Here is a 230,686-nt window from a genome sequence, read left to right as displayed (position 1 = left end):
AAAGAAAAAGGCGCCAGTCCGGCGCCTTTTCTATATTCGAACAAAACCGCTTAGTTCACACCCAGCTTCTTTTGCAGATTGCTGGATGATGTCGTGTATTGGAATAGCAGTTTCTTGTCTGGATACACATAACGATGCACCTTCTGAGCAGCCAGCGCACCTTCATGGAAACCTGAAAGAATAAGCTTCAGTTTGCCGGGATAGCTATTGATGTCACCAATTGCAAAAATACCGGGCACACTGGTTTCAAATTTTTCCGTATCAACCGGTATCAGGTTCTCGTTGACATTAAGCCCCCAATTGGCGATCGGGCCAAGCTTCATCGTCAGACCAAAGAATGGCAGCAGAATATCACATTCAACATCAAACGTTGTGCCGTCATCGCGACGAATGGTGACGCCTTCAAGAACCGGAGCATTGCCCTTCAGGGCAACAACCTGCCCAAGGTACATATCCATCTGTCCCTCTGCTACCAGCGAACGCATCTTATTGACGGTATCCGGAGCAGCACGGAAAGCATCACGGCGATGTAGCAAAGTCATACGTTTTGCCAATGGCTGCAGGTTAACAGTCCAGTCGAGAGCAGAGTCCCCACCACCAACAATCAGGACGCGCTTATCACGGAAAGCTTCCATCTTGCGGACAGCATAGAATACGCCTGTATTCTCATACTTTTCAATATTTTCAATCGGAGGCTTCTTCGGCTGGAAGGAACCGCCACCGGCAGCAATCAGAACAGACTTACAGATAAATTCTGTGCCAGCATCCGTCTTCACACGAAACTTTGGAGCTTCTTCAGTTCCGAGGCTTTCCAGTTCTTCAACCATTTCACCCAAATGAAACTCTGGATGGAACGGCTCAATCTGCTTCACCAGATTATCAATCAGTTCCTGACCATTCACAACCGGATAACCGGGAATATCGTAGATAGGTTTTTCCGGATAAAGTTCAGCGCACTGGCCGCCAATTTTGGGCAGAATATCGATAAGATGGGCTTTTATATCCAGCAGTCCAAGTTCAAAGACGGCAAATAGACCAACCGGCCCTGCGCCGACAATCACCACATCTGTTTCGATTACATCACTCATTGTTTTCCGTTTCCCCATAACAACTCAAACGGTTTCAAGCATGTTCACTCAAAGATGGCAAGCAGTCTGATGCGGATTGTCCCCGAAGTGAAAGCATAGCTGCCTTGCCGTCAACGCGCATTAATGAACATCACTCTCACACATATCATGATCAGCCAGCACCTGAATGACCCGGCATTCTCCAATACTGCCATGCCTGCTGCCACAAACCATACGCTCAAGTTCTTTCTGCAGGGCGCTCAGTTTCTCAATCTTCTGTTTTACATCATCAAGATGACGATAAACGATGCCATCAACTTCGGCACAGGGACGATCCGGATCAGCACTGAGAACCAGCAACTCACGAACATCCTCAACCTCAAACCCGAGTTGGCGTGCATGGCGAATAAAACTGAGCCGTGCAACATCATCGGCACTATAGCGTCTCTGCCCGCCTTCTGTGCGCATCGGTTCAGCCAGCAGACCAATATTCTCATAAAACCGGATTGTCGGAACTTTAACTCCAGTTTTGTGCGCTAAATCACCAATAGAAAAAAACATCATATCACCCTCTTGCATCTCTAGTTACTAGAGGTTGTACGGTTCTTGCAAGATAGTGAGGTAATTTCATGACACGTGAGAATCAAAAGACCGACATGAATACTGAAAAGACATCTTTTTTTAAGGTTGCCGGCCTTGATTGCGGCTCATGCGCCATGAAGATTGAAGCATCCCTGTCAAAGCTCTCAGGCGTTTCGACGGTCGATACTTCTATTACAACGGAGCTCGTTACCGTTCATCATCGGCCAGATGTATCAATGACATCTCTTGCAACCAAGCTGGATACGCTTGGTTATAAAGTTTTGTCTATGTCCAATAAACGGGACGACCTATCTGCAACAGCTGTTCCGAGCATGCAAACAAAAGAGCAAGCCACTCCTGCTGATGATCACAGTAATTGCTCTGGTCATGATCATGGCGCAGGCCACAAGCATAGTCATGATGGCGAGAAGTCCGATCACGTGCATGATGAAGATGATGATCACATCGACCACACCCATGACCATTCTGATGATCGTCCATGGTGGAAAAAGACAGATGGCATTCTTGTACTGGTCTGCAGTGCCTTTATCGTTGCGTCCTATCTGATCGGTACCATCTCCCCAACGGGCCAGACTGTCGCTTTATTAGCAGGTGCATTCATCGGGCTTGTACCTGTTGCGTTCAAAGCATGGCGCGGCATTCGCCAGGGTTTCCCATTCTCAATTGAAACACTGATGGTTGTGGCAGCTGTTGGTGCCATTTTTATCGGCGCAATTGATGAGGCTGCTGTTGTTGTTGTGCTTTTCATGATTGGAGAGCTGCTTGAAAGTATAGCCTCCGGTCAGGCCCGCCGTGGCATCAAGGGACTGACAGATCTTATCCCAAAAATATCTTTCCTTGAGAAGAATGGCAGCCTTGTTGAAACACCCATTTCCAATCTCAAGATTGGTGACGTCATTGTTGCACGCCCCGGTGATAGAATTTCTGCTGATGGTGAAATTCTCAGTGGCTCAAGTAGCATTGATGAATCACCAGTGACGGGTGAAAGTGCTCCTAAGACCAAGAACCCGGGTGATCAGGTTTTTGCCGGCTCCATCAATCATGATGCAGCCTTGCGTATCCGTGTCAGCAATGATCCGGGCAACAATACCATTGCCCGCATCGCTAAACTGGTTGAAGAAGCACAGGATCGTAAATCACCAACCCAACGCTTTATTAATCGGTTCTCGCAGGTTTATACGCCTTTCATTTTCCTGATTGGTCTGAGCGTTGCTGTCATTCCGCCCATGTTTGGCGCTGACTTGCAGACATGGATTTATCGTGGCCTCGCTGTGCTTTTAATTGGCTGCCCATGCGCACTCGTCATCTCAACACCAGCGGCGATTGCATCCGGTATTGCAGCCGGTGCCAAACGCGGCCTTCTCCTCAAAGGTGGTGAGGTTCTTGAGAAGCTTGCGACTGTTACAACCGTTGCTTTTGACAAGACAGGCACTTTGACAACGGGTGTTCCCAGTGTCACGGACATCAAAGGATTTGGGCGCAGTGAGGCTGATGCCGTTGTACTTGCAGCATCTGTTGAAGCAAGCTCCAGTCACCCACTCGCCAAAGCCATTATCAATCAGGCCAAAACCAGAGAACTGTCTCTCAAGGTTTGTGAAGATGCAGGTGTCATTGCCGGGAAAGGCGTTACTGGCAGAATAGACGGACAGGATATCTTTGTCGGCTCACCAAAATCCGCAGCAGAATTTGCAACAATATCTTCTGAACAGAATAGCTTTATTGAAAGCCTCTTCAGTGAGGGAAAGACGGTAGCCGTTCTGGTTGTAAATGGCTCACTGGCAGGCGTCATTGGCCTGCGAGATGAACCCAAAACCGATGCAGCGGAAGGTATTTCTGCTCTTAAAGATAATAATATCCGGGCCCTTATGCTCACGGGTGACCATAAGGCAACAGCAACAGCCATTGCCGGTCAGCTGGGGATTGAAGTCCGCAGTGAACTTTTGCCTCAGGACAAAATGAAGATTGTCGCCAGTCTTCAGGCCGAGGGGCAGTCAGTTGCCAAGGTGGGCGATGGTATCAATGATGCCCCGGCTCTGGCCGCAGCTGATGTTGGTATCGCAATGGCTGGAGGCCTAGGAGGCGGAACGGACATTGCACTGGAAACAGGTGATGCAGCTATTTTACAGGGGCAGGTAATGGGCGTTGCCAGACTGATTGATCTGGCCAAACGGACAATGCGGAACATCCGCCAGAACCTTACAATCGCTCTTGGATTGAAAGCCGTTTTCCTTGTTACAACTGTTATGGGCATTACAGGGCTGTGGCCTGCCATTCTGGCAGACACGGGAGCCACTCTCCTCGTGACAGCGAATGCCCTACGGCTCTTACGTATGAAGTAAGAAAAACCCCGGATAATTATCCGGGGTTTTTCATATCCTTAAGCAGAAAGGCGCTGACTGACCAAAGTCTTCAAGCTGCGCAGGTCTTTAACAAACCCGCGAATACCTTCCGCCAGCTTTTCTGTCGCCATGGCATCTTCATTCAACGCGAAACGGAACGCCTTTTCATCAAGCTTCATCAGAGCAGGTGCTTCACTCGCAACAGCAGAGCTCAAACGACGTGGCAATTCACCCGTAGCATTTGCCAGTTCATCAATCAGAGCAGGCGAAATTGTCAGACGATCACAACCCGCTAAAGCTTCTATCTCTCCGCTGTTGCGGAAAGACGCGCCCATGACAACCGTCTTGATATCATAGGCCTTATAATAAGCGTAGATATTACGAACAGAGAGAACACCCGGGTCGTTCTCTGCCTGATATGGACCGCCGCCATTTTTAACATGCCAGTCAAGAATACGACCAACAAATGGTGAAATGAGATACGCGCCTGCATCAGCACAGGCCGCAGCCTGAGCCAGTGAAAACAGCAGTGTCAGATTACAGTCGATGCCTTCTTTCTGAAGAACTTCAGCGGCGCGAATACCTTCCCATGTGGAGGCGATTTTGATCAGGATACGTTCACGGCCAATGCCCTTGGCCTGATACGCCTCGATAATCTGACGGGCTTTAGCAACTGTGGCCTGCGTATCAAATGACAGATCAGCATCCACTTCTGTCGAAACACGACCAGGAACAACCTTGGCAAGTTCCGCACCAAAAGCAACGGCCAGACGATCACAGACCGCATCAACATTGTTACCGCCCTGCATACGTCCCCAAGCCAGAGCCTCTTCAAGGATAGGCTGGCCAGCAGCACTTTCAACAGCCTTGAGGATCAATGTTGGATTGGTCGTGCAATCCTGAGGTTTCAGTCGCGCAACAGCTTCAATATCACCAGTATCGGCAACAACCACTGTCATATCGCGCAATTGTTCAAGCTTTGAAGCCATCTCTCCAGAAACTCCTGTTTTCTTTTTAGCCGTATTCAGCATTTCTACTTAACCAAAAGCATTACCGTACCATTGAGCCACGGCAAACCTTTTTCATGCTCTGGTCTGTATAATTCTATTGATAGCCGATAATGGAACTGACCCAATTGCTAATGGTTAAAGTCAGCATTTGCTCCATACTACCCAAATAATAATAGGTCATAGCCATCGCGCTCTGGCCACCATCAGGAAACGCTCAATCGGGAATGGAAAATGCTGGCACCTTCGCAAGACCAGTTTGCCATTCAGTCAATGGCCCGGCAATTTGCAGATGAGCGGATTGCCCCCTTTGCGCTTGAATGGGACGAAAAGAAATACTTTCCGACAGATACGCTGAAAGAAGCAGCCACACTTGGCATGGCTGCTATTTACGTACGGGAAGACGTTGGTGGTTCAGGAATGGGGCGGCTGGATGCCGCCTTAATTTTTGAAGCATTGGCAACAGGCTGCCCGACAATCGCAGCCTTTCTGTCTATTCATAATATGGTTGCATGGATGATTGATGCCTATGGCTCGGAAGAGCAAAGGCAAACATACCTGCCCGGGCTGGCAAGTATGGAACAGATTGCCTCCTACTGCCTGACAGAACCTTCAGCGGGTTCAGATGCAGCAGCACTCAAAACCAAGGCAACCCACTCAGGCAGCCAATATATTCTGAATGGTACCAAACAGTTCATCTCGGGTGCCGGTGCATCAGATCTTTATCTTGTGATGGCAAGAACAGGCGATGAAGGCCCGGACGGCATATCAGCCTTTCTGATCCCCAAAGATGCCAAAGGCCTCAGCTTCGGCATCAATGAACGCAAGATGGGATGGAATGCCCAGCCAACCAGACAGGTTATTCTGGAAGACGTCACTATTCCGGAAGATAATCGTCTTGGAGCGGAGGGGCTGGGTTTCAAAATGGCTATGGCTGGCCTGAATGGAGGACGCCTGAATATTGGCGCATGTTCCATTGGAGGCGGGCAAAGTGCGTTGGAAAAAACGCTAGCTTATATGGCCGAGCGTCAGGCCTTTGGCCAAAAGCTCGACAGCTTTCAGGCACTTCAGTTTCAGCTGGCAGCTATGGCAAGCAAACTGGAAGCAGCACGCACATTTTTATGGCGTGCGGCTGATGCGCTTGATCATAAGACAGAGGATGCAATCAAGCTCTGCGCGATCGCCAAATATCTTGCAACCGACACAGGTTTCGAGGTTGCCAATAATGCCCTGCAACTCCATGGCGGCTACGGTTATCTTGCTGATTACGGCATTGAAAAAATCGTCCGGGATTTGCGGGTTCATCAAATTCTCGAAGGTACCAATGAAATCATGCAGTTGATGATTTCCCGTTTCCTCATCAAGGAGCATCAGAAATGACGAATATCGCATTCATCGGTCTTGGTAATATGGGCGGCCCAATGGCGGCTAATCTGGTCAAAGCAGGCTTGCAGGTTAAAGGATTTGATCTCGTCCCTGCCCTTCAGGAAGAGGCTGCAAAAAACGGAATCACCATTGCATCCAGTGCAGTCGAAGCGGTTAAAGACGCGGATGTCGTTATTACAATGCTGCCTGCGGGAAAGCATGTTTTATCAGTCTGGGAAAGTATCATTGAGGCAACCAGGCCAAGCGTTCTTTTGATTGACTGCTCAACAATTGATATTACCAGTGCACGGCAGGCCCATGCATTGGCACAGAAACTCGGGCGCCTTTCACTTGATGCTCCTGTATCAGGTGGAACAGTAGGAGCGCAGGCTGCCACGCTTACATTCATGGTCGGCGGCAATAAGGAGGCTTTTGCCACCGGCGAACCTGTTCTCCAGAAGATGGGTAAGCGTATCGTACATTGTGGCGATGCTGGTGCCGGACAGGCTGCAAAGATTTGTAACAATATGATCCTCGGCATCTCCATGATTGGTGTTGCAGAAGCCTTTGTACTGGCAGAAAAACTTGGATTATCCCATCAGGCCCTCTTTGATGTTGCCTCTACATCATCCGGTTCCTGCTGGGCTTTGAATGTTAACTGCCCGGTCGAAGGCCCTGTACCCACATCACCTGCAAACAGAGCGTTTGCACCCGGCTTTATGACTGACCTGATGCTCAAGGATATGCGCCTTTCACAAGAAGCAGCGGCTGCCAGCGGCAGCACCACTCCTTTGGGAGCAGAAGCGACACAACTCTACAGCCTCCATTCAACATCCGGTCATGGCAGTGCTGATTTCTCAAGCATCATTAACATGCTCCGAGGCAAATAACTGTGTGAAATGCGGTATCCGTCACAGGCAGATACCGCACTAAACTGTGTTTTTATTTCATAATTATTTCAGGTGTTGCATTAAACAGACAGCACAACTGTCAAACCTTGGCTAGTGTCTGCTCATGATAAGTTACGAGGGGATGCTGTGAAATCAGGAACAAGGCCATTCAACCCGATTATCGGTGATCAGGTTACGCTGTCAGCGCTCCTGCTGCGACGCATCGCCTTCATCCTGCTATTCCTGATTCTGCCGATTGCCAATATTATTGGTCGTCGCGCCTTGGTGATCATTCTGCCCGTTACCGTTATTCTGCTACTCATTGCTTCTGTTCTCGATGGACAAAGCCGACCTCTGTGGCAAAATATTAAACGGCTTATGGGGTCTTACGGGTCAATATGTGCCGTACTGCTTATTATCTGGTGTGCCGTATCGCTTCTCTGGTCACCCTTTCCGGATGATGGCTCTAATCGTCTGCTGACGTCTCTCATGACAATTGGCATTGCCTTTCTAGCCTATTTGGCCCTGCCCAGTCGTATGCGATCTTCAAACCTCTATCTGTTGCCCATTGGCGTTGCCATTGCAGCACTCGTTGCTATCGGCACAAAGTATTCCTTCCCTAATCTGGCCAGCAAAAACTCAAGTGAAGTGCTTGAGCGCGGGATGACAATTCTCGTTCTGTTTTTCTGGCCTTCTGTCATGTGGCTGCGATCGCGCCATAGAGACATCTACAGCCTGCTGCTCACTGTCATTATGTTGGTCAGTCTTTATCTGGTTAACTTTCCGATCATTTCTCTTGCCTTTGCCGTTGGAGCCTTGGGGTATGCGCTGATGAGTATTTCTGCGCAGAAATCAACCCGCTTCATCGCTTATACGGTTGCAGGCCTCTGTGCCTTGGCACCGCTTCTGCCCTTTATTCTCCAGCCACTGGCTCACCTTCTGGGTGCCCATGATCTTCAGGTTTCAATGCAGGCAACCAAAGCCCTGATATTATCTGATCCTAGTCAGCTTATTACAGGTCAAGGCCTGGAAGCCGTACGGGGAAGATTTACCGGTGCCGTCAGCCCTTATACGCCCGGCACAGCTATTTTCCAGCTTTGGTACGAACTTGGAATTCTTGGTGGCCTTGGTACGGCTGTTATTGTTTATGTTGCAACCATGAAGATCGGCAAGGCACCGGCCCCACTGGCGCAGGGCGTTATTGCCAGTCTGCTTTCTGCCTTTACATTTGCAATGGTCGGCGACAGCCTGATTCAGAGCTGGTGGATTACAGCTCTTTGCAGCCTTGCTCTTATCTTCGTTGCCATTACGCGCGGCCAGTTCAGAACAACACGCCCCCGCATATTCATTGTCCGCTAGATAAAAAGGCGCTTGAGCGCCTTTTTACTAATCTTTACGCGGAGCACATGTGGCAAAGCTGTCATAATCAAGCAGATGACCTGCCTTATCCCGCTTGGTAGCCAGATAACTTTTATTTTCATCCGTTAAACGGCCGAGTACCCGCTCATCAGACACAACATCAAGGCCGCTTTTTTGCAAAGCTTCAATCTTGACCGGATTATTCGTCAGAATACGAACCTTTGAAACGCCCAGCTGTTTGAGCATTTCAGCAGCAAATTCAAAATGGCGCTGATCAAGGTCAAACCCCAGTACCTCATCTGCTGCGTAGGTATCATAGCCTTCAGCCTGTAAACGATAGGCCCTGATTTTATTGGCAATACCGTTTCCGCGACCTTCCTGATCAAGATAGAGCAGAATACCGCCCTCGTTTTCAGCCATCCACTGAACGGTTGCCCGCAGCTGATCACCACAGTCACATTTCAGGCTACCAAACAGATCGCCTGTCAGACAGGCGGAATGAAGACGTACATAAACAGGCTGAGAAAGATCAGGTTCACCAACGATAATCGCTACCTGATCGCGCATTCCCTCACCACCACGGAAAACAACAAATTCACTTTTGCCTGCCTTATCGAGCGGCACAGGGGCCCGGCTGATTAACCGTGCTTTTGTCATCGCCGTTTTGCGATATTTATGCAGCAGATCGCTTTCAATGGTCACAACATCATCTGCAATGACGGTTTGCTCATTAAGAGGAAGCACTAAAACAGCAGGCAAAACCAGCGATAGACGAGCAAGTTCAAGTGCATTTTCATCAGCTTCGCCCGCTGCTTCAACAGGTGTATCAGCTTTGGCTTCGGGATTGACAGCCAGCAAAGCAATACGTGCGATATCTATACTGATCAGAGGGAAGTAACCGGCTTTCCGGCTATCAAGCCCCAGCGTCCGCAGGCGCGCAGCCGGCAGTACGAGACGGGCGGCCCCTTGAGCGAGAGCATCAAGATAAGCGGCCTGACGCAAACCAATATCCTCAATCCCGATAACAAGAACCGAGCCATAAGCTCCCTTGATCATAACAGGACGCGCATTACGGAATTCCGCAATAGCGCGCTCAACCATCACCTGATCAGGGGCATCCCCGAGATTTGTAAGTAGCTCAGTCATCTTCTTTCCCTACGAAGTAAACCGCTACCTTATGTACGGAAGGCAGAATGCGTTTACCTGTTTTGTAAAGGATTGATTCACGTCGTTTTCAATCCGTCTACTGCTGTTAACTTTCATTTACCAGCTTCCGGTCTTTTATCAGAGCATGAAACAACCAGTTAGAGTTATATCATGTTCTCATCCCGATCTGGCCTGAGATATCCTTCCACACCCAACGCTCATACGCTGCCGAGTGTCTTTTGTGATAAGGTGGACAGGCGTCACCCTCTTGGAAATATTCTGGCTATCCTCTCCACCCTCAGTGGTCTTATTCTGGTTCTGGCTGTCAGCATTTAAATGTGTCAGCATTTAAATGTGACAGCCTTACTTATCTGGGACAGCAGATCTCTTTCGCAAGAGCTCTGAAGCACAGCCTGCATTTTATACCTTTACCACTGCATGCCGTTATTAGGGTCGGACTGGTTAGCAGAGAGAACCAGCGCCCAATAGGTGCGGTATCCAGAGCCTGTCGTAACCTTGGCAATTCCAATCTGACGCGCTTCCGGCATGAGCAGATTAGAATTGTGCCCCGGAGACTTCTTCCAGCGCTCAATAGCATCCTGAACGGTATTGGCATTAGCGGAGAGGTTTTCAGCCGCAGCACCACGAATACTAAACTGGTGCATGCGAGCAGAGAAATTTCCATGGAACAGCTTACCTACACTGGCATTCGCCTTTGCGTGCGCGATGGCTGCTTCATTTAACTTCGAATTCACCGTCACAGGGGATAATCCACGGGAAACCCGATATGCAGAAATGATACGTGCTGCTGTCGCTGCATCAGATGTTGTCACACCGATAATACGTGCACCCCGGCCAGATGGCTGGTCAGAACAGGCTGTCAGTCCCAGAAAGAGAGCTATTGAAATTACTATCGCACGCATTTATCTGCCTCCATTGATCGATGCCGTTATAATGCAAGCTTTGCTCTAGCGTAAAATACCTCCAACTGCCAACCTCACAGATAAATTTCAGTATTTTAGCTATTTAAGCCCCGAATCTGATATTTGCTTCCCTTCATCAGCCTTGGATATCGAATAGCCTCTCATGTCTTCAGCACCTCTCATCGCAATAATCGGTGCCGGCCCAGCCGGGCTAGCGGCAGCTGAAATTCTGGCAACCTCTGGATATCGTGTCACTATTTATGAACGCATGCCCTCTCCTGCCCGCAAGTTTCTCATGGCAGGACGTGGTGGCCTCAACCTGACCCATAGCGAACCACTTGATACTTTCCTGACACGTTATGGCGAGAATGCAGGGCTTATCTGTGAGGCCGTAAAGAACTATCCCCCTACTGCACTCAGGGCATGGGCAGATGAATTGGGACAACAAACATTTATCGGTTCAAGCGGACGGGTTTTCCCCGCCTCCATTAAAGCTTCCCCATTATTACGGGCATGGCTGAGCCGTCTGGAAGCCACAGGGGTAAAACTTGTTTCACGCCATACATGGACAGGCTGGAACGATAGTCAGGAACTTACTTTTAAAACTGAAGAGGGCGATGTTTTCTTTAAGGCAGATGCTACTCTGCTAGCCCTTGGGGGTGCCAGCTGGCCGCGGCTCGGCTCAGACGGAAACTGGGTGGAGATATTGCAACACAAGGGTATCAATATTTGCCCACTGCAACCTGCAAATGTTGGTTTGCATACTAACTGGTCAGAGATTTTCCGTACCCGCTTCGCAGGAGAGCCGCTAAAACGTATCGCCATCCATTTTAAAGACTCCACCGTACAGGGCGAAGCCATGGTAACAAGCTCCGGCATTGAAGGCGGAGCAATCTATGCCATCGGCAAGAACATCCGTGATACAATTCTGGAGGATGGTCAGGCAACAATACATATCGACCTGAAACCGGACATTCCTCTGGAAGTGCTCACCACACGTCTTGGTAAAAAGCCGAAGGGACAATCCACCTCCAATTTCTTGCGCAAAGCAGCAGGCTTATCCCCTATTGCAATCAATTTGTTGCGGGAAGTGCATCAGACATCACTGCCAGAGAGCCCCGGTGAACTTGCGCAATGCATCAAGAATCTTCCTATCATACTCACTGGGGTTGCACCCATCCACCGGGCTATTTCAACGGCGGGCGGCGTTGACCTTGCAGAGGTATCACAACAGTTCATGCTGAATAAACAGCCAGGGATATTCGTCGCTGGAGAGATGCTGGATTGGGAGGCCCCAACCGGCGGTTATCTCTTGCAGGCCTGCTTTGCATCAGGCATCGCCGCTGCCAATGGTATTAAAAGCTGGCTCGAGGGACAGAGCTGACATGCCTCATTCAGCCACAAAAATGCTCCAGCCGAATGATCCGCTCAGATTACTGAATGATATTTTCGGCTTTGAAAATTTCCGCAGCGGGCAGAAAGAAATTATCGATACGATTATCTCTGGTGCCGATGTTCTGGCTATTATGCCGACAGGCGCAGGGAAATCACTCTGTTACCAGTTACCTGCACTTATGCGGAGCGGGTTAACGATTGTTGTATCACCACTGATTGCCCTGATGCGTGATCAGGTTGCCCAATTGCGCAATAACGGTATCGAGGCTGGCAGCCTCAACTCAACCAACAATGATGAAGAGAACAGACGCGTTCGTGATGCGTTACGGGACGGCAGTCTGCGCCTGCTTTATGCATCCCCTGAGCGTCTGGCAAGCCCGGAAGCCACTGAATGGCTATCGCGTTTTACCGTCAACCTGCTCGCGATTGACGAGGCCCATTGTGTCTCGCAATGGGGACATGACTTCAGACCTGAATATGCCCTGCTTGGTGACGTAAGACGCCGTCTTGGAAACGTACAAACTGTTGCCTTTACCGCAACAGCGGATGAAGCAACCCGTGCTGACATTGTAAATCGTTTATTCGAGAATCCGCCAAACATGTTTGTTCACGGGTTTGACCGGCCAAATATCAGACTGGCCATGAGAGCCAAGGAAAATGTCCGGCGCCAGATCAGAGATTTTCTGGAAAGCCATCGGGGAGAAAGCGGCATCGTTTATTGCGCAACACGCGATGCAACGGACCGAATGGCTGCTAATCTGACGGATGATGGCTTCCATACCCTCCCCTATCACGCAGGTATGTCCAGTGAAGAAAGGGCAAGAAATCAGGATATTTTCCTAAAGGAAGACGGTGTCATCATTGCTGCAACAGTCGCCTTTGGCATGGGGATTGATAAACCCGATGTCCGGTTTGTTGCCCATGCTGCGATGCCCAAATCTATTGAAGCTTATTATCAGGAGATTGGGCGTGCAGGCCGCGATGGCGAACCGGCCGATACACTGACGCTCTATGGTCTGGATGACATGCGTCTTCGTCGTCAGCAGATTGACCAGAGCGAAGCCCCTGACGAACAGAAACTGGTTGACCGCCAGAGAATGAACGCTCTGGTTGCATTATGTGAAGCGCCTGGATGCCGACGTCAGACTTTACTGGCCTATTTTAATGAAAGAATTCAACCTTGCGGCAATTGCGATCTCTGTCAGGAAGGCGTCTCTCTTTTTGATGGTACCGAAGATGCTCAGAAACTGATGTCTGCAATCCTCAGAACAGGTGAGCGGTTTGGAACCGAGCACATCATCAATATTCTGATAGGCGAAGAAACAGAAGCTGTGCTCAAATACGGGCACCAAAATCTCAAGACATTCGGTGTTGGATCAAACCGCAGCAAAAATGACTGGCGCTCTCTGGTCCGGCAAATTTACGCGGCTGGCCTGATCAACCTTGAGATTGCAGATTATGGCCGCTGGAGTGTTACAGAGCGCGGCTGGCTCGTCCTTAAGGGTGAAGAAAGGATCAATCTCCGTGTTGATGTCCTTCAACCTAAAGCCCCTAGAAAGCGGCAGAAATTTAGAGCGGAAGCAGTATCTGGCGTAGCAGAAGGCGATCTGCTTCTGAATGCACTGAAAGATCTGCGCAGAGAACTGGCACGTAAACAGGATGTTCCTGCATATGTCATTTTTCCTGACAGAACATTGTATGACATTGCAGCAAAGAAACCGAAAAGCCTTTGGGAGTTCGCAGATATTCATGGCGTCGGGCAAGCTAAACTTGACCGGTTTGGAGAGCAATTTATTGCCGTCGTGAAAGATCATATCGGTACTTAAAACCAATATAAAAACTCTTCAAACACAACACCCTAGCCAAATTGAAACAATAAGAATATCAAAAATCACAAATTTAACACAATTAATACATAAACATTTTGCGTGAAATTATACACCACAACCAAGCTCATTAACAAAGCAACGCATTAAAATATAAAAACTTATTTTAATAAATTTATAACTTAAAAATATTCATTACTTATTATAAATAGTAACAATATTGACACAGGCGAAAATAATTTAAAACGGCCAATTGAGATCAGAATAAAACAACATTATTTAGCATGATTAATTAATAATTATATTAAGATTCAGATTAATTAATTTTGAATTTAAAAAGAAAACAGGACTGTTTTGGGGGCTAAGATGAATAACTCAAAAAGCATATCTGAACGCAATAGCTTTGGCAGAACCGCCAAAATGTTAGCTATTGCTGGAAGCCTTGCCCTTTTGACAAGCGCTTCGCCGTTCGCAATTTCTGTTGCCTCCGGACAGACTATTAATGAATGGATCGGGTCCACATCTGATCGATGGATAGATGACGCAAACTGGTCTTCCGGCAGCAGCCCAGATGATATCAATTATATTACAGTCATTAACAAACCCGGTTCAACCGTTTGGTTTCCTGGAAATGATGATCAGTATTACATCACGATAGGCCCGCTTTACGTTGGCTCTTCAACGATCGGTGCTTCCGGCCCTGCTTCTGGCAGCCTCATTATTTCAACCCCCTCAGGAGAGTCTGGCTACGACAGGTCTACGATTCTCGCATATGGTGATACTGTGGTGGGCCAAGGAGCTGGTGCATCCGGCTCATTGGAAGTTAGGGATATCAGCCATCTCGGAATTCAGGGCGGCGGTCTGTTTATCGGTGTTGATGGTGGCACAGGTACTGTCAATGCACTGGCAAATGGGAAAATCGTTCACTCTCCCTATTCTTCATATTCCAGCATAGAAGTTTTTTCGCATTCTTCTGATACTCCAGCAATCACTATTGGAGCGAATATGGGGACGGGAACCCTTAATATCAGCGCTAACGCTGGCGTTAACATTAATGGTGGAATTCAGGCAGGCATAGGGACTGGAAGCACGGGAACAATCAACGCCACAGCAGGCGGGCGCTTGCTGGTTGATCGTTTCGGCTCGACCGGCGGCCAATCAATTCTAGGAACAGATGGGGGAACAGCCACTCTGAACATCTCCGGAAGCGGGAATTTTTTCAATCGCAGCGGCGCCACTTTTAATTATGGATTATTGATTGGTCAGGGTGCAGGTTCAACCGGAAATGTGAATGTTCTGGGCGAAGGCAAGTTCACAACTATTTCATCCGCAAACACCATAACAGATCCGGAGTTCCAGACAGTTATCGGTATTGATGGCGGAACGGGAAATGTAACGGTTTCCGGAGACAAAGCCGGCTGGTATGTCGCAGCTGATACTTATGGCGGCGAGCCTGCCGATCTCTATGTTGGTGTTAATGCAGGACAAGGCAACATTCGAATTGCCAACGGTGGCGTTCTGTCTGTTGGACGCGCAACAGAGAGCGTCATTGAAAGCTGCATGGATGACTATGAGGCCTGTGCCAACGATATTACCTCCTATGAAGGCACTGGAACCATTTACATGGCAGCAGACGCAAACTCCAAAGCGTCTCTCACCATCGGTGGCGTGGTCGTAAATGGTATTGCTCAGACACCAGAAGATACAGGAGAAATTGCAGCAGCAGGCATCGTATTTGGTGCTGGAAATGGTGTGCTCAATTTCAATCACACTGACAATACAGGCACTTATGAATTTGCTATCCCGGTCAGCGGAACAGGAACCATTGCAAATTACGCCGGAACCACATGGCTGACAGCTGATAATTCAGCGTTCAGTGGATCAACTGATCTCCATGGTGGTACGCTTGGTCTTGCCAGTAACAACTCTATTGGCACAAGTAGCGTTCACGTTATTGGCAATGCAACACTGGCCTATGCGGGCGGCCTTGATATCACCAATACCATTACAATTGATAATGGTGTCACCCTTTCAGCGCTGACGGCAGATACGGATTCTGCTCAGTCAGGCGCAATATCTGGTGCAGGTAATCTGCTGAAAACGGGCACGGCTAATCTAACTTTAACAGCAGATAACAGCTTCACCGGTCAGACCACGATCTCTGAAGGCACCCTCTTCCTTGAGGGAACTGGCTCCATCTCTCAATCAAGTGTTGTACAGGTTGATAGTATTTTTGATATTTCTCAAGTTGCATCTGAAGCTTCTGCCATCAAATCCTTGAGCGGCAGTGGCGAAGTCCTTCTTGGAAATAAAGACCTGCAATTGACAGCAGCCAATCATACATTCTCCGGGGTCATCTCTGGTAATGGTGGCCTGGAAGTCCTTGGGGGAACAGAAACGTTAAGCGGAGCAAATAGCTATCTCGGTGATACACTGGTTTCCGATGCAACCTTACGGGCAGGCGCAACGGATACCTTCAGTGCAGCTTCAAACTATACAATTGAAACAGGCGGACATCTTGATCTGAACGGTTTCAACCAAACGCTGGCTACTCTGGATAATGCGGGTACTGTCTCAACGAATGGTATGGCAAATACTATCCTGACTATTTCGGGTGATTATATCGGGACTGGTGGATCGCTTGTTTTAATGACTGCACTGAATAGTGACGGTTCTCCATCTGACATGATGGTTGTTAACGGCTCCACAAGTGGCAATACAATGCTGTTCGTTCGCAATTTCAATGGTGCTGGCGCCCTGACAACTGGTAGTGGCATTAAACTCATTGAAGTCCATGGCGATAGTGAAGGTATATTTGAACAGGGTAGTCGTATTGCAGCAGGTGCATATGATTATACCTTATACCAAAACGGTATTGGCACCGACAGCAATGACGGAAACTGGTATCTTCGTAGCGTTTATACGGGCTCTGATGAAACGGCTGGTGGAGACAATGGAGCGAGCCTGAGCATTCCGGATATTCGTCCGGAAGTCCCGTTAGCAGCTGCAATTGCTCCTATTGCTTTAGAGTATGGTTACAGCATGCTGGGAACTCTCCATCAGCGCTCTGCTGTAAACTACGCAAAACCACCGGTCTCCCTTTATGAAGACCGGCTTGTCTACGACCAAAATGGCAGAAAAGTTGTCGCCCGAACTCAGGCGACAAGTGATGGTATTACGGATCGCCAGCAGTGGTTCAACGGCGGCTGGAGTCGCGTAATGGGTAACCGCGGTTCTCAGGGTAAGGACAAACAGCTCTTCAGCTCTGGACCGAAGTATGACTACACTTTTACAGGTGTGCAGGCTGGCCTGAATCTCTTTGGTCGTGAAACACCATCGGGCACAGATGAGGCTGGTGTTTACTTTGGCTATGGAACCGTCAGCGGCAATGTCAAAGCTGCCTATGGCGGCAAGGCCGGCACCATTGACATGGATGCCTATACGCTTGGCGCCTATTGGACACACCGGGCAAATACCGGCTGGTATACAGACGCGGTTGTTCAGGGAACATGGTATTCAACCGATGCAACCTCTGTCTATGGGCAGAAACTGAAGCCAGATGGCTTTGGATTTATAGCATCACTGGAAGGTGGCTATTCGTTTGATCTTGGCGATGGTTTTATCATTGAGCCACAAGCCCAGATTATTTATCAAAGCCTGTCCTTCGATAAATTCTCGGATGCTTATGGCCGCTTTAAAATTGACGACACAGACAGCTTCAGAGGTCGTATTGGTGTCCGCATTGCCAAGTCCTGGAATATGGGGACAGAAGCTGATCCACGTCTTGTCAGCCTTTGGGGACGAGCCAACATCTGGCATGAGTTTAAAAACAGTACCAAGACGACTGTGACAGGTATGGATTACCTGAATGGTGTCACGGTTCCATCAAACCTGAGGGGTACATGGGCAGAAGTTGGCATTGGCGGCTCTGTTCAGGTGAGCAAACAGGCTTTCATTTTTGCGACCACATCCTATAGCCATTCACTGGATAACAGAAAACGTGAAGCATGGGATGCTCGTTTAGGTGTTAACGTGAAGTGGTAATCCTTCTTAATTTTATAGAAACAATGAACTCCCGGAACGTTTTCCGGGAGTTTTATTTTAATTTTCAAAGATTTTTTACAATAACTAATTATAATGTAATTACTTTTTTTAAAAAACTGACATACAATAATTTTATACTTTCAACCTCTGTATTCCTGACCTGAAAAGAAGGTTTAAAGAACGAGATGGCAAGTACAGTTCTCTCTCACAACAAGGCTCCTGAAGGAGCCCCCATCGCGGTTGAAAGCGAACACTACTGGCTGAGAAGTTTGGCAATCCACGACGTTGGTCAGAAACTTCTCGGATGGCTGAATGACGATGAAATGCTTACCGGTCTTAATATTCAGAACCTGAACTTTACACTGGACAGTTTACGCAAGTTTGTGTCGAGCTTCGATAATAAAAACAACTACATTCTCGGTATCTTCGATAAAGCAGAAGAGACGATGATCGGTTTTGTGACACTTGATGTCGATAAAGCAAACCGCATTGGACGCCTGACCGCAGGGCTTGGGAACAAGTCTTTCTGGGGCAGAGATGTCTTTTATGAGATTGGCCTGCTTATTCGTGATTACTTCTTCAGTGAACGCAACATTGAGAAACTTTCTGCGCATGTCGTTGAACATAACAGACGCATGATCTTCAATTTTATCGGATCCCCGGATTACCAGTTTGAATTGTGCCTGCAGAAAGAATGTCTGACACCGGATGGCTCTAGAGCCGATGTTCTGGTGTTCTCGGCAATCAAGGAATAAGCTTTACAGTGAAAGGTCGTAAGATGAAAAACTACATTGATGAAGCTAAGGAAATTATCTCTGTCTCTTTATTCATCCCAAAAGAGGACATTGATGAAAATGCGACAATCCACGCTATTAAAGGCTTGGACAGCCTGAGCTTTGAAACTCTTGTTCTCGAACTTGAGAAACGCCTTGGCCGACACGTACGCGCTGTAGAACTTGTTAAACTGCAATCAGTCAAAGATCTTGCTGCCCTGCTTGAAAGCAAGTGAATGTTCGAGGCCGGAGACCTCTGTACTGCACTTTATGACCTCGCCAGAAAACATAATGGCGAGAACAGGGAAGTTGTTGTCAATGGCATTCCGATACTCATCATCCAGCGCTTTGAAGATGCCGATTATATCCTACGGCTCAATGCAGACAATTATATCAAGAACATGGCCTGGTTCCGTCAGGTTATGGGTCCTTCACGGATGTCAGAAAATGGCGAGGCCTGGCAGCTGCGAATGGAAATAAGCCAACCGTATTTTTCCAAATTTGACAGAAATGCGTGTTTCGCTTTTGCGCAAGAGGCAGCACAAGACACAATTCAGGAAATGGCACAGGCCAGCACGGCTGGCGCCACAGTTCTTAATGACATTCATCTCCGCAAATTATCTGCAACAGTTGCATTGCGTCTCTTTTTTGGCATGTCGATAGACGAGGCTGGGCTTGATCTCGAAGACCTTGCTGAAATGATGGAATATGGTTCGCAATACGCATTTGTACCGCGTGGTGAAACCAATGAGCGTTATCAGCAAACGATTTCCAAACTCCCTGCCCTTCGTCATCGTGTTCTGAAAAGTCTGGAAAAATTCAGGACCATTCAAGCTGACCCCAATACTATGCTCGCCGATTTACAGGCAGCTCAGAGAGATAAGACGAATGGGTTTACTCAAGAACATGAGCTTGTAACCCTGTTTGCCGCATCCACAGAAACGACAGGAGCCAGTCTTGGCTGGGCCTGTTACCTCTTGGCAAAGTATCCTGATATTCAGCAACTCATCAGAAATGAAGTCCGTGCCCTTCGAGGTGCTGGCCAATTTGACTGGGAGCACATTAAAAATCTCAGGCCACTTCAGAATTTCATTTCTGAAACACTGCGTCTTTATCCGCCAACTCCCGTCATCGCCAAACTGGCTGTCGCGGATGATATGATAAACGGCATTCCGATAAAGGCTCACCAGAACATTCTGGTTTCCTTTGTTGGTATTCAAATGGATCAGCGTATGCGACGGGATCCCTGGCAGATGGATATCTCTGATACCTATGCTGCCTGCCCGGTCTCTGGCAGAACAACATCCTTCAGTATGGGCCCACGTATATGTGGCGGAAAACACTTTGCCCTTGTCGAGCTTGCTGCCTTTATCTGCACTTTTGTTGAAAGAGCTGAGCTAGAACTGACCTCAGATGCCCCACCGCACTTTCTCTGGAAGTCACAAATGCTGCATAAAGGCGGGCAACCAGTGCGGATTAGCACACTATAAAATCCTTATAAAATAAGAATTTCAAACTTATAGTATTATCCTTTTCCCTGAGAAAGGGCATATCAGCCCTTTTATATCTTGACTCATACAAAATGTATTTTATGTTTAATTCATAAATGAATGTGAAATATTTTATTACACATTTTAAAATAGTTATTTAGGTAGGAAAGACGATGCTGATAAATATACCCTCAGCGCAGGATCATAGAACTGATCTGCCGTACCTATACAGCCTGAAAAATGCCAAGAGCGTTATTTCTGCTGACTGCCTTTTTGACTGTTACATGTGTTGTATGCGCTAAGCGCGTAACAGGCAGACATGCCTACAGCCATGTAAGTGGCTTTAGATTTCCAAATTTACAAACTGTTTGAACTTACAAGGTCAGGAGCCAAAATGTCTCTTAGGCAATCATTATCGGTGGCTGCTCTCAGCGCACTCACCACTTTTTCGTTCATTGGGACAAGTACCAACCCTCTTTATGCGCAGGAGACACCTGTTACAGGCGGCACGCTTGTTTATTTGGAACAGCAGTCTCATACTAATCTTTACCCACCAGCAGGAGGCTTCTACCCCAACGGTGGCATTCTGAATCAGATCACTGATAAGCTGACTTATCAAAACCCGCGAACACTGGAAATTGAGCCATGGGTTGCAGAGTCCTGGAGCATCAACAGTGATGCAACCGAGTATACTTTCAAAATTCGCCCGGGCATTACCTTCTCAGATGGCACACCTGTTGACGCTAAAGCAGTCGCCAGAAACTTTGATACCTTTGGCCTTGGAAATCCGGCTCTGAAGCAGCCTGTTTCGGAAGTCATCAATAACTATGTCCGTAGCGAGGTTATTGATCCGCTGACCGTCAAATTCTACTTCAACGCACCATCTCCTGGCTTTCTGCAGGGAACATCAGTTATTGGCTCCGGGCTGGTCGCTCTTTCAACATTAGATCTTCCCTTTGATCAGCTTGGTGATGCGACCAAAATTATTGGTTCTGGCCCATTCATTGTTACACAGGAAGTACCCGGCAAAGAACTGACCCTTGTTGCACGGAAAGAATATAACTGGGCGCCAGTTAAATCCGCACATCAAGGCCGTGCTTATCTTGATGAAATCAAATATGTCATTACCCCTGAAGACAGTGTCCGCATTGGGGCATTGGTTGCTGGTCAGGCAGGCTTTATCCGTCAGCTTCAGGCCTATGATGAAAAACGCGTTTCTGATCAGAAATTTGAGATTTACGCTGCTCCAACCCGTGGCGTAAACAACAGCATAGCTTTCCGGCCAGACAACCCGTTGGTTTCAGATGTTCGCGTTCGTAAAGCTCTGGCTTACGCGACCGATGTTCAGGATATCGTTGATACGCTCTTCTCTGAAAATTATCCGGTTGCAACATCTGTTATTGCCTCAACAGCGCAGGGCTATGTGAACCTCTCGGCCAAGCTGCAATTTGACCCGCAAAAAGCAGCCGCACTTCTGGATGAAGCAGGCTGGAAAGTCGGAGCTGATAACATCCGCCAGAAAGACGGACAGAAGCTTGTTCTGACCACGTATGAGTCTTTGCCTCAACCACAGAACAAAGAGACACTGCAGCTTATCGCCCAGCAATGGTCTCAGGTCGGCGTGAAACTCAATGTGCTCGCAGGTGATGCGGGCAGCCGGGTGGTTGATAGCCTTGACCCTGAAAAAACAGCGATCATTCCCGCAATGGTCGGACGGGCTGACCCTGACGTCATCAAAAGCAATTATTACCCAACCAATCGCAACTCACTCCTGCAAAAGGGTGGTGTCAGTACCAAGGTCAAATCTTTTGAAGATACAGAGCTCAACAATCTGCTGACGGCAATTGCCAGAGAAACCGACAAGACCAAACGTCTTGAGCTGGTCGGACAGGTTCAGAATTACCTGCTCGATCAGGCCTATGTCATCCCCATTTTTGAAGAACCTCAGGTTTTTGCCGGTGCCCCTTGGGTCAAAGGCATCTCCTTTGAAGCTGTTGGCCGACCAAGTTTCTACGATACCTGGCTGGAAAAACGCTGATCACGAGATAAGAGCGGAGGAGCCTATTATGTCAAAACATCTGATAAGCCATTTGTTTCAGTCTGTTCTGACACTATGGGCAGCCTTCACGATTGCTTTTGTGCTGTTACAGGCTCTTCCCGGTGATGCCGTCCTTATCAAGTTTCTGGCTTCAGACTTCGGCCTGACACCGGAGCAGATTACTGAACTTCAGCAGACATATGGGGTCAACCTGCCCCTATGGCAGAAGTATTTTCATGAGCTTGGTGCAATCTTTACAGGTAACCTGGGTTTCTCTGTTCAGGCAGGCTTACCGGTTTCTCAGGTTATCGCGACTAATCTGCCACCAACCTTACTGCTGGCAAGTCTTGGGTTTACGGCAGCAATCGTTCTTGCTCTTTCCGTTGCATTTCTCTCTGCCTTCACTTGCTTTAGCTGGCTGCGGCAGGCTCTTCACGCCCTACCCTCATTATTTGTTTCGGTACCTGTTTTCTGGTTAGGGATTGTTCTGATCCAGATTGTTTCATTCCAGCTTGGTCTCATCCCCGTCATTAATCCGGGACATTGGGAAGGTCTGATTTTACCAACCATTGCTCTTGCAATCCCGATATCTGCACCTATCGCACAAATCCTGATCCGCAATATTGAGGCGACCTTATTGTTACCTCATGTTGCCGTCGCAAGAGCGAAAGGTGCCAGTCATGTCTGGGTCTTATGGCATCATGTAGCCCGTAATGCCGTCCTACCAACCCTGACCATGGCAGGACTGCTGTTTGGCGAGCTTCTTGCAGGTGCCGTCGTTACTGAAACCGTTTTTGGCCTAAGCGGATTAGGCAGTCTGACGCAGCAGGCCGTCAATAATCAGGATACGGCTGTCCTGAAAGCCATCGTCATTATTTCAGCGGCAATCTTCATCACCATCAATCTCATTGTTGATCTGCTTTACCCGATCCTTGATCCACGCCTGCGCGTTGCACAGGAGGCCAGACCATGAGCCCCACCAGACACACTCACTCCCACCCGACACAGGCTGCAACCATCTCCGTTTCAGCCAATGAACATCTGCCTCATAAGGCCATTCATACTGTTCATTTCTGGCTGGGAAAACGATTATCGACATTACGTCAATGGCCGATAAGCCTGTTACTGTCATGGCTTGTTATTGCAGTGGTTATCAGCTGGGCCTTTATACCAGGGTTATTTACTGCATATGACCCGCTGACAGGCATCGGAAAATTCAAACTTCAACCGCCCAGCTGGGTTCATCTTCTTGGAACTGACGCACTTGGCCGGGATGTTTATGCACGCATTGTCTATGGTGCATCTCATTCCTTAAGCGGTGCATTTGTTGCTGTTGGTCTCGGATTGACAGTGGGTACCCTACTTGGGCTATTTGCTGGCAGCGCCGGTCGCAAAACTGATACGTTCATCATGCGGCTGGTGGATGTTATTCTCTCAATACCATCCCTGCTCCTGTCTCTCAGCATCATTGTTATTCTGGGATTTGGAACAGTCACAGCTGCAATTGCGGTTGGTGCAGCTTCGATCGCAAGCTTTGCGCGTCTTTCCCGGTCAGAGGTTCTACGTGTTCGAAATACGGATTACGTTGAAGCTGCCTTTGGCAGCGGCGGCACATTCCTGAATGTTCTTTGGCGACATGTACTGCCTAATGCCCTGACATCAGTTATTGCGCTTGCCGCCCTTCAGTTCGGCACTGCTATTCTGGCCCTTTCAACTCTTGGCTTTCTTGGTTATGGCGCCCCACCCCCAACGCCAGAATGGGGGCTGCTGATTGCGGAAGGTAGAAACTATCTTGCCCGCGCATGGTGGCTGACAACTGCCCCGGGAATTGTAGTCATCATGGTTGTCATTTCAGCCAATCGCATCAGCCATGCCTTATCGGAGCGCCGCTCATGACTGATGCAGCTAAATTACCTGTCCTTGATATCAAAGGACTAACCATCGGCTATCGGGAGAAGGATAACCTTACCCGTGTTGTCCATGATGTATCCTTTCACATTAACGCGGGTGAAGTTGTTGCGCTTGTCGGGGAATCCGGTTCAGGAAAAACAACAACCGCACAGACAATCATTGGTCTTCTGGCGGACAACGGTCAGCTTGAGCATGGTAGCGTCATACTCAACCGAACGGATATCAGTCTCTGGTCACAAAAACAGCTCGCCTCCATTCGCGGAGCTGTGGTGAGCCTTGTACCGCAAGATCCCGGGAGCTCTCTTAATCCTGTTCAGACAATCGGCACGCAGGTTAGTGAGATATTCCGCATCCATAACCGTGGTTCACGACAGATAATCAAGGCAGAAGTCCTGGCGTTGCTGGAACGGGTTGGGCTTTCGCAACCGGAGCTTCGTTACAACCAGTATCCGCATGAACTATCTGGAGGCATGCGACAACGTGTTCTCATTGCCATGGCCATCGCCTTGAAGCCATTGCTCATTATCGCAGATGAACCAACAAGCGCATTAGACGTCACGGTTCAACGGCATATTCTTGATCTGATAGATGATCTTCGCAAAGAAGTTGGCACTTCCATCCTCCTTGTTACGCATGACCTCGGTGTTGCCGCAGATCGGGCAGACCGAATTGTCGTCATGCGGAATGGCCAGATTGTTGAGCAGGGTCTGACAGAGAATATTCTCAAATCACCCGCCTCAGAATATACCCACCAGCTTCTGACGGATGCCCCCTCTCTGACATCAGACAAGAAACGTATTTCACTGTCAAAACAGCAGCCCACTCATCCAGCAATTGATATCGTAACTGTCAAAAACCTGAGCCATACATTTCCCTCTCACGGAGCTGCCCAGCCTTTCCGTGCTGTTGATGATATCTCATTCTCAGTTCGCAAAGGAACAACGCACGCAATCGTTGGTGAGTCAGGCTCTGGCAAAACAACAACCTTGCGTGCCATTCTTGGTTTTCTGAAGCCAAGTCAGGGTGATATTCTGATCCGGGGGACAAACCTCTCGACACTTAAAGGTGAAGAGCTTCGCCAGCAAAGACGCCATATCCAGCTGGTTTATCAAAATCCTTACAGCTCCCTCGACCCCAAGCAGATAATCTTCAGAGCAATTGAAGAACCACTCCTGAATTTCACACTGTTCAATACTCAGGAGCGGGCAGATCGTGTCTACAATATGCTGCAACGTGTCGGCCTCTCACCAAGCACTGCCGAGCGGTTACCGCGAGCACTTTCTGGCGGTCAGCGCCAGCGGGTTGCCATTGCACGCGCATTGATACTGGAGCCTGATATTCTGGTACTGGACGAAGCCGTCTCAGCGCTTGATGTCACGGTACAGGCACAAATTCTGGAGTTACTGGGCAAGCTACAGCAAGCCTATGGCCTCACTTACATCTTCGTCTCTCATGATCTCGCAGTTGTTCGACAGATCGCTGATACGGTCTCAGTCATGCACCACGGCAGACAGGTTGAGATAGGCCGGGTCGAAGACATCTTTACCAACCCCCAAACCGATTACACGCGCGAACTGATCAATGCCATTCCAGGTAAGAGGAGATTTAACAGTGTCCAAGACAACTTTATCGCAGCTTGAGAAAGCACCCAAGAAGCTTGGCTTCTTCAGCCGCGTTCTGGATGAAGCCTCTGCTGCCGAACGTTATCGCCTCCTTGGCGAGCAAATCATTCATGCTGAGAAACATGGTTTTGATACCGCATGGCTTGCCCAGCATCATTTCCATGAATTCGAAGGCGGCCTTCCATCCCCTCTGACATTCCTTGCCTATATAGCTGCCCAAACCAGCCGTATTCGTCTGGGAACAGGTGTTATATGCCTGCCAATGGAAAGCCCGATACGGGTTGCTGAAGACGCTGTCGTTGCAGACCTGATTTCTGAGGGCCGTCTGGAAGTTGGTGTTGGCACGGGTGGCACGCTCGAATCCTATCAGGCCTTCGGAGTTGATAGCAGCCAGCGTGGCCCTGTCATGGCCCGTAACATGCAGTTACTTCGGGATGCATGGGCAGGTAATGCCCTGCCCGGTGGCGTAAAGCTTTATCCTCACAATGCCACACTTAATCAGCGCATCTGGCAGGCAACCTTTGCAGTTGAAGGTGGCGAACGTGCAGGTCAGGAAGGGGATGGCCTTTTACTCTCTCGTACGCAGCCACGACCTGAAGGCCAACCAAACGCCACCTTAAGCGAGATACAGCAACCCATCGTTGATGCTTACCTTGCTGCCCTGCCGGAAGGAGCAGCACCGCGCATCATGGCGTCACGCACCCTTTTTGTTGCTGATAGCAGAGAGGAAGCCCTTAAGCTTGCGGATACAGGTATCCGGCGTTCGATTTCACGCAACAATGGGTTAGCGAAGAAACAGGGCGTCACTGAAACCACCCCGCTACCAGAACTGCTACGGGCCTATGATGCCCATGTCGGCACACCTGAAGATGTGCTGGAAACCCTGTCTCAGGATCATATCCTCAAATATGCAACTGATATCGTCTTTCAGGTTCATTCCATCGACCCACCTCATCCCTACATTCTGCGCTCTATTGAACTGATCGCAGATGAGGTTGCTCCAAAACTCGGATGGCAGAGCCAGACATCACCTTCGCATAAACCTGTTCGCATACCTGAAAGGCTCGCATCATGAGTGAGACGATTACAGATGTCATTGATCATTTAAGTGGTATTTCTCCGGGAAGTCAGCTTGATCAATTACGGGATATCCGCAAAGAAGCGCGTAAAAATTCTCAACAAAGCTATCTGGATATTTTTCACCCCGTTGAGCCGTATTCGCAAAGCTTCACATTGTCGGAGCGACACCTTCTTGCCGTCTTTGTCGCGCTGCTCCACCGGAAGACTGAGATTGCGACTTTCTACTCGGCATCATTACTCAACGATGACCATGCCCTGCCCTTACTCGAAACAGTCTCAGCAGAAGCCCAACAGGCTGTTGCCCAAGGGCCATTTGGCCTTTATCCGGAAGGGCCATTAACGAAAGAAGATATACCTGGGCCGAGTTATCAGCCGGCTCCAAGTGTCAAAGATCGCATTGGCAAAAAGCTCAGCGCTGCCCTCGCGCATGCTTATCTTCTTGTCTTTCATCCACGTGATGCCAAGCAACATGAGCTCCAGAAACTGACTGAGGCAGGCTGGAGCACAGATGACATTGTTACGCTCTCGCAACTAATTTCTTTCCTCGCTTATCAGATACGCATTGTGACAGGCCTCAAGGTATTACAGCAGGCTTCTCCCATTGGTCAGGAGTAAGAAGATGACAGACACATCACCTATTAATCCGCCAGTGCGTTTTACAACCGAACAGCTTGACTGGATTGCATGGCTGCCACCCCTCCCCGAGGATCAGCTAACAGAGCGCCACCACAAGGGTCTGGTTGACCCGGCCCGTGCGAAGTCCAGCTATTTCATGCTACTGGCCCGTGACCCGGATATTCTGGGAGCGCGAACGCGGACAGATAAAGATATCTTCTATAATCCGGAAGGTGGTCTGCCACGTGCCGAGCGAGAGCTCGCAGCAACAGCAACCTCCCGATACAATGGCTGTATCTACTGCGCCTCTGTTCATTCCCGTTTTGCCGGACACTTTTCAAAACGTGAACAGGATGTACAGAAATTGCTTGATGATGGCGTAAAGACAGAGCTTGATCCACGTTGGGATGCCATTGTGGACGCTTCAGTTGCATTAACGGCAACGCCTCCTGAATTTGACGAAAGCCATATTCTTAAACTCAGAGATGCCGGTCTTGATGAGGCGGCCATTGTGGATGTTATCCAGAGCGCTTCTTTCTTCAACTGGGCAAACCGCCTGATGCTCTCTCTGGGAGAACCATCCCTACCTGAAAGCAGATAAGATATCGGGCCCGCAAGGGCCCGATCATTTCTAGATATGGATTGTCCGGCCCAGCGCTTTCAAGGCCGCTTCCTGCACACCTTCGCTTAAAGTCGGGTGGGCGTGAATAGTTCCTGCGATATCTTCCAGTCGCGCACCCATTTCAATAGCCTGCGCGAAACCTGCCGAAAGCTCGGATACGCCTTCTCCAACAGCCTGAATACCCAGAAGCAGATGGTTGTCCGCACGGGCAACAACGCGGACAAATCCACGTTCTGCCAGCATAGTCATCGCACGACCATTGGCAGCAAAGGGGAAGACGCCTGTCTTGATTTCAACTGAATGAGCAGCTCTTGCTGCATCAGGAGACAATCCAACCGTTACAATTTCAGGATCCGTAAAGCAGACAGCTGGTATCACCTGTTTATCCCAGATTCTCCGATGCCCAGCAACAATCTCTGCAACCATTTCGCCCTGTGCCATCGCACGATGCGCCAGCATTGGCTCACCTGTTACATCGCCTATCGCATAGATATTGCGCATGGCAGTCTCACAGTGATTGTTGATACGAATGAATGGCCCATCCATATCCAGCACAAGCTCTTCAAGGCCAAGATTGGCTGTCACAGGCTTACGCCCGACCGTCACAAGAATTTTGTCTGCCTGCAATTCTTCAGCGCCCTTTGGCCCTTCGATATGCAGAGCGTCATTCGACCCCTTCAACCCCTGTGCTTTGGTGCTTGTCAGAATGCGAACACCAAGCTCTTTCAGGCGTGCTGCTACAGGTGCTGTGAGCTCACTGTCATATTGCGGTAAAATACGCTCGGCAGCTTCAACCACGGTTACTTTTGACCCCAGTTTGGCAAAAGCTGTCCCAAGCTCAAGTCCAATATAACCGCCACCGACAACAACCAGTTTTTCAGGTACTTGCCGCAGAGCCAAAGCACCGGTTGATGAAATCACCTTACCGCCAAATGGTAAGAACGGCAGTTCCATCGGGCTGGAGCCAGTTGCAATAACGATTGTTTCAGCACTGATAACCTGCTGCCCGGTATCCGTTTCAACCGACACCGTTTTACCATCAAGAAAACGCGCCTGCCCGCGGACCATCTTTACATTAGCTTTTTTAAGCAACCCGATCACACCATTATGAAGGCGTGTAACGATACTGTCCTTCCAGTCAATTGTCTTACCAAGATCAATCGAAGGTGCGGCCTGTGTAATTCCAAACGGATTTGCGGAGGCCAGCTCATGGGAGCGATGGAACTCTTCAGCGGCATGGATCAGTGATTTTGATGGAATACACCCAACATGCAGGCACGTACCACCAGCCTTGCCCGCATCGACGAGAACTGTATCAAGACCCAACTGTCCGGCGCGGATACCACAGACATAACCACCAGGGCCTGCTCCGATAATGAGTAGTTTGCAGGAGATATCTTTTTTCATCTGCTTACTCCTCCACGAAGATCAGGGCTGGGGTTTCCAGCAATACTTTGATGCGCTGGATGAAGACGGCTGCATCCCAGCCATCAATGACACGGTGATCAAAGCTGGATGAGAGGTTCATGATCTTGCGCGGAACAAAGTCTGTTCCGTCCCATATAGGGCGGACAGCGATTTTATTGATGCCAATAATCGCCACTTCCGGATAGTTGATCACCGGCGTACTGACGATGCCACCAAGAGCTCCCAGAGAGCTGATTGTGATGGTTGAACCGCTCAGTTCTTCACGCCTTGCAGTACCCGTACGGGCCGCTTCACTGACACGGTTCAGCTCAGAGGCACATCCCCAGATATCAAGCGCTTCGGAATGACGTACGACTGGCACCATCAGGCCTGTATCTGTCTGTGTCGCAATGCCGATATGTACGCCACCATACTGATGCACAATATTTGCGTCATCATCATAACGCGCACTGAATTGCGGATAGTCAGCAATTGCCTTGATCATTGCCCGCATCAGGAAAGGCAGAATAGTCAGCTTTGGATGATCAGCCTTACGGTTGCGGTTCAGCTGCTCACGCAGTTCCTCAAGCGCTGTCATGTCCACTTCTTCAACATAGGTAATATGCGGAATACGTGATTTTGACAGGCTCATGCGCTCCGCAATCACGCGACGCAGACCGACAACCTTAACTTCGTTCTCAGACGTATTCGGGCGCAAACCACTTTGTTTTGCAGGCCGATTGACACCAGAGATGAAGGCTTCCAGATCATCATGAGTAATGCGTCCGGCCGGGCCAGACCCCGGCACCTGTCGCAGATCAATACCCGCTTCCATAGCCCTGCTTCTGACCGAGGGCGATGCAATTGGTTTTTCACCTTCACTACGGAGAGAAGCGACGCCTCTTGCGACTGTAGTCGATGGAGCGTTGACAGAAGCAGGTTGTGGTTTCGCAACCTCTGCTTTGGGTGGCTCTACTGTTTTTTCTGGGACAGGAGGCGGCGCAGTTTCAACCGGCTTCTCTTCGTGGGTTTCACCTGCAACTTCCAGCTTTATCAGCGGCGCACCGACCGCCACCTTTGAGTTTAGCTCGGCACCAAGCCATAAAACCTTACCATCTGCGGGAGACGGAATTTCGACCGTGGCTTTGTCAGTCATAACAGCCGCCAGCACAGCATCTTCCCGGACAACATCACCGGGCGTTACATGCCATTCAACAAGTTCGGCCTCAGCAATACCTTCACCGACATCAGGCATTTTGATGGTTAGTTCGCCCATATTATGCCTCCACTGTCTGGACAAGTGCCCGGCCAACACGCGTTGGGCCGGGGAAGTAATCCCACTCCTGCGCATGCGGATACGGCGTATCCCAACCTGTTACACGCATGATGGGGGCTTCAAGATGATAGAAACAGTGTTCCTGAACGAGCGCTGCCAGTTCACCACCAAAACCGGATGTGAGCGTGGCCTCATGGACAACAACACAGCGACCTGTCTTCTTAACGGAAGCAATGATCGTTTCCAGATCAAGCGGCACCAGTGAGCGCAAATCAATCACCTCGGCATCAATACCTGTCTCGGCAGCAGCTGCGAGTGAAACATGCACCATTGTGCCGTAGGCCAGAACGGTAACGGCGGAACCTTCACGGGCAACAGCCGCCTTGCCAAGCGGGATGTTGTAATAATCTTCAGGAACATCACCTAACGGATGCGCAGACCAGGGAGTCGCCGGCCGTTCAGGATGACCATCAAACGGGCCATTATAGAGACGTTTTGGCTCAAAGAAGATTACGGGATCCGGGTCTTCAATTGCGGAGGTTAGTAGGCCTTTGGCATCATAGGGATTTGATGGCATGACAACCTTGAGACCAGAGACATGCGTAAACAGTGCCTCCGGGCTTTGACTATGTGTCTGTCCGCCAAAGATACCCCCACCGGCTGGCATACGAATAACAATCGGGCAGGTAAACTGCCCGGCAGAGCGGTAACGGATACGGGCTGCTTCCTGTGATATCTGGTCAAAGGCAGGGAAGACATAATCCGCAAACTGGATTTCAACACAGGGCTTTAATCCATAAGCGGCCATACCGATAGCTGCGCCCACAATACCGGATTCACTGATCGGACTATCAAAACAGCGATCCTTCCCGTATTTCTGCTGCAGGCTTTGGGTGCAACGGAAAACGCCACCAAAGTAGCCAACGTCTTCACCAAAAATCACCACCTTCTCATCACGCTCCATGCTGATGTCCATGGCATTGCGAAGCGCTTCAATCATTGTCATGCGGGCCATGTATCAGACTCCTGCCTGCTGGCGCTGACGGCGCAGATGGGGTGGAATTTCAGCGTAAACATCTTCAAAGATATCCCGCATGGAAGGTTTGCCACCGGCATGCAATGTGCCATAGCTCTCGGCCTCTTTCTGGGCTGCAATCACGCCATCCAGAATTTCAGCTTCCATCTGCTTATGACGCTCCTCACTCCAGACACCGAGCGTAATCAGATGATTGCGCAGTCTGACGATTGGGTCACCCAATGGCCATGCATCGGATTCATCCTTCGGGCGATAGGCTGAGGGATCATCTGACGTTGAATGTGCCCCAACGCGGTAGGTGACATATTCAATCAGTGTCGGCCCCAGATTGCGCCGTGCCCGCTCTGCCGCCCATTTGGCAACCGCATGCACAGCAAGATAATCATTCCCGTCCACGCGTAACGACGGCAGACCAAACCCAAGACCGCGTGCTGCAAAAGTGCCTGCACCACCGCGCGCAATTCCCTGAAAGGTTGAAATCGCCCACTGGTTATTGACCACATTCAGGATAACGGGCGCTTTATAAGTTGAGGCAAAAACCAGCCCGGCATGGAAATCAGATTCCGCCGTTGAGCCATCGCCAATCCAGGCGGCTGCAATCTTGTCATCATGGCTGATCGCAGATGCCATCGCCCAGCCTACGGCCTGCGGATATTGCGTTGCCAGATTACCGGAGATTGTAAAAAAGCCCTTATCCTTGACCGCATACATGATCGGCATCTGCCGACCTTTCAGTGGATCGCGGGAGTTCGAGAATATCTGGCACATCATTTCAACCAGCGGATAATCATCCGCCACCAGCAGGCCTGCCTGCCGATAGGTCGGGAAGTTCATATCTCCCGGCTTCAAGGCTTTACGAAAAGCGCATGAGATTGCCTCTTCACCAAGATGCTGCATGTAGAAGGATGTCTTGCCCTGACGTTGTGCCAGCACCATACGGGCATCAAGCGTGCGCAACGTCATCATGTGGCGCATGCCTTCAAGTAGTTCCTCACTACTCAAAGTACCAGCCCAGGGCCCCACAGCCTCACCCTTGCGGTTTAATACCCGGATAATTGAAAATGCCATATCCCGGATATCCTGTGGGTTCACATCTACCTCAGGTCGTGGCACGGCACCGGCACGGGGAATAGTTACATTAGAGAAATCAGGTGTCCCGCCCGGACGCACACCCGGCTCAGGAACATGTAGGCTAAGTGGTCCAGTGGCAGGCATAGGCATCAACCTCTTGGCTCGAACTCTGATGCCTATATTGTAGAGCAGTGAAGACCTAATTGGCTATGTCACGGGAGGGCAGGCCTATTGTCATAATGACTAATAAGCGTGCCCAACCAACGGAATACGAAACATTCAGCCGCGAAATAGCCAACCTGTGAGATATCTATTCAAAAGATCAGACTGTTTTAGCTTTTCATTACACGCCAACCTTACAACATTAGACTTTATGACAAACTCACATCTGCAGGCCACATGGTATCAGGCAGATGCCACATCTGTTTACGGACAAAAACTGAAACCCGATGGCTTTGGCTTTATAGCCTCTCTTGAAGGCGGCTACAGCCTTGATCTGGGCAATAGCCTGATACTGGAACCACAGGCCCAGCTTGCCTATCAGAATACATCCTTCGACAGTTTCTCTGATGCCTATGGTCATTTTCGTATCAGCAGCAGCGACAGCCTGCGGGGCAGAATTGGCGCCCGGCTGGCCAAAACCTTCAATACGAATGACGCTGCTAATCCCCGTCTGGTGACTGCGTGGGCAAGAGCCAATATCTGGCATGAGTTCATGGGCGACAATAAAACCACCTTCACAACCCTCAGCAGCCTGAACGGTTTCACAGTCCCTTCCAATCTCGGCGGCACATGGGCAGAGATCGGCGTTGGCGTGACAGCCCAAATTTCAGACAACATCTCCCTCTTCACCACAGGCTCATACAGCCACTCCCTCGATAACAAGGGACGTCAGACATGGGACGGAAGACTGGGAGCATCAGTTAGGTGGTAATCACATCCGAGAATAACGGAACCTTTACCCCTCCGCATAGTTACTCTCTGACGAGCCTTTTCCATGAAAGGAAGCGTCATGCCACGCGGAAATAAATCCAAATACACCGATAAGCAGAAACGCAAAGCTGAACACATCGCCGAAGGTTACGAGGAAAAAGGGGTGCCAGAGAAAGAAGCCGCGGCCCGCGCCTGGGCGACAGTCAACAAACAAGACGGTGGCGGCAAAAAGCCGGGCGGTTCGGGACGAAAATAAATACAAAACAAATGATTCAAGATTCTAAAGAATAATGAAATTCATATTAATTTTAAAATCTTATTCATCAGAACATATTTGCTTAGAAGATTCGCAAATATTCCGGAATTGGTTTTCGTCTTTCAAAAAATTATCATATCTTTCATATAGATCTAAAATAGAGTTAATTATTTTATTCAGAGATGGATATAAAATTAAATCATATTCTTCACATTTATAATTAGGACGCAAAGAAATTACATTAAAATCAGAAAAATCACCTTCTTCTTCAAAAAAAATGCAAAGATGATTATTATTTTTATGCAAAAAATTAAATTTATGCTTTACAACATTATTTACAAAACTAGCATAATCTTCCATATTAACCTTGAATGATTTACTAGAATCTTTCATATCATTAATTAATTCGCTTAATATAAATAATATTAAATTATAATACCTAGCTATTCGATTGCTATGGTTTTCAAAATTACAGTCATCAATACTCTCATCCAATAAAATATCGGTGATATGTGTCATCCAGTTTGCAATGCCACAAAATAGACCTACATGAAAATCTTCACAACGATTTTGCCAAGAGCATTCATATGAGTTTGAATAGTCATCATCATGGCTTTCTTCACGAATACGTTTTGTATTCTCCAACCATATTTTTAAAGCAGCCAACCGAAAACTACGAAAGCTTTCTTCCATAACAATTCTCAAAAAATACTCTTTTTATAGAAATATTTTTTAAAAAATTAATTGTCAATAGCATCAAAAAACTTGCACAATAGCATTGTTAGTCAATGAAGTTTTGACAACGCCAAGAATAAACATATTGAATTGAAAATTTCGTGGTAGCGGAGGAGAGAGTTGAACTCCCGACACAAGGATTATGATTCCTCTGCTCTAACCACCTGAGCTACTCCGCCTCACCACAAATCGGTATGAAATACCGGCAAGCAGACGCATATAGAAATGGTCTGGGGCTTCTGTCAAGCGGGAGTTTTAAAATCAGCTGTGTTTCTTTAACCGAAGCACTTTGAAAAATCCGGCCGGGAAAACAGGCTGAGGCTGCTCAACATCATATTTTCCATTGCTTTCAGCCCAATTTTCAACCTTGCTGACTTTGAAATCAGAACTCCAGCCAATTCTTTTGACAATTGGGGCCACGGCGCGCTCGTAAGCCGCAACAAGGCCTTTGTCTGCACCAAAGTGATTGACGAGGACAATTGAGCCGCCGGGACGCAAGACACGGTCGAACTCTGTCATCGCAGCATCAAAGTCTGGTACCAAGGTAATGATGAACTGTGCGGAGATGGCATCGAAGCAGGCATCCGGAAAATCCATCTTGCAGACGTCCATAACCTGCAGGCTTTTGACGTGGTTGAGGCCCTTGCGTTCAACCTTTTCAGAAGCCCGTTTCAGCATATCAGCGGACAGATCAACGCCGTACAGTTCGATATTGGCAGGATAATACTCAAGGGCCAGCCCCGTGCCGACACCGGCTTCGAGAATGCGGGTTGCATTCTCTGTTACGGCTTTAACAGCAGCCTGTGCGGCTGGAGCTGTCAGCTTGTCATAAAGCACATCATAAATAGGTGCCCAGCGGGCATAGGCTTTCTGCATAATGCTTGTGGTCGAAGCATCCATCTATCCGGTTACCCCTTTAGACTGCAATTTTAGTAATCACGGGCTCATTTCGCAAAATGGTACCGCCACCGAGAAGGCGTGCCCGCGGATCTTCGCTATCATAGATAACGCAGGCCTGCCCCGGGGAAACCCCGTCTTCCGACTGAAGCAGCTCGGCTTCTGCCCCATTCTCAGTAAAACGTAAGATGGCCGGGCGAGGTTCACGTGTTGAACGCACCCGCACGGCAACTTCCATTCCTTCCGGCCCGGGGAGTTCATCACCCAGCCAGTTGATATCATTGATGCGGATGGTCTTGGTTGCCAGGGCCTCTCTCGGGCCAACGATAACCTGCCCTTTTTCGGCATCCAGCTTGATCACGTAAAGCGGCTCACCTGTCGCCAGTTTAAGCCCACGACGCTGCCCGACCGTGTAATGAATGATGCCTTCATGCTGGCCCAGAACACGGCCATCAATATGCACAACATCACCCGGCGCAACAGCACCCGGCTTCAGACGCTCGATAATATCGGAGTACTTACCCTCAGGCACAAAGCAGATATCCTGACTGTCAGCCTTCTCTGCAACCGACAGGCCCAGCTCACGGGCCATAGCGCGGGTTTCTTCCTTGGTTTTCAGCTCACCAAGGGGAAAGCGCAGGATTTCCAGCTGCTCAGGTGTGGTTGCATAAAGGAAGTAGCTCTGGTCACGGTGCGGGTCAGCGGCCCGGAACAACCCACGTTTGCCATTCGGCAGGGCACGGTCAACAATGTAGTGCCCGGTTGCAAGAATATCAGCACCAAGCTCTTTGGCTGTTTTCAGAAGATCGCGGAATTTAATGGAGCGGTTACACTCAACACAGGGGATGGGCGTTTCACCGGACAGGTAGCTTTCAGCAAAGCGGTCAATCACTTCCTGGCGAAAGCGGTCTTCATAGTCCAGAACGTAGTGCGGAATATTGATCGCCTCTGCAACACGGCGGGCATCATGAATATCCTGCCCGGCACAGCAGGCACCTTTTCTATGGATCGCATCGCCATGATCATATAGCTGAAGGGTGATGCCGATGACATCATAGCCTTCTTTTTTGAGCATCGCCGCAACAACAGATGAATCTACACCGCCCGACATTGCAACAACAACGCGGGTATCACCCGGGGCCCGTGGCAGGCCCAGTGAATTCAAGGGCATCTCACCTTTATCGGAAACAGGGCTCATTTAAGACCATTCGTGACGCCCAAGCTGCGCCACTCCTTCTGTGTATTAATATCTGTCATAATTGTAGCATGTATCGCTAAATTCTTAATGCGATTTCCCTCTTCTATAAGCCCTGTTGAGCCTCAGCACCAGACAATAATAAGTAATTATGGGCATTCGTGCTCAATAGTTCAGAATCTGTTTACCTTGTTTCTCATATAGCCCGCCAAATTCACAATTCGAACAAAAAATTGTTTTCTCCTTTAAAAACAAAGCATTAGAAAAATAAATAACAGGCTTAAAGCCTTGTTTTCAGACAAAAAATTGCAGCAAAATTGCGGCAGCTAAAAAAAATATGCCGAGCTTAGGATTCTCTTAAGTCCCTTGTCGTAATCTGCATTCAGTTATTCATCAGTCCTTGTGTGAGCGTATCTATGACTGAAGCATTCCGAATGAGGGCCAAGTTTGTCACAGGCCCGGATGGTAGCCCGCTAACAATTGCGGACTTGCCGCCTCCTGACACCCGCCGGTGGGTTATCCGGCGCAAAGCAGAGGTTGTTGCCGCTGTTCGCGGCGGTCTTCTCAGCCTCGAAGAAGCGTGCAACCGCTATACGTTGACAACCGAAGAGTTTCTGAGCTGGCAGCTATCTATTGACCAGCACGGGCTAGCCGGATTGCGGACAACCCGTATTCAGCAATACCGCCAGTAATATCATTGGCATGGATTAAAAAAAGGCGCTTTTAAAAGCGCCTTTTTTATTGGGAATTTATATCACTGCTGATTGTTGGGCTTCAGATGGAAACGCCGTTTCCAGATGCTGGTCAAACTCGCTTTTTCATGAAGCACAACCACAATGATCGAAAGCGCAAATGGCAAGAGCAGATAAAGCAGACGGAAAACAAGAACCGCCGCAATAACATCCTGCTGGGGAATGTTTGACAGACAGGCCGTGAAGATCAGTTCAAAGACCCCAAGCCCACCCGGCGCATGACTGAGAAGTCCGGCAGAGAAAGATGCAAGAAAAACAGCCAGAACAACAATAAATCCGGGGTTGGATTCACCCGGCAGGGCAAAATAGATAATACCCGCAGCTCCGAGCAATTCGAGCGGTCCGGCAATTAACTGGCGCAGCATGACGGCAGGTCGTGGATATTCCAGCCTGAAAGATCTGATCTGGAGCGGACGCATACCCGTCAGCGAACCAAGTGCATAAAGAGCAACCAGCAATAACAGGAAAACGCCGACAAAAAACAATGTCCGATCTGTTACCTGAAAGCTCTCAAGACTTGGGAACCAGCTGTAAAGCTTGGTGAAGAATGAGCCTCCACCCATTTTTTCAGATAGCTTACCAACAATCTCAATCAGGACATGCGGGTAAATAATCAGCACAACGCCTGCCAGAATAATGACGCCAAGCGCAAAGGTGAATGAGCAGAGACCAACCAGAATTGCAATCTGTGTCGCGCTTAATCCCTTAACAGAATAGGCGCGATAACGAACAATCGCGCCAGAAAAGACAGAGGCGCCAATGTTGTGGGAAAGGGCGTATGTTGTGAAAGATGTAACAGAGACATACCACAACGAAATGTTCTTCACGCCAAGATGCAGCAGCGCAATCCGGTCATACCAGGCCAGAGCTGCATAAGCAGCCAGCGTTGAAATAATCGCCATGAGGTAATTGTGATGCGGAATGGCCTTCAGGCTATCAACAACGGAATGAAGAGAAAGCGTATGCAGCTCGCGATAAAGTAGCCAGCAGGACAGAATAACGGCCGCAATCCCAATCAATGGCCAAATGAAATTTCGAATATTTTTCATTAAGCGGCACAATCTTTCTTATTTAGACAACCCCAAATTTGGATATGGCCGAAGCACATCCTGTCTCTGTGTGCACCACACGCGCGACAACCGCAAGAGGCTCCCACAAACATAATGAAGTTGCAGCAAGGCATAATAATGTTCGACGACAAGATATCGTTTTCATTAAGGCAAAGTTCCAAAAATTTATTCTTGCGACACTTTGCCGTGCCGATACTTTATCTGACCCAAGCCAATAAATCTTGCCAATAAAAAACCGGCCGCACGAACGTACGACCGGCAAAAACAGATCAATACCCTGTTGAGATCAGAGATTGATACGAGCCATTCTGGCTGTTCTTTCAGATATGGCAACTGTTTCCTTGATAGCATCTGACAGCTTGTCAGCGCCGCGTTCGCGGTCTTCAAGGATTTCAGCTTTCTTCAGCTCTTCAAAGGCTTCACCCAGAGAAGCTTTTGCTTCATCCAGCTGGATAACAAGGTTTTCTGCCGATGTCCGCAGGTTGTCCCGCCGCTGGCGAGCAGACCGAGCATATGTTGAATAGGCAAAGTGGTTTGGATCAGAAATACCACTCTTCTGTTCTTCAGAAGCAATTTCACGATCCAGATCGACTGCCATTCTGTCGAAATCAGCAATCATCATTTCGATCTGAGCTACCCGCTTACGCTTTTCCTCAACCTGGAAACGCTTCAAACGGATGAGCGAGTTACGCGACTTCATACTCAATACTCCACAAAGATCGCCGGTACTTACAAAGGGCGAATACGCGTCAAGGAGTGCTCAGTTCCCCAAAACGACGGTGATCACTATGAAGCAATAAAGTTGATTGTTTCTTACCCGGAACAATCTTTTTTCAAAAAAATCGCTTAAAATTCCTATTGTTAGCAAATTTACACAGGATAAGTTCCTTACAATTTCTAACCAAAAATTTTCGCGTCAACGATTTGTTTACCAATTTCGTTAACAAATAGCACATGCACAGGTGATTCCTGATTCGTGAAGACCTTGGAAACAAGGGAGAATGTTTCAGGAAACAGTGCAACGCGGATGAGCTGAAAAGTTAACCCGTCACACCAACACGCTTTTGACAACTTGGAAAAGTCGAAAAAAGCATCTTGCCTCGGTGAATCGACGTTTGTTAACCATCAGTATCTAGCGTTGCGAATCAGTTAACGAGCAGCCGTCGTAGAGCCAGCGACGGATTTGGTAGCCATATTGGTTAGCTCTGGGGCTCAAGGTTGGGGATAGAGACAATGCGCGTACTTCTGATTGAAGATGATAGCGCCACAGCTCAAAGCGTTGAGTTGATGTTGAAATCGGAGAACTTCAATGTCTATACCACCGACCTCGGTGAAGAAGGCATCGATCTCGGGAAGCTCTACGATTACGATATCATTCTTCTCGATTTGAATCTGCCGGATATGTCTGGTTACGAGGTCATGCGCACCCTGCGCGTCGGTAAGGTAAAGACACCTATTCTTATTCTCTCCGGTCTTGCCGGTATTGAAGATAAGGTCAAAGGTCTCGGCTTCGGTGCTGACGACTATCTGACAAAGCCTTTCCACAAGGATGAGCTAGTTGCCCGTATTCACGCAATCGTTCGTCGCTCCAAGGGTCATGCTCAGTCTGTCATCAATACGGGTGATCTGGTCGTCAATCTTGACACCAAGACAGTCGAAGTTGCCGGTTCGCGCGTTCACCTGACAGGTAAAGAATATCAGATGCTTGAGCTTCTTGCGCTTCGCAAGGGCACAACCCTGACCAAAGAAATGTTCCTGAACCACCTCTATGGCGGCATGGATGAGCCAGAACTGAAGATCATCGACGTCTTCATCTGCAAGCTCCGCAAGAAACTGGCAAATGCCAGCAATGGTCAGAACTTTATTGAAACCGTCTGGGGCCGTGGATATGTCCTTCGTGAACCAGATGAGATTGATCAGCAAATTGCAGTCTGATAAGTTACATTTCTAATTTATGAAAAGCCCCGCTGTTAAGCGGGGTTTTTTATGTTCAAAAATAACACTACTGAGAAATATAATGTCTTCTGATACTGGTTTACCAACGGGCAAAATTCGTAGAGCCGTCGTTTCCGCCATCATTGGCAACGGCCTCGAATGGTATGACTTCCTGATCTTTGGTTTCTTCCTGACTTTCATTACACAAGCCTATTTTCCAACAGATGATGCTTTCATCTCTTCGATTATGGGCGGCACAACATTTGCGATTGCCTTTTTTGTACGCCCTCTCAGCGGCGTACTGATCGGTCTTTATTCTGATAAGTTCGGCCGCAAGCCTGCTCTTACGCTGATGATTGTCCTTATGGGTCTTTCAACCCTGTTAATTGGCCTGACACCAACCTACGCACAGATTGGTATCGCCGCTCCAATTATCGTCATCATTGCACGCATTCTTCAGGGTATTTCCGTTGGTGGTGAATTTGCCAGTGCAACAGCCATGCTGTCTGAATATGCACCGAAGAACCAGAAGATGTATTATGGCAGCTTCCAGATGTGCTCGCAGGCTATTGCTCTCGCGCTGTCATCAGGGGCAGGTTACGTGACTGCAGCCCTTCTGTCTGAAGATAGTTTACAGAGCTGGGGCTGGCGTATTCCGTTCCTGCTCGGTGCGCTTGTTACACCAATTGGCTTCTATATCCGTAAGCATGTTGATGAAACCCCAGAGTTCGCCGCCATGCTCAACAACCAGAAGAAGACTGAGCAAGCTCCACTTATGGAAGTTCTCGTCCAGAACACCGGCAGTCTGTTCAAAGGACTGGGTTCTGTAATCATTGCAACAGTTTCTGTTTATGTCTGGTTCGTTACCTTACCGATGTTCATCATCAAGACGCTGCATCTGCCGTCTTCCGGTATCATGCTGTCAAACGTCTTCTGCGGGGTTATTCTGTTTTTCATCACCCCAATCGCAGGCCGCTTAGCAGATCGCTATGGCGCGGTAAATATCTGGACAATCGGTGTCGTGCTCTTTGGTGCCCTATCCTACCCACTTCTGTCTTACATTATTGCAGAACCAAGCATTCAGGTTCTCCTGATCGGGCAGTTGATCGGGGCTATTGCCATGTCGATGATCTGGGGACCATATCCGGGACAGATGTCACAATTCTTCCCGACACGCATCCGTTCAACAGGTATGGCGATCAGCTATAATCTTGGTGTTCTGCTGTTCGGTGGTCTGGCGCCTGTTATCACAGACACACTGTTCAAACTGACGGGTAGTAGTGTGGTATCCGCCTACTACATCATCTTCGGTGCAGTCGTCAGTCTGATCTTTGTCTGGGTCCCGCTCATCATCGAGCGTTCCCGCAAAAACTAAGAAGAAAACAAAAAGAGCGGGTATTACCCGCTCTTTTCATTTGCAATCAGTTTAAAGCTTTTAAGGGAATTGTCCTCTTTCCCAGTTTCTTTTGTACGGGCCCCTGATGAGGCCTGAAGCGGCTATCAAGTCCCTTGCTGTGCAAGAAGGTTTCCAGATGCTCAGCAATCTGAACATTATTCAGATCAGCGAATGGAGCATGGGTATTTCCCTTAATTCCAATTTCAGGAAGAATAACCAGCTGCGCATCGCCGCCATGACGGTTCACGGCTTCAACAAACTGTTTGGCCCGCGCACTGGCAACACGCCAGATCTCACTATTGAAAATATCGCTTTCTTCTTTAGCAATATTGTCGCCATAGATGATGATAATCGGCATTTTGGTCAGCTTCTTAAATTCGTCTACCGGAACCATCTGCGGCTGGATAAGCTCATTCACCAGAGAAACCCGTGAAACAACATCTGCCGGACACTCACCTTCAGGGAAAGCAAATGCGCCAGGTTCATAGGCAACAATAGCCTTTGTATTTTCAGGTGCAGCCATACCGGTCGCCCAACCATATTGCCCACTATTGGAATGGGTAATCAAAATAGCAGGCCCCGTCTGTTTAAAGAGTTCACCAACGGTCTCACCCAACACTTTCCGATATTCAGCTGATAAAGGTTCTGAACCGGTATCCGGTGTCTGCTGTCTGAAGAATTGATCAATTGATGCCGCATCACTGGGGAACTGCACATTCGGAAATAATATTGCTGGCTGGTTTGGTACCCAGATCCCATTGCGAAAAGCATCCCATACCGATGTTTCCATATTAACAGTTGGAACATTAGATTCTTTAAGCTTATCAATTGTCCGCCCGGCACGGCCCCGACGAGGCTGGTCTATAATATAAACTGGCCAGTCTTTACGCGCGAGAATACCCATGAAACCTTCACGCCCATCAGGTGTCGTTTCCCAATTGCGACCTGACTGACCGATGCCATGCCACATCACTAATGGGTAGTCACGCGCCTGCTGCGGAATGTAGTACTGGGCATAACCATGATCACCATGGAATGTCTCACCATTTGGCTGCATTTTGACAGTACCACCGAATAAAAGGCTGCCCATTGTTTTCAGGGTAATCGGTTTCTCATCTGCATAAGCCAGTGTTGGCAAGCTGGATATAAAAGCTGTGCCAAGAAGCAATGACACCCCCGCAATGGATGATACGATCCGGTTTTTTAAACTATCTGTTTTCATACGTGCATCTCTCAATTTATTTATTTTTGCACTTTATGATTATTTAAAATCTGAACGTAGCTATAATTCTGCCGATTATTTACACAATTCTATCAATTTAATAAATTTTAGCAATTTTGATTTGACATATCTCCACCTCTCATATGATAGCTGGTAAAAGGATGAGCTGATGCGTATTGATTGTGAACAGGCGCGAATAAACCTACGGGATGCTGTACAAAAGTGGATGCCATCAGCTGGTGACTATTCTTCTCCCATTGAAGGACTTTCATTCTATCGCAGAGATCATACCACCCAGGCGGCTCACAGCTATACGACACCGCGCATCGTCAAACTCGTTCAGGGTAGCAAACATACCTTCATAGGTGAGCGTCTATATATCTACGGTGAGAATGAAATTATTGCTGCCGGTGTTGATATGCTTGGCCGGAGCACAATTACGGATGCATCACCAGAAAAGCCCTGTATGTCACTGGTGCTTGATATTGATGCTGACATTCTGACCCAGCTGATACGGGATATACCACCAATAGGTTTGCCAGATAGCGCACCAACGCAAGGCATGTTTGTCCAGAAGGATGACCCAATGATGCTGGATGCTCTTGTGCGTCTGGTTGAATTACAGGATCAGCCTGAGCATATCCCTGTTCTTGCACCTATGTTGATTAAGGAAATTCACTATCGCATTCTTATCGGGCCGAAGGGGCAATTACTTCGCTCATTCTACACAATGGGTTATCAGAACAACCAGATTTCCAGAGCTATCACCTTGCTGAAACAGAAGTTTAACGAGCCTATCAAAGTTGAGAAACTGGCTGAGCAGGCAAATATGGCTCCTTCAACGTTTCATCGACACTTCAAGGAAGTCACAGCACTCAGCCCTCTTCAGTATCAGAAGCGTCTACGCCTTCACGAAGCGCAGCGTCTGATGCTTCTTGAGGGAATAGATGCCAGCAGTGCCTGCCATTCAGTAGGCTATGAAAACCTGAGCCAGTTCAACCGGGAATATAAAAGACATTTTGGGGAACCACCCCGCCGTGACATCAGGAAACGGCAAAGCAATCCTGTACTCATGTTCTCTTCTGAGTAGTTTTTCAGCCTGCTTTTATCTTCCGCAACTGGTAGAAAATAGCAGGTTCAAATGGTGCCCAGAACGGCATCCGGATACCAGACTTGGCCAGCCCTTTCCGCAACCATTCATTACATGTCAGGAAGGCCGAGTAACTTCCCGTAGCACGATAGAAAGCATCGTGATCAGTATAGATTGCTTTCGCAATAAATTCCGCCTTGCCATCATTATTCCAGATAAAACCTGACTTGATATGTTCAGTCAGTATTGCAAGCTGATCTTTGGTGATACGGATACGAATGATGTGATCTGGAAGAATATCTGGCTGATGCTCTATAAACCGTGGCTCTACGTGCATTGCGGAACCATTTGCTCCGGTTAGCGCACCAAGTGCAAGCCGAACTGTCAGATCGTTCCATGTTGGCATATCAATGAAGATCGCCTTATCGCCCCAGCCAAATGACAGATAATTGGCACGCCTGTCATAAGAACCAAAATCTTCATCCGGGAATATCTGTCGCCAGTCAATGACGGGGGAATTGAGTGGCACCAGAATATCGGCATGAACACCGTTGGAAACCACATAAATGTCAAACCCATCATCCGCCTGACGGAAATCAGTATTGACCGGAATAAGGGCAGAAACAAAAACGCTGCCTGCATATAAAACAAGGCAGAAGATGATGGCTGCAATAGCAGCCATCATAAAACGCAGGATTTTTCTGGTCGTGCTCATGCCTGTGTGGCGCGAACCGTAACCTCGTTCTCGCCACTGATAACAGAGATAGCCATCTTGGAGGCTTGCGCAACCATACCGGCATAGAAGGCCTGAATGCCATGAGCATCAACAGAACCACTCTCGGATTCACCTGACAGGAGTGCTTCCATATCTTTGTTAATCCGGGCATTCGGCCCCTTGGCCGTCAGTGTAAATTCGCAGCTTTCAGGAGTGCCTTCAACGGTCACTTCAAGATGACCACCACGCGGAATGGCAGAGCCTGTAATCATCACAAGGTTCAGAAGAAGCTTGACCTTGTTCTTGGGGAAATAAGCAGCAGGACCATTCCAGCCAACAGTGACCTTGTCTTCAGGAAAGAGACCGCGTGAAACCTGTTCAGCATCACCCAGATCAATCATGGAGCCGGCAGAGCCTGCTGCACCAAATGCGAGACGGGAAAATTGCAGACGGGCAGATGCCTGCTGGGCGCTCTTGCGGATCAGTTCAAAAGCAAAATCACGCATGGAGGTGTCTTTTTCATCCTCAAGAACCTCAAGTCCATTGACGATAGCCCCAACTGGTGAAATCACATCGTGACAGACGCGAGAGCACAATAGAGCTGAAAGATCGAGGGAGTCGAGCGAAATCTTGGGCATGTTATCTCCAGCATAAAGGCAACCCATTCCATAACAGGTAGCCTGAATTCCTTTATTACAAGCAGACATTCCACACCGTGTGAAATGTTGTCTTCATTCTCATTACGCGACAACCATGAAGAAGACCCTAATAAAGGATGTAATATTTGTAAAAACTATCAACCTACTTGCATCCTAATGCAAAACCCCTTTACCATCTGCAAAAGATTGCTTTGTTCTGGAACAGGATTTTCCGTGACCATTTCTTCCTCCTTTGACCAGATATCAAAAGAGCTTGCCCCTATTGCCCAACAGGCAGGGCAACTGCTGATGCAGATTCAGCAACAGCCTCAGAATACCCATAAAAAAGATGATGGCACGCCAACCTGTCAGGCAGACACTGCGGCAGAAGCCGTAATTATTGATGCTTTGCGTCAACGCTTTCCTGATATCCCGATTATTTCAGAAGAACGCGTCAGGGATACCAATATCAGGAGTCTGTTTTTTCTCGTTGATCCACTGGACGGTACGGCAGATTTTATTGATGGCGGCACAGAGTTCTGCGTCAATATTGCACTGATTGAAAATGGGCGACCCGTTGCCTCTGTTATCCATGCGCCGTGTCTTGAAAAAACCTGGCTTGCAGGCGAAACCGTCTGTGAAGTCTGGGGCAAAACAACAGAGCCACATCATATTGCAACGCGCATTGCTCTTCCCGAGCGATTCACTGCTCTGACCAGCAACCGCTATGGCGATGAAACAACCGAGCGTTTCCTCAACAAATTCCCGCTTGCAGAACGGCAGCGCATATCATCTGCAATCAAGTTCTGTCTCATTGCAGAAGGCGCTGCAGATATCTATGTCCGCTACGGCAGAACCATGGAATGGGACACAGCGGCAGGAGATCTCATTCTGACAAAAGCTGGCGGACAGGTCATGAAAGCAGACGGTACGCCACTTCTATATGGCAAGGCAGAAAGCAATTATGCCAACCCGGGTTTCATTGCCATTGGAGATCGCGCCTTGGCTCAAGATATCCTGCCGGAGCTGACCACACGCATATAGAGTTATTTGTTAAGGTTTAAAAAACTATACTTCTCATCATGAGAATCAAAAGGTTGGTTTCATAGCCTTTTATTGGCTTGCTATCACCGAATGAGGATAGATTATGCGTATTACAAAATTCCTTATTGCACTGGGTTTTTCCCTTGTCTTTGGATTATCCTCCCTGACTGCATCAGCTCAGCAGAAATCCCGAAATCAGGATACGTTCGAGCCACATGAAATTGTCGGAGCAGGACACCGTTTCTTCGGACAGGTATCCCGTGGCCTTGCGATGGCTGTTCAGGATGTCACGAAAAAGTGGGGAAAACCAAACGCTTATATCCTTGGACAGGAGGCCTCTGGTGCTTTCTTTGCAGGCCTGCGTTTTGGTGAAGGTACTATCTATACCAAATCTGGAACACAGCGTTATGTATTCTGGCAGGGACCTTCCCTTGGCTTTGATGCAGGTGGCGAAGGCGCCCGGACAATGATGCTGGTCTATAATCTGTCAAACGTTGATACACTTTACCAGCGTTTCGCAGGGATTGACGGCTCGGCCTATTTCATCGGTGGCTTCGGCGTCACTGCAGTTCGTGCCGGTGATACGGTTATTGTCCCAATTCGCTCTGGCGTTGGTGCTCGACTTGGCGTCAATCTGGGGTATTTGAAATTTACCCGCTCCTCAACCTGGAACCCCTTCTAGGCTGAGCACTGAAATAATAGGAGAAAGCCGTGATTTTGCAGATTATGTTATTTGCTCTCGGCTTTCTTACTGCCAGCCTGATTGCGGTGCTTGTTCTGCCTGCCTTGAATGCAAGAGCCAGACGCCTTGCAAAAAAGCGGGTGGAAGCCCTTCTTCCCCTCTCTCTTGAGGAAGTGCATGCGGAGCAGGATTTAATCAGAGCAGAACATGCCGTGGCAGAAAACCTGAAAGATCAGGAAATCGCCCGCAAAAATCAGGCTATACACCAGAAGATGCTTCAAATATCTGACATGCAAAGCACTATAGAAGATCTACAGGCACAGGTTGCCGAGCTCACCAAACGGCTTGATGCTGCACACTCCAAAGATACCTCTGAGGACAATGCAAAGCTCCGTGCACAAATCGAAGAACTTGCAGATCGAATTATGGCAGACAGCAAGGCAAAACAGACAGCCTGATTTTTACCGTTTCTCTGCAAAAAATTCTTTCAGCATTTCAGCAGCTTCCTGTTCTCTTATACCGCCGTAGACCTCAGGCGCATGATGGCAGCTGCTTTGTGAGAAAAACCGCCCGCCATTCTCGACAGCCCCGCCCTTTGCATCAGATGCAGCAAAATAAAGACGCCGTATCCGTGCGAATGAAATAGCGGCAGCACACATCGCGCAAGGCTCAAGCGTTACATAGAGATCACAACCACTCAGGCGCTCATCATCAAGCTTCTCACAAGCGGCCCGAATGGCCAGAACTTCAGCATGAGCTGTCGGATCATGGCGTTCACGAGGCGCATTTCCTGCGCGGGCGATAATTTCACCATCCTTAACAATGACTGCCCCAACCGGGACTTCATCCCGCAGAGCAGCCTGCCTTGCTTCTTCAAAAGCGGCATCAAATGCTTCTGCTTGGGCGATATATTTCATTTCTTGGCCTGTAATACTCGTGTTTGTTCTCGCTTCTGGCACGACTATCTGCTAGAGCATAATTATTGGAAGGGAAAATGCTTCGGGTTTCTCCCATATTCCGCATTTTCCACGCATATACGCTTTGAGATCGTAATAATTTAATCCATGACCGACAATAGAGATAAAAACAAGCGGCCTTCAGACCGAGGTTTCGCATCATCCCGCGACCGTAAGCCTTCTTTCGGTGATAAGCCAGGTTTTAAGGGCAGATCAGACTTTAAAGGTAAGTCAGATTTCAAAGGCAAATCTGATTTTAAAGGAAAATCCGGCTTTGGCGGAAAATCAGACAGGTTCGGTAAAGACCGTGATGATTTTCGCTCAAACAGACCTGCACGCGAAGGCGTTATTCGCCCGGCTGAAACTGAAGAGCGTATTGCCAAGGTTATTGCACGTGCCGGTATTGCTTCACGCCGTGATGCAGAGGCCCTCATTGAAGAAGGTCGCGTCACACTGAATGGTGAAGTTCTGACCTCTCCAGCTATCAACGTCGGCCCGGAAGCACGTATTACGGTTGACGGTATCCCACTGCCAGAACGTGATCGCACAAGGCTGTGGCTCTATCATAAGCCACGCGGTCTGGTAACAACAGCCCGTGATCCTGAAGGCAGACCAACCGTCTTCGAACATCTTACAGAAGATATGCCACGTGTTATTTCCATTGGCCGTCTGGACATCAACACCGAAGGCTTACTGCTGCTCACGAACGACGGCGGTCTTGCCCGCGTGATTGCTCACCCGGATACAGGCTGGCTACGCCGCTATAAGGTGCGCGCCCATGGTGATGTGACACAGGCTGATCTCGATAAACTTTCTGCTGGCATCACCATTGACGGTATTGAATATGGCCCGGTTGAGGCACGCCTTGACCGTGTACAGGGTGACAATGCATGGCTGACACTCGGCTTGCGCGAAGGTAAGAATCGCGAAGTCAAGCGCATTCTCGAACACATTGGTCTCAGTGTGAATCGTTTGATCCGTCTGTCATTTGGCCCCTTCCAGCTTGGAGATCTCGAAGCTGGTCTGACAGAAGAAATCAAGACAAAGGTTCTTCAGGATCAACTTGGAGAAACACTGGCTGCTCAAGCTAATGTCGATTTCGTACGTCCAGTCAGAGAACCTGTTGCAACCCATGCACCACGTAAATATGACGAAGACCTTGAAGAACAGGATGAATTTGATCCTGATCTCATCCGTCATGAACGTGAAATGGCCAATGCAACAGATCGCCGTGAACGTAACCGTGCCGTCTGGCGCGCGAACGACGACAATGACGGTTATGGCGCAAAAAAGAGCCGTAGCCCACGCCGTGGCGAAGATCCAAGACAGGCTCGCGCAGCAATGCTTGAGCGCCCACGTCAACGCCTTGGCAAGATCGAAACAGGCCGTGGCACGAGCGTAAAGATTGAGCGCTTTGTTCCAGAGCAGCGTCGCCCAGTTCGTGAAAAGCAAGGTGATGACAACCATTTCAGCTCCGAAGATCGTCCATTCAGGGGCGATCGTCGGGAGGGCGGACGTTCCTTCTCTGATCGACCAAGATTTGGCGATAGTGGGCCACGCAAGCCATTCGGTGACAGACCTCCGCGTCGTGAGGGTGGTGAAGGCGGACGTGGTGCTCCAAGAGGCGAACGTTCCTTCTCTGATCGGCCAAGATTTGGCGACAGTGGACCACGTAAGCCATTTGGGGACAGGCCTCCGCGTCGCGAAGGTGCGGAAGGCGGACGTGGTGCCCCAAGAGGCGAACGCTCATTCTCTGACCGGCCAAGATTTGGTGACAGCGGGCCACGCAAACCATTTGGGGACAGACCTCCGCGTCGTGAAGGTGCGGAAGGCGGACGTGGTGCCCCAAGAGGCGAACGTTCCTTCTCTGACCGGCCAAGATTTGGTGATAGCGGGCCACGTAAACCATTTGGTGACAGACCACCGCGTCGTGAGGGTGGTGAAGGCGGGCGTGGCGCTCCAAGAGGTAATCGTCCATTTTCACCACGCCCACCAAGATCAGCTGACGGCGGTCCACGTAGAGATGGCCCCGGCGGCGGCCGTCCAATGGGTAGAAAACCTGATGGCGGCGGACGCTCATTTGGTGGAGGCGCAAGCCGTCCAGCTGGCGGTAGGCCCGGTGGTGGTCGACCAAGCGGGGGCCGTCCCGGTGGCGGTCGTCCAGGCGGCAGACCAAGTGGTGGCGGCAGACCTGGTGGCAAAAGGTACTGATCCATGCGGGTTGTTGCTGGCAGCTTGAAAGGCCGTGCATTGGTCGCACCTTCAACCGAAGGCATTCGGCCGACGTCTGATCGTTTGCGCGAAAGCATTTTCAATATTCTTGAACATGCTTATGACAGTCCGCTGAAAGATGCACGGGTACTTGATCTCTTTGCAGGTACGGGTGCCATGGCGATTGAGGCGCTCTCAAGGGGTGCTTCGTTTGCTGTTTTCGTCGACGAAGGTGCACCTGCCAGAAGCGTCATTCGTGAAAACGTCACCGAACTTGGCCTTGCTGGCAAATCCCGTCTGTTCAGACGGGATGCAACCCGAATGGGAGATGCCGGTTCCAACCCACCATTTTCCGTTGTTTTCTGTGACCCGCCTTATAACAAAGGGCTTGCACCACTTGCACTCACCTCCTGCGCAGAAGGTGGCTGGCTGGAAGACGGGGCTATTATCGTTGTTGAAGAAAGCCTGAAAAGCAATACTCAGTTACCAAGTGGCTTTGAGCAGATTGAACGCCGCAGTTATGGAGAAACTGAAATTATCTTCGCCATCTGGCATAAGCACGCCCATTCCTGACCTTGCGGATAAATTCCCGGACAAAATAACTATCATCTATCCTGAACTTATGGGATACCAAGGCACTATCTATCTCATTTAACGAGCATTTCAGGTGGTCTGAATACCACCACGGGTATGGTATGAATAAGCCGCTTAGCATTATCCTTGCAACAATCTGCCTTGATGGCATTGGAATAGGGCTGATTTTTCCCATTCTTCCAAAACTGCTTGAGGATGTTGTACATACGCAAAGCATTGCTCCTTATATCGGGATTATGGCCTCGCTTTACGCCGCAATGCAGTTTGTTTTTGCACCTGTTCTGGGTGCTTTAAGTGATAATCTTGGCAGACGACCCGTCTTGCTTGTTTCTTTGGCCGGTGCTGTCATCAACTATGTTATCATGGCTTTTGCACCGCATCTCTGGATGCTTCTACTTGGGCGCGCAATTGCAGGCTTAACCAGCGCCAATATCTCTGTAGCAACAGCCTATATTACAGATATCTCCCCAGAAGACACCCGGGCCCGTCGTTTTGGGCTTTTCAATGCCATGTTTGGCGCAGGCTTTATTATCGGCCCGGTTCTCGGTGGTTTCTTAGGCGATTACTGGGTACGCCTCCCCTTTATTGCAGCAGCAATCCTCACTGCCTGTAATTTTCTGATGGCTCTGTTCTTTCTGCCTGAAACACGCCCGGCTACGCGCCTCAACATCAATTTGCCAGACCTCAATCCTCTCAAATCCTTACGTTGGGCTTTTTCACGAAAAGAACTACTGCCAATCATCCTCGTGTACTTCATTCTCACAGCAACAGGAGAATCCTACGGAACCTGCTGGGCACTTTGGGGCTTTGATACTTTTCAATGGAGTGGTTTCTGGATCGGGCTTTCACTTGGGGCATTTGGTGTCTGCCAGACATTGGTTCAGATATTTCTGCCCGGACCCGCTACAAGGATTTTTGGTGAACGCAATGCCATCCTTGGCGGCATTAGCTTTAACTGTATTGCACTCGTTATTCTGGCGTTTGTTACACAAAGCTGGATTGTTTTTGCGATTATGCCCTTCTTTGCTCTTGGAGGTGTCGGCGCACCGGCGCTTCAATCACTTGCAACCCGTCAGGTCAATCAGGATCAGCAGGGCCAGTTTCAAGGTGTTCTGGCATCAGCGGTCAGTCTTGCCTCAATTTTCGGCCCCCTGACATTCTCAAGTTTTTATTTCATCTTCCAGAGAGACTGGCCCGGTGCCATCTGGCTAACGGTTACCGCGGTTTATCTCATTGCAATTCCGCTGGTTATCCTCACGACACGTACTGATCGCTCACGACATTCTGAGAGCATCTGACAGGTCTCAAAGTTATTCACAGACCTTGATTTCAAGAAACAAGGTTAATCTCGGTTTTGCCTTAAATTAAGCGCATCTGGTATTTTCCAGAGCAAAAATCCATGTCTTTGCTCTGGAAAGCCCAACTATCATTTCATATGGCTTGCCATGATCGTAAAGCCTAGTTACCAAGTAACCTACAACTCTAACCACCGCCATCCGGCGGGAGATTGAATTTGCAGCTTACCAAGTTTGTCACACGTCTGCTGCTCCTTCTGGGGGCATTTATAGTCTTCACAGCCAATGCGCAGGCAGTTGAAGCTGTACGTGTTGATGCAAACGCACGAGCCATCGATCTCACCCCAATGGTTGAGCATTACAGCTCTGATGGCGATATCATCCAGATTTCCACGGCACCGGACAAAGAAGGTATTGTCCGTCGTATTGCTGTTAAGGCAAGGGATGCCGGATCCCGACCAGACTGGATTGTCTTTGCTCTCACGAATGATTCAGACGAGCAGATAGACCGTTTACTTGTCGCCCCACATTTTCGCCTTTCAGGCTCAGGTGTGATCTGGCCGGATCTTGGTTCTCTTCGCGTTGCCGCGATCACTGCCAGTCAGGGTATCCGTCCTGAGAGGGAAGATAATACGGAGGCGGATGCCTTCGTTATTACGCTAGACCCGGGCACAACAGTCACTTTTGTCGCTGAACTTGGCTCTCCCAACCTGCCACAGATGTATTTATGGGATCCAGCAGCCTATAAAGACTGGCAGAACGGCCATACACTCTATAAAGGCATCATCATCGGCATTGCCGGCCTTCTTGCTCTTTTCCTGACAGTTGTTGTTGTTGTTAAGGGGTCTCTGGTCTTTCCAGCCGTGGCAGCACTTGCATGGGCCGTTTTAGGTTATGCCTGTATTGATTTCGGCTTTCTGCAACGCATCTTTACGATCAGCCAGTCGGCTGAACAGGTCTATCGAGCGAGTGCGGAGGCCATTCTTGCGGCAACCCTGCTGGTTGTCCTGTTTGCCTATCTTAATCTGGGGCGTTGGCATGTCCGCTATAAGCATATGGCATGGGCATGGCTGCTCTTCCTGATTGCGCTGGTTGCCATTGCTTCATTTGACCCGGCCATCGCCGCTGGTGTTGCCCGTATTTCGATTGCGGTTATTGTTGCCGTTGGCTTTATTCTGGTCGTCAATCTTGCAACACACGGTTACGACCGTGCCATCATGCTGATACCGACATGGCTGCTTCTGGTCGCCTGGACAGCCGCCGCCAGCTTTGCTGTCATAGGAGAGCTCAGCACGGATGTTGTTCCATCTGCATTGATTGGTGGCCTTGTCCTCATTGTTATGCTGCTTGGTTTTACCGTCATGCAACAGGCGTTCAGTGGTGGCGGGTTCTCACTTCAGCCAGCCAGTGATGCAGAACGCCGTGCACTCGCTCTTGCCGGTTCTGGTGATATTGTTTTTGACTGGAATGTCATATCTGACAAGATTTCTATCAGCCCAGAACTTGAGCAGATGCTTGGCCTTAAAAAAGGCACCTTAGCTGGCAATCCAGCTTCGGCATGGCTTGAGTGCATTCACCCGTTTGATCGTGACCGTTATCGTATCTCGCTTGATGCAATCACCGAGCAAAGACGCGGACAGCTTCATCAAGACTTCCGTCTGCGTTCATCTGCTGACAGCTATTACTGGTTCCGCCTCAAGGCACGCCCTGTGGTCGGCGGCAACGGTGAAGTGTTGCGCGTTATCGGCACCTTGATTGATGTCACAGAGACAAAGATGGCTGAAGAACGTCTCTTGCATGACGCCATTCATGATAATCTGACACGGCTGCCAAACAAACAACTCTTCTCAGACCGGCTTGGAACTTTCCTGCGGATTGCAACGGCTGATGAAAGCTGGCGTCCAACTGTTCTGACTATTGATCTTGATCACTTCAAAAAGATCAATGAGCTGATTGGCATTTCAGCCGGAGATTCCGTCCTGCTGACCATTTCACGTCGCCTGAGCCGCCTGATGCGGCCACAGGACACCATTGCACGTCTTGGGAGTGATGAGTTCGCCATCATTCTGCTGTCTGAGCGAGAACCTGATCGTGTTGTGGCTTTTGCCGATATGGTTCGCAGAGCCATCACCACACCAATTACATATGCAGATAAGGAAATCTCACTTTCTGCTTCTCTCGGCCTTGTTCTTTATGATCCAAGCACATCCGTGCAGGCAAACGAAGTCATTAAGAGTGCCGAGATTGCCGTTGCCCATGCCAAATCACAAGGCGGTAACCGCATTGAGGTCTTCCGTCCTTCCATGCGGAATGATCTCTCTGACGTCATTGCCATGGAGCATGATCTGAAGCGCGCTCTGGCACAGAATGAGATCAAGTTACTATTCCAGCCAATTGTAAAACTGGAAGACAGAACCGTTGCCGGGTTCGAGACCATTCTGTATTGGGAACATCCGCATCTTGGTAAGCTGGAGCCGAAAGACTTCATTCCTCTGGCTGAAGAATCCGGACATATTATTGAGATCGGTCAGTTACTGCTTGAACAGACAGCTCATGAACTGGCAGCATGGCAACAAGCTCTTGATGTTGATCCGCCAATTTTCGCAACGGTGAAAATGCCAAGCCGTTATCTGCTGCGGCATGAACTTCTGCAGGATGTAAAATCAGTTATCACACGCGCGGGTATCCTGCCGGGTTCTCTCAAGCTTGAGTTTGCCGAAAGTGTTGTGATGGAAAATCCTGAATTCGCAACCCAGCTTTTCCAGCGTCTGCGAGATCTTGGTGCAGGACTGTCACTCGATGACTTTGGTACGGGCTATTCTGCAATGTCCTATCTGCAGAGACTGCCATTTGATACCATCAAGATTGACGAATCTTTTGTTCGCCAGCTCTCAAATGGCCCAAGCCCTGTCATTCTCTCTTCGATCATCAATCTTGCCGCAGCCCTTGGTATGGAGGCAGTTGCAGAAGGGACCGAGACAGAATCCAACGCTATCGTTCTGTATCAGCTGGGATGTGCCTATGCGACTGGTTCCGCCTTCGGCGACCCAATGACGGCGCAGCAGGCACGGCGCCTCATGGGGGCATAAAAGCCCCCTTTTTCACTACAGTTTAAATTATTTACCGACGCCCAAAAAGCTTTTCAATATCACTCAGCTTGAGCTCAATATAAGTCGGACGACCATGGTTACACTGACCGGAGCGTGGCGTTACTTCCATCTCACGCAGCAATGCACTCATCTCTTCCGGGCGTAAACGACGCCCGGCACGGATTGAACCATGACATGACATTCGGGACAGCACGGCATCAAGACGTTCTTCAACCGGAGATGATGCCGAGACCTCAGCCAAACCATCAGCAACGTCTTGCAACAGATTACGGATTGAGCCCTTCACAAGCAAAGCCGGCACTTCCCGAACGAGGATTGCACCGGGGCCAAAACTTTCCAGAACAAGGCCTAGACTTGCAAGGCTTTCCGCTTCTGCCATCACGCGTTCGGCATCAATACTGTCCATCTCCACCACTTCTGGAATAAGCAGCAGCTGACGCTCGATACCGTTTTCAGTCCGTTGCTGCTTCAGACGCTCATAGACAAGGCGCTCATGGGCAGCATGCTGATCGACAATGATAATACCATCATTTGTCTGAGTGATGATGTAAGTCTCGTGAATCTGAGCTCTGGCAGCACCCAGTGGAGCGGAGAGCTCTTCTGCAGCAGGCTCAACATAATTGGCCCGAGCATCTGCTGAGGGCGCTGCAAATGGCTCATACGCAGCCTGTTGCGGTTCCTGAAGTGAAGCTGTCCCACCATCAAGTGGGCTCTGCCAGCCACTGATATTGGCCGATGGCCGTGGTGGCGCAGAATATCCCTGCGTTGAAAAAGACTGCTGCCGGAAAAGAACAGGTGGCGGCCGCAGACTTTCAAGGGTTCTGTCCGCACCCGTTGTTGCTGACTTGAAGCCCGAGCGATGGATGGCATCGCGGATAGCAGAAACCACAAGGTTGCGAACAAGTATGCTATCGCGGAAACGTACTTCCGTCTTGGCCGGATGAACGTTCACATCTACCTGACCGGGTGGCAAGGTAATCTGTAAAGCCAGGACAGGATGTCGATCAGATGCCATTACATCCGAATAGGCACCTCTCACAGCTCCAAGCAGAAGTTTATCACGAACGGGCCGACCATTAATCACGAAATGGATATGGCTTGAGGTCCCACGGTGATAAGTTGGCAGTCCGGCAAAACCAAAAATACGTGTCCCCTCGCGTTCGAGGTCCACTTCCATTGCATTATCGATAAAGTCCTTACCCAAGATCTTGGTCGCGCGACGAATAAAGCCTTCAGCAGTATCTGGTTCACTTGGATAAACAGCCGGATTTCCACCTTCTGTTGCAAAACTGAAGCGGACATCAGGATTGGAGATGGCAATTCGCCGGATGGTCTCTGTAATAGCCTGTGTCTCTGATCTGTCCGACTTCATAAACTTAAGACGGGCCGGCGTTGCATAGAACAGATCACGTACTTCGATACGGGTACCACGTGGCGCTGGAGCTGGCTTTACCGGCCCTTTGGCACCACCTTCAACCAGAATTGAAGAGCCACTTTCAGCATCTATTGTCCGGGTCAGGATATTGAGACGGGCGACAGCAGCAATAGAAGGCAGAGCTTCTCCCCGGAAACCAAGCGTCTCAATGGCAAAAAGATTACCATCCTGGAGCTTTGAAGTGGCGTGACGTTCAACGGCAAGCTCCAGATCTCCCGGCGTCATACCACGCCCGTCATCAACAACCCGGATCAGTTTCTGTCCGCCACCCTCAATCGTAATATCAACCGATTTGGCGCCCGCATCTATCGCATTCTCAACCAGCTCTTTCACAACCGCTGATGGTCGTTCAATAACCTCACCGGCAGCAATCTGGTTGACGAGAATAGGATCAAGATAGCGAACGTTCATTCTTACCCCTCGGCCAGATATTTCTTGGCCAGTATTTTACCTTCTTCAACAGCAGGCTGGTCAAACGGGTCAACACCCAGACCATAACCTGTCAGAATCGTTTCTAGCATGAAATGCATCAGCAGCTCACCTAATGAGCGCTCATCAAGGCTCTCAATATGCATCCGCCGCGTTGGACGACCATTACGCGCAAGAGTATCAGCTGTTGCACGTCCCTGAGCCGCGACCATGTCACCGATGTGCTTGTTCGCAAATTCCGGTTCACTGGCACGGTTGGACAGGGCGGTATCCATGACAGGGCCCTTACCGGAGACACCTGTTGTGATGACCGTAAACAGCTTATCGGATGGACCGGCAAGATAAAGCTGAAGCTGGCTATGCTGATCAACCGGGCCAATGGCAGCGACAGGTGTTGTGCCTTTACCGTCTTTTCCAAGGCTTTCAGCCCATAACTGTACCCACCAACGGGTCATACGTTCGAATTTATCGGCATAAGCCTTGATAACGGCAATATTCTTGCCTTCCATTATGGCGGCAAGATTTAAGGATGCACCAATCGCAGCCGGAAAACTATTGGCAGGAGCGCCACTCACCAAAGCCGCAATTGCATCACCGGCACCTTTCCGGATTGCCTTGATATCAAGGCCAAGGATAGCAGCAGGCAGCAATCCGACATTCGTCAGAACGGAATAGCGCCCACCAACATTCGGATCATGCTCAAGGAAGCCAACACCTTCTGGCTCAAGCAGATCACGCAGGGCATTCTTTCCACCTTGTTTGCGTGGTTCCGACAAACCAAACACCAGCTCACTGATTTTTGCCTTCAGGCCTGACTTTTCAAGCAGAGCAAGAACAGCGATGGACTGCATCAAGGTTTCGCCTGTACCACCTGATTTTGAGACAGCAACAAAACGTGTTGTTGCGAGGGGCAGAACCTGAAGCAGGCGCCCAAATGTCTGCGGATCAAGATTATCCATGAAATGGATGCGCGGATTTTCCTGAAAATGTTCCAGTCCCGGAACCTTGTAGTCACGTAATTGTGCCAATGTCTGCGCACCAAGGCTGGAGCCACCAGTTCCCAGGATCACAACATCTGTTGCATCTTTACGAATTTTAGCCGCCATCTCTTCAATCGCAGCAAGGTCTTCTGTGACTTCAGGCAAAGAGAGCAAAGGCAGCCGATGAGCCTTATAATCATTGCGCAGGCGCTCAACAGCCTTTGCAACCAGTGTTTCTGCTGCAGAAATAGCTGTTCCCGGCAAACCACCATCACCAATCTTTGATGAAAGAGCCAGATCGATTGATTGCTGAAGCGCCATGCGCCTTCTCCTCAAATGAAATTCGTTTCACAGAAACCTGTTATTTCTGTCATGACACAACTCTGCCACGCCAGAGATAGACAGAAAATGAACGGCACTTGTCAGCCGTTCATCTTTCATAAGCCTTCAGGCTTCCCTGCAATGGCAACCAATAGTTTACAGTCACCAAAAATACGCTCTGAAACGCGATTAATATCTTCAAGACTCACAGTATTAACCAGCGCATTGCGACGATCAAGATAATCTATTCCCAGACCCTCAAAAGCAATCTGAACAAGCTGATAGGCAATCTTGGTTGAAGTATCAAAGCCAAGTGCATAGGAGCCTGTAAGATAGTCTTTCGCCTGTTGCAGTTCATTAGCCGATGGACCTTCTGCCTTCAGACGCTTCATTTCTTCAACGATAACATCAAGACACTCTGAAACACGTTCATTCTTCGTTGCCGTGTAACCCCATGAAACAGCAGTCTGACGGTAATTACTCAGTGATGTGCCAACACTATAGGCCAGTCCACGTTTTTCACGAACTTCCTGAAACAGACGTGATGTGAAAGAACCACCGCCATAAATATGGTTCAGAATAAATGAGGCAGTAAAGTCAGGGTCGGTCCATGCAAGGCCTTCATAACCGAAGCGGACAACAGACTGCGGGACATCCAGCTCACGAATAATACGCTTTCCCCGATTCATAATTGTAATCGGGGAAACGGAGATAAGGCGGTTTGCAGCTGGCAGTTCAGCAAAAGCATGATCCAGAAGACGACCAAGCTGAGCTTCATCAAAGGCCCCGACAACAGCAACTTTAAGCTGGGCCTTGGAGACAACCCGCGCATGAGCCTCAATAATGTCAGCACGTGTGATTGCGGTATTGCTTTCAACCGTTCCGCTGACTGGGCGTCCATAAGCATGCCCGGGGAAAGCCTCTGAGGTTAAAGCACGGGAGGACATGAACCCCGGGTCATTCTGCTGATAGCGGAGACCTGCAATAGTCTGTGCTTTAACACGCTCAATGGATGTCTCTTCAAAATGCGGTTCAAGAAGCGCCAGACGCAGAAGTTCAAAAGCTTTATCGGCATTAGATGCCAAGGTCTTTAATGAACCAGAAAAACTATCGTAGCCAACACTGAAGGACATCTCGATAGCACGTGAGGCCAGCTCTTCCTGAAACTGGTCAGAACTATAAGGCCCTGCCCCTTCATCAAGCAGGCGGGCCATCATCTGTGTCACACCTTCCTTGCCTTCAGGGTCTTGCGTTGAGCCACCTTCCATCATGAATGAAAGAGCAATCAACGGAGCGACATCAGAACGAACACTCCAGACTTCAATCCCACCGGGAGAAACATACACGGATGCCCGAGCAGGGGACTTCTTTCCAGAATTCTTATCTGTGGCGTTATTCATTTCTTTGACCTGTCATGGTGTCGAACACAGCTTGCCATTTACATGACAGCGATGGGTGACAATTTCCTCAAGCATTCTTCTTGATCAGATAACCAGTAACCGAGCGCTCAAGCGTCAGAAACTGTTCCAGAGCAGCCTGTAAATCCTCTCGGGTGACGGAGCTGATAGCTTCAGGCCATTTGAGGACATCTTCAATGGTTTCACCAATTGCAAGCGCAGCTCCATAAATCCGCGCCATTGAGCTTTGACTATCTGCTGAATAGACGGTCTCTGCAATCAGCCGGGTTTTGGCCTGTTCAATCATCGCCTCAGTGAATGCTTCGTCACGTGCAGTCAGCAGAACATTATCCAAGGCAGCTTCCAATACTGACGGTTCTATATTTTCAGCTGGTACGCCATAGATTGCAAAACGCGTATCATCAATTGCAGACCCCATATACCAGGCACCGGCATTCACTGCGAGCTGCTGTTCAAGGACAAGTTTGCGATAAAAATAGGATGTTGTGCCGCCACCCAGAATTTCTGCGAGCAGCTCAAGCGCATGACTCTCTTTGCCCTTAGCGGTACAGGATGAAGGTGTCAGGTAAAGTCTCTGAACAGTCGCCTGTTCCACCTTTGGGTCTGCAACGGTGATGTGGCGCGCAGCACGTGGCTCCGGCTCTGCTGGACGGAAGCGGACAGGTGCAACAGGTGGTAACCCACGTGCATTGATCTTGCCATACGTGCGTTCTGCCATTTGCAGAACATTCTCGGGTTCAACATCACCCGCGACAACAAGAATGGCATTTTCCGGGGTATAAAATTTCTGGTAATAGGCCAGCGCTTCATCCCGGCCCAATGTTTCAATCTCATGCATCCAGCCAATGATTGGCGTGCCATAAGGGTGATGGACAAATAAACTGGCCGACATGGCTTCTGACAATTGAGCACCCGGGTCTGTTTCAACCCGCATACGGCGTTCTTCCAGAACAACATCCCGCTCTGGGCCAATTACGGATTCTTCAAGCAGAAGATTGGCCATCCGATCTGACTCGAACTCCATCATTGTTTCAAGATGTTCGCAGGCAATACGCTGGAAATAAGCAGTATAGTCATAGGATGTGAAAGCATTTTCCTGCCCACCCAACCCAGAGACAACCTTTGAAAACTCACCTTCTGGGTGGTTTTTCGTGCCTTTAAACATCAGATGCTCAAGAAAGTGTGCAATTCCTGAGTGTCCGATCGGATCATCAGCAGACCCGTTACGGTACCAGATCATATGTGTTGCAACCGGCACCCGGTGATCAGGAATAACAACGACCTGAAGCCCGTTCTTAAGGACAAAGGAAGAAACTTTCGGTCCAAAACCCATGGCAGCAGTCACCTCGTTCTTTGAATGCGGGTTGATTGATTTATCTGGCATTACACTCTTTTGCCTCTTCTAAGATGAGCACTTATTTCCTGAACCAAAATTTTCTCAGCATCCATGAAAGCAAAGCTTCATCTTATTCAAAATAATGGAATAATCTTTAACACGGAATTGGCAAGTGCGGCATATCTCCTTACTCACATATAGGGGAATAAATGCCTGACCAGTCTTTAAAATGCGAAAAGGCACGATAGTCTAACTATCGTGCCTTTTAAAATTCATACCATAAAATTACTGGTTCTGCTTACGACGCATATGTTCCATGTAATATGGGCTGGATGGATCCATTGTATCCGGCGGATCGTATGTCGGTACAATCTTACCGCCACCGGCAGCTTTACGATAACCCGTTGGCGGATCAGTCAGCGTATTACGCGTTGGCTCTTCGCCAGGTGCCGTTTCATTATTACGGTAATTGGAACCTGCTTCTTTCAGCTGGTCAGGTGACATCCAGCCTGCAGAGTTCATATCTTTAGCTGGTGCGTTGACGGGAGAGCGATCATTCGGGTCGCGTCCAGCAGAACGCTTGGCCTTCAGCTTTTCAGCCGGAAGACGGGCATCACCCTGATTGGCGCGCCATTCGTCTGTCTGTGTCCGAGGGCGAACAGCAGCTTCAGCGCGCTCGCGCTCTGCGCGGACATCCGGATCATCCGGCCAGTTTGACATACGGCGTTCGCCATAACCGCCCTCAACAGGTGGTGGCAGGGCAGCGCCCTTTGGAATAACGAGGGGAGCGCGCTCACGATAATCGATCGGCGGCTTATCTTCTGGAATGAACCCCATCTTGCCGAGAGCATTTTTGAAAAATTCGCCCTCTTCTTGCGCACGTACCTCAGATGTCAGGCCACAGGCAGCAATCGCCAGCAAACTTGCAAATGTGAGGTGCGAAAAGCGCAAACCCTTAAAACCATTCATTGTCATCATCGTCCCGGTTGATCCACCCACACACCCTGCCCTCTTAACGTGGCTATCATAAGGCGGTGACCAGAAGGAAACAAAGTCACTCTATGCTGTACGTCACAAAAGTTGCAACAGACTTCACTTTTCTGCCCGTCTCTTTTCAAGAACGAAGGCATCATACAAAAGCCCGACAACGCCTGCCACGATTGCAGCGTCCGCTATATTAAACACATACCACGAAAACGTGCCAACATGAAAATAAACAAAATCAAATACAGCACCATATGCAATCCGGTCGATCGCATTACCGATAGCACCACCTACAATCAGCCCAAGAGAAACAGCCAATAAATGGGTTTTAACGCGTCCCATCCAAATACTCAGACCAATTGCCGCAATAACGGAAATAACGATCAGCCCCCAGCGACCGACCTCTCCCTCCTGCTGGAACATTCCATAAGAAACGCCGCGGTTCCACTCAACTGTCAGATCAAGCATACGGCTGATCATCAGCGGATACCGCAAAGGCAGTTCATAAATGAACAACAGGTAGAGCTTTGAAGCCTGATCAGCCAACAGGGTCAGAAAAGCCCAAAGAAAACCAGCCCTTGCGGCAGCAGAGAAACCCATCAGGCGCTCTTCCTTTCAGCATCCCACTCTCTTAAGGCAGCAGCATCGCGCAATGTGACATCCGGATAATCCGGGTCAGAGCCAACCTCTTCCAGAATTTTCCAGGAACGCGCACATTTTGTACCAACAGCCGGAGCGAAGACGACAGCCACACCACGAACATCTTCAGCCCGGAAGGCATCTGCAGGGCCTTCACCCTCAAGAACTTCGATACCGGACGTGATGCAGATCTCTGCAAAGTCCAGCCCCTGTACGGACTGAAGCAACTCAGCATCAGAAATGTAAACCTTCGGTGCAGCTTCAAGACTTGCACCAATACGTTTACTGGCACGTTCAATTTCGAGAGCACCGGTCACAACACGACGAACCTTACGGATTTTAGCCCAACGGGCTGCAATCACCTTGTTTTCCCAGTTATCTGGTGTTGGTTCAAATGTTTCAAGATGAACAGAACCGCTCTCTGATGGATAACGATCAAGCCAGGCTTCTTCAGCTGTGAAGCTGAGGATTGGCGATATCCAGCGGACAACGCGACGGAATGTTTCATCAATGACGCTGAGTGTTGCTTTACGGACAAGGCTCGACTTCGGATCGCAATAGAGTGTGTCCTTGCGGATATCAAAGTAGAAGGCAGACAGATCACCTGTCATGAAGTTGGTCAGCAGAGCCACAACACGCTTGTAGTCAAAAGCGGCATAAGCTTCACGGATTTCAACATCCAGCTCGCTCAGACGATGAAGGATAAAGCGCTCAAGCTCTGGCAGCTGATCATAGGCAACACGGTCAGCTTCATTAAAGTGATGCAATGAACCCAGCATCCAGCGAACCGTATTACGCAACTTACGGTAAACTTCGACAAAGTTCTTCAAGATGCCGGGGCCGACTTTCACATCGTCCGAATAATCAGATGCGGCAACCCACAGACGCAGGATATCTGCACCAGAGTCAGCAATCACCTTTTGAGGAGATACGGTATTACCGATTGACTTGGACATCTTCTGGCCCTTCTCGTCGAGAAGGAAGCCGTGGGTCAGCACAACATCATACGGTGCGCGGCCACGTGTGCCGCATGACTCAAGCAGTGATGAGTGGAACCAGCCGCGATGCTGGTCAGAGCCTTCAAGATACATCACGGTATCGGAGCCACCCTCAACCTTACGTTTGGTTTTCAGGTCATCACGTTTTTCGACGACAAATGTATGGGTTGATCCGGAATCGAACCAGACATCGAGAATATCAGTGACCTTCTCAAAGTCTTCAGGGTTATAGCCAAAGGCAGCGAGGAAATCCTTGCCATCCGTATCAAGGTACCAGGCATCTGCACCCTGCTTTTCAAAGGCGGCTGCAATAGCTTCATTAACACGCTCGTCTTTCAGAATTTCACCATCAGACTTGCGGACAAAGACTGTTATTGGCACACCCCATGCGCGCTGGCGCGAGACAACCCAGTCAGGACGGTTTTCAATCATACCCGTGATACGATTTTCACCACTTGCCGGAATCCACTCAACAGTCTTGATCGCTGTCAGAGCGCGCTCACGCAGTGTCTTCTGATCACCTTCAATCGGCTTATCCATCGCAATGAACCACTGTGGTGTATTGCGGAAGATAATCGGAGCCTTTGAACGCCAGGAGTGCGGATAGTCATGCTTGACGCGGCCACGAGCAACAAGCGCTCCAACCTCAACCAGCTTGGCCATCACGGCTTCATTAGTTCCGCCATCTTTACCCTTTTCATCCAGAATACGCAGCCCCTGGAATAACGGGATATGCGGGAAGTAGGATGAATCTTCTGCAACCGTATGCGGAACGGTTTCCAAACCACAGGCGGCGAAAGCTGCCCGGTTCTTCACGAAGAGCATATAGTCATCTGCACCATGGCCTGGTGCCGTATGAACAAAGCCCGTACCTGCATCATCTGTCACATAATCGGCTGGAAGCATCGGAACATTGTAGTCCCAATAACCCTCAGCACCAGCAACACTGCGGAACGGGTGAGCAACCAGTTCAATCACGGCCGGATCAACATCACGCAGACGTTCAAACTTCTCGACACGCGCACTGGCAAAAACGCTTTCAGCCAGAGTATCAGCTAGCACGAAAGTATCGCCAACACGGGCCCAATTATCATCAGCAGCTTCTGTAACTTTATACAGGCCGTATTTGATTTCCGGACCATATGCAATGGCGCGGTTAGCAGGGATGGTCCATGGCGTCGTGGTCCAGATGACAACACGGGCATCTTTCAATTCGGCATCGGTTGTCTTAACCACCGGAAAGGCAACCCAGATTGTTGGTGAAACCTTCTCGGCATAATCAACTTCGGCCTCTGCCAGAGCAGTCTTCTCAACCGGGGACCACATAACAGGCTTGGAACCGCGATAAAGCTGATCGCTCATCGCAAACTTCATCAGCTCACGGGCAATCTGCGCTTCGGCCTTATAGTCCATGGTTTCATATGGGTGATCCCAATCACCAATGATACCAAGACGCTTGAATTCCTCACGCTGGATATCAATCCATTTACGGGCAAAGGCACGGCATTCACGGCGAAACTCAACAACCGGAACTTCATCCTTGTTCTTGCCTTTGGCACGGTATTCTTCTTCGATCTTCCACTCAATTGGCAGACCGTGACAATCCCACCCCGGAACATAGTTAGAGTCAAAGCCCAGCATCTGCTGTGATTTGACGACCATATCCTTCAGAACCTTATTGAGTGCATGCCCGGTGTGGATGTTACCGTTGGCATAGGGAGGGCCATCATGAAGCACAAAGCGGTGACGCCCTTTACCGGTTTCACGAAGCTTCTGATAAAGGCCAATATTATTCCAACGTTCGAGCAGCAAAGGCTCGCGCTGTGGCAGGCCAGCCCGCATCGGGAATTCTGTCTGCGGCAGAAACAGGGTTTCAGAATAATCTCGTGTAGCAGCGTTTTTATCGGTCATTGGTTAAGCCCAAAATGTGCCTCAGTTTTCTTGGTCCTCGAGCAGATCATTATTGCGAGAACAATATTGAGGCGAAGTGTCAGTATACAAGCGAAATACAATATCCCGGACCCTCATCAGATGATGAAGGCCGGGCCAATAATTCGGGGCACATAGGTGTGCGGTTTTTTGCCTGTATATCTCTGTAACACGAACATGCCTTGCTCTTAGCAGTGCCAACTGCAGGAATAAAGAGGATTCCGCGAATTATCCGGCAATCATAGACAATTCATTTGCTTGCGCAATCTGTTCCTGCGCTATTCTGGCATCAGCGTTAATAGCCGCAATCAAAGTCTCCAGACTGTCAAATTTTTCTTCCGGGCGAACCCATCCGATAAATTCAACATCCATAACCTGCCCATATAAATCATTATTGAAATTAAACAGATTGACCTCAAGCAGTGGCTTACCGTTATCAAACATCGGCCGCTTGCCAAAGCTTGCAACGCCATCAATGATCTGACCACCCGAAACTCTGGCCCTGACACTGTAAACGCCGTGACGTAATGTACAGCCCTGTTCCAGCTCAAGATTAGCGGTTGGAAAGCCAAGCTCTCTACCGCGTTTTGCACCATGAACAACCGTACTGCGGATAAACCAGCGATAACCCAGCAGGTTATTCGCAAGCTGCACATTGCCTTCCGTCAGCGCAGTTCGAATGGCACTGGAGGAAACAACCTCAGATTTTTCGAGCAGAGGCTCAACAACCAGACAGTCCATCCCGCGCTCTGCGCAAAGCTGCTTAAGCTTTTCAGGTGTACCTTCCCGCCCTTTGCCAAAATGGAAATCATGGCCGACAACAACACCGCCAATTTTCATATCCTGATGAACCATATCCATAAATTGCGGAGCAGTTTTGGATGCAAGCTGCTGGTTGAAGGCCTTAATGAACAGACCATCAATATTCAGCCTTTTTAAAATCACCTCTTTAACCTCTGGCGCAGTTAGCCGGAAGAAAGTTTCTTCAGGCCGAAAAAATGCCCTTGGATGCGGCTCAAACGTCAGAACGGTCGCAGCTTTTCCAGCATTCCGTGCCCGCTCTTCCATTGTTTTAATCAGATACTGATGCCCACGATGAAGACCATCGAAATTGCCAATTGCAACATAGGCGCCCATGAGATTTTCAGGGGGCAATTCATTATCGCATACAACTGTTAGCCGTTGTTCTGACACGACCGTCTCTTTCAATCTCGTGTAACCGTGAGGCGCGTATGCTTAATACGGCGCGAGCCGTATACATAAAATCATTTTACGAGATTCCCAACCCCTAAAGATACAATTCGTATTCGACTATCCGGCATAGTTACCGGCCGCAGCCACAGAAGTCTTATCTTAAGTTAAATGACCATCTGGCCGAGACATCATGGCAATCCATGCTTCACCCTCAAGAACCGGCGAGTAATCGCGCAGACATTCACAAAACAGTCTTACCCTCTTACGGGCTTCTATTAATTCAATGATCTCGACACGGGCGGTCACCAAATCCCCAACGGAAACTGGCGCAAGATATTGGAATGTCTGAGAAAGATATATACCGCCAACACCCGGTAACTGAGTTGAAATGAGAGCGGTAACCAGATTGGATGTAAAGGCACCATGAGCAACATGCTGCCCGAACCTCAAACGATCCGTATAGAACTCTGACTGACAGAAAGCTGTATTCTCATCGGGAAACTCTGATTTCTCGATATTCTCCAGACTGATAATATCGAGCTCTGACACAGTACTGACAACGCTGGCGAATTGTCCAATTGCCAGATCTTCAAAATATAATGTCGGTAGATTGGCTATTCCAGCCGATCGTTCGACAGTCACAAGATAATCCTCCCATACACCTCTCTTAGAAAGCTAGGTTTATTGGAGGCTTCTGCAATGCGACTTTAGATTCTCAAACTAATAGCTGAAACCGTTTATAGACAAGCTATTCCAAGCCCATCAGATATATCAAAAAGCTGGGCCAACCCTACCATGAAAGGTAATCAATAATCGCCGTTGGCTGTATCGCCTGTTTAGACAGCCATTCTATTGCGCGCTCAGGGATTAAGGCATCTCCGGCATCTACACCAAGCTCGTGCCCATGAATGCCACGTGCAACCATCAGCGCATCTATGCCAAAATTTACAGCACCGGCAATATCAGTACGAATGGCATCACCAATCGCCATAACACGTTTTTTCTCAACAGGATGTTCAAGTATATCAGCGGCTCTGTTGATCGCTTTCTCATAAATTGGACGATGCGGCTTGCCTGCCCAGTAAACATCAGCCCCCATACTTTCATAAGCGGCGGCGATCGAACCAGCACAGACAATGAGCTTGTTGCCCCGATCTACAACCAGATCAGGATTGGCACACAGCATCCAAAGATTACGACGGCGGGCAACATCAAGCGTTTCCCGGTAATTCTCAACGGTTTCCGTCTCATCATTAAAAAGGCCCGTACAAACAATGTAATCGGCCTCTTCCAAAGGAGCCTGTATGGTATCGGTGTCATTGTAGAGAGACAGGTCACGTTCTGGGCCAATATGGTATACCGTCTGGCCAGAGCGTTCCTCAACAGCTTCCCGGCTGATATCGCCAGATGTCATAATCGCATCAAAGGCGTCTTTGGTAACACCCAGCTGCTCGAGCTGTGGCAGTACATAACGGCCCGGACGTGGTGCATTGGAAACCAGAACAACAGTCCCACCTTTTTTGCGAAACCGCACGAGTGCATCAACCGCAGGTGCAAACGAGTGTACGCCATTATGGAGTACGCCCCATACGTCACAAAGAAACACATCATAATTATCTGCCAGCGCCTCAATACCTGAGATAACCGGTGCGGTGTTTTGCGTTGCCATGTCAGATGCCATTCTGTTTCAGTGCGGTGAATAATTATCTGTACGCTTATTAGCCCGAATGCATTGCAAACGGAACCTCACATCACATGATATTACTGGAAAGAGGAAGCTAAACTCAGATTTTCCCAGAATAATGCCCTGCTCCCAACCCAAACAGCCAAGTTTGTAAGACTTAAAGCTTGCTAGGCGGTTCCTGTTTTTTTGGTCAGGCTACGCTCTCTAAGGGAGAGAAACATGTCGACCAATCTGCCCAATAACCTTGATGCTTTCTGGATGCCATTTACGGCAAACCGCTCTTTCAAGAAAAATCCACGGATCATATCTGCGGCCAAGGATATGCATTACACTTCCCATGACGGGAGGCAGATTATTGATGGTACCTCTGGCCTCTGGTGCTGCAATGCCGGACATGCACGCGAGCCCATCGTCTCCGCCATACAAAATGCAGCCCTCACCCTTGATTATGCGCCACCCTTCCAGTTCGGACATCCGGATGCCTTTAAACTAGCCACCAGAATTGTCGAACTGGCGCCCGGCGACCTTAATCAGGTTTTCTTCACCAACTCAGGATCTGAAGCCGTCGATACTGCTCTTAAAATTGCTCTGGCATATTGGCGTGCCAAAGGTGAAGGTCAACGGACACGGTTCATAGGACGGGAGCGTGGTTATCATGGTGTTGGCTTTGGCGGTATTTCTGTTGGCGGTATTGTCAGCAACCGCAAAACCTTCGGCCCAATGCTCAATGGAGTTGACCACCTTCCCCACACTTACAACAGAAGTGAGCAGGCTTTCACCAAAGGCGAGCCGGAGTGGGGTGCTCATCTGGCAGATAATCTTGAGCAGATTATTGCCCTGCATGATGCCTCAACAATTGCAGCCGTCATTATTGAACCAATGGCTGGCTCTACGGGCGTACTTCCGCCACCGAAAGGATATCTTGAGCGCTTGCGCAGCATCTGTGACAAGCACAACATCCTTCTTATTTTCGATGAAGTCATCACAGGTTTCGGGCGTCTGGGAAGTGCCTTTGCAGCCAATCGCTATAACGTGCAGCCCGATATGATCACTTTCGCCAAGGCCGTCAATTCCGGCACGGTTCCCATGGGTGGTGTTATCACGCGAGCCAAACTCTACGATGCACTGATGACAGGACCAGAGCACATGGTAGAGCTGTTTCATGGCTATACCTATTCCGCTCATCCTCTTGCATGTGCTGCCGCTCTGGCAACCCTTTCTCTCTATAAATCCGAAGGGCTTTTCGAAAAGGCAAAAGGTCTTGAGAACACATGGGCCAGTGCCATTATGACATTACAGAATATCCCACAGGTTCAGGATATTCGTGTTGTCGGACTGGCTGCCGGGATTGATCTCCTGCCCAAAGACAAACCCGGTATCAGTGGTTTTGAAGCAATGGAACACAGCTTTAATAAAGCTGATATTCTCATTCGGATTACCGGGGACACCATCGCCCTCTCACCACCACTCATCATGGATGAGAATCATATTGGCGAGATTGTAGACAAAGTCAGCCAGACAATCAGGGCTATCTATTAAACAAAACGCCACTGAAGACAGTGGCGTTTTCATTATTACTTTTCGCGATCAATTGCCCGTCGAATAACCTGCTGGACATCCTTGTTACTCAGGAAGAGATCGTGATTGATAATACCACTGCCAAAAGCGGAAGCATCTGCAACACGGACACCTAATTCCTCAAGCCTGTCACGGTTGGCAGCACCTGCACGGACAATACCGCCAGCCAGCTGGCTGGATAAGGCCAACGCACGATCTTTTGTTGATGAAATGACCGTAATTTTCTTGGCGTCCGGACCGAGCCGCTCAACAGCCTGCGTGAACAGGTCAATATCAATATCTGGAGAGGCCAGAACAATCGCACCAATACGCGACATCAGCAATTCACCGCCTTCCGCCCGGAACATGCGAAGTGTTTCAAGGGTCAGAAGTGTTCCCATGCTATGGGCAACAATATTGATACGCCCGCCACTATTGGATTTGGCAGCCGCAACCAATGCATCCAGCAACGCGTCGCGCGACCACATCGCGCTTTCCCTGTCATAGCCATAATCAAGTGTTGCAGCTGCTGAAGGCCAGGTAAATACAGCCGTTGCACCACGGAATTTAATACCTTGGGACAGTTGAATTGCACTGACTGTGGCACTCTCAAAAGTCTCACGATAACCATGCACATAAAGCAGGATATCTTTACCCATTGCCGCATTGGCAAAAGCCTTCGCAGGTTCTTTACGGTCAACATGATCGACGTTTTCTACGGACCATTCACCGCTGATCGCCGACGCAACCTTACCGATGACCGATTGCCCGGTTGAGGTCATCTCCGCTTCCGCGAATGACAGCCCAATCCCACGCTGGCCGGTAAACCATGGCTTTACGATTGGCTCCCCGTTTTGCAGGCGGGTGGTCAAAACCAGAACTGTCGGGTTAGAGGCAAATGCCGGAGCTTCCTCCTGCGCGAAGGCGGATGATGCCCCGATACAGGCTATGCACAAAGCAATGAATGATTTTAAAAATAACGCCATAATAAAATTTGAAGTGAACCTGATTTCTATTCAGTGTCATCTGACAAAAGCGCTTATCTACCCAGATAATGGCAAGCTGATGGCAGATAATTTGACAACAGTCAGATACATCAGAATGACTGAATTTTATCTTAGAGAAATTCAGAAAACATGTCTGTGTAGTTATCCCAAAGGCACAGATCCGACGCATTACAGCATTTTGTTCTTCGTGGTACATATATCTTATGACGAAGACATCGGCACAACAGAACACAGCTCCAAGACGCCTCCCTTCCGCAGATGACATTTTGCAGGGCAATCGGGCCGCATTAGCACGCGCCATTACGCTCGTCGAGTCACGCCGTTCTGATCACCGTCAGGAGGCACAAACGCTGTTAAGACAGCTGATGCCGCATACGGGCAAAGCAATACGTGTCGGTGTAACGGGAGTCCCCGGTGTCGGGAAGTCAACGACCATCAACAGTCTGGGCGCAATGCTGACGGAAAAAGGGCACAAGGTTGCCGTGCTTGCCGTTGATCCAAGCTCAACCCATAGTGGGGGGGCGATATTGGGTGATAAAACCCGAATGGACAGACTGGCAACCAATGATAATGCTTTCATTCGCCCCTCACCTTCTGCCGGTACACTTGGAGGCGTTGCGGCCAAAACCCGCGAAGCCATGTTGCTCTGTGAAGCGGCTGGCTATGATGTCATTTTGATAGAAACAGTCGGTGTCGGCCAATCAGAAACCAGTGTTGCCAATCTGACAGACTTCTTTCTGGTTCTGATGCTGGCAGGCGCAGGTGATGAACTGCAGGGTATCAAGAAAGGTATCATCGAACTCGCTGATATGATTGCCGTCAATAAAGCGGATGAGAAAGGCAATCAGGATGCGGCGGCAGCAGAATACCGGAGTGCCTTACGCATTCTTTCTCCTGCTTCAACCCAATGGAAACCACCTGTCGTCACCATATCAGGGCTGACAGGCGCGGGTCTTGAAGAGTTGTGGCATCATATTGAAAAGCATCATGAAATAATGACTGCAGCCGGAGAATTATCCACTAAACGCCAAAAACAGGATATTCGCTGGATGTGGGCCATGGTGGAAGAGCGTATTCAGGAGCGCATTGCTGAGAATATTGCAGCGAAAGAACGTATTCCGGATATCGAGAATGCTCTGACCAGTGGCCAGATTTCTCCCATGGCTGGAGCAGAAGAAATTTTCAAGCTATTAAATATCTGAGCATCTTCCAATAGATGCGGCACTGATACTGTTGCCAGTCTTCCGATAGCGAGATAAACCCTATCTTCTTTGTTTACGCATCTGGTGGGAGACCAATATGCATATCACAATGATCGGGGCAGGTTATGTAGGCCTTGTATCTGGTGCCTGTTTTGCTGATTTCGGGCATGATGTCATCTGTGTCGACAACAATCCTGCCAAGATTGAAGCACTGAATAAAGGTGAGATTCCGATCTATGAGCCGGGCCTCTCCGAGCTGGTGCTCAAAAACGTCCGCGAAGGGCGCCTCTCCTTTACGACGAATCTGGGTGAGGCTGTTCAGGAGACAAATGCTGCATTCATTGCAGTTGGGACTCCCTCACGCCGTGGCGACGGCCATGCTGATCTTTCCTACGTTTACGCAGCAGCCAACGAACTCGCTCAGAACCTGAAGGGTTATACGGTTATTGTCGATAAATCGACTGTCCCTGTCGGAACAGGTGACGAAGTTGAAAAGATTATCCGTGAAACAAACCCAGATGCAGATTTTGATGTGGCCTCAAACCCGGAATTCCTGCGTGAAGGTGCCGCCATCTCCGACTTCAAGCGTCCGGACCGCATTGTTATTGGTGTTGAGACAGAGCGCGCAGCAGACGTCATGCGCGAAATCTATCGCCCGCTTTATCTCAATCAGGCCCCTATTCTGATGACAAGCCGCCGCACAGCTGAACTCACGAAGTATGCAGCAAATGCATTTCTCGCAACCAAGATCACCTTCATCAATGAAATGGCTGACCTGTGTGAGAAGGTCGGTGCCAATGTACAGGATGTTGCCCGCGGCATCGGTCTTGATAACCGTATTGGTTCCAAGTTCCTGCACGCAGGCCCGGGTTATGGCGGTTCATGCTTCCCGAAAGATACGCTGGCACTGATCAAGACAGCACAGGAGTATGAAGCTCCCAGCCGGATTGTTGAAGCTGTTGTTGAAGTCAACGAGAGCCGCAAGAGTGCCATGGCGGATAAAATCATTGCCGCCTGTGGCGGCTCAGTAAAAGGCAAAACCATCGCCCTCCTCGGCCTGACATTCAAGCCGAACACAGATGATATGAGAGACGCACCATCAATCGTTATTGCGCAGCGGTTACAGCAGGCAGGTGCCACAATCAAAGCCTATGATCCTGAAGGTGTTGAGCAGGCCAAACAGGTTCTGACCAATATTGATTATGCACCAGACCCATACAGCTGCCTCGAAGGCGCTGATGCGGTTGCAATCATCACCGAGTGGGATGCCTTCCGGGCCCTTGATCTCAAGCGTGTTAAAACATTGCTGAAGAGCCCAACTCTGATTGATCTGAGAAACATCTATCGCCCGGATGAAATGCAGCGTCAGGGCTTCCATTACGTCAGTGTCGGCCGAAGCAATAGCTGATCCTATAAAGGCTGGTAAACATGAAACGCAGGAACATACTGATTGGATTTTTATGCGCCCTCGCGATCAACAGTAGTCTGTTCTTTGTTACAGATGCAAAAGCACTCACTCCAGCCCGTGGATGCACTGTTATTCTGGATGCGCTAACGGGTAAACAACTCGTCCGTAAAGGTGACTGTGATCAGCGTTTCAGCCCAGCTTCAACCTTTAAGATGATCCTTGCTCTTATTGGTTTCGATGCAGGTATCCTTCAAGATCAGGATAAGCCCGTCTTTAAAAAGAAAGGCAAGACTGTTACGCCCGAGATCTGGCTACGAGATTCTATTCTCTGGTATTCATTTGAGGTTACCAAGCAGCTTGGACAGAAACGTTTTACGGACTACATCCGCAAACTCCACTACGGCAATATGGACGTGTCTGGCGACCCGGGTAAGAACAATAGCCTGACCCAGTCATGGATCGATTCCTCACTGAAGATTTCACCGGATGAGCAGGCCGCTTTTGTTCTTAAGCTCTTTAAATGTGACCTCCCGGTCTCAAAAGAAGCCTGCAAAAAACTATGGGCCTCTCTGCCACAGTTTCAGGCTGCTGACAGCTGGTTTGTCAGAGGAAAAACTGGAACAGTTGCCTACAGAAGCGGTGTTGCCAAACAATACAGACTCAGAACAGGCTGGTTTATTGGAGAAGCTGTTCACAAAGACGGTACCGCCGTTGTATTTGCAACGACAGACCATCAACCCAAAAATGACAAGCAACCAGAAGGGCCTCGTGTCCGGGACAAATTTCTGGCTGAGCTGGATAATCTTGTAAGTACTCCCTAGTGACGGCATGTTTTTTGCGTGTCATAAGAGGGTATGATTTTTAAAAGATATCATAAGACAGGTGTATAATGCAGACTTTCTTTGTTGAGATTAAATGCAAGCTTGGCAAAACCTATGAGGTTGCCACAAGTCTGGTTGATCGCGAGATCGCATCCGAAATCTACTCAACGGCTGGTCATTATGACATTCTTGTCAAATTCCATGTCGATGATGATGTCGATATCGGGCACTTCGTTGCCAAGAACGTTCAGACATTACCTGACATTCAGGACACCCATACAATCATTACATTTAAAGCCTTCTGATAAGGTATTTAAAAAGGGCAGCTTTAGCTGCCCTTTTTTGTCTGCTCTTAATCTTGAAGTTTTGCGAGCAGCTCTTTTACAGCCTGTTTAATCTTATCATCAGCAGGCAATGCAGGTGCCAGAACATCTGTTGTAATATCAACACCAGCCTGACGGGCGGCTTCCTTCATTGCGCCATAGAATGGAGGGCCCATTGTATAGAGCTTGGATGCAATACCGACCTTGCGGTTAAGTTTGACGATGCTATCCCAGTCCTTCTTCTGGAAAGCTTCATAAAGGCCAACAGTCAGATGCGGTGCAAAGTTTGCACTGGCCGGGACGCAGCCTTCACCACCCAGCAGTAGGGTATCAAGCAGATATTCATCAAACCCGGAGAAGATTGCAAAGTCAGGACGCTCTGGTTTGATTGTCAACAGCAGTTCCCGCAGATGCCCGAATGTATCGACCGTATCCTTACAGCCAATGATTGAAGGGATTTCCATTGCCAGACGCTTGATGAATGCTGGTGACATCGACTGATTTGTTGCCATCGGCAGATTGTAAATAACAGCCGGAATGGAAACCTTATCCATGATACGGGCGAAGTGCTTGAACAGAGCTTCTTCCGGCATTGCTGAATAATATGGGTTCAGGAGAACCAGACCATCAGCTCCGGCACGTTCAGCAGCCTGCGCATACTCAATAACCGATTGCGTCCCACATCCGATTGCACCAACCAGAACTGGCAAACGCTTATTGGTATGTGCAACTGAAAGCTCAAGGACTTCCTGACGAAGCTTGTCTGTCATATGCATCACTTCAGATGCACTCCCCAAGAAAAACAGACCGTGTACACCCCCGGTGATCAGGGCATCGATCATATTCTGCATTCCTTTGGGATTAAGCGCGCCATCCGCTGTAACAATGGAGGCGACGGGCGGAATGATACCATGCAATTTTATCATGCTGAATACTCCCACTGGCTACTCTGTCAGGATATTGAGCCATCAGGAATGAGCAAGAAAATTCATGATCTTATGGAGTTTAAGGGCTATTTACGAAACGGGCAGGTTCAGCATATTGAACCTTTGCCCAGAGTCAAAATGAATATGCTTAAGCCCCAGCTGCACTGGCTCGTGCAATATAAATGGTAATCACGCTGTCACGGCCGCGAAGTTCAACTTCCTGATGCTCCCAGCCATCCAGAGGAAGGCCGGAGGAGGACAGGGCAGAATCTGAGACAATCAGCTCTGAATTAAATTCCTTATTCAGGTTTTCCAGACGCGCCGCAACATTAACGCTGTCCCCCAATGCAGTCATTGCGCCCGACTTCAGATCTCCGACACGTCCAAGAACAGCACGCCCCGTATGAACACCAATACCCATACGCAGAGATTCACCAATCGCCATGCGGAACTCTTCATTGGTCTGCTCTAATGCTGCAAGCATACCCTGAGCCGCGAGTATGGCATTCTTACTGCCATTACCCATACTGCCACGCATGCCAAACAGAGCCATAAAGCCATCACCCAGATATTTATCGACAATACCATTGTGCCTTTCAACCTGTGCTGCCATCACTTCAAAAAAGCGGTTCAGTAAAAAAATAGAGTCGAAGGGATAAAGCCGTTCAGCCAACGAGGTAAAGCCTCGCAAATCCACAAACATCACAGTGATACGCTGCTCTACACCCCAGCGCATGGCATCAAACTCACTCGCCGGACGCTCCGCTTTACGGACGGGCATGAGAGGACGCACACTCAGCGGCTGAACCGGTTTAATCTGGCAAGCCAGCCGGATGTTTTCCGGGTGATCCATGCGCTCAAGCGCAGCCAGCTCTGCTCCCGTAGGAGCCGGAAGCGTCTCTGCACCGGATGTGATGAGACACCGGCATGTCGTGCAGCGGCCACGTCCGCCACAGACTGCTGCAAAGGATGTTTTGCCAAGACGGCTGATTTCCAGAAGTGTTGCACCAGCAGGCGCTTGCACCTTGCTGCCATCCGCAAAGGAAATAACCGGTCCTGCCTTAATCCAGTCAAGCAGTCGCGCAAAAAGGATCATCAGGACAAAGGCACCAAATATGACCCATATTGTCAGATGTGCCGTGTTGTACATGGCCTCTTTGGCGGTTGCCATCTGGGGCGACAATATTTGCTGCTCTGTCATCCCGTAGGATACCTGTCTCGCACCCTCAACCCAGCCAGAAAGAGCAAGGCTTGGAATAAGCAGAGACAATGTCCAGAAAACAGGAGACCAGTTCGGATATGATACCTTGCTTCGCAACCAGTGGTTAAGGCCAATCGTGCTGTGAACCCAGACAACAATCAGAAAGATCGACTGCTTCCAGCCTGCACCCATTTTGATCGCATTAAGAATGACAGCATAATTGTCATCAAATCCATAGAGCGAATGGACAACCCTTGTATTGAAGACATGCCCGGCTCCCATAATCGGTATCGCCAGACCGGATATAATCTGGACAGCCTCAACGACAGGCATACGCCATGTGCGTCTCTTGGCAATTTTCCATAAGGCAAGACTGATATGCGTGAGAAATGCACCGGCCAGTAAAAATGTTCCTGGCCAGGAACGCCAGAACCCCCGGCGCCAATCCTGCACGTACATCATAACATCCAGCGATATGAGGCCAAGTGCATGATTAAGAAAATGTGTCAGGGCAAAACTGAAAAGAATAAGCCCGGACACCATTCGCCAGAACTCAGGCGTCCACCATTGGTAACGCATTCCCCCTGCCTGAAGCAATGTCGCCCGAAAAGAATTTGTCTGTTTAGAGTTTCGGCGCGAAATCATGGCGTCCAGTTTTAAGCTGTCTGACGTTACTTGGTCAGAAATTCGACAAGACGTGCATTGCTCTGTTCAAGCCGAACTGCCAGCTCAACCATCACAGCCATGCCCATCTGAGGGAAATGGCTTGTCAGTTCAAAAAAGACATCCTTGTTGATGCGCAGAACCGTCATTGGCGAAGCTGCAATAACAGTTGCAGAGCGGGGGTTTCTGGTCAGAATCCCCATTTCACCGACCATCTGATGCTCTGTGAATTGCGCGACCTTGACCATACCCTCATGGCCATTGATGAAGATATCAGCACTGCCTTCTAAAATAACATAGGCAAAATCAGATGGATCACCCTGCGAGAAGAGTTTCTGTCCCACCGAGAAGCTGATACGCTCAGACGCAAAGGCAAGCAGTTTAAGACGCTTGGCATCGACACCCTGAAACATAGGGATACGCTGCAAAGCAGACACCTCAGCTTCAAGAGTCTTTGGCATCCCTTCAGACATGCCGACACGCCCTTTCCAACAAACCACTCAAAACTAACCAGCTATCAGTGGGGCCACATTGTCCAACTGTGTCGCATAGGGAACAGCTTCCACATGCGCTTCATTCGTAGATAGGTTTACAACAAAATCAAACCCTGACAAGCCGCTTTGTTCCGTTATGACCATAATTAGGGTTGCGTTGAATTCCTTGCTTTTCTGTTGCAGGAATGCCCGCAGAATTTCCTGTTGTGGGGATGCGAAGGCACTAAATGCCCGGTCAACAATCAATATTTCAGGACGTTTCACAAGGTTACGGACCAGATCAACACCAACTCTCTGTTGTGCTGTCAGAAGCCGGCCTGATACCCCGACCTGATGATTCAGACCAAGCCGCTCAACAGGATGGCGTAGCTCAAGTTCTTCAATGACAATGTGAATAGCATTGGCAACCAACCGCTGCGCATCCGCAATTACAAGATTGATTTTACCAAAAAGGATATTATCGCGCAGAGGTGCAGCCGAGCAGATCTCATTCCTGTCATAGAACTCAATGCTGTTACTTCCGCTTTCTTCCAAAGTCTCGCGGAAAGCTACTCTGGTCTGAACCAGGCGTTCTTTCAAAGTTTCATCCAGTAAACCAAAACGATGACGTGGCTCAATATAATTCAGGGCCAGCCCGATAAGCTGTGTTCTGGCAGCATTGTTTACATTCCGGCGACGGTTGTTCCAGTGCTGAACAATTGTGGCATATTCCTCTAGTTCATCCGCACTGACAAAAGAAAACTGTTCAAAGAGCGGATGCCCGGGAGGCAGATCACGGAATAGCTCAACCATTGTTTCTGCAATATTGGCTCCCAAATCAACCAATGTGTCGAAAAGCTTTTCTTTACGTAAAACTTTTCGGAAACCATCATCTTCCGCCAGGCCTGCTCCCTGAAGACTATTTTTTGTCGGGACACCAAACAGCACATTCTCAGCAATCGTTGCCTGTGTATTATATTTCTCGCAGTCAAAAAACTCGACCAGATGTGTATTCTGATCCTGTTCAAGCCGTTGGTACAGCAGTTCACGCGCCTTAATCAGTCGATCTGCAAAATTTGGATAACGCTCCGGGTCAAAAGACTGGTACTGACCAAACCGATAGATATCCTCACCCATCCCAATCGCGTGTAGCTGCTCCAGCAATATGCGATCAAGCTCTTCACTGCTTGAAACGCCTGCCAGCTCATAATCAACCCACTCATCATCCGCCTTCACGAGTGGATTTCCTGTTTTTCTGGCCTCTGTCTGGCGTTTTATTTTCAGGCGCTCTGTTTCCTCGCCATCCTTAATCTGCCGTGCTTTCAGACCATAAACAAGATTGTCCCTGATTGTTCCCGGAAAGAGGATTGGATCGGCATTGACACACCCGATTTTCCGGGCACGAATAGCACGCGGCAAACTTGTCAGTTCAACATTACCAGCCATGATCGAACCAATCGCCAGTTGTTCAGGCTGGGAAAGAGCATCAACGAATGCAGACGTCTGCAGAGACTGCCCAGTAACAGCAATCCGCTGATGCAGAGGAACGTCAAAAGATATCTTGCTCAAAATTGGCAGGCTTTGTGCGTCGGATATGCTGAGATCATCGATTTTAAGCGGAGAACCGAATTCAATCTTTGCATCCAGACTTATTGTCGATACCGGCTCTGGCAGAAGATGTTCAGGTGCAAACTGCTGAACAACCTGATCATATTTAACCTGAACATCCAAACGCTGCTGATCCCAGTCAATCAGCTCTTTCAATGGCGGAGGCAGATCACGATAGGCTGCAATAACAGCGACCAGCTGACCGATATCCATACGTCCGGTTACAGCAAAATAACCACCAATTGCATAGAATAGAAATGGGGTCATCTGTGCCAGCAGATTGTTCAGAAATTTGACAACAAATTTGCGCTTGTAAATACGATAACGGATGTCAAACAGTGAATAGAGACGGTCACCGATATCTGCCCGTTCCCAATCCTCGGTATTATGCAGACGAACGGCCTGCTGCCCATCAAAAACCTCACCGATACGGCCCGCAAACCTGCGAGATACCAGCTGTCGCTTCCGTCCAAGAACCAGAAGCTTTCGACGCAACCGCGGAATGATAATAATCTGGATCAAAACTATCCCTGCAGCCATCAGACCAAGCCATGTACTTTGCAGGATGATAAACATCAAAGCCGTTGCAGCCTGAGCCCCAAGAAACATTGGCAGAATAAAAGCATCACCAATAAAACCACCAATTGGCTCAACTTCATCTTTGATAATTGTTGCAGTCTCTGCTGATTTTGCCTGTTTCAGATACTCAGGGCTGAACCGCAAAACAAGGTTGAACAGCTCAAAACGCATTCGCCTGAGCATCCGTTCACCAAGAGCGCCCTTGGCAAGGTTAATCCAGTACTTGAACGCACCGTTGATAAGAACGAAAAAAAGAAATGATAAAGACAGGCCAAGCAGCAGTTCAATACGCCCAACGGTCAGCCCGTCAAAAAGATTGATATGTGCCCCGCCCAGCCATGTCGGCAGATCAAAAGAAATGGCAAGGAATGGAACCGTCTCATTGCCATGTTTAAAGGCTCCGCCCTGTATCGCCTCATTGACAATTCGTCGCGGGAGATCAAGAGACAGGTAGTAGAATGGCAAGGACAGCAAAACAACTGCGCAAATCAACAGCTGTTCGCGTTTAGAATGTTGCCAGATATATTTAAAAAGGCTCTTGTCCATTGCCGTCGAAAATGCCACTCATTAAACGCTCAACAGAATTGCCTGTCAGAATGTTCCTTGCAGATAGAAACATTTATCACCCTGCGCTGGAATCCTCTATATCAATTTCTCTGTTGTTCAAAAAGTAGCTAAGCCGTATGAAGTGGAGTTAAAAGAGCAAAAGCGCACGTTGCCTAACATGGTTGGAAGAAATATCTCCCTGTAACTTGGTATTGCCAAAATCAATTAAATTAGCATCAGGATTTTACGCTTGCGTATCCTTCTTTATAGTCATGATACATTTGGATTAGGCCATTTGAGGCGCTCTCGGGCCATTGCCAATGCACTTGTTCAAAGATGGCCAGATTCATCTATTCTGATTATTTCAGGCTCACCGATTATCGGCAATTTCGAGTTTATGCAGGGTGTGGACTATATCCGTATTCCCGGCGTGACCAAGCTGACAAATGGCAATTACCGCTCCTTACATCTCAACACTTCATTAGAAGATGCAGTTCAGCTACGGCAGTCTTTGATTCTTGAAACGGTTCAGTCTTTTGAACCAGACATTATGATCATCGACAAAGAGCCAACCGGTTTTCATGGCGAGGTTATTCCGGCCCTTAAACAGGCACGTATGCAAGGCTGCCGGCTTGTGCTTGGAATACGCGACATTCTTGATGAGCCTGCACTGCTTATTCCTGAATGGGAGCGGAAAGGTGCCGTTAAAGCACTGGTTGAGTATTACGATGAAATCTGGGTTTACGGTCTGAAGGATATATATGAGCCCCTAGCAGCTCTGAATCTTCCAGAAGATGTTCAGAAGCGCGTATATTATACGGGCTATCTCAACCGGGATATGCCCGAGATCAGAATTCCCAGAAACTATCCGCGCATTGTGAAGCAACCATTCACGCTTGTGACAACCGGCGGCGGGGGTGATGGCGCTGATCTGATTGATTGGGTCATCTCTGCCTATGAAGCCAAGCCTGACCTGAACCTGTCAACTTTGCTCGTATTCGGCCCGTTTATAAACCGAAGCCTGCAAAAAACATTCCTTGAAAGAATTGCAAAATTCCCACGTCTTGATGCCATTCTGTTTGACAACAAGCTTGAAGTTCTGATGCAGCGCGCTGAAGCAGTCGTCGCCATGGGTGGTTATAATACCTTCTGTGAAATTCTCTCTTTCGACAAAAAGGCGCTGATCATTCCACGCACCAAGCCACGACTTGAGCAGCATATCAGAGCAGTTGCCAGTGAGCGTCTTGGCCTTGTCCGTCACCTTAACGATGACGGCATCAGAGACCCGCACATCATGGTTGAGGCTCTTGAGCGGCTCTCAACACAGGGTAAGCCATCAGAAGCCACAATACCGGGGCTCCTTGATGGGCTGGCACGTATTGAGGAACGTGTATCTTCTCTTCTGCCACAGTTAAAACGTGAATCTGCGCAAGACGCAGCAGAGTAACGGACATCCAATGGCGGAGAATACAAAGAAGAAAATCGCAATTGTCCTGAAAGGTTACCCACGGCTTTCAGAAACATTCATTGCACAGGAGATATTAGCTCTCGAACAAAGGGGCTGGCCGCTAGATATATGGTCGTTACGCCACCCGACCGACCCATCCATTCATCCCATGCATAAAGCGATCAAATCTCCGGTCTTCTATTTACCGGAATATTTGTATCAGGCACCCTTCAGAGTCCTTGCAGGCGCTTTCTGGGCTCTGCGCCAACCTGGCTTCGCAAAGCTCATCAAAACCTTCTGGCGTGATTATAAAAGAGAGCCAACAGCAAACCGCATCCGACGCCTTGGGCAGGCCATGGTTATTGGTCGCGAGCTCTCACCATCCGTGGTACATCTTCATGTCCATTTTCTGCATACACCGGGCTCTGTTGTCTATTACACTGCCATTCTGACCAACCGTCAGTGGACATTCTCGGCCCATGCCAAGGATATCTGGACAACGCCGGAATGGGAAAAAAGAGAAAAGATCAAAAGTGCTGCCTGGGGGGTAACCTGCACACAACAGGGCGCAGAGTATCTTAACTCTCTTACTGATGGAGATGACAAGGTTACTCTTGTCTATCACGGCCTCGATCTTTCAAGATTTCCCGACGCGCCGAAAAAACGGGCAGATCGTGATGGTTCAGATGCCAGCAACCCGGTACGTATTATGTCCGTTGGACGTGCCGTTACGAAAAAAGGCTTTGATGATCTCATCAAGGCACTGGCAGCCTTGCCAAAAAATCTTCACTGGCAATTCGTCCATGTTGGCGGAGGGGAGCTGCTGGCAGCTTTAAAGCAGCAGGCTCGCAATAACGGGATCGACAAACGAATTATCTTTATGGGCCCCAAGAACCAGACAGATATCATCACGCTACTTCGTGAAGCCGATATGTTTGTCCTTCCCTCAAAGCAGGCAAAATCCGGTGATCAGGATGGCCTGCCAAATGTATTGATGGAAGCGGCAACGCAGAAACTGGCAATCATCGCCAGTAACTTTGCGGGCATTCCTGAGTTCATCAGAGATGGCAAGGAAGGTGTTCTGACTCCACCTTCGGATTGGGGGAACCTTTCCAATGCCATCAATATGCTGGCACGTGATCCGGCAAGACGTCATAAACTGGGAACAGCTGCCTACAAGCGTCTTCGGAGTGAATTCTCCATGGATGGTGGCATTGATATTATGGAAGATAAATTCCAACAGCTATTTTCAGCCAAACCGTACGACAGTCATTGAGCATAGTAAGATGACTGATATCGCTTTCTATGCTCCCATGAAATCTCCTGATCACCCGGTTCCTTCCGGGGACAGAACAATGGCACAGCTTCTGCTATCAGCTCTCCAGACAACCGGCTTTCAGACGAATATTGTCTCAAAACTTCGCAGTTTTGAGCCGTCGGGCACTCCTGCCCGTCAAGCAGAACTCAAAGAACTCGCTATTCGTGAAGCTGAGGATCTCGTTGCAGCATTTCATAAAAGCGGCAACATTCCGTCACTCTGGTTCAGCTACCACGTCTATTACAAATCTCCGGACTGGATCGGCCCACATGTCGCCCGCGCCCTTAATATTCCCTATGTCATTGCAGAAGGGAGTCGGGCATCAAAACGGGCTAACGGTCCATGGGCATTAGCCCATCAGGGCGCAGAAGAGGCTCTGGATCAGGCCGATATTATCTTTGCTCTGACCCGTCGTGACAGCCTATCGCTAACAGAGCATAAACCTGCTCATCAGCAAGTACTGTATCTCCCTCCATTTCTTGATTTATCTGTATGGCCGAAAGAACCGAAAACACGAGCCTTTACTACGGATAAACCAGCACAACTGCTGACCGTCGCAATGATGCGAAAAGGCGATAAGCTGGCATCTTATCAGCAACTTGCGCATACTCTTCAGAAAGTATCTTTTCCATGGCAGTTGGATGTGGTTGGCGACGGGCCAGCTCATTACGACGTGCATAATCTGTTTGCTCAATTTGGCTCACGGATACACTGGCATGGAGAAATTGAAGACAAGGCTACTCTTGCAAGCCTGTACAGCACATCTGATCTTATGGTCTGGCCGGCTCTGAATGAGGCTTACGGAATGGTCTTTCTTGAAGCGCAGGCCTTTGGCTGTCCGATTGTGGCATTTAACAATGGCGGTGTAGCTGATGCCGTTTTGAATGAAGAAACCGGTATTCTGGTTTCAGGTGATAATATCGATGATTTTGCATCAATAATCACCAGCCTGATAGGCAACCCTGACAAACGCCAGACTCTTTCACAAAACGCACGCGAGTTTATCAGGAGAGAACGCACACTTGAGCAAACTGCCCAGCTCCTGAAAACGGCATTAACACCACTTATCGGGGCAGCCAGATGAACAAGCTGTCCATTACCATTCTGGTCACTCATTTGCTTGGTGCAGGCCATCTGACACGAGCAGCTGCCTTGGCTGAGGCCTGTGCGCAGAAGGGGCATAATGTTACCCTGATTTCAGGAGGCATGCCGAATAAGCTTCTCAAGCATACTGCCTACAAATTTATGCAGCTGCCATCTGTCCGAATTGAAGGAACTGCCTTTACAAAACTGCTGATGTCCGACGGACAACCGGCTACTGAAGCATTTCTTGCACAGCGCACAGCTTTGATCGAAACATCAATCAGGCAAGACGAGCCGGATGTCCTGATCACTGAACTGTTTCCATTTGGACGCCGTGTTCTGGCACATGAATTTATTTCTGCAATCACAACCCTGAAAGCTCAAGACAGACAGGCCGTTATTCTCTCATCAATTCGCGATATCCTCGCCTCACCTTCAAAACCTGAACGCATTGAGGAAACTGAAGAACGGATCTCCTCCCTTTATGATGGCGTACTCATTCACGGCGACGATACCCTTATCCCGCTAGAGGAAAGCTGGCCAGTCAGTAAGAGATTACACCCCTTCCTGCATTACACCGGGTACATTGATAATATTGCCGAAGATAACGAGTCAGAGGCGGAGACCTATGATGTCACTGTATCTGGAGGCTCAAGTGCCGCCGGCCTCAAGCTCTACCATGCGGCCCTGGAATGCGCAGGTGACACCCCATATAGCTGGCACCTTTTAATCGGGAATGCTGTTCCAGAAGATACCTTTAACGCTCTCACCCATAAAGCCGCCGGGAATGTCACCATTGAGCGCGCCCGATCAGATTTCAGAAGCCTTCTCTCAAAAACGCGCCTGTCCATCAGCCAATGCGGATACAATACGGCAATTGATGTTCTGAGTTTCCCTATTGAACGTCTCTTTGTTCCATTTGAGGCAGGCAGTGAAACAGAACAGCTTCTCCGGGCAACAACCCTGCAGAACAGGGGCTATGCTGATCTTCTGCGAGAGACTGAATTATCACCCGAAACCCTGAAACAGCAGGTTCATGAAATTCTGTCACGCGTCACGTCCCCAATACGTCCTTCAATTAATCTTGATGGCACCCGTCAAAGTGTTCTGGTAATTGAGAACCTTGTTAAAGGGCGTTACTGACATGCCTTTCTCACGTCTTGAAAACATACTGGCAGAAGCAGAGGCACAAAAGGTCATCATCCCATTCTGGTGGCGAGATGATGATGCTGTTACGCAATCCCCTGCCCTGGAACACTTGCTATCAATCAGCAAGGCCGCCCGGTTCCCGATTGCCATTGCAGCAATCCCAACGGGTCTTCAAAAATCTCTTATTACACAAGTTAAAAAGCATCCTCAGGCTTCATTACTGGTTCATGGCTTTGCGCATTTTAATCACGCACCGGCAGATGAAAAAAAAGCAGAATTCAAAGCTCACAGACCGCTTGAACTGATGTGCACCGAGCTACAATCTGGTCTTCAACACTTACGAAATATGGCAACGCCAGAGCAGCTCTGCCCTATCTTTGTCCCCCCCTGGAACCGGATTAGTCCGGAATTGACAGATCAGCTCAGAGGCATTGGTTTTCAGGGACTTTCAACTTTTGGAAACAGGCAAGCCCCCCTACGGTCAGATGGTCTCTTTCAGATTAATACACATATTGACCCCATAGCATGGCATGCCGGGCGAAGCCTCTTGCCTATAGATACCATCATTGAGACTATCATCTCAGCAATCCAATATCGTTTGGATGGACACAGTGACGAGCCAATTGGCCTTCTGACCCACCATCTGGTGCATGATGGTGCAATCTGGGAATTTACAGAAAGCCTCGTCAATTATCTTAAGATGTGTGAAGTGATTAATTTCATTGATGTTAGGGATTATCTGTCACAGGCATTATCCAGAACTGACAGGAGTTGTTAACCAGCAGAATACAAGCTGCAAAGAGTAGTTCAGCCCCATTGGGTTTTGGTGTTATATGTATGGGCGTTAGGTATGGATTATGGACAATATGCTGTTGGACATAAAGGATTTAAAGGTCGGCTTTACTTCCGACAGTGGTTCTGCTTACGCGATCAACGGCATATCGTTTTCAATTCCCGCTGGTAAAACAGTTGCTCTTGTTGGAGAGTCGGGCTCCGGTAAATCTGTTACAGCACAAGCCATCCTGCAGATTCTTCCCAAAAAGGCATTTATTGACCGTGGGCAAATACTCTATACGCCCCCGGGGAGTAAGCCCGTTGATATTGTCGAGATCGGTGCACAGTCCCCACAAATGAATGCGTTGCGTGGTGGCAGCATTGCAATGATTTTTCAGGAGCCGATGACATCACTCTCGCCATTACATACGGTTGGAGATCAGGTCAGCGAAGCTCTATTACTGCACTCGAAATGCAGCAAGAAAGAAGCAATTGCCAAAACGCTTGATGTCTTTAAACGGGTTGGATTTTCTGATCCTGAGCGCCTGTTATCAGCATATCCTTTCGAACTCTCCGGCGGATTACGTCAGCGCGCCATGATCGCCATGGCCCTCATTACCCGACCAAGCCTTCTGATTGCCGATGAGCCGACAACAGCTCTTGATGTAACAACACAGGCCCAGATACTTGAGCTGATGCGTGAGTTGCAGGATGAAACCGGTATGGCAATCCTGTTAATCACCCATGACCTCGGCGTTGTTGCCAATATGGCCGATGAAGTTGCCGTCATGTATCGTGGGCGTATTGTTGAATCTGGCGCTCGTGAAGATATCTTCAAAAACCCGGAACATCCCTATCTGAAGGCTTTGTTACGGGCCGTTCCACGTTTCTCAATGAAACCGGGCGAGCGGCTCCAGCCGATCAGGGAAGTCAAGACACTGGACGTCCCGGCCGGTGAGCTTTCTTCTGATGGAAGCAATACCATCCTCAAGGTTGAGAACCTTGTTAAACGGTACACGTCACGATCAGGCTGGTTCAGAGGAAAAGAAAAAACCCTAACGGCCGTGCGTGGTGTCAGTCTCTCTATTCCGGAAGGCCAAACTCTTGGTCTTGTTGGAGAATCCGGCTGCGGTAAAACAACGGTTGCAAAAATGATTGCCCGTGCCCTGCCAAATGATGGCGGCACCATTCTCTATAACGACGGGTTTAATCTGTTTGACGTCAACAGCCTTGAAGGCAAGGATCTGCAATCTTACCGTAAAGCAGTTCAGTTTGTTTTTCAGGATCCCTTCTCTTCACTTAATCCCCGCATGACAGTCAGTGAAATACTGACAGAGCCACTGACCATCAATAGCTGGGGGACTCAGAATGAGCGGCTAGAACGGGCCAAATATCTGCTTGATATTGTCGGCCTGCCAGCTTCAAGCCTTAAGCGCCATCCACACTCTTTCTCAGGAGGCCAAAGACAGCGTATTGGCATCGCCAGAGCCTTAGCTCTTTCACCAAGATTGCTATTGTGTGATGAACCGGTTTCTGCACTCGATGTTTCCGTACAGGCACAGGTTCTCAATCTGCTTAAAGATCTCCAGAAGGCTCTGGGCTTATCCTATCTCTTTGTATCCCATAACCTTGCGGTCGTTGACTATATTGCTGATACCATTGCTGTAATGTATCGTGGTCTGATCGTTGAACAGGCTCCCAAAGAAAAGCTTTTCAGCAATCCGGTTCATCCTTATACGCAAGCCCTGCTGGCAGCTGTCCCGGAACCGGATATCGACCGGCCTCTGGATTTCACTAAATTACGTTCAGAAAACCTGTCTGATCCGAAAAACTGGCCAGAACCATTTTGTCTTCGTGAACAAGAAATCGGTAGCATGCACGAGCTTGAGCACGAACATTTTGTACGTATGAATACGGCAGCCGGGGTGGTTGCAGCATGAGAACATACGCACAGATTATCAGTACCGTTCTGGCAACCCTATCCGCACTGCTTGTCTGCGGCGCACTTCATGCAGCCGAGCATCTTCCTTATCGGGAAGTGCCGTTCTTTCAGGCAAAAGTTGCAGACCACGCCTTGCTTCCTGTTGAGCAGCGTATGCCTAAGGAACCTCTGGTTGTCGACCTCAATGCAAAAGGGCGATTATTCGGTATTCCGGGCGGCGATATTGTTACTATTGTCGCACGTGCACGTGATATTCGTTATCAATCAGCAATCGGCTACACCCGCCTTGTCGGGCTGGATGAGAATTTTGACCTTTATCCTGACATTCTCCAGTCAGTTGATAATCAAAATGACAGGGTTTTCACCTTCCATATTCGTCCGGGACACCGCTGGTCAGACGGGTCTTTCTTCACTGCTGAAGACTTCAGATTCTACTGGGAAGATATAGCCAATAACAGCTCAATCTCCCCGGTTGGCCCTCCAGAGTTTATGCTGATTGACGGAAGGGGCCCACGTTTTGAAGTTATTGATCAATATACAGTCCGCTACACATGGGATAAGCCAAACCCGCGCTTTCTGCCTCAGTTAGCAAGCCCACGCGATCCGTTTATCTACCGCCCGGCACATTATCTGAAACAGTTTCATGCCAGCTATACTGACCAGAAACTTCTGGATGTTGTCGCCCGTCAGCAGAAATTGAAATCCTGGGCGGGGTTATTCAATCGTATGGATACAATGTACGATCTGAGTGATCCGGATATGCCAACGCTTCAGCCATGGAAGCCTGTAACCTACGCTCCAGCCAACCGTTATTACTTTGAGCGCAACCCTTACTATCATCGGGTTGATTATAAGGGTGTACAACTTCCCTATGTCGATCGTCTGATCTTTGACATCTCCGCTCCCGGACTGATGGCAGCAAAGGCCAATGCCGGTGAAGTTGATCTGTTGTTCCGTGGATTGACGATGCGCGACATCCCCGTCCTGAAGGAAGGGGAAAAGGTCAAAGATTACAGAACGAGATTATGGCGTGTTGCGCGAGGCTCTGAGCTGGCACTCTATCCAAACCTCAACTGTTCTGACCCGGTTTTCAGAAAACTTAACCGAGATGTCCGCTTTCGGCGTGCCTTATCACTTGGCATCAAGCGCAAAACGATCAACATGGTTCTGCTCTACGGATTAGGCCGGGAGGGCAATAATACTGTCATCTCAAAATCACCGCTTTATCGGGACGAATTCCGATATCGCAACAGCTCCTATGACCCGGATGAAGCCAACCGGCTTTTGGATGAACTTGGATTAAAACGCTCGGACAGTACAGGATTACGGATATTGCCAGATGGCCGTCCGCTGATCATTACTGTTGAACTTGATGGTGATCAGCTGTTAATGGCCGATGGCCTCGCGTTGATTGGTGAGTTCTGGCAAGATCTTGGCATCAAACTTATCGTCAAACCGCAAGACCGTGCAATTCTGAACAACCGCTCCTACTCAGGGCAAACAATCATGTCTGCCAGTGTTGGCCTCGATAACGCCATCCCCAATGCCCTGACCCCGCCAACCGAGCTTGTGCCTATGCATCAGGATAATCTTGCGTGGCCTAAGTGGGGCCAATATATCGAAACCAAAGGCAACAGTGGCGAACCGATTGATATTCCGGAAGCCAGAGAACTTGCACAACTCTACGAACAATGGATGGCGGCTGAAGATACGCCAAGCCGTCAGGCAATATGGCTCAAGATACTTGAAAACCACGCTGATAACCTTTGGAGCATCGGAACAGTTGCAGGCTCTCTGCACCCTATCGTTGTAAAGAACAACCTCGCCAATGTTCCTGAGAAAGCATTCTATTCATGGGCTCCAACATCCTTTATCGGCGTATACCGTATGGATGAATTTTTCTGGGCAACCGCCGAAAGACGGCAGGGAGGAAACCGATGATCCGTTTTCTCATTCGTCGTCTTCTGACAATGGCCGTTTCACTTCTGATTATCTCAGCTCTTGTCTTCTTCATCATCAAGTTGCCGCCCGGCGATTATCTGACAAACCAGATTGCGGAACTCAGGGCACAGGGTGAAGGGGCATCAGCTGAAAAAGCAGCCTTTCTGATTAAAGAGTATGGGCTGGATAAATCCGTTTGGGAGCAATATCTGATCTGGCTGGGCGCATGGCCGGGGCCTAATGGGTTCTCAGGTCTTTTACAAGGCGACTGGGGGTGGTCATTTGAGTATGAACGTCCCGTTCGTGAAGTTGTTGGTGATGCCTTATGGCTGACGCTTGCGGTCAATCTGGCAGCTGTCGTCTTTGTGCATGTTGTTGCTATTCCTATCGCGATCTATTCAGCAACGCGCCAGTACTCAATAGGTGATTATCTCGCAACCTTCATTGGCTATATTGGTCTCGCAGTTCCCAGTTTCCTGCTGGCACTTATTTTGCTGTTCTATTGTAACCGCTGGCTCGGCATATCCATTGGTGGCCTCTATGATGCCCATTTCTATGGCGAGCCATGGACATGGCCAAAATTTAAATCACTCATCAGTCACCTGATTGTCCCGACAATCGTGATTGGCCTCGGCGGAACAGCTGCAATGATCCGGCGGATGCGCGCCAATCTGCTGGATGAGCTGAACAAGCAATATTACACAACAGCCAAAGCAAAAGGCATGCCACCTGTCCGTGCCCTTCTGAAATATCCTTTCAGAATGTCACTTAATCCATTCATTGCCGATATTGGTAACCTGCTACCCCATCTTGTATCAGGCTCTGTTCTGGTATCTCTTGTGCTGAGCCTGCCAACCGTTGGCCCAATTCTGCTTGCAGCACTGATGAAGCAGGATCAGTATCTTGCCGGCTTCATCCTGCTATTTACAGCTTTCCTCACTGTCGTTGGCATGTTGATATCAGATATCCTGCTGGCATGGCTGGATCCACGCATTCGTCTTGGAGGGCGCTCCAGATGACGGATAGCAAAGCAAAGACACCCCATTTTGTCGACGCAGCTCCTTTTGATCCGGGGCTCAGCGAACCATCACTCAATGACAATGAAACATTGGCAAGCATGTCATCATGGCAGCTGATCTGGCGGAAATTCCGGCGCCATCGGCTTGCAATGATTGCTGTATGGATTCTTGTATTTTTCTACGCGCTTGTGCCTTTTGCAGAAGTCATTGCCCCTTACAATGCGCATAGGTCCAATGATGACTTTATCTATGCCCCACCCCAGAAGCTAAAACTGTTTCATGAGGGTAAATTCGTTGGCCCATTCGTTTACCCCTATACGTACTCCTTTGATGAAAACAAATTTGTCATTGAGTACAAGACTGATAAAAGCCAGCCCCAACCCATCAGATTTTTCTGTCGTGGTGACAGCTATAAATTCTGGGGTCTCGTTAAAACCGATATCCATCTTGTCTGCGGGCCAGAGAATGGGACCATGTTCCTGCTTGGCACCGACCGACGCGGATATGATCTTCTCTCGCGCATAATCTATGGCGCACGTATCTCGCTCACCGTCGGCCTGATTGGTATCACGGTCTCTTTCGCTCTTGGGCTGTTCTTCGGTGGACTGGCTGGCTATCTCGGTGGTTGGGTTGATTATGTCGTCCAGCGCATGATTGAGATATTACGTTCACTACCAGAGCTTCCGCTCTGGCTGGCCCTGTCAGCCGCCCTCCCGCCAAGCTGGAGTCCTCTGCTTATTTTCTTTGGTATTACGATCATTCTGGGAATGCTTGACTGGCCTGGACTGGCAAGACCTGTGCGCTCAAAGCTTTTGGCATTACGGGAAGAGGATTTTGTCAAAGCTGCCGAACTGAATGGCGCATCGAAAAAGCGTATTATCCTGCGTCACCTTATTCCCAACTTCATGAGCCATTTGATTGCCTCGGCAACTCTTTCCATTCCCTCAATGATCCTCGGGGAAACAGCGCTTTCATTTTTGGGACTTGGCTTACGCGACCCCATCATCAGCTGGGGCGTTCTGCTTAAAGATACGCAGAACCTTGCCTCTATCCAGCTTTACCCATGGCTTCTCTTACCCATAGTGCCGATCATTATTGTTGTTCTCGCCTTCAACTTTATGGGCGATGGCTTACGTGATGCGGCAGACCCGTACCATTGATTAAAATACTGACGAAAAAAGAGGTGGTTTGAAAACCACCTCTTCTTTTATGGCTGATTATCGAGAATACCAGATTGATGTTTTGGCTTCGCCAATAGCATGGGCTTTTGTGAAATAGCCAACCATAGCCGGGCTTGTTTCTTCAGTGACTATTTCTGGCAAACGTTCGATATCGAGAGCTGTCAAAGTAAAAATATACTCATGCTTCCGGCCCTGCGGCGGGCATGGCCCACCATACTCGGATTTTCCATAATCAGTTCGTGTCTGCATGGCTCCCTGGGGCAACTTGCTGCGATCTAAAGATATCCCCTCAGGCAGTTCCTTCTGATCCGGTGAAATATTGATCACGACCCAATGCATCCAACCGATACCTGTCGGAGCATCTTTATCATATACCGTCAGAACTAAACTTTTTGTCTCTTTTGGAACCCCGCTCCATGAAATTCTTGGAGACAGATTTCCGCCTGAACAGCCAAAATTATAAGATGAACTGAGTATGTTTTCTTCACCAAAATGCGCATTCTTTTCGCCTTTTACCATCAAGGTAAAATCCTGCGCATATACTGTCTGGCTAACAACAAGGACGGCCAGCATAGAAGAAACGTAAAATAAGATTTTTTTGAACATGTTATGATCCCTTCTTTGTATAGAAGGGATACAGCACTTATCAGCCCGTTACTTATCGCAAGCGCTCAATCAATATGCCATTTCGATCATTCTGAGGCTGTTCTGCTCAAGACGCTGCGCGAACAACTGAAGGACTATAACCAAAACGATCTCGAAACCGTGCTGAAAAACGTGACGGGCTATCGTACCCAATTTCAAATGCAATCTGCGTTATTGGCATATCGGTTGCCTGCAATAAGGTATATGCACGCGACATCCTCACATCAATCAGCGTATTATTGAAGGAGGTCCCCTCCTCGGCAAGTTTTCTGCGTAAGGTTGCTTCGCTGAAACCAAGTTTACTGGCAATATGCTGAGCAGTCCATTGGGATTGGATATCCGCTGAAATATGGAAACGGACGCGCCGCTCTACAGTATGAATTTTATTATTTCTGAAGTACCCACCATTTTTGTCTAGCCATGCCAGTACTTCCTGAACCCGCGCAGATGCGGCGCTTGCGGGAATACTTCTCTCGTCTGCAATAGCTTCAAAAGCACGACTAAAAGCATCTTGAAAAGATATTGAAGGAGCTGTGACCTGATACAAACAGGAGATAGCTTTGCTGGTTGCATCCTGTTCTGAAAACTTGAACACAGCATCGGCGTCTAAAGATATGAGCTTGGCCTCATAAAGCTTACTGTTATCATCCGGCACATTAATGACATCTAACGCCTGACCACTTTCGAGGGCAATTATCTCCCCGGAATGGGCAACCCTTTCCTTCGTGGCCCAACGAACAATCTTTGAACCGCTGATAACCTGAATGAGACTGGGAGCCTCCATAATGACCTGTTTCATCAGAAGCTCACGGTGCTGGATTATGCGTGCAATAGACCCAACACCTTCTTTTCGAACAAACACTCTATTCAATCTCTGACCCCAGCATAATTTCCTGCTGAATTTTGGAAAACACAGCAGGAAAATCTATCTTCAAACGATAGAGATTATCCCTGTAAGACCTGTCTGATCTTCTCGGCATTCGCAGCCAGAACCTCGGCCTTTTCCATATCAGCTCCATGCCCATTCATGACACTTCCCTCTTTGCGTGGGATAATATGAACATGGAGATGATAGACTGTCTGACCAGCAGCAGGCTCATTAAACTGCTGAATTAAGACACCTTCAGCATTAAAGGCCTGTTTGACAGCTTTTGCCAGATACTGAACTTCTTTCATCAGATCAGCTAGAACAGCAGGTTCAACATCAAAAATATTTCTGGCTTTTGACTTCGGCATAACCAGAATATGACCATCAGCCTGTGGCATCAGATCCATAATCGCCAAAACTTTATCAGTCTCATAAACCTTATGACTTGGCAGTTCACCACGCATAATTCTGGCAAAAATATTATTGTCGTCATAACTGGCCATTACTTCAATCCCCTATTCTGCCCAGAGTACTTACCGGGAAGCCATTCAAACTAAGGAACAATCTACTGCATATCTTATCCATCGGGAACCTTCACAGTTCAAAATTGTTGTTTGGACAGAATTGATTTTTGGGAGGAAAGAAATGCCAACGGAGAATGGAACATCTAAACGCGGTTTTGCTTCCATGTCTGCAGAACGTCAACGCGCCATTGCCAGTAAAGGTGGCCGCAGCGTTCCTGCGGAAAAGCGCTCATTTTCCCAAGACCGTGGTCTTGCCTCTTCAGCTGGAAGGAAAGGTGGCCAGACATCAGGGAATCAGCGCTCGGAACACTGAATACATAACTCAATAAATATGCTCATACCTTTTGGTATGACTAGAAAGTCTGAGTTATTTTCTTAAAATTATGCTGGAACAAAATTAGTTTTTCAGCGTTAATGTAGATATCCGACCTATTTCTGCCCCCACGGGTCGGCAACTTTTACGCGGTCCTTTAAGGACCGCGTTTTTTTTGCTTAATTCACTGCATCATTCCGTTTCTTTGCCTTACGTTTGTTTGAGGCAAGTACATTGAAAAACTCAACAATACCGGCAAAAGCCATTGATGAGTAAACATAAGCACGTGGAATATGGACTCCAAAACCATCTGCGACTAATGCAACGCCAATAAGGATCAGAAAGGCGAGAGCCAGCATTTTTGTCGTTGGGTGCTTGGTAATGAAGTCTGAAACCGGGCCTGATGCCATATACATTACGGCAACAGCAACAAGTACGGCAGCAATCATCACACGGATATCCTGCGCCATACCAACAGCCGTAATGATTGAGTCAACGGAGAAGACAAGATCGATAATAATGACCTGCATGATAATGAATGAAAATGCGGCCTTGGCCTTGTCACCAATTGAGACTTCATGATCGTCTTCAATCAAATTATGGATTTCATGAATTGCCTTGGCGATAAGGAACAGACCCCCAACAAGCAGAATAATATCACGCCATGAGAAGTTATAGTCACTGAAACTGATAACAGGTGCCGTCAGTTTCATAATCCAGGACAGGACAAACAACAGTGCGATACGGAAGACCAAGGCAAGCCCCAGACCGATCTGCCGCGCTCTTTTGGCCTGCTCTTCTGGGAGTTTTGAAACAAGAATAGAGATAAAAACAACGTTATCGATGCCTAACACAATCTCAAGGGCAGCGAGTGTTACTAATGCACCGAGAAGTTGAGGATCAGTCAGAAAACTGAAATATTCCAATGTGGTCTCCATTATATATAAATTGCAGCAATTGACCGGCATAAGTTTGATGCGGGCACCAAAACGTACGCCACCATGTATTGCGCATGTAGCGGAGGATGTCTGTTGTGCAAGTAAAAAATACTACTTACTGAGAAAATCCTCAGCAAAGTGACAGGCAACACTGCGTCCATCGACTTCCCGCGAGGCTGGACGCTCTGCCCGGCAGCGGTCTTTTACAAAAGGACAACGTGTTGAGAAGACACAACCGGATGGCGGGTTCAGAGGAGATGGTAATTCACCCTTCAGAATAATCCGCTCGTTCTTTTCATCTGTCACAGTAGGGGTCGATGACAGCAGTGCCTGCGTATAGGGATGCAGCGCATTAGCGTAGATCTTTTCCTTTGGGCCATGCTCGACAACATTCCCCAGATACATGACAAGCACATCATCTGCGATATAGCGAACAACGCCGAGATCGTGCGAGATAAAGAGGTAGGCAAGCCCAAGCTCTTTCTGCAGATCAGCCAGAAGATTCAGCACCTGCGCCTGAATGGAAACGTCGAGCGCAGATACCGGCTCATCCGCAACAACAAGCTTGGGCGAAAGCATCAAGGCCCGGGCGATAGCAATACGCTGGCGTTGCCCACCTGAGAACATATGCGGATAACGGTTATAATAGTCAGGCCGCAAACCAACCTTAACCATCATCTCGCGCACACGCTCCCGACGCTCGGCAGCAGTCAGCTTGGTATTGATAATCAGTGGCTCTTCAAGAATAGCGCCAATCTTCTTACGTGGATTGAGTGAGCCGTAAGGGTTCTGGAACACAAGCTGCACCATCTGACGCAGGGTTTTCTTTTCAGAAGGCTTGGGATGAACCGCATCCATACCATTAAGGATCAGTTCCCCCGATGTCGGGTGCTCAATCAGTGTAACCATACGTGCGAGCGTTGACTTACCGCACCCAGATTCACCAACAACAGCCAATGTCTTACCTGCTTCGATAGCGAAGGAAACACCACCAACAGCCTGAAGATGGTCAGAAGCGCGGAACATACCGCGTTTAATTTCATAAACCTGTTTAAGGTTCTTTGCTTCAACTACGGGAGAACTCACTGATTTGCCTCCGCTCCGATCAGGTGATCGGTCTTAATTTTCTGTTCGCGTTCCGCATCCCCCAATGGGTAGAAACAGCGCAGACTTCCATGCTGCCACAGGGACAGATCAGGCCTTTCAGCAACACAACGATCTGTCGCAAACTGACAACGCGGGCTAAACAGGCATCCCTTTGGCCGGTCAGCAAGACCGGGGACAACACCCGGAATGGTTGCCAGACGTCCGCCAACAGCACGTTCTGGCAGCGCTGCCAGCAATGCATTGGTATAAGGATGCTGAGGCCTGTTAAAGAGATCAGAAGCTGTAGCCTCTTCCATAATCTGCCCGGCATACATCACCATCATTCGGTGCGCAGTCTCTGCAACAACGCCCATGTTATGGGTAATCAGGACCATGGCCATGTTGCGGTCACGCTGCAATGATGTCAGCAGATTGAGAATCTGCGCCTGAATAGTCACATCCAGCGCAGTGGTCGGCTCATCGGCAATTAGAAACTTCGGGTTACAGGCAATTGCCATGGCAATCATGACACGCTGGTTCATACCGCCCGACAGCTGATGGGGGAATGCCTTCAGACGGCCTTCAGGAGCCGGGATACCCACCTGCTCCAGAAGCTCGATCGCACGATTACGGGCCTGCTTGCTGCTCATACCCTCATGGAACTTGAGAGTTTCAGCAAGCTGGAAACCAATCGTGAAGCACGGATTAAGGCTGGTTGTTGGTTCCTGGAAAATCATGGCAACATCCTTGCCAATGATTTTGCGACGTTCACGTTCGGAAATTGTCAGCAAATTGTGACCATTGAACATGAGCTTGTCAGCACGGATTTTTCCGGGGAACGGGACAAGCCCCATCAGGGCCAGCATGGTCATGCTCTTACCCGAACCGGATTCACCGACCACACCAAGGATTTCACCCTGATCAAGCTTCATAGTCATGCCTTCAACAGCATAGACTGTCCCGGCACGGGTTGGAAACTCAACGGAGAGGTTTTCAATTTCAAGAAGGGCCATGGCTCAGCTCTTCAGTTTTGGATCTAGCGCATCGCGCAGACCGTCGCCCAACAGATTAAAGGCAACAACAGTTAAAAGAATAGCGATACCCGGCAAGGTCACAACCCACCAGTAATCAGCACCAATGAACTCGCGGGCATCCGCCAGCATGGTTCCCCATTCGGGCAGTGGTGGCTGTGCACCAAGACCAAGGAAGCCGAGGGCAGCAGTATCAAGAATGGCAGTCGACATACCAAGAGATGCCTGAACGATCAGCGGAGCCAGGCAGTTTGGCAGCACTTCACGAAACATCAGACGCAGCCTACCGGCACCCGCAACACGTGCCGCCGTCACATAATCCTTGGCTGTTTCTGTTATGACAGAAGCACGAACAAGACGCACATAATGCGGCAGGATTACTACAGCGACAGCAATCACTGCATTATATAGACCAGACCCAAGGATTGCGACGATAACAAGTGCCAGCAGTAAGCTTGGAAGTGTCAGAATAATATCCATCACGCGCAGGATAACTGTTTCCACCATGCCACGCGCAAACCCCGCAACAAGCCCAAGAGTTGTGCCAACAATAATTGACAGGGCAACAACCATCGCCCCAATAGCCAATGAATAGCGCGTGCCATAGATCAGCCGTGAAAACATATCACGGCCAATAGCATCCGTTCCCAGAATATGGGCAAACGATCCACCTTCCTGCCAGACAGGAGGCGTCAGTCGGATATCCGTATTACTGCCACTAAAACCATAAGGGGCAATCAGGTCGGCAAACAGAATGCAGAAGACGAGTATGCTGATAAAGACCAGCCCGGCAACAGCACCTTTGTTCGCAGAGAAATATCCCCAAAACTCACGGAATGGGTGTGGCGGAGCAGACATCTGCTCATGTGATTGTGTCGGAGTAGAAGCCTGTACTGTCATCGTGATGACCTGATACGTGGATTGATGAAACTATAGGCGAGGTCAACCAAGAGGTTGATCAGCATGACCATACAGCCAATCAGAAGAATACCACCCTGCAAAACAGGGTAATCACGGCGCATAATGGCCTGAAGCAGCCATGTACCAACGCCCGGCCAGGAGAAGACATATTCTGTCAGAATTGCCCCGGTCATCAGCACACCAATCTGCAGGCCGATGACAGTCACAACCGGAATGAGCGCATTGCGCAGAGCATGAAGGGCAATAACGCGGTACGCAGGCAGGCCTTTGGCACGTGCCGTCCGGATATAATCCTCACCCAAGACTTCAAGCATTGAAGAACGTGTCATACGGGCAATGACAGCCAGCGGCACGGTACCCAGAACAACAGCGGGCAGGACGAGATGGCTGGCAGCTGATGCAAAAGCCCCTTCTTCGCCTGACAATAAGCTGTCAATCAGCATAAAACCGGTTACTGGCTCAAAAAAGTACATTACCGAGATACGACCGTTCACCGGTGTCCATCCCAGCGTGTTTGAGAACAGCATGATCAGTAGCAGACCCCACCAGAAGATTGGCATGGAATAACCAATCAGCGCACCACCCATGACCCCTTGGTCAACAATGGTATTGCGCCGCAAGGCTGCAAAAACACCAGCCGGCAGACCAATAACAAGCGCAAAAATCATAGCGCAGATAGCCAACTCAAGCGTTGCCGGAAACAGTGTTTTGAATTCTGTCCAGACAGATGTGTTGGTTACAATGGACTGACCGAGATCACCATGAAACAGGCGCTGGATATAATAACCGTATTGAACGATCAAAGGCTGATCGAGCCCATATTCCGCCAACAGCTGCGCGTGGCGTTCTGGCGAAATGCCACGTTCACCAGCAAGAGTTTCAATCGGATCGCCGGGGACAAGGCGGATGAGAAAGAATGCGGCCAATGTTAACCCGATGAATGTCGGGATAATCAGGCTAAGGCGTGTGAAGATAAATCGGATCATGAACCAACTAATCACGTAGCTAAAAAAAGCGGGGCGACGCGATATGCCGTCCCGCTGTTACTCAATGCTTACAGAGCCTTACTTGCCCTGAATGTCAACACCATAGAAGTAGTGACGTGAGAACGGGCTAAGCTTATAACCTGTCACCTCCTTGCGGATTGGTCCAATTTGAACCGCATGCGCAATGGTAAACCAAGGAGCTTCTTTTTTGAAGATTTCCTGAGCTTTCTTGTACAGTTCAGTACGCTTTGCCTGATCAGTGATCGTTTTAGCTTCAGAGACGTACTTCTGGAACTCCTGATTACACCACTTAGCAACATTACCGCCACCCTGAACGGCTGCATCACAGCCAAGCAGGTGGTTCAGGAAGTTATCCGGATCACCATTATCACCTGTCCAGCCGAACTGGCCAGCCATGTGCTCACCATTCTGCAAGCGCTTACGATACTCGCCCCATTCATAGGACTTGATCTCAGCCTTAACCCCAACCTTGGCAAGGTCAGCCTGCATCAACTCAGCAACACGACGACCATTCGGGTTGTAAGGACGCTGAACCGGCAGAGCCCACAGATCAATCGTAAGATCTTTCACGCCAGCTTCAGCCAGAAGCTTCTTTGATGCTTCCGGATCATATGGATCATCTTTCAGGTTTTCGTCATATGACCACTGGGTTGGAGGAATTGGATTTACGGCTGCAATACCCGTATCCATATAGACCGTTTCAACAATGGCCTTTTTATTCATAGCCATATTGAGCGCCTTACGCACGCGGACATCATCCAGAGGTTTCTTCTGCGTGTTATAGGCCAGATAACCGATATTCAGACCCGGCTGCTCAAGAATGGTGATATTTGCATTCTTTTTCATGGCTTCGACGTCAGATGGGTTTGGATATGTCATGACATGACATTCACCCTTCTGAAGCTTGGCCCAACGAACTGATGCATCTGGCGTAATGGCAAAGACGAGATCGTCAATTGCCGCTTTGCCAAGATAGTAATCTGGGAAAGCCTTGAAACGCACAATAGCATCCTTCTGGTACTGAACCAGATAGAACGGACCTGTTCCGATTGGATCTTGGTCAATACGCTCTGGCGTACCGGCCTTCATAAGAACATCTGCATATTCCTTGGACTGGATGCCAGCAAACTGCATCGCAATATTGGCAAGGAATGGAGCTTCCGGCTGGTTGAGAACGAAACGAACCGTGTAATCATCAACCTTTTCAATGGACTTCAGGAATTTATCCATGCCCATATCGTTGAAGTAGGTGTGATTGGATGAAGTGACCTTAAAATAAGGATTGTCTTCTTTCCACTGACGCTCGAATGTAAAGATGACGTCATCTGCGTTAAAGTCACGTGTTGGCTTAAACTGTTTGTTTGAATGCCACTTCACACCTTTTCTGAGATGGAACGTATATGTCAGACCATCTTCAGAAACATCCCAGCTCTCAGCAAGGCCTTCATTAACAACCTTTGTGCCACCACGTTCAAACGCTGTCAGGTTTGAATAGATGTGAACCATCACGTCAAATGACGTACCTGTTGTATTGATGCTGGGGCCAAAATTTTCAGGAGACCCTTCAGAGCAGTAAACGAGGGTTTTAGCTGAGGCGGCACTGGCCATCAGGAAAATAGGCAAGCAAATAGTAGCGAGGAGAGAAGACCGTTTCACGTTATATTCCTATGCTAGTTGCTGATCACGGAGAGTTCCGCAGAGAACCATATCAGCATTGAATTTTTTAAACGTCAATGGCGGGACACTGCCATTATCCATTTGAAAACCCTGCAAAATCTTTACTCATAAAAAGAAAAAACAACCAAAAGACAGAATAAAAACCTAAAAATCATTATATTTCAGACTATTACGACCTTAATTCTGCCTGCGGACCGTTAACTAGAGAAAGAAGTTTCTTCTTCAAGTGAGACGATAAGCTAATTTATGCGCCCGCATCAAATCAAGCTCCAGAGCAATGCTTTTATTAAAATAGGTAAATGGCGGAACGCAAAACAGCTCTCTCTGGATAGCCTGAGTTTTTTTTCAAATGCGTTCAAATGTTTATTTCAGGGTTGTCCTCTCAGAAAAATAGGCGCATTTAAACTCTTTCAGAATCACGATGCCCAAATCTTCCCAGCATCTAACGAAGAACAATCAACGGAATAAAACAATGCTTTTCGGTATTGCTGTTATTTTACTCTGCCAGCTTATCGGCAACATCACCTCTCATGCTTTCCAGCTTCCTGTTCCGGGGCCCGTTCTTGGTCTGGTTTTATTACTTGTCTTTTTATGGGCCCGGGATAATTTTGCTCCCGTATCGAGCAGTCCGGCCTATTACTCGGTTGAGAAAACCGGCAAGTATATTCTTGCCAATATGTCGATCCTGTTTGTCCCAGCCAGTGTTGGTATTATTCAGAAACTGGATATTTTTGCACATAATGGCTGGACTATTGCCATCGCCATTATGGCATCGACCATTCTTGCCCTCGCCGCCTCAGCTTATACCTTCATATTTGTTGCCCGCCTTGTCGGCTCCAAGGAGTCGGATAAATGAATACGCCTTCCTTTGATCTTTGGGTCTATCTGTCAAAAACACCTCTGCTGTGGCTAACCGCAACGCTGATTGCCTATGTTATTGCCGACTACATATCAATCAAATCAAACAGACATGCCCTGTTGCATCCTGTCGTCTTCTCAACGGCGGCTCTATGCGCAATTTTAGCTTTGACCAACACCCCTTATGAAACTTACTTTGAGGGTGCCCAATTCGTCCATTTCCTGCTGGGACCAGCAACTGTTGCGCTTGGCATTCCACTTTATGAAAACCGGGGCATTTTGAAACGCTCACTTCTGCCAATTTCGGCAGCACTGGTTGTTGGTGCCATAGTCGCAACTGGTGCAACACTGATTATTGCCAAGATGATGGGAGCCTCAAAAGAGCTGATGATTTCTCTGGCACCAAAATCCATTACAACACCTGTTGCCATGGGCATCAGCCAGACACTGGGCGGCGATGCAACACTGACAGCGACTATTGTCATGATTACCGGAATAACCGGCGTAATGATTATCGGCCCTCTTATGAGCCTCTGTCGTATTGATGACCAGCGCGCACGTGGCATAGCCGCAGGTATTGCTTGCCATGGTCTTGGAACAGCCTATTCTCTATCGCAGAGTCAGGTTGCAGGTTCATTTTCGGGAATTGGCATGGGAATATGTTCTTTGCTGACAACCGTTCTCGTTCCGCTATTCCTGAAAGCCATGGGTGTAATCTGACATAGTGATGAAAGGGGTCACGGGCACATGAATGGTTTAACATCTTTCGCTCAGCAACCTCCGAAGTTTGACGAAGAGTTTCAAGCCCATTTTGCCAATCTGATCGCATGGCGCCGGGATGTCAGGCGCTTTATCGAGAAACCCGTTCCGGAACAGCTGATCAATCATATTCTCGATATGGTTCAGCTCGCGCCATCAGTTGGCAATTCACAGCCATGGCGCTGGGTCAGCATTTCCAAGAAGGCATCACGACAAGCCCTGCGTGAGAACTTTAAGAAGTGCAATTCAGAGGCTCTGGCGAACTATAAAGGTGAAGCTGCTCAGCTTTATGCATCGCTCAAACTGGAGGGGCTGGATAAAGCACCTCTTCAATTCGCAATTTTCTGTGATCATGCAACCCCGCAAGGATCAGGTCTGGGCAGTCAGACAATGCCGGAGACACTTGATTTTTCAGTCAGTGGAATGATCTCGACATTCTGGCTCTACGCAAGGGCATTTGGTCTTGGCGTTGGTTGGGTATCTATTTTGAACCCTGAAGAAATCAAGGCCACACTAAAGGTTCCGGATACGTGGAAGTTAATCGCAGTTCTCTGTGTTGGCTGGCCGGAAGAAGAGCATATTGATCCGGAAATGGAACGATGTGGCTGGCAGTATCGTACAGAGGCGGGCCGTATCGTTCTTGAGCGCTAATAAAAGATAGGCGGGCCGAATACACGGGCCCGCCTTATCATAAAACTCTATAAATTCTCTCGACAGCTTACTTACGTACAGTCAAAGCACTTACAGGATAAGCTGTTGTCTGCTTAAGAGACTGAGATACAAAATTCGTTGTAATATCTTTAATCTGCAGGTCATCAACCAGACGCTTATGGAAGACATCATAGGCAGCACGATCTGGCATAACCAAACGGATTGAATAAGTATCTGCATCATCCAGCTGGAAGAAGTCCAGCACATAGGCTGTCCCGGAGACATCACTCACAAACTTTTTAATCTGGTCGGCTGACAGTCCTGTTGTCTTGACGGTAACAAGCACTGAAACCTTCAGGTTTAGTTTTTCTGGAGACGCAAGAGCCACACGTTTTGTAATATACCCATCGCGCTCAAGTCTTTGAACACGCTTCCAGCACGGTGTTGTCGTCAGATTAATCTGTGCCGCGAGAACCGCCAGAGAAATGCTCGCATCCTTCTGAAGTAAAGTCAGAATCTTTTTATCGATTGCATCCATTGAATTTTCTTTCCGCCGCGTCTGAAAAGAACAACGGCAACAGTGCGTCACTTTAAAAGTGACAATCCAGCAAGACCAAATTTAACGCTTCATTTTGAAGCTGTTTATTTTCACCAGAGGAACTCTTTCTGCCCTCCTGTTCTAAGAAATATATTCCACTCTATTTATTTCAAGTATATTTTTTCATAATTTAGTTGACAACAAGCTAAGCAGTTATCGTTTATATCAATAAATAACCTCCCTTCACCGGATAAGTTAAAGGGAAGTTATATGTAAAATAAAGTTTTAATTATGAATTCTCTGCTGATTTTCTTGCTTTATGGAGATCAAAAAGATTTGGCAAATTTGCAAGAGACATTAGATGCGCAAATACCCATCCAAGCTGGCCGGATTTATTTAATTTCTCCAATTCATCACCTGAGATTTTACTAAAAGCTTCTTCATCAACCATATACAAATCTTGAACCTGGAACAGCTGTCCATCTGCACTACGGATATCAGCAGATTTCTTTATTAATAATTTTAATCTATCAAGCTCTTTCACAAACTCAGCCGTACGCTGCATCTCAGCCGTAAAGCTGTTCATAAACTGCATCATCTCATCCAGAAATGGGCTGTTTGTCCCGTCTTCGTTAAATAGTTCACGCCCTTCTGTCTCACTCCAGCCTGAGTAGGTCGGGTCAATAGCGACAGCAAACTCATTATTCTTGCCATCTGTTTCAGCAAGAACGAATGGATAGCGACGAACGAATGCCGGCAGATAAGTATTGGCTTTCCAGTGGTTGTCTTTATCAACAAACTCATTATGCCCAACTTCCAGTCCAAGCAATAATATCGGCCTGAACTCTTTATTCTCTTCTACGAACACAATGGGATAATTCCGAGCGGCTGCATAAAATTCAGCACCAGCAACAGGCATCCAGTGAACCCCGGCTGCAAACGAAAAATCATTCTCGGTCTTCAGTTTTTTCTTCGCATGTGTTTCGCGGGATAATCCGACTGCTTCCTTATACAGCAACATAATAGTCGACATTTTTCTCTCCTGAGATTTATGGACGCTTCACTGGTGCTTACATCCCGCAAAAAGTTATCTTCTGCATGACGATCAGGATTCTAGGACAGACAATTTGAATATCAACGAACCCTTGAATCTGATTATCTATCTAAAATGATGATTGGCTAAATTGGTTCCTGAGAGGAAAAATTTATTTTTAATCTGTAAAAATATCTGGCTGCCAAATAGGCATGGCTTACAATACTCATAGCTTTTATTACAATGAGATAGCTTTCATAATTTTCAGGGAGAAGCGCAATGCCACTCGTCAGAATTGATCTTCATAAAAGCGCACCAGAAGGACTCGCCAAAATTGTTGGAGATGCCGTCTATGATGCTATGCGGGAGGTGGCGAATGTTCCTGCCGGAGATAAATTCCAGATTATTACGCGTCATGAATCCGGAGAGCTGGTTTACCCATCTGAAGGGTATCTGGGTATTAATTACTCAGAGAACATCATCTTCATCCAGATCATCTGGAATGCCGGACGTTCTGTTGACGTGAAGCAGAGTTTTTACCATTTAGTTGCCGATACAATCCATGCAAAAGGTAATATCCGGAAAGAGGATATTTTTATTAATCTCATCGACATCGCCAAAGAGAACTGGTCATTTGGCAACGGTGAGATGCAATATGCCCCAGAGAAATAAGAATACGACAAGAAAGACAGATCATGCTGTTTAAACCAGATCTCTCCAAAGTTACGTCCATTGATGACTTACGTACCATTGCAAAGAAACGTGTCCCGAAAGCTTTCTTCCAATATGTGGATCACGGCTCCTATACCCAATCAACTTTAAAGGCCAATACCCATGATCTGCAGCAGATACATCTGCGGCAGCGGGTTGCTGTGAATGTCGACAACAGGGATCTTTCAACCGACATTATCGGTGAAAAAGCTGCCTTGCCTCTGGCTCTCTCCCCCGTTGGCTTAAGCGGCATGCAGCATGGCGATGGTGAAATTCTGGCCTGCCGTGCAGCTCAGAAAGCCGGTATCCCGTTTTGCCTCAGCACAATGTCAATCTGCTCTATCGAAGACGTTGCAGCAGCAGTTGAGAAGCCCTTCTGGTTTCAGCTTTACGTCATGAAAGACAGGGATTTTATCCAACGCCTGATTGAGCGCGCTATTGCAGCAAAATGCAGTGCCCTCGTTTTAACACTCGACCTGCAAATTCTTGGGCAGCGGCATTGCGACGTTAAAAACGGCATGACTGTGCCACCCAAGCCAACCCTTGCAAATATTCTTGATATTGCCACCAAACCTGCATGGGCATTGAGCGTTCTCAGAGGAAAACGCAAAACATTTGGTAATCTGGCTGGCCATATCAAGGGCGCCAATAATGTTATCTCGCTTTCAAAATGGACAGCCAGCCAGTTTGACCCGACCCTAAACTGGAATGATGTTGAGTGGATTCGTAAATTATGGCCAGGCAAACTCATTTTAAAGGGCATTGCTGACGCAGAAGACGCAAGGATTGCAGCTGGCCTGGATGTTGCAGCGATTGTTGCTTCCAATCACGGCGGCAGACAGCTGGACGGTGTATCTTCAACGATCTCCCTATTACCTGAAATTGTAAATGCCGTGCAGGGTAAAACCCAAATTCTATTCGATAGCGGCATTCGCTCAGGTCAGGATGTGCTGCGCGCACTGGCACTGGGTGCAGATGCCTGCATGATCGGACGCTCCTTTGCATATGGTCTTGGAGCTGCAGGGGAAGCGGGTGTTTCTAAAGCGATTGACATCATCGCCAAAGAACTCGACACCTCAATGGCACTGACTGGTGTGAGCCGGGTTAAAGACATCACGTCAGATATCATTCGCAAATAAACTCTCAAGCTCCTTCAGGAAAACGATGCTGATACCATCCAGTATACCCACAATCAGGATTACCTCTCCTGAAGGAGATGAAGCTACGGTTAGTTTGTTTGGCGCTCATGTCCTATCATGGAAGACAGCTGATGGCCAAGAAGAGCTTTATCTTTCCGAGCATGCAGATTTTTCCAGGAATAAAGCCATACGTGGGGGCATTCCAATTTGCTTCCCGCAATTTGCAGATCATGGCCCTGGTAACTTCCATGGCTTTGCCCGCACCATGATGTGGCATTACGTTGATGACGGAAAGCCTTCACAGGCCCGGTTCCGTTTATCAGCAACAGAAGAGACCCTTTCTCTCTGGCCCCATCTTTTTCAAGTTGAACTACTTGTTGCTCTTACCGAAAATCAGCTTTCCGTGATGTTACAGGTCACAAATACCGGACAGAAGGATTTTGAGTTCACTGCTGCCTTACATAGCTACTTCCGTATTTCCGATATTGCTCACGCCAAAATAAATAATCTGTCGGGAACGTCTTATTTGGATAAGATCGACAGCCTGACTAACCAGATAGAAACACGACAAGCCATTACCTTTTCCGGAGCGTGTGACCGTATCTACTATGATGCACCCGACACGCTTTATCTTCACGATCAAAAACGCCAGTTGCTTATTCAAAGTAAAAATATGCCAGACACTGTGCTTTGGAATCCCGGCCATGAAGGCAGCATGAAAATGGCTGATATGCCGGATGAAGATTATAAATTCATGGTGTGCGTTGAAGCTGGTCAGATTAAATCTGCAATCACTTTGAAACCAAATGAAACATGGGCCGGATATCAGATCATAACGGCCTTATAACCTGAATAGAAAAGCCCCTGTCAGTTACCTGACAGGGGCTTTTCTAAGATTAAACTAAATCTCTTATTTCTCGCGAGCGAGTGTATCCAGAGCCTGGCTCAGACCCTTTGTAGCAGCATCAAGCTTAACTTCCTGACCAGCCTGATTGGTGTAAACAAGGAAGATTTTCTCGCCAGCTTTCTTGAGAGCGGCAACCTGAGCGTCTGTCAGATCAGCAACAGCAGAACACATCTGTGGCTGGCAAGCTGCATACTGCAGATCAATGAGTGCCTTGTCATCAGCGCCTGCCAGCTTAACTGGCTTGTTGAGCTGAGCTGCGATTGGGAGCTGAACAGCTGCGCGCATTGTCTTTTCTGTCATGGCACGGCCAACAGCGATAACAGCGGCAACGCCCTGCTGCTTTGTCTGCTGATCCTGAACAATCAGAGTGGAGCGAACTTCACAAGCCTTGAGTGTCTTGTTGTCCTTATCCGTCTGAGTGCTGCAGTTCATCAGCCAGTTATCGAAAACTGTTGAGCTGTTTGTCTGCTGCTGAGCAACAGCAGGAGAAGCAAGAACGGCCAGAAGCGAAATTGCAGGCAGAATACGACGATACATAGTTTGTTCCTTATTTAACGCCGTATCCCGGCGCAGAAGATTAACGAATCTAATGGTAAAATATTTAAAGGTTCTTTTTCAGTGATCAAGAGCATGACAGCTAAAATCTGTCATTAGCTGGTGCTTTATGCCCTTAAATCAAGAAATTAAGCATAAAATAGACTCTGCAGATGAACCTTACATGAAAAAATCATTTTTCTAAAACCAAAACCCTCTTCCGTTCGTAACAGATTCAATACGGAGGTTTTAGGAAATGCGCATTGCCATTGTTGGAACAGGTATAGCAGGAAACGGAGCTGCCTGGGCCCTCTCCCATAACAAAAACATTGATCTGACAATCTTCGAGCAAGAAGGACGTCTGGGCGGGCATAGCGCAACGGTTGAGGTTGCCAATGCCAAGACGTCAGTCGCGGTTGACACGGGTTTTATCGTCTATAACGAATTAAACTACCCGCACTTCACCAATCTGATGTCCCATCTTGGTGTCAGAACACAAGATTCTGACATGAGCTTTTCCCTATCAGATGAGGCCAGTGGCCAAGAATGGTGCGGAAGATCGCAAAATGTCTTGAGCGGACTATTCGCGCGCAAGCAAAACCTATTCTCTCCATCCTTTATGAATATGTTGCTGGAAGTCAGGAAGTTTGGAAAGACAGCAATTAAAGATCTGGAAGAAGGCAGGCTGACAGGCCTATCACTTGGTGAATACCTTGATGAAAGTCACTTCTCCAAAGAGCTGCAGGATTATTATCTTATCCCGATGGGAGCCGCTATCTGGTCAATGCCCATCACAAGAATTCCGGATTTTCCGGCGGAAAGTTATGTAGCCTTTTTCAGAAATCATCATCTGTTGCAGTGGGACAGACCTGTCTGGCGTACTGTTTCCGGCGGCAGCCGAGAATATGTTAAAGTGCTGACCCAGCCTTTTGCGGATAGAATTCGGAAAAACACGAAAGTTATCAGTATCCGACGGGATACTGATGGCGTCATCCTCAAAACTGAAGATGGTAAGACAGAAAAATTTGATAAGGCCATCATCGCAACTCACTCAGATCAAGCTCTGATAATGCTTGAGGATTCAAGTGAAGCAGAACAGCTTATCCTTGGTTCAATCAAATACCGCTCCAATGATGTCATCCTGCACAAAGATCAGCGGCTCATGCCACGGCGTAGAGCTGCATGGGCATCTTGGAATGTTCATCAAAGTCTTCAGAGACAAGAAGATCTCTGCGTTACCTACTGGATGAATATCCTGCAGGATATTGACAAGACGTTTCCACTATTCGTTACGTTAAACCCAGACAGAGATATTCCAGAAGAACATGTATTCGGGCGTTTTTCATATGCGCATCCGCAATTTGATGCCGCCGCCATGACAGCCCAGACCAGACTGAATGACATTCAGGGTAAACGGCATATATGGTTTTGTGGTGCCTGGACTGGATATGGTTTCCATGAAGATGGTCTGAAATCAGGCTTTGACGTTGCACGCGCACTTGGCGGAATCATCCCCTGGGAGCAAAGCCCTATGCTGGAGGCCGCAGAATGATGAAACCCGGTTTGAAGAGTAGCCGCAATCCTTTGTTCGATGCCGTATCTCTGTATCCGGGGAAGGTAATGCATGCGCGCCTCAAACCTGTTGGACACCGTTTTAGCTATCGTGTTTTTTATACATTGATTGATCTCGGGCGCCTTGAAGAAGCCAACCGGCAGTGTTGGCTCTTCTCTGTTGATCGCTTTAATCTCATCAGCTTTCATCAAAAAGATCACGGTGATGGCAACCACTCTTCTTTAAGACAATATGCCATAGACGTATTTGCCAAGCAGGGTCTCGACATCGCAGGTGGTCAGGTCTTTCTCCTCGCCTACCCGCGTATCCTTGGCTACACATTCAACCCAATCGCAATCTATTATGCCTATGATTGCGAACATAAGCTCAAGGGTCTGATTTACGAAGTCTCCAATACATTTGGGCAACGTCACAGCTATGTCGTGATAATCCCGGATATTGAAGAATACCCTGACTGGATACGCCATTCCTTTGACAAGAATTTCTATGTTTCTCCGTTTATGGAAATGGGAATGCGTTACAACTTCCGCATTACCCCCCCGGAAAAACATCTGAAAATCCATATTCTTGAAACAGAGAATACAGCCCCAACACTTGTTGCAACATTTTCAGGGGAACGGCAGCCGATGCGCATAAGATATATTCTCTGGCTGACCGCGACACTCCCCCTGATGCCAGTCAAGGTTATATGCGGAATCCATTGGGAAGCTTTGAAGCTGTGGCTCAAAGGTATCCGCTTTCATAAAAAGCCGCCTCCGCCAGTCAGCTCAGTCAGTTACGTCTCTCCACCTCAGGAGAAATCTCGTTCTCCTCAGAAGTTCATAGGGTAGCATCATGGATACCTCAACAACACCTTTCGCAGGAATTGTTTCATCTCCTTCTGACAGTTTCAAACGGGTGACGCTCGAAACTTTTCGAAATGCCACACAGGGGATTCCGCTTACAGCACGCCTTGTCTTGCGTCTTGCCCTCAATATTAAAGCTGGCAAACTGACTGTTGTTCTGCCCAACAGACAAACTCTTTATTTTGAGGGTTCTGAAAGTGGCGTTGAGGCAACTCTGGTCATCCATGATTACAAGTTCGCAAAACGATTGCTGATCGGTGGTGACCCGGGTTTTGCAGAAGCTTACATTCGCGGCGAATGGTCCAGCCCTGACATCACCTCTTTCATCAGATTATTCTGCTCAAATCATGAACTCGTAGGCAGACTTTCCAGCAGCATATCCCCCCTGCACTGGGCACAGAGATTAAGACATTTTCTCAATAAGAATACGAAATCAGGATCGCGGCGGAATATTCACGCCCATTATGATCTCGGCAATCGTTTTTATGAGTCATGGCTGGATCGTTCCATGACATATTCTTCGGCTCTTTTCACCAGTGACACGGAAGACCTCTTATCCGCACAGCATAATAAATATGCCAATCTGGCAAAAATAACGGGAATATCTGCCGGTGATAAAGTACTGGAAATAGGATGTGGCTGGGGCGGCTTCGCTGAACATGCAGCTATGAATTACGGCTGCACTGTTAAGGCGGTTACAATATCACGCGAACAATATGAATTCGCATCCCGGCGAATATTTGAAGCCGGTCTCGCTGATAGGGTCGAAATCGCCCTGTGTGATTACAGGGACATACAGGGTCAGTACGACCGTATTGTTTCAATTGAAATGTTTGAAGCCGTTGGCGAAGAATTCTGGAATAGTTTCTTTGCCAAACTTAATACTCTTCTGCATCAGGGCGGAACAGCCGGAATGCAGGTCATTACGATCAAAGATGATATCTTTGATACCTATAAACAGGAAATAGACTTTATCAGGCACTACATATTCCCGGGCGGTATGCTGCCAACTCCAGATATTATGGAGAAACTGGGAAAAGAAGCAGGCCTTCCGCTTCTCAGGAAACAGGCTTTCGGAACAGACTACGCAAGGACACTTTCCATATGGCGTACACAGTTTCATGAGGCCTGGCTGGATATTGAAAAACTTGGATTTGATGAACGCTTCCGCAGGCTCTGGAACTATTACCTTCATTACTGCGAAGCAGGGTTCTTATCCGGAAACATTGATGTTCATCAGCTTGTCTATCAAAAGTCATAAAGTCACTTTTGGCAGTTTCTCCCGTGAAGGTACCTTAAAGTCTAGACTTAGCAAACTTATCAGACGCCCTATAATTGAGAAGACAGCAACATTATGAATGGATTGATACAGTTCATTTGCTACAGCAAAATACGGGAGTATGCTCTGATCAACCTGCAAGCCCCCGAAAGGCTAAGCCATAACGCAGACTTCTCTTCGGATTTGATTGCCATTGCACGCAATCAGGATCGACAGGCATTTCAACGCATTTTTCTACACTTTGCGCCACGGATTAAAACATATCTTCTTCGCTTAGGCGCCCCGCCATCTCTTGCTGAAGATATTACGCAGGACACATTAGCTACCATCTGGCATAAAGCTCACACATTTGACCCGAATAAAGCAGAACCATCCAGCTGGATTTTCAGAATTGCCAGAAACCGCAGGATCGATCTTGTCCGCCGTGATCGGTATGACGAAATAGATGAGGAAGCTATTGTACGCATAGAAGATGAGGAGATAGATGCAGAGACTGTCATCATTCGCTCACAGCGAAAACATGCGGTTGAAACGGCATTCAAGATTTTAGACAGTGAACAGATCAATCTCATTCACTTATCCTTCTTCGAAGAAGCATCTCATAGCGATATTGCCTCGCAACTAAAACTACCCATCGGGACGGTTAAATCTAAGATCAGAAGAGCAATGCAGATTATTCGTGCACAGCTGGAGGGAGAGGTCTGATGCTTATCAATCACCACCCCAGCGATGCTCTCATTATGGCATATACATCAGGTTCACTTAATATGGCTCTGGCCATAGCCGTTGAAACGCATATAGCACTCTGCCCCGATTGCCTCCAGACAATGCGAAACTGGGAAACTGTTGGCGGAACGTTATTAGAAGACATTGAACCCACAGACTTAGACCCAGATGCTCTTGAGGCAACTTTTGCACGTATCGAGCGGGCGAAAGAAAAAAAACAGATTACGTGTGAGCCTATCGCACGTTCAACCCACCCGGAGAAGCAGGAGTTTGTCTTGCCCGGGCCTTTGGCACGGCGGCTCGGATTTTATACGATTGATGAGAAAAAGTGGCGTTGGTTTGCACCTGGAATTGAATCCATCGCTATTGTTCCTCCGGAAAAAGGCGCAGGCAGAACAGACTTATTCCGCATTCAACCGGGAACAAAGCTCGTTGAGCATGGGCACCATGGAACAGAACTGACACTTGTTCTAAGTGGCAGCTTCAATGATCGAGGAACAACATATAAAGCTGGCGAACTGTCTGAGATTGATGAGGACATCGAGCACCAGCCATATGTTGACAGCGACGTCCCCTGCATCTGTCTGGTCGCTATTGGAGCGCCTATTCGGTACAAAGGTTTTGCTCGACTTCTCCAGCCTTTATTCCGGTATTAATTGCATCCATTCTTCTGATTGGCACGTATCTCTTAGGAGCGCGTTCAAACTTATTGTTTGTGTCATTACCTATCGTGCCATTTAAGGAGTATGTGACGTGAAATACTATCTTTTTATTTATCTCAGCACGTTCATCATATTTCTTGCCATTGATATGATCTGGTTAGGCTTCGTTGCCCGTGACTATTATCAGACCCAGCTTGGCAGCCTCTTGCTTGATAAGCCACGCCTGTTATGGGCCGCTGCATTTTATTTATTATATGCTGTTGGCATTGTCATATTCTGCATCACTCCATCCCTTAAAGATAACAGCTGGCAACATGCCCTGATTATGGGTGCCCTATTCGGTTTCATTGCCTATGCAACATATGACCTCACAAACCTTGCAACTCTGAAAAGCTGGTCTGTTAACCTGTCATTGGTTGATATGATCTGGGGTGCATTCCTGACCGGGATAACGTCGCTCAGTGTTTATGGTCTAGTCAGCTTCTTGTTTGGAGCAAAATGAAGCTCGAACATTCTAAGGGAAAATCATGTCCGACCGCCTTACACCAGAAGATGGACTTGTTTGGATTACAGGTGCAAGCTCGGGGATTGGTCGCGCCTTAGCACTTGATTTCTGCCGCCGCGGCTTCACCGTCATTGCAACAGCCAGAAATGAGAGCATGCTTTCTGAGCTTTCAGCATCGGCTACAACGTCCTCCGGCAGGATTATTCCAGCCGCATGCGACATAACAGAGGCCAAGGCCATCAATCATCTGATACAGGGTATTGAAGCTCAATACGGCCCCATCAATTTAGCAATTCTCAATGCTGGGATATACATACCGGTTAAAGGCTCGGATTTTAAGCCGGACATCTTTCATAAGACATTTTCAATCAATCTTGGCGGTACCGTAAATTGTCTTGCCACGATTTTACCGGGCATGAAACAAAAGGGTAAGGGCCATATTGCAATCACCGCTTCTGTTACGGGTTACGCCGGGCTTCCGTTGTCTTCAGCCTATGGGGCCACAAAAGCCGGACTGATCAACATGGCAGAGAGCCTCAAGTTCGATCTTGATCAAATGGGAATTAAAATTCAGATCATTAATCCCGGCTTCGTTGAAACACCGGCAACTGCTGGTAATGACTTCCCCATGCCATTTATTATTACACCACAAAAGGCGGCAGATTATATCTGGCATGGGCTGCATAGTAATGGCTTCGAGATTACTTTCCCGAAAAGGTTCACCTATCTCCTGAAGCTTTTAAAGCTCCTGCCTTACTGTCTGTATTTTCCGCTTATCAAGAAGAAGACCCTTTAGGCAGACTGGCTGAAAGCTTCATAGTTTTCGGTCAGATGTTTGACAGAAGACGTACCTGTCAAAATGATACCGGATTGCATCTGTTCTCTTATAAAACGGAAAAGATCACTCTTACTAACCTCATCCGCTGCCAGAGCACCCATTGCAAGTGGTCGATTGATTATCGGCTGCATATGGTATTGCTTCAGCAGTGCAAAGATTTCACCAAGCCCAGTTGCAGTCTTGTTAAACGGAAACTGCAGATAGTTATAGAAGCCGGCTTTGCATGCCTGTAGCGCCGTAGTCGTATCACTGACTGAGGCCCCAAAGGTTTTCACACCATAACTGCGCGCCAGTTCAAAGGCTCTGACAACATCATTCGCTGCAACATTCTCGACAGTTGCTTTATGCAGCTGCAGAAGATCGATACGCCCTAATCGCTTCATACTCTGATCAAGACTCCGTGCGAGTGCATCATAGCCATGATCAACATAAGACGTTCCAGTCTCGAAATCCCAATGTTCACCTATCTTTGTTGCAATGGTGATATCATCCTGAGCAATGCTCTTTCCAAACAAGGCTTTTCCAAAAATACTTTCACTGGCTCCATAGGCAGGTGCCGTATCAAAAAAACGAATACCCAACTGAAAGGCCGTCTCTATCAGATTAATCGCCTGCTCTTCTGCAGGAGGTTCAACCTGACGCGCACCCCAGACACGGCCAATAGAAAGCAGCCCTAAACCGAGTTGAATATGATTATCCATAGCTTAGGCCTTCGGGTGGTAGACGGTCTGGAGTTCAAGATTGTCAGATGAGAAACGGCCGTCACCGACAATGACATGACCAACGGGCACAGAAAGTCCGCGCGCAATACCATGACCTTTTAAAAGACCAGCCCGCAAATCAGGGTCTGGCTCACGAAATGACTGCCCGCTTTCAAGCCGACAGCTGTCAGCAGTGAGGGCACCAAGAAGCTGGCTGCCACTGCCCAGAATGGTATTCCCAAAAACAGAAACCCCATTCTGATAACGCCCATAATCCCCGATCAGGATTTCAGCATCAGGCCGGTTGGTTTTTGCCGTAAAACCGCCCTCACCTATCAGATTGTGCGAGCCAATCTGGATAGGGCCAGTCAGCGCTTCAATCTGCGTATTACTGAAGAAGGTATTATCATCTCCGATAGTCAATATTCCATCATTACGACAAATCAGACTGACACAGGGAAAAATCGTATTCCCGCTTCCGATCTCTACTGAACTGGAAATCAGAACTGAGAACGGATCAAAAATAATGTTCCCCCGAGCAACAAGCTCTTCAATTTCAGAAATCATCATCAAGCCATTCTGGCGACGAATCTCATCTAGAAACTTGGGGTACATACGGCGCTCCTCAAAAAAATGCCACCTGAATTCAGGTGGCACTTTATCTATTAGCTTTTGAATATGCTCATAAAAAGATATTTCAGAAGGTTACACGTAACCCCAGATTACCACCATAAGAATTCTTCTTCTCACCACCAATGTTCTTGGAATATGAGGCAGCGGCATAAAGGCTGATGGCTTCAGACAGCTGGGTAGAGAAACCTCCATTAACTTCAACCCATGTTCCCTTAAGATCAACATCCAGATTGGTTGTATTGAAGACCGTTTTACTCTTCGAAGAAAAGCTATGCCACAGGCTCACACCCAGAAACGGTTTTACAGCGAGAGAGCCAAGCACCACATCTCCTTCAAGTCTGGCACCAATACGTCCCGTAAATGAGTTGAAGTTTCTGTAATTGATGACACTGTATGGATCCGTATTTGAATCCATAGAAATACGCTGCCAGATAATCTGGGCCATTGGCTCAAGCACCCAGCTCTGCGAAAGTTTAATCGGATAGCCTGTCTCCAGAGAAGCGGCCCAGCCTGTACCACGGGTATCATCACCAATACCCCTCAAGGATCTGGCTTTACCGCTATACCAGCTGTGCATCAGTACGGCATCAACATACCAGCCAGCGGCCGCAACCCGTGTCCAGTAAGCTCCAAGGCTGTCACTCTTCAGATTTGCCGTACCGGAACGGTTATTGCGTATACCTGAGGTATAACCATAGACATCACCATCCATCTCGGCATGGCTGTAGAAAATACCAAAGCGGTCCCTGCTGCCATCAGAATGATCAATGCCGTAAAGGTCTAGGCCTGCCTGAAGTCCCCATAAGGTTCCATCAAATTTGGGGGCAGCATTAAAACTGTAACCGGGAACCTGTGCTTTCCATTTCTCATCGGTGCTGCCACCAAAAACACGGGCCCATCCAGCCGGCGTTACCCCATTCCCCTTCAGCAACGACTGGTCACCCTGTCTGCGGTGGAATGTATCCAATGTTGCCAGTCCAAGCTGCTGGGCCAGAACAGGTGTCATGACATAGTTTGCAGCCTCTGGTCGAATAAGGAGAATGGCATCTTTTCTGCCACCACCAGACCCCGAGCCACCAACACCTGTTCCGATAGTACCACCGCCAGAGCCACCTGTACCACCGCCCGTGCCGCCTGTACCACCGCCCGTGCCACCTGTACCACCGCCCGTGCCGCCTGTACCGCCACCCGTGCCACCTGTACCGCCGCCTGTACCGCCTGTGCCACCGCCAGAACTTCCACCACTACCTGGGTTCCCACCATCAGGAGGGAATGGTGGTGCTGGCACATTGCCAGGATCTGGTATCTGGAATACTGCATTTCGCAGGAACCAGCTGTCCTGACTGCCAGCACTCGTACCACCACGAAACAGCTGATATTCAAACATACCGGCAGCAACAGTATTTCCTAAAGAGAACGCTCCTGCTGCCGTTGTAGCGCCATTGGCAGCATCAACAACCCTGATACCATCACCAGTTGTGACGCTACCCTGACCACCAACATTGGTAATGTAGAGTTTTGTTGAACCGGTGCCGCTAGCGCCATTGCCACTGATGACCAACTGGTCCGAGGGTGAGTTATCAGCTCCCAGAACTGTCTGGAGATCAATTCGGCCGTTCTGGCCAACATAATTGCCGTATACGACAAAACGGTCGGTCGCATTCGTATTATTGTTTGTCAGGTCAATCGTACCGGCATTGGTGACATTCACCAGCGCCCCATTCGTAAACGGTGCAACACTATGGGTTCCGTTCCCGGCAAAGACGGTACTTGTCGCATCAATAGATAGCTTTCCTGTTCCCGTTTCTGCATCGCCCAGCTTTAAGGTCGCATAATTTGCGAATGTCAGCTCTGAGCCATTGGTCAGATCAAAGACTTCCCAATTGACATAACGATCAACACCATCCGCTTTCGTGTTGTCCCAACGGAGAAAGTCATTACCCAGCCCACCATCGATACGCATTCCTGTTGTCAGGTTCTGGGTCGTAAGATTTTGGAACAGGGCATAATCATCACCCGTATCCATTGTCAGGCCGGCTGAAATATTCCCGCCACTCCATGTCAGTTCATCGTTGCCTGGACCTGCATTGTATGATGTCGAAATGAGCCCTCCGGTAATCTGCGAGACATCATCGCCTGTACCAAGTAAGATCTGCCCGTTGATGACACCGCCAAGCATGTTAAAGGAGTCATTTCCTGCTCCCAGATCAATGGTACCCTGAATTATATCCTGAACCGTTCCCTTTGGCCGGTTGATCAGAATATCAATACCCGATCCCAAAGTAATATTGTTGCTGATCAGGCCGGTATTATCGATGAGATTGGAACCACTACCCGTACTGACGATATCACCATGGATGGTGCCTGTCTCACGGTTGAAAATTGCGTTGCTGCTATTTCCGGTAAAAGATAACCCGTTATTGATGGTGCCGGAGTTATCAATCTGGTTATCGGGTGATGAGAATGCACTTGTCGTACTGATCTGCGCATTCTGGCGATTGATCACTGTATTGGAAACCGTTCCGACCAATGTCAGGCCATTATTGAAAAAGCCTGAGTTATCAATCAGATTTGTGGCACCCGTTATGCTGACAAGCCCGTTTACGCTGAGCCCCTGCCCAATGTAGAGCTCATTATTCCCATTACCTGTAATGGTAATTGGGCCATTGAGCTGCCCATTCTGGCGGATAATGATGGTACCGTCACCACTTCCAACAACACCTCCATTGAGAGTGCCATTATTGTTGAGCGTTTTCGTAAAGCCGGCAACACCAATCATCTCGACAGATGTTGAGCCATCCTGAATGGTACCAAAGTTATTGATTGTGCTGTCACCTGTTCCGGAAACCTGCACGCCAACCCCGGAGCCCTGCACCGTTGTGCCACTCTCAACATTGACAGTCACTGCTGTATTTGTCGGCGCAATATATGGTGTCCCGATATAACCACCACTACAGGTCACGACATTCCCGGCTCCCATTACGCATTGCTGCGCCTGCGCGGTCTGCACACCTCCCATCATGAGAAGTGCAGAAACACCACCCAGCAAAAGAGTTTTTGAATTTGAGAGATGAGATTTACTGGAGAGTCTGAAAGCTCTGAAGAAAGAGCGGGTCATAAATACACCTGACGATTAATATATGAACGCATATAATTAGGGAACTAGAACAGTTTACTTTCACTTCAAGCATAACGGTTAAGATAACTGATTATTTAATTAGATGCGCAATAAATGACATTATTATTGTGTAATTTATAAGATACCTCTCATTAAATAATCTTGTTGCGGTAATCCAAACCCACGCAAGAACCGTAGACACTTTATAGTGATCTATGGAGACAGAACATGCTGATGAGCCATTCATTACGCGCCATATTGAGTTACTTGGTACTCTCAATATTTATTGTAAGTGCCAAAGCTTCTGACTTCACGCTGGAAGGCTATTTTAAGGGAAAAACCTATGCCACCGGCACTTTCAGTGCGATTAACGGGGTGAAACGTAATTTTACAGTAACGCTGCACGGCAGATGGCGACACGAAACTCTGACACTACGAGAAGACTTTGTATTTGGAGATGGAACAAGAGAAACCAAAACCTGGCGCTTCAGAAAAATAGAACCGGGTCTCTACCTTGGTACCCGGGAGGATGTTGTCGGAGAAACGGTTGTCAGAATTGAAGGCCATAAGGCCCGTTTCTCATATCTGGTTAATCTCTCACCGGACAATCAGGTACGGTTCCATGACACAATGGTTTTAAATGGCGATGGTACCATTGAGAATACAGCCTGGGTCACCAAATATGGCTTCCCGGTGGCGCGAACCCGCGTGAACTTTACACGGCTATAGCATTACAAAATGGCATTCAGGGAGAGCCCCAATGCACCGCATATGGAATACCCTTCTTATCGCTGGAATTATCGGAATTGCGGCATCCCAGCCCACAACCGGTAAGGCTCACTCGCTGACAGGCGAGCAGATTAAAAATCTAATCAGCAATAGAACCGTTTCCCTAAGTACTCCCTTTGGGCTGTCGCTGCCTCTCTTTTATAATTCCAACGGAACCGTATCTGGCGATATCTCAGGTTTTTCCCTGGCCTCAGCATTCGCACCAAAAGAGCAAGGCCGATGGTGGATTGACGGCAACACCATGTGCCAGCAATGGCCCACCTGGTACAAAGGCCGCCGCTTCTGTTTCAGGATCAGCAAAATTTCAGACAACAAAATCCAATGGCAGCGCGATGACGGCGCGACAGGAACCGCGGTTGTGCAGAGGTGAGGGCATTATACACATAATGCTTTACAATATATTGCAACAATCAAGAAAAATAATGAAATTGAATAAATTAATTTCTATTATTTATAGAAAGATAATTCCGTATAAATTCAAAATACTTATCACCTTTCCAGCATTCTTCTTTATCATTCAGAATATATTGCAAATCTTCGTTCACTAAATTTCGAATGCGTAAAAAATCAAGTTTGGCAGGCTCAACATTGGGAGTCGTTTTGGCTGTCTCGTGTATTGCAACCATTATAGCATGATGCAGAGTAACCATTACCAGCTCATCTGCCGTACCATAATATGGAGCAATAATATCCTGCTCTAACCATGATAACCCGGAGATATAATGCTTACCCAACGGGCTTACGTCTAAAGGACTGCATTTCAGTAATTTAGGCCACTCTTCTAATGCCCTATTCAGATAGATTTCAAATTTAAGTTCAGGATTATTAATTGGCTCGGCTTTATAGGTATCAGCGTTTTTATCTAAGCCACCCAGCTCCCATATTTCGCCGTTCCTCTTATTTTTCTTTACCCCCTTTGGGCCATTTATAAAATATGTTGGCTCAGTATCAGGTGTATCTCCAATAACCTCATCTGAATTCGCATTTTCAAAATATGACACTTGCCCCTCCAGATAAGATCAGTACCAATAGTTTTTCTCAACGGATTTAATTTCTTTAATTTAAATAATACAAGCGTCCACTATGAAGTGATAGTACCCCAACAAAAAAGGGCTCAGTCGCGTTCGACTAAACCCTTTACAAAATATTGGCGCACCCGACACGATTCGAACGTGTGACCTTTGCCTTCGGAGGGCAACGCTCTATCCAGCTGAGCTACGGGTGCTTTTGAAGTAAGCCGCTCTTCACTAGCTTATTATCAGCAGGCGGGCAACAGGCCCATGCAAGAAATCCAGATACCATTTATACCTTGCATGAAAGATGACCTGACACACCATACTCTCAGCCCACAAGATACTCCGCAAACTTATGAAAATTTGGTAACAGCTACGGAGCGCAGTTGTTGAGGCAGAAATCGAGATATACTCATCTGGACGCAAAGATAATCGCACCTATCTCTCAAACAGATAAGATATTCAGGGCTGTCACCGTAAAGTGACAACGAGCACCGCCAACCGACATTAATTAATGTCGGTAATTATTACCGGAATATAATCGTAAACGGAAACCGAATGCGCATGACTGGCCCAGATATCTGGCCACCATCTCTGCGTCAGACCATTTAACAGGAGGAAACCATGCCTGCATACACCATCAAGCCACTTGTCACCGCAACTGCAATGAGTACCGGAGGCCGTAACGGGCACTCGGAAACGACCGACCACTCGGTCAGCGTCAATCTTTCCGTACGTAAGGAAATGGGTGGACCTGGCTTACCGAATACAACGACACCAGAGCATTTGTTTGCCGCCGGTTATGCAGCCTGTTTCGGCGGTGCACTTGAGTTTGTTGCCAGTCAGCACAAAAAGGATGTTTCAGGGAGTGTTGTTACCTGCGCAACCTCTGTTGGGCCACGTGAAGGTGGTGGTTTCGGCATCGCCGTAAAGATGCATGTAAAAATACCAAACCTGCCTACCGCAGAAGCAAAGGTACTTGTTCAGGAAACCCATGACAATATTTGCCCCTACAGCCATGCGACTCGGGGGAATATTGATTTTGCACTGGAAGTCGAAGGTGCCTGAGAAAGGTATGCACCGGGGGCCTGGCCCCCGGTTTCATATATTATCTAAGCAGCTGTTATCTTCATTCCCAAGCGACGATAACAACCGGAATAACTGGGCATATAAATCTTTCAATCTTCCAATTCTCTCCAACTCGCCTAAGCTGCAGGAATAACAACAGTCTCTGGAATTGGGCTCATGGCAAAGCAAGTTACTAAGAAAAGCAAGGATAGCTGTATCATCAATGCCGCCGTTTATCAGGGTAACGAGCGACTGTGCTCGGTTAATCTGGATGAAGCCGGGGAATGGGCCAAGAAGCCGGATCACATTGTCTGGATCGGGCTATACGAACCAGATGAGAAGATCCTGAAGAAACTTCAGAAGCAGTTCAATCTTAATCCACTTGCGATTGAAGATGCAAACCAGACCCATCAGCGCACCAAGGTAGAGCAATACGGTGACAGCCTGTTCATCGTCGCCCGGACTTTGGAATCGCAAGGCAAATATATCGCGCTGCATGAAACCCATATCTTTGTTGGCAAGGGCTATGTCGTGACAGTCCGCCATGGTGGCTCGGCAAGCTATGGACCTGTGCGGTTACGTTATGAATCTCTCGTGCACCCTTTCAAGGATAATGAGCAGTTTATTACTTACAGCCTGCTCGATTTTATCGTCGACAACTACATTCCGGTTGTTGAGCGCATCCATCATGATGTTGAACAACTGGAAGATCGCATCACCAAAGGCCCGTTTGAAGCAGAAGATGTTGAGGAGTTACATCGGCTACAGCGTAATCTCCTGCGCCTCAGAACGGCCGTCGCACCGATGGTTGAAGTCTGTAAGCGGCTTGAGCATGGTGATCTTTTACCTGTCCCGCCCGATATTCAGGAACTGTTCCGCGACGTGACAGACCATATCCGTCGCGTACAGGATGAAATCGAAGTATTGCGTGAAGTTCTCGTCTTTGCGTTCAATACGAATATGATGCTCGGCCAGGTCGCCCAAGGTGATATCACCCGCAAGCTCGCCGCATGGGCCGCTATTCTGGCCGTACCAACTGCAATTGCCGGTATTTACGGGATGAACTTTCAATTCATGCCCGAAACTCAATGGCAATATGGATATTTTGCGATTCTTGCAGTGATGTTCACGATCTGCACGACATTATATCTTTTGTTCCGCAAGAATGATTGGTTATAGAGCAAAATAATCTCAATATTGCCCTATTTAATAGTCATACACTTCAGACTGCGTTCAGACATATTGTTTTATACAATAATAACAGTAAAAATCGCGACGTAGTGATCTCTATTAACCATTTGTTAACCTTACAGGCGGACAACAAGAGAAAGTGTGAGTGAAAGACTATGCATAACTCCAACCAGACAAGGACGAAAGCAAGGCAATATGCCGCTTTGCCGTTCAGACTGAACGGAGGCAATGCTATTGAAGTTATGCTCATCACGTCCCGCGAAACACGCCGCTGGGTGATCCCGAAGGGCTGGCCGATTAAAGGCCTCAAGCCCCATGAAACAGCTGCCTGCGAAGCTTATGAAGAGGCTGGTCTGACAGGACGCATCACCAAGGAAGCTATTGGCTCCTTCCATTACGAGAAGCGTCTGAAAGCCGGTGACAGCATAACCTGTGAGGTGGAAGTCTACCCTCTCGAAGTTCGCCGCCAGTATGAAACATGGCCAGAGAAACATGAGCGTGACAAACGCTGGTTCAAGCTCTCGGATGCCGCAGCGCTTGTCGCTGAGGTCGATTTATCCGAGACACTTCTGAAGCTGAAGGCAGAGACATTATTGCGCCTGAACACAAAAGGCACCAATAAACTCATTCAGCGGCTTCATCTCAAAGAACCTGCCATTCAGGAGTAAGGATTGGCAAAGTATTTTGCCAATCCGTTGAATACGGCCTTTCCAGCGTAACCCACTCATCATATCAACAAACTTAATAGGCGCGACGCGATGCCGCGTTTTGGTCATTTGTCCAAGATCGTATGAATATATTACTTCAGCAAACAAAAAAATAATATAAAATTCATCATAAAATTCAAATAGATAAAACAGGCACAGCCTTAAAACATTATTCTTCGCCAGAAGTATTTATGTTCCCAGACATGCGCTGAGAACATGACAATGACTAAAATCGCGTATTGACCTGCGATAAGCGCACTGTATGTTGCATTCTGTAATGAGATGACAAGATCATTTCATTACTGCCCATCTGGGCGTTTCCTCCCTAAACTTCGGGCCGTACAGTTTGTGCGGCTCTTTTTTTTGTTAAATAGAAAATCCCGTAAAGATATAAAAAAGCCCTTGTCTCCTTCTGGGAAACAAGGGCAAGTTAGATACAGCCTATCCCCCTGGGGGCAGATAGAGATCGGCATGCATCGAGCAGTCCCCGTTCTGAGCCAGAACGAATACATCAAATACTGTTTACGCTGATATGGGAAAGCACCAAATCCGCCTCAAAAGACCGGTTAAGTCCGGAACGCTTATCATAACTATGCAAGCATTCTTTTCTGCAGACGCAACTCTACTGCCCCAATTTTATAGCTGGAATCAAACTGACATTTTTACTATTGGGCGTCTTGTAGCTTCATACATATATTTTGCCAATATGTTCAAAAACAGTAAAAAACCTTCCTAAAGCATTTATGGGAAGGTTTCTTAAGCCGTAAAAATTCAATGCTAAGATTGTCGGCAGATTACGTAGCTAATTGATCGGCTTAGATTGGTGAAAGCTTTTTCAATGTCACGGTAATAAGACGACTGGCCTGCTTCTGACTGCCATTCAAAACGAGTTTAAAGAAGCTAACCACAGGGCGCTCAATTAGCAAATGCAGAATATGGCCCGCAATGATACACATAACCCCAACACAAAGAACAAATAGGTCCATGGGGATTTTATCAATAATGCGCCACTTGATGAATGGAAAATACGCAAAGAACGGAAACAGGAACATGTGGGTCAGATAGAGAGAATAGGAACTCGCTCCAAGGCTTTGCCAAAACTTCCGCGCCAAAAAGCCCGTGCTGCTTTCATACGAGAGAAACCACAGAACAATTCCTGCTGCGGGAATTCCCCATACAAACCCACGCAAATCCAGAGATATGTCATGGTGCGCCCAAAGAACCAGTATCGCTACTGATAAAACAAGAGAATACCATCCAAGTTTTTTCAGGACTGCGGGGTAACGCAAATAGGCAACCGCAATCAGCATTCCAAAATAAAACTCAAGAATAATTGTGCTTGTTACCCAGCCAAAAATTAATGATGGAGGCGTCCAAAAACTTGGCATCATAAGAGATATCAAGAAAAAGACCCCAACCCCAACTATGAAAGTACGCCGGGCAAAGAGCATTCCAACTGAAACCAAAATGTAAAAATACATTTCGTAAGATAATGTCCAGCCCGCTGCTATTATGGGTGCAGACATGTCCAGTTGAGATTTGTAAGGAATAAAGGAAAGGGAATACAGGAGTTCATCAATAGGAATAGTAACGCCAAACCTTTTTATATAGGCGTACAATACGAACGTATAGATCCAGTAAATTGGTGCGATCCTCGTAATTCTGTCACGCAGAAACGGCAGGATTGAGCCTGCTCCTCTTGAGCATTCCCACGTTATGTATGTCATAACAAAGCCGCTGATAACAAAGAAAAGATCGACGCCGAAGCCGCCAAATTTCTCAAGAAACCAGAAATTTAAAATAAAGGAATCTGCGACTGTATACTGACCAGAGCCCAGAACTGTTAATCCGTGAACATGGTAAAATGTAACCAGTGCGGCAGCGATAGCGCGTAAGGCCTGAATAGAGTAGATGCGAGACATTAGGCAAAACGCTTAAAATTAAGCCTAACGGCACGTTGCAACACCTGCATTATTCCCGCGTTACAGGAATGATTTACGGATAGAACCGATAAAGGTGAATAGACCCTACTCATCAGAATTAATGCCCCCTGCATTAGATATTCTTTTGAATGATTTTAATTTAATTAATAGGCACTTTTTTGCATCTTAAGAAAGCAATGTCCAGTATTATGGTAAAAAAAACTTTACAAAACTTAACAAACCAAGCTTCTCCCTGATACCAGTGCAATAGCATGGAGTTTACAGATTAATAAATTTTATAGGTAAGCATGTAGAGAAAGTATAAATAGAATTTACAAAAAATTCTTATTCAAACAAATCATTATATTAATATAAAAACCGGGAAATTACTTGGCTTATGATATGTAAAAATAGATACTCAGGGAACCAGATGCTCAACCTGCTTTACAAACCAAAATGTATGAGAAGGAAAACAGCCTGTATACTATCAGACTATTTGGTGGAGCCAGGCGGAATCGAACCGCCGACCTCTTGAATGCCATTCAAGCGCTCTCCCAACTGAGCTATGGCCCCACTCTATAGACACCGCGATTTTCGAACCGCGGTGCATCTCTATAATCGGCTCTGAAAATATTCTCAAGTCCTTTTGAAAATATTCTCAGTTATCCTCATCTTCATCGAGATCGTTATCAATAAGGTCGGAGACATCACTGTCACCTTCTTCTTCCTCTTCAAGGAAGGTGTCATCATCATCCAGATCGTCATCAACATCGAGATCATCATCAAGAGAGATGTCACCAGCGCCCTTTTCGGCCTTGGCGACTTCATCAAGAGAGACCATCTCCGGAGCTGTCGGATCCAGTTCAGGATCTTCATCAACGATCGGAGCAATGGATACGACCTCAAAAACCGTTCCGCACTTAGGGCAGACGATTGGGTCTTTGTTTAGATCATAAAACTTAGCGTTGCAGCTTGCGCATTGACGCTTCGTGCCGAGTTCAGGTTTGGCCACAGATAAAGCCTTCAAGATCAGAATTAATTGAGAGAGTTCCGGTTAGTCGGCAACACGCTCATTGTCAAATAAGAATTACGGGTTTCAGAAGAAAATCTATCCCTTCCGTTCAGGAAAAATTCTAAAAATTATTATTTTACAATGAATTAAATAAAAAATTTCTGTTTTATTTTTTTATCGGAATTCTTATCTGAAAACTAATTCACAGCAGCACTTTCCACAAACTCATGCAAAATGGTGACGTGGATGCTCACTCATGCTAACCACTTCTGCTTAAGTTAAAGTGATATAGACGTTTTCTGGAGAACTACTATGGCTCATGCCGGTCATGACCCTAAACCAGCATCAGCCCGCTCGGGCTCCCCGCTTCGTGGCCGCCTGCGCGCTCCCGGAGACAAATCCATCTCCCACCGCTCAATGATCTTTGGTTTACTCTCTATTGGTGAGACAGTCATTGAGGGTCTGCTGGAAGGTGATGACGTTATCCGTACAGCCAAAGCCTGTGAGCAGCTTGGCGCAACATTAATTCATGATGGCCCGGGCAAATGGCGTGTTCATGGTGTCGGGATAGGCGGGCTTAAAGAGCCTAAGGATGTATTGGATTTTGGTAATGCGGGAACCGGCTCACGCCTGATGATGGGTGTTGCAGGTTCTCATCCGATTACATCAACATTTGATGGCGATGCTTCTTTAAGAAGCCGCCCGATGCGCCGTATTCTCGATCCATTAGAGAAAATGGGTATTAATGTTGTTTCCCAGACAGAAGGCGGACGCGTTCCTTTAACAATTAAAGGCCCTCGCGAAACTATTCCTGTAACCTATGAGACACCGGCTCCCTCTGCACAAATCAAATCCGCTGTTCTGCTGGCCGGTCTGAACTCCCCCGGTGAGACGGTTGTTATCGAGCAGGAGGCAACCCGCGATCATACCGAACGTATGATGAAACTGTTTGGTGCGGACATTACTTCTGTTCCGCATGGGCAGTTTGGCCGCAAAATAACCCTTAAGGGTCAGCCAACCCTGCAGGGCCGTAAGGTTATCGTTCCATCAGACCCATCTTCGGCCGCCTTCCCTCTGGTTGCCGCATTAATTGTTCCGGGTTCAGAAGTTGTTCTCGAAGCCGTTATGATGAACCCTCTCCGGATTGGCCTGATCGATACTCTGCTCGAAATGGGGGCTGACATTGAGCAGATGAACATCCGCGAAGAAGGCGGTGAAACGGTTGCAGACCTGAAGGTCAAGCATTCCTCACTGCAAGGGGTCTCGGTTCCGGCAGAACGTGCACCTTCAATGATTGATGAATATCCCATTCTCGCCATTGCCGCGAGCTATGCCCAAGGCACCACCCGGATGAATGGCCTGCATGAACTCCGTGTTAAAGAATGCGATCGCCTTGATGCTGTCGCTGCCGGGCTTGAGATGGCTGGCGTTTCTTTTGAGATTGAAGGTGATGACCTCATCGTTCATGGAACGGGTTCAGTCCGCGGCGGTGGCCCAGTCCAAACTCACCTTGATCATCGTATCGCAATGTCATTTCTGATCATGGGTCTCGCCAGTGAGACACCCATGACGGTTGATGACAGCACAATGATTGCAACAAGCTTTCCCACCTTCGTGCCCATGATGAAAAGTCTTGGAGCCGCAATCGGGGACTGACATGATCATTGCAATTGATGGCCCAGCAGCTTCCGGTAAAGGTACACTCGCAATCAAGATCGCCCAACACTATCAGTTTGCGCATCTTGATACAGGGTTATTGTACCGGGCTGTTGCCTTTCTGCTTTCGCAAAAGGGGCTTGATTTACAGGATGAGCCTCAAGCGATTGCCATGACCCATGAAATTACTGAGGCTGTTCTTGCTGATCCACATTTGCGTGGTCGGGAAATGGGTGAGGGCGCCTCAGTTGTTGCGGCTCTCCCCGGCCTGAGAGCTGCTCTGGTAGATTATCAGAGAAAATTCGCAACAAGCTTTCCGGGAGCTGTTTTAGACGGTCGCGATATTGGCACCGTAATCTGCCCGGATGCTGATGTGAAGCTGTTCGTGACAGCTTCTCTGGAAGAGCGTTCCCAACGTCGCTTCAAGGAACTATCCGCGAAAGGTCAAAGCTACACTTACGAAGATATCCTTGCAGATCTCAAGAAACGCGACGAGCGGGATTCTGGCCGCAGTTCAGCCCCTCTGAAAGCCGCAGATGACGCCTTTCTCATTGATACAACCAATATGACACCGGCTGAGGCGCTTAAAATGGCAATCCGTATCATTAACAGCAAACGGACAAAACCATCTGAATGATCAAGCGTTTCATAAGGCTTTTTGCTTACTCAGAATGATTGCGGCTCTTCATAGATTTCAGTATGTATTACAACAATCTGGCGCTTAGCCAATCATAGTGGAGATGGATATAATGCAGAACTCATTCAAAAGGCAGCTGATGCTCAAAGCAGCAGCAGGACTTCTTGCACTTGCTCCTTTCAGCATGGCCCATGCAGCAGAGCCGTCCTTGGTTGCCATTAGTTCCATCGTTGACCACCCTGCCCTCAATGCAATCCGTGACGGCATTCAAGATGAGCTGAAAGCAAAAGGCTATGACGACAGCAAGGTCAAAATCATCTTCCAGAATGCACAGGGCCAGCCATCAATAGCAACACAGATTGCCCGCAAGTTTGTTGGCGATAATCCGGCAGTCATTGTTGCGATCTCAACTCCATCTGCTCAGGCCGCAATGGCAGCAACCAAAGATATTCCGATTGTATTCTCGGCAGTTACGGATCCGGTTGCAGCCAAACTTATTGACGATGCTGACAAACCAGGTGGCAATGTTACAGGTACCTCGGATCGTGCCCCTCTTGCTGAGCAGATTGACCTGATCAAGGAAATGACACCGCAAGCGAAGACAATCGGTGTTATTTATAATCCAGGCGAGGCAAACTCGGTTGTCAGTATTTCCCAGTTCAAGGAAATTGCAGCACAGAAGGGTTATAAGGTCGTTGATGGTCCTGCAACAAAATCTGCGGATGTTCAGGCTGCTGCCCGCTCACTGGTCGGCAAGGCCGATGTCATTTACGTGCCGACCGACAACACCATTATTTCAGCGCTGGAATCTGCAATCCGCGTAACAAACAACGCAAAAATCCCACTTTACACGGGTGATACAGATAGTGTTATGCGCGGCGCAATCGCCTCCCTCGGTTTCAACTACTATGATATGGGAAAGCAGACAGGCGATCAGGTTATTGCCATTCTTGAGGGGCAGAAAATTTCTGATCTTCCTGTTCGCTATGGCAAAGGCTCAGAGCTTTATCTGAACAGTAAAACAGCAAAAACCATCGGGCTGGTTATACCTGAAGACCTTCTCAAGAAAGCTAAAAAGAACGTCGAGTAAGCACAGGTTGTTTCCCGCATTGGATAAATAGACAGTGCGGGAATTTCTTTTTGAGCAGTTGTTAGAAAATTGCTCTGAGTTCTGGACTCATACGCAATATTCGCGTTAGTTGCTTCAAAAGAATTTTCAGGAAGGCTTACAGGCTTACCTCAACTTCTCTCTAAACGAGGAAACGTGACTATGGAAGTTGCCGGAAAGGGCGGAAAATGAGCTTATTTGCTTTCATTGGAGGCATTGAAGCAGGACTGATCTACGCCTTTGTCGCATTGGCAGTTTATTTGTCTTTCCGAATTCTTGACTTCCCTGATCTCACCGTCGACGGGTCTTTCCCGCTTGGTGCGGCAGTTACTGCAACATTAATCAGCATTTCAGGCTGGAACCCTTGGCTTGCAACCCTGATGGGAATGTTTGCCGGTAGTCTTGGGGGGCTAGCCACGGCCTATTTTTCTGTTCGCTGGGGTATCTTGCACCTTCTGGCATCCATCCTGACCATGACGGCGCTTTACTCCATCAATATCCGCGTCATGCAGGGGGCCGCTACGATGGGCCTGTTGAATGATGAAACTATTCTAACACCCTTTATTCATCTAGCTAATTCAGCTGGGCTCCCAGAGATGTATACTCGGCCTATAGTCTTGGCCGCCTTTGTAATAGCTGCTTTTGTCATCTTGAGTTGGTTCTTAAATAGTGAACTTGGTTTATCAATGCGCGCTACCGGTGCGAACATTAGAATGTCTCGTGCGCAAGGTATCAATACCAGCCGTCAGGTAATTATAGGTATGATGATTTCAAACGCCTTAGTTGGTCTTGGTGGCTCTATATATGCTCAAGCCAACGGCTCCGCTGATGCAAGTCTTGGAACAGGTACTATTGTTGTTGGACTAGCCGCAGTTATCATCAGCGAGACTCTCATCCCTTCACGTAAAATATGGGTACGTTTACTTGCCTGCATTGTAGGCGCGATCGTTTATCGTATGGTTATACAATTAGCTATGGATGTTGATTTCTTAGGCTTTAAAGCTTCTGATCTCAACCTCGTCACGGCATTGATTGTTCTGATCGCCCTTGTCGTACCTAAACTCAAGAAGAAGGTCTTCGCATGATCGAAGTCCAGAACCTCTCCATCACCTTCAATCCCGGCACGCCAAATGAGCGCCGGGCTTTGAAAGATATCTCCCTTCGTCTTGAGAATGGTGAATTTGCCTGCATCATTGGTTCAAACGGCGCGGGTAAATCGACACTTCTTGGCTCTATCGCCGGCGATGTGCCTTTAAGCGGTGGCCGGATCATGGTCTCTAATACAGATGTGACCAAGCTGCCAGCAGAACAGCGCGCAACCTATATTGCCCGCGTCTTTCAGGATCCGTTACTGGGAAGCTGCGGCGATCTCTCCATTGCAGAGAATCTTGCACTTGCCTCAGCACGTGGCAGAAGGCGCACTTTCAGACGTGCCCTGAACCGCCATTATATTGAGACTGTAAAAGGCCGCATCTCAGAACTCGGACTGGGCCTTGAAGATAACCTGAGCCAGCCAATGGGTTCATTATCCGGCGGACAGAGACAGGCTCTATCACTTGTGATGGCAACTCTGTCACCCTCCAGCGTTCTTCTTCTGGACGAGCACACGGCAGCTCTTGATCCACGCAATGCAGAGTTTGTTCTTGATCTGACAAAACGCTTTGCCGAACGCTATGGACTCACGGTTTTAATGGTCACCCACTCCATGCGACAGGCATTGGATATGGGCACACGCACCATCATGTTGCATGAAGGTAATATCATTTTTGATGCATCAGGCAGCCACCGGAAAGATCTCACAATTGAGGATCTGCTCGCCCAGTTTCGCAGGGTCAGAAATGAGGACATTTCGGAAGACCGTCTACTCGTTGGATAACAAAAAGGCCACCTTCTGGTGGCCTTTTTTTAAATCTTAGCCGCGCACGCTTTTCCGTCCGGGAAGGAAAACTGTCAGAAGCCCAATTGCTGGCAGATAAGAGCAGATGTGATAGACGAAACTTATGCTGGTGTGGTCAGCGAGCTCCCCAAGAACAGCGGCTCCTAAACCACCAACACCAAATGAGAGCCCAAAGAACAGACCGGCAATCATCCCGACTTTCCCGGGATTAAGCTCTTGCGCATATACAACAATTGATGAGAAGGCTGATGATATAATCAGGCCAATTACAATGGCGAGAAGACCCGTCCAGAACAGATTTGCGTAAGGCAGCATCAACGTGAAGGGTAGAGCGCCAAGAATTGAGAACCAGATAACAGCCTTGCGTCCGATACGATCTCCTATCGGCCCGCCAACCAGTGTACCAACAGCCACAGCACCAAGGAAGTAGAACAAATAATGCAGAGCTTCACTGTTTGAAACATGGAATGTTTCTTTCAGGTAGAAGGTAAAATAACTGGACATGCTGGCCATATAGAAGGCCTTGGAGAAGACCAGCAAAACCAGAATAGAGAGAATGATCTTGATACGTAGTGAAGAGATGCCAACAGGTGGCTCAACGCTTTTAAGACCTGTTTTCTTGCTGGCCTTGCGCTGGTCACGCATCCACATCCCGATCCATGCCAGAACGCCAATTGCAACAACCGCAACCAGTGAGAACCACAGAAGACTGCTCTGTCCGTATGGAATTATGAAAAGAGCTGCCAGCAGTGGCCCAAAAGCAGAGCCGGCATATCCACCCACCTGAAAGACAGATTGTGCCATTCCGTGGCGCCCACCCGACGCCATACGTGCAACACGTGAAGCTTCAGGATGAAAAATCGAAGACCCCATACCAACGAACGCAACAGCAACCAGTATCTGGGTATATGAAGTGGCATGGGAGAGCAGCAGAATACCGATAAGCGATAATCCCATCCCTACAGCCAGTGAAAAGGGCTGTGGTTTCTTGTCCGTATAGATACCAACAACCGGCTGCAGAATTGAAGCTGTCAACTGGAAAACCAGTTGTATTAAACCAATCTGCCTGAAGCTGAGATGCAGGCTGTCTTTAATCAGTGGATACATTGAGGGAATCAGGGATTGCACAACATCATTCATAAGATGAGATAAGCTGATCGCAATCAGAATGCTCAATGTCACGGTTTCTGTCAGCCTTGCTGATGGCGGCATCAAACTCTGCTCTTCACTACGCACATTCCTATCCTCAGCACATCATAACAGCACATATTCCCTCAATATGCCTGTTTGTTCAGGAAGAAAAGCCATTTGATTTATTCCGTCAATGCTCTGCAACGAAAGTCGATTTTTCCCAATCTGAAATGTGCCTATATCTTCTCTGTACTCCCTTTACGAAACGTATGGGGATTTTGAAACCGAATGGGGTGCCCAACTGGGCTGAGATAATACCCATTGAACCTGATGCAGTTTGTACTGCTGTAGGGACTTCGGATGAGACACCAGCCTGCTATCCTCGCTGCCTGCCCTATCTACCTTTCTGCCATTCAAACTGTTTATGCGGGAAGAGATTATGCAAACAACCCATAGTTATTCATGGTTCTCCCTTGCCCTACTCTGGTTCGGAGCAGCAGTATCCGTTGCAGAAATTATGACGGGAGGCATGATTGCTGCCGCTGGTCTATGGCCGGGTTTATGGGCAATTCTTCTTGGGCATATTGTTGGGGTCATTTTATTGGGGTTGGTTGCACTGATCGGCTTTCGAGAAAAAATGCCATCAATCATGTGTACACGCATCTCATTCGGCCAGAGAGGCTCATGGCTGTTATCAGTCGCCAATGTCATTCAGCTGATTGGCTGGGCAGCGGTGATGGTTCAGCAGAGTGGGCTTGCTCTTGGTGGCATCATCAATAAGCTATGGAATATTGAGGCTACAACAATCGCCATCGTCATCATGGGTGCTCTCATTGGCTTATGGAGCCTTTGGGAGGTTGAGGGACGCCAACGGAAGAATACAATTACGGTTATTCTGCTCTTCCTGTTAACAGTTTTTATAAGCTGGGTATTATGGGGAAAAGCAGGTGATGCATCAGCTATATCTGTGTCTCCAGAACCACCCATGCCATTCAGTAAAGCCTTTGAGCTTTCATTCATTATGCCTTTAAGCTGGCTGCCTCTGGTCGCAGATTATGCATATCGCTCGCGCAGCGCATCTGCAGCTACACTGGCACCAAGCCTTGGATATCTTGTGGGCAGCCTGTGGATGTACGGCATTGGCTTTATAGGTGCACTTTATACGGGCGAGGCAGACCCAACCCCAATGTTACTGGCAGCAGGCCTTGGAATTGTTGCTCTGAGTATCGTTGCCCTTTCAACAATCATGACAACTTTTCTTGATGTTTATTCAGCAGTGGCCTCTGCACGAAATATCGTGCCAGAATTACCTGAGAAAGGTTTGAGTATTGCTGTCATCTCAATCGGTACATTGCTGGCGCTCTACAGCAATATCTATGAAAACTTTCTGATGTTTATCGGAGCCATCTTTGCACCAATGGCCGCAATCCTGCTGACAGATTATTTCCTGTTACGCCATGATGCCCGCAGTAGCAGATTTAACTTTAGTGGCCTTATCTCTCTTGGCCTCGGCTTTGCAGCTTTCTTCATCTGCAGCAGGTTAGGCAGCCCTCTTGGTGGCGGATTAAGCAGTATTGTTCTGACAGCAATCATCCATGTGCTTATCAGGAAATCTGCCCGATCGCACCTCCTGAAAGCATCAACCACAACCAAGTCATAGCTTAGCGGGTGCTTGCTTCTACACAGGCTTCCGCCTCAGCTATTGCTTCAACTGTTCCGACATGCAGCCAGATGCCATCCAGCCTCAGGCCATACAAACGTTCTTTGGCAATAGCCCTGTCAAAAAGCAGGTTCATTGAAACGGGACCAGCCGGGATATCATCAAACAGCTCAGGCTTGGCAATGGCGACACCCGCATAAACAAAGGCAGCCATTTCACCTTCAGGACGCCTTTGCAGACGTCCTAATGTATCCATCAGGAAGTCGCCTTTACCGCTATAGCCGATGCTTGCAACATTGGATGCCAGAAGCAGCAGAATATCCATCTGCTCAGGATTCCAGTGCTCAAGCATCCGCTCAATATTTGGGTGCGCACCCTCAATCCAGAGCTCGTCAGAATTCAGAATGAGAAATGGTTCAGGCTGGCTCTGGCCTGCAACCAGATACGGCATTGCTTTCTTGATCCCACCAGCAGTCTCAAGCAGCTCTCCCCGCTCATCAGAAATGGTAATATGCGGCGCCTTGCGATGAGACAAATGCTCTTCAAGCTGATCAGCCAGATAATGAACATTAACAACAACCTCTGTAATGCCAGCCTCAGCGACACGATCCAGAGAATAATCAATCAACGACTTTCCACAAACGGGAACCAGAGGCTTGGGCATCGTATCGGTCAGAGGCCGCATACGTTTTCCAAGGCCAGCGGCCAATACCATTGCCCGGCTGACTGCCTTATGAGGGCTGATTGTTTCTTTCTTCTTGGAAGCCATTTATGCCTCATCGTTATTTTGCGTATTCTGCGTTTTGGACAGATGCGGCAGATAGGCATCGAACCATTCTTTAAGCTGGGCCAAAGCAGGATGTGCCAGATTACGACGCAGATAATTTTCAATGCGTGGCAGGTGATTAAGATACTGTGGTTTATGATCCCGCTTATCCAGACGTGCAAATATACCGAGTATTTTTGTTGCACGCTGGGCGCCCATGATTGCATAGGCTCGGGCAAAACTGGCCATATCAAAAGTTTCATCCAGTGCACGGCGCTCGCGGATGTAATGGCCAAGGAGTTTCAGTTCCAGATCAGGAGCCACGTCAACACGGGCATCCTGCAAGAGTGATGCAACGTCGTAGCTTGGGTGCCCAAGAACGGCATCCTGAAAATCAATGACACCTAGCCGTTTGACACCTTCACGCTCTGGCAACCAGATCAGATTGGGTGAGTGGAAATCGCGGAGTGTCCAGGTTGGGGTTGCCTCAGTAATTTCCTTAAGTGTTGCAGCCCACAAGTTGGCAAATTCAAATTTAGCAGGTGATGACAGCATGCGGTTGGCGATATGGGGGACATACCATTCCAGCAAGAGATCAACCTCAATAAGCAGTGCCTCCATATCGTATGGTGGCAGAATGTGATCTACGCCATCAGCAACCGGCAATACCTGCGGTAGTACGGTACTATGCAGGCGTGACAGCAATGTCGTAGCTTCAGCATAGCGCTCAGGAATTGGGCCATTGCCATCAACAACAGGCTCACTGCCGAGATCTTCAATCACCAGAAGACCAGCTTCCAAGTCTTCGCCATAAATTTTTGGCGCACTGAAGCCTAAGGCACGCAGGCCTCTGTCCATGGCAACAAAAGCGTTAATGTTCTCTGCCAGCTTTGCAATCGTGCTGTAAGATTTGCCCCGTCGAATAGGCGGGCCATCAGGGCGTGCCGGTGAAATCATCAGAATGGATGTCTCACCATTCGGGCGAACGAGGCGCTCATAAAGACGAGACGATGCATCACCTTGCATTGTCACGCGGCGTGCATCATTCCAGCCGCTCTTTCGCAGAATACTCTGGGTTGCCTCAAGGCGCTCAAGCCTTGGAATCATATCACCTGTTGCCGTGACAATCGCGAGGCGTTTGTTGGAATCCGTAAAATCAAGTTCCATGGTGATATTCAGATAGGAGGCCGGCAAAGCGGAAGGTGCCCGTTCAGCCCATTCTATCAGAACAACCGCACCCTCAACCTGCTCTTCCCAACCGAGTTCAACCAGTTCATCCTCATTGCCCAGACGGTAAAAGTCTGCATGGACAATCGGGCATGGCTCATGACGGGCATAACCCTCGTAATTCTGGATCAGGGTAAAGGTTGGGCTCGGAACCTCAAGCTCTGCATCTTTAACAAGAGCCTGAATTAAAAAGCGTGCCAGAGCTGTTTTACCAGCACCAAGACCGCCGCTCAGGGCAATTGTATCTCCGGCCTTCAGCTCTTCACTGAGGACACGGGCAAAGTCCCTTGTTTCTTCTAGGTTTGCAAGGGTAACACGCCACACTGGGCTGTTATTCGCCGTCTGATACATCACATTGCATCCTGGTTAAAATAAACTTGGGCTTTAGCTGGCAAAAGAGGCTAAACGAAGAACCTAAAGAAACCGTTTTAAAATTATTGAGCCGCTTCATGATACATCTCCCGTCAGATTTGTCGGGAAGAAGCAGGTCATAATGGCACCATTACCTGCCGTTGTCTGAAGCTGAATATGTCCGCCATGAAGTTCCACAAGTTGACGCACGATTGCCAGTTGCAGACCAACCCCACGATGCCCACCGCCATCATAGCTATTGCTTTCTTGTCCTTCGAAGATACGGGCACGGATAGAGGCCGAAACACCCTGCCCTTCATCTGCAACACTCAATGCGATCTGCTCATTCTCCCGGCGTGCAGAAATACGGATAGCCTGCTGGGCAGCTGATGCACCAACAGCCCCGGACAGCATGTGGAACAGAATTTGTCTTATACGTTTGCCGTCAGCGGTAAAGGCTCCAATATCGTCAGGAACATCAAATTCCAGCCGGAGACCGGCCTCTGCAATACGGTCTTCAATACCCCGAACCGCTGTCTCAATCGCTTCACGGATATCAACATTCTCAGGCACCAGCTGTAATGAGCCAGCATCAAGCCCTGCCAGATCAAGAATATCATTGAGCAAGGCAAGCAGTGCCTCAGATGACCGTTCAATATGCCCCGAATACTCGCGCTGTTTTTCATTCAGCGGGCCGATTGTTTCACTGCCAAGCATCTGCGTGAAGCCAACAATATTTGTCAGTGGTGAACGCAATTCATAAGAAACATCATAAACGAACAGATCGCGCAGATTGGAAGCGCGCTCAAGTGCAGCATTTCGTTCAGTCAGTGCTTTGGCAAATTTTTCACTTGCCGTGATGTCACTGAAGGTGAGCAGGGTCGCACCATCCGGTAGCGGCTGAGCCATACATTCAATACTGACTTCATCAGTGCGTTCAATACGACAGGTTGTTCCCAACCGGGTTTCCGGCAAACTGGCAACTGCTGCACGGATATCAACCCATGCTGCACTTTCCGGAGCAAGCTCCCGGCACTTCCCGATAACAACGTCAATATGCGGATGCTCAGCCAGCCGCTCATGCGACAGGTTCCACATTTCAGCAAATGCATGATTAGAGAGGCGCAGTTTACCATCCTGCCCAAATACCGCTACACCTTCGCGCAGGGTATCCAGTGTCTCACCCTGTACACGTACCAGTGCATTGAAATCTGTTTCAAGCTGGAAGCGGTCCGAAACATCATCAAACAGATAGGTCAGGCCACCCTGCGGGTTAGGATTGGCAACAACGCGTAATGTACGTCTGTCCGGAAGGTGCCACCACATTTCCCGCGGCTCAACAGCATGATAAGCTGATAACACTTCCGCCTTCCATGTACGGAAATCAGCCTGTTCGGGAAGCTTCCTGTCAGTCCGGAGATTTTCCAGAATTTCACCATCTGTCGGATGACTGTCCAGCAAGCTTGCTGATATACCCCAAAGGCTTTTATAGGCTGCATTATAGAACGACAGCTTCTGCGTTTTATCAAAAATGGCAACAGCTGTTGGTAGCTGATCAAGGGTTTGCCCATGGGCCTCTGTCTGCCGCCGCAGATCTGAGCGCATCGCTTCAAGATCTGTCACGTCAATGGCAATACCCGCACTTCCACCCGGAGTCAGACGCTCAACAACATCAACGATACGGCGTTTCCCTGCAACAACAGCAGCCACACGGGCTTCATAAGCTTCACCAGCTGTCCGACGTCTGGCAGATTCTTCACGCGCCATCCGGTCAAGAAGCTCAAGAGAACGCTCACGGGCTTCAACAAGTGTGTCAGCCTCAACAGCATCAAGAAATGCCTTATTCGTCCAGATCAGAACATCCTTTGCGTCACGGAACCAGACAGGATGCGCCAATGAATCCAACAGACCAATCACGGCATCCAAATCACACTGAATATCATTCAGCTCTGACTGCACTCTGAGAAAATCAGATCTCTCATCGCCGATATCTTTCAGTCGGAGAACGGCCTGCCCGGCACAGGTTGCGCCAAGTGCTTCAACAAAACCACCATTGAGCCGACGCAGAATAAGACGAAAACCTGTTCCTCTCTGCTTAAGAGCCTCAAGAGCAGCTTCCAGCTTTGCAACATCTGTTGCAGCCACCCAGGAACCGAATGCCAGTGCCCGTTTGACGCTCGTACCCGCACCTGCAACAGATGGGTCACCCTCGAAATGTGGTTCTGCCCGTCCAGACCAGCTGACAATTAATTGCTTTTCAACGCCAAGGATCAGCTGAATACGATCTTCAGCTTCCTTGAGAGCAGCAATTTCAGCCAATAGAGCAGCCTGCTGGCGCTGCCCCTTGCGCCGCTCAAAAACCAGTGCGCTCGCAGCCGCAACAGAGAAAACCGTCAAACCAGCCGCAATCGCAAAGGAGACAATATTTGCGGGGTCTAACCCAGCCATGGACAAGGGTGATATCCGCGTTGTCTGAGCAACTGCATTTCCAGCCAGAAAGGTGCTGCCCAACAGAGATGCAGCAAGACTTAAGGTTCTTGATAACCTGCTGTCTTTCTTCTGCTGTTTCTGCCTATGAGCGAACATTTCATCTTTCCTGGACATCAGATAGCCAATGTGAGCGACCTGCCTTGCGAATCAGTCACTTTAACCCGCCTATGCTAAATGCCAGAAGCGAAAGAAAAGGTCATCCACCTACTCTTCCACCCTTTTCCAGAACAATCTCTGTTTGAAACAAAAAAGCCCGGCAAAACTGCCGGGCCTGTGACTTTTAAAAACTGAAATCAGTAACGGTAGTGGTCTGACTTAAACGGACCTTCAACCTTCACACCGATATAGTCAGCCTGTTCCTTGCTGAGCTTTGTCAGCTTCACACCGATCTTGGCGAGGTGCAGCATGGCAACCTTCTCGTCAAGGAACTTCGGCAGAGTATAGACCTGATTTTCATACTTGTCTGACTTCTGGAACAGCTCAATCTGAGCCAGTGTCTGGTTTGCAAAGGATGCAGACATCACGAAGGATGGATGACCTGTTGCGTTACCCAGATTGACGAGACGACCTTCGGACAGAAGAATGATGCGCTTGCCATCCGGGAATGAAATTTCATCAACCTGAGGTTTGATGTTGTTCCATGTCAGGTTCTGAAGTGAAGCAACCTGAATCTCGTTATCGAAGTGACCGATGTTACAAACAATGGCACGATCCTTCATGGCGCGCATATGTTCGATACGGATGATGTCCTTGTTACCTGTTGCGGTGACAAAGATGTCAGCACGCGGAGCGGCATCTTCCATTGTTGTGACTTCATAGCCTTCCATCGCAGCCTGAAGGGCGCAGATCGGATCAACTTCAGAAACCAGAACGCGGCAACCTGCATTACGCAGAGATGCGGCAGAACCCTTACCAACGTCACCGAAACCAGCAACCATGGCAACCTTACCGGACATCATAACGTCCGTACCACGGCGGATACCGTCAACCAGAGATTCACGGCAGCCATAAAGGTTGTCGAACTTGGACTTTGTGACAGAGTCGTTGACGTTGATGGCAGGGAAGAGCAGCTTGCCTTCCTTGGCCATGGCATAAAGACGATGAACACCTGTTGTTGTTTCTTCGGAAACACCGCGAATGTTCTTGGCAAGTTCAGCGAACCAGCCTGGCTTTTCCGTCAGTGTACGACGGATCAGAGCAAACAGGATCTCTTCTTCTTCAGAGCCTGGCTTGTCGAGGAATGCTGTATCACCCTGCTCAGCGCGCAGACCCAGATGAACCAGCATGGTGACATCGCCACCATCGTCGAGAATCATGTTTGGTGTACCGCCATCACCCCATTCAAGGATTTTGCGGGTGTAGTTCCAGTAATCTGTCAGGCTTTCACCCTTAACGGCAAAAACCGGAATACCGCTAGCTGCGATGGCAGCTGCTGCGTGATCCTGAGTTGAATAGATATTGCATGAAGCCCAGCGGATATCAGCACCAAGAGTTGCCAGTGTCTCAATCAGAACAGCTGTCTGAATGGTCATATGCAGTGAGCCAGTAATGCGAGCGCCTTTAAGTGGCTGGCTTGAAGCATATTCTTCACGAATAGCCATCAGGCCCGGCATTTCTGTTTCAGCGATGGAAATTTCCTTACGGCCCCAATCGGCGAGGCCAATATCCTTCACGACGTAGTCGTTTGACATGTTCTATTCCTGAAATGGTTTGAGCAATAAAATTCACTCACTGTGTAACAGAATGCGGCACACAGTTCAATAAAGACATAAAGATTTCTTTATATCAAAAATTATTCGTCTTCACCAAAACGGTTAGAAACGAGATCAGACAAGGCTTCCAGACAGGCTTCCGCCTGCTCACCGGACGTGACAACCGTAATGGTGGTGCCTTGGGCTGCAGCCAAAGTCAGCAGGCCCATGATGGAAGAACCACCAACAGTCTCACCACAGCGCGTTACCGCGACTGTTGCATTAAAGCTTTCTGAAGTCTGGACAAACTTTGCCGAAGCACGGGCATGCAATCCCTTGCGATTGACAATCTTTAATTCACGGACAAGTGCGCCCTCTGGCACAGTTACCGGAGGGCAGTCACAATCACCCGCGTTATGATTTGCACCATCTGTCATTCTTGTGCCCACCCAGAAAATTCGTTGATTATTTACCCGCTAAAACACGGGACGCAACGTTGATGTACTTGCGCCCTGCTTCCTGCGCATGCAGGACGGCATCTTCCAGTGTTTCATGCTCACGGACGCTTGCAAATTTAATGAGCATTGGCAGGTTTATACCGGCAACGACTTCTACAAGCTTGTTGCTCATGCATGAGAGCGCAAGATTTGAAGGGGTTCCACCGAACATATCTGTCAAAACGACAACACCCTGCCCGGAATTAACGCGGCACACAGCCTCCATAATATCCTTACGACGAGATTCCATATCGTCCTCGGGACCGATCGTAATCGTTTCGAGCTGTTCTTGTGTACCGACCACATGCTCCAACGCTGCTTTAAACTCCAGCGCCAGATGGCCGTGGGTGACGAGCACCATACCTATCATAGCAATCCAAATCCCAACACCCCTTGGGGCGGGCGCTTATTTTCGTCAATGGCGCGCCAAGTTCAAGAGGCTAATTACAATTAATTCTAAAAAAGTATCTTAAAAACCGAAAAAACCTTACTTTTCATATACATATCCTTTTGTATATAGACCTGTTATTTTTGTGTCTATATCGCAGGAATTATAAACTTATACGCTATAAAAGTCTTTTAAAATCAATGTGAACGCCATCAGCACCTGTTGCAGTACCTTTGACGACATCCAGAATATAAGAGGCAATATCGTCATTTTTGAGCCAAACAAGATGCGGCAATTTGACACCAAGCAGATTAACCGTTTCCGCCCCTTCTTCCGGCATACGAGGCGCCTGTTCAGTCAGGTCAATAACCAGTCTGATAACGGCAGCTTCTTCAGAGGGCACTTTAACAATACCAACTCCACGAATTTCAATAAGCCCGCTGATCATCTCTACCGGACGTGCAATCAGACGACCATGCTGAACTTCCAGCCTTGTACGATCATCACTGACAAGACATCCAAACATGCTGCTGGCCTGTGCTGCAGCTATCAGTTTTCTCGAAACTGTTGACTTTCCCGAACCAGTATTCCCCCGGATCAAAACACCAATATCGTCAATAAGAATGCAATTGGCATGTATTGTTGATCGCTCCGGCTTCATTTTTTTGCAGCCTTGGCGTTACGGCTTGGTTTTGGAGCAATATAAACCGGTAATTTGATAATAAACCGTGCCCCTTTTCTATCTTCCGGATCATCCTCCGAGCCGCCTGGTTTTACCAGATTTTCAACGGTAAGCGTTCCACGATATGCCTCAATAATCTGGCGTGAGATTGATAATCCAAGACCCGAATTCTGACCAAAACCCTGATCAGGACGGTCGGTGTAGAAGCGCTCAAAAACGCGCTCAAGTGCATGAGGCGGGATACCGGGCCCTTCATCTTCAACTGTAATCTCAACCATCTGCTCTTTGCGGGAGAGATGAATATCAATTGTCGCATCAGGAGGTGAGAAGGATGTCGCGTTATCTATAAGGTTGCTGACAACCTGCCCAAGACGGCTATCATGGCCAAGAACCTGATACAGATTATTTCCGGATTTATCGGAATCTATTGTCAGTACAATATTAGGCTCATGCTCAGCCCGACGCTCTTGTGCAACACCAACAACAGCCTCAAGAAGCTGCCCGATATCAATCACTTCTGCATCCTGCCGAACAAGCTCTGCATCAAGGCGGGACGCATCAGAAATGTCAGTTATCAGGCGATCCAGACGGCTCACATCATGCTGGATGATTGCCATCAGCCGTTCCCGGGATTCATCATTACGGGCCAGAGGGAGTGTTTCCGTTGCACTGCGTAATGATGTCAGCGGGTTTTTAAGCTCATGCGCGACATCCGCCGCAAAACGCTCAATGGCCTCGATCCGGTTATAAAGCGCATGTGTCATATCTCTCAGCGCACCAGACAAATGCCCGATTTCATCAGAACGGTCTGTAAAGTCTGGAATTTCCTGCCGCAGTCGTACGCCTTTGCGCACGCGTTCTGCCGCCTCGGCAAGCTTGCGAACCGGGCCGACAATTGCACCGGCCAGAACCATCGACAGAACAATCATAACCGCAGCAGCAACAAGGAAGATGCGGACAAGGGCCATACGTTCCGCGCTAATAATGCCGTCAATATCACCACCTTGCGTTGACAGAAGCAAGGCTCCCCTCACAGAGCGATAACGTTGAACAGGAACGGCAACCGAAACTATTGTTTCGCCATGACCATTAACGCGGACTTCATACTGGCGCTTACCTCTTAAAGCGTCGCTGACTTCAGAGAACTTCAGCCCGTCAATCGCCTCAAGGTCATCAACATTCTTTGGCATACCGTTGAACCAGGCACGGATAGCGGACCAGGTCTCCTGAAACCATGAAGGATGTTTACGCCCGTTAACAGGCGGGAGGTTAAAGCTGAAGATATCACCGCGGGAATAAAAAGCCCGCGTATCCAACAACATAACACCATCGCGATCATAAATTCTGGCACGCGTGCGGGTCGGCGTTACCAACCGACGTAATAATGGTGCAACACGCTCAGGATTCAGGGAGAACTCCAGAGGAGAAACGGCATCATCACCAAGCCCCAATGTTTCACCGGCCTGCATCTGCAAAAGCTTGTCTGGATCAATTGTAATGGTATCCGTATCAACAGTTGCGGATGAGGCAATGGCACCGGCAATAATTTCACCTTGGGTCAGCAGGCTCTGAACACGTGCCTCAATCAGGCCTTCTCTGAACTGGTTCAGATAGAGAAAGCCAAGCAGTAATGCGAACAGTCCTGCAAGATTAAGAACAACAATGCGGCGTGTCAGGCTTGAAGAAGCACGCACAACAATGCTGCGCCAAAATTTGCGCAGCTTTACCAGACCACGTGGCGGAATGGCCCGTTGCCCTGCCTCCGTATTACCAGATTGTTCCGCCGCCATATAACAGACCCCATTTACCGGCTATTTTATATACCGGTAATGATACCGCAGAAAAGCTTTCCGCGGTATATTTGAGAACCAGCTTCTATCATGCTTCCTTGAAGCGATAGCCAACACCATACAGTGTCTCAATCATATCAAAATCTTTATCAACCAGACGGAATTTCTTACGCAGACGTTTGATATGACTATCTATTGTGCGGTCATCAACATAGACCTGATCATCATAAGCAGCATCCATCAGGGCATTGCGGCTTTTCACAACACCCGGACGCTGAGCAAGGGCCTGCAGAATCAGGAATTCTGTCACGGTCAGAATCACCGGTTCGCCCTGCCATGTACAAGTATGACGTTCCGGATCCATTTTTAGCTGACCACGCTCTAAGGCCTTGGCATCCGCCTCGCGCACGGCAGCCTGATCACGCGGGGCCGCACGTCTCAAAACAGCTTTGACACGTTCAACCAGAAGTCTTTGAGAGAAAGGTTTGCGAATAAAGTCATCAGCCCCCATTTTGAGGCCGAAGAGCTCATCAATCTCTTCATCCTTCGAGGTCAGGAAGATGACCGGCATGTCTGATTTCTGACGGAACCGGCGCAGAAGCTCCATTCCATCCATGCGTGGCATTTTGATATCAAAAATTGCCAGATCAGGTGGAGACTGTGTCAGACCGTCCAATGCAGATGCACCATCCGTATATGTCTGAATACGATATCCCTCCGCTTCAAGCGCAATGGAAACCGACGTCAGGATATTACGGTCATCATCAACAAGAGCAATGGTTGGCATATAGGCTTCCTCAAAAATCAAACTCACACGAGTTATATATGTATTCTGCCATAAAGTTTTACAGGGGGCGAGATAGATACAGGGAAATAAGTTTTTCTTGTGGCAGTATTTTTCTGTTTTTAAATACCTCCATGCTAGTCGGATGGCTAATACCAAGGCAGTAGCTTTTACCTAACAATTTATACTATAGGGGTGTCAGGGATTAATGCCCGAAAGAAAGGGCTTTTTTCCAGCAAAAGAATAGCGCTATTATAGCAGGGGGTTATTTTAAGCTCCGCAGGTTGCCGGACACCACCCAACAGCTACTGGAGGAAAATATCTTGGAAAATATTGGTATCTTCAACGCTGCGAATGGAGCAGATCGTTCAGGCTTCAAAAACCTGAAGTGTGTCTACTGGAATCATGTCGCCCCACGGCTGTACGAGCACGCCCTCGCCCGTCAGGAAGCCCAACTTGTTGCCGGTGGCGCTCTTATTGCCGACACAGGAGTGCATACAGGCCGCTCTCCAAAAGATAAATTCATTGTCCGCGACCAGAATACTGAAAAGGCAATCTGGTGGGATAACAATGGCGCTATAACCCCGGAACAGTTCGATACGCTGTTCGAAGATTTCATCAAGCATGCCGAAGGCAAAGAGCTGTTTGCTCAAGATCTCTACGGCGGAGCTGACCCGGAATATCGAGTGAAGACACGCGTATTCACGGAATACGCATGGCACTCACTGTTCATTCGCAACCTCCTGATCCGCCCAGATCAGTCAGAGCTGGCAGGTTTTGCACCAGAACTGACAATCATTGACCTGCCATCCTTCAAGGCAGATCCGAAGCGTCATGGTTGCCGCTCTGAAACTGTGATTGCCTGTGATTTTACCCGTAACATCGTCCTGATTGGCGGGTCGTCCTATGCCGGTGAAATCAAGAAATCGGTCTTCACATTCCTGAACTACACCTTGCCGCCAAAGTCTGTCATGCCAATGCATTGCTCAGCGAACGTCGGCAACAATGATGATTCAGCCGTCTTCTTCGGCCTCTCCGGCACAGGTAAAACAACGCTGTCGGCTGATCCTAAACGAACACTGATTGGCGATGACGAGCACGGCTGGAGTAATCGCGGTATCTTCAACTTTGAAGGTGGCTGTTACGCAAAGACCATCAACCTCTCCCGTGAAGCGGAGCCTGAGATTTACGCAACAACCGAGCGTTTTGGTACTGTTCTTGAGAACGTTGTCATTGACCCGGTCACCCGTCGTCCAGACTTCAACGACAATTCAAAAACAGAAAACACCCGTTGCGCCTATCCGCTTGAATTCATCCCGAATGCAAGCCTGACCGGTCAGGCACCTATTCCGAAGAACATCATCATGCTGACATGTGATGCTTTCGGTGTCCTGCCTCCGATCTCGCTTCTGTCACCTGCACAGGCAATGTATCACTTCCTTTCGGGTTATACCGCCAAGGTTGCCGGTACAGAAAAGGGTGTGACAGAGCCCGAAGCAACATTCTCAACCTGCTTTGGCGCACCATTCATTCCGCGCCATCCATCCGTCTACGGCAACCTGCTGCGTGATTACATCGCGAAGTACAATGTTCGCTGCTGGCTGGTGAATACAGGCTGGACCGGTGGTAAATATGGTGTCGGTCACCGTATGCCAATCAAGGTCACACGCGGACTGCTGACAGCAGCTCTTGATGGTTCCCTGACGAAATCGGAATTCCGTAACGATCCATATTTCGGTTTCCAGGTTCCGACTGCGGTTCATGATATTGATACCACAATCCTGAATCCTGCCCTGACATGGGCCGACAAGAGTGATTATGAAGCAACTGCCAAACGACTGGTCGGCATGTTCCGTGAAAACTTCACAACGTTTGAAGCTTATGTTGATGACGAAGTGAAGAACTCAATGCCAAAAATCTGAACAAAGGAATAAAAAACAGAAAGCCCCGGTGTCAAAGCCGGGGCTTTTTTGCATTTTAAAACCCTTTTCAAAGATGAAAATAGGCCTATCTCCTCAAGGAGGAAAGGTTTATCCTACGATCAATACCCCCTAAATGAAACAGGCAGGATATCATGGGCTTAACCCGTCTCTACTGGCGTGTGTTAAAAGAGCTTGGTTCTGATTCTTTTGTCGGAAGTATATTGGCAATCGCCAATATTGCACTGGCACTTGCAGCTTTTGCCGAGCCTGTCCTTTTTGGTCGGATCATCGACGTCATGACCACAGCAGTCGGCAACGCCACCAAGATTACTTTTGGCGAGCTGCTACCACTTGTTCTCGCATGGGCACTATTTGGGCTATTCACGATTGGCGGTGGTGTCACCGTGGCTCTTTTTGCCGATCGCCTTTCTCACAGGCACCGCTGCACGGCCATGGCAAATTACTTTGAGCATGTGCTGGAACTTCCCTTATCATTCCACTCAGAAGCTCACTCCGGTAAAGTTCTGAAAGTCATGCTTGATGGAACCAGTGCCATGGCATGGCTATGGCTTGGCTTTTTCCGAAGCCATCTTGCAGCTCTCATCGCTCTCATCGTTTTACTCCCCCTGACACTATTCATGAACTGGCAGCTTGGGCTTCTGCTGATCATTCTGGTCATTGTGTTTGCTGTCAGTACAACCCTGGTTCTACATAAAACCCTGACCATGCAGGATGAAGTCGAGCAACATCGCTCCAATCTTGCGGGTTATGTTTCAGATGCCTTTGGTAATATTCCGGTCATCCAGTCTTTCACCCGTATTCAGGCTGAAGGCCGGGCTTTAAGAGACATCATTGATTCACTTCTGCGCGTGCAGATGCCGGTTCTGTCATGGTGGGCAGTTGTGACGATCGCCACGCGTGCAGCTTCAACACTCACCGTTATGGCCATCTTTCTTGTTGGTGTCTGGCTGCATATCCGGGATCAGGCAACAATTGGTCAGATCGTTGCCTTCATGAATCTGGCAACCCTTCTGATTGGTTACCTGCAGCAGGTCTCCGGCTTCATCAACCAGCTGTTTCTTGAAGCCCCAAAAATCAAGGAATACTTTGAGATACTCGACACAACACCTCAGGTTAGGGATAAACCTAACGCCAAACAGCTTGATCGTAATATCAGTGCAATCAAATTTGAGAATGTCTCGTTCTCTTATGACGGTAAAAGGCCTGCTGTCGAAGATATCAACCTGACTGTCAAAACAGGAGAGACGGTTGCCCTTGTCGGCTCAACTGGCTCCGGCAAATCGACAACTCTGTCGCTTCTTTACCGCACTTTCGACCCACAGTCAGGACATATTGTTCTGGGCAACGATGATATCCGGAACGTAACCCTGAACTCACTGCGGCATAACATTGGCGTTGTCTTTCAGGAGCCAATGTTATTTGCCCGCTCCATTCGCGACAACATGCTGGTTGGTCGCCCCAATGCAACTGACGCTGAAATCATCGACGCTATGGAACGTGCACAAGCAGGCGACTTTCTTAAGCGACAGTCAGACGGTCTTGATACGATCATCGGCGAAAGAGGGCGCTCACTCTCCGGCGGTGAGAGACAAAGGCTTTCCATCTCCCGTGTCTTGCTGAAGAACCCACCAATCGTCATTCTGGACGAAGCCACCAGCGCTCTTGATGCAACGACAGAGAGAAAGCTGCAAAAAGCGCTGGAAGAGATGACAAAAGGCAGGACAACCTTTGTGATTGCCCACCGTCTTGCAACTATTCGCAATGCTGACCGTATCTTTGTTTTCGATAAGGGAAAGATTGCAGAAAGTGGAAGCTTTGATGCTCTGGTGAAACAGAATGGATTATTTGCCGAGCTGGCAAAGGCTCAATTTCTTGCACCGGAAAGTGGAGAAAAAGCAGAGCAACCATAACACGAGGTGATATCGGTCACGCCCAAAGGGCTTAGGTCGGTTGTACTACGAATATCCAATCACAAGAACTAGAGAACGTTAAAGACTATGGCAACACCAACCGACGGCAATGATCTGGTTTATGCGGTAGCACTGCTTGCAGCAGGTGTCGTAGCCGTCCCGCTTTTTAAACGTCTCGGTCTTGGTGCCGTATTAGGGTATCTCTGCGCCGGTCTGACCATCGGCCCATTCGGGCTTAAACTGTTCTCTAATCCCGATTCCATTCTTCATGTCGCAGAACTTGGCGTTGTCATGTTCCTGTTTCTGATCGGCATTGAAATGCAGCCTTCCCGTCTATGGCGCATGCGTAAAGATATTTTTGGCTTGGGGGCCCTACAGGTTTCATTCTGTGGCTCTTTACTGACCATGGCAGGCTTTACCGCTGGCATACCCCTTACAATTGCCTTCATCGGCAGTATGGGGTTCGTCCTTTCTTCAACTGCTATTGTCATGCAGATACTGGAAGAGAAGGGCAAGGCGGCAACAGCTCCGGGCCAGCGGATTATCTCAACACTACTGCTTGAAGATTTATCGATTGTGCCGTTACTGGCAATTGTTGCATTTCTATCTCCCTTTTCCAGCGGCGAAGGTTTCAACTGGCTCAACGCCCTGATTGCCGTTGGTGCAGTAGCTTCTATGGTTGCTGCAGGTATCTGGCTCCTGAATCCGCTCTTTGCCATTCTCGCCAGTTCTGGTGCCCGTGAGGTCATGACAGCTGCCGCACTTTTGGTTGTACTGGGGGCTGCCTTATTAATGGAGCTCAGTGGGCTATCAATGGCAATGGGCGCATTCATGGCAGGGGTTCTTCTGTCTGAATCAAGTTTCCGTCATCAGCTTGAAATTGATATCGAACCTTTCCGAGGCATTCTGCTGGGCCTGTTCTTTATGGCTGTCGGGATGTCTCTGGATATCAAGCTTGTCCTTGAGAACTGGGTTCTGATTGCCACCGCCGCCCTCAGCTGCATGTTTCTCAAATCTCTCGGTGTCTATCTTGCAGCCCGCAGCTTCGGCATCAACCATCGTGAAGCCTTCTTCCGTGGTGCCCTGCTGACACAAGGCGGCGAGTTTGCATTTGTTCTCTATGCAGCCGCAACAGCCGCCGGCATTTTTGATGCCCGAACTGCAGCCACTCTCAGCGCCACAGTTATCATTTCCATGGCACTGACGCCTGTTGTGCTCATGCTACAGCAGAGAATTATCAAGAAATCCAAGGTTGACCTTAAAGACATTGATCTACCTGAAGAGCTCAGCAACAATATTCTGCTGATCGGCTTTGGCCGTTTTGGCCAGATGGTCAGTCAACCTCTTCTTGCCAAGGGTTACGATCTCTCAATCATAGAGACGGATGCAAAGCTGATCCGTATCGCATCAACATTTGGCGTAAAAGTCTATTACGGCGATGGCACGCGACTTGATGTACTTCAAGCATCCGGCGCAAAAGATGCCAGCATGATACTTGTCTGCGTTACCGGCACGGAGACGACAAACAAGATCGTCAATCTCATCAAAACAGAATTTCCGGCAACCAAGATATTTGCCCGGGCATATGATCGCGGCCACGCCCTTGAGCTTGTCCACGCAGGCGTTGATTACCAGATCAGAGAAACCTTTGAATCCGCAATGGCATTCAGTAAAGAGACTCTATTGGAGCTCGGCGTTGATGCGGAGGAAATTGATGAAATTATCGCAGATACCAGACAGCGTGACAATGAACGTTTCCAGATACAGATGACGGCAGGCATATACGCTGGTAACGATCTCTTGCGTGGAAATACGCCAGTCCCAGCACCACTGGTTAAACCAGAACGCGAAGGTCAGATATTTGATCAATCAGATCAGGATATTGTTACCCCATCAAACGAACAGACAGTTTCGCCTGAGGCAACAACATAAAAACAGCCCTCTTTCTTAAGTTGTTGTCGGCAGTGTCATTATTCGTTATTCATGCGTCTAATTGTCATCTGCGTAGCATGCGGACAAACTATTATCGTCTAGCGGTAGTTTGCAGCGCAGACATCATCTGCCATAAAAGCAAAACTTAAACATTGTTTGAGTTTCAGAACATTAGGGTCGTAATGCAAAATATAGCCGCTATTTCCAACTGGTTCATCCGGATTACTTTTGCGGCAACCTTTTGTATTCTTTTACCTGAGCAGGCTTTTGCCGCAGATTTAAATGGTTCAGAGCTCAGCATTTTATGGGCATTTCCATTTGCCGGCATGCTTCTCTCCATAGCTCTATGCCCTCTGATTTCCCATCAGTTATGGGAATTGCATATGGGCAAAATTGCAGTGTTCTGGGCTCTCCTTGCAATTGTGCCTCTTGCTGTCTTTTTTGGACCTGGAGTAGCGTGGTCTGCACTCGTACATGCAGCCCTGTTGGAATATTTCCCCTTCATTCTCTTGTTACTTGCATTATTTACAGTGTCTGGAGGCATTGTTGTACATGGCAACTTGAAGGGAACACCCGGCCTTAATACTGCAATGCTTGCAATTGGTACCTGCCTTGCAAGCCTTATCGGTACAACCGGCGCCGCGATGGTAATGATCCGCCCACTTATCCGGGCTAATGATGATCGTAAACAGAATGCGCACGTCATTGTGTTTTTCATTTTCCTCGTTGCCAATATTGGCGGTTCCCTTAGCCCGTTAGGTGATCCGCCTCTGTTTCTGGGCTTCCTGCGCGGTGTCAGCTTTTTCTGGACAACCGTTCACCTGCTGCCAGAGACAGCCTTAATCTGCGCTATTCTTCTTATCTTGTTCTATTTGATGGATCGCGCCCTCTTTAAGAAAGAGGGGGTTATGCCACATGACTCAACTCCCGAGAGACCATTGCGGATAACCGGCGGCATTAACTTCATCTTGATTGGTGTGATTATTCTAACCATCATCAGTGGTGCGGCTGTTGATTTCGGTACGGTAACAATTGCCGATAACCAGATTGATATTACCAATCTCATGCGCGATTTCGTTTTGATTATTGTTGCATTTATCTCAATGGCTTTAACTCCTAAGGAAGACCGGGAAACCAATGATTTCAACTGGGGACCTATTACAGAGGTTGCCAAACTGTTTGCTGGTATTTTTACAGCAATCATTCCGGTTATCGCTATCCTGAATGCGGGTAAAGATGGTGCCTTTGCACCACTGGTTGCACTGGTAAGCCATGCTGATGGCCGCCCAAATAATATTGCCTATTTCTGGTTAACGGGCGGATTATCTGCTTTTCTGGATAACGCCCCAACATACATCGTATTCTTTGAACTTGCGGGTGGTAATGCGCAGACACTCATGACTGTTGGCGCTAAAACTCTGGGTGCTATTTCCTGCGGTGCCGTTTTCATGGGCGCACTTACATATATCGGCAATGCACCCAACTTTATGGTTTACGCCATCGCCAGACGTTCCGGCATTAAAATGCCGAACTTCTTCACATACATGATATGGTCATTTGCCATTCTACTGCCAGTCTTCCTGCTCGTAACGCTGCTTTTCTTCATTTAGAACAGCGTTACGCACAAGCTGGCATCAGTGAGCTTCATCCCAGTTCTGGGCAGCACGCGCATCAACAACAAGCGGCACTTTTAGAGAAACAGCCGGTTCGGCAGCCTGCTCCATCACTTTTCGAACAACCGCAAGCGTCTTATCAATTTCATCATCGGAAACTTCGAAGACAAGTTCGTCATGCACCTGCAGAAGCATCTGAGCTGAAAGAGATGCCTCTTTCAAAGCATCATCCATACGGATCATGGCTCGACGGATAATATCTGCAGCACTGCCTTGAATCGGCGCATTGATTGCCTGCCGCTCAACTGCTGCACGCTCCTGTGGTTTACCCGTTAAAATAAGCGGGTAATGACAGACACGACCAAACAATGTCGTAACGTAACCGTTTTCGCGGCAGGTTTTCTTGATGTCTTCGATATAATCGCGAATACCGGGAAAGCGCTCAAAATACTGTTTGATGAAATTGGCAGCTTCACCATTTCCAATTCCAAGTCTCTGAGCCAAACCGAAAGCGGAAATGCCATATATAATTCCGAAGTTAATCGTCTTGGCACTACGGCGCAGATCACTGTTTACTTCATTTACAGGCACACCAAACATGGCAGAGGCCGTTGCCGCGTGGATATCCTGCCCATCTGCAAAAGCCTTTTGCAGCTGCGGGATATCAGCCATATGGGCCAGAACACGCAGCTCAATCTGACTGTAGTCAGCCGATACAATCTTATGTCCGGCTGGTGCAATGAATGCTTTTCGAATTTGTCGACCAGCCTCACTACGCACCGGGATATTCTGCAGGTTCGGCTCAGAAGAGGCCAAACGACCTGTCAGGGTTGAACCTAACGAGAAGCTTGTATGAACCCGATCCGTTTCAGGATTCACATATCCGGGTAGAGCGTCCGTATAGGTCGTTTTAAGCTTGGCAAGCTGGCGCCAGTCAAGCAGTTTGCGTGGGAGCTCATGTCCCGCACTTGCAAGCTCTTCCAAAAGCGAGGCAGGCGTTGCCCATTGGCCTGTCGCCGTTTTCTTGGCACCGGGCAGGCCCAGTTTTCCAAATAGAATATCACCCGTTTGTTTCGGTGAAGAAACAAGGAAACTTTCACCAGCCAGCTCATAAATCTCTGCTTCCAGCGCTGCCATACCCTGCGCAAAGTCACCACTCAACCGACTCAGGATATTACGATCAATGCTGATACCACGCATTTCCATACGGGCAATGACAGCAGCCAATGGCCGCTCAAGCGTTTCATAGACAGTCGTCAGTTTTTCAGCGACGAGCCGAGGTTTCAGCACCATATGAAGGCGCAAGGTCACATCGGCATCTTCAGCTGCGTAAGCTGTGGCCTTATCCAGATCAACACGCTGGAAGCTAATGGCATTTTTGCCCGTTCCGGCAACCTGCGAATAGGGAATGGTTGCATACTCAAGATGCCGCTTGGCCAGTTCATCCATGCCATGAGAACCACGACCGGCATCCAGAACATAAGAAATCAACATCGTGTCATCAAAAGGCGCAATAGTTGCGCCATAGCGCTTCATGATCACCCAGTCATATTTCATGTTCTGCCCGATCTTGAGAACACTTTCATCCTCAAGCAGCGGCTTTAGAACAGCCATGGCATCTTTCAGCGGAATCTGTCCGCCAAGGAAGCCATCACCAAACAGATCAGCATCCTGAGACTTATGCTGCAATGGCACATAGCATGCCTCACCTGGCGTCACCGCAAGTGAAAATCCGACAAGATCTGCCTGCATGACATCAAGCGATGTCGTCTCCGTATCAAATGCAACAACACCAACTTCTCTGGCGCGTTCCACCCATTTCTCGAGCTGTTCAACATCCTGAACAGTCTGATATTTTTTATGATCGAAGGGAAGCTTTCGAATATTTTCTGCGTTCTGGAGAGCAAGAGCCATTGCAGCACTCTGTGCGGCATCAACCTTATTTGATGCGGCTTTTGCATTTGGCTCTGCAGCAGAAACAAACAGGTCAGTAGCAGGTGTTTCTCTGCGGACTGGTGCTTTCCAGACGATGCCCTCGCCACCCGGAAGCATACGTGGGTCCGGCTCAATCTCCGTTGGATCGATATCGTAAACCTGTGATGCCCGACGGGCGATCGTGGTCATATCCATTGCCTTTAGAAAGGCGATCAAGTGCCGCGGATCCGGATCATGGGCAACCAGATCTTCAAGAGGCGTATCAACGGGAACATCCTGCCGCAAGGTCACCAGTTTTTCGGAAATACGGGCCTGTTCGGCAAAATTAATCAGGGCTTCACGACGCTTGGGCTGTTTGATCTCATGAGCATGCGCCAAGAGCGTTTCAAGATCACCATATTCCAAGACCAGCTGAGCAGCAGTTTTTACTCCTATTCCCGGTACACCCGGCACGTTATCGGTTGAATCTCCAGCCAGCGCCTGAACGTAGATTACCTTTTCAGGCGGCACACCAAATTTCTCGATAACAACCGCTTCATCGACGACCCGGTCTTTGACAGAGTCATACATTGAGATGCCGTCACGCACGAGCTGCATAAGGTCTTTATCGGACGCAACGATTGTAACTTTTGCGCCCCGCTCACAAGCCTGTCGGGAATAGGTTGCGATCAGGTCATCAGCTTCAAAACCCTCCTGCTCAATGCAGGCAAGGTCAAAGGCTCGCGTCGCATCACGAATAAGTGCAAACTGAGGCTTCAGATCATCTGGGGCCTCTGGGCGGTGGGCCTTATACTGCGAGTAAATTTCATTGCGGAATGTGATGCGCGAGCTGTCAAAAATAACAGCCAAGTGTGTCGCCTTACCGCCATTGATCTGCTCTCGCAGCAGCTTCAGCATCATGTTACAGAAGCCAGAAACAGCACCAATTGGCAAACCATCAGCCTTACGAATCAAGGCAGGCAAAGCGTGATACGCGCGGAAAATATAAGAAGAACCGTCAACCAGAATAAGATGGTCACCAGAACCGATAGCTTTTTTGAGGTTTTCGGACATAAATTCTTTTCCTGCGACTGAGGCTTCCGCCAAATAGACCTGTAGCTTTATGCATAACGCATGCCCAGTTTTAACAAAAGCCGCAGACAAGAACTAAGGTTGGAAACTTCGAGATAAATACCGATTAGAGCTTCAGGGCCATGGCACAGCGCTGCTCTACAGGTATACCATGTTCTGCTTCGGCTCTAAGCGTATCACGCAAATAAGCATCTGTATTTTCGCTAGAGAGGATTACGAACCCGAGTTTCCCATAAAATGGCCCGTTCCATAAAACATCTCGGAATGTCGTCAGGGTCAAACGTGAGAAGCCCTCTCTCTTTGCTTCCAGCATAACCTGTTTCAGCAAAGCCCGACCAACTCCCTGCCCCTGCCATGGAGCAGCAACAGAAAACTCACCAATATATAAATCAGCACCAATTTGCTCTCCGACCAGAAAGCCTATGATACTGCTGTCGCTGATATTGATGGCAACCCATGACTTTCCCGCATCAATAGCGGCTAGATGGCCTGCAACATCTGTTATCTGATCATCTGCGATGAATGCGAGCTCAGGAATGCTCTTAAAAACCTGACCGGCTGAGCGTTCGACAGGTGGTAGATAAAAGGCATCTCCCACCTCAGTTTTACGAATGCGAAACTCGTTTGAGGACATCGAATTTCTTATTCGCCTTTCTTGCCGCGATGCAGATCAACCAGAAGCGGCAAGTTAGACAGAGACATCAGATGGGCATAAATCCAGCCCATATAATGCTGCCTGTGCAGTTTCCCGACTTCAGCATCACTCAATTCATTAAATTTCTTTTCGTTGACAACCAGAATATCATCAACTTTGAAAAGGCGGCCATTGGAACCACGAACTTCAGCAGAGCGACGTTCCAGCAAGTCCAGTCTACGCAGCTCATCAACGAACTTCTTGGTTTCCGCCAGATCATTCTGAAAACCGTTCATGAACTCCACGACCCCTTCGAGTAATTCACTAGCCGTACCGTCTTCATTGAAAATATGGGCGCCCTCTTCCATATTAAACCCGGCAAAGCTTGCATCAAAACAAACCATAAAGTCGCCTTTTCCGCCCTCATCGTTTGGACCCGGCACAGCAAGAGCAAATGGGTATCGCCGAACAAAAGCTGGCAGATAGGCACCCGGATGCCAATGCTTTTCATTATCAACGTAATCGTTTGAGCCCTGCTGTAGTCCGACAAGCAGAATAGCCGTTATTTTTTCATCTGCCCCACTGCCCTCACTGACAAAAACAATAGGGTAAGAACGGCAGGCCGACGCGAATTCCGTACCAGCAACAGGCAACCAATGGGTATTGGCTGCAAAATCAAACCCCTCGGAACCCTTAAGACGCAGATCCCGATGTTCATCACGGGAAAGAACCTGGACATCTTTGTAAAACAGCATGACGGGAGACATTAATGGTGTCCTTAAACAGATTTTCGAGGATTTGGTTAACTCGTGCCATTTCTACATTTATGCAAAGAAAACGGCAAACTGATTATCGTTTCACGCACGAAATATACTTAATTCGTATTTTTACGCACGAAAACGCCTAAAATTGCAGCAAAAGCACAACATTATTGCACAAGCGTGCATCTGTCGCATACGCATAATGTCTAGATAGTGATTGCAATCGGGTTTTGGTCACCATAAACATACTTTTGTGCAATTCGTCGGGGGTCACAATTCGGCGGTATGGCATCTCTCCCGCGGGGGGTCGCGGTATAACACTATTGGCCCGGTTTAAAAGCCTTTTGGGAGAGCGATCGCTCTATTGACCTAGTAACGCAGTTACAGGCCAGAACCAAAACGGCTACGCCTACTTGTTTTCTGTGCCTGACTATTATGGAAGGACTGAACGCGTGGGCAACGATCAGATTAATGCCTCGGGCAATCCGGCATCTTCAGATGTCGTCGACAGCAAAGCAATGAAAGCCTTATGGGGATCAGCACTGGGTTATGCCATGGATGGCTTCGACCTTATGATCCTTGGCTTTATGCTCACAGCAATCTCAGCAGACCTCGCCTTATCGCCTGCGCAGAGCACATCCCTTGTAACTGCAACACTGATTGGTGCCGTTATCGGTGGCGTTGTTTTCGGTATGCTCTCAGATCGGATCGGCCGTATTCGCGTTCTGACATGGACAATTGTTCTGTTCGCCGTCTTTACCGGTATGTGTGCTCTTGCTCAGGGTTACTGGGATCTCCTTCTTTACCGTACCATTGCAGGCCTTGGGCTCGGTGGTGAGTTTGGTATTGGTATGGCCCTTGTTGCGGAAGCATGGCCAGCCTCAAAGCGTGCCCGTGCATCTTCATACGTCGGTCTTGGCTGGCAGCTTGGTGTTCTGATGGCCGCGATGCTGACACCAATTCTCCTTCCTGCCATTGGCTGGCGCTGGATGTTTGCTATCGGCGTTCTGCCAGCTGTTGCAGCCTACTTCATCCGCTACTCACTGCATGAGCCAGAAGTATTCGTCAAAAATACGAAGAATGCTCCAAAGGAATCTGCTCTTCACCTTCTGGTCAAGGACAAGGAAACAACCAAAATCAGTCTTGGTATGGTTATTCTCTGCTCAGTCCAGAACTTTGGCTATTATGGCGTGATGATCTGGATGCCAAACTATCTGGCTAAAACTTTTGGCTTTGATCTGACGAAATCCGGCATCTGGACTTCTGTCACAATCATCGGCATGGCCATTGGTATCTTCGCATTCGGCCACATTGCTGACCGCGTAGGTCGTCGTCCAGCCTTCTTTGGTTACATGATCATGTCAGCGATCATGATCTTGATCTATTCAACTCTCAGCGACGCAACAGCTCTGCTGATTGTTGGTGCAATCATGGGCTTCTTCGTCAACGGTATGCTTGGCGGCTATGGTGCCCTCATCAGCGAACTCTACCCAACATCTGCTCGCGCAACAGCTCAGAATGTTCTGTTCAATATCGGTCGTGGTGTTGGTGGTTTTGGTCCTGTTGTCGTCGGCTTCATCGCCATGCAGTGGGGCTTCAGCACAGCAATCGCAATGCTATCCGCTCTCTATATCGTTGACCTTATCGCAATGTGGTTCCTTATCCCAGAACGCCGCGGCGCCGAACTGTCATAAGGTAAATCAAAAACATGACCAACTCTGCTGAACACAATAAAAACCCAGCCTGGCAGGCAAGTGTCACAGCAGAGCTGGCTGAAGTTGTATCGAACACCGCAGTCAATGCTGAATATCGTCATATGGTTGTTAACTGTAGCGACATTTCAGCATCGGCTGTTCCGGGGCAGTTTTTCCAGCTTCTTTGTCCAGCTCCTGCAGGTGAACATCCATTCTTGCGTCGTCCTATGAGCCTTTATGGTGTTAGTCCGATCAAGAAACAGGTTGAATTCCTCTACAAGGTCACGGGTGCAGGAACACGCGGACTTGCAACCCTGAAGCATGGCGATAAGCTCGACATCATGGGCCCACTTGGTGTTGGCTTTACCCTTGATCCTTCATGGAAGCATATTGTTGCCGTTGGCCGCGGTGCAGGCCTTGCAACGCTGGCCCCGCTTGCAGAAGCTGCCAAAGCTATGGGCATTGGTGTGACTGCCGTCTTCAGTGCCCGCCGCCCGGAGCTTCTGGTGTCTGTTGATCTGTTCAAACTGCAGGGTGCAGACGTCATTACAGTGACAGATTCTGAATCTACCAGCGGACCAGCCAATGTTGAACGCATTCTGCGCCAGCTTGTTGCAGATGGTCGTTGTGATGCATTCTTCACCTGTGGCTCCAGCCGTCTGATGCGCGTTCAGCAACGTCTTGCCAGTGAGTTTTCACTGCCCGGTCAGGTTGCCATGGAACAACAGATGGCCTGTGGTATTGGCCTTTGCCATTGTTGCGTTCGCGACTTCAACGTCAATGGTGATATTGTCAGTCGTCGGGTCTGCTGGGATGGTCCGGTATTCGATTTGATGGAGGCTCTTCCATGAAGCAGCGCAACAAAGTCGATATGACTGTAAAGGTTGGCGGCCTGACACTACGCAATCCCGTCATGCCCGCCTCCGGCACATTTGCTGAGGGTCTTGAAAAGACCATGGATTTCAACCGCCTCGGCGCCATGGTTACGAAGACAATTACACGGGAACTTCGCACAGGCAATCCGATGCCGCGTGTCGTTGAACGCCCGGGCAGCATGATCAATGCGATTGGTATCCCCTCCAAGGGCGTGGATTATTTTGTCAACGAAACCATGCCGTATTATGCACCCTATGATACCCCACTTGTGGTGAGTATCTCTGCACCTACGGCTGAGGGTTTTGCCAGTCTTGCAAGCGAAATGAGCATGGCAGGTGTCGCGGCCCTTGAAGCCAATATCTCCTGCCCGAACATTGAAGAAGATGGCAAGGCCTTTGCCATGCAGGCGGCATCTGCCGAACGCGTGACCCGTGCCCTGCGTGAAGCAACTGATCTGCCACTTTGGGTCAAGCTGACCCCGAATGTTGGTGACATTGCAGAAATTGCCCGGGCCACTGAAGCTGCCGGTGCAGATGCGGTCGTCGTTGCCAACACCATCCTTTCCATGGCGATTGACCTCCAGACTTTTAAACCATGTCTGGGGAACATCATGGGCGGTCTGTCCGGCCCGGCAATCAAGCCGATCATCCTGCGTCAGGTCTTCCAGTGCGCCAGAACAGTCAAGATACCGGTGATTGGTTGTGGTGGCATATCAACGGCAGATGACGCTGCCGAGTATATGCTGGCAGGTGCCAGTGCCGTGCAGGTTGGAACCGCAACCTTCCTTCAGCCAACGGCGATGATATCTGTCATTGAAGGCTTGGAGACTTTCTGCTTACATCGCGGTATTCCACGGGTGAGTGATCTTATCCATGGTGTTGTCACAGAAGAAGCTGACGAACCCGATCTTGCATGGGTGGATCCCAAGAATGACTGAGAATAAAACAGAGCAGCATAATTACAGGATTGAAGATGAGGGCGACCGCCAGCTTTCTGAAGAACTGTTTGCTGCTTTAAAAGACCTGAGCTTTGACGGTGTCGGCATTACGCGTCTTGCTTTTTCAGAGCTTGAAACAAAAGCGCTGCAGATTATTGAAAAAAAGGCTCAGGAACTCGGCTTTCCAACTGAATATGATGGGGGCCAGAACCTCATCGTCACCCTCGAAGGCTCAGAGCCTGATCTGCCATTTCTTGCATGTGGGTCACACATCGACTCGGTCCCACAAGGTGGTAATTTTGACGGTGGAGCAGGCATTGTTGCTGGTCTGGCTATTCTTGCCCGTTTCAAGGAAGAAGGTTTTAAGCCACGCCGGAATCTCAAGCTCTATGCCCTTCGTGGTGAAGAGAGTGCCCGCTTTGGCAAAGCCTATATGGGGTCATGTGCCCTGTTTGGCATGCTCACCCCTGCTGATCTTGCGATCAAAGATAACACCACTGGCAAGACTATGGGCGAGTGCATGCGCGAAGTTGGCATGGACGTCGACAAAATCGAGAAGGGTATCCCGCTTCTTGATCCTAAGGACGTTGCAGGTTGGGTTGAAATGCATATTGAACAGGGCCCTGTCCTTGTTGCCCGTAACCTGCCAGTCGGAATCGTAACCGGCATCCGTGGCAATATCCGTCATCGCAGTGTTGAGTGTATCGGTGAAGCAGGTCATTCAGGGACTGTTCCACGCTGGTTGCGCCGCGATTCTGTTTTCGCAACAGCCGAGCTCATCACGCACCTTGACCGCCACTGGCGCACATTGCTGGAACGTGGGCGTGATATCGTCGTCACATCCGGCGTCATGGGAACAGACCCAAGCGAACACGCCCTTGCCCGTATACCGGGACTGGTGCGTTTTGCCTTTGAAGTCAGGAGTCAGAACACAGAAACTCTTGAAGCTTTCTATGATCTGTTTGTCTCCGAATGCCAGCTGATTGGTGAAGAACGTGGCGTTGAATTCAAGCTTGATCGGCGCGTATTTTCAGCACCGGCTGTCCTTGACCCGGAATGGATTGATCGTCTAAAACGTGCCGCCGTTAATCTTGGTATTCCTCCTGAGGAAACCCCAAGTGGCGCGGGACACGATGCGGCTATCTTTTCTAATGCAGGTGTGCCGAGCGCTATGGTCTTTGTACGCAATGAGCATGGCTCACATAATCCGTACGAGGCCATGGAGATTGACGACTTCCTGGTTGGTATTGCTGTCATGCGCGCTGCAATGAGGGAAGCATTACAATAACACCCTACTAATGGATTATCCCTTTCAGAGGTTGTTGTTCTCTCATTCTGCGTGTATCTAAGCACGATGGCTCTGCCCATCGATTCTTTGGGCCGCTCGGTCAACCGCAAATGGATGATGAACGACAATCCCTCTGGGAGTATAAAGCCATGACAAGATCTGAAATCGGTAGCGAAATCGCACAGCTCCTGCTCCAAACAGGAGCTATTTTTATAAGTAAAAAACAACCTTTCATTCTGGCTGCAGGCTGGGCGAGCCCCGTCTATATTGATGTCCGCCTTCTGGTAGGTGAGTCAGAAACTCGAAAAGCAGTGACAAGACTTGCCACTGAATTCATCAAATCCGAATTAGGCTCACAGAACTTCGATGCCATCATCGGAGCTGAAACAGCAGGTATTCCGTTTAGTGCCTGGCTTGCTGACAGCCTCAATATCAAAATGCGTTATGTCCGTAAGCACTCTCTTGGCTTTGGACAGAATGCTCAGGTTGAAGGTGGTTCAGTAGAGGGCATGCGTGTTCTGATGATGGATGACCTGACAACTGACGGAAACAGTAAGCTGGCGTTTGCCCGCGGTATACGCGCAGCAGGTGCCGAGCTAGAAGATATTCTGACAATCTTCTATCACGATGTCTTTAAAAGTGCCGGCCCACGCCTGCAGGACGTTGGCCTCAAGCTGCATGCCATGGTTACCTGGGATGATGTTCTGCGCGCTGATAACGGCAAATTTATCTCTCCTGAAGATCGCACAGAAATTGAAAAATTCCTGAGTGATCCGGTAGATTGGTCAACACGCCATGGTGGACGCAGCCGGTAAAATAAAAAACGCGCCGCAAATAATGACGGCGCGTTGTATAATCCGTTGTAAAAAGCTTATTTGAAGAACTTACGACGATCTTCAACTGGCTGCTTTTCAGGAGCTGTTTCCGGCTTCTGAACAATACCACCAAATACCATCTGTGATGTCAGGTGCCACTTCTTATCAAGGCCCCATGTTTCCTTGACCTGATCATCAATGATTGGATTGTAATGCTGGAGAGATGCGCCAAGGCCAGCCTCTTCAAGCAATGTCCAGATTGTCAGCTGGTGCATGGCTGATGTGTCGCGTGCCCATAATGGGAAGTTATCAGCATAGGCGGCAAACTTGGACTGCAGACCTTCAACAACAGCATTATCTTCAAAGAAGAGTACTGTGCCATAACCGGCAGCAAAAGAATTGATCTTTGCTTCGGTTGGACCAAAGTTTTCAGCAGGAACGATGGCACGCAGCGTATCCATCACGATTCCATTCCAGAGCTTCTTGTGCTGTTCACCAAGCAGGAGAACCAGACGTGTTGACTGAGAGTTGAACGCAGATGGAACATTCATCAGTGCGAAATCAACGATTTCCTGAATCTGCTCATCAGAAATCGGGCTCTTGTCATTGATAGCATAAACGCTGCGTCTGCTCTGAAGAGCGTGCTTGAAAGAATTACTCATTCGTTTTCCTGCCTAGTGAAAGTGTTTACAAAACTGATGATTAAAAACGGGGCTATTGACCGAACATTTTTAATTGCCATATATCTATGCGCATGCATATAATATTTGTCAATTAGCTGAAATGCATGAAAGGTGAGCAACAGCACATGGAAACAACCAAACAACATTACGAGGGTTGTACACGTGCATTCCGCGCTCTCGCTGAAGCTCATACCATTATTGCAACAGAGATTGAGCGCGCACTGTCATATAATTTCAGACTCAGCCTCAATGAGTTTGATACGCTCGTCTGTCTTGATAACCAGCCTCAGAAATCGGCACCTCTATCATCCCTTGCCCAGCGTATTCACTTGAGCCAGCCGGCAATCAGTCGACTTGTTGATCGATTGGACAAACGTAATCTTATCGCCAAGATAGGTTGCACGGAAGATAAACGCAGCCTCACAATTCAGCTGACTGAGGAGGGCTGCAATCTACTCGTACAGGCTATCCCTATTCATGATCAGTGCATACGCGAGAAACTTCTCAAGCATCTCAGCCATGAAGAGAACGAAATTTTGAGGCTGGCCCTGATCAGAGTGATAGAAGAGAACGCTGCCCAAACAGAACGTTAAGACAGTATTTTTGGCTATTGCGTATTATCAGGATAATACCAACAAGCGTATCAAGTCCTGACGTTGCGCCGTGCCTGAGAAGCGCATCAATATTACGCTCAATCTTGCGACGATCCCCTGACATGATCCCTTCCATAAGGCGGATAATATCGCTTGAGAAAACCCGGTGCAGGGCCCAGTGCAGATAAACCTCACTGGTACTTGTTGTCAGAACCGGAAACTTACTTTCCAACGCCCGAATGGTATTGAAGAATGTTTTATGTGCCAGTGCTTTCTCATTGACAGCAATATAAGCCATAGCACCCACCAGCATATCATCTCCAGCCGGCGTTGACCCGTGGCCACGACCGATCAGACGCTGTAGCAGAACACTGCGACGCTCTTCGGTTTCCCAGCTTGGTAGTTTATCCCAATCACAGCGGAAAACCTCACTCCATTCCCAGGCATCATCCAGTACTTCACCGCAAGGAATATTAAGACCTGTCATTCCATTTGACGGAACAAACTGTTCCAAGAGCTTCAGGCTTTCATCAATTGTCTGAGCACTCGCAGACAGAGAAGGCATTTCCATGCGGAAGCGATGGCGCTTCGTGAAGAAAACCGTGTCACCCGGACGACCATGGGCCAGAATGGCTTCACAGTCTTTTTTGGTGACGACAACGTGTTCCGGCAGCAACCCCTCGCCCGGACAGGAAACAAAGATTGGGCGACCGTTATGATCATTCAGGGGAGCAATCGTAATACCACGGCGAAATACAGACAGAATCTCAGCAGCGCCATCAACAGCAAGCCTGCGCCAAGCTTCATCGCTGACGCCGAGAGCCTTTAAGTGAAACACGATATTTTTCTGCTGCAAACGCATACCTTATAACTTCCCCTTGCGAATGTGCGCACTGCCATGCGCACATCTGTTTTCCTGCATAATAAACTTTTTATGCTTTCTTCGGAATGGTGCTTTTACCATCACGACCTGTGACAACACCATTTTTAAGAACCAGTTTTCTTTCCGGAACATAAAGAACAGCTGCCGGTACATCCGTTGCCTCAACAACAACCAGATTGGCAATAGCCCCTTCTTTCAGATATTCCAGCCCGTGGTTTTTAAGTCCTATATGCTGAGCCGGAATATTTGTGACCATCTCAAATGGACGCATCAACGGCTCATCAGCACGATAGTTGTTTTTATATGCCAGGAACATAGCACGCTGGAGCATATCGCCATTACCCCATGGTGACCACATATCCTGAATATTGTCATTGGCACCAGCATAGAGAATACCAGCATCCAACAACGCATCCACTGGCGGGAAAGTCACATGTCCCGGTGCGCTACCTATCACGCGAACACCCATATCCACCATCTCTGGCAGAAGAGCCTTCAGTTCATCCTGAGATATCTGGCCAAGAGCAAACCCGTGCGAGATTGTAATCTTGTCCTTCATCCCAAGGGCCTTACCGCGAGCGATAATATCCTTGATGGTTGCCAGACCAACCTGACCGGGCTCATGCAGATGGATGTCAATCGGCTTGCCTGTCTTCTCAGCAAGGGCAAACAGGACATCAAGATGGCCCTTACGGTCATTATCGAACACTTCCGGATCGAGACCACCAATATATTCAACACCCATATCAAGGGCCTGTGCCATCAGATCGGCAACCCCTTCAGCTTTCACGATACCCGACTGAGGGAAAGCAACAAATTCGATATCCATATACCCCTTAAAGTCTTCACGGATACGCATCAGCGCCTCTACGCCAGAGAGCTTTGTCAGAGGATCAATATCAATATGACTGCGAATATGGGTCGTACCCATCGCGGCCATCTGGTGAACGAGGTTTGAGCCAAACTTGTATGGGTCGTGTTTCAGATCAACACGCAGTTGGCGTTCATTGGCAGCACGCTGAGCAACGGTTGCTGTTGCCTGATGGTGCAGTCGTTGAGGCGCACCAATTCTTGTCTTGTCCAGATGAACGTGAGCATCAATGAAAGAAGGAAGCAGAAGGCATCCCATGCAAGCAATTTTTTCTGCATCAGCCTGCTGAAGATTAGTACCAATCTTGGCAATCTTTCCGTCGGCAATCAAAACATCCGCATTCTTACCTGTTGCACCAACAGTAATATCCTGAAGGAGTATCGACTTTCCTTGCACTGGTGCTGTCATGTTCGGTCCCTTGGTTGAAGAAGGATCACTTTTGGCATAAGCAGTACCGCCTGTTGCTGCAATCATTGTTCCTGCAACAACTGCACGCTCCATAAAAGCTCTGCGAGACATTGTCATTAGGCTATTCCTTTTTGATACATGACGTCTAGAATATGGACCCCACATTCCGACAAAGGCACCTGAAACGTTACTCCCGTCTTCGTAGTATTTAACTGAGCTCTTTGAAGGCTGGCCCAGAAATAAATAATCCCGGGAAACCCGGGATTATTCTCACACAAATCAGAAGTTGAGCATGTTTTCCCGGATCGACTGCGAAACGATGCGGCCGTTCTTGATGACGAACAGACGCTCAGGCAGATCGATGACCGCGGTTGTTGTGCTCTTTGTATCCAGCAGAACCAGATCGGCAACACAGCCCTTGGCAACGCCATAACCTTTAAGAGCGATAGCCTTAGCTGGATTGGTTGTAATCATATCCAGAACTGTCGCCTGATCATCAGCACCACCAAGGTGGGCAGCAGGTATAGCTGTCATGGCTGTCTGCATCAGATCGCCTGTACCATAAGGTGTGAAGGCGTTACGGATGTTGTTTGTTGCCAGACACATATTCACCCCACCATCACGCAGCGCACGGACAGGTGTCAGTGTACGGCGAACATTGTAGGTATCTTTACGGGCACCAAGATGCAGATCGGTCATTGGCAGACACATGATGCTGATACCAGCATCTGCGATCAACTTGACCATATCCTTGAGCTTCTCAGGCGGAACGGCACCAAGAGCAGTGACGTGACCTGTTGAGACGCGGCCTTCATAACCTTCTTCAATTGTCTTGCGAGCAAGATAGTCGATGCAGGTATCCTGATCGTAATCGTCCTTGAAGTCCTGGTGAAGGTCGATGTCCTTATCGAACTCTTTAGCGAGCTTGAACAGGAAGTCGATGTGCTCCTTATAATCACGATCGTTGTAAGGAATACCACCGACAATGTCAGCACCACGCTTCATGGATTCATACATCATCTCTTCAGTGCCTGGAGCCTTGAAGATACCTTCCTGAGGGAAAGCGACAACCTGAATGTCGATGATGCCTTTGTACTGATCACGCAGATCACAAACAGCATCAAAGCCGGTGAAGCCCTGTGTCGGGTCGAACTCTGCATGCGCACGGATATGGGTTGTACCATAGCGGACAACCTGACGGATCACACGGTGAGAGCGTTCCATGATATCTTCACGGGTGAAGGTTGGTTTCAGCTCTTTTGTGATCTCAATGGCTTCCCAAACCGTACCTGAGCGGTTCGGCTTACGATCCATGATGTAAGCTTTTTCAAGGTGAAGATGACTCTCAATGAGCCCTGGTATCAGAACACGACCACCAGCATCAATTTCTCTAGCTGCAGTTGCTTCTACCTTGGGAGCAATGTCGGCAATTTTTCCTTCTTTGATGGCGACATCAACGAGAGGCGTGCCGTCTTTCAAACACGCATTGCGAATGATGATATCCATATTACTCTCCTTATTTGCAACTTAACCGTTGCCGCTGGCGACCCCCGCCAGCGGGATTCTTAAAAAGATCTATCAGACGAAGAATGCTGCGATCATCAGCAGGGCCAGACATCCCAGAACATACGGTGCGTTACCGCGTGCAACCTGAAGAACAGGAATCTGGAAGCCCGCAGACAGAGCCTGCATCGTGATATTGACCGGGCTCATCTGTGAACCAAGACCAACACCCATCACAACAAGACCAGTCTGAACAGGTGAGAAGCCAAGTGTCACGGTAACCGGGAGGATCAGAGCCAGAATAGAACCGACATAGGCACCGGCAGGAACACCGATGAGGTAACCTGCAAGGACAGCAACCGGCACATAGAATGCGCTTGGAGCAGCCTGAACGACGTGAGCGATTACATCAAAGGCACCCGTCATTTCAATGATACGAACGAAGGCAACAAAGATACCAACCGCAAACAGACGGGTCAGAATGTATGTACCACCATCAACCATGGCATTAGCAGACTGGTTCAGTGTGAAACGGCTGCAGGCATAAACCAGGAAGATTGTGATGATCGAATACATCATAGGGCCAAGAACCGGGCTACCAACTGCCTTGTTGACAGCAGGGCCGGCGATAACAGCAAAGAGCAGGAAGATAGCAGGAAGAGTAAGCTTCCAGAGTTCACCATTGGTGAGCTTCTTCATCTCTTCGTTTTCTTCACCCTTGAACATGCCCTTCTTGCGCTTCGTATCAATGAAGGCAATGGCAATCGCGATGATCACGAATGTCAGCGTATAAGGCTGCATTGTTGCAACATAATGCGCTGCATCAATACCTGTCTGTTTGGCAACAACGGTTGTTTCCAAAGATGCAGGCGATGTCGTAAACGACACGGCAGCGGCAATGGACATACCAGCGATAACACCGGGAACAACACCAACGGCAGCAAATGCAAGCGGCGCAATAACCATGGCACTGGCGCCACCGATACCCGACATATAGGTTGCAGCAGCAAGCAGGATAACCACGAAGGCACCGAGGAACTCTGTTCTGTCACCAATAGCACGGCGTACGAGAGTCAGAGCAGCAGTATAACCACCGGCCTTGAACACGGCAGTTGCAATTGCTGAGTTGATAATCGGCACTGTCACGCTGAGCATGCCCGGAATTTCCTTGAGCATGGTCTGGTTGGCAGTGGTAATTCCGATACCCCCAAGGATCATTGCCATGGTACCGCCAGCGAGAGCGGCAACAAGCATATCAACCTGCAAGAACAGCAGTGTCAGAATAAGAAGAAGCGGCACAATCGAAGCGACTTGATAGAACATCATGTCTTTCGGTTGTCCCGCTGCAAAAAAGGCCAACAGCATGCAAAGTGCTACCGCACCTAACATGCCCATATTCTTCTTGGTCATTGTCATATTGTATTTCCCAACTTAATCGGGACTGTGGCCATGTACCCCAGAGCCCTAATGTCTCCTCAACCCCCGACTCCAGCGGCTTCGAGGAGAAGGAGCCGCTGGATTTTTATCAAACGGAATTCTTACTTTCCGTATTTTTTATCAAGTGCGAGCAGAGCCTGCTCAAAACAAGCCATTGGTGCACGAACAGTACCTGCACCAACCTGACCAACGCCTGGATCCTTATGCGCAATACCAGTGTTGATGACCGGAGTAATGCCGGACTCAACAACCATGCGTACATCGATACCTAGGCAAGCGCCGCGGAAATTCCAGGTCGGAATTGGCAGAGCTGGGTTCTGAGCCAGACAAATTTCAGCCATTTCATTGCTGATCTCGAGCGCATCATCAAAACCACCAGCACCCACGAAGCGTGTCACACCCGGAGCTGCGATCATCGCCATAGCGCCAACACCAAATGTTTCAGTAATGGCACTGTCACCGATATCCGGATTGGCATCTTCCTGCGAGTAACCAGTAAAGAACAGACCAACAGGTGTATTAACCGGAGCTGTAAACCACTGGTCACCAAGACCGGAAACACGAACACCGAACATCTTACCGTTACGGGTCATTGCTGTAACGATTGTACCTTCGCCAACAGAGTGAGCAGCATCCATGACGGCCTTGCAGTAAGCCATGGCGATATTGAGGAAGAACTGATCAGTACGGCCAAGGAAGTCCGTAACTTCTGCGCGCTTCTCATTGCTGATCTCGATACGGGACAGAGCCGGAGCAACGGAACGCAGGAACAGGGCAGAGGCTGCAATGTTACGCTGGTGGAACTCGTCACCCATTGTGATGGCCTGAGCCATCATGGCTGTAAGATCAATGCCCTGAGGCATGGTTGCCAGAGCAGCAGACAGAGCTGGGGCAAGTGTATCACGCATCCAGCGCAGACGTGTCTGAACTTCGTCGCCGTAAGCACCGAAGCGCATAACCTTACCAATGCCTTCGTTCATGTTGCAGTAGGCAAAGTTACCATCTGTATCGTTCTTAACGACCAGAACCGGCATATTTGGAGATGTGATGCCACCCATTGGGCCAACGGCATCAACGCTGTGACACATGGCAAACTCGATTTCGCCAGCCTTCAGCATCTTGTCGGCTTCAGCTTCATCCTTTGCCCAGCCTTCAAACAACAGAGCACCAAGACAAGCACCACGCATCGGGCCAGTCATCTCTTCGTACTTGATTGGCGGGCCAGCATGCAGCAGCAGCTTACGACCGGCAAAAGCCGAGATAACTTCTGCAGCAGGCTTAACATCAATGAGATACGGACGGGCTGCCTTGATTTTTTCGACAACCTTTTCGTTGGCTTCTTTCAGAAAATTAGACATCTTTTTATTCCACTTCGTCGAGATTGTTCAGGCAAGCCGATCCAAGGCGGCTATGAGTGTTTCATCTCCACCAGCTGGTGGGGCCCAGTTCACGTGAACAACTTCACCACCTGACTTATGAATATCGTCGGCAAATGACCGAAGACCGAGATTAACGACCTTGGGGCGATGATTAAGAAGCTTTGGCGCCTCTTTGCCGTTGGCCGGTGAAGACAGATCCTTACCTTCACTGATGATGCTCAGAGAAAACTCAACAGCTTCACGATTGCTATCAGCAACAATGACGCCAGCCTCAATCAGCTTGGCCTTCTGTGCTTCCAGATTCTGCGGATCATTCTTGGCACCACAGACATAGGCAACATATGTAACGTCGCCACCGCATGTGCGGGCCTTGCGGGCAGCTTCAACCATTTCAGCTGCCTGACCTGCAGGGTCTTCATGCGCACCGTAACCAATCACGACGTCCATCAGGACAACCGCAACAGCTGAATCTTTACCAGCTTCAACAATCATTTCCCCGCGCAATGTCGGGTCAATCATCGGGTGCGCACGACCAACCGTGTAGACGTCATCACCAAGATCGATAACCGTACTGCCATCAGCACTGAACATGATACCTTCGTCATGTGCACCTGTGAAAGGCACATTCAGACCACGCCCCATAAGCAGCGCAGCTTCAGAGGCGAGCGTACCACCACAATAAAGACCACGAATCTGTCTTTGCTGCGGCGTCAGAGCAGCGCGGCACTTGGAAGCCTGAACACTTTTCAGTGCCTGAACAGCCAGAAAAGCCGCTTCATCAAGCGTACCGGCAAAGGTTAACCCCTTACCTTCATCTGCCTTACCTTCTTCACCCAGGAAGATGGCAACAGCAGGCTTTGGCTGTGCTTCAAGTGCAGAAACGATCTTGTCACGGATAGCTTTTGCTGGCGGCTTGGAAATGAAACCGATGACTTCTGTCTTCGGATCGCGCGCAAGGAAATCAATAGCATCCAATGCGCTGGTGCCACCGATTTCTGATGAGAGGTCACGACCACCGAGACCGATGGCGTGGGAGAGACCTTCATCATAAAAATCGATGCCAGCCATAACTGCCTGAAGACCGGTACCGGAGGCACCAATCAGACCAATTGTGCCGTCTTTATTGACGTTAGCAAAAGCAAGAGGCTGCCCACCAATCATACTGGTACCGCAGTCCGGTCCCATAACGAGCAAACCTTTTTCATGAGCGCGTTTCTTGAGAGCAGCCTCATCTTCTGTACTGACGTTATCACTGAACATCATGACATTGAGGCCGCGATCAAGAGCCTGACCTGCAAGCCTTGCTGCATAACGACCAGCAACAGAGATGAGGGCAATATCAGCATCTGGAATCTGGGAAAGCGCCCCATCCAGTGTCTTTGTCTGGGAATAGTCAGCCCCTTTGCGGCGCACTGACTGGTCAGACAGAAAGGCTTCAATGCCCTTCATAACTTCATCGACGACATCTGCGCTTGCAGCATCGACAACCACGCAAAGATCACTCGGCTTTGCAGCCTCAACCTCTGGTGTAGATAAACCTGTATTCTGGAAAATTTCCTTATTGGCAGGCGTACCCATCATAACGGACAGACGGTCAACCCCAGGAAGTGTAGAAACTTTCTTTGTCAGCAGCATAAGACTGACAGAGTCCTGAAAGACACCAGTCTTGATGACGGAAAACAGCATTATTCTTCTCCCGCTGCACTTTCGTTGCCTTAACGACCACGAACAGCCCACTCATCAGCTTGAAGCGCTGCGAAGGGAAGAGAGCCTGTCGACTGCCTGCCCCACTCAGCTGCTAGCAGAACCGCCTGCGAGCTGGAGCTATTATTAGTCGAAAGTCATATTATGTGCTTTAAGCTTTCCCGACCATTAAATTATCGATTTTACAGTTTCACTTCATAATAACGCTACGATCGGTAAATCACTCAAAATTATCTTGAAAAATAAAGCCACCGCACTCACTCAAGAATGCGGCAGCCCCATATAAAAATTATATGTTTTAATTATATAATTATGCAGGGTTTGGTACAATCCATGTACCTGTTTCCCGCTTCAGCGCTGACTTCACCTTATCAAGGCTGGTCACGAGGCCCTGACCGCCCGGACGGCCCTTCATATATTCAATAATCGCCTCAACTTTTGGGCCCATACTGCCGGCACCAAAATGGCCTTCTTCAAGATATTCATTGGCTTCAGACAATGTAATTTCTTCAAGCCATTTCTGGTCAGGCTTACCAAAGTTCAGTGCGATTTTCTCGACGCCTGTCGGAATCAGAAGAAGCTCGGCATTCAATGTTTCAGCAAGAACGGCGGAAACGCGATCTTTATCAATCACGGCTTCAACACCAGATAATGCGCCCTGTGTACCTTCAACAACCGGAACCCCACCGCCGCCACAGCAAACGACAAGAACTCCCTGCTGAACAAGATGCTTAATCGCATCAAGCTCAACAATACGAACAGGCTTTGGAGATGCAATCACGCGGCGCCAGCCACGGCCAGAATCTTCCTGCACAACCCAGCCTTCCTTCTCGGCAAGACCTTTGGCTTCACTCTCTTCCATGAAAGCGCCAATGGGTTTATCAGGGTTTGCGAAAGCCGGATCTTTTTCGTCGATAACGACCTGTGTCACAACACTGACAACCGGAATATCAAGCTTACGACGTTTGATTTCGTTACCCAGAGCATTCTGGAGCATATAGCCAATTTCACCCTGCGTATCACCAACAGCAAGATCAACAGGAGTGACTGGAAGACTGTCGCGCAAAACTTCTGAACGACGCAGGATCAGACCAACCTGTGGGCCATTGCCATGGGTCAGTACAACACCCCAGCCTTCTTCAATCATGTCTACGACATGTTTGGCTGCCAGTTCTGCATTCTGCCGCTGCATCTCAGGACGCAGGCTATCATTATCCGGAACCAGTGCATTACCGCCTACGGCCACCACAACTACCGGACGTTTTGTCGTCTCTGTTTTCACTTGAAACTCCAGCTTTAAAACTGTCTGACCAATCGCTCAACGGTGACCCAGCCACCTGAGTTGGTCAGAGCATACTGTTATTATTTATGGTTACCCCATTTATCGACAGGCTTCAGCCAATATCCAAATTGCTAAGAAAAACCTATCTATCTGCCTTATATTGTTGAAGGTATTTTAAAAATCCCAAGGATTTCATGTATCATTTTGTTATATTTTCTTCATAAAGCGATTTGTCTCATTGCTCACTTCAGACATACAGCGCTATATTTCAAGTATATGGTTTCATAAAAAATGCGAAGGACCAACACCTTCTAGTATGTAAACGACATATATCTAAGATGTTCAAACAAGGTCATACCCGTGAAAGCATCCGTCTTCGTCGAAGAAAATATGAAAACCTTCAGCACAGTTGCCCGGCTGGCAAGCTTCAGCGAGGCGGCTGATGAACTCGGGCTGACCACATCAGGCGTCAGTTACATTATTAAGAGGCTGGAAGAATCGCTTGGCATCAAACTCTTCCATCGCTCGACCCGCAAAGTTGAGCTGACAGAAGCGGGCAAATATTTTCATGCAAAGGTTCAGGCTCTCCTGGAAGAGTTCAGGAGCATCGAAGAAGGGATGATCAGCATCGACAAGGGTGTTGAAGCAAAACTGACAATATGCGTCAACAATCTGCTCCACACACCTTACCACACAACAATGCTGACAAAATATATCAAGAACCGTTTTCCCTCATGCCAACTCCGTATCACAACAGAAGTTTATGGTGGCGTATGGGATGCCATCAGCAATCAGGGTATTGATGTCGCCATCGGCGCACCCGGTATCCTGATTGATGGAGGGGGTATTAATTACAAGGAACTCAGCAGCATTCACTGGCAGTTTGCTGTTGCACCTCATCATCCTGTCGCTAAGTTACAGGAACCAATTCCCGACAGCCAGCTGAGACAATATCCAGCAATCTGCGTCGATGATACCGCCTCACAGATGATCAAGAAGATTGGCTGGCTGCTCTATGGTCAGGAAGCCATATTCGTACCCGATATGGACACCAAACTTTACGCACAGCAGGCTGGCAGTGGCATCGGCTTTTTGCCAGACTATCTCGTCCGCGACAGTCTTGCTGACGGTAAGCTTGTTACCAAAACACTGCAAAACCCACGCCAGCCTTCACTAATGCTTCTGGCTTGGAAATCCTCACTCAAAGGTCGTGTCACCGAATGGATCAGGGATGCCTTTGAACCCGGCGAAGTTCTCTCCAAACTTTATTCAGACCTGATGCACTGATTAAACTTACAGGAAAACTGGTCAAGAACGGGCTCCTTAATCTCCCTCGGCAGTCTGACATTGAAAACCTAAATGCCAGAAATAGTTCACGCGATCTGATCAGTGTACATCTGAGCAAACATAAAATATGTCCGAAACAGCATAGGCCTTCCGGATTACAATCTGGTATCTGACATTCAGCCCTAAGGAAAATATAACAGCCGTAGCAGATATATATCGAAACAACGTGGCCCTATTCAAACCGGGGCGAACTGTAGTAAGATTGGTACAGACATTGCTGTTCAGACTTTGAATAATGTCTTCCCGTCTGTAACAGTTACCAATAACCCATTTAAGAATAAAAAGTTTAAAACCTTAAATGCCAGAAGTATCACTTTCATCAGGTGGTAAAATTTATCACAATACTGCTTACAAAAAACAGCTTTCAGCTTCTATCTGCCCCGCTAAAGCTCCGCGAAGAGAGATCATGTCAGCATTAGTTTGAGCCAGCTCTTCCGCAAGTCTGCACTCTACATGCGTGGCCAAAGTCTTACTCTTCCCGTAGCGCTCAAGTATTGCAACCGCCTCAGAAGAGAGGGGTTCTTCATTACCATGATTTGCAATCTTGGCAGCGAGCAGCATTTGTACCATTGAAACGGCACGGTCCATTGATGCATCATTATTATTAATAATCTGCCATATGGTTGCGCCCTCTATGATTGTAAGAGCATCTTCTGCAAGTTGGTCTGCATTGTCTGCATCCAGACCATTATGAAGAATTCTGACTAAATGGTTTTTTATGCCTTTGAAAAATTGCCTGACATGAACTGCATCCGCACAGGTATTCAGATCATATAAAAAATGCAAACCAATGCAGCGTTTTTCTATCTTGAGATACTCTGTCAGAACCCTGACACTTTCAAGAAAATCCTTCTGCCAGTTTCCTGTCGGCTTATAACGGTCCGTTAATCTGCATAGCGTTAATTCCAGAGCTGCATTGGCGAGTTCATCCTTGCCAGAAAAATGACTGTAAAGAGAGCCTTTCTGCAAGCCAGAAGCCATCGCAACATCGCCCATTGACGCCCCATGATATCCGTTTTCCTGGAATAGTTTGCGGGCAATATCAACAATCTCACTCTTTTTGATCTTTGTCATATCAGCCTCACTAATGCACAACTTGACAATTAACGAACGGTCGGTAGTAATTCATAGAAGAGGTTAGAAGTCAAGGTAAAGCACTATGTCCGACAAGAAAGGTATAACTGATATTATTCCTGACCCTGTATTAGGCAATGAAGGCGAAAAGCAAATGCGCAAACAGTTTCCTTCACGCTATCAGTGGGATGAACATACCTTGCCCGGCATGCTACGATCGACGATTCCACGTGGACTGGCCAAATTTATTGAGGAACAGGCGTTCTTTTTCATAGCTACATCAAGCAGTGATGGTCATTGCGATGCAAGCTTCAGAGGAAGAGAGTTTTCGGTTGATGGGGAGTCACAACCAGCCTGTCTGGTTATAAATGAAAAAACCATTATTTTTCCGGATTTCAGTGGGAACGGCCTTTACAATAGTCTGGGCAATATTTTGACTAATCCGCATATTGGTATGCTGTTCATCGACTTTCAGCGACAGCGCAGAGCACGGGTTAATGGACGGGCAACGATACGTAAAGCTGATACTGCAATTTTGGAAATATGGCCTATGGCACAGGCCGTTATTGAAGTTGAGGTTGAACAGGCATACGGAAATTGCCCGGCCCGGATTCCCCGCATGCTGTTCATAGAAGGAAGTGATGATGTATTTTTCTGACTCTATACCGATTAATTCCATATGAATGTAATTAAAGTTCAGCAATAAGCTATATAGCCCTGAAGTTCCGGGTACTAATTCTTACAGGAAACCAATACTACGGAGCTGATACAGATAAGAAAACGGGCTGCATTAACAGCAGCCCGCCTCGGAACATCAAAATATATCCATACTATCAGCTGACTTTCTGATGCGCGGTTTCTTTCACAAAGAGCATTGCGATAAGCCCAAGCATCAGAAGCCCGGCTGCAATGTAGAAATTTGGTACAAGGCTGCCAGTATGATCTGCAATCAGCCCTGTCAGGGTTGATGCGATAATTGATGAGCTCATTCCGACAAAATTGTAGCATCCGAAAACCGTTGAGTAATTCTCCTTCGGCGTATTATCAGCCACGAATGACAGCAACACCGGATCAATCGCCAGTTTACCAAACAGCCCATAGATCACGAGCGCAATGACAAGCCCAGTCATGCTTGTTGTATAGACGACAGCCACCATCGCAACGGCTGCTATCGGAACCATGAAATAGGCGAAAGGTGCGCGTCGCCCCCACCGATCTGATAGCACACTGAACAACAGCGCTCCCGGAATAGACATCCATGCAATCAGTGATGAGATGAACCCGATTTCAGAGCCTGGAATGCCACGTTCTGTCTGCAGGTAATAAGGTAACCATGTCAGCAGAACAAAGAACCCGTAAAGACTGCAAAATTCCATGAAGAAAGCGAGCACCAGATTTCTGTTCTTGAGAATCTTTATCGCGTCAGTCCAGACATCCTTACGGCTTTTACTCCCGCGTGTTGGCTTATAATCTTCCTTCACGATAAACATGATGGCGATAGCCACAAGAATAGTCGGTACAGCAAAAACAAAGAACGGTATGTGCCAGCTGAAATTATGGGTATAGACCAGATAACTGGCCCCCATTAACCCGATGGCCATACCAAAGGCCATACCACTGTTGATCAGCGCAGTACCAAAACTGCGGTATTTAACCGGAATGGCTTCATTTGAAATCGCAAACTGCGGGCCGTAATAACTACCCTCACCAATACCAACCGCAGCACGCGCCAGAAACAGCATAAAGAAACTGCCAGCAAGCCCCGTTGCAGCTGTCGCAAGCCCAAAAAAGATAAAGCCCGGCACCAATACAAGCTTACGCCCGTAAGCATCGCCCAGCATACCTGCCGGAATTTGCGAAAGCGCATAGGTTGTAAAGAAAACGCTGTTCAGCAAACCAAGCTGGGTTTTCGTCAGGCCGAACTCACGTTCCAGCTCGCCCATAATCGGGTTCAGGATCGTTCTGTCCGCATACATGAATATCCAGCCAAGGAAGAACAGGCCAATAGCCACAATCCATGCAGGAACACCCAAGATTTTCCTGTCCCAGTTTGAGACACGTGCCTGCGTATTCGTCGTTTGACCTGCTGCTTCAACCACATCAGCAGGCTTATTGTTTACTTGTGCAACAATTGCTTCATTCAAAGCCAAGGTCATGCCTCCATTCTAGATGGGAGGGTCTCGACCAACCCCATGGCGGCATTGTGCCTATTTAGACTAAAGGCACATAACATTATCTTCTTCTGTCAGATTTTCTGGACAAAAAAGCCCATATTGTTGAAACGCAATTAATAATAGCGGTATTATTTACTCATATTTCAGCAAATTTTTCTCTAAATTGCGTATCGAGGCCATTAGAAAGCCAACCAACAAATTACTGTGGAGCCGGACGGACATAGTCTGTAGATTTCATCTTACATCCTGCTAACTATATATTCTTCCAAAGCCAAATATCCTTGGCGATTCTAAAATGACGGACGACCATGGGTATTCAACTGAATTTCAAGAGCTACAAGGGAATACGTCTTTCCGAAACTCACCCGTTCGCCCAGATCGTTCTCGCCCTTGAAGGCGGACTTGAGCTTGAGGCAAACGGCAAGGGCGGACGACTGGATAAAGGACAGGGCGCTTTCATCGCACCGGGCATCCGTCACTCGCAGCAGGCCCGCGACAATAACAGGTTTCTCGTACTTGATTGCGACTGGTCGGCAATTGATGCACCATTGGCTGAACATCTGGCGCAGCACATCTTTATCAGCATCTCACCAGCAACAAGGCAGCTGATCGGCTTTGCGGAAGCCTTGCAGCAGGAAGAAACCCTTCCTTTTGATACACTTTCCAGTCAATGGACCCAGCTGCTCATGACATCTCTGGCCGGAAGTGTTCCTTACTCACGGCTCGCCAGACTGGCGACCCGGATAGAAGCATCCCTTGACCAGCCCTGGACCGTTCAGGATATGGCAGAATACGCCTGTCTGAGCCCCAGCAGGCTCCATGCCGTCTTCAAAACCGAATTGAACATGTCGCCACAGGAATGGCTGACGATGGCACGCCTTAGGAAAGCCCAGTACTGGCTTACCCATACCAACATGCCGGTTGCAGAGCTGTCTCAGCGGGCCGGATATTCCGACCAGAGTGCGCTGACGAGAGCAATGCGCCACATGACGGATGAAACACCAGCAGCCTACCGGCGGCGACAACGCGAGTTACGGTCAAAAATTCAGGAGGTCTGAACAAGACAGCTTCCTGAAATACGTATAAACGCATTGCTCATCACTCATAATCGACATTCTTCTAAGCCTGATCATGCACGCCAACCATCCCGATATACACTCACGCCGCAAGACTATTTCAGGTTATCTCTATGCGGCCCTTGCCGCTGTTCTGTGGTCACTGATCGCCCCTCTGTCCAAGAATGCACTGGCGGCCGGGATATCTCCCGTCGAGACTTCTTTCTGGCGCGCCCTGCTGGGGTGCCTATGTTTTGCCGTGCAAACCTCCCTTACCGGCGGTCTGCGCGTTCCGGTTCGGCACGCACTCATCTTCATCCTGTTTGGGGGCTGGGGCGTCAGTATCCTGTTCAGTGCCCTGCAGCTATCAATTCAGCTGAGCGGTGCCGCAACGGCCATGGTTCTGCTTTATACGGCCCCGGCATGGGTTGCGGTTGCATCTTATTTTCTGTTCCGAGAAGCTATTTCCGCAAAAAAGATTATTGCCATATGCGTTGCCCTGACCGGCGCGATACTGGTCAGCTTTTCAGGCGGCAGCTTGCCAACAGGCTATTCGACCCTCGGCATCATCTGCGGCCTGATCTCCGGCCTAGCCTATGCCTCTCACTTCCCCTTCTACGTCTGGTGGTACGGTCGTTACTCCACCGCAACAATCTATACCTATATGCTGTTCGGCGGCGCGCTCTTCCTGTTACCGTTCGTTGATTTCGCCCCCGCAAAATCATGGGATACCTGGGGCAATCTGGTAGCCCTGGCCTTCCTGACAAACTATCTGGCCTATCTTGCCATCGCCAAGAGCCTTCAGCTCATCTCACAGGTCCAGTCCGCCGTTATCGGCAACATCGAACCGGTTCTCGCCACCCTGCTGGTCTGGGCGTTCTTCGGCGAAAACTTCAATATCTACGGCTGGATTGGCTGCACCCTTGTCATTTGTGCGGTATTTCTGCTGACGCTTGAGCGGAAGCCGTCAGAAACGAAAAGATAACAGAAATTACAACATACAATAAGCATGTTGTGCTTGAATATTATTCAATTTTTAGTTTGAGAATAGAAAGCGATTTGCTTTTAGGCTGAAGTGGCGGAGAGAGAGGGATTCGAACCCTCGATAGAGTTGCCCCTATACACGCGTTCCAGGCGTGCGCCTTCAACCACTCGGCCACCTCTCCGCAATATCAGCGAACTGACGTGCTTCACTTACGCGATGATAGACAAAAGCGCAACCCGTCACACACAGATAAGTTGCGTAAAGGTGTCCCCTATTGGGCAAGAACTGCGTATTATCAGACTTTCCAAGCTGAGAATCAGAGTTATATGATTCATTGAACCAGTGTGTTCATGGATCTATTGGGTGTTAAATATTAGGAATTTAATGTGTTGCGTAGCTTAGTTAGAGCACTGGGGCTTATTATTCTGGCTTTAGGTTTTATTGGCATCATCATTGATGGTACCCGAATAATTGCGAATGAAACCCTTGTATTTGTATCTTTGCAAGAAATCTGCGACTCATTCTCTCCTGATTTTCTGAACAGTATAAAGGCAAACCTGATAACCTATAATGTTGTCTGGATATGGGATAACGTTGTCAATTATCTTATTCAGATACCGGCTTCCATTTTCTGTTTTATCTTAGGGGCTTTTCTTCTGAAACTAACCCAAAAAAACCAAAACGATATTGGGACGTACGATATAATCAGTCACAGATAAGCGAGCTACGCTTGTTTTTTATGTTCTCCTGCATATCTCAGAAGTAGGAGGCTTTATTGCTATGAAACCACGTGAACTCCCCCACTTCATCAATGGACATATTTTAGGCGGTCCCTACCCTGAGGGCTCAGAGAAAGCTTTATTTGCAATGGGCTGTTTTTGGGGTGCAGAACGTCTTTTCTGGCAACTGCACCAAGGTATCTGGGTTACCGCCGTTGGCTACACGGGTGGCAGGACAATCAATCCCACCTACCAGCAGGTCTGTAGTGGAGAGACAGGTCATGCAGAAGCAGTCCTTGTTGTCTTTGACCCCAAACTCATCAGTTATGAAGATTTACTCCAGACATTCTGGACGAACCATGACCCGACACAAGGTAACCGACAGGGCAATGATATCGGCACACAGTACCGCTCTGCCATTTTCACTTTTGACGGGGCGCAAAAAGAAGCCGCTCTACGGAGCCGGGAAGTTTATGGTAAAGTGCTTGCAGAACGTGGCTTTGGCCCGATAACAACGGAAATAGTAGACAGTAGCGCATTCTATTTTGCTGAAGACTACCACCAGCAGTATCTTGGTAAAAACCCGAATGGCTATTGCGGCCTGCAAGGCACCGGCGTGAGCTGCCCTCTACCTACTACAGCATGACATTAAAATGACAAGTGAAGTAGAAGCATAACTAAGAAAGTCCATGGAATTGTTTTTCATGGGCTTTTTTTTCCATTGAAACCCTGATTTTTATTTCCATCAGGAAGACTTCTTGACCTTTAAACCCACGCCAAATGCATAAATAGCAAGGGGAAGGAAAGCCCATAGACTGCTAGACGTTGGATACCACTTTAGTGGAGGAGAGTTTGCTAAAGTTACAATATAATATAATGTTACAAACAGATACAAATAATAACAGAGCTTATCCTTTATTATAAATTATTCTTTATATGGATAAATACTATTATAAGCGCGAATTGCATCAAAATTAATAATATAGAACCGATAATAAAAAGCACCGTATATTCAGAATATTTAAAATATGAATGAATATAAATAAATATTCCAAAAACAATAATAGGTATTATGATATTTACAATTTTTTTGCTTTCTCTGTCACCCATTTATCCCCATTTACATTATTATTGTCTAGACCATCGACATAAACAGGAAAATCAGCACCATAATAGCCGGAAGGCTGAAACCAAACCATATAGCAAACAGCTTATGATATTAAAGACGGAAGATAGCACTATAGGTTAGACACCTATATATCCATTTAATGTCAGGCATCTACCGCTAGGGTGTATAAAAAACAGCCCCGCCTTCAATACCTCACAACAGAGTTCATCCAGAACTTATGCTAATGCTGCAAGCCAGACCATAAGCTCCGGGTACCAGTATTCGCATCAGGCGGCCTTCTTAACTTTCACCCGGACCTTGAAAGCATGAGCGGTTGTTGCCCGGACAGTCTCATAACGTTTTTGTGCAGTTTTCATATCGAGAGAGCCTATTTTCTTTTAGTTTGCATCCAGCACTGTTCGGCAGGCTGGTGGGAGTTTAGCCATTGTCATTGGTGGGCGTCGTTTGCCCGGCTTGGGGTTCAGCATTTCAGGAGTGAACCACTTATCAAGTTCTGCCCCACATTGATCAGCGGCCGGCACAGGATCCTGCGGCTGGCAGTAGCCTGAACCTGATGGGCAGCTCAAACGAATATGGAAGTGATAATTATGCCCCCACATTGGGCGTACTTTATTCAACCAGCTCCGATCATTACCAGCTGTACGGCAGAGAGCCCGTTTGATTGCAGGATTGACAAAGATACGCTCAACTTCACGCTCTTTAGCAGCAGCGCGGATCAGGGCATAATGCGCATCTGTCCAGACAGATGGATCAATATCAAGACGATCTTTACGAACCATATTAACGGCAGACATATTTTCACGCTCTGCGCGCGACAATGTACGGTTTGGCATTGGTATCAGCCAGATATCAGCATCAATCCCAATCTGGTGCGACGCGTGTCCCGTGATCATCGGGCCACCACGCGGCTGGGACATATCGCCGACAAGAAGCCCCGGCCATCCATTAATACCCGGCACACGATCAGCAAACCGTTCCAGAAATGAAACAAGACGGGGATGACCCCAATTACGATTCCGGGAAAGCCGCATAACCTGCCAGCTGTTACCATTGATCGGCAAGGCAACGCCGCCAGAAAGACAACCTGCTGAATAAAAACCGATAGCTTCCGGACTCAGACTTGATGCAGGCCTGGTTTTGCGACCGAAGAGCTCTTTTGCAGGCGTGCTCGGATCATTAGGGTTTGTCAAAGGCGGCAAAGGCTTTGGATTAACACTTCCCTTGTCCTGCGCATAAGCACCCTGACCTGCAATAGCAAGCGTACCAATGCTCAAGGCAAAGATCAGCGATGTCAGTCGAATCGTTTTCATACTCCTGTTTACCACAGGAGCTCTGTTCAAAACGTCATGAAAAAGGAATACCCACTTCTTTTCAAAAAGAGCACTGCCATCAAGAAGCGTAATCCATTATTTGAATTTTTTACCAAATGCCTAAAAATAAACAAATTTTACAGAGATATATATTAAGAACTGTATATTCTAATATATTTTAGATAACTTTTGGTATAAACTTCCGCATATTTTAAATAGATTATAGCATACAAAGAAAATCAAGGAAAAAAGCAAATGGGGCATCAATTGAGATTTCGTACGCTCTCTCGCAAACTGCTAACGGCTGGAAGCCTTGCCGCACTACTGGCTGGAACAGCATCCCTTGCATTTTCTGCAAATGCTCAGTCAGTCTGGACAGGTAATACGTCTAATGATTGGTTTGTTGGTACAAACTGGTCAACCGGAAGTTCACCAACAGATGCTGATATTGTTATTATCAATGGCGGTACAAATAATGCAGCTATAATTTCAAATCCATCTACGCCTGCCATGACCGGGAACCTTTACATAGGTTCAACAGTTGCTGGAAATGGTATTGGTACAGGCTCCGGATATCTTAATATTCAGGCCAATAGTTCACTTATTTCCGATGGCAATCTGGTTATTGGTCAAGGCCAGGGAGCCGAAGGCACTCTGGTAACAGAGAATGATGTTTCCATATCTGTAGCAGACTCACTGCTCATCGGGACAGAAGGCGGAACCGGCCATTTCACGCTTAATAATGCCGGCAATCTGTATGTTGCTAACCAGACAATAATTGGCGATGGGGCAGGCTCTAATGGAACACTGACGTTAAATTCAAGTTCCGCTTCTATATCAGGAATGGGCCCTGATCCAGAACATCCAATAGCAAGTGTCTCTGTGGGAACCAATGGCGGCACTGGGACACTTGAGATCACCGCAGACGATTCGGAGGCATATTCCGCAGATATCTCAATATCAGAGAATATGATAATGGGAGATGGGAGCGGATCAAAAGGTACCCTGACCTTAAAAGGTAGTACAGCCTATTTATATGTTGGGGGCCTCCTGAGTGCTGGAACAAACTCTGGCACAGCAGAAATCAACCTGTCTAATGAGGACGCACCTTATCTCAGCCAAATGTATCAGGCTCATGCTAGTAATTTTCTTCTAGGAGCGGATGGCGGAACAGGTATTCTGAATATCAGCGCGAATGCCAACTTCTTGACAATGATCTATGGTATATTGGGACGGGGCACCGGAAGTTCAGCCATAGCCAATATTACCGGTGGAGGTTCTCTGGTTTTCTCATCCAGCGATGGGGGAGGCGTATATAATCCGACCTCAACTATTGCTCTTGATGGCGGGACTGCAACACTCAACGTATCTGGAATTGGCAGCTTTACTCAAAACAGTGCCCTGGTTTTTCAAAATGGAATGAGCCTTGGGCAGGGAACAGACAGCGTTGGCACAATCAATGTCTTCAGTTCCGGAAAGCTGACCACGCAGACAGGGATGTTCAATCAGTTCGAAGGTAATCATCAAATTCTTCTTGGCGTTGATGGAGGAACCGGCAATATCAATGTCTCAGGGAATGACTCTGTCTGGTATGTCGGCAGTGATTCATATGCCATGAACCGAGATGATCCGGACAATAACCCACCCGCAAATCTTTACATCGGTTATACGGGGACAGGTAATGTAACGATTTCAGATAATGCATTACTTTCCGTTGGCTGGCTCCAAAGAGATTCGAACTGTGGTGATACTGGCTGTTACTTCATCGTTTCCGATTACGGTGGAACGGGCACGATCCATATCGCTGATCAGGCTGGCTCCACCGGAAATCTGAACATTGGTGCTGCACCAGGCAATGCACCGGCAGCATCCGGCACCATTTTAGCTGCCAGCATCCAGTTTGGTGACGGGAATGGTGCTCTTAATTTCAATCTTACCGATACAGACTTTCAGTTTACTATTCCGGTATCCGGCAACGGTACGATTGCAAATTATGCCGGAACGACATGGCTGGCCGCTGACAATTCCGGTTTCTCCGGTGCAACCAATCTCTATGGCGGAACCCTCGGCCTAGAGAATAGCAATTCGCTTGGAACAAGCCTTGTGTCTGTTCTTGGAAATGCAGTTCTCGCCTACAATGATGCTGTTTCAATTGATAATGGTATCAAGATTACTGAAAATTACACGCTGACAGCACTAACGAGTGGTGGTTTCTCAGCATCCCAGAATGGTGTCATTTCCGGAACAGGCAACTTCAGTAAAACCGGAACTGGAACACTCATGCTGACCGGTACAAATACCTACACTGGAAAGACAACGGTTTCAGAAGGTGTGTTAGCCCTTAGCGGAACCGGCTCGATCTCTGAATCAAGTGTTGTACAGGTAGACAGTATTTTTGATATCACGGCCGTTACAAGCGGTTCCTCAGAAATCAAATCCTTAAGTGGCGGTGGTCAGGTTCTACTTGGTGAGAATGATCTGGTTATCACCTCTGCAAATGACACCTTCTCAGGCGTTATTTCAGGCAATGGCGGCCTTCAGGTTACGGGAGGAACAGAAACCCTCAGTGGTGCGAATACTTATCTTGGTGATACGATTGTCTCCGGCGGCACACTACGAGCCGGTGCACAGAATACATTCAGTTCAAGCTCTGCAGTAACAACCTCTACAGGCGGAATGCTTGATCTGAATGGATACAGCCAAAGCATTGCAGCCCTGACCAATGGTGGTGTCGTCCGGACAGGAGGAACACCTCCGGGAACAGTTCTGACTGTCAATGGCAATTACATCGGAACAGGCGGAACCCTGATCCTGAACACCATGCTGGGAGCAGACAGCTCACCAACAGACCAATTGGTTGTAAGCGGAGCGGGCAATACCGCCTCTGGCACAACGAACCTCGTCATTAACAATGTTAATGGTTCCGGCGCCCTTACAACTGGGAATGGTATCCCGGTTGTCGTCGGCACCAATGGCGGTTCGGTAGCAGATGCTACCTTTGTTCAGTCAAGCCGTATTGCTGCAGGAGCGTATGAATATACCCTTTATCAGAACGGCATTAACGGCGACAGCAATGATGGCAACTGGTATCTGCGCAACGTTCTTGCCACAGATGGGAACAACGGAGGCACAGATGGTGGCGATAATGGCAGCGGAAATGGTGGCGGGGCAGGAACTGATACAGGTTCAAGCGGAACCACCAATACATTCATGCCGGATTACCGCGTTGAAGTCCCACTAGCGACTTCAATTCTACCTATTGCGGTTGAATATGGTTACAGCATGTTGGGTACCCTGCATGAACGCAATGGTGGTGCAGTTCCTCAGGGAAGAATGTCGTCTTATGATGAGCTTACTGTTCGCGGAAAGAGTGGCAAGCCAGCAGTCATCCGGACACATCGGGCGGCACCGCAGCAATGGTTCAGCGGAGCCTGGGGACGCCTGATTGGTGACCGTGGTTTACGTGACACCAATAACTTTAGCAAGAATGGTCCGAAATATGACTATACCTTTGCGGGGTTACAGGCTGGTCTTGATATTTACAGTCGTGAAACGGCTCAGGGTGTAGATAAGGCTGGTGTTTACGTTGGCTATGGCAATATTTCAGCAAACGTAAAGGGCGCCTACGGCAACAAAGCCGGTACCATTGATATGGATGCCTATACTGTCGGTGCTTACTGGACTCATATTGCAACACAGGGCTGGTACACTGATGCTGTTATTCAGGGTACCTGGTATTCCGCCGATGCAACTTCTGTTTACGGGCAGAAGCTGAAACCTGATGGCTTTGGTTTTATTGCTTCGCTTGAAGGCGGGTACAGTTTTTATCTTGGCAATGGCCTGACCTTTGAGCCACAGGCTCAGATTGCCTATCAGCATACGTCCTTTGATAAATTCTCGGATGCTTACGGCCGCTTCTCGATTGAGGATGGCAAGAGCTTACGCGGACGTATTGGTGCCCGTCTCAGCAAAACGTGGAATATGTCTGAAACAGGCAAGCCACGTGCAATTACAACCTGGGTGCGGGCCAACATCTGGCATGAGTTTATGGGTAACACCAAAACGACCACAACCAATCTTTACGGGTTAAATGGCGTGACAATCCCATCAGACCTTGGCGGCACATGGGCTGAAATTGGTGCAGGTGTTTCAGCGCAGGTATCGGATAATGTTTCCCTATTTACAACGGGATCCTATAACCACTCGCTCGATAACAAGGGCCGTCAGTCATGGAACGGCAGGCTGGGTGCAACCATCCGCTGGTAACAAATACAGGCGCTCCTGTTAAAGGAGCGCCTGACCAATATAAATCCATTTGCCCATTATCGAAAATACTCTATTTAAAAGACAGAGTTAACTGCACGCCTGCGTGAAGCTGTTATAGGGCCTCATAGCGTTCTTGATGCCTGCATGGACAGAGACAATACAAGGAAGTTTCCAGATGAGCTCTCCGGTTAAGATAGAGACTGAAAATTTCTGGATACGCAGCCTGACGATACAGGATGCCGATTCTCGCCTTGTACAATGGCTCAATGATCAGGAAATGCAAGATGCTCTGAATCTACCCAAACTTGACATGACGCCTGAAAAGCTTCGGCAGTTCATTGTCTCATTTAATAATCGGAACAACTATATTCTGGGTATCTTCAGTAAAGCCGAAGATACTATCATTGGCTTTTACACCATTGATGTGAATCTCCAGCATCAGGTTGGGCACCTGACAACTGCCATTGGTGACAAGAATTTCTGGGGCAAGAATATTATGCCGGAAATCATTCTGGCTATCCGCGATTATTTCTTTGCCAATACGCAGGTTGAGAAACTGTCAGCCCGTGTTCTGGCGAAGAACCGGCGGGTTTTATTTAATTTTATTGGCTCTCCAGATTTTCCATTTGAAGCACGGCTCGTAAAGGAATGCCGGGCTCCTGATGGAAAGCGTCTTGATCTCCTGATTTTCTCGGCAATTAAGAATAGCTAATAACTCAATAGACAATATCCGTTTTCTCAGACCGCATCCGTAGCAAGAGCAATCTCTTTCTGTTGCTCCAGAGAGCTCAGCCGATCATTCAATGTCTTTTGAATATTCTTATAGGCATCAGATCCCAAAACCAGCCGTTGAGGCGGGTTTTCCTGACTGGCTGCAGCAATGACAGCTTTTGCAATTTTCTCGCCATCACCCGGGCATGGAAAACGATTGGCTGCCAGAAGCCTGCGGAAGTTACCGACTGTCGATTGCTGGTAGGCCTTGATAACCTTGTTCTCAACACGGGAACTATGGCTTAATCCGGTTTGTGCAAATCCGGGTTCAACAATCGTGATCTTGATATGGAAGGGGGCCACTTCCAGCCGAACAGCTTCCAGAAAACCTTCGATACCCCACTTTGAAGCCTGATAGGCACTCAAAGCCGGCAACCCAATCTGGCCGCACATGGATGAGTGCTGGATAATATGTCCCCCGCCCTGCTGACGCATATATGGCAGAACAGCACGAACCATCTGTATCGAACCGATAAGGTTTGTATTGATTTGATCTGTGATTTCTTCATCTGCCAGTTCTTCTGCTGCACCAAAAAGCAGATAGCCGGCGTTATTGATCAGCACGTCGATTGAACCAAACAGACCGAAGGCCTGATCAACAACCTGACGTATCCCTGCTGTATCTGTGACATCCAGTTCAAATACCCGGAGATGTTCCGGATATAACCGAACAAGATCATCAAGCTCATCAGGTTTACGGGTTGTCGCGATAACACGATCACCCTGCTGCAGAATCAGCTCTGTCAGTGAGCGGCCAAAGCCCCGGTTGCTGCCGGTAATCAGCCATGTACGTCCAGACATAAAACACTACCCTTAAATTATGCATCAATCGGAATAACGCTTACTGGTTGACCTCCAGCATGCAGCATCTGTGATTTCCAACGGAATTTCGGTTCTTTATCTGATGTCAGTACAAAACGGGCTTTACTCAGGAAAAATGCCAGAAAGGTTGCAACTTCGACGAGCGCAAAATGCTTGCCGCCACAAACGCGGGGCCCAATACTGAATGATGTTGTACGACCAGCGGCTGGGCATGAGGTGGCGGTATCTTCCAGATCCAGCTTCCACGGATCAGGCCGCAAACGCTTATCATGTTGCACGCCAACAAATGAAATCAATACATTCTGCCCGGCAGAAACCTTGATATCACCAATGACATCATCCTCAACAGCAAGCTTGGCAATAACAGGCGTTGGTGGATAAAGCCTGAGTACTTCGGAAACAAAATTATTGAGGCGTCCAAGTTTACTGAGGCATCCCCAGGTGCCTTTTTCAGCACTGAAAAGACTTTGAACATCCTGCCGTAACGCATCCTGAACCTCAGGATGTTTTGCCAAGAGATAACAGGCCCAGCCAACACTTGCAGCGGTTGCCTCGGTCCCAGCAGCAAAAAGCATAACCAGCTCATGCTCCTGCACAAAGCTCATCCGGCCTTCTGCGTCCGCTGCCTGCAGATCGCCAAGCAATGTGTTGGGTTCAGCCTTTTCTTTGCGAAAGCTCTCCAGCTCTTTTAACATTTCACGACGCAAATCTGGCAGATGTGCGAGCGTTTCCTGATAACGGGCACTTGTTTCTCCTTCAGGAACAAAGGCGTACTCAGAACCGTACTCCATCATCCTCGCGAGCTTTTCCATATCAACGCCGGTCTCCGAAAGAGACTTACCAAAGAAGTTCTGTAGGAAAACCTCAACAGTCATGCGACGCAACAGGGCATCATCAAGCACATGCGCACCCTTTGCGCTGTCCTTAATCATTTGCTCAACCGCTTCCTCAGCAGCCTTTTGAGCAAAAGAGAATGTCTTTTCACGATCAAATTTGGAAAAATAAGGCTGGCTTAACTGCATCCGGAACCGCCAGTCCTCACCATCTTCCGAGATGCGGGAAGGGCCCATGACCTGACGGAACCAGTCCATATTCTTATGATAATTATCGGCATTCAGACGGAGAACATAATCTGCATCCTCCAGTCTTTGAATGATCAGGATCGGAACATTATTGACCGTTGTCTCAACATTCTCACCGTTGTGATCCCTGCAAGTTCGTACAAAACATTGCAGAACTCATCAGACCTGCTCATCTTGCTCTCTCAAGTAACCGGGCAAGATCTTTAACAGAATTCATCTGCAGCAGTTCAACAGGGTCAACTTCCCGGCCTGTCCGACGCTCAATTTCAAGAATGATGGTCTCAAAACTCAGGCTATCCAGACCTTTAACGGAATGGATGTCTGCATCATCACTGATTTTCTCTTTAGGGATAAACAGGCATCCGGAAAGGATATCCTTGGCTTCGTCAATATAATCAACCATTTTCTGTCAACTGCCTTATATTTCAGAATAAGCTTTATGAAGCGCTATATGTCATATATTTTTGTATAAATTTATTCCATGCGTTCATATGTTGCATGTTTATAATCTAGCTCCCATTACGCATACTTCAACAACATGAAATTCTGCGTAAATCATAATCGTAAGTTATTTTACAGGTATTTCAGATATATCGCAAAAATCGAGACTTTTATTCCAGATAACAACACAAGAAGCCTCTCCCAATAGCTGTTTTCCCCTTTCCAAAAAGCTTATAACCAGCTAGAACGGAACAGGAACAATTTTCTAACAGGGTCACACGTAAATGGCATGGTCGCCACAACAGGAACAGGCACTGAAAGAAGTGAATGATTGGCTCAAGAATGGAGAGAATCAGGTCTTTCGGCTGTTTGGTTATGCCGGAACGGGTAAAACCACGCTGGCCGTGCATTTTGCTGACCATATTGATGGCGATGTTGTTTTCGGAGCTTTTACGGGCAAAGCAGCATCCGTCATGCGTTCAAAAGGTTGCCGGGACGCTTCCACCATTCATTCCATGATCTATCGTTCCCGTGAAGATACCGACGGGGATCCGCTGTTTGTTCTGAACCAGAAAAGTCCGGCCTCTACGGCAGATCTGATCATTATTGATGAATGCTCGATGGTTGATGAAGAGTTGGGACGTGATCTCCTGTCTTTTGGGGCAAAAGTTCTGGTACTTGGGGACCCGGCACAGCTCCCCCCTGTTCGTGGTGGTGGTTTCTTTACGGAAGCAGAACCGGACATGATGCTTTCAGAGGTGCATCGGCAAGCTCAGGATAACCCCATCATTCATCTCTCCATGGCTGTTCGTGAAGGGCAGCCCCTTCAACCGGGAAGTTACGGTGATAGTACGATTATCCGACGTCGCGAGATTGATGCGGCCCGGATTATGGAGGCAGACCAGGTTCTGGTTGGTCTCAATAAAACCCGCAGGCTGTATAACAATCGCATTCGCCAAATTCTTGGTTTCCGGGATGCCTTTCCTGCTGCCGGTGAAAAGCTGGTCTGTCTGAAAAATGACAAGACCAAAGGCCTCCTCAATGGTGGCATCTGGAAGATTGAGGCTGTCAGGCAGGGTAAGGTTGGCCTCATCCGCATGGATGTTTCACCAGAGGATGATATCAAACATAAGGTTGTCGATGTCTCTGTCCTTCAGGAATTTTTTGAAGGTCGGGAAGATGAAATTCAGCCTTTTGTCCGCAGGGAAACTGATGAGTTCACTTACGGTTATGCCCTGACAGTTCATAAATCCCAAGGTTCACAGTGGGATGATATCGTCCTATTCGATGAGTCTTACGCTTTCAGAGAACATCGTGCCCGCTGGCTCTATACCGGGCTGACACGTGCAGCTGAGAAAATCACTGTCGTGATGTAAGCTTTTTCCCTGAAAACAAACAGTCTTTAGATGACGCACGCAAGGAGCATACAGCCTCCCTGCGAAAGATCACTTGACACTTTTAAAATGTAATATAATTTTCATCTTTAATTTAAATGTGATTTATTTTAATTCACATTTAATAGTGTAAATAATAATCACGGATGACGATTATGCTTCATATGATTATCAGTGGCCTGCTTTGCGGTGCCGTCCTCGGGTTTGTTCTCCAACGCGGGCGCTTCTGCCTGACAGGCGGTTTCCGGGATATGTACGTCGCGAAAGACAATCGCATCTTCACGGCCCTGCTTATCGCCATCACTATTCAGAGCATTGGTGTCTATGCATTGATTGCCTTTGGTCTAGTGCAGTTTACACCCGGAACATTCCCATGGCTTGCAACGGCTTTTGGTTCCTTCATCTTCGGAATTGGCATTGTCTATGCCAGCGGTTGCGCCACTGGCACATGGTATCGTGCAGCTGAAGGTCTGGTTGGCAGCTGGATTGCCCTCTTTACGTATATGCTGATGAGCGCAGTTATGCGTTCCAGCCATTTTGCCGGGTTTAATACCGAGATCAAATCTTTCCAGACACCAGCCAACTCAATTGCAGAGACTTTTGGTTTACCTGTCTGGGTATTCATCGGGCTTCTCGTTGTTGTCACAACCTTCTTCGTGACCCGTGAACTACGCAAGCCCAAGCTGGCTGTTGCCTCTCTGCCCCAAAAGAGAACCGGCCTTTCTCATGTCTTGTTTGAAAAGCGCTGGCATCCCTTTGTAACAGCAAGCCTGATTGGCGTAATCGCTCTGGCCGCATGGCCCCTTTCAGAAGCAACCGGGCGTATGGCTGGTCTTGGTATCACGACACCAAGTGCCAATATTCTTCAGTTCCTTGTTACCGGTGATTATAAGTTTGTGAACTGGGGTGTCTTTCTGGTTCTCGGCATTTTCATTGGTGCCCATATCGCGGCCCGTGGCAGCCGTGAATTTCGCCTGCGGGCAGCTGATGGCGCCACATCAGTACGCAGCGTCGGCGGCGGTCTTCTCATGGGCTTGGGCGCAAGCCTTGCCGGTGGCTGCACCATCGGTAACAGTCTGGTCATGACAGCCATGATGACATGGCAGGGTTGGGTTGCCATGCTGTTCACCATTCTTGGTGTCTGGACCGCCTCATACTTCCTTTATGTCCGCCGTCCGGCCAAGGCCAGACTTGTTACGCAGACAGCTTAATCTCTTGAGGAGTATAAAATGAGTTTAATTAAACTGGACGTCGTCAATCAGGTTTGCCCTTTCCCCCTCATTGAAGCCAAAGAGAAAATGGCGGATTTGCAAAGCGGTGATGAGCTTCTGATTGAATTCGATTGTACTCAGGCTACAGAAAGCCTGCCCCGTTGGGCTGCTGAAGAAGGCTACAAAGTCACTGATTTCCAACAGATTGATGATGCGTCATGGAGCATCACAATCCAGAAGTCTTAAATCCCTCCTTCCAGAAGAAGCTAATGCCTAACGAAAAAGGGTGGAACCAGTGGTTCCACCCTTTTTATTTTTGAATATGAGAAAAACTCATTCATCCATCTTAAGCGCTGCAATGAAGGCTTCCTGCGGAATCTCCACCTTACCGAACTGGCGCATGCGCTTTTTACCTTCCTTCTGCTTATCAAGCAGTTTGCGCTTACGGGAAATATCACCACCATAACATTTTGCAGTGACGTCCTTACGCAGGGCGCGGATGGTTTCGCGGGCAATGATCTTGCCGCCGATTGCTGCCTGAATTGGAATCTGGAACATGTGCTGCGGAATGAGATCTTTCAGCTTCTCACACATCACACGGCCACGGGCCTCTGCACGGGTACGGTGTACCAGCATCGACAGAGCGTCAACCGGTTCAGCATTTACGAGGATCGACATCTTCACCAGATCGCCATCACGATAATCAGAGATGTGATAATCGAAGGATGCATAGCCCTTGGAGATTGATTTCAGACGATCATAGAAATCAAAGACCACTTCATTCAGCGGCAGATCATAGACCAGCATGGCACGGGAGCCGACATAGTTGAGATCAATCTGGATACCACGACGATCCTGACAGAGCTTAATGACAGAGCCCAGATATTCATCCGGTGTCATGATGGTTGCCCTGATCCATGGTTCAGCAATAGACTCGATCTTCATAACGTCTGGCATATCTGCCGGGTTATGAAGTTCTTTCATCTCACCACCTGTCATATGCAGCTGGTAGACCACGCTTGGAGCAGTGGAGATCAGGTCGAGATTGAACTCGCGCTCAAGACGTTCCTGAATGATTTCGAGATGCAGAAGGCCGAGGAAGCCACAACGGAAACCGAAGCCAAGGGCTGCCGATGTTTCCATTTCAAATGAGAATGATGCGTCGTTCAGACGAAGCTTACCCATCGCGCTACGCAGACTTTCAAAGTCAGCTGCATCAACCGGGAAGAGACCGCAGAACACAACCGGCTGTACTGGCTGGAAGCCTGTCATTGCTTCAGCCGTCGGGCGCTTGTCTTCCGTGATCGTATCACCAACGCGGGTATCAGCAACTTCTTTGATCGACGCGGTCAGAAACCCGATTTCACCCGGACCAAGCTGGGCAACTTCATTCATCTTTGGACGGAAGACACCAACACGGTCGATACCGTAAGTTGCGCCCGTGCCCATCATGCGGATGTTCATCCCCTTCTTGAGGATACCATCGACGATACGCACAAGAACAACAACGCCAAGGTAGGAATCGTACCAGCTATCAACCAGCAGTGCTTTCAGAGGAGCGGTTTCATCACCTTCCGGTGGTGGCAGCCGTGTAACAATAGCCTCAAGCACTGCTTCGATGTTCAGTCCAGTCTTGGCAGAAATCTGGACAGCATCTTCGGCTGAGATACCAATCACTTCTTCGATCTGGGCTTTAATACGCTCTGGTTCAGCGGCCGGCAGATCAACCTTGTTCAGAACGGGGACAATTTCGTGATCTGCTTCAATGGCATGATAGACGTTGGCAAGCGTCTGAGCTTCAACGCCCTGACTGGCGTCAACGACCAGCAGCGACCCTTCACAAGCAGCCAGACACCGCGAGACTTCATAAGCAAAGTCGACGTGACCGGGGGTGTCCATCAGGTTGAGAATATAGGTCTTGCCATCGTTTGCCGGGTATTCGAGACGAACGGTCTGAGCCTTGATGGTAATACCGCGCTCACGCTCGATATCCATATTATCGAGCACCTGTTCCATCATCTCACGATCAGCCAGTGCACCGGTTTTCTGGATCAGACGATCAGCCAGTGTCGACTTACCATGGTCGATATGCGCCACGATGGAAAAATTGCGGATATTATCAATCTTATGTTTTGTCATTCTTGCGTTTGCCGTTCCTGCCGCCTGTCAGCTGCTGCGCGGAAATGAAATCTCTATACGGCACATAGCAGTGTCGTTCAGTTTCGCCAAGAGCTACCTTACATTTCAGCTAAAAAGACTTCTGAATCACTCTTTACTCAGCAGTCTCGATACAACCTGTGCCGTATAATCCACCATAGGCACGATACGTGAATAGTTCAGACGTGTCGGACCAATGATTCCGACAACACCAACAATCTTCTGCGCCGTGTCGCGGAATGGAGCCGCAATCAGAGATGAGCCGGATAGTGAAAAAAGCTTATTTTCCGAACCAATAAAAATACGAACACCTTCGCCTTTTTCTGCCCGGCTTAACAGATCAATCACATCTGTCTTGCTTTCAAGATCTGAGAAAAGGAGCCGAACACGTTCCAGATCTTCAGCAGCATGCAGGTCTTCAAGAAGATTGGCCTGTCCGCGCACAATCAGCTGACGCTCACCGGTTGTGCCAACCGTTTCAGCTAATCCCATACGCACAAGCTTGGCTGTCAGTTCATCAAGCTCTTTCTCAATTTCACTCTGACTGCTTTCAAGCTCTGTCCGCAGCTCAGCCAGTGTCCGGCCCCGGATATGGGCATTGAGATAATTGGCGGCCTCAATGAGCGCAGAAGATGGCAAACCTTTCGGCAACCCGAGAATACGGTTCTCGACGCTTCCATCTTCATTAACAAGAATAACCAGTGCCCGCTCGGGCTCCAGCCGCACAAACTCAACATGTTTCAGCGGAGCGTTGGCCTTTGTTGTAACGACAACGCCAGCACCACGGGATAGCCCGGATAAAAGCGAAGATGCTTCAGATAGAGCCGTCTCAAAAGTATGCCCGGAAGCCGCAGCACGCATCTGTGCTTCAATATGCTTGCGTTCATCAGCGGAGACATCGCCAATCTCCAGCATTGAATCGACGAAGAAGCGTAATCCTGTTTCCGTTGGCAGACGCCCGGCACTTGTATGCGGTGAATAGATCAGCCCGGCCAGTTCCAGATCAGACATCACATTGCGGATGGAGGCAGGCGACAATGACATCGGCAGAATACGCGACAGATTGCGTGAACCAACTGGCTCACCTGTCGAGATATATGTCTCAACAAGCCTTTTAAATATTTCACGGGAGCGATCACTCAGATCACTTGCGCCTGTTGCAGTCTGGCCGAGAATAGGATGTACGGACTTCATATTTCTAAACTAGCACCAAGTAGGCACTGTTTGAAGTAGTCAGACAATAATTACCTGAAATTTGATTGCGAAATTATCAGGCAATGCTTGCCCCAGGGGTCTAGGCCCGCTATGACCCTATGGTTCTATTCAGCCAGCCAAAGGTAACCAGATAATGCGCCCATCCAACCGCACGCCAGATCAGATGCGCCCCGTTACTATTGAACGTAATGTTGTTCGCTATGCAGAAGGCTCATGCCTGATTTCTTTTGGTGATACAAAAGTGCTCTGCACAGCCTCACTCGAAGAAAAGACACCACCATGGCTGCGCGGCTCTGGCAAAGGCTGGGTCACTGCGGAATATGCAATGCTTCCACGTGCCACGCATGAACGCACCCGCCGTGAAGTCAACAGTGGCAAGCCGTCTGGCCGTACGCAGGAAATCCAGCGCCTTATCGGCCGTTCCCTCCGTGCAGTCACCAATCTGCCAGCTATTGGAGAACGCCAGATTACACTCGACTGCGATGTGCTTCAGGCTGATGGCGGCACACGTACAGCTTCCATCACAGGCGCATGGGTTGCCCTGCATGATTGTTTCAGCTGGATGCAGGAGCGTTCTATTATCTCAGTCAATCCGCTACGCGAACATATCGCTGCCATTTCCTGCGGCATCTATAAGGGCACGCCGGTTCTTGATCTTGATTATGCTGAAGATTCAAACGCTCAGACAGATTCCAACTTTGTTATTACCGGCTCTGGCGGTCTCGTTGAAATTCAGGGAACGGCAGAAGGCGCCCCTTTCTCAGAAGAAGAGTTTCTTGAACTCCTGAAGCTGGCAAAATCCGGTGTCTCCCAGCTTGTTGATCTCCAGAAAAAAGCCATTGCTGGCTAAGGCGAGAATATCATGTCCGAGACAAAACCACGCCGCCTGACAGGCGATATTGTCATTGCAACCCATAATGCTGGCAAGCTTCGTGAGATTAACGAAATTCTTGCACCATTCGGCCTCTCAGCCAAGTCTGCTGCAGACTATGGCCTGCCTGAGCCGGTTGAAAATGGTTTCATGTTCTCGGACAATGCCGCGATTAAGGCGCATGCTGCAGCAAAAGCCACAGGTCTTCCAGCAATTGCCGATGATTCCGGGCTTTGCCTTGATGCTCTGGATGGTGCCCCTGGGCTCTTCACGGCTGACTGGTGTGGTAACCCGCGCAATTATCAGGCAGCCATGAAACGTGTTGAGTATGAGCTCAACCGTCGCAAGGCGACAGACCGGACAGCTCATTTTACCTCAACGATTATTGTTGCATGGCCAGATGGGCATGAAGAGCTGTTCGAAGGACGGGTATTTGGTCAATTCGTTTATCCGCCGCGTGGCGAGGACGGCTTCGGTTACGACCCCTGTTTCCTGCCAGACGGATATGATAAAACATTTGCAGAAATGACGACGGCAGAAAAGAACGGCATTAACTGGGAGGCAACCCCTCCCACAGGCCTCTCTCATCGCGCGCGTGCATTAATTGCATTTGTAGAAGGATGCCTCAAAGGCAAACCATAATTGTTGATTGAACATCCGACATTTGATGCTGGCTTTGGTATCTATGTGCATTGGCCGTTTTGCGCGGCCAAATGCCCATACTGCGACTTCAACAGCCATGTCCGGCATAAACCTGTCGATCAACAACGCTTTGCCAGTGCGCTTCGGCGGGAGCTGACGCATATGGCCGACATCGGCCAGAAGCGTCAGGCAACAAGTATCTTTTTTGGTGGCGGCACGCCTTCGTTGATGTTGCCGGAAACGCTTGAGGACATACTCAACAGTATCGCCTCTATTTACGGCATTGCCGACAATGCCGAGATTACTCTCGAAGCTAACCCAACCAGTGTTGAGGCAGAGCGTTTTAAAGGTTATCGAGCCGCAGGGGTCAACCGTGTCTCAATGGGCATTCAGGCTCTGAATGACAAGGATCTTAAGCGCCTTGGCCGCATGCACAGCGCAGATGAAGCAAAGGCCGCAATCAAGGTTGCCGCTGAGAATTTTGACAGATTCTCATTCGACCTCATTTATGCACGCCCCAATCATGAACCCGCAGCATGGCGGGCAGAACTTCTGGAAGCTTTATCCCTTGCAGTTGAACACCTGTCTCTCTATCAGCTTACGATTGAACCCGGCACCTGGTATCAACGGCTCTTTGATGCAGGCAAAATCACAATTCCGGATGATGAGACGGCACGCATCCTCTACGACATAACACAAGAGGTTTGTGATAAGGCTGGGTTGCCCGCTTACGAAATTTCCAACCATGCCCGGCCCGGTGCAGAATCCCGTCATAACCAGATTTACTGGCGCTATGGCGAATATGTCGGTGTGGGCGCCGGTGCTCATGGCCGCATGATGACACCTGATGGACGCCTTGCAACAGCCACAGAGAAATCACCGGAAGAATGGCTTGAACGTGTTGAGCAATACGGACACGGGATTATTGAAACCGAGCTTCTGGATCAGACAGCACAGGGCGATGAGTATCTCCTGATGGGTCTGCGTCTCAGCGAAGGTATTGATGTCATCCGCCATTCAGAGCTCAGCGGCAAAATGATTTCAAGCACTCGGATTGATCGTCTGGTTGAAGACGGCCTGCTGGAGCGTCGTGGAAACCGCGGCATTGCCGTTCCCACGAAGCATTTTGCTATTTTAAATTCAATTATTGCCGATCTGGCCTCGGATTAACCGAGCGTCCCGATCTTCGATTCAATTGAATCCCAGATTGAGACGGCAAGATCAGGACCACCAAGCTTCTTGATTGCACGGATACCGGTTGGTGAGGTCACGTTGATCTCTGTCAGATGACCATCAATCACGTCAATACCAACGAATATCTGACCCATTTCCTTCAATGCTGGCCCAATCGCCTCACAGATTTCCATTTCGCGAGCCGATAGGTCTGTTGGCAGAGCTGCACCACCACGCACCATGTTGGAACGGATATCATGGGCTGCAGGCACACGATTGATAGCGCCCATCGGCTCACCATCAACGAGAATAATCCGCTTATCACCCTTTGTGATATTTGGCAGAAACTTCTGGACAACCCACTGTTCACGGAACGTAACGGAGAACAGATCAAATAATGAACCGAAGTTCGGGTCTTCCTTGGAAACTTTGAATACGGCCGCACCACCATTGCCATAAAGGGGCTTCATGACAACGTCACCATATTCCCGGCGGAAAGCTTCAATTTCCGAACGGTCACGTGTAATCAGTGTTTCCGGCATCAGCTCCGGATAAGCCGTAACAAACAGTTTCTCTGGTGCATTACGAACATGGAATGGGTCATTCACCACTAGTGTCTCAGGATGAATACGCTCCAAAAGATGGGTCGTGGTGATATAGGAGAGATCGAATGGCGGATCCTGACGCAGCAGTACGACATCCATCGTAGAGAGATCTGTCCGTACAGCCTCGCCAAGGATTGCATGGTTACCCTCTTCATCCCTAACCTGTAAGGGTTCAATAGCCGCGTAGACTTTACCATCCCGCATGGACAGGCGATCTGGCGTGTAATGGAATATGCGGTGGCCACGCCGTTGCGCCTCTAACAGAAGGGCAAAGCTCGAATCTCCGCCAATACGGATGTGCTTAATTGAATCCATCTGGATTGCGACCGAAAGAGCCATTGTCTTACCTTCTGTTCAAAATTAGGCGCCATCTTGCCATAAGATTGCAGATCAATCGAATTGAAATGCATCCTCTATATAGTGCATACGCCAGCCATTGATAATATAGGCCGCATCACACCGAAGTGAGTACTCGCACGCCCAGGGGTTCCGTTGCAACCAGACACGAACTGTCCGGGCAAATTTCCGCCATTTACGATGATCAATCGCATGGATGGCAGACTGCAAATCCCTTCTTGCTTTCACCTCAATGAAAACAACAAGCTGTCCGCGGCGCATGATCAGATCAATTTCTCCACCCTGCACCGCATAGCGTCGTGCCAGAAGGCGGTATCCTTTCAACATCAACAACAAGAGAACAAGCCACTCTGCAAAATACCCATAGCGATGTGCTTTGCGTTTTTGCTTAAGCTCCAGATCAATCTTTTTTCTGTGCCAGGGCCACTGCTCGTGCATAAACTTCCCGCTTTGGTTGCCCTGTCTCCTTGGCAACGATTGCTGCTGCATCCTTAATGGAATGCCTCTGCAATTCTTGCGTAAGCTGCGCGTCGATTAAAGATAGACTTTCTTCTGGCGAGGTCTCTTTCTGGCTTTGCCCGATCAGAACAACAATCTCACCTTTAGGAGCACTCTCTGATGCATAAAGATCAGCAAGCTCCTGCAGCGTCCCGCGCCGTACAGTCTCATAAAGTTTGGTCAACTCACGTGCAACGGCGGCTGGACGGTCACCTAAAACTTCAGCGGCATCCTTCAACATTTCCGTTAACCGGTGCGGAGATTCAAACAGCATCAAGGTTGCCGGAATACTTGCAATTTCCGCTAGTCTGTTGCGACGCGCCCCAGTCTTTGCAGGCAAAAATCCTTCAAAGAAAAAGCGATCACTCGGGAGGCCGGAAACGACCAGAGCTGTCAAAATAGCTGATGGCCCGGGGATAGGCGTAACAGGTAAGCCTTCTTCGATTGCAGCCTGAACAAGTTTATAACCGGGGTCAGAAACAAGCGGCGTTCCGGCATCTGAGACCAGAGCCAGAACCTGCCCTTCTCTCAATCGCTGCAACATCCGCTCGCGAACTGCATCATTGGAATACTCATGATAAGCAACCAACGGCGTTGTAATGCCATAATGAGCCAGAAGAACTTTTGTAACACGCGTATCTTCCGCCAGAACAGCATCAGCTGCCGCCAATACGTTTAAGGCACGAAACGAAATATCTTTCAGGTTACCGATTGGTGTTGCAACCACATACAGCCCGGAGGTCAGGGGCGAAGCCTCAGCTGCAAGTCCGAATGCTGTAAAGGAATTGGTATTTTTGCTACTGCGCGTGCTCTTCAGGCGATTATCGATCCGATTCATATACTTGTCCCTATCCCACATGCAGAGCCAATCGGCAGGTCACCCTGCCGATCATTGTTATAATCATGTACGGAATTATGAATTCCCGAAAACGTTATTAAGCTGAGCACCAACCATAACAAAAGTTGTCCGCTTGGACACTTCTTTCAGAGATGTTGCCCCAATATAGGTCATCATTGAGCGGACACCGCCCATGATTTCCTGCATGGTTGCTTCAGCTGCACCACGATATGGAACTTCAACAGTCTTACCTTCAGATGCACGGTATTTTGCGACGCCGCCGGCATATTTATTCATGGCCGTATCAGAAGACATGCCATAAAATACCATAGAAGTTGGAACCTGCTCGCCATCTCTTTCTTCATAGCGAAGTTCACCTTCACATTCGTCGTGCCCGGCAAGCATACCACCCAGCATAACGAAGTCAGCACCACCACCATAAGCTTTGGCAATATCACCCGCGACGGTACAACCACCATCGGCACAAACCTGCCCCTTCAGGCCATGTGCTGCATCTGCACACTCAATAACGGCTGATAGCTGAGGATAGCCAACGCCTGTCATCTTACGGGTCGTGCAAACAGAACCCGGTCCAATGCCGACTTTAACAATATCAGCACCTGCCAGAATAAGAGCTTCTGTCATATCGCCGGTTACAACGTTGCCAGCCATGATAACAGCATCTTTATTCTGCTCACGGGCACGCGAAACCATCTCAACGAACTTCTCGGTGTAGCCATTGGCAACATCAAGACAGATCATCTTGACGGGAGCCTGCTTCTTCACAAGAGCCAGCTTTTCCCAGTCAGCTTCATTGGTACCAATGGTGTAAAATGTATTCTTAGATTCTTCAGAGTTGAAGAAAGCAACCAGCTGTTCCGGTGAATAGTATTTATGCAGGGCAACCATAGCGCCCATGCGCGCCAAAGTCTTGGCCATCGGAATTGTCCCGGTCACATCCATATTGGCTGCAATCAGCGGGAATCCTGACCATGTACGACCTGTATGTACAAAATTGAATTGACGGTTGATATCAACATTGGATCTGGAAGCCAACGTCGAACGTTTTGGCCGTATCAGGACATCCTTGAAATCAAGCTTAGGATCGCTCTCGATGCGCATATTGGGGGTCTCTTCAAAACGCCGCGAAAACCGCGGTTCGATAAACCATAGTACCCTCGGGTACCAGCAACCCCAACCAACGAAGTTGCAACATCTCCTAGCAGAGATTGCATCAAAAAGCGAGCCTCTCTCAATTATTGAATTCCCAACATTATAAATCTAGCCCAAATAAAAAGCCGGAAACCCGGCTTTTTGTTAAAACATAACTGGAATAACCCGATACTAGTGGCTAACCCCGTTCGCTTCTGCTGGAACTTTGCGTGGTCGACCCTTCGTTGACTTTCTGGCGCGTGGATAGATTTCTTCATCATCCGCAGACAGAATTGAACTGATATCAAAGGTTGTTTCTGGGCTATTATACTGCATCGTCGCTTCAATAAGAGCGAGGTGATTCATCATGATACTGATAGCTTTTTCTGCATCACCCTCAAGAATCGCCTCATTAATCTGCTTATTGCTGTCAGCTGGACGCCAGCCTGTAACTGTATCCTGATACAGTGTCATTGCCATACTTGTACGGACAATGACCTTTTCAATAAGAGAAGAGAGAATTGGATTGCCATATAGATCAGCGATAAGCACGTAATGTTCATGTGCCAGTCGACGAAGGATACGTACTTCTTGAGAAAGGTCATGCTCTTCTGTGATATTGAAGTGGCTCTCAAGTCTTTCACGCATACTGTCGTCAAGATTATTGCATAGCCAAGTAATCAGATAAGGCATCACAAGTCTTATCGTTTCAAGCAAAGGCTTGATTTCATCTGGGGCAGGCGATGCAACAAATGCTCCGCGGTTCAGCGGAAGGGCAATAACACCTTCCTGCTCCATGATAAGGAAGACCTTACGCACGATTGTACGGCTAACGCCAAAGGCATTTCCCACCATATCTTCGTGCAGTTTGGCTCCTGGTCTAAGCTTCCGATCTAAAATTGCATTCCAGATACGGTCATGAATTTCAGTCTCTACAGAAGTAAGATTCTCAGTAACGCCGTGCGACCGGAGATTATTTCTTAGAGATATTGATGTATAACGCTCTGGCATGATTTCACTTTTAAATATTAAACAGCCCCCGATCAGGCTTATAATTATTTAAATGATATTTTATTGTGATAAATATCATACAATAAAAGTTATAATCTTCAATAATTCTTTAGTTGTGCGACAAAATTACATAGTAAAAAATACAATTGAAATAAAGTCGTATACAAGAAGGTATAGTTATCAGATAGTACCCTTAGCCGTTTAGGGGTAGAGTCTGCTGTAACAACAATGTATCCTGACACTGATTTGCCGCGAATAAGCCCTATGTGGAGATAAGCAAGCTGTGCGCTCTGCCCTGAAACTCATCTGGACAATTACTGCTACCGTAACCTTTCTCCAGGCTGCAAATGGGCTTTGGCAGGCTCTTCTGCCCCTTCGCATGCAGGCCGAAGGCATTTCAACTGTTGTTATCGGTTATGTGGCAACATCTTATGGACTTGGCTTCACGATTGGATGTCTTTTCACTCCAATTCTTATTAGGCGAGTTGGCCATATTCGCGCTTTTGCAAGTCTTGCAGCTATATCAGCGATTGTTGCGATCTTCTTTACGCAGGCCTCCGGTACAGAATCATGGATATTGCTGCGCTGTATTTCAGGTATTTCCATGGCGGGGCTATTCACGGTTTCAGATAGCTGGACCAGCTCTTGCGCTACCTCTGAAAATCGTGGTCGTGTCTTATCTATCTATATGATTTTCAATAAGATTGCCCTTGTCATATCGCCTTTGGGCATTGCGCTTGGCTCCGTCAAGAGTGACGGGTTGTTTATGGCGGTGTCTGTATTGATGAGTCTGTCATTGCTCCCTATCTGCGCTGCGAATGCGCAGGAGCCGCCTTCCCCAACAACAGTCCGCATCAATATCCGCAGAATATTCACGCTCGCACCTTCAGCTGCTATTGGCTCTTTTGTTGTTGGTTTGATGAATGGCCCCATCACAAATCTTGTAACGGTTTATGGTACCAGCCTAGGCATGACCGCAGCCGTTGCCGCAGCACTGCTCTTTGCAATTCAGGGCGGCAGCCTGATTATGCAATGGCCGCTTGGGATTATATCTGACAAATATGACAGGCGTTATGTTATTGCTGGCCTGGGTGGCGGCACATTTCTGGTCTGCATGCTAACGATAGGAGCTACTTTTATCGGCTCAATCCCGCTTGTTTTTCTATCGGTATTCTTGTGGGGTGGTATCGCCCTATGCATTTACGCAGTATGTGTTGCGCATGTTTGTGACGTTGTCCCCGCCGAAGAGATTGTACCATCTGTCTCAGGACTACTGATGCTTTGGGCGATAGGTATGGCAATTGGCCCTGCTCCTGCAGCATATATCATGGAACGGTTTGCGCCATGGGCCCTGTTCTTTTACTCAGGCTGTGTTTCACTGTTGATGGCTCTTTTTGTATTATGGCGTATTCATTACAAGAAGCGCGAACCAGTTCAGGGCGGGTTTGTTATTATGACACCGACAACACCGGCAACCGCACCGCTCAATCCAAGAGCTGAACCCATCGAAGATATGGAAACAGCAGACACACAAACAGAAACTTCCACGACAGGGAGTTAGATCGTGGAAGTCATCTGCCAGCTTTCCGATTAGACCCTATTCCTGTTCGGGAATATCTGCCTGTGCAACAACAGCTGTTTCCAATTTTGCATATTTTTCAAAACGGTATTTCATCATCCCCTCCAGCCGCTGGTGAAATTCAGCAACTGTAATCGCCCGCGTTTTTTTACCCTTTCGACTTACAAACAAAGACTTGTTGGCGCGAGCTGCTTTAGGCAACAGCTTTGATGCCGCTGTAGAGGGTTTACTCGCCTTTGCTCTCATCAGCTTTGAAGCGCTGGAAGCTCCGAGGAAATGTGTAAAATAATACTCAGAACGGAAAAGTTCTCTTCCAAGGCGCTCTTCTACACGAGCAGCATCACGCTTGAGAAGTTCAGCCGCCATGACAGCAGCAACATAAGGATTATACCGCAGATTCATAACCCGCTCAGACATAACCTTATCTTCAATCATCAGCTTACCGCCTTTAGAAACAATAGCTGCTGCTTCTTCTTCAAGATTATGCTGTGCTCCATAATCTTTAATAACTTCAAGCCACGTTCCATTCAGAAACTGAAACAATCCGCGAGCTGTAGATGTGGATGCCTTTGCATCCCATCGAAAACTGGATTCTTTATCGGCCAGGGCTAACAGGTAGACCGCATCCGTATCTGTCTCATAAGCAGCCTGAACAATTGTCTCAACAAGCCAGCACGGGACAGCTCGACTGCCAAAACTGATCATATCTTCAGATGAGCATGTGAGTTTTCGTTGCAACGCAAGATCAGAAAAAGTTCTTGGCGGTTCAATATCTGCCGGAAAAGCCTCTCTCACCTGCTCCATAGCTTCTTCCCAGGCGGAAAGGCTTTGGTCATCGTAAGACGTATTGACCACAACATTGGCAGGCTGGGCCGGCAAACCTGTAGCCGTTGCAACCTTAATAGACAAGCCAATTGTCAGTATACCTAAAGACAAACATACTGATGCAAAAAATAAATTTATGCTTCTTATATTATTCCCCAGTTTACTTTTAATATTACTTAAAGAAAAATTTGATTCATGCGCGCATAAAACATGCGACGCCCCCTCAGTTTTTTTCATTGTTCTTCCAACCAGCTTTATTTATTAATATTTACACTTAACTGCCGGGAAATATGTCAGACACTTATGGCAAGAATCGGTCAGCTTGGCGGTAAGAAGCGGGCAAAATCCTATAAATTTTCATAGAATTCAAAAATTCTTATAAAATCAATGCGTTGAAGAATGCAGAAAATAAAAGCTTAATGAGTTTCCAAATATCAGTCGGATAAATCTACATACAATAAGGCCTCCCAATCATCTTGGGAGGCCTTATTTCAGAGTAATTTACCAGCTGGCTCTCAGGCCGCCATAAACAGAGCGCCCGGGGGTCCCGTAATTCAGAACTTCCTGATAGTGGGCGTTGGTCAAATTCTCTCCACGAACATAAACCGTGAAAATATCATCGATTTTATATTCAACATGCGCGTCCAGTCTGGCGTATGGCGCAAGTTTGCCAACCTCATTAGCAGAAGAGAAACGCTCACCGACAAAGACAATAGACGGTTCAATCGTCAGCTGACGGGTTGGTGTAATCGTGAAAGCAATCCGCCCCTCATGCTCAGGTCTGCGGGCGAGCTTTTGATGCGTCTCGGCATTTATTGAGCGCATATAAGTATAATTTGCTTTCACACTCAGCAAATCAGGAACAATCTCAAACGTACCGGAAAGCTCAAGACCATGGGTTCTGGCACGGTTAACATTAAGATAGCATCCATAATAACTGCTTGTCGGGCATGTATCCGGATCGAAAGTGAAATCAATCAGATTGCGGAAGCGGTTAGCAAAATAAGTGGCAGAAAGCTTCACGCGACGATCAAACAGATATTGATCAATACCGGCATCAAAGCCCAGAGAGTACTCAGGCCGCAAATCAGGATTACCGTATAATGGATCATTCAACTGGAACAGCGTTGGTGCCTTGGCACCTGTGCCAATACTGGCCCGAACGATTGTATCCGTTGCTGTGATGTCATATGCCGCGGTTGCGCGCCATGTATTAAACTGCTTGCCATCTTCTACCGCATCAATACGCCCACCCAAAGACAAGCTGAGATTCTTTATCGGAGAGATCTGGTGAATGGCATATACTGAATTGGTAACCTGATCATAGCTCGCTGTTTTCTTGCGCGCAGAAGGATAGGGCAGCACATCTTCGTGATGTGTCGTCATAAACTCTTTTTCAGTTTTGGCGCCAAAAGTGAAAGTCCCAAACTGGTCAAGTTTCAGGTCACCCTGATATTCCGCAGCAATACGCTTTCCGCGATAATAATCTTTAGCCCAGGATTTTTCAGGCGCGCCATACCCGTAGGAATAGAAGTCAATCGCTCTGTACCGACGATCGGTCACATTTCCTGAAATAGTGATCTGATTGGTCAGGCGCCCATTGAACATCAGATTTTTCAATCGCACATAGCCATCAAGCAGCCCTTGACGGGAACGTGATGGTGTATCCGGAAAATCGCCCCAGCCGGAATCATAATCGGATACGTTAAGTGAAGAATATCCGCCGATTTCCAGCTCTGTCGTATCATTTAAAGCGAAAACCAGACGACCATTCAGGCCGAGCTGTTTTGATGGGTCGCGCTCCAGCTTACGTGGAAAATCCTTTGTAATTCTTTTTATCCGGTAACCATAGCGGGAATAACCATCAGTGTCATACCCGCTCACGGAGAAAGCGTAGGATACAGGGCCATTGCTCCCAGAAACACTCGCCTTCAGACCTTTAGAGCCATAACTGCCACCTTCGGCAGAAACCGTTACGCGAGGTTTACCCTTACCGCGTTTGGTAATGATATTAATAACACCACCCATGGCATCGGAACCATAAAGTGCCGATTGCGGACCACGCAGAACCTCAATCCGTTCGATATCAACCGGCACAATACCGGAAAAGTCAAAACCACCACCTGTATCGGCCGGGTCGTTCATCCGGATACCGTCAATCAGAACAAGGGTATTCTTTGATTCCGCACCTCGGATACGAACAGATGTAACTGAACCCGGACCACCGGATGTATTGACATCAAGACCAGGTACACTGCGCAGAACACCCGATATGTCGTTCGAGACGTTTTTTGCGATTTCATCGGCTGTAATAACCGAAATAGCACTGCCAGAGTCTGAAATAGCAGTCGGAGAACGGGTCGCCGTAATTACGATTTCCGGCAACCTGTCATCAGCTAAAGCCGATTGCAAAGGAACGGATACGACAATTGTGGAGAGAGAAGCCGCCAGCAGGCGACGGGAAAAAGAAACCATCAAAGCCTCCAGCCCGCCCCGCCGGCGGACAATTCGAGTTGCATTTGACAATTGGCCGGTCTCCTGGCTTGCGGGTCATCATGAACATTCGCCTTCCAGACTTGCATACAGCATAATGCCGTCAGCCCGTGGCTTCTTGAATGTCATTCACCGCTTACAGTTGCGGGGGCAGCTGTGGAATTGGAAAAATCCGTACCACATTCCCGTTTCACCCCTATGCGATGGGGCACCAACGTCTGCCCCTCCAGTACAGACTGCGCCCAAGCTTGGCAAGTCTCGCCCACTATCATTTAAGACAACAAGCCATTTTTATGTGTAATCCTGAAGCTACTCCAGTTGTTATGATGACTGAAAATAAAGAGTCTCAGCAAAACAACTGCGGCACTTTCACCGCTTCTCACACAGGCATACGCGCAATTTCGAGAATCGCATCAAGATCAAGATGTGTTTCAAGATGCATCGCGAGCTCATCCAACGTCTGCTCGACAAGTGGCTCATAGGCAATGCCCGTCCAGGAAGACATATCACCTAGACGTGTCAGAAAACCTTGCCGGAAGGCATCCTGCGAGAACAGACCATGGATATATGTCCCCATGACCCGGCCTGTTGCAGAGGTTGCCCCTTCAGGGTCACCGGCAATCTGTAACATTGGACGTACGCAGTCTTCACCATCTGTACGGCCAAGGTGGATTTCATAACCGGTGACACTTTCACTAGAGGTACAGCAGAAACCGGAAACAGGCCGCACCGCTTTCTCAGAACCAAGCCATGTTTCAACCGCCAGAAGACCAAGACCATCGCAGGCTTTCAGATGGCTCTCAACACCATCCGGATCATGAATTTTCTGACCAAGCATCTGGTAGCCACCGCAAATGCCAAGTACATGACCTCCACGCCGGACATGAGCAAGCAGGTCGATATCCCATCCCTGCTCCCGGAAAAACGTCATATCGGCAATGGTTGCTTTGGTACCCGGCAGGATGACCAAGGTTGCATCCGCTGGCAGTGGCTGGCCCGGCGGTACCATTTGTAAAGAAACGGAAGGCTCAAGCTTCAATGGATCCAGATCATCAAAATTGGCAATGCGTGAGAGCATCGGCACGACAATCTTAATTGTAGCCTTTGCATCCTTACCCTGCTGTTCAAGATCAACGGCATCTTCAGCAGGTAGTTTACCTGCAGCATTAAACCACGGCACAACGCCAAGGGCTTTCCAGCCTGTTCTCTCTGCAATTGTCTGCTCCCCGGGTGAGAACAGTGAAACATCACCCCGAAATTTATTAATCAGAAACCCTTTGATCAGACGTCGATCAGTCTCATCCAGAACAGTATGCGTCCCAACAAGGCTGGCAATGACACCCCCACGATCAATATCACCAGCCAGAATAACCGGCACGCCCGCAGCAACCGCAAATCCCATATTGGCAATGTCTCGTTCTCGCAGGTTAGTTTCTGCCGGGCTTCCAGCTCCTTCAACCACTACAATATCCGCCACGTGAGACAATCTTTCAAAGCTCTCAAGCACAATCGGCAACAAGTCATCTCTACGCGACTGGAAAGAACGGGCTTCAAGGTTTCCGGCTCTTTGCCCATGGACAATAATCTGCGAACGTGAATCTGTTTCAGGCTTCAATAGAACCGGATTCATATCAACAGTTGCCGGTACTCTGGCAGCACGAGCCTGCAAAGCCTGCGCCCGGCCTATTTCACCACCCTCAACAGCCGCAGCATTATTAGACATATTCTGCGGTTTGAAAGGTCGAACGGTCAGTCCGCGTCGGACAAATGCACGACAGAGCCCGGCAACCAGAAGGGATTTGCCAACATTAGAGCCCGTTCCCTGCACTATGATTGCCATAGTATTTGATGTACACTTGCCGATAGACATTATGGGACTTTTCAATTCTGTTTATTTCAGCCGGATATCTGGCAGAGCGGATGGCTTCAGCAATAAGGGGAAGCCCGAAACCATCACAGCAGTACCATCACAGACTTGAGCAATTCTCTGGTTAAGCCAGCCCTGCCAATCACGGAAATCACGACCCATTGCTGTTTCGGGAACAATACCCAGTCCAACCTCATTTGACACCAGAACCAGTGAACATTGCGCCATCTGAACAGCAGACACCAACTCTGTAATAGCAACTTCCATATCTCTGTCAGCCAGCATGACATTCGTCAGCCAAAGCGTCAGGCAATCAACCATTACAACGTTTTGTGCCTGACTTTGTAAAATAGCCTGCGCCAGTTCCAGAGGGGCTTCAACCGTTTCCCAGTTCGCATCACGATCTGCCTGATGCGCGAGAATACGCTGCTGCATGTCTGCATCACGTGCTTCAGCTGTCACGATAATTGTTTTTGCTCTGCCACTCTCATCGGCTAATTTCTGGGCAAAACGACTCTTCCCGGAGCGGGCGCCACCTATAACCAGAAATTTCTGAAATTCCATATCTGTAACACCAACTATAAATCAGACTCAGAGAATGCTTATAGACTAATCCTGAAAAATTTTAGCCTCAATTTATCCTTCTTGTAAGAATAGATAACGCCTTTATCACATCCCCCTATTGGAACAGGCATCAAATAGCATTAAGTCATTATCTGAAATCACAGAGTATTATCTGCGACAGAAAACTGATAGCGAGTAAACACCGTATTGCATGACCGATCGTAATTCAGAACTCCCACCGCAAAAGAGTCATGCTCCCCATTCAAAGGCCGGCGTATGGCGCAAGAAATTGGCCTGGCTTGGTCCAATTGCCAGCACAGTTTTATTCGTCGTAGCTCTGGGCGTGCTCTGGCACATTATTGCCGGAATGGATTATGCCAAGCTGAAAGAAGCGTTCTTTTCTGTTGGCTTGGAATACATCGGTATTGCGCTTGCTTTTACGATTGTCAGCTATTGCCTTCTGACATGTTATGACGCTTTGGCCCTTTGGCAGCTGAAAGTTAAAGTACCTTACAGAACAACGGCTCTTGCATCTTTCACCTCTTATGCCATCAGTTTCACACTTGGTTTCCCGCTTTTAACTGCCGGAACTGTTCGCTACTGGATTTACTCTGGTCGCGGTGTCCGCCCAAGTATCATTGCCAGTTTGACCGTTATTGCCGGTTTCACATTCTGGATTGGCATGGGAACGGTTCTGGCCTGGTGCCTGCTACGCAAGGCCGTTGTCCTTAGTAATCTTGTCTATACAGAGCTAGGATTTGTCTATGCAGTAGGATATGGCGCAGCCATTGCTATTGCAGGATATTTCATCTGGGTTTCACTGAAACGCCGTTCCATTCGCGTTAAAAACTGGCAGCTGGAATTACCGGGCTTTCGGGTTTCACTGGGGCAGATGCTTATTGGTGCGGCAGATACCTGTGCAGGGGCCGCTGTCTTTTATGCACTCATGCCACATGTTAATCTTGGGTTTGAGACATTTCTCGCAGTCTATGTCTTTGCGGTGATGATCGGCATGTTCAGCAACATCCCCGGCGGCGCAGGTGTCTTTGAAACCATCATGCTTCTGGCCCTAAGCCGTTACCCGCGTGAAGAGGTTTTTGGTGCTCTTATTCTCTACCGGATCATCTATTATCTCATCCCGTTTGTCATTGCTCTATCGATACTTGGCGCCTACGAGATATTTTCCCGGATGAGGCCGATTATTCAGGCTCAGACAAAACGCCCTAAAATGGATTAGGTTATGTCAGATCATGCCCCTTCCTCCCGCAGAGCAGACCGCCATAACCAGCGCTGGCAGTATCTGCTACAAGGGGCTGGTATTGCACTTCTGATATTCCTGTTATGGGCAGGTCTCAAAGGGGATATAGATTTCCGGCTGGCGCTTGCTGCCATCATCCTGCTCGGTGCGTTACTCGGTGCATCCTTCTTACAGGATATTCAGGCCCATCAGCGGAATAAGGCGGAACAGGAAAGTACCGGCTCTTCACTTCCTCTTGCAGATACCCTGCTGGCCAATATTCCAGACCCGATTATCCTGATTGACCGCCGTATGATTGTTTATGAAACAAATGCTGCTGCACAGGAGTTACTGCCGACCTTAAAAAAGGGATTACCCTTATCTTTCTCACTCAGAAATCCGGATGTGCTGGCCGGGATTGATCTGGTTTTAAAGAACGGGACATCCATCAAGGTCGAGCATAACGAGAAATCACCAACTGAACGGGCATATGAACTTCAAATCAGTCTGCTGCGGGGAAATGAGCAATGGGTGTTACTATTCTTCCGTGATCTCACATCCGCCAGACGTCTGGAAAAAATGCGCGTCGACTTCATCGCCAATGTCAGTCATGAACTTCGCACGCCGCTGGCCTCTGTCATTGGTTTTATAGAAACAATACAGGGCCCGGCACGTAACGACGAAGCTTCACGCGAGAAGTTCCTTGATGTGATGCTGACCCAATCACGACGTATGGCGCGGTTGATCGATGACCTCTTATCCCTATCACGTGTGGAACTCCACGTTCATATGGCTCCGGATACACCGCTTGATCTGGAAAGCACAGTTCGACAAATCATTTCAGCGCTTGCTCCCCGGGCAAAAGAAAACGGCTTTAAGCTGAACCTGATCACAGAGGGTGGCCCCTTTATGATCAATGGGGACCACGACGAAATGCTCCGTGTCGCAGAGAATCTGATCGAAAATGCCATTAAATACGGCGGAGATGGCGGGCAGATTGATATTACACTCAGGAACCATCGTGCCGTAGAAGATAAACGTGCCGAGGTTGAATTTTCGGTTCGTGATCATGGTGTTGGTATTGCGGCTAAGTATCTGCCGCGCCTGACCGAGCGTTTTTATCGCCCCGACACGGAAATAGGCCGTCGCAAAGGCGGAACAGGTCTCGGGCTTGCTATTGTTAAACACATTATCATCCGCCATCGCGGGAAATTGGGTATTGAGAGTGATCTTGGCAAAGGATCTCTTTTTACAGTCAGGTTACCTGCCCGCCTTTCAGACAATCAGAAAACCTGAAACACGGAGACTGTCACACAACTGTCATGCAAGTGTCATACAACAGTAATGCTTCGGGCTTATGGCTTCTGCCGACGCAGCCAAGAAGGCTGCGGACCGAAGTCAACTCAAGGAGTATGGTTCGTGAAATTGTTTTCCTACGCACTTGCTGCCACTCTTTCTTTCTCAGGTATGGCACTCACCGGGTCTGCATCCGCTGCTGAAATTACCGGTGCAGGCGCAACCTTTCCTTACCCCGTTTACTCAAAATGGGCTGAAGCCTACCGCAAAGAAACCGGAACCAACATTAATTACCAATCCATTGGCTCAGGTGGTGGCATCCGCCAGATTACAGCCAAAACCGTTGACTTTGGTGCAACTGATGCACCCTTGAAAGCTGAAGATCTTGAGAAAAACGGCCTGTCACAATTCCCGACCGTCATGGGCGGTGTTGTAACCATCGTCAATATTGAAGGCCTGAAGTCCGGGGAGCTGAAGCTGACAGGTGAAATTGTCGCCGATATTTATGCCGGCAAGATCACCCGCTGGAATGATCAGAAGATTACAGCTCTGAATAGTGATGTGAAGCTCCCTGATGCCCGCATCACCCCGCTCTATCGCTCAGATGGATCAGGCACCACAAACGTTTTTACGACATATCTTTCTCAGGTTTCTGAAAACTGGAAGAATGGCCCGGGCGTCGGGACTTCCGTAGAATGGCCTGTTGGTCAGGGCGGCAAGGGCAATGAGGGTGTTGCAGCCCTCGTTAAACAGGTGCCAAATTCCATTGGTTATGTCGAATATGCGTATGCCAAGCAGAATGGCGTTCCTTATGCCTCTTTGCAAAACAAGGCTGGCAAATTCGTAAAGCCTGAAGTGAAAACATTTCAGGCCGCTGCAGCGAATGCCGACTGGTCATCTACACCGGGCTTTGGCATCTCTTTGACTAATCAGGCTGGTGATGATGCATGGCCAATTACAGCGCCAACATTCATTCTGGTTCATAAGAAGTCAGATAAACCTGAGCAGGTTGCTGAAACGGTAAAATTCTTCACCTGGGCCTTTGATCAGGGTGACAAAATGGCTGATGAGCTGGATTACGTTCCTCTCCCGGCCAAAGTCAAAGAGATGGTCAAAGCCGAATGGAAGACCCTCAACACTGCCGGCACAAAATAAGGCTAACCCTCGTGGCGGCTCCCCAGCCGCCACAGATCTGATGCTGATTAAAACGTCAACTGAACAGGGTTATCATGCAGCACAGCACATCGTCCCCAACTGTCGCTTACCGTACCCGCCCCAGATCTTTTCTGAGGTTTGATAACCTGTTTCGTTCTGCAGCTCTGGCTTCTGCCTGCATTGTACTACTCGTGCTGACAGGTATTATCGGCGCCATGATTTATGGAGCCATTCCTGCTTTTCACGAGTTTGGCCTTGGCTTCCTGACCTCAACCAGCTGGAATGTCCCCAAAGAACAATACGGTGCTCTTGTTGCCATTATCGGCACTCTCGCCTCATCGTTCATTGCACTCCTGATTGGTGTGCCCGTTTCAATTGGCATTGCAATTTTCCTGACACAGTTGTGTCCGAGATGGCTGAAGCGTCCGATTGCAACTGTTATTGAGCTTTTGGCGGCTGTACCGAGTATCATTTACGGAATGTGGGGTCTCTTTGTTTTTGCCCCTCTCTTTGCACATTATGTCGAGATACCACTGTCATCTCTAATAGATGGTCTGCCGATTGTAGGGACCTTTCTTTATGCAACAGTCCCCTCCGGTCAGGGTATTATGACAGCTGGTATTATTCTGGCGATTATGATCATTCCGTTCATCGCTTCTATCGCCCGCGATATTCTTGATCAGCTGCCTGTCTTGTTGCGGGAAAGCGCTTTCGGTATGGGCTGTACAACTTACGAAGTTGTACGTCATGTTCTGATGCCTCAGGCAGCTGTCAGTATGATCGGGGCCATTATGCTTGGGCTTGGCCGAGCTCTTGGAGAGACAATGGCCGTGACATTCGTCATCGGCAACTCCAACCGTCTTTCCGCATCCATATTTGACCCCGGCTCAACGATTGCCTCCCGTATTGCCAATGCATTTGACGAGGCACAGGGCATGCAGCTGAATTCCCTTCTTGCTCTCGGGTGTATTCTGTTTCTGGTCACCTTCTCGGTTCTCATACTGGCACGCGTTCTCGTTGCCCGTGTGAAAACCTATTGAGGAAATGGGTCATGACATCAAACGATACAATACTCGCAGGACAATCCGTCATGAGCTCCGGCCCACACATTACAACAGCCCACCGGAAAAGAATGCGCCCTCAACGCAAGATTGCTGACCTTACTCTTAAGGCCATCTGTATTGGCTGCACCATTCTCGGGGTTTTCATCCTCGGTTCTATTCTTTTGATGCTTCTGATCAAGGGCTTTTCAGCACTTTCTGCCAATGTGTTCACTGAGGTTACACCCGGTCCCAATTCACTGGGTGGCGGTATCGCAAATGCTATCGTTGGCAGCCTCGTACTCACGGTAATCGGCATTGGTGTCGCAACACCTATTGGCGTACTTGCAGGTACTTATCTTGCGGAATATGGCCGTACTTCCAGACTCGCGACAGTCATTCGCTTCGTCAATGACATTCTGCTGTCTGCTCCGTCCATTTTGATCGGCCTGTTTGTCTATACCTTCATGGTAAAGCCATTTGGATATAATGGATGGGCTGGCGGAATTGCGCTGGCAATCATTGCAACGCCGGTTATCGTACGCACAACCGAGGACATGTTACGCCTTGTGCCCGGCTCACTGAGGGAGGCAGGCGTAGCCCTTGGTGCGCCAATGTCGACAGTCATTACCGGGATTACATGGCGAGCTGCCCGTTCCGGAATGGTCACCGGCATTTTGCTGGCAACCGCTCGCATCACTGGCGAAACAGCGCCTCTCCTGTTTACCGCCTTTAATAACAACTACTGGTTCCGGAGTGATCTGATGGGCGGCATCCCGAACTTACCCGTCATGATCTACAAGTTTGCTCTCTCACCCTATGAAAACTGGCAGGAGCTGGCATGGGCTGGTGCCCTGCTGATTACACTTACCATTCTTGCCCTCTCGATCATTGCAAGACTATTGCTGAAGAAGGAAAAAGCATGATGCTGTCCACTGCTGTAAATACATCATCCGTTCACTTCAGCATGAATGCGAATTCATACGCTGCCTCTGCGGAGCAGATGGCACCAGAAGTCAGGATATCCGTGACGGACCTGAACTTCTATTATGGAGACTTTCATAGCCTGAAGAATGTCTCGATTGATTTTCATGATCGTCAGGTAACTGCCCTGATTGGCCCTTCGGGATGCGGGAAATCAACGCTTCTGCGCACTTTCAATCGCATCTACAGCCTTTATCCTGAACAGCGGGCAGAAGGTCTTATTATGATGGACGGACAGAATATTCTGGACCGTTCAGTGGATGTAAACGAACTACGGTCACGCATTGGCATGGTTTTTCAGAAACCAACCCCGTTTCCCATGTCAATTTATGACAACATCGCTTTTGGTATCCGACTGACAGAAAAGCCCCCACGATCAGAACTTGACGGTCGTGTCGAGGAAGCCCTTAAGAAAGCGGCGCTGTGGAATGAGGTGAAAGACAAGCTGAAGCAATCAGGCACCAGCCTTTCTGGCGGTCAACAGCAACGGCTTTGTATTGCCAGAACCATTGCCCAGCGCCCTGACGTTATTCTGCTAGATGAGCCAACTTCTGCACTCGACCCCATTTCAACTGGGCGTATTGAAGAACTGATTGATCAGTTACGCGCTGATTTCACGATCGTAATTGTCACACACAATATGCAGCAGGCGGCACGTATCTCGCAATATACAGCCTTCATGTATCTAGGAGAGCTTGTCGAGTTTAACCCAACCGACAAGATATTCATGAACCCGGCAAAGAAGCAGACACAGGACTATATCACCGGCCGGTTCGGCTGATTGACCAGTTGAGAGCGGAAAGGACGAAGCAATGGCCGAACATATCGTAAGCTCTTATGATATCGAACTGCAAAACCTCAGAAAATCCATTTCAGAAATGGGTGGCAAGGCCGAGCAGATGCTTGATTTTGCAACTCTCGCCCTGATTAACGCTGACACTATCCTGGCTAATAAAGTTATTGCCATGGATAAGCAGCTTGATCTGTTGCAGAAAGATATTGATGAGCAGGCAATTGTCATGATTGCCCGCAGACAACCCATCGCGGTTGATCTGCGTACTGCAATTTCTGCAATCCGTATTTCCAATGATATTGAACGTATCGGTGATCTTGCTAAGAATATTGCAAAGCGCAGCATCGTTATTGCCGGGCAGTTTGAAGAAAAGACAATCGTCTCAGGCATTGAGCATATGAGCAACCTTGCCCAGCACCAGCTGAAAACTGTTCTGGACGCCTATGGGCAGCTTGATGCCAGAGCGGCATCAGAAGTTTGGCTCAAAGATGATGAAGTTGATGCATTGCATAATTCCATCTTCCGGGAACTTCTGACCTATATGATGGAAGATCCCAGAAACATTTCATTTTGCGCACATCTGCTGTTTTGCGCTAAGAATATTGAGCGCATCGGAGATCATTGCACAAATATAGCAGAAACTATCTATTATCTTGTGACAAGTGAAACCATGCCAACAGAGCGCCCGAAAAGTGAGACTGTAAATTTATAAATCACCACGGCTAGCCATAGGATAGTTTTCTACGTTATATGATTTGGTCTCAAATTAAGAGGTAACAATGGCAACCAGAATTATGCTTGTTGAGGACGAAGAGGCCCTGACCCTGCTCCTCCGTTATAATCTGGAAGTTGAGGGCTATGAAGTCGATTGCATTGCCCGTGGAGATGAGGCCGATATCAGGATACAGGAACATGCACCTGATCTCGCCATTCTAGACTGGATGCTGCCCGGATTATCGGGAATAGAATTATGCCGCCGGATCAGGGCCAGGAAAGCAACCGAAACTCTTCCCATCATAATGTTAACGGCCCGAGGTGAAGAAGGCGATAAGGTCAGGGGTCTTGCAACAGGTGCCGATGACTACATCGTTAAGCCATTTTCAGTGCCGGAGCTGCTCGCACGGGTTCGTGCTCTTCTCAGAAGATCAAGCCCCGGTCATGTTACAGAAGTGCTCAAGGCGGGAAATATTGAGGTTGACCGTGCGACCCATCGTGTCCGAAGCAATGGCAAAGAATTACATCTGGGCCCAACCGAATACCGTCTTCTTGAATTCCTGATGCAATCTCCGGGCCGGGTTTTTACGCGAGAAAGCCTGCTGAATGCAGTATGGGGTCATGACGTCTATATTGATGAGCGTACAGTGGATGTACATGTCGGGCGTCTGCGCAAGGCTCTGGCTGGACGCACAGAAAAAGAGCGCAACCCAATCAGAACTGTTCGTGGTGCCGGATATTCTTTTGATGAAACATTCAGCTGAGTAAAAAATAACGGCGGAAAATCCGCCGTTGAAATATTTATTAATCACCAGATACTGAAATTATGAAGCGCGGCGCTCGCGGCGACGATCAGCAACTGGTTGATATGCAATCTGGCAGTGATGGGCGCAATAAGGTAAACCAGCAACGGCACCGCCACCACAGAAACCGAAATCTGATGTCATTGGGTCTCCGATTGGCCAACGGCACATGGATTCACGCAGATCAACAAGAGCAACACGCTCTGATGGTGGAATAGCAACTTCATTGATTGAAGGAAGCACAACATCTGTTGGCTCAGCGTCTGCAACCATTGAAATTGGAGCAACTTTAATTGGGCGCTGTGCACGAGGCTGAGCAGGAGCGGCCTCTGTCTTTGCGCGGCGCGGACGTGACGTGCTTGCAGATTTTACCTTGCCGCGTCCAGAAAGACCAAGACGATGGACCTTGCCGATTACAGCATTACGGGTAACCCCGCCAATCTGCGCGGCAATCTGGCTGGCGCTTTTCCCGCTCGCCCAGAGCTTTTTGAGAAGCTCCACCCGTTCATCTGTCCAGGTACTTGTCACGTCCATAGTTTAAATCTCCGCTGTTCACCCACTGCCCAGAATCCATCCATTTCACGGAAGTATGACCTCCGCGCCACCACTCAGACTTGGCAGGAAACGGATCCAGATGCCGGGGGAACACGACATCTCGTATCTGATTGATAGGAACCTACTAGATCGGCTGACTCGGGCGCAAGAGTCTTAACGACTCCTTTACTGTTTTCCCCAAGAACAAGCTGGGGATATTTTTTATTTGAGAACTTTTTGGGTTTATCCGTTCATCAGCGAATAATTTTTTAAAACCGCTGCATCTGTAAAATTGTTTCATCCTTAAGAAAAATACCGTAAAAGGACACATCCTGTTACTTCTTGTTCCAAGGAGTAATGACAATAGAAAGGACATATCGTGAATTCGCCTCTTCTTCCAACCTATGCGCGTGCCGACGTTCTCTTTGAGCGGGGTGAAGGCCCCTGGCTGTTTGCGCGAGGAGGAGAGCGATATCTCGATTTTGGCGCTGGCGTTGCAGTTAATGCCCTTGGACATGCCCACCCGCATCTTGTCAAAGCTCTCAATGAACAGGGCTCCAAGTTATGGCATACATCCAACCTTTTCCGCATTCCGGAAGGGGAACGACTTGCCCAGCGGCTCGTCGACAATACGTTTGCGGATGTGGTTTTCTTCACCAATTCCGGCGCAGAAGCCAATGAATGTGCCATCAAGATGGCCCGCAAATATCATGCATCCAATGGTCAGCCAGAACGCTTTCGAATTATTACGATTGAGGGCGCCTTCCATGGACGGACTCTGGCAACAATTGCAGCTGGTGGTCAGCAAAAATATATTGATGGCTTTGGCCCTAAGGTCGAAGGCTTTGACCAGGTTCCCTTCAATGATGAGAAGGCCCTGCTGGCAGCGATTACACCAGAAACAGCCGCTATTATGATTGAGCCTATTCAGGGCGAAAGTGGTATCCGTTCATTTACAACGCAAATGATCAAACAGTTCCGTGAGCTTTGTGACAAAAACGGCATGCTGCTGATTTTTGACGAAGTACAGACTGGCGTTGGTCGCACAGGCAAGCTGTTTGCCCATGAATGGGCTAATGTCACACCTGATATTATGAGTATTGCCAAAGGTATTGGTGGGGGCTTCCCATTGGGAGCATGTCTCGCAACCTCTGAGGCTGCGAAAGGTATGACTCTTGGTACCCACGGCTCCACATTTGGCGGCAATCCACTCGCGATGGCCATTGGGAATGCGGTTCTTGATATCATTCTGGAGCCCGGCTTCCTTGAGCATGTCCGTCAGACCGGCATCAACCTCAAGCAGAAACTTGCCGCCCTGAAAGACAGTCACCCCGATATCATTGAAGATATCCGCGGTGAAGGTCTGATGATAGGGCTTAAAGTAAAGCCACTTAATACAGATTTTATCTCACGCGCCTTGAAGAACGGCCTTGTCGTCCTTGGGGCCGGAGATAATGTCGTTCGCCTGCTTCCTCCATTGATCATTGGCGATAATGAAATCAATAAAGCACTGTCTCGTCTGGATCAGACATGTTCTGAAATGGAAACGAAATAAACCAGAAGCTTTAAATCAGGCACTGGCGTAACAATATATCGGTCAGGCCAGCCTGTTTAAGCAAACAGAAAAATATACGGAGTAATCATGGCTAAGCAGAATATCCGCCATTTCATTGATCTTTGCGACTTCTCCGGGGAAGAGCTGCGCCACATTCTGAATGTGGCTGTCGCAATCAAGGCAAAACGCAAACGCGGTATTCCGGCAGATATTCGACCATTGGCCGGGCAAACCCTCGCTATGATTTTTGACAAACCCTCAACCAGAACCCGCATCTCCTTCGATCTGGGGATGCGGGAGCTTGGCGGGGAAACCCTCATGCTGACGGGTGCGGAAATGCAGCTTGGCCGTGGTGAGAGCACCTACGATACGGCTCAGGTTATGTCACGCTTTGTCGATGCCATCATGATCCGGACACTTGACCATCAGATGGTAACGGAAATGGCTGAATTTGCGGATGTTCCGGTGATCAATGCCCTGACCAAACTGAGCCACCCTTGCCAGATCATGGCAGACATCATGACCTATGAAGAACATCGCGGCCCGATTACCGGCAAGAAAATTGCATGGGTTGGTGATGCGTCCAACGTTTTGACATCACTTATCCACGCGGCTGCGCGCTTCAAGTTCTCCATTGCTATTGCCACACCCCCAACATTTGCGCCTCGTGCTGAAATTATGGAATGGGCGAAAGCAGAAGGAGCTGACGTCACTTGGTCAACAGATGCCAGTGCAGCTGTCTCCGGTGCGCATGCCGTCTTTACAGACTGCTGGGTCTCCATGGGCGATGAAGAAGAAACCTACCGTCGCCAACGCTTGCTACAGCCTTATCAGGTCAATAATGCCCTGATGGCGAAAGCTGACCCGAAAGCTGTTTTCCTTCACTGTCTTCCAGCCCATCGCGGCGAAGAAGTCACTGATGAAGTGATGGATGGCCCGCAATCAGTTGTCTTCGACGAAGCTGAAAACCGCCTGCATGCTCAAAAGGGTATTCTGGCCTGGTGCCTGCACGTCGACACTGCCTGGAAGTAAAAATGAGCGACAACGCTAAAGACGATATTGTTATTCCATTTTCCGTCGAACCACTGGCCGTCCGCGGCCGGGTGGTTCGTCTTGGCGATACCATCAGCGCCATCCTTGATCGACATCATTACCCTGATGCTGTGTCACGGGTGGTCGGCGAAGCAGCGGCTTTGACAGTTCTTCTCGGCTCTGCCCTCAAATTTGAAGGCCAGTTCCAGCTTCAGACCAAAACAGATGGCCCCGTGGATATGATTGTCATCGACTTCCATACCCCAGATTGCATCCGCGCCTATGCCCGTTTTGATAAAGAGGCAATCGCTAAACTAGGCAATGGCCCCCATACAACGGCAGATGTTATCGGCCGTGGCATCCTTGGCATGACCGTTGATCAGGGTTCTGACATGAACCGTTATCAAGGCATTGTCTCTCTACAGGGTACCGGTTTTGAAGAAGCCGCTCAGGAATATTTTGATAAGTCAGAACAGCTCCAGACCAAAGTCCGTCTGGCAGTTGCAGAATCCGTAACAGGTGGCGCACGTCAATTTTGTGCTGGCGGCCTGATGGTTCAATACCTTCCATCTTCAACGGACAAACTGCGTCTGGAAGATCCTGAAGCTTTGGCTGCTGGTGAAGGTGCTGAGCTTTGGGATGAGGCGAATGCCCTTGTCTCAACAATTGAAGACCATGAGCTGGTTGATCCGAACCTGCCAAGCGAGCAGCTGCTCTACCGTCTCTTTCATGAGCGCGGAGTTGTTGCATTTCCTGGACAAACCATTCGGGAAGCCTGCACCTGTTCAGAAGAGCGTGTTCTGTCAATGATCCAGCAGTTTTCAGCAACTGACGCAGAAACACTGCTTGATGATGATGGACAGATTAACGTGAGCTGTGAGTTCTGTTCTCGCCAGTACCACTTCAAGCCTGAGGATATCGGAATTTCAATTCCCAAGGCATAAATCTATGATGCTATAAATTATAAAGGCAGCCACTTCTGGCTGCCTTTTTCTTACTTGAAGCCCTTTATCAGACAGAGCCTTCAACGCATTTCTTCAGCAGGCCCTGCATGAAGGCCTCACCGGCATCGAGCTGTTCCAACGTGATGAACTCATCAGGCTGGTGAGCCGGATCAATTGAGCCCGGACCACAAACGATGGTTGGAATACCAGCCTTCTGGAAGTGTCCGGCTTCCGTTGCATAAGGAACCGAGATGGTCTTGGTATTTCCTGTCAGTTCAAGACAAAGTTTTTCGACGACTGAACCCGGCTCAGGGCGCAATCCCGGAATGGAAACCGGGCAGGTTGTTTCAATACGCCCAAAATCACCATATCTGTTCAGACGAGAACGGGAAATTTCATCCGTTGCAACGGCAAGCTTCTTGAGAATTTCTTCAGGGTCCTGATCGGGCAGACCACGGATTTCCCAGTTAATCATGCATTCCTTGGCCAGAATGTTACGGGCCGTGCCGCCATGAACCTCACCGATATGGACAGAGGTATAAGGTGGATCAAAGCGACCACTGGCATCGCCTTTCTCAATCATTTCATCACTCAGGCGGTTAATCGCAGCCATAACATCACCACCAGCCATCACGGCGCTGGCACCAAGATATGGCTTAGATGAATGAGCAGGAGAGCCGTAAACCATTGTGGTCAGAACGGTGCAGCCCTTATGGGCATCCGTCACCTGCAACTCTGTTGGCTCACCAATGATTGCAGCGATTGGCATTGCCAGATCTTTGCCAAATTGCGCGATGGCATCATTACTGCCAAGGCAGGTTGTTTCCTCATCATATGAAAGTACCATATGCAACGGAACTTTCAGATCATGCTGCGCCGCATGCGCCAAAGCCAGAATTGACAGGGCGTCAAAAGACTTCATGTCAACCGCACCACGTCCGTACGCCCGCCCATCAGCAACACGCAACTTGTACGGGTCGCTTGTCCATGCCTGCCCTGTGACAGGGACAACGTCACTATGTCCAGAAAGGACGACGCCACCACGATCTTTTGGGCCAACACTGGCGTAGAGAGCGGCTTTATTACCCTCTGCATTCGGGAAACGGCGGCAGAAAACGCCGGCATTTTTCAAATAGGTCTCGACAAAATCGATCAGCGGTAAGTTCGAATTTGAACTTTCTGTATTAAAGGAAACCAGCTTCTCAAGCATCTCAAGCGGTTTCATGAGGGGGGACTGCGAGCCCATTTTACTCTCCTTATGAGTTTTGCCCATTTAAGAGCGCGCCTTACCCTTTTCGTCAATGGCAGCGTTCAAGATTCAGGTGAATTTATCGTGTGAGAGCCATAAAGATGTAAGCAAATCCCTCCTGATGGGGAGAACTTTGATAGAAGCACTGGTTCAGACGCGCCCTTTCGGTTAAAGACAGCATAGCTATATTCAGGAACGAAAGAACCATGTCTGCTTTCAAGAACGGAATCCAATCCGCCGAAGCCATCCGGAAACTGGCGGATGCTGGCGTAATCAAGCCAATGTCTCCCTTTGCTGCGGATCAGGTCCAGCCAGCAAGTCTTGACCTGCGCCTTGGCAAGAAAGCATACCGCGTCCGCGCAAGCTTCCTTCCCGGCCCCAACCGCACTGTCAGCGCACGTCTGAAGGATATGAGCCTTCATGAAATTGACCTGACAGATGGTGCCGTTCTCGAAACCGGTTGCGTCTATATTGCAGAATTACAGGAAGAGCTTCATCTCACAGACGAGATTGCAGCTTCTGCAAACCCGAAGAGCTCAACAGGTCGTATCGATGTCTTCACCCGTGTCATCACCGATGGCGCCCGTGAGTTTGAAGATGTGCCATCAGGCTATAAAGGCCCGCTCTACGCAGAAATTTCACCACGTACATTCCCGGTTCTGGTACGCACAGGCTCCCGCCTGTCTCAGCTCCGCTTCAGAAAAGGTCAGGTGCGCCTCTCCGATGATGAGCTCCTTCAGCTCCATCAGGCTGAAAGCGTCGTAACCTCTGAAGAGCCATCCATTCAGGAAGGTGTTGCAGTCAGCGTTGATCTTGCAGGCTTTGGCCCGGATAACCTGATTGGCTACCGCGCAAAACGCCACACTGGCCTTGTTGATGTCGATAAGCCCGGTTCATGCGCGATTGCTGATTACTGGGAGCCAATCTACGCAGACAGCAGCAAAAGCCTGATCCTTGATCCGGGCCAGTTCTATATTCTGGCTTCCAAGGAAGCGGTTCATGTTCCACCAGATTATGCGGCAGAAATGGTTCCGTTTGATCCATTGGTCGGTGAGTTCCGCGTCCATTACGCCGGTTTCTTTGACCCGGGGTTTGGCCACAGCGCTGCTGGCGGCACCGGCTCACGCGCCGTTCTGGAAGTCCGCTCACGCGATGTTCCATTTATTCTTGAACATGGACAGGTTGTTGGACGTCTTGTTTATGAGCGGATGGCAGAGCGCCCGGCAGCCCTATATGGTAAGGATCTTGGCTCAAACTATCAGGCCCAGAACCTGAAACTGTCAAAACATTTCCGCTAATTTGAAAAAAGATACCCTGTCTGCGCTTGCCTAGACAGGGTCAAAACAGCTAAGAATTAATCTCAATGCGGGTGTAGTTCAGAGGTAGAACGTCAGCTTCCCAAGCTGAATGTCGAGGGTTCGATTCCCTTCGCCCGCTCCAATATTTTCCTTGAAATGTAATTTAATCCTTCAAATTCCAAGCATTTTCAGAAGTTTATGTAGAATTTCTACAAACATATTTATAAATCAGAATACTCAGGACATGAGCCTGCGCAACTTTTTTAAGAGCGGCTGGAATCTGCTTCGTTATCTAAAGTATAAAATGTTTATAATTCAATTATAAATTTTCCTAAAAACTTGCGTTAATTTATAATTATTACAAATATATATACATAAAATTTAAGTAAATAAACAAATCATTTCACCTCTTAAATTTAAATATTTAATTTTAATTAAAAAAATTTACTAATCTTATACTTACCAATACAAAATATCTGGTTTATGACAGTGTCCCCTGTCGAATTTACATTTGACAAAACCAAACGAATAGTTCCATAAGTATGCATCCGACCTTTCTTATACCCCCACATTGGGTCGGCTCCTTAGCGTGGTCATCAACGGCCACGTTTTTTTTTGAAATCTCCCAACTTTTATCAGCCCTATTATGAATCAATACCCGTCATATTTGCCATTTGATTCAATACGAAAAGAAAGGCAGATTAATAGCGACCCCAGAGGTGCTCCAGCGAGACCCTCTTTACTTAAAGCGTGGCTACGGCCACGCTTTTTTTTATTCATTTTTGTCTTCACCGAAGGAACGATTTCAATAGCTTTGCCGTTTCCATACTACAGTGCCCCTCTGGAGGAATGGAAATGACTAACGACCATCTGGCAGATATTAAAAAATACGCAAAATCACCTATTGATGAGGCAGCGGTTGCGTATTTGGAGAAAACCTACAAGCTGGTTATTAGTAAGGCCGACGCCCGATATGTAGCCTGCTCCGATCCTGAAGAGCGGGCCCGGGTTCGAGACAGCTTTCTCATAAAGAAACTGGCTCTCCCAACAGAGGGCTTAGATGATGCAATCAAACTCGTCTGCCAAACAATGAAAGCTGAGCACAATAAGTCTCGACTGACATTCTATTATCTGCTGGCAGAGCATTTTAACAAGCTTGGAACGTTACGCTAAACGGCAGGTCAAAGTGTGTGGTGCTCATTTAACGTATCGGGGGACCACACAGAACCTTCGAGCCAAGTCGCTTAATTTCCTGCGCATTACCGGCTGAGATACCTGGGTCCGTAATTACGGCTTCAAAAGATTTAAGATCTGCAAAATGCGCTAGCTTAACTTTTCCAAATTTACTTGAATCAACAATAACATATTTCTTCAAAGCATTGGTAATTGCAGCCTGTTTAATTGTCACTTCATGAAAATGTGAGCAGCTGATACCCTTTTCCATATGAATGCCACCTGCCGTTATGAAGGCCTTTCCAATATGAATCTTTCCCAGAGATTTTAAGGCTTCATCACTTGAAAACGTTGCGGATGCAGCATGATAGTACCCGCCAAGCAGAACAAGACGCACATTATTTTTACGGCTTAAAATATCTGCGATATTCAAAGAATAACAAACAACCGTAAGCCGTTTATCATTAGGAATGAGGCGTGCAAGATAAGGCGTTGTTGTTCCGCAATCGATAAACAGAACGTCATCTTCTTCAATAAGCTTTATCGCTTCAAGACAGGCCTGCTCCTTCTGAACAGCTTGTCGATCAGCTTCTTTTCTGAAGTTGTAATTGACGTTCGCGGTGACTGCATCCGCTGCGACAATATACCCGCCAAGATAAGCCAGGTCGGCATCAGTATCAACAAGGTCACGTCTAACCGTCATTTCTGAAACGTCTAATAAACGTGCCGCATCTTTTAAATGAACAGGCCCCTTTTGAGCCACAGCCCATGCGAGAGTTTGCAGACGCTTTCTTTTTTTCTCTAAAGACAGCTTCACCTGTTCTTCTCCCCTGACATTCGACAGCTTTATTCCTGTTTAGCAGACCATAAAGCCTTGACATAACCTCATAAAGTATGAAACTTTCATAACAAATAATGTTATTATTGTAACATTTTTATAACAGCAACTCTTTTTTGTGTGTGGAAGGAAGGACGAAATGTCCAACAGTGCTACCGAGTTTTCGCCAAGCGAGCTTGCTTCTTACATTGACCACACGATTTTGCGTGCAGACGCCAGAAAAGAAGAGGTTGAGCGCTATTGTCATGAAGCAATCGAATATGGCTTCTTCTCTGTTTGCGTTAATCCTTTCTATGTGCCTCTTGTTGCCAAAAACCTGAAGGGCAGCACCGTAAAAACATGTTCTGTTATCGGCTTTCCTCTCGGCACCATTCCAACAGAGCTGAAAGCAAATGAAGCAGCATGGGCCGTCTCGGCGGGTGCCAACGAAATTGATATGGTCATTGAGGTTGGTGCATTGAAAGACGGCGATTATGACTTCATCCGGTCAGATATCGCCCAAGTTAAAAAAGCCTGTGGCACTGCCCTTCTAAAAGTGATCATCGAAACATGCCTTCTCTCAGACGAAGAGAAGAAAATTGCATGCGCCCTCTCAAAAGAAGCTGGTGCGGATTATGTAAAGACATCCACCGGCTTCAGTACAGGCGGCGCAACAGCAAGCGATGTTGCTCTCATGCGGGCAACTGTTGGCCCTGAAATGGGTGTAAAAGCCTCTGGCGGTGTCAGAACCTATCAGGACGCCATAACAATGATTAAGGCAGGCGCCTCTCGCATCGGAGCAAGCTCCAGCATTGCGATTGTCACCTCGAACTGATTGATATCAATACAGGAAGCTTTTAGAAAAAGAGCCGGACAACGGTATCAGTAAACAAACCCAAGCAATTTCTCCAAGCGGATCTCGGAGTAGGATCATGAAGAAAATTCTAACGTTGCTATCAATGGCCCTCACACTTGGGGCTGCACCTGCTATAGCAGCAGAAAACGGCCCTGTTGATGTCAGCAAGGTCAGCCCTGCAATTTCTGCCCAGACAACTGGCAAGAAATATGTCATTGCCACAGTTGTTAAGGTTGATGGTATTGCCTGGTTTGACCGGATGCGTGCCGGTGTTGATCAGTTTGGTAAAGATACAGGCCATGACACATGGATGGTTGGCCCAAGTCAGGCTGATGCTGCGGCACAGGTTCAACTGGTCGAAAACCTCATTGCTCAGGGCGTTGATGCTATCACAATCGTTCCATTCTCTGTTGAAGCTGTTGAGCCTGTGCTCAAGAAGGCCCGTGATCGTGGCATTGTTGTCATCGCCCACGAAGCTTCAAACATCAAGAATGCCGACTACATCCTCGAAGCTTTTGATAACAAGGCTTATGGCGCCAAGCTCATGGAAGTTCTCGGTAAGCAGACAGGCGGTGAAGGCAAATATGCGACAACCGTTGGTAGCCTGACGTCCAAATCCCAGATGGAATGGATTGATGGTGCCGTCGAGTACCAGAAGAAGAACTTCCCAAAAATGGAACAGGTTGCCGGTCGTCTTGAAACTTATGACGATGCCAATACTGACTACACCAAACTCAAGGAAGTTCTCACAGCACATCCTGATCTGAAGGGTATCATTGGTGGTCCAATGCCAACATCCGCAGG

The 230,686-nt window shown here is 48.5% G+C and carries 201 protein-coding genes, 5 tRNA genes, 1 pseudogene and 2 riboswitches (2 of these 209 only partly in view); of the genes and pseudogenes, 111 read left to right on the top strand and 96 right to left on the bottom strand.

The genetic code is table 11. The features are described from left to right. Nucleotides 1–2, top strand: a 2-nt sliver of a protein-coding gene (locus WJT86_RS03235) for a 2Fe-2S iron-sulfur cluster-binding protein (protein WP_346336047.1). Its footprint begins 313 nt before the window's first position; a 2-nt sliver of its 315-nt coding sequence is all that appears in the window; its start codon lies off the left edge, out of view; only part of the stop codon is in view: it crosses the left edge, with 2 bases visible at nucleotides 1–2. A gap of 48 nt (nucleotides 3–50) precedes the next feature. Here WJT86_RS03235 and WJT86_RS03230 read toward each other — a convergent pair whose 3' ends face one another. Both WJT86_RS03230 and WJT86_RS03225 read right to left on the bottom strand, forming a co-directional pair. Beyond that, the gene (locus tag WJT86_RS03230) at nucleotides 51–1,088 is read right to left on the bottom strand and encodes an NAD(P)/FAD-dependent oxidoreductase (protein ID WP_346336046.1); all 1,038 of its coding nucleotides are present in this window, start codon (nucleotides 1,086–1,088) and stop codon (nucleotides 51–53) included. 120 nt (nucleotides 1,089–1,208) lie between these two features. Further along, nucleotides 1,209–1,631 carry a MerR family transcriptional regulator gene (locus WJT86_RS03225; protein WP_346336045.1) on the bottom strand — a complete coding sequence of 141 codons (423 nt, stop codon included), beginning with the start codon at nucleotides 1,629–1,631 and terminating at the stop codon, nucleotides 1,209–1,211. 65 nt (nucleotides 1,632–1,696) lie between these two features. Here WJT86_RS03225 and WJT86_RS03220 point away from each other — a divergent pair, with 65 nt between their 5' ends. After that, nucleotides 1,697–4,009 carry a heavy metal translocating P-type ATPase gene (locus tag WJT86_RS03220; protein WP_346336044.1) on the top strand — a complete coding sequence of 771 codons (2,313 nt, stop codon included), beginning with the start codon at nucleotides 1,697–1,699 and terminating at the stop codon, nucleotides 4,007–4,009. A gap of 38 nt (nucleotides 4,010–4,047) precedes the next feature. Here WJT86_RS03220 and tal read toward each other — a convergent pair whose 3' ends face one another. Beyond that, nucleotides 4,048–4,998 (bottom strand): transaldolase, encoded by a 951-nt coding sequence (gene tal, locus WJT86_RS03215; RefSeq protein WP_346336043.1) that lies wholly within the window; start codon nucleotides 4,996–4,998, stop codon nucleotides 4,048–4,050. Nucleotides 4,999–5,250: 252 nt separating this feature from the next. Between tal and WJT86_RS03210 the strand changes: the two genes are divergently transcribed. The 3 genes from WJT86_RS03210 (at nucleotide 5,251) to WJT86_RS03200 (ending at nucleotide 8,630) form a co-directional block, all read left to right on the top strand. Beyond that, nucleotides 5,251–6,396 (top strand): acyl-CoA dehydrogenase family protein, encoded by a 1,146-nt coding sequence (locus WJT86_RS03210; protein WP_346336042.1) that lies wholly within the window; start codon nucleotides 5,251–5,253, stop codon nucleotides 6,394–6,396. Then, a complete protein-coding gene (mmsB, locus tag WJT86_RS03205; protein WP_346336041.1) occupies nucleotides 6,393–7,271 on the top strand; it encodes a 3-hydroxyisobutyrate dehydrogenase in 879 nt (292 codons plus the stop codon). Before WJT86_RS03210 ends, mmsB begins: the two co-directional genes overlap by 4 nt. A 147-nt stretch (nucleotides 7,272–7,418) precedes the next feature. Continuing rightward, a complete protein-coding gene (locus WJT86_RS03200) occupies nucleotides 7,419–8,630 on the top strand; it encodes a peptide ABC transporter permease (protein ID WP_346336040.1) in 1,212 nt (403 codons plus the stop codon). A 27-nt stretch (nucleotides 8,631–8,657) separates the two neighbouring features. Here WJT86_RS03200 and ribA read toward each other — a convergent pair whose 3' ends face one another. Next, entirely contained in the window at nucleotides 8,658–9,776 is a 1,119-nt protein-coding gene (gene ribA / locus WJT86_RS03195; RefSeq protein ID WP_346336039.1) for a GTP cyclohydrolase II RibA, read from the bottom strand. A gap of 171 nt (nucleotides 9,777–9,947) precedes the next feature. Between ribA and WJT86_RS03190 the strand changes: the two genes are divergently transcribed. After that, nucleotides 9,948–10,112 (top strand): hypothetical protein, encoded by a 165-nt coding sequence (locus tag WJT86_RS03190; protein ID WP_346336038.1) that lies wholly within the window; start codon nucleotides 9,948–9,950, stop codon nucleotides 10,110–10,112. A gap of 92 nt (nucleotides 10,113–10,204) precedes the next feature. On the opposite strand, the gene WJT86_RS03185 is transcribed toward WJT86_RS03190, so the two are convergent. After that, complete coding sequence (locus WJT86_RS03185; protein WP_346336037.1) at nucleotides 10,205–10,699, bottom strand: CAP domain-containing protein; 495 nt, start codon at nucleotides 10,697–10,699, stop codon at nucleotides 10,205–10,207. 163 nt (nucleotides 10,700–10,862) lie between these two features. Here WJT86_RS03185 and WJT86_RS03180 point away from each other — a divergent pair, with 163 nt between their 5' ends. The 13 genes from WJT86_RS03180 to WJT86_RS03120 all read left to right on the top strand — a co-directional run bounded on the left by WJT86_RS03180 (nucleotide 10,863) and on the right by WJT86_RS03120 (nucleotide 28,094). Beyond that, nucleotides 10,863–12,083, top strand: a complete 1,221-nt coding sequence (locus WJT86_RS03180) for a TIGR03862 family flavoprotein (RefSeq protein WP_346336036.1) — start codon at nucleotides 10,863–10,865, stop codon at nucleotides 12,081–12,083. 1 nt (nucleotide 12,084) lies between these two features. Further along, on the top strand, nucleotides 12,085–13,920 hold the full coding sequence (gene recQ / locus WJT86_RS03175) for a DNA helicase RecQ (protein ID WP_346336035.1): 1,836 nt from the start codon (nucleotides 12,085–12,087) through the stop codon (nucleotides 13,918–13,920). 366 nt (nucleotides 13,921–14,286) lie between these two features. After that, on the top strand, nucleotides 14,287–17,964 hold the full coding sequence (locus WJT86_RS03170) for an autotransporter outer membrane beta-barrel domain-containing protein (RefSeq protein WP_346336034.1): 3,678 nt from the start codon (nucleotides 14,287–14,289) through the stop codon (nucleotides 17,962–17,964). A gap of 185 nt (nucleotides 17,965–18,149) precedes the next feature. Then, nucleotides 18,150–18,719 carry a GNAT family N-acetyltransferase gene (locus tag WJT86_RS03165; RefSeq protein ID WP_346336033.1) on the top strand — a complete coding sequence of 190 codons (570 nt, stop codon included), beginning with the start codon at nucleotides 18,150–18,152 and terminating at the stop codon, nucleotides 18,717–18,719. An 8-nt stretch (nucleotides 18,720–18,727) separates the two neighbouring features. Further along, complete coding sequence (locus WJT86_RS03160; RefSeq protein WP_346336032.1) at nucleotides 18,728–18,973, top strand: acyl carrier protein; 246 nt, start codon at nucleotides 18,728–18,730, stop codon at nucleotides 18,971–18,973. Beyond that, a complete protein-coding gene (locus WJT86_RS03155) occupies nucleotides 18,974–20,227 on the top strand; it encodes a cytochrome P450 (RefSeq protein ID WP_346336031.1) in 1,254 nt (417 codons plus the stop codon). Between the two features lie 394 nt (nucleotides 20,228–20,621). Further along, nucleotides 20,622–22,265, top strand: a complete 1,644-nt coding sequence (locus tag WJT86_RS03150) for a TIGR04028 family ABC transporter substrate-binding protein (protein WP_346336030.1) — start codon at nucleotides 20,622–20,624, stop codon at nucleotides 22,263–22,265. Between the two features lie 28 nt (nucleotides 22,266–22,293). Then, a complete protein-coding gene (locus WJT86_RS03145; RefSeq protein ID WP_346336029.1) occupies nucleotides 22,294–23,238 on the top strand; it encodes an ABC transporter permease in 945 nt (314 codons plus the stop codon). Beyond that, the gene (locus WJT86_RS03140) at nucleotides 23,235–24,161 is read left to right on the top strand and encodes an ABC transporter permease (RefSeq protein ID WP_346336028.1); all 927 of its coding nucleotides are present in this window, start codon (nucleotides 23,235–23,237) and stop codon (nucleotides 24,159–24,161) included. Before WJT86_RS03145 ends, WJT86_RS03140 begins: the two co-directional genes overlap by 4 nt. After that, nucleotides 24,158–25,816, top strand: a complete 1,659-nt coding sequence (locus tag WJT86_RS03135) for an ABC transporter ATP-binding protein (protein ID WP_346336027.1) — start codon at nucleotides 24,158–24,160, stop codon at nucleotides 25,814–25,816. The genes WJT86_RS03140 and WJT86_RS03135 overlap by 4 nt, the downstream gene beginning before the upstream one ends. Beyond that, nucleotides 25,788–26,873 (top strand): putative FMN-dependent luciferase-like monooxygenase, encoded by a 1,086-nt coding sequence (locus WJT86_RS03130; protein ID WP_346336026.1) that lies wholly within the window; start codon nucleotides 25,788–25,790, stop codon nucleotides 26,871–26,873. The genes WJT86_RS03135 and WJT86_RS03130 overlap by 29 nt, the downstream gene beginning before the upstream one ends. After that, the gene (locus WJT86_RS03125; protein ID WP_346336025.1) at nucleotides 26,870–27,493 is read left to right on the top strand and encodes a CMD domain protein; all 624 of its coding nucleotides are present in this window, start codon (nucleotides 26,870–26,872) and stop codon (nucleotides 27,491–27,493) included. Before WJT86_RS03130 ends, WJT86_RS03125 begins: the two co-directional genes overlap by 4 nt. 4 nt (nucleotides 27,494–27,497) lie before the next feature. After that, nucleotides 27,498–28,094 (top strand): alkylhydroperoxidase domain protein, encoded by a 597-nt coding sequence (locus tag WJT86_RS03120; RefSeq protein ID WP_346336024.1) that lies wholly within the window; start codon nucleotides 27,498–27,500, stop codon nucleotides 28,092–28,094. A 30-nt stretch (nucleotides 28,095–28,124) separates the two neighbouring features. Here the strand turns inward: WJT86_RS03120 and lpdA are convergent, their stop codons facing one another. Genes lpdA through WJT86_RS03100 form a run of 4 tightly spaced genes read right to left on the bottom strand, consistent with a single transcriptional unit; the run spans nucleotide 28,125 to nucleotide 33,049 of the window. After that, a complete protein-coding gene (gene lpdA, locus WJT86_RS03115) occupies nucleotides 28,125–29,522 on the bottom strand; it encodes a dihydrolipoyl dehydrogenase (protein WP_346336023.1) in 1,398 nt (465 codons plus the stop codon). Between the two features lie 4 nt (nucleotides 29,523–29,526). Then, complete coding sequence (locus WJT86_RS03110) at nucleotides 29,527–30,798, bottom strand: dihydrolipoamide acetyltransferase family protein (protein WP_346336022.1); 1,272 nt, start codon at nucleotides 30,796–30,798, stop codon at nucleotides 29,527–29,529. A gap of 1 nt (nucleotide 30,799) precedes the next feature. Continuing rightward, a complete protein-coding gene (locus WJT86_RS03105) occupies nucleotides 30,800–31,813 on the bottom strand; it encodes an alpha-ketoacid dehydrogenase subunit beta (protein ID WP_346336021.1) in 1,014 nt (337 codons plus the stop codon). Nucleotides 31,814–31,816: 3 nt separating this feature from the next. Then, nucleotides 31,817–33,049 carry a 3-methyl-2-oxobutanoate dehydrogenase (2-methylpropanoyl-transferring) subunit alpha gene (locus tag WJT86_RS03100; protein ID WP_346336290.1) on the bottom strand — a complete coding sequence of 411 codons (1,233 nt, stop codon included), beginning with the start codon at nucleotides 33,047–33,049 and terminating at the stop codon, nucleotides 31,817–31,819. Nucleotides 33,050–33,206: 157 nt separating this feature from the next. Between WJT86_RS03100 and WJT86_RS03095 the strand changes: the two genes are divergently transcribed. Next, a complete protein-coding gene (locus WJT86_RS03095) occupies nucleotides 33,207–33,839 on the top strand; it encodes an autotransporter outer membrane beta-barrel domain-containing protein (RefSeq protein ID WP_346336020.1) in 633 nt (210 codons plus the stop codon). A 78-nt stretch (nucleotides 33,840–33,917) separates the two neighbouring features. After that, a pseudogene (locus WJT86_RS03090) lies at nucleotides 33,918–34,088 on the top strand (plasmid stabilization protein); the annotation flags it as partial. A gap of 66 nt (nucleotides 34,089–34,154) precedes the next feature. On the opposite strand, the gene WJT86_RS03085 reads toward WJT86_RS03090, so the two are convergent. The 4 genes from WJT86_RS03085 to mnmA form a co-directional block, all read right to left on the bottom strand. Beyond that, nucleotides 34,155–34,787: a hypothetical protein gene (locus WJT86_RS03085; protein ID WP_346336019.1), complete on the bottom strand. Its 633-nt coding sequence runs from the start codon at nucleotides 34,785–34,787 to the stop codon at nucleotides 34,155–34,157. Between the two features lie 144 nt (nucleotides 34,788–34,931). Then, a tRNA-Met gene (locus WJT86_RS03080) sits at nucleotides 34,932–35,008 on the bottom strand. Between the two features lie 82 nt (nucleotides 35,009–35,090). Next, the gene (locus tag WJT86_RS03075) at nucleotides 35,091–35,729 is read right to left on the bottom strand and encodes a class I SAM-dependent methyltransferase (protein WP_346336018.1); all 639 of its coding nucleotides are present in this window, start codon (nucleotides 35,727–35,729) and stop codon (nucleotides 35,091–35,093) included. 16 nt (nucleotides 35,730–35,745) lie between these two features. After that, entirely contained in the window at nucleotides 35,746–36,891 is a 1,146-nt protein-coding gene (gene mnmA, locus WJT86_RS03070; protein ID WP_346336289.1) for a tRNA 2-thiouridine(34) synthase MnmA, read from the bottom strand. Between the two features lie 446 nt (nucleotides 36,892–37,337). Here mnmA and sciP point away from each other — a divergent pair, with 446 nt between their 5' ends. After that, nucleotides 37,338–37,613, top strand: coding sequence for a CtrA inhibitor SciP (sciP, locus tag WJT86_RS03065; RefSeq protein ID WP_346336017.1), 276 nt, complete (start codon nucleotides 37,338–37,340; stop codon nucleotides 37,611–37,613). Between the two features lie 62 nt (nucleotides 37,614–37,675). Here sciP and WJT86_RS03060 read toward each other — a convergent pair whose 3' ends face one another. Both WJT86_RS03060 and WJT86_RS03055 read right to left on the bottom strand, forming a co-directional pair. Further along, entirely contained in the window at nucleotides 37,676–38,722 is a 1,047-nt protein-coding gene (locus WJT86_RS03060; protein WP_346336016.1) for a putative bifunctional lysylphosphatidylglycerol flippase/synthetase, read from the bottom strand. A gap of 307 nt (nucleotides 38,723–39,029) precedes the next feature. Next, nucleotides 39,030–39,443, bottom strand: coding sequence for a flagellar export protein FliJ (locus tag WJT86_RS03055; protein ID WP_346336015.1), 414 nt, complete (start codon nucleotides 39,441–39,443; stop codon nucleotides 39,030–39,032). Nucleotides 39,444–39,976: 533 nt separating this feature from the next. Between WJT86_RS03055 and ctrA the strand changes: the two genes are divergently transcribed. Both ctrA and WJT86_RS03045 read left to right on the top strand, forming a co-directional pair. Next, on the top strand, nucleotides 39,977–40,678 hold the full coding sequence (gene ctrA, locus WJT86_RS03050) for a response regulator transcription factor CtrA (protein ID WP_346336014.1): 702 nt from the start codon (nucleotides 39,977–39,979) through the stop codon (nucleotides 40,676–40,678). Between the two features lie 82 nt (nucleotides 40,679–40,760). Further along, nucleotides 40,761–42,053, top strand: a complete 1,293-nt coding sequence (locus WJT86_RS03045; RefSeq protein WP_346336013.1) for an MFS transporter — start codon at nucleotides 40,761–40,763, stop codon at nucleotides 42,051–42,053. Nucleotides 42,054–42,099: 46 nt separating this feature from the next. Here WJT86_RS03045 and WJT86_RS03040 read toward each other — a convergent pair whose 3' ends face one another. Then, nucleotides 42,100–43,296: an alpha/beta hydrolase gene (locus WJT86_RS03040; RefSeq protein WP_346336012.1), complete on the bottom strand. Its 1,197-nt coding sequence runs from the start codon at nucleotides 43,294–43,296 to the stop codon at nucleotides 42,100–42,102. Nucleotides 43,297–43,465: 169 nt separating this feature from the next. Between WJT86_RS03040 and WJT86_RS03035 the strand changes: the two genes are divergently transcribed. Then, a complete protein-coding gene (locus WJT86_RS03035) occupies nucleotides 43,466–44,386 on the top strand; it encodes an AraC family transcriptional regulator (RefSeq protein WP_346336011.1) in 921 nt (306 codons plus the stop codon). Nucleotides 44,387–44,390: 4 nt separating this feature from the next. Here the strand turns inward: WJT86_RS03035 and WJT86_RS03030 are convergent, their stop codons facing one another. Together WJT86_RS03030 and chpT are read right to left on the bottom strand one after the other, a co-directional pair. Beyond that, nucleotides 44,391–45,101: a TIGR02117 family protein gene (locus tag WJT86_RS03030; protein ID WP_346336010.1), complete on the bottom strand. Its 711-nt coding sequence runs from the start codon at nucleotides 45,099–45,101 to the stop codon at nucleotides 44,391–44,393. Next, on the bottom strand, nucleotides 45,098–45,739 hold the full coding sequence (gene chpT / locus WJT86_RS03025; RefSeq protein ID WP_346336009.1) for a histidine phosphotransferase ChpT: 642 nt from the start codon (nucleotides 45,737–45,739) through the stop codon (nucleotides 45,098–45,100). The genes WJT86_RS03030 and chpT overlap by 4 nt, the downstream gene beginning before the upstream one ends. 234 nt (nucleotides 45,740–45,973) lie before the next feature. Between chpT and cysQ the strand changes: the two genes are divergently transcribed. The 3 genes from cysQ (at nucleotide 45,974) to WJT86_RS03010 (ending at nucleotide 47,923) form a co-directional block, all read left to right on the top strand. After that, entirely contained in the window at nucleotides 45,974–46,783 is an 810-nt protein-coding gene (gene cysQ, locus WJT86_RS03020; RefSeq protein ID WP_346336008.1) for a 3'(2'),5'-bisphosphate nucleotidase CysQ, read from the top strand. A 103-nt stretch (nucleotides 46,784–46,886) separates the two neighbouring features. Next, on the top strand, nucleotides 46,887–47,465 hold the full coding sequence (locus WJT86_RS03015) for a DUF1134 domain-containing protein (RefSeq protein ID WP_346336007.1): 579 nt from the start codon (nucleotides 46,887–46,889) through the stop codon (nucleotides 47,463–47,465). 29 nt (nucleotides 47,466–47,494) lie between these two features. Further along, nucleotides 47,495–47,923: a hypothetical protein gene (locus tag WJT86_RS03010; RefSeq protein ID WP_346336006.1), complete on the top strand. Its 429-nt coding sequence runs from the start codon at nucleotides 47,495–47,497 to the stop codon at nucleotides 47,921–47,923. 3 nt (nucleotides 47,924–47,926) lie between these two features. Here the strand turns inward: WJT86_RS03010 and WJT86_RS03005 are convergent, their stop codons facing one another. Then, the gene (locus WJT86_RS03005) at nucleotides 47,927–48,382 is read right to left on the bottom strand and encodes a nucleoside deaminase (RefSeq protein ID WP_346336005.1); all 456 of its coding nucleotides are present in this window, start codon (nucleotides 48,380–48,382) and stop codon (nucleotides 47,927–47,929) included. 147 nt (nucleotides 48,383–48,529) lie between these two features. Between WJT86_RS03005 and WJT86_RS03000 the strand changes: the two genes are divergently transcribed. From WJT86_RS03000 to WJT86_RS02985, 4 genes are all read left to right on the top strand, one after another. Then, the gene (locus WJT86_RS03000) at nucleotides 48,530–50,632 is read left to right on the top strand and encodes a pseudouridine synthase (RefSeq protein WP_346336004.1); all 2,103 of its coding nucleotides are present in this window, start codon (nucleotides 48,530–48,532) and stop codon (nucleotides 50,630–50,632) included. A 3-nt stretch (nucleotides 50,633–50,635) separates the two neighbouring features. Beyond that, nucleotides 50,636–51,205, top strand: a complete 570-nt coding sequence (gene rsmD, locus WJT86_RS02995) for a 16S rRNA (guanine(966)-N(2))-methyltransferase RsmD (protein ID WP_346336003.1) — start codon at nucleotides 50,636–50,638, stop codon at nucleotides 51,203–51,205. A gap of 122 nt (nucleotides 51,206–51,327) precedes the next feature. After that, nucleotides 51,328–52,524: a TCR/Tet family MFS transporter gene (locus WJT86_RS02990; protein ID WP_346336002.1), complete on the top strand. Its 1,197-nt coding sequence runs from the start codon at nucleotides 51,328–51,330 to the stop codon at nucleotides 52,522–52,524. A 215-nt stretch (nucleotides 52,525–52,739) separates the two neighbouring features. Next, the gene (locus WJT86_RS02985) at nucleotides 52,740–55,610 is read left to right on the top strand and encodes an EAL domain-containing protein (RefSeq protein ID WP_407066894.1); all 2,871 of its coding nucleotides are present in this window, start codon (nucleotides 52,740–52,742) and stop codon (nucleotides 55,608–55,610) included. A 31-nt stretch (nucleotides 55,611–55,641) separates the two neighbouring features. On the opposite strand, the gene mutL is transcribed toward WJT86_RS02985, so the two are convergent. From mutL to WJT86_RS02935, 10 genes are all read right to left on the bottom strand, one after another. Continuing rightward, on the bottom strand, nucleotides 55,642–57,477 hold the full coding sequence (mutL, locus tag WJT86_RS02980; protein WP_346336001.1) for a DNA mismatch repair endonuclease MutL: 1,836 nt from the start codon (nucleotides 57,475–57,477) through the stop codon (nucleotides 55,642–55,644). A gap of 2 nt (nucleotides 57,478–57,479) precedes the next feature. Further along, nucleotides 57,480–58,796, bottom strand: coding sequence for a glucose-6-phosphate isomerase (locus WJT86_RS02975; protein ID WP_346336000.1), 1,317 nt, complete (start codon nucleotides 58,794–58,796; stop codon nucleotides 57,480–57,482). 116 nt (nucleotides 58,797–58,912) lie between these two features. After that, on the bottom strand, nucleotides 58,913–60,196 hold the full coding sequence (locus tag WJT86_RS02970; protein WP_346335999.1) for a M16 family metallopeptidase: 1,284 nt from the start codon (nucleotides 60,194–60,196) through the stop codon (nucleotides 58,913–58,915). Nucleotides 60,197–60,263: 67 nt separating this feature from the next. Then, a complete protein-coding gene (locus WJT86_RS02965) occupies nucleotides 60,264–61,598 on the bottom strand; it encodes a M16 family metallopeptidase (RefSeq protein ID WP_346335998.1) in 1,335 nt (444 codons plus the stop codon). A gap of 237 nt (nucleotides 61,599–61,835) precedes the next feature. Then, complete coding sequence (locus WJT86_RS02960) at nucleotides 61,836–62,549, bottom strand: hypothetical protein (protein ID WP_346335997.1); 714 nt, start codon at nucleotides 62,547–62,549, stop codon at nucleotides 61,836–61,838. 93 nt (nucleotides 62,550–62,642) lie between these two features. Continuing rightward, nucleotides 62,643–63,134, bottom strand: a complete 492-nt coding sequence (lspA, locus tag WJT86_RS02955; protein ID WP_346335996.1) for a signal peptidase II — start codon at nucleotides 63,132–63,134, stop codon at nucleotides 62,643–62,645. After that, complete coding sequence (gene ileS / locus WJT86_RS02950; RefSeq protein WP_346335995.1) at nucleotides 63,134–66,082, bottom strand: isoleucine--tRNA ligase; 2,949 nt, start codon at nucleotides 66,080–66,082, stop codon at nucleotides 63,134–63,136. Before ileS ends, lspA begins: the two co-directional genes overlap by 1 nt. 246 nt (nucleotides 66,083–66,328) lie before the next feature. After that, entirely contained in the window at nucleotides 66,329–67,294 is a 966-nt protein-coding gene (locus WJT86_RS02945) for a bifunctional riboflavin kinase/FAD synthetase (RefSeq protein ID WP_346335994.1), read from the bottom strand. A 159-nt stretch (nucleotides 67,295–67,453) separates the two neighbouring features. Further along, nucleotides 67,454–67,936, bottom strand: coding sequence for a MaoC/PaaZ C-terminal domain-containing protein (locus WJT86_RS02940; protein WP_346335993.1), 483 nt, complete (start codon nucleotides 67,934–67,936; stop codon nucleotides 67,454–67,456). 148 nt (nucleotides 67,937–68,084) lie between these two features. Beyond that, the gene (locus WJT86_RS02935) at nucleotides 68,085–68,963 is read right to left on the bottom strand and encodes a TIGR01459 family HAD-type hydrolase (protein ID WP_346335992.1); all 879 of its coding nucleotides are present in this window, start codon (nucleotides 68,961–68,963) and stop codon (nucleotides 68,085–68,087) included. 234 nt (nucleotides 68,964–69,197) lie between these two features. On the opposite strand from WJT86_RS02935, the gene WJT86_RS02930 reads away from it, so the two are divergent. Beyond that, nucleotides 69,198–70,517: an aspartate aminotransferase family protein gene (locus tag WJT86_RS02930; RefSeq protein WP_346335991.1), complete on the top strand. Its 1,320-nt coding sequence runs from the start codon at nucleotides 69,198–69,200 to the stop codon at nucleotides 70,515–70,517. A gap of 35 nt (nucleotides 70,518–70,552) precedes the next feature. On the opposite strand, the gene WJT86_RS02925 is transcribed toward WJT86_RS02930, so the two are convergent. Further along, nucleotides 70,553–71,521, bottom strand: coding sequence for an alpha/beta hydrolase (locus tag WJT86_RS02925; protein WP_346335990.1), 969 nt, complete (start codon nucleotides 71,519–71,521; stop codon nucleotides 70,553–70,555). A 224-nt stretch (nucleotides 71,522–71,745) separates the two neighbouring features. On the opposite strand from WJT86_RS02925, the gene meaB reads away from it, so the two are divergent. The 4 genes from meaB to WJT86_RS02905 all read left to right on the top strand — a co-directional run bounded on the left by meaB (nucleotide 71,746) and on the right by WJT86_RS02905 (nucleotide 75,278). Next, nucleotides 71,746–72,744: a methylmalonyl Co-A mutase-associated GTPase MeaB gene (gene meaB / locus WJT86_RS02920; protein ID WP_346335989.1), complete on the top strand. Its 999-nt coding sequence runs from the start codon at nucleotides 71,746–71,748 to the stop codon at nucleotides 72,742–72,744. Nucleotides 72,745–72,841: 97 nt separating this feature from the next. Continuing rightward, nucleotides 72,842–74,152 carry a UDP-glucose dehydrogenase family protein gene (locus tag WJT86_RS02915; RefSeq protein ID WP_346335988.1) on the top strand — a complete coding sequence of 437 codons (1,311 nt, stop codon included), beginning with the start codon at nucleotides 72,842–72,844 and terminating at the stop codon, nucleotides 74,150–74,152. Between the two features lie 20 nt (nucleotides 74,153–74,172). Then, a complete protein-coding gene (locus WJT86_RS02910) occupies nucleotides 74,173–74,973 on the top strand; it encodes a penicillin-binding transpeptidase domain-containing protein (protein ID WP_346335987.1) in 801 nt (266 codons plus the stop codon). Nucleotides 74,974–75,041: 68 nt separating this feature from the next. Continuing rightward, complete coding sequence (locus WJT86_RS02905) at nucleotides 75,042–75,278, top strand: Lrp/AsnC ligand binding domain-containing protein (protein ID WP_346335986.1); 237 nt, start codon at nucleotides 75,042–75,044, stop codon at nucleotides 75,276–75,278. Between the two features lie 47 nt (nucleotides 75,279–75,325). Here the strand turns inward: WJT86_RS02905 and WJT86_RS02900 are convergent, their stop codons facing one another. From WJT86_RS02900 to WJT86_RS02885, 4 genes are all read right to left on the bottom strand, one after another. Continuing rightward, nucleotides 75,326–76,222 carry a dihydrodipicolinate synthase family protein gene (locus WJT86_RS02900; RefSeq protein WP_346335985.1) on the bottom strand — a complete coding sequence of 299 codons (897 nt, stop codon included), beginning with the start codon at nucleotides 76,220–76,222 and terminating at the stop codon, nucleotides 75,326–75,328. Nucleotides 76,223–76,370: 148 nt separating this feature from the next. Beyond that, nucleotides 76,371–78,002 carry an adenylate/guanylate cyclase domain-containing protein gene (locus tag WJT86_RS02895; protein ID WP_346335984.1) on the bottom strand — a complete coding sequence of 544 codons (1,632 nt, stop codon included), beginning with the start codon at nucleotides 78,000–78,002 and terminating at the stop codon, nucleotides 76,371–76,373. A 92-nt stretch (nucleotides 78,003–78,094) separates the two neighbouring features. Continuing rightward, a complete protein-coding gene (locus tag WJT86_RS02890; RefSeq protein ID WP_346335983.1) occupies nucleotides 78,095–78,559 on the bottom strand; it encodes a Crp/Fnr family transcriptional regulator in 465 nt (154 codons plus the stop codon). Between the two features lie 33 nt (nucleotides 78,560–78,592). Further along, nucleotides 78,593–81,310 (bottom strand): ABC transporter ATP-binding protein/permease, encoded by a 2,718-nt coding sequence (locus WJT86_RS02885; protein WP_346335982.1) that lies wholly within the window; start codon nucleotides 81,308–81,310, stop codon nucleotides 78,593–78,595. Nucleotides 81,311–81,542: 232 nt separating this feature from the next. On the opposite strand from WJT86_RS02885, the gene WJT86_RS02880 reads away from it, so the two are divergent. The 9 genes from WJT86_RS02880 to WJT86_RS02840 all read left to right on the top strand — a co-directional run bounded on the left by WJT86_RS02880 (nucleotide 81,543) and on the right by WJT86_RS02840 (nucleotide 93,125). Next, on the top strand, nucleotides 81,543–82,739 hold the full coding sequence (locus WJT86_RS02880) for a glycosyltransferase family protein (protein WP_346335981.1): 1,197 nt from the start codon (nucleotides 81,543–81,545) through the stop codon (nucleotides 82,737–82,739). 10 nt (nucleotides 82,740–82,749) lie between these two features. Then, nucleotides 82,750–84,015, top strand: coding sequence for a glycosyltransferase family 4 protein (locus WJT86_RS02875; RefSeq protein ID WP_346335980.1), 1,266 nt, complete (start codon nucleotides 82,750–82,752; stop codon nucleotides 84,013–84,015). Between the two features lie 10 nt (nucleotides 84,016–84,025). Continuing rightward, entirely contained in the window at nucleotides 84,026–85,141 is a 1,116-nt protein-coding gene (locus tag WJT86_RS02870; RefSeq protein WP_346335979.1) for a glycosyltransferase family 4 protein, read from the top strand. Then, nucleotides 85,138–86,283 carry a glycosyltransferase family protein gene (locus WJT86_RS02865; protein WP_346335978.1) on the top strand — a complete coding sequence of 382 codons (1,146 nt, stop codon included), beginning with the start codon at nucleotides 85,138–85,140 and terminating at the stop codon, nucleotides 86,281–86,283. The genes WJT86_RS02870 and WJT86_RS02865 overlap by 4 nt, the downstream gene beginning before the upstream one ends. 1 nt (nucleotide 86,284) lies before the next feature. Then, a complete protein-coding gene (locus WJT86_RS02860) occupies nucleotides 86,285–87,067 on the top strand; it encodes a polysaccharide deacetylase family protein (RefSeq protein ID WP_346335977.1) in 783 nt (260 codons plus the stop codon). A 79-nt stretch (nucleotides 87,068–87,146) separates the two neighbouring features. Next, nucleotides 87,147–89,003: an ABC transporter ATP-binding protein gene (locus WJT86_RS02855; RefSeq protein ID WP_346335976.1), complete on the top strand. Its 1,857-nt coding sequence runs from the start codon at nucleotides 87,147–87,149 to the stop codon at nucleotides 89,001–89,003. Further along, entirely contained in the window at nucleotides 89,000–90,946 is a 1,947-nt protein-coding gene (locus WJT86_RS02850) for an ABC transporter substrate-binding protein (RefSeq protein ID WP_346335975.1), read from the top strand. The genes WJT86_RS02855 and WJT86_RS02850 overlap by 4 nt, the downstream gene beginning before the upstream one ends. Next, nucleotides 90,943–91,965, top strand: a complete 1,023-nt coding sequence (locus WJT86_RS02845; RefSeq protein WP_346335974.1) for an ABC transporter permease — start codon at nucleotides 90,943–90,945, stop codon at nucleotides 91,963–91,965. Before WJT86_RS02850 ends, WJT86_RS02845 begins: the two co-directional genes overlap by 4 nt. After that, entirely contained in the window at nucleotides 91,962–93,125 is a 1,164-nt protein-coding gene (locus tag WJT86_RS02840; protein ID WP_346335973.1) for an ABC transporter permease, read from the top strand. Before WJT86_RS02845 ends, WJT86_RS02840 begins: the two co-directional genes overlap by 4 nt. Before the next feature lie 57 nt (nucleotides 93,126–93,182). Here WJT86_RS02840 and WJT86_RS02835 read toward each other — a convergent pair whose 3' ends face one another. From WJT86_RS02835 to WJT86_RS02825, 3 genes are all read right to left on the bottom strand, one after another. Further along, the gene (locus WJT86_RS02835; RefSeq protein WP_346335972.1) at nucleotides 93,183–93,752 is read right to left on the bottom strand and encodes a YbhB/YbcL family Raf kinase inhibitor-like protein; all 570 of its coding nucleotides are present in this window, start codon (nucleotides 93,750–93,752) and stop codon (nucleotides 93,183–93,185) included. Nucleotides 93,753–93,858: 106 nt separating this feature from the next. Further along, nucleotides 93,859–94,653 (bottom strand): helix-turn-helix transcriptional regulator, encoded by a 795-nt coding sequence (locus WJT86_RS02830; protein ID WP_346336287.1) that lies wholly within the window; start codon nucleotides 94,651–94,653, stop codon nucleotides 93,859–93,861. Nucleotides 94,654–94,736: 83 nt separating this feature from the next. Then, nucleotides 94,737–95,162 carry an HIT family protein gene (locus tag WJT86_RS02825; RefSeq protein ID WP_346335971.1) on the bottom strand — a complete coding sequence of 142 codons (426 nt, stop codon included), beginning with the start codon at nucleotides 95,160–95,162 and terminating at the stop codon, nucleotides 94,737–94,739. Between the two features lie 142 nt (nucleotides 95,163–95,304). Here WJT86_RS02825 and WJT86_RS02820 point away from each other — a divergent pair, with 142 nt between their 5' ends. Continuing rightward, nucleotides 95,305–95,496, top strand: coding sequence for a KGG domain-containing protein (locus WJT86_RS02820; RefSeq protein WP_346335970.1), 192 nt, complete (start codon nucleotides 95,305–95,307; stop codon nucleotides 95,494–95,496). 179 nt (nucleotides 95,497–95,675) lie between these two features. Here WJT86_RS02820 and WJT86_RS02815 read toward each other — a convergent pair whose 3' ends face one another. From WJT86_RS02815 to WJT86_RS02790, 6 genes are all read right to left on the bottom strand, one after another. Then, on the bottom strand, nucleotides 95,676–96,422 hold the full coding sequence (locus WJT86_RS02815; RefSeq protein ID WP_346335969.1) for a TerC family protein: 747 nt from the start codon (nucleotides 96,420–96,422) through the stop codon (nucleotides 95,676–95,678). 123 nt (nucleotides 96,423–96,545) lie between these two features. Further along, a complete protein-coding gene (locus WJT86_RS02810) occupies nucleotides 96,546–97,520 on the bottom strand; it encodes a peptide ABC transporter ATP-binding protein (RefSeq protein WP_346335968.1) in 975 nt (324 codons plus the stop codon). Further along, nucleotides 97,517–98,533, bottom strand: a complete 1,017-nt coding sequence (locus WJT86_RS02805) for an ABC transporter ATP-binding protein (protein ID WP_346335967.1) — start codon at nucleotides 98,531–98,533, stop codon at nucleotides 97,517–97,519. Before WJT86_RS02805 ends, WJT86_RS02810 begins: the two co-directional genes overlap by 4 nt. Before the next feature lie 3 nt (nucleotides 98,534–98,536). Next, on the bottom strand, nucleotides 98,537–99,451 hold the full coding sequence (locus tag WJT86_RS02800) for an ABC transporter permease subunit (protein ID WP_346335966.1): 915 nt from the start codon (nucleotides 99,449–99,451) through the stop codon (nucleotides 98,537–98,539). After that, nucleotides 99,448–100,458: an ABC transporter permease subunit gene (locus tag WJT86_RS02795; protein WP_346335965.1), complete on the bottom strand. Its 1,011-nt coding sequence runs from the start codon at nucleotides 100,456–100,458 to the stop codon at nucleotides 99,448–99,450. Before WJT86_RS02795 ends, WJT86_RS02800 begins: the two co-directional genes overlap by 4 nt. Before the next feature lie 78 nt (nucleotides 100,459–100,536). After that, nucleotides 100,537–102,135, bottom strand: coding sequence for an ABC transporter substrate-binding protein (locus tag WJT86_RS02790; protein WP_407066893.1), 1,599 nt, complete (start codon nucleotides 102,133–102,135; stop codon nucleotides 100,537–100,539). A gap of 493 nt (nucleotides 102,136–102,628) precedes the next feature. Here WJT86_RS02790 and WJT86_RS02785 point away from each other — a divergent pair, with 493 nt between their 5' ends. From WJT86_RS02785 to bluB, 3 genes are read left to right on the top strand one after another with little or no spacing between them, the layout of a single operon-like run. Continuing rightward, nucleotides 102,629–103,012 (top strand): CidA/LrgA family protein, encoded by a 384-nt coding sequence (locus WJT86_RS02785; protein WP_346335964.1) that lies wholly within the window; start codon nucleotides 102,629–102,631, stop codon nucleotides 103,010–103,012. After that, nucleotides 103,009–103,734, top strand: a complete 726-nt coding sequence (locus WJT86_RS02780; protein WP_346335962.1) for an LrgB family protein — start codon at nucleotides 103,009–103,011, stop codon at nucleotides 103,732–103,734. Before WJT86_RS02785 ends, WJT86_RS02780 begins: the two co-directional genes overlap by 4 nt. 27 nt (nucleotides 103,735–103,761) lie before the next feature. Continuing rightward, nucleotides 103,762–104,424: a 5,6-dimethylbenzimidazole synthase gene (bluB, locus tag WJT86_RS02775; protein ID WP_346335961.1), complete on the top strand. Its 663-nt coding sequence runs from the start codon at nucleotides 103,762–103,764 to the stop codon at nucleotides 104,422–104,424. A 67-nt stretch (nucleotides 104,425–104,491) separates the two neighbouring features. Here the strand turns inward: bluB and WJT86_RS02770 are convergent, their stop codons facing one another. Beyond that, the gene (locus WJT86_RS02770) at nucleotides 104,492–104,962 is read right to left on the bottom strand and encodes an Lrp/AsnC family transcriptional regulator (RefSeq protein ID WP_346335960.1); all 471 of its coding nucleotides are present in this window, start codon (nucleotides 104,960–104,962) and stop codon (nucleotides 104,492–104,494) included. A 289-nt stretch (nucleotides 104,963–105,251) separates the two neighbouring features. Beyond that, nucleotides 105,252–105,995, bottom strand: coding sequence for a SapC family protein (locus WJT86_RS02765; protein WP_346335959.1), 744 nt, complete (start codon nucleotides 105,993–105,995; stop codon nucleotides 105,252–105,254). 279 nt (nucleotides 105,996–106,274) lie between these two features. Between WJT86_RS02765 and WJT86_RS02760 the strand changes: the two genes are divergently transcribed. The 3 genes from WJT86_RS02760 to WJT86_RS02750 are packed head-to-tail and all read left to right on the top strand — an operon-like array spanning nucleotide 106,275 to nucleotide 108,692. Continuing rightward, the gene (locus WJT86_RS02760; protein WP_346335958.1) at nucleotides 106,275–106,667 is read left to right on the top strand and encodes a tautomerase family protein; all 393 of its coding nucleotides are present in this window, start codon (nucleotides 106,275–106,277) and stop codon (nucleotides 106,665–106,667) included. Nucleotides 106,668–106,690: 23 nt separating this feature from the next. Then, nucleotides 106,691–107,845 carry an alpha-hydroxy acid oxidase gene (locus WJT86_RS02755; RefSeq protein ID WP_346335957.1) on the top strand — a complete coding sequence of 385 codons (1,155 nt, stop codon included), beginning with the start codon at nucleotides 106,691–106,693 and terminating at the stop codon, nucleotides 107,843–107,845. Nucleotides 107,846–107,870: 25 nt separating this feature from the next. Beyond that, entirely contained in the window at nucleotides 107,871–108,692 is an 822-nt protein-coding gene (locus WJT86_RS02750) for a D-hexose-6-phosphate mutarotase (protein WP_346335956.1), read from the top strand. A 63-nt stretch (nucleotides 108,693–108,755) separates the two neighbouring features. Here WJT86_RS02750 and WJT86_RS02745 read toward each other — a convergent pair whose 3' ends face one another. Then, nucleotides 108,756–109,289, bottom strand: a complete 534-nt coding sequence (locus tag WJT86_RS02745; protein ID WP_346335955.1) for an invasion associated locus B family protein — start codon at nucleotides 109,287–109,289, stop codon at nucleotides 108,756–108,758. A gap of 253 nt (nucleotides 109,290–109,542) precedes the next feature. On the opposite strand from WJT86_RS02745, the gene WJT86_RS02740 reads away from it, so the two are divergent. From WJT86_RS02740 to WJT86_RS02710, 7 genes are all read left to right on the top strand, one after another. Continuing rightward, the gene (locus WJT86_RS02740; protein WP_346335953.1) at nucleotides 109,543–110,838 is read left to right on the top strand and encodes an NAD(P)/FAD-dependent oxidoreductase; all 1,296 of its coding nucleotides are present in this window, start codon (nucleotides 109,543–109,545) and stop codon (nucleotides 110,836–110,838) included. Then, complete coding sequence (locus tag WJT86_RS02735) at nucleotides 110,835–111,689, top strand: DUF1365 domain-containing protein (protein WP_346335952.1); 855 nt, start codon at nucleotides 110,835–110,837, stop codon at nucleotides 111,687–111,689. The genes WJT86_RS02740 and WJT86_RS02735 overlap by 4 nt, the downstream gene beginning before the upstream one ends. A 4-nt stretch (nucleotides 111,690–111,693) precedes the next feature. Beyond that, nucleotides 111,694–112,965: a cyclopropane-fatty-acyl-phospholipid synthase family protein gene (locus WJT86_RS02730; RefSeq protein WP_346335951.1), complete on the top strand. Its 1,272-nt coding sequence runs from the start codon at nucleotides 111,694–111,696 to the stop codon at nucleotides 112,963–112,965. Nucleotides 112,966–113,058: 93 nt separating this feature from the next. Continuing rightward, a complete protein-coding gene (locus tag WJT86_RS02725; RefSeq protein ID WP_346335950.1) occupies nucleotides 113,059–113,688 on the top strand; it encodes a sigma-70 family RNA polymerase sigma factor in 630 nt (209 codons plus the stop codon). Then, nucleotides 113,688–114,365 (top strand): ChrR family anti-sigma-E factor, encoded by a 678-nt coding sequence (locus WJT86_RS02720; protein ID WP_346335948.1) that lies wholly within the window; start codon nucleotides 113,688–113,690, stop codon nucleotides 114,363–114,365. Before WJT86_RS02725 ends, WJT86_RS02720 begins: the two co-directional genes overlap by 1 nt. Before the next feature lie 97 nt (nucleotides 114,366–114,462). Then, nucleotides 114,463–114,873 carry a DUF2177 family protein gene (locus tag WJT86_RS02715; RefSeq protein WP_346335947.1) on the top strand — a complete coding sequence of 137 codons (411 nt, stop codon included), beginning with the start codon at nucleotides 114,463–114,465 and terminating at the stop codon, nucleotides 114,871–114,873. 25 nt (nucleotides 114,874–114,898) lie between these two features. Further along, nucleotides 114,899–115,672, top strand: coding sequence for an SDR family NAD(P)-dependent oxidoreductase (locus WJT86_RS02710; protein WP_346335945.1), 774 nt, complete (start codon nucleotides 114,899–114,901; stop codon nucleotides 115,670–115,672). On the opposite strand, the gene WJT86_RS02705 is transcribed toward WJT86_RS02710, so the two are convergent. The 3 genes from WJT86_RS02705 to WJT86_RS02695 all read right to left on the bottom strand — a co-directional run bounded on the left by WJT86_RS02705 (nucleotide 115,669) and on the right by WJT86_RS02695 (nucleotide 120,166). Next, nucleotides 115,669–116,415, bottom strand: a complete 747-nt coding sequence (locus tag WJT86_RS02705) for an aldo/keto reductase (protein ID WP_346335944.1) — start codon at nucleotides 116,413–116,415, stop codon at nucleotides 115,669–115,671. The two genes, WJT86_RS02710 and WJT86_RS02705, sit on opposite strands and share 4 nt — an antisense overlap. 3 nt (nucleotides 116,416–116,418) lie before the next feature. Continuing rightward, entirely contained in the window at nucleotides 116,419–117,030 is a 612-nt protein-coding gene (locus WJT86_RS02700) for an AraC family transcriptional regulator (protein WP_346335943.1), read from the bottom strand. An 82-nt stretch (nucleotides 117,031–117,112) separates the two neighbouring features. After that, complete coding sequence (locus tag WJT86_RS02695; RefSeq protein WP_346335942.1) at nucleotides 117,113–120,166, bottom strand: autotransporter family protein; 3,054 nt, start codon at nucleotides 120,164–120,166, stop codon at nucleotides 117,113–117,115. Nucleotides 120,167–120,400: 234 nt separating this feature from the next. Here WJT86_RS02695 and WJT86_RS02690 point away from each other — a divergent pair, with 234 nt between their 5' ends. Then, on the top strand, nucleotides 120,401–120,895 hold the full coding sequence (locus WJT86_RS02690) for a DUF3833 family protein (RefSeq protein WP_407066905.1): 495 nt from the start codon (nucleotides 120,401–120,403) through the stop codon (nucleotides 120,893–120,895). A 31-nt stretch (nucleotides 120,896–120,926) separates the two neighbouring features. Beyond that, the gene (locus tag WJT86_RS02685) at nucleotides 120,927–121,325 is read left to right on the top strand and encodes a hypothetical protein (protein ID WP_346335940.1); all 399 of its coding nucleotides are present in this window, start codon (nucleotides 120,927–120,929) and stop codon (nucleotides 121,323–121,325) included. Between the two features lie 67 nt (nucleotides 121,326–121,392). Here WJT86_RS02685 and WJT86_RS02680 read toward each other — a convergent pair whose 3' ends face one another. Together WJT86_RS02680 and WJT86_RS02675 are read right to left on the bottom strand one after the other, a co-directional pair. Beyond that, nucleotides 121,393–121,956: a hypothetical protein gene (locus tag WJT86_RS02680; RefSeq protein WP_346335939.1), complete on the bottom strand. Its 564-nt coding sequence runs from the start codon at nucleotides 121,954–121,956 to the stop codon at nucleotides 121,393–121,395. Between the two features lie 147 nt (nucleotides 121,957–122,103). Beyond that, a tRNA-Arg gene (locus tag WJT86_RS02675) sits at nucleotides 122,104–122,180 on the bottom strand. A 412-nt stretch (nucleotides 122,181–122,592) separates the two neighbouring features. On the opposite strand from WJT86_RS02675, the gene WJT86_RS02670 reads away from it, so the two are divergent. The 3 genes from WJT86_RS02670 (at nucleotide 122,593) to WJT86_RS02660 (ending at nucleotide 124,895) form a co-directional block, all read left to right on the top strand. Continuing rightward, on the top strand, nucleotides 122,593–123,036 hold the full coding sequence (locus WJT86_RS02670) for an organic hydroperoxide resistance protein (RefSeq protein ID WP_346335938.1): 444 nt from the start codon (nucleotides 122,593–122,595) through the stop codon (nucleotides 123,034–123,036). 177 nt (nucleotides 123,037–123,213) lie between these two features. Beyond that, nucleotides 123,214–124,215: a magnesium/cobalt transporter CorA gene (corA, locus tag WJT86_RS02665; RefSeq protein ID WP_346335937.1), complete on the top strand. Its 1,002-nt coding sequence runs from the start codon at nucleotides 123,214–123,216 to the stop codon at nucleotides 124,213–124,215. A gap of 167 nt (nucleotides 124,216–124,382) precedes the next feature. Then, nucleotides 124,383–124,895: an NUDIX hydrolase gene (locus WJT86_RS02660; RefSeq protein ID WP_346335936.1), complete on the top strand. Its 513-nt coding sequence runs from the start codon at nucleotides 124,383–124,385 to the stop codon at nucleotides 124,893–124,895. 854 nt (nucleotides 124,896–125,749) lie between these two features. Here WJT86_RS02660 and WJT86_RS02655 read toward each other — a convergent pair. From WJT86_RS02655 to WJT86_RS02645, 3 genes are all read right to left on the bottom strand, one after another. Continuing rightward, on the bottom strand, nucleotides 125,750–126,856 hold the full coding sequence (locus WJT86_RS02655; RefSeq protein WP_346335935.1) for an acyltransferase family protein: 1,107 nt from the start codon (nucleotides 126,854–126,856) through the stop codon (nucleotides 125,750–125,752). 497 nt (nucleotides 126,857–127,353) lie between these two features. After that, nucleotides 127,354–127,429, bottom strand: a tRNA-Ala gene (locus WJT86_RS02650). An 85-nt stretch (nucleotides 127,430–127,514) separates the two neighbouring features. Further along, a complete protein-coding gene (locus tag WJT86_RS02645; RefSeq protein ID WP_346335934.1) occupies nucleotides 127,515–127,868 on the bottom strand; it encodes a TIGR02300 family protein in 354 nt (117 codons plus the stop codon). A gap of 312 nt (nucleotides 127,869–128,180) precedes the next feature. Between WJT86_RS02645 and aroA the strand changes: the two genes are divergently transcribed. The 5 genes from aroA to WJT86_RS02620 all read left to right on the top strand — a co-directional run bounded on the left by aroA (nucleotide 128,181) and on the right by WJT86_RS02620 (nucleotide 133,145). Further along, nucleotides 128,181–129,524, top strand: coding sequence for a 3-phosphoshikimate 1-carboxyvinyltransferase (gene aroA, locus WJT86_RS02640; RefSeq protein ID WP_346335933.1), 1,344 nt, complete (start codon nucleotides 128,181–128,183; stop codon nucleotides 129,522–129,524). A gap of 1 nt (nucleotide 129,525) precedes the next feature. Beyond that, nucleotides 129,526–130,161 (top strand): (d)CMP kinase, encoded by a 636-nt coding sequence (gene cmk, locus WJT86_RS02635; RefSeq protein ID WP_346335932.1) that lies wholly within the window; start codon nucleotides 129,526–129,528, stop codon nucleotides 130,159–130,161. 112 nt (nucleotides 130,162–130,273) lie between these two features. Next, complete coding sequence (locus WJT86_RS02630) at nucleotides 130,274–131,251, top strand: ABC transporter substrate-binding protein (RefSeq protein ID WP_346335931.1); 978 nt, start codon at nucleotides 130,274–130,276, stop codon at nucleotides 131,249–131,251. 206 nt (nucleotides 131,252–131,457) lie between these two features. Beyond that, nucleotides 131,458–132,354: an ABC transporter permease gene (locus tag WJT86_RS02625; RefSeq protein ID WP_346335930.1), complete on the top strand. Its 897-nt coding sequence runs from the start codon at nucleotides 131,458–131,460 to the stop codon at nucleotides 132,352–132,354. Beyond that, the gene (locus WJT86_RS02620) at nucleotides 132,351–133,145 is read left to right on the top strand and encodes an ABC transporter ATP-binding protein (protein WP_346335929.1); all 795 of its coding nucleotides are present in this window, start codon (nucleotides 132,351–132,353) and stop codon (nucleotides 133,143–133,145) included. The genes WJT86_RS02625 and WJT86_RS02620 overlap by 4 nt, the downstream gene beginning before the upstream one ends. A gap of 36 nt (nucleotides 133,146–133,181) precedes the next feature. On the opposite strand, the gene WJT86_RS02615 is transcribed toward WJT86_RS02620, so the two are convergent. Continuing rightward, a complete protein-coding gene (locus WJT86_RS02615) occupies nucleotides 133,182–134,402 on the bottom strand; it encodes an MFS transporter (protein WP_346335928.1) in 1,221 nt (406 codons plus the stop codon). Between the two features lie 174 nt (nucleotides 134,403–134,576). Continuing rightward, nucleotides 134,577–134,669, top strand: a riboswitch (TPP riboswitch). A 67-nt stretch (nucleotides 134,670–134,736) separates the two neighbouring features. On the opposite strand from WJT86_RS02615, the gene cytX reads away from it, so the two are divergent. Then, nucleotides 134,737–135,957 (top strand): putative hydroxymethylpyrimidine transporter CytX, encoded by a 1,221-nt coding sequence (gene cytX, locus WJT86_RS02610; protein ID WP_346335927.1) that lies wholly within the window; start codon nucleotides 134,737–134,739, stop codon nucleotides 135,955–135,957. Between the two features lies 1 nt (nucleotide 135,958). Here cytX and WJT86_RS02605 read toward each other — a convergent pair whose 3' ends face one another. The 9 genes from WJT86_RS02605 to WJT86_RS02565 form a co-directional block, all read right to left on the bottom strand. Next, complete coding sequence (locus tag WJT86_RS02605; protein WP_346335926.1) at nucleotides 135,959–136,726, bottom strand: nucleotidyltransferase family protein; 768 nt, start codon at nucleotides 136,724–136,726, stop codon at nucleotides 135,959–135,961. Next, a complete protein-coding gene (gene tsaE, locus WJT86_RS02600) occupies nucleotides 136,727–138,301 on the bottom strand; it encodes a tRNA (adenosine(37)-N6)-threonylcarbamoyltransferase complex ATPase subunit type 1 TsaE (RefSeq protein WP_346336285.1) in 1,575 nt (524 codons plus the stop codon). Nucleotides 138,302–138,397: 96 nt separating this feature from the next. Then, the gene (locus tag WJT86_RS02595) at nucleotides 138,398–140,887 is read right to left on the bottom strand and encodes a sensor histidine kinase (RefSeq protein ID WP_346335925.1); all 2,490 of its coding nucleotides are present in this window, start codon (nucleotides 140,885–140,887) and stop codon (nucleotides 138,398–138,400) included. 197 nt (nucleotides 140,888–141,084) lie between these two features. After that, complete coding sequence (gene ahcY, locus WJT86_RS02590) at nucleotides 141,085–142,482, bottom strand: adenosylhomocysteinase (RefSeq protein WP_346335924.1); 1,398 nt, start codon at nucleotides 142,480–142,482, stop codon at nucleotides 141,085–141,087. Between the two features lie 101 nt (nucleotides 142,483–142,583). Beyond that, nucleotides 142,584–142,919, bottom strand: coding sequence for an HPr family phosphocarrier protein (locus WJT86_RS02585; RefSeq protein WP_346335923.1), 336 nt, complete (start codon nucleotides 142,917–142,919; stop codon nucleotides 142,584–142,586). Between the two features lie 28 nt (nucleotides 142,920–142,947). Beyond that, on the bottom strand, nucleotides 142,948–143,349 hold the full coding sequence (locus WJT86_RS02580) for a PTS sugar transporter subunit IIA (RefSeq protein WP_346335922.1): 402 nt from the start codon (nucleotides 143,347–143,349) through the stop codon (nucleotides 142,948–142,950). 196 nt (nucleotides 143,350–143,545) lie between these two features. Then, nucleotides 143,546–144,028, bottom strand: coding sequence for an HPr kinase/phosphorylase (locus WJT86_RS02575; protein WP_346335921.1), 483 nt, complete (start codon nucleotides 144,026–144,028; stop codon nucleotides 143,546–143,548). Then, on the bottom strand, nucleotides 144,025–145,839 hold the full coding sequence (locus WJT86_RS02570; protein WP_346335920.1) for a stimulus-sensing domain-containing protein: 1,815 nt from the start codon (nucleotides 145,837–145,839) through the stop codon (nucleotides 144,025–144,027). The genes WJT86_RS02575 and WJT86_RS02570 overlap by 4 nt, the downstream gene beginning before the upstream one ends. An 88-nt stretch (nucleotides 145,840–145,927) precedes the next feature. Then, nucleotides 145,928–146,626 carry a response regulator transcription factor gene (locus tag WJT86_RS02565; RefSeq protein ID WP_346335919.1) on the bottom strand — a complete coding sequence of 233 codons (699 nt, stop codon included), beginning with the start codon at nucleotides 146,624–146,626 and terminating at the stop codon, nucleotides 145,928–145,930. 320 nt (nucleotides 146,627–146,946) lie between these two features. Here WJT86_RS02565 and WJT86_RS02560 point away from each other — a divergent pair, with 320 nt between their 5' ends. The 4 genes from WJT86_RS02560 to WJT86_RS02545 all read left to right on the top strand — a co-directional run bounded on the left by WJT86_RS02560 (nucleotide 146,947) and on the right by WJT86_RS02545 (nucleotide 154,018). Then, nucleotides 146,947–148,545, top strand: a complete 1,599-nt coding sequence (locus WJT86_RS02560; RefSeq protein WP_346335918.1) for a phosphoenolpyruvate carboxykinase — start codon at nucleotides 146,947–146,949, stop codon at nucleotides 148,543–148,545. Nucleotides 148,546–148,697: 152 nt separating this feature from the next. Next, nucleotides 148,698–150,476 carry a glucan ABC transporter ATP-binding protein/ permease gene (locus WJT86_RS02555; protein WP_346335917.1) on the top strand — a complete coding sequence of 593 codons (1,779 nt, stop codon included), beginning with the start codon at nucleotides 148,698–148,700 and terminating at the stop codon, nucleotides 150,474–150,476. Nucleotides 150,477–150,563: 87 nt separating this feature from the next. Further along, nucleotides 150,564–152,408 (top strand): monovalent cation:proton antiporter-2 (CPA2) family protein, encoded by a 1,845-nt coding sequence (locus WJT86_RS02550; RefSeq protein ID WP_346335916.1) that lies wholly within the window; start codon nucleotides 150,564–150,566, stop codon nucleotides 152,406–152,408. Nucleotides 152,409–152,590: 182 nt separating this feature from the next. After that, complete coding sequence (locus WJT86_RS02545; protein ID WP_346335915.1) at nucleotides 152,591–154,018, top strand: sodium:proton antiporter; 1,428 nt, start codon at nucleotides 152,591–152,593, stop codon at nucleotides 154,016–154,018. Nucleotides 154,019–154,042: 24 nt separating this feature from the next. On the opposite strand, the gene polA is transcribed toward WJT86_RS02545, so the two are convergent. The 3 genes from polA to WJT86_RS02530 all read right to left on the bottom strand — a co-directional run bounded on the left by polA (nucleotide 154,043) and on the right by WJT86_RS02530 (nucleotide 158,428). Next, nucleotides 154,043–157,009, bottom strand: a complete 2,967-nt coding sequence (gene polA / locus WJT86_RS02540; RefSeq protein WP_346335914.1) for a DNA polymerase I — start codon at nucleotides 157,007–157,009, stop codon at nucleotides 154,043–154,045. A gap of 124 nt (nucleotides 157,010–157,133) precedes the next feature. Beyond that, nucleotides 157,134–157,661 carry a GNAT family N-acetyltransferase gene (locus WJT86_RS02535; RefSeq protein WP_346335913.1) on the bottom strand — a complete coding sequence of 176 codons (528 nt, stop codon included), beginning with the start codon at nucleotides 157,659–157,661 and terminating at the stop codon, nucleotides 157,134–157,136. Between the two features lie 8 nt (nucleotides 157,662–157,669). Then, the gene (locus WJT86_RS02530; RefSeq protein WP_346335912.1) at nucleotides 157,670–158,428 is read right to left on the bottom strand and encodes a SapC family protein; all 759 of its coding nucleotides are present in this window, start codon (nucleotides 158,426–158,428) and stop codon (nucleotides 157,670–157,672) included. A 446-nt stretch (nucleotides 158,429–158,874) separates the two neighbouring features. Here WJT86_RS02530 and WJT86_RS02525 point away from each other — a divergent pair, with 446 nt between their 5' ends. From WJT86_RS02525 to WJT86_RS02505, 5 genes are all read left to right on the top strand, one after another. Next, a complete protein-coding gene (locus WJT86_RS02525) occupies nucleotides 158,875–160,116 on the top strand; it encodes an MFS transporter (protein WP_346335911.1) in 1,242 nt (413 codons plus the stop codon). Nucleotides 160,117–160,130: 14 nt separating this feature from the next. Beyond that, nucleotides 160,131–160,967 (top strand): dihydroorotate dehydrogenase electron transfer subunit, encoded by an 837-nt coding sequence (locus tag WJT86_RS02520; RefSeq protein WP_346335910.1) that lies wholly within the window; start codon nucleotides 160,131–160,133, stop codon nucleotides 160,965–160,967. Then, the gene (locus WJT86_RS02515; protein ID WP_346335909.1) at nucleotides 160,964–161,929 is read left to right on the top strand and encodes a dihydroorotate dehydrogenase; all 966 of its coding nucleotides are present in this window, start codon (nucleotides 160,964–160,966) and stop codon (nucleotides 161,927–161,929) included. Before WJT86_RS02520 ends, WJT86_RS02515 begins: the two co-directional genes overlap by 4 nt. Further along, nucleotides 161,922–163,217 (top strand): Zn-dependent hydrolase, encoded by a 1,296-nt coding sequence (locus WJT86_RS02510; RefSeq protein WP_346335908.1) that lies wholly within the window; start codon nucleotides 161,922–161,924, stop codon nucleotides 163,215–163,217. The genes WJT86_RS02515 and WJT86_RS02510 overlap by 8 nt, the downstream gene beginning before the upstream one ends. A gap of 149 nt (nucleotides 163,218–163,366) precedes the next feature. Beyond that, nucleotides 163,367–164,032: an orotate phosphoribosyltransferase gene (locus WJT86_RS02505; RefSeq protein WP_346335907.1), complete on the top strand. Its 666-nt coding sequence runs from the start codon at nucleotides 163,367–163,369 to the stop codon at nucleotides 164,030–164,032. A 56-nt stretch (nucleotides 164,033–164,088) separates the two neighbouring features. Here the strand turns inward: WJT86_RS02505 and WJT86_RS02500 are convergent, their stop codons facing one another. Continuing rightward, nucleotides 164,089–164,694: a nitroreductase family protein gene (locus tag WJT86_RS02500; RefSeq protein ID WP_346335906.1), complete on the bottom strand. Its 606-nt coding sequence runs from the start codon at nucleotides 164,692–164,694 to the stop codon at nucleotides 164,089–164,091. 146 nt (nucleotides 164,695–164,840) lie between these two features. Between WJT86_RS02500 and WJT86_RS02495 the strand changes: the two genes are divergently transcribed. Further along, nucleotides 164,841–165,308, top strand: coding sequence for a MarR family winged helix-turn-helix transcriptional regulator (locus WJT86_RS02495; protein WP_346335905.1), 468 nt, complete (start codon nucleotides 164,841–164,843; stop codon nucleotides 165,306–165,308). Here the strand turns inward: WJT86_RS02495 and WJT86_RS02490 are convergent. The 7 genes from WJT86_RS02490 to arcC form a co-directional block, all read right to left on the bottom strand. Beyond that, the gene (locus tag WJT86_RS02490; protein WP_346335904.1) at nucleotides 165,268–166,170 is read right to left on the bottom strand and encodes a DUF2877 domain-containing protein; all 903 of its coding nucleotides are present in this window, start codon (nucleotides 166,168–166,170) and stop codon (nucleotides 165,268–165,270) included. The two genes, WJT86_RS02495 and WJT86_RS02490, sit on opposite strands and share 41 nt — an antisense overlap. 70 nt (nucleotides 166,171–166,240) lie before the next feature. Next, complete coding sequence (locus tag WJT86_RS02485) at nucleotides 166,241–167,587, bottom strand: amidohydrolase (protein ID WP_346335903.1); 1,347 nt, start codon at nucleotides 167,585–167,587, stop codon at nucleotides 166,241–166,243. A 162-nt stretch (nucleotides 167,588–167,749) separates the two neighbouring features. Continuing rightward, complete coding sequence (locus WJT86_RS02480) at nucleotides 167,750–168,976, bottom strand: amidohydrolase family protein (protein ID WP_346335902.1); 1,227 nt, start codon at nucleotides 168,974–168,976, stop codon at nucleotides 167,750–167,752. A gap of 72 nt (nucleotides 168,977–169,048) precedes the next feature. Beyond that, nucleotides 169,049–170,389 (bottom strand): hypothetical protein, encoded by a 1,341-nt coding sequence (locus WJT86_RS02475; RefSeq protein ID WP_346335901.1) that lies wholly within the window; start codon nucleotides 170,387–170,389, stop codon nucleotides 169,049–169,051. Between the two features lie 122 nt (nucleotides 170,390–170,511). Further along, nucleotides 170,512–171,768, bottom strand: coding sequence for a YlbE family protein (locus WJT86_RS02470; RefSeq protein WP_346335900.1), 1,257 nt, complete (start codon nucleotides 171,766–171,768; stop codon nucleotides 170,512–170,514). Nucleotides 171,769–171,795: 27 nt separating this feature from the next. After that, on the bottom strand, nucleotides 171,796–173,475 hold the full coding sequence (gene fdrA, locus WJT86_RS02465; RefSeq protein WP_346335899.1) for an acyl-CoA synthetase FdrA: 1,680 nt from the start codon (nucleotides 173,473–173,475) through the stop codon (nucleotides 171,796–171,798). 328 nt (nucleotides 173,476–173,803) lie between these two features. Then, nucleotides 173,804–174,775 carry a carbamate kinase gene (gene arcC, locus WJT86_RS02460; protein ID WP_346335898.1) on the bottom strand — a complete coding sequence of 324 codons (972 nt, stop codon included), beginning with the start codon at nucleotides 174,773–174,775 and terminating at the stop codon, nucleotides 173,804–173,806. A 360-nt stretch (nucleotides 174,776–175,135) separates the two neighbouring features. On the opposite strand from arcC, the gene WJT86_RS02455 reads away from it, so the two are divergent. Beyond that, complete coding sequence (locus tag WJT86_RS02455; protein WP_346335897.1) at nucleotides 175,136–176,062, top strand: LysR substrate-binding domain-containing protein; 927 nt, start codon at nucleotides 175,136–175,138, stop codon at nucleotides 176,060–176,062. Between the two features lie 408 nt (nucleotides 176,063–176,470). On the opposite strand, the gene WJT86_RS02450 is transcribed toward WJT86_RS02455, so the two are convergent. After that, entirely contained in the window at nucleotides 176,471–177,196 is a 726-nt protein-coding gene (locus tag WJT86_RS02450; protein WP_346335896.1) for a TetR/AcrR family transcriptional regulator, read from the bottom strand. 85 nt (nucleotides 177,197–177,281) lie between these two features. On the opposite strand from WJT86_RS02450, the gene WJT86_RS02445 reads away from it, so the two are divergent. Beyond that, the gene (locus WJT86_RS02445; RefSeq protein WP_346335895.1) at nucleotides 177,282–177,854 is read left to right on the top strand and encodes a pyridoxamine 5'-phosphate oxidase family protein; all 573 of its coding nucleotides are present in this window, start codon (nucleotides 177,282–177,284) and stop codon (nucleotides 177,852–177,854) included. A 175-nt stretch (nucleotides 177,855–178,029) separates the two neighbouring features. On the opposite strand, the gene WJT86_RS02440 is transcribed toward WJT86_RS02445, so the two are convergent. Then, nucleotides 178,030–179,346, bottom strand: a complete 1,317-nt coding sequence (locus WJT86_RS02440; RefSeq protein WP_346335894.1) for an MFS transporter — start codon at nucleotides 179,344–179,346, stop codon at nucleotides 178,030–178,032. 332 nt (nucleotides 179,347–179,678) lie between these two features. Between WJT86_RS02440 and WJT86_RS02435 the strand changes: the two genes are divergently transcribed. Together WJT86_RS02435 and WJT86_RS02430 are read left to right on the top strand one after the other, a co-directional pair. Continuing rightward, on the top strand, nucleotides 179,679–180,428 hold the full coding sequence (locus tag WJT86_RS02435) for an AraC family transcriptional regulator (protein WP_346335893.1): 750 nt from the start codon (nucleotides 179,679–179,681) through the stop codon (nucleotides 180,426–180,428). Nucleotides 180,429–180,501: 73 nt separating this feature from the next. Beyond that, on the top strand, nucleotides 180,502–181,410 hold the full coding sequence (locus WJT86_RS02430) for a DMT family transporter (RefSeq protein WP_346335892.1): 909 nt from the start codon (nucleotides 180,502–180,504) through the stop codon (nucleotides 181,408–181,410). Nucleotides 181,411–181,501: 91 nt separating this feature from the next. On the opposite strand, the gene WJT86_RS02425 is transcribed toward WJT86_RS02430, so the two are convergent. Continuing rightward, nucleotides 181,502–181,591, bottom strand: a tRNA-Ser gene (locus WJT86_RS02425). Nucleotides 181,592–182,190: 599 nt separating this feature from the next. On the opposite strand from WJT86_RS02425, the gene msrA reads away from it, so the two are divergent. Continuing rightward, on the top strand, nucleotides 182,191–182,775 hold the full coding sequence (gene msrA / locus WJT86_RS02420) for a peptide-methionine (S)-S-oxide reductase MsrA (protein WP_346335891.1): 585 nt from the start codon (nucleotides 182,191–182,193) through the stop codon (nucleotides 182,773–182,775). Nucleotides 182,776–183,635: 860 nt separating this feature from the next. On the opposite strand, the gene mepA is transcribed toward msrA, so the two are convergent. Then, nucleotides 183,636–184,568: a penicillin-insensitive murein endopeptidase gene (gene mepA, locus WJT86_RS02415; protein WP_346335890.1), complete on the bottom strand. Its 933-nt coding sequence runs from the start codon at nucleotides 184,566–184,568 to the stop codon at nucleotides 183,636–183,638. A 267-nt stretch (nucleotides 184,569–184,835) separates the two neighbouring features. Here mepA and WJT86_RS02410 point away from each other — a divergent pair, with 267 nt between their 5' ends. Together WJT86_RS02410 and WJT86_RS02405 are read left to right on the top strand one after the other, a co-directional pair. Further along, nucleotides 184,836–188,834, top strand: coding sequence for an autotransporter outer membrane beta-barrel domain-containing protein (locus tag WJT86_RS02410; RefSeq protein WP_346335889.1), 3,999 nt, complete (start codon nucleotides 184,836–184,838; stop codon nucleotides 188,832–188,834). Between the two features lie 175 nt (nucleotides 188,835–189,009). Next, complete coding sequence (locus tag WJT86_RS02405; RefSeq protein WP_346335888.1) at nucleotides 189,010–189,546, top strand: GNAT family N-acetyltransferase; 537 nt, start codon at nucleotides 189,010–189,012, stop codon at nucleotides 189,544–189,546. 26 nt (nucleotides 189,547–189,572) lie between these two features. Here the strand turns inward: WJT86_RS02405 and WJT86_RS02400 are convergent, their stop codons facing one another. Genes WJT86_RS02400 through WJT86_RS02390 form a run of 3 tightly spaced genes read right to left on the bottom strand, consistent with a single transcriptional unit; the run spans nucleotide 189,573 to nucleotide 191,912 of the window. Next, the gene (locus WJT86_RS02400; protein ID WP_346335887.1) at nucleotides 189,573–190,406 is read right to left on the bottom strand and encodes an SDR family oxidoreductase; all 834 of its coding nucleotides are present in this window, start codon (nucleotides 190,404–190,406) and stop codon (nucleotides 189,573–189,575) included. 17 nt (nucleotides 190,407–190,423) lie between these two features. Beyond that, nucleotides 190,424–191,662: a cytochrome P450 gene (locus WJT86_RS02395; protein WP_346336284.1), complete on the bottom strand. Its 1,239-nt coding sequence runs from the start codon at nucleotides 191,660–191,662 to the stop codon at nucleotides 190,424–190,426. Between the two features lie 16 nt (nucleotides 191,663–191,678). Beyond that, nucleotides 191,679–191,912, bottom strand: a complete 234-nt coding sequence (locus tag WJT86_RS02390; protein ID WP_346335886.1) for an acyl carrier protein — start codon at nucleotides 191,910–191,912, stop codon at nucleotides 191,679–191,681. 322 nt (nucleotides 191,913–192,234) lie between these two features. Here WJT86_RS02390 and WJT86_RS02385 point away from each other — a divergent pair, with 322 nt between their 5' ends. The 3 genes from WJT86_RS02385 (at nucleotide 192,235) to WJT86_RS02375 (ending at nucleotide 194,801) form a co-directional block, all read left to right on the top strand. After that, nucleotides 192,235–193,326: an ATP-dependent DNA helicase gene (locus WJT86_RS02385; protein ID WP_346335885.1), complete on the top strand. Its 1,092-nt coding sequence runs from the start codon at nucleotides 192,235–192,237 to the stop codon at nucleotides 193,324–193,326. A 173-nt stretch (nucleotides 193,327–193,499) separates the two neighbouring features. Beyond that, the gene (locus WJT86_RS02380; protein WP_346335884.1) at nucleotides 193,500–194,555 is read left to right on the top strand and encodes a YeeE/YedE family protein; all 1,056 of its coding nucleotides are present in this window, start codon (nucleotides 193,500–193,502) and stop codon (nucleotides 194,553–194,555) included. 18 nt (nucleotides 194,556–194,573) lie between these two features. Further along, nucleotides 194,574–194,801 (top strand): sulfurtransferase TusA family protein, encoded by a 228-nt coding sequence (locus WJT86_RS02375; RefSeq protein WP_346335883.1) that lies wholly within the window; start codon nucleotides 194,574–194,576, stop codon nucleotides 194,799–194,801. Between the two features lie 87 nt (nucleotides 194,802–194,888). Here the strand turns inward: WJT86_RS02375 and lepA are convergent, their stop codons facing one another. Together lepA and hrcA are read right to left on the bottom strand one after the other, a co-directional pair. Then, entirely contained in the window at nucleotides 194,889–196,694 is a 1,806-nt protein-coding gene (lepA, locus tag WJT86_RS02370; protein ID WP_346335882.1) for a translation elongation factor 4, read from the bottom strand. Between the two features lie 126 nt (nucleotides 196,695–196,820). Next, entirely contained in the window at nucleotides 196,821–197,906 is a 1,086-nt protein-coding gene (hrcA, locus tag WJT86_RS02365) for a heat-inducible transcriptional repressor HrcA (RefSeq protein ID WP_346335881.1), read from the bottom strand. Nucleotides 197,907–198,060: 154 nt separating this feature from the next. On the opposite strand from hrcA, the gene rph reads away from it, so the two are divergent. The 3 genes from rph to hemW are packed head-to-tail and all read left to right on the top strand — an operon-like array spanning nucleotide 198,061 to nucleotide 200,610. Next, nucleotides 198,061–198,777: a ribonuclease PH gene (gene rph / locus WJT86_RS02360; protein ID WP_346335880.1), complete on the top strand. Its 717-nt coding sequence runs from the start codon at nucleotides 198,061–198,063 to the stop codon at nucleotides 198,775–198,777. A 12-nt stretch (nucleotides 198,778–198,789) separates the two neighbouring features. Continuing rightward, a complete protein-coding gene (gene rdgB, locus WJT86_RS02355; protein WP_346335879.1) occupies nucleotides 198,790–199,440 on the top strand; it encodes an RdgB/HAM1 family non-canonical purine NTP pyrophosphatase in 651 nt (216 codons plus the stop codon). Nucleotides 199,441–199,443: 3 nt separating this feature from the next. Next, nucleotides 199,444–200,610 (top strand): radical SAM family heme chaperone HemW, encoded by a 1,167-nt coding sequence (hemW, locus tag WJT86_RS02350; protein ID WP_346336283.1) that lies wholly within the window; start codon nucleotides 199,444–199,446, stop codon nucleotides 200,608–200,610. Here hemW and gshB read toward each other — a convergent pair. The 5 genes from gshB to WJT86_RS02325 form a co-directional block, all read right to left on the bottom strand. Continuing rightward, nucleotides 200,607–201,557 (bottom strand): glutathione synthase, encoded by a 951-nt coding sequence (gshB, locus tag WJT86_RS02345; RefSeq protein WP_346335878.1) that lies wholly within the window; start codon nucleotides 201,555–201,557, stop codon nucleotides 200,607–200,609. The two genes, hemW and gshB, sit on opposite strands and share 4 nt — an antisense overlap. 51 nt (nucleotides 201,558–201,608) lie before the next feature. Next, nucleotides 201,609–202,013, bottom strand: coding sequence for a YraN family protein (locus WJT86_RS02340; protein WP_346335877.1), 405 nt, complete (start codon nucleotides 202,011–202,013; stop codon nucleotides 201,609–201,611). After that, nucleotides 201,976–202,911, bottom strand: a complete 936-nt coding sequence (rsmI, locus tag WJT86_RS02335) for a 16S rRNA (cytidine(1402)-2'-O)-methyltransferase (RefSeq protein WP_346335876.1) — start codon at nucleotides 202,909–202,911, stop codon at nucleotides 201,976–201,978. The genes WJT86_RS02340 and rsmI overlap by 38 nt, the downstream gene beginning before the upstream one ends. A gap of 75 nt (nucleotides 202,912–202,986) precedes the next feature. Then, nucleotides 202,987–204,033 carry a GMP reductase gene (locus WJT86_RS02330; RefSeq protein WP_346335875.1) on the bottom strand — a complete coding sequence of 349 codons (1,047 nt, stop codon included), beginning with the start codon at nucleotides 204,031–204,033 and terminating at the stop codon, nucleotides 202,987–202,989. A gap of 222 nt (nucleotides 204,034–204,255) precedes the next feature. Then, complete coding sequence (locus tag WJT86_RS02325; RefSeq protein ID WP_346335874.1) at nucleotides 204,256–205,074, bottom strand: GntR family transcriptional regulator; 819 nt, start codon at nucleotides 205,072–205,074, stop codon at nucleotides 204,256–204,258. Nucleotides 205,075–205,357: 283 nt separating this feature from the next. Here WJT86_RS02325 and WJT86_RS02320 point away from each other — a divergent pair, with 283 nt between their 5' ends. Beyond that, nucleotides 205,358–206,635, top strand: coding sequence for an MFS transporter (locus tag WJT86_RS02320; protein WP_346335873.1), 1,278 nt, complete (start codon nucleotides 205,358–205,360; stop codon nucleotides 206,633–206,635). 36 nt (nucleotides 206,636–206,671) lie between these two features. Here the strand turns inward: WJT86_RS02320 and WJT86_RS02315 are convergent, their stop codons facing one another. From WJT86_RS02315 to cobU, 4 genes are all read right to left on the bottom strand, one after another. After that, nucleotides 206,672–207,589, bottom strand: a complete 918-nt coding sequence (locus tag WJT86_RS02315) for a lysozyme family protein (RefSeq protein ID WP_346335872.1) — start codon at nucleotides 207,587–207,589, stop codon at nucleotides 206,672–206,674. A gap of 390 nt (nucleotides 207,590–207,979) precedes the next feature. Further along, complete coding sequence (locus WJT86_RS02310) at nucleotides 207,980–209,953, bottom strand: TonB-dependent receptor plug domain-containing protein (RefSeq protein ID WP_346335871.1); 1,974 nt, start codon at nucleotides 209,951–209,953, stop codon at nucleotides 207,980–207,982. 39 nt (nucleotides 209,954–209,992) lie between these two features. Continuing rightward, nucleotides 209,993–210,202: riboswitch (cobalamin riboswitch) on the bottom strand. A gap of 148 nt (nucleotides 210,203–210,350) precedes the next feature. Further along, nucleotides 210,351–211,841 (bottom strand): cobyric acid synthase, encoded by a 1,491-nt coding sequence (locus WJT86_RS02305; RefSeq protein WP_346335870.1) that lies wholly within the window; start codon nucleotides 211,839–211,841, stop codon nucleotides 210,351–210,353. Between the two features lie 21 nt (nucleotides 211,842–211,862). Further along, a complete protein-coding gene (gene cobU, locus WJT86_RS02300) occupies nucleotides 211,863–212,402 on the bottom strand; it encodes a bifunctional adenosylcobinamide kinase/adenosylcobinamide-phosphate guanylyltransferase (protein WP_346335869.1) in 540 nt (179 codons plus the stop codon). A 211-nt stretch (nucleotides 212,403–212,613) separates the two neighbouring features. Between cobU and WJT86_RS02295 the strand changes: the two genes are divergently transcribed. The 8 genes from WJT86_RS02295 (at nucleotide 212,614) to phoB (ending at nucleotide 220,385) form a co-directional block, all read left to right on the top strand. Beyond that, nucleotides 212,614–213,639, top strand: a complete 1,026-nt coding sequence (locus WJT86_RS02295) for a lysylphosphatidylglycerol synthase domain-containing protein (protein ID WP_346335868.1) — start codon at nucleotides 212,614–212,616, stop codon at nucleotides 213,637–213,639. 3 nt (nucleotides 213,640–213,642) lie between these two features. Beyond that, nucleotides 213,643–214,935 (top strand): ATP-binding protein, encoded by a 1,293-nt coding sequence (locus tag WJT86_RS02290; protein ID WP_346335867.1) that lies wholly within the window; start codon nucleotides 213,643–213,645, stop codon nucleotides 214,933–214,935. A gap of 123 nt (nucleotides 214,936–215,058) precedes the next feature. Next, nucleotides 215,059–216,090 (top strand): phosphate ABC transporter substrate-binding protein PstS, encoded by a 1,032-nt coding sequence (gene pstS / locus WJT86_RS02285; RefSeq protein WP_346335866.1) that lies wholly within the window; start codon nucleotides 215,059–215,061, stop codon nucleotides 216,088–216,090. Between the two features lie 74 nt (nucleotides 216,091–216,164). Continuing rightward, nucleotides 216,165–217,130, top strand: coding sequence for a phosphate ABC transporter permease subunit PstC (pstC, locus tag WJT86_RS02280; RefSeq protein ID WP_346335865.1), 966 nt, complete (start codon nucleotides 216,165–216,167; stop codon nucleotides 217,128–217,130). Between the two features lie 50 nt (nucleotides 217,131–217,180). Next, complete coding sequence (gene pstA / locus WJT86_RS02275) at nucleotides 217,181–218,056, top strand: phosphate ABC transporter permease PstA (protein ID WP_346336282.1); 876 nt, start codon at nucleotides 217,181–217,183, stop codon at nucleotides 218,054–218,056. A 41-nt stretch (nucleotides 218,057–218,097) separates the two neighbouring features. Beyond that, entirely contained in the window at nucleotides 218,098–218,895 is a 798-nt protein-coding gene (pstB, locus tag WJT86_RS02270) for a phosphate ABC transporter ATP-binding protein PstB (protein WP_346336281.1), read from the top strand. A gap of 31 nt (nucleotides 218,896–218,926) precedes the next feature. After that, complete coding sequence (gene phoU / locus WJT86_RS02265; protein WP_346335864.1) at nucleotides 218,927–219,619, top strand: phosphate signaling complex protein PhoU; 693 nt, start codon at nucleotides 218,927–218,929, stop codon at nucleotides 219,617–219,619. Between the two features lie 67 nt (nucleotides 219,620–219,686). Further along, nucleotides 219,687–220,385 (top strand): phosphate regulon transcriptional regulator PhoB, encoded by a 699-nt coding sequence (gene phoB, locus WJT86_RS02260; RefSeq protein WP_346335863.1) that lies wholly within the window; start codon nucleotides 219,687–219,689, stop codon nucleotides 220,383–220,385. 60 nt (nucleotides 220,386–220,445) lie between these two features. Here phoB and WJT86_RS02255 read toward each other — a convergent pair whose 3' ends face one another. Next, a complete protein-coding gene (locus WJT86_RS02255) occupies nucleotides 220,446–220,958 on the bottom strand; it encodes a GcrA family cell cycle regulator (protein WP_346335862.1) in 513 nt (170 codons plus the stop codon). Nucleotides 220,959–221,337: 379 nt separating this feature from the next. On the opposite strand from WJT86_RS02255, the gene WJT86_RS02250 reads away from it, so the two are divergent. The 3 genes from WJT86_RS02250 (at nucleotide 221,338) to WJT86_RS02240 (ending at nucleotide 224,489) form a co-directional block, all read left to right on the top strand. Next, nucleotides 221,338–222,513, top strand: coding sequence for an aspartate aminotransferase family protein (locus WJT86_RS02250; protein WP_346335861.1), 1,176 nt, complete (start codon nucleotides 221,338–221,340; stop codon nucleotides 222,511–222,513). A gap of 87 nt (nucleotides 222,514–222,600) precedes the next feature. Further along, the gene (argF, locus tag WJT86_RS02245) at nucleotides 222,601–223,545 is read left to right on the top strand and encodes an ornithine carbamoyltransferase (protein ID WP_346335860.1); all 945 of its coding nucleotides are present in this window, start codon (nucleotides 222,601–222,603) and stop codon (nucleotides 223,543–223,545) included. A 2-nt stretch (nucleotides 223,546–223,547) separates the two neighbouring features. Further along, nucleotides 223,548–224,489, top strand: coding sequence for an Hsp33 family molecular chaperone (locus tag WJT86_RS02240; RefSeq protein WP_346335859.1), 942 nt, complete (start codon nucleotides 223,548–223,550; stop codon nucleotides 224,487–224,489). 67 nt (nucleotides 224,490–224,556) lie between these two features. On the opposite strand, the gene argE is transcribed toward WJT86_RS02240, so the two are convergent. Then, nucleotides 224,557–225,735, bottom strand: a complete 1,179-nt coding sequence (gene argE / locus WJT86_RS02235; protein WP_346335858.1) for an acetylornithine deacetylase — start codon at nucleotides 225,733–225,735, stop codon at nucleotides 224,557–224,559. Nucleotides 225,736–225,944: 209 nt separating this feature from the next. Between argE and WJT86_RS02230 the strand changes: the two genes are divergently transcribed. The 3 genes from WJT86_RS02230 (at nucleotide 225,945) to WJT86_RS02220 (ending at nucleotide 228,209) form a co-directional block, all read left to right on the top strand. Further along, a complete protein-coding gene (locus tag WJT86_RS02230; RefSeq protein WP_346335857.1) occupies nucleotides 225,945–227,036 on the top strand; it encodes a 2'-deoxycytidine 5'-triphosphate deaminase in 1,092 nt (363 codons plus the stop codon). A gap of 67 nt (nucleotides 227,037–227,103) precedes the next feature. After that, a tRNA-Gly gene (locus WJT86_RS02225) sits at nucleotides 227,104–227,178 on the top strand. A 713-nt stretch (nucleotides 227,179–227,891) separates the two neighbouring features. Continuing rightward, a complete protein-coding gene (locus tag WJT86_RS02220; RefSeq protein WP_346335856.1) occupies nucleotides 227,892–228,209 on the top strand; it encodes a DUF2853 family protein in 318 nt (105 codons plus the stop codon). A 28-nt stretch (nucleotides 228,210–228,237) separates the two neighbouring features. Here the strand turns inward: WJT86_RS02220 and WJT86_RS02215 are convergent, their stop codons facing one another. Beyond that, entirely contained in the window at nucleotides 228,238–229,026 is a 789-nt protein-coding gene (locus tag WJT86_RS02215) for a DeoR/GlpR family DNA-binding transcription regulator (RefSeq protein WP_346335855.1), read from the bottom strand. Nucleotides 229,027–229,186: 160 nt separating this feature from the next. Between WJT86_RS02215 and deoC the strand changes: the two genes are divergently transcribed. Together deoC and WJT86_RS02205 are read left to right on the top strand one after the other, a co-directional pair. Next, nucleotides 229,187–229,861 carry a deoxyribose-phosphate aldolase gene (deoC, locus tag WJT86_RS02210; protein ID WP_346335854.1) on the top strand — a complete coding sequence of 225 codons (675 nt, stop codon included), beginning with the start codon at nucleotides 229,187–229,189 and terminating at the stop codon, nucleotides 229,859–229,861. 97 nt (nucleotides 229,862–229,958) lie between these two features. Continuing rightward, a protein-coding gene (locus WJT86_RS02205) for an autoinducer 2 ABC transporter substrate-binding protein (protein WP_346335853.1) crosses the window boundary here: on the top strand, nucleotides 229,959–230,686 show its 5' portion. 325 nt of this gene lie beyond the right edge of the window; the window shows 728 of its 1,053 coding nt (coding positions 1–728); its start codon is at nucleotides 229,959–229,961; its stop codon lies beyond the right edge, outside the window.

It is taken from the genome of Hohaiivirga grylli (assembly GCF_039655745.1).
In the GTDB taxonomy this organism is placed as follows: domain Bacteria; phylum Pseudomonadota; class Alphaproteobacteria; order Rhizobiales; family Beijerinckiaceae; genus Hohaiivirga; species Hohaiivirga grylli.
Note: the sequence above shows the minus strand (reverse complement) of the source record. Positions and strands in the feature narration are given on the sequence as shown.

Excerpts from the sequence above, each read along its gene's own strand:
- WJT86_RS03230 (WP_346336046.1), bottom strand. The coding sequence starts at position 1,088 with ATGAGTGATGTAATCGAAACAGATGTGGTGATTGTCGGCGCAGGGCCG.
- WJT86_RS03225 (WP_346336045.1), bottom strand. The coding sequence starts at position 1,631 with ATGATGTTTTTTTCTATTGGTGATTTAGCGCACAAAACTGGAGTTAAA.
- WJT86_RS03220 (WP_346336044.1), top strand. The coding sequence starts at position 1,697 with ATGACACGTGAGAATCAAAAGACCGACATGAATACTGAAAAGACATCT.
- tal (WP_346336043.1), bottom strand. The coding sequence starts at position 4,998 with ATGGCTTCAAAGCTTGAACAATTGCGCGATATGACAGTGGTTGTTGCC.
- WJT86_RS03210 (WP_346336042.1), top strand. The coding sequence starts at position 5,251 with ATGCTGGCACCTTCGCAAGACCAGTTTGCCATTCAGTCAATGGCCCGG.
- mmsB (WP_346336041.1), top strand. The coding sequence starts at position 6,393 with ATGACGAATATCGCATTCATCGGTCTTGGTAATATGGGCGGCCCAATG.
- ribA (WP_346336039.1), bottom strand. The coding sequence starts at position 9,776 with ATGACTGAGCTACTTACAAATCTCGGGGATGCCCCTGATCAGGTGATG.
- WJT86_RS03190 (WP_346336038.1), top strand. The coding sequence starts at position 9,948 with ATGTTCTCATCCCGATCTGGCCTGAGATATCCTTCCACACCCAACGCT.
- WJT86_RS03185 (WP_346336037.1), bottom strand. The coding sequence starts at position 10,699 with ATGCGTGCGATAGTAATTTCAATAGCTCTCTTTCTGGGACTGACAGCC.
- WJT86_RS03180 (WP_346336036.1), top strand. The coding sequence starts at position 10,863 with ATGTCTTCAGCACCTCTCATCGCAATAATCGGTGCCGGCCCAGCCGGG.
- recQ (WP_346336035.1), top strand. The coding sequence starts at position 12,085 with ATGCCTCATTCAGCCACAAAAATGCTCCAGCCGAATGATCCGCTCAGA.
- WJT86_RS03170 (WP_346336034.1), top strand. The coding sequence starts at position 14,287 with ATGAATAACTCAAAAAGCATATCTGAACGCAATAGCTTTGGCAGAACC.
- WJT86_RS03165 (WP_346336033.1), top strand. The coding sequence starts at position 18,150 with ATGGCAAGTACAGTTCTCTCTCACAACAAGGCTCCTGAAGGAGCCCCC.
- WJT86_RS03155 (WP_346336031.1), top strand. The coding sequence starts at position 18,974 with ATGTTCGAGGCCGGAGACCTCTGTACTGCACTTTATGACCTCGCCAGA.
- WJT86_RS03150 (WP_346336030.1), top strand. The coding sequence starts at position 20,622 with ATGTCTCTTAGGCAATCATTATCGGTGGCTGCTCTCAGCGCACTCACC.
- WJT86_RS03145 (WP_346336029.1), top strand. The coding sequence starts at position 22,294 with ATGTCAAAACATCTGATAAGCCATTTGTTTCAGTCTGTTCTGACACTA.
- WJT86_RS03140 (WP_346336028.1), top strand. The coding sequence starts at position 23,235 with ATGAGCCCCACCAGACACACTCACTCCCACCCGACACAGGCTGCAACC.
- WJT86_RS03135 (WP_346336027.1), top strand. The coding sequence starts at position 24,158 with ATGACTGATGCAGCTAAATTACCTGTCCTTGATATCAAAGGACTAACC.
- WJT86_RS03125 (WP_346336025.1), top strand. The coding sequence starts at position 26,870 with ATGAGTGAGACGATTACAGATGTCATTGATCATTTAAGTGGTATTTCT.
- WJT86_RS03120 (WP_346336024.1), top strand. The coding sequence starts at position 27,498 with ATGACAGACACATCACCTATTAATCCGCCAGTGCGTTTTACAACCGAA.
- lpdA (WP_346336023.1), bottom strand. The coding sequence starts at position 29,522 with ATGAAAAAAGATATCTCCTGCAAACTACTCATTATCGGAGCAGGCCCT.
- WJT86_RS03110 (WP_346336022.1), bottom strand. The coding sequence starts at position 30,798 with ATGGGCGAACTAACCATCAAAATGCCTGATGTCGGTGAAGGTATTGCT.
- WJT86_RS03105 (WP_346336021.1), bottom strand. The coding sequence starts at position 31,813 with ATGGCCCGCATGACAATGATTGAAGCGCTTCGCAATGCCATGGACATC.
- WJT86_RS03100 (WP_346336290.1), bottom strand. The coding sequence starts at position 33,049 with ATGCCTGCCACTGGACCACTTAGCCTACATGTTCCTGAGCCGGGTGTG.
- WJT86_RS03085 (WP_346336019.1), bottom strand. The coding sequence starts at position 34,787 with ATGGAAGAAAGCTTTCGTAGTTTTCGGTTGGCTGCTTTAAAAATATGG.
- WJT86_RS03075 (WP_346336018.1), bottom strand. The coding sequence starts at position 35,729 with ATGGATGCTTCGACCACAAGCATTATGCAGAAAGCCTATGCCCGCTGG.
- sciP (WP_346336017.1), top strand. The coding sequence starts at position 37,338 with ATGACTGAAGCATTCCGAATGAGGGCCAAGTTTGTCACAGGCCCGGAT.
- WJT86_RS03060 (WP_346336016.1), bottom strand. The coding sequence starts at position 38,722 with ATGAAAAATATTCGAAATTTCATTTGGCCATTGATTGGGATTGCGGCC.
- WJT86_RS03055 (WP_346336015.1), bottom strand. The coding sequence starts at position 39,443 with ATGAAGTCGCGTAACTCGCTCATCCGTTTGAAGCGTTTCCAGGTTGAG.
- ctrA (WP_346336014.1), top strand. The coding sequence starts at position 39,977 with ATGCGCGTACTTCTGATTGAAGATGATAGCGCCACAGCTCAAAGCGTT.
- WJT86_RS03045 (WP_346336013.1), top strand. The coding sequence starts at position 40,761 with ATGTCTTCTGATACTGGTTTACCAACGGGCAAAATTCGTAGAGCCGTC.
- WJT86_RS03040 (WP_346336012.1), bottom strand. The coding sequence starts at position 43,296 with ATGAAAACAGATAGTTTAAAAAACCGGATCGTATCATCCATTGCGGGG.
- WJT86_RS03035 (WP_346336011.1), top strand. The coding sequence starts at position 43,466 with ATGCGTATTGATTGTGAACAGGCGCGAATAAACCTACGGGATGCTGTA.
- WJT86_RS03030 (WP_346336010.1), bottom strand. The coding sequence starts at position 45,101 with ATGAGCACGACCAGAAAAATCCTGCGTTTTATGATGGCTGCTATTGCA.
- chpT (WP_346336009.1), bottom strand. The coding sequence starts at position 45,739 with ATGCCCAAGATTTCGCTCGACTCCCTCGATCTTTCAGCTCTATTGTGC.
- WJT86_RS03015 (WP_346336007.1), top strand. The coding sequence starts at position 46,887 with ATGCGTATTACAAAATTCCTTATTGCACTGGGTTTTTCCCTTGTCTTT.
- WJT86_RS03005 (WP_346336005.1), bottom strand. The coding sequence starts at position 48,382 with ATGAAATATATCGCCCAAGCAGAAGCATTTGATGCCGCTTTTGAAGAA.
- WJT86_RS03000 (WP_346336004.1), top strand. The coding sequence starts at position 48,530 with ATGACCGACAATAGAGATAAAAACAAGCGGCCTTCAGACCGAGGTTTC.
- rsmD (WP_346336003.1), top strand. The coding sequence starts at position 50,636 with ATGCGGGTTGTTGCTGGCAGCTTGAAAGGCCGTGCATTGGTCGCACCT.
- WJT86_RS02990 (WP_346336002.1), top strand. The coding sequence starts at position 51,328 with ATGAATAAGCCGCTTAGCATTATCCTTGCAACAATCTGCCTTGATGGC.
- mutL (WP_346336001.1), bottom strand. The coding sequence starts at position 57,477 with ATGAACGTTCGCTATCTTGATCCTATTCTCGTCAACCAGATTGCTGCC.
- WJT86_RS02975 (WP_346336000.1), bottom strand. The coding sequence starts at position 58,796 with ATGGCGCTTCAGCAATCAATCGATCTGGCTCTTTCATCAAAGATTGGT.
- WJT86_RS02970 (WP_346335999.1), bottom strand. The coding sequence starts at position 60,196 with ATGAATAACGCCACAGATAAGAATTCTGGAAAGAAGTCCCCTGCTCGG.
- WJT86_RS02965 (WP_346335998.1), bottom strand. The coding sequence starts at position 61,598 with ATGCCAGATAAATCAATCAACCCGCATTCAAAGAACGAGGTGACTGCT.
- lspA (WP_346335996.1), bottom strand. The coding sequence starts at position 63,134 with ATGGGTTTCTCTGCTGCCGCAAGGGCTGGTTTTCTTTGGGCTTTTCTG.
- ileS (WP_346335995.1), bottom strand. The coding sequence starts at position 66,082 with ATGACCGATAAAAACGCTGCTACACGAGATTATTCTGAAACCCTGTTT.
- WJT86_RS02935 (WP_346335992.1), bottom strand. The coding sequence starts at position 68,963 with ATGGCAACGCAAAACACCGCACCGGTTATCTCAGGTATTGAGGCGCTG.
- WJT86_RS02930 (WP_346335991.1), top strand. The coding sequence starts at position 69,198 with ATGTCGACCAATCTGCCCAATAACCTTGATGCTTTCTGGATGCCATTT.
- WJT86_RS02925 (WP_346335990.1), bottom strand. The coding sequence starts at position 71,521 with ATGGCGTTATTTTTAAAATCATTCATTGCTTTGTGCATAGCCTGTATC.
- meaB (WP_346335989.1), top strand. The coding sequence starts at position 71,746 with ATGACGAAGACATCGGCACAACAGAACACAGCTCCAAGACGCCTCCCT.
- WJT86_RS02915 (WP_346335988.1), top strand. The coding sequence starts at position 72,842 with ATGCATATCACAATGATCGGGGCAGGTTATGTAGGCCTTGTATCTGGT.
- WJT86_RS02910 (WP_346335987.1), top strand. The coding sequence starts at position 74,173 with ATGAAACGCAGGAACATACTGATTGGATTTTTATGCGCCCTCGCGATC.
- WJT86_RS02905 (WP_346335986.1), top strand. The coding sequence starts at position 75,042 with ATGCAGACTTTCTTTGTTGAGATTAAATGCAAGCTTGGCAAAACCTAT.
- WJT86_RS02900 (WP_346335985.1), bottom strand. The coding sequence starts at position 76,222 with ATGATAAAATTGCATGGTATCATTCCGCCCGTCGCCTCCATTGTTACA.
- WJT86_RS02895 (WP_346335984.1), bottom strand. The coding sequence starts at position 78,002 with ATGCGTTACCAATGGTGGACGCCTGAGTTCTGGCGAATGGTGTCCGGG.
- WJT86_RS02890 (WP_346335983.1), bottom strand. The coding sequence starts at position 78,559 with ATGTCTGAAGGGATGCCAAAGACTCTTGAAGCTGAGGTGTCTGCTTTG.
- WJT86_RS02875 (WP_346335980.1), top strand. The coding sequence starts at position 82,750 with ATGGCGGAGAATACAAAGAAGAAAATCGCAATTGTCCTGAAAGGTTAC.
- WJT86_RS02870 (WP_346335979.1), top strand. The coding sequence starts at position 84,026 with ATGACTGATATCGCTTTCTATGCTCCCATGAAATCTCCTGATCACCCG.
- WJT86_RS02865 (WP_346335978.1), top strand. The coding sequence starts at position 85,138 with ATGAACAAGCTGTCCATTACCATTCTGGTCACTCATTTGCTTGGTGCA.
- WJT86_RS02860 (WP_346335977.1), top strand. The coding sequence starts at position 86,285 with ATGCCTTTCTCACGTCTTGAAAACATACTGGCAGAAGCAGAGGCACAA.
- WJT86_RS02855 (WP_346335976.1), top strand. The coding sequence starts at position 87,147 with ATGGACAATATGCTGTTGGACATAAAGGATTTAAAGGTCGGCTTTACT.
- WJT86_RS02850 (WP_346335975.1), top strand. The coding sequence starts at position 89,000 with ATGAGAACATACGCACAGATTATCAGTACCGTTCTGGCAACCCTATCC.
- WJT86_RS02845 (WP_346335974.1), top strand. The coding sequence starts at position 90,943 with ATGATCCGTTTTCTCATTCGTCGTCTTCTGACAATGGCCGTTTCACTT.
- WJT86_RS02840 (WP_346335973.1), top strand. The coding sequence starts at position 91,962 with ATGACGGATAGCAAAGCAAAGACACCCCATTTTGTCGACGCAGCTCCT.
- WJT86_RS02835 (WP_346335972.1), bottom strand. The coding sequence starts at position 93,752 with ATGTTCAAAAAAATCTTATTTTACGTTTCTTCTATGCTGGCCGTCCTT.
- WJT86_RS02825 (WP_346335971.1), bottom strand. The coding sequence starts at position 95,162 with ATGGCCAGTTATGACGACAATAATATTTTTGCCAGAATTATGCGTGGT.
- WJT86_RS02820 (WP_346335970.1), top strand. The coding sequence starts at position 95,305 with ATGCCAACGGAGAATGGAACATCTAAACGCGGTTTTGCTTCCATGTCT.
- WJT86_RS02805 (WP_346335967.1), bottom strand. The coding sequence starts at position 98,533 with ATGGCCCTTCTTGAAATTGAAAACCTCTCCGTTGAGTTTCCAACCCGT.
- WJT86_RS02800 (WP_346335966.1), bottom strand. The coding sequence starts at position 99,451 with ATGACAGTACAGGCTTCTACTCCGACACAATCACATGAGCAGATGTCT.
- WJT86_RS02795 (WP_346335965.1), bottom strand. The coding sequence starts at position 100,458 with ATGATCCGATTTATCTTCACACGCCTTAGCCTGATTATCCCGACATTC.
- WJT86_RS02785 (WP_346335964.1), top strand. The coding sequence starts at position 102,629 with ATGCTTTTCGGTATTGCTGTTATTTTACTCTGCCAGCTTATCGGCAAC.
- WJT86_RS02780 (WP_346335962.1), top strand. The coding sequence starts at position 103,009 with ATGAATACGCCTTCCTTTGATCTTTGGGTCTATCTGTCAAAAACACCT.
- bluB (WP_346335961.1), top strand. The coding sequence starts at position 103,762 with ATGAATGGTTTAACATCTTTCGCTCAGCAACCTCCGAAGTTTGACGAA.
- WJT86_RS02770 (WP_346335960.1), bottom strand. The coding sequence starts at position 104,962 with ATGGATGCAATCGATAAAAAGATTCTGACTTTACTTCAGAAGGATGCG.
- WJT86_RS02765 (WP_346335959.1), bottom strand. The coding sequence starts at position 105,995 with ATGTCGACTATTATGTTGCTGTATAAGGAAGCAGTCGGATTATCCCGC.
- WJT86_RS02760 (WP_346335958.1), top strand. The coding sequence starts at position 106,275 with ATGCCACTCGTCAGAATTGATCTTCATAAAAGCGCACCAGAAGGACTC.
- WJT86_RS02755 (WP_346335957.1), top strand. The coding sequence starts at position 106,691 with ATGCTGTTTAAACCAGATCTCTCCAAAGTTACGTCCATTGATGACTTA.
- WJT86_RS02750 (WP_346335956.1), top strand. The coding sequence starts at position 107,871 with ATGCTGATACCATCCAGTATACCCACAATCAGGATTACCTCTCCTGAA.
- WJT86_RS02745 (WP_346335955.1), bottom strand. The coding sequence starts at position 109,289 with ATGTATCGTCGTATTCTGCCTGCAATTTCGCTTCTGGCCGTTCTTGCT.
- WJT86_RS02740 (WP_346335953.1), top strand. The coding sequence starts at position 109,543 with ATGCGCATTGCCATTGTTGGAACAGGTATAGCAGGAAACGGAGCTGCC.
- WJT86_RS02735 (WP_346335952.1), top strand. The coding sequence starts at position 110,835 with ATGATGAAACCCGGTTTGAAGAGTAGCCGCAATCCTTTGTTCGATGCC.
- WJT86_RS02730 (WP_346335951.1), top strand. The coding sequence starts at position 111,694 with ATGGATACCTCAACAACACCTTTCGCAGGAATTGTTTCATCTCCTTCT.
- WJT86_RS02725 (WP_346335950.1), top strand. The coding sequence starts at position 113,059 with ATGAATGGATTGATACAGTTCATTTGCTACAGCAAAATACGGGAGTAT.
- WJT86_RS02720 (WP_346335948.1), top strand. The coding sequence starts at position 113,688 with ATGCTTATCAATCACCACCCCAGCGATGCTCTCATTATGGCATATACA.
- WJT86_RS02710 (WP_346335945.1), top strand. The coding sequence starts at position 114,899 with ATGTCCGACCGCCTTACACCAGAAGATGGACTTGTTTGGATTACAGGT.
- WJT86_RS02705 (WP_346335944.1), bottom strand. The coding sequence starts at position 116,415 with ATGGATAATCATATTCAACTCGGTTTAGGGCTGCTTTCTATTGGCCGT.
- WJT86_RS02700 (WP_346335943.1), bottom strand. The coding sequence starts at position 117,030 with ATGTACCCCAAGTTTCTAGATGAGATTCGTCGCCAGAATGGCTTGATG.
- WJT86_RS02695 (WP_346335942.1), bottom strand. The coding sequence starts at position 120,166 with ATGACCCGCTCTTTCTTCAGAGCTTTCAGACTCTCCAGTAAATCTCAT.
- WJT86_RS02690 (WP_407066905.1), top strand. The coding sequence starts at position 120,401 with ATGAGCCATTCATTACGCGCCATATTGAGTTACTTGGTACTCTCAATA.
- WJT86_RS02685 (WP_346335940.1), top strand. The coding sequence starts at position 120,927 with ATGCACCGCATATGGAATACCCTTCTTATCGCTGGAATTATCGGAATT.
- WJT86_RS02670 (WP_346335938.1), top strand. The coding sequence starts at position 122,593 with ATGCCTGCATACACCATCAAGCCACTTGTCACCGCAACTGCAATGAGT.
- corA (WP_346335937.1), top strand. The coding sequence starts at position 123,214 with ATGGCAAAGCAAGTTACTAAGAAAAGCAAGGATAGCTGTATCATCAAT.
- WJT86_RS02660 (WP_346335936.1), top strand. The coding sequence starts at position 124,383 with ATGCATAACTCCAACCAGACAAGGACGAAAGCAAGGCAATATGCCGCT.
- WJT86_RS02655 (WP_346335935.1), bottom strand. The coding sequence starts at position 126,856 with ATGTCTCGCATCTACTCTATTCAGGCCTTACGCGCTATCGCTGCCGCA.
- aroA (WP_346335933.1), top strand. The coding sequence starts at position 128,181 with ATGGCTCATGCCGGTCATGACCCTAAACCAGCATCAGCCCGCTCGGGC.
- cmk (WP_346335932.1), top strand. The coding sequence starts at position 129,526 with ATGATCATTGCAATTGATGGCCCAGCAGCTTCCGGTAAAGGTACACTC.
- WJT86_RS02630 (WP_346335931.1), top strand. The coding sequence starts at position 130,274 with ATGCAGAACTCATTCAAAAGGCAGCTGATGCTCAAAGCAGCAGCAGGA.
- WJT86_RS02625 (WP_346335930.1), top strand. The coding sequence starts at position 131,458 with ATGAGCTTATTTGCTTTCATTGGAGGCATTGAAGCAGGACTGATCTAC.
- WJT86_RS02620 (WP_346335929.1), top strand. The coding sequence starts at position 132,351 with ATGATCGAAGTCCAGAACCTCTCCATCACCTTCAATCCCGGCACGCCA.
- cytX (WP_346335927.1), top strand. The coding sequence starts at position 134,737 with ATGCAAACAACCCATAGTTATTCATGGTTCTCCCTTGCCCTACTCTGG.
- WJT86_RS02605 (WP_346335926.1), bottom strand. The coding sequence starts at position 136,726 with ATGGCTTCCAAGAAGAAAGAAACAATCAGCCCTCATAAGGCAGTCAGC.
- tsaE (WP_346336285.1), bottom strand. The coding sequence starts at position 138,301 with ATGTATCAGACGGCGAATAACAGCCCAGTGTGGCGTGTTACCCTTGCA.
- WJT86_RS02595 (WP_346335925.1), bottom strand. The coding sequence starts at position 140,887 with ATGTTCGCTCATAGGCAGAAACAGCAGAAGAAAGACAGCAGGTTATCA.
- ahcY (WP_346335924.1), bottom strand. The coding sequence starts at position 142,482 with ATGTCAAACGACTACGTCGTGAAGGATATTGGCCTCGCCGATTGGGGC.
- WJT86_RS02585 (WP_346335923.1), bottom strand. The coding sequence starts at position 142,919 with ATGACAGATGGTGCAAATCATAACGCGGGTGATTGTGACTGCCCTCCG.
- WJT86_RS02580 (WP_346335922.1), bottom strand. The coding sequence starts at position 143,349 with ATGATAGGTATGGTGCTCGTCACCCACGGCCATCTGGCGCTGGAGTTT.
- WJT86_RS02575 (WP_346335921.1), bottom strand. The coding sequence starts at position 144,028 with ATGAAGCCGGAGCGATCAACAATACATGCCAATTGCATTCTTATTGAC.
- WJT86_RS02570 (WP_346335920.1), bottom strand. The coding sequence starts at position 145,839 with ATGGCGGCGGAACAATCTGGTAATACGGAGGCAGGGCAACGGGCCATT.
- WJT86_RS02565 (WP_346335919.1), bottom strand. The coding sequence starts at position 146,626 with ATGCCAACCATTGCTCTTGTTGATGATGACCGTAATATCCTGACGTCG.
- WJT86_RS02555 (WP_346335917.1), top strand. The coding sequence starts at position 148,698 with ATGGGCTTAACCCGTCTCTACTGGCGTGTGTTAAAAGAGCTTGGTTCT.
- WJT86_RS02550 (WP_346335916.1), top strand. The coding sequence starts at position 150,564 with ATGGCAACACCAACCGACGGCAATGATCTGGTTTATGCGGTAGCACTG.
- WJT86_RS02545 (WP_346335915.1), top strand. The coding sequence starts at position 152,591 with ATGCAAAATATAGCCGCTATTTCCAACTGGTTCATCCGGATTACTTTT.
- polA (WP_346335914.1), bottom strand. The coding sequence starts at position 157,009 with ATGTCCGAAAACCTCAAAAAAGCTATCGGTTCTGGTGACCATCTTATT.
- WJT86_RS02535 (WP_346335913.1), bottom strand. The coding sequence starts at position 157,661 with ATGTCCTCAAACGAGTTTCGCATTCGTAAAACTGAGGTGGGAGATGCC.
- WJT86_RS02530 (WP_346335912.1), bottom strand. The coding sequence starts at position 158,428 with ATGTCTCCCGTCATGCTGTTTTACAAAGATGTCCAGGTTCTTTCCCGT.
- WJT86_RS02520 (WP_346335910.1), top strand. The coding sequence starts at position 160,131 with ATGACCAACTCTGCTGAACACAATAAAAACCCAGCCTGGCAGGCAAGT.
- WJT86_RS02515 (WP_346335909.1), top strand. The coding sequence starts at position 160,964 with ATGAAGCAGCGCAACAAAGTCGATATGACTGTAAAGGTTGGCGGCCTG.
- WJT86_RS02510 (WP_346335908.1), top strand. The coding sequence starts at position 161,922 with ATGACTGAGAATAAAACAGAGCAGCATAATTACAGGATTGAAGATGAG.
- WJT86_RS02505 (WP_346335907.1), top strand. The coding sequence starts at position 163,367 with ATGACAAGATCTGAAATCGGTAGCGAAATCGCACAGCTCCTGCTCCAA.
- WJT86_RS02500 (WP_346335906.1), bottom strand. The coding sequence starts at position 164,694 with ATGAGTAATTCTTTCAAGCACGCTCTTCAGAGCAGACGCAGCGTTTAT.
- WJT86_RS02495 (WP_346335905.1), top strand. The coding sequence starts at position 164,841 with ATGGAAACAACCAAACAACATTACGAGGGTTGTACACGTGCATTCCGC.
- WJT86_RS02490 (WP_346335904.1), bottom strand. The coding sequence starts at position 166,170 with ATGCGTTTGCAGCAGAAAAATATCGTGTTTCACTTAAAGGCTCTCGGC.
- WJT86_RS02485 (WP_346335903.1), bottom strand. The coding sequence starts at position 167,587 with ATGACAATGTCTCGCAGAGCTTTTATGGAGCGTGCAGTTGTTGCAGGA.
- WJT86_RS02480 (WP_346335902.1), bottom strand. The coding sequence starts at position 168,976 with ATGGATATCATCATTCGCAATGCGTGTTTGAAAGACGGCACGCCTCTC.
- WJT86_RS02475 (WP_346335901.1), bottom strand. The coding sequence starts at position 170,389 with ATGACAATGACCAAGAAGAATATGGGCATGTTAGGTGCGGTAGCACTT.
- WJT86_RS02470 (WP_346335900.1), bottom strand. The coding sequence starts at position 171,768 with ATGTCTAATTTTCTGAAAGAAGCCAACGAAAAGGTTGTCGAAAAAATC.
- fdrA (WP_346335899.1), bottom strand. The coding sequence starts at position 173,475 with ATGCTGTTTTCCGTCATCAAGACTGGTGTCTTTCAGGACTCTGTCAGT.
- WJT86_RS02450 (WP_346335896.1), bottom strand. The coding sequence starts at position 177,196 with ATGACAAAGATCAAAAAGAGTGAGATTGTTGATATTGCCCGCAAACTA.
- WJT86_RS02445 (WP_346335895.1), top strand. The coding sequence starts at position 177,282 with ATGTCCGACAAGAAAGGTATAACTGATATTATTCCTGACCCTGTATTA.
- WJT86_RS02435 (WP_346335893.1), top strand. The coding sequence starts at position 179,679 with ATGGGTATTCAACTGAATTTCAAGAGCTACAAGGGAATACGTCTTTCC.
- WJT86_RS02430 (WP_346335892.1), top strand. The coding sequence starts at position 180,502 with ATGCACGCCAACCATCCCGATATACACTCACGCCGCAAGACTATTTCA.
- msrA (WP_346335891.1), top strand. The coding sequence starts at position 182,191 with ATGAAACCACGTGAACTCCCCCACTTCATCAATGGACATATTTTAGGC.
- mepA (WP_346335890.1), bottom strand. The coding sequence starts at position 184,568 with ATGAAAACGATTCGACTGACATCGCTGATCTTTGCCTTGAGCATTGGT.
- WJT86_RS02405 (WP_346335888.1), top strand. The coding sequence starts at position 189,010 with ATGAGCTCTCCGGTTAAGATAGAGACTGAAAATTTCTGGATACGCAGC.
- WJT86_RS02400 (WP_346335887.1), bottom strand. The coding sequence starts at position 190,406 with ATGTCTGGACGTACATGGCTGATTACCGGCAGCAACCGGGGCTTTGGC.
- WJT86_RS02390 (WP_346335886.1), bottom strand. The coding sequence starts at position 191,912 with ATGGTTGATTATATTGACGAAGCCAAGGATATCCTTTCCGGATGCCTG.
- WJT86_RS02385 (WP_346335885.1), top strand. The coding sequence starts at position 192,235 with ATGGCATGGTCGCCACAACAGGAACAGGCACTGAAAGAAGTGAATGAT.
- WJT86_RS02380 (WP_346335884.1), top strand. The coding sequence starts at position 193,500 with ATGCTTCATATGATTATCAGTGGCCTGCTTTGCGGTGCCGTCCTCGGG.
- WJT86_RS02375 (WP_346335883.1), top strand. The coding sequence starts at position 194,574 with ATGAGTTTAATTAAACTGGACGTCGTCAATCAGGTTTGCCCTTTCCCC.
- lepA (WP_346335882.1), bottom strand. The coding sequence starts at position 196,694 with ATGACAAAACATAAGATTGATAATATCCGCAATTTTTCCATCGTGGCG.
- hrcA (WP_346335881.1), bottom strand. The coding sequence starts at position 197,906 with ATGAAGTCCGTACATCCTATTCTCGGCCAGACTGCAACAGGCGCAAGT.
- rph (WP_346335880.1), top strand. The coding sequence starts at position 198,061 with ATGCGCCCATCCAACCGCACGCCAGATCAGATGCGCCCCGTTACTATT.
- rdgB (WP_346335879.1), top strand. The coding sequence starts at position 198,790 with ATGTCCGAGACAAAACCACGCCGCCTGACAGGCGATATTGTCATTGCA.
- gshB (WP_346335878.1), bottom strand. The coding sequence starts at position 201,557 with ATGGCTCTTTCGGTCGCAATCCAGATGGATTCAATTAAGCACATCCGT.
- WJT86_RS02340 (WP_346335877.1), bottom strand. The coding sequence starts at position 202,013 with ATGCACGAGCAGTGGCCCTGGCACAGAAAAAAGATTGATCTGGAGCTT.
- rsmI (WP_346335876.1), bottom strand. The coding sequence starts at position 202,911 with ATGAATCGGATCGATAATCGCCTGAAGAGCACGCGCAGTAGCAAAAAT.
- WJT86_RS02330 (WP_346335875.1), bottom strand. The coding sequence starts at position 204,033 with ATGCGCATCGAGAGCGATCCTAAGCTTGATTTCAAGGATGTCCTGATA.
- WJT86_RS02325 (WP_346335874.1), bottom strand. The coding sequence starts at position 205,074 with ATGCCAGAGCGTTATACATCAATATCTCTAAGAAATAATCTCCGGTCG.
- WJT86_RS02310 (WP_346335871.1), bottom strand. The coding sequence starts at position 209,953 with ATGGTTTCTTTTTCCCGTCGCCTGCTGGCGGCTTCTCTCTCCACAATT.
- WJT86_RS02305 (WP_346335870.1), bottom strand. The coding sequence starts at position 211,841 with ATGTCTATCGGCAAGTGTACATCAAATACTATGGCAATCATAGTGCAG.
- cobU (WP_346335869.1), bottom strand. The coding sequence starts at position 212,402 with ATGGAATTTCAGAAATTTCTGGTTATAGGTGGCGCCCGCTCCGGGAAG.
- WJT86_RS02295 (WP_346335868.1), top strand. The coding sequence starts at position 212,614 with ATGACCGATCGTAATTCAGAACTCCCACCGCAAAAGAGTCATGCTCCC.
- WJT86_RS02290 (WP_346335867.1), top strand. The coding sequence starts at position 213,643 with ATGTCAGATCATGCCCCTTCCTCCCGCAGAGCAGACCGCCATAACCAG.
- pstC (WP_346335865.1), top strand. The coding sequence starts at position 216,165 with ATGCAGCACAGCACATCGTCCCCAACTGTCGCTTACCGTACCCGCCCC.
- pstA (WP_346336282.1), top strand. The coding sequence starts at position 217,181 with ATGAGCTCCGGCCCACACATTACAACAGCCCACCGGAAAAGAATGCGC.
- pstB (WP_346336281.1), top strand. The coding sequence starts at position 218,098 with ATGAATGCGAATTCATACGCTGCCTCTGCGGAGCAGATGGCACCAGAA.
- phoU (WP_346335864.1), top strand. The coding sequence starts at position 218,927 with ATGGCCGAACATATCGTAAGCTCTTATGATATCGAACTGCAAAACCTC.
- phoB (WP_346335863.1), top strand. The coding sequence starts at position 219,687 with ATGGCAACCAGAATTATGCTTGTTGAGGACGAAGAGGCCCTGACCCTG.
- WJT86_RS02255 (WP_346335862.1), bottom strand. The coding sequence starts at position 220,958 with ATGGACGTGACAAGTACCTGGACAGATGAACGGGTGGAGCTTCTCAAA.
- argF (WP_346335860.1), top strand. The coding sequence starts at position 222,601 with ATGGCTAAGCAGAATATCCGCCATTTCATTGATCTTTGCGACTTCTCC.
- WJT86_RS02240 (WP_346335859.1), top strand. The coding sequence starts at position 223,548 with ATGAGCGACAACGCTAAAGACGATATTGTTATTCCATTTTCCGTCGAA.
- argE (WP_346335858.1), bottom strand. The coding sequence starts at position 225,735 with ATGGGCTCGCAGTCCCCCCTCATGAAACCGCTTGAGATGCTTGAGAAG.
- WJT86_RS02230 (WP_346335857.1), top strand. The coding sequence starts at position 225,945 with ATGTCTGCTTTCAAGAACGGAATCCAATCCGCCGAAGCCATCCGGAAA.
- WJT86_RS02220 (WP_346335856.1), top strand. The coding sequence starts at position 227,892 with ATGACTAACGACCATCTGGCAGATATTAAAAAATACGCAAAATCACCT.
- deoC (WP_346335854.1), top strand. The coding sequence starts at position 229,187 with ATGTCCAACAGTGCTACCGAGTTTTCGCCAAGCGAGCTTGCTTCTTAC.